Genomic DNA, 225470 nt, shown 5'->3' on the forward strand with positions numbered 1-225470 from the left:
GAGCAGCAGGTCGGTTTCACCGGCAGCGATGCGCACGGCGTGGATGTCGTCCTGCTTGGCGGCGATGCGGATGTGGGTGATGACCGGGCCGAATTTCTGCGCCAGGCCGGCCTGGTCGAGCACGCTGCAGCCCTTGCCTTCGATGTGCGCGGCCATGCCCAGCAATGCACCGACCGTGGTCACGCCGCTGCCGCCGACACCGGGCAGGAGAATGTTCCAGGGGCGCTCCAGGCCCGGCTGGCGCGGCTCCGGCAGCACGGTGAAGAGAGCGCCGCTGCCGACCGCTTCGGGCTTGCGCAGCTCGCCGCCGTGAACGGTGACGAAGCTGGGGCAGAAGCCTTCGAGGCAGGAGAAGTCCTTGTTGCAGGCGTTCTGGTCGATCTCGCGCTTGCGCCCCAGTTCGGTTTCCAGAGGCAGTACGGAGAGGCAGTTGGATTTGACGCTGCAGTCGCCGCAGCCCTCGCACACGGCTGGGTTGATGAAGGCACGCTTGGCCGGGTCCACCAGCTTGCCGCGCTTGCGGCGGCGGCGTTTCTCGGTGGCGCAGGTCTGGTCGTAGATGATGACCGAGACGCCCTTGAACTCGCGCAGCTCGCGCTGCACGGCATCCAGCTCGCGGCGGTGGTGGAAGCTGACGATGGGCGCGAAGGTGGCGCGGGTGGGGTATTTCTCCGGTTCGTCGGTGACCAGGGCGATGCGTTTGACGCCCTCGGCGAAGACCTGCTGGCTGAGCTGGTCGACGCGCAGCTCGCCGTCGATGGGCTGCCCGCCGGTCATGGCCACGGCATCGTTGTAGAGGATCTTGTAGGTGATGTTGACGCCGGCAGCCACGGAGGCGCGCAAGGCCAGTTGGCCGGAGTGGAAGTAGGTGCCGTCGCCGAGGTTCTGGAAGATGTGCGGCGTGTCGGTGAAGGGGGCCTGGCCGATCCAGGTGGCGCCCTCCCCGCCCATCTGGGTGAAGGTGTCGGTGTTGCGGTCCATCCACTGGGTCATGTAGTGGCAGCCGATGCCGCCCTGGGCGCGGCTGCCTTCGGGCAGCTTGGTGGAGGTGTTGTGCGGGCAGCCGGAGCAGAAGTGCGGGGTGCGCACGGTCTTGTGCTTGGGCTCGGCGAGGGCCTTTTCCTTGGCGGCGAGGAAGGCCAGGCGCGATTCGATCTGCTCGCTGGAGTAGATAGGGGCCAGGCGCTTGGCGATGACGCGGGCGATCATCGCCGGGGTCAGCTCGCTGAGGTTGGGCAGCAGGGAGTTGCCTTCCTCGTCGAACTCGCCGACCACGCGTGGACGCTTGTCCACGGGCCAGTTGTAGAGCTGGCCGGTGAGCTGGTCTTCGATGATGCTGCGCTTTTCCTCGACCACGAGGATTTCATCCAGGCCCTGGGCGAACTGGTGCACGGAGACCGGCTCCAGCGGCCAGCTCATGCCGATCTTCAGCACGCGCAGGCCGACCTTGGCGCAGAGTTCATCATCCAGGCCGAGGTCCACCAGGGCCTGGCGCACATCGAGGTAGGACTTGCCGGTGGTGATGATGCCGAGGCGCGGGTTGGGCGAGTCGAGCTTGACCTGGTTGAGGTCATTGGCCAGGGCGAAGGCCCGGGCGGCGTAGATCTTGTAGGTGTTGAGGCGTTTTTCCTGGGCCAGGGGCGGGTCGGGCCAGCGGATGTGCACGCCGTCTTCGGGGAGGACGAAGTCGGTGGGGATCTTCACCTCGATGCGCAGCGGGTCGACGTCCACCACGGCGGAGGAGTCGACGTTCTCGGCGATGGTCTTGAGTGCCACCCAGCAGCCGCTGTAGCGCGAGAGCTCCCAGCCGATGATGCCGTAGTCGAGGATCTCCTGGACGTTGGCCGGGTTGAGCACCGGGATGGAGGCGGCGATGAAGGCGTGCTCGCTCTGGTTGGCGATGCTGGAAGACTTGCAGCCGTGGTCGTCACCGGCCAGCAACAGGACGCCGCCATGGGGCGCGACGCCGGCGGAGTTGCCGTGCTTGAAGACGTCGCCGCAGCGGTCCACACCCGGGCCCTTGCCGTACCACATGGAGAACACGCCGTCGTAGCGCGCGCCGGGGAACAGGCTGGTCTGCTGGCTGCCCCACACGGCGGTGGCGGCGAGCTCTTCGTTGACGCCCGGCTGGAAGTGGATGTGGTTTTCCTGAAGGAAGGACTTGGCCTCCCAGAGGCTTTTATCGAGGTTGCCGAGGGGCGAACCGCGATAGCCGGAGATGAAGCAGGCGGTGTTCAGGCCATGGGCCGTATCGCGTTGCTTCTGCAGCATCGGCAGGCGGGTAAGCGCCTGGGTGCCGGTGAGGTACAGATGACCGGTTGCAAGCCGGTATTTGTCATCCAGGCGGATCTCGGCCAGAGACATGCGGGCGCTCCTTTTATTTTTATGGCGACCAAGGACGGCTACGGTTAGTGCCATCTTTCTGCCCCGTGGCAGGATCACTGCCCGGGACGCATGCTCAATAATCTGACTGAAGGGTTCTGCTTTTTTCTTTCTATTTTCGGACTCGAACGCCAATATTGCGCATGATTAATCCAACAAAAATAATATTACGGACTGATTCATGCAGAACCCTCTGAGCCCTATCGATCGCAAGATCCTCCGCCTGCTGCAACACAACGCCGACCTCTCCGCCGCCGAGGTGGCCGAGAAGGTGGAGCTGTCCCAGTCACCCTGCTGGCGGCGGATCAACCGCATGCAGGAAGACGGCCTGATCGAACGCAAGGTCGCCCTTCTCAATCCGAAGCTGCTGGGCTTCTCCATCACCGTGTTCGTCAACATCAAGCTCTCGGCCCACGGGCGTAACAACCTCACCGAGTTCGAGGAAGCCATCGTCGGCTACCCGGAGGTGCTGGAGTGCTACACCATGGCCGGCGGCTCGGATTACCTGCTGAAGGTGGTGGCGCGGGATATCGGCAGCTACGAGCGCTTCCTGCGGGACCAGTTGCTGCAGCGGCCGCATGTGCTGGAAGCGCACTCGAACATCGCCATGAGCGAGGTCAAGCGCACCACCGAGCTGCCTCTGGATTGACCCGCTGAGCCGCCCATTCCAGAGCGCCTGGATGGCCAGCAAGCGAAGCGGCGAAAAGGCTCCGTGCAATTTGCAATGTGGAAAAATCGGGCGCCTTGCAAAGTGCACGGACACACGATCGAAACATCAATGTAAGTATTTGATTTTAAAGTATTTTTAAAACCATCAAGCTTGGCATGACACCTGCTCTATTCCAGTCATGAGATTTCTGGATGCGAGCCCAATAATCATGAACAGTGTCATCACCCTCCTCGCAGCAACCGTATTGACGCTCCTGGCCGCCAGCGCGTTCGCCGCTCTGCAGAGCAGCCAGCAGCAACAGGCCGTCAAGCATCTGGTCGAGCGCATCCGCCCGACGCCGGTGCAGTTCGAGTACGCCACCCAGTCCGGCGACCAGCAACCCAAGGTGAGCCGCCTGCAGAGCAGCGAATGGCAACCCCGCCCCGCCCAGCGCCTGTCCTTCTGAGTGGAGAGCATGGACATGGCCCTGTGGGGAATGGTGTTTCCGGGGATGATCCTGCTGCTGGCGGCCATCGCGTGCGGGGCGCTCTGGGTGATCGACCGCATCACCGACCAGGGGCTGGCGGATGAGCAGAAGGCGGAGCGCCAGCGGGATGAGCGCATCGCCAACTATTACGACCCCTTCTTTTAGTTACGCGCCACGAATCCGGCGAGGAGATAGAGATGTCGAAGTCAGCCGTGCTGTTCCTGATGCTCAGCCTGGTGTTCACCCTGACCTTGTGGCTGGAGCCCTGGCAGGCCGCTTGGCCGGCAGCAGCGGTGAAGGTGGCATTGGCGACCAGCGGCGTGCTGTTCGTGGCGGCGCTGATGGTGGGCAAGCGGGTGAAGTTCGACCCCGTGCTGCGCTGAATCAGGCTGTGTTGCGCGGGTGATCGAGCAATTGCAGCAGACGTCGCAACGTTTCTTCCAGCGGGCCTGAGTTGTCCAGGATGGATAGGGCCGCGCCTCCCTCTTCCTGCAGCGACGCATTGAAACGAGCGTTGCGTGCCAGGCGAGCCTCTATCTCGGCAGCCGTCTCGCGTCCCCGAGCCTGAAGTCGCTGCCGCAGAACATCCATCTCCACCGTCAGCAGGATGGCGTGCAGATCGGGGTAGCGACGACGAGCCTCCGGCAGGTAGCCGCGCGAACCGTTGACCAACACGTCCTCGCCCGCCTCCAGCCATTCGTCGATCTGCAGCGGAATGCCATAGGACAGCCCATTGGCGTGCCAGCTCATGGCGAAAGCGCCATCTCGCTCCATCTCCGTGAACTGCGCGGGACTGACCGCCTGGGCCGCCTCCCCCATCGCCTCAGCCGAACGGGTGATGACCCGGCGCACAATATGGCAGCCGCTATCGGCGAGCGGTGCGCGTGCGGCATCGAGCAGGCTGTCCTTGCCTGAGCCGGAAGGTCCGATGAGATAGAACAGCCTGCCTTTCATCTGTGCACCTGGGAGCCTGATCGTTGCGAGCGCCACGGCACGGCCATGGCGCTCGCCACCTTACCCGGAAAGCATTGCAGATTGGAGAGGCCGAATGCGCTGACGCTGTATACCGGACGTCGCACAGTAGCGAAATGCCAGTGCTTACTCCGATAGGGGGGACTACGCTTGCAAGATCGCGCTTTTAATCTGCCAGAAGCCCGAATTAGAGCGCTGGATGTGGCCTCGCGCACGAAATCTCCACGATCTTCAGCGAGGCGGGGAATTTTTACCCCCTACAGCATTCATATGTGGGCCTTTTGCATATTGACTCGCATTTCGGACAACTGGTGCTGGCAAAAAGCCGCTACCCAGCGCACAATGCGACACAGATTTGACGTCAAGGAACCGTTTAGGTGACTGCCAAGTCATAATGACGCCGATCGCGATGAATGGTTGAACGACTGATGCTAAAGATGGTCAAACCGGTGACAATCACGTAGCTCATTGCCAGCATCGCTCCCTGAACTAACCGGTTTAAATGTATGCGCCCTATGAAACAGGCTATCTATTCCAGCCGCACCGCTGACAAGTTCGTCGTACGTTTGCCCGAAGGCATGCGCGAGCGCATCGCCGATGTGGCGCGTAATCACCACCGCAGCATGAACTCCGAAATCATCGCTCGCTTGGAGCAGAGCATGCTTCAGGAAGGCGCCCTGGATGAAGGTCTGTCCATGCGTCTCGACAGCCCCGAGCTGTCGCTGCACGAGCGCGAACTGCTGCAACGCTTCCGCCAGCTTTCCCGTCGCCAGCAAAATGCGCTGGTTGCGTTGATCGCTCACGATGCTGAACTCGCCGCCGAAGAAGCCTGAGTTCGCAGCACGTCGACTGATTGATAGCCGCCCCTGAGGCGGCTTTTTCTTGCCTGGCGTTTGCCCCCCCACAAAGCAAAAGGCCCCGCTGATGCGGGGCCTTTTGTTGTGAGCGTTAGGGCTAGAGCAGGAAGACGGTCGCAAGCCCAAGGAAGATGAAGAAACCGCCGCTGTCGGTCATGGCGGTGATCATCACGCTGGAGCCCATGGCCGGATCGCGCCCGAGCCGCACCAGCGTCATCGGGATCAGCACCCCCATCAAGGCCGCGAGCAGCAGGTTGAGCGTCATCGCCCCGGTCATCACCGCACCGAGGGACCAGCTGTCGTAGAGGTAGTAGGCGACGAGGCCGATCACTCCACCCCACACCAGGCCGTTGACCAGCGCCACGCCCAGTTCCTTGCGCATCAGGCGGCTGGTATTGCCGGTGCTGACCTGGTCCAACGCCATGGCGCGGACAATCATGGTGATGGTCTGGTTGCCTGAGTTGCCGCCGATGCCCGCCACGATCGGCATCAAGGCCGCCAGCGCTACCAGCTTCTCGATCGAGCCTTCGAACAGGCCGATCACACGGGAGGCGATGAACGCGGTGACCAGGTTGACGGCCAGCCAGGCCCAACGGTTGCCGACCGACTTCCACACCGAGGCGAAGATATCTTCTTCCTCGCGCAGACCGGCCATGTTGAGGACTTCCGTCTCGCTCTCCTCACGGATCAGGTCGACGATCTCGTCGATGGTCAGACGGCCGATCAGCTTGCCGTTCTTGTCCACTACCGGGGCGGAAATAAGATCGTAACGCTCGAACGCCTGGGCGGCGTCATAGGCATCTTCGTCCGGATGGAAACTCACGGGATCGCTGGCCATCACCTCGGCCACCTGCTTGTCCGGATCATTCACCAGCAGGCGCTTGATCGGCAGCACGCCCTTGAGGATGCCGTCATAGTCGACCACGAAGAGCTTGTCGGTATGCCCCGGCAGCTCCTTGAGGCGGCGCAGGTAGCGCAGCACCACTTCCAGGGTCACATCCTCGCGGATGGTGACCATCTCGAAGTCCATCAACGCACCGACCTGGTCCTCTTCATAGGACAGGGCCGAACGCACGCGCTCGCGCTGCTGGGCGTCGAGCGTCTCCATCAGCTCGTGGATCACGTCACGGGGCAGCTCGGGCGCGAGGTCGGCCAGCTCGTCCGCGTCCATCTCCTTGGCGGCGGCGAGCAGCTCGTGATCGTCCATGTCGGCGATCAGCGTTTCACGAACCGAGTCGGAGACCTCGAGGAGGATGTCACCGTCGCGCTCGGCCTTGACGAGCTGCCAGACGGTCAGGCGATCACCAAGCGGCAGGGCTTCGAGAATGTGGGCGATGTCGGCGGGGTGCAGCTCATCGAGCTTGCGTTGCAGCTCGGCGAGATTCTGGCGATGAACCAGGTTCTCGACGAGATCCTGGTGCTGGCCTTCCTGACGGTGGGTCAGGTCTTCCACCAGCTTGTGGCGATGCAGCAGATCGACCACCTGAGCGAGGCGGTCCTGCAGGCTATCTTGCGACTTTTTTACTTCTACTTCGGTCATAGCGCGCTCCACCCCCAGTGGCGGCGCACGCCAAGGAGGGTCAATCAGTCAATACGCGATCGTGCAAATGCGGTCTTGAGTAACTACTGGGTAAGTCCATGAGGGGTGTCCAAAAGCCTCGGCGAGGCTGACTGCGCAATGATAACACCGGAGGGTCATTTTGCGCGTTACAAAATCGTGGCTAGAACAATCGCTTGCGTTGCAAAGCTGAGATCGCTTTCACCTTCCATACGACGTTGGCGCCCCTTGTTGAGACACCGTTAGGAAGAAATTAAAGCAGATACCTTCGAGGGCAACCGTCACGGAGGACATCGCCATGCGCACATCGCTCTGCATCCTGCCCCTTCTGCTCTACATCGCGCTCGAAAGCCCGCCGCTGGAGGCCTCCATCTACCGATGCGAGGACGCGCACGGGCATGTCACCTTCACTCAGCTGGGTTGCCCGGACGACGAATTGGTGGAGGTGCGGGAACGAGTCGAGGCCATGCAAGACAGCCCGGCATTGCTGCCACCGGCAAAGATCGAACGGATAACGCGAAACGCACGGAAGGAACAGGCCGAGAAGCCCAGGGAAATAGAAGTAGTGGGGGAAAGGCAGGATGGTTGCGGCAACCGCATCGTCGGCCAGGAGCGACGCCAGGCGATGTTGCGCAAACAGGTGAGGACGGGCATGACCCGGCGCGATGTGGAAAGCATGCTGGGCAAGCCCGACAAGGTCAGCAACACCAATGGCCAGACCCGCTATCACTATGTCGCGAAGAAGGGAAAAGGACGCAGCCAGCTCGTCACATTCGACGAGCATGACTGCGTAAAAGGCGGACGCTGAAACAGCGCCCGAAAGGAGGGAAGAGGCCCGTCGTACTCAGCGACAGGCCTGGAGCGCAGCCAATAGCTCACGCTCGTAGCCGATGCGTTGCAAGCGCTCGGCCCGCAGGGCTTTCATTTGTTGATCGATCGTTGCATCCAGCGCCAGCGACTCGACTGCAAACGCCGGCACCGCAGGAGCAACCGCCTTGCAGGCGACCAGCACCGGCACCTTGACCTCGACCAGTTCAGGGGCAGGCTGCCCCCCGGTGGAGCAGCCGGATAACAGCGCAAATGGCAGCAACCAGGCGACTCTCATGGCGCACGCTCCCGGCGAAGCTCTTCGGCAAACGCCCGGCGCGCCGCCTCACAGGTATCGACGCCTACCGGCGATGGCTCCAGCATCACCCGGGCCGCCGCCGCGTAGTCTTGTCGCGCAGCCTGGTTGGCCTGCGCCTGGAGCAACTCGCCCTGACGGACTCTCTCCGCAGCACGAGCCTCGAGCTCGACCATGGCAGCGTTCTGCTTTTGCAGCACCAGCAGGCTGGCTTCGACGCCACGACGGGACTCGGCCAGCTGTTGCCTCAGCTCCTCCAGTTGCGGGCGGTAAACGCGGGCGGAACACCATGCGCCCAGCCCAATCAACAGCACCGCCATCAGCAGCAACGCCAGCCATTTCCAGGAAGCAAGCAGGTTCATTCCAGCGCCTCCCGGGCCTTCAGCCAGAGCGCTTTGCGCTCTGCCAGGCCATTCAGCCCACCGTTGATACGGCGGGTGATGGCTTCGAAATCCCCGGCATCGGCCAGTGCATTCAAACCATTGGATTGCCAGAACCAGGCAGCGGACAACACCGCCTGCTCCGGCTGCAGCAGCAGATCCGGTTGCTCCAGCAGCGGCAGCCCCAAGGCCTCACCGCAACGCTGGTACGTCCCGCGCCCGGTGATCTGCAACAGACCCCGCCCACGGAAGCGCCAGCCATCACCGGACTCCTCATCGCCATTGCCCATGCGATTGGCATAGACATGGTTGGCGATTACAGCCGGCCGCCGCTGATAAGCCAGCGCCAACGCATTGGGCTGCCCATCCGCTCCACGGAACCGACCTGGCCAGGTAGCAGCCAGGCCGGCAGCGCTGTAATTGAGGTTCTCCGCGAAGCGGGAGAAGCCAGCGGACTCATGGGCGCACTGGGCCAGGAAGGCAGATTGGCGGGCGGGGGTGGTTATGGAGAAGCGGGACAACAAACGGCTGAATGTAGAAATGAAAACGCCCGCATCGGTGCGGGCGTCGATAGGTATAACGTCAAGCTTCATATTTAGCTTCACTGCAGAGTAGATTATCGAATCGGTCATTGGCACTAGCAGTCAGGTGGACCGCCGGGCCCCAGTTAACGAATACTTGGTAATACGGCAACACTGCGCAACTGTGTCGAGTCTAGAGATGGCTTATCCAACGGCCTCCTCCGCTCCAGTGTCATCGCATTCAGCCAGCGCGCTGCGAACCCGCTCCTTGACATACAGCCGTGTCTGGCGAATCAGATAGAGCGCGTTGATAAATGAGGCGGCTTGCGCACCAATACGACCATTGATGGCCCAAACTACCACACTGCGCGGGATAACCTGCGTCTATGAAGGCCCGGACTTCGCTGCTTGCGCAATTGTCGATGCGCGCGCAGAAACCCTCAGCAGTTGGTACATAAAGAGGCGGATCGAAATAATCGGTTGCCCTTTGGCATCATGACCACGGATCTCCCGCAGCGGGCCTGGCAAGAACCTCCCGATAAACCTTGGTCGATGTGCACCCGACATCCGGGGGCGTTACATCACTATGAATAGCTGGCAAGTAGGAGTAACCCATTGTCTTGATGTAATACATATGGCCTCCTTAGTTTCCGATTGCGTAGACACGCAAAGTGTAAGTCCCCGCGTTATCCGCATCTGCGATGTAAAAGCTCGCGCCCGTCGCTGCAGGCTCACCGGCACCACCGATTCGTTCGAGCAACGAGCTATTGGCAACACCGCCCAGCGTGTGCTGAAACGCCCAAGTGGTGAAACAACTGCCCGGGAATGCGATGGGGAAAGACCAATTCCCAACCGCAAGCGAGTTGACCGCCGATTGGGTGATAGTGATACGTCCCCACTGGAGGATGAAGCCGCCCAGCCAGGACGGCAGGGCCAGCACACCATTTGTGCCAGGTATGAATAGGAAGCCAGCACGGAGCTTCTTCGGAGTTACCGCTACGTCATCCAGCGAACCGGCATTGACCTCGGCCTGAGACCCTACGCGCAGAACTCCACGCAACAACTCGGTCGCACTAGCCGCCGCCGAGCGTATCGCGTTGAACACACGCAAAGGCGTCATGCGCCTGACGTTATGAGCACCGCCTTCCGCGTCAGCCTGGGTCGCTGTCGTCGAGGCCATCAATTCGAAGATGAGCGATGTAACGCCGAGTGCGACAGGACCGTTGGTAGCGAGACACCACAAGGTATCCGCAAAGGTAGTGCCGGTCTCCACAGTGACAAGCATGCCGGGTATTACCTTGCTAGACGTATCGGCATCCGTACTCCTAATCCAGCCACCGGAACTAGCGGTATAGATACCATTCTCCCTATCGTTAGCCTGGTCCTTCACCAAGACCCGGTCACCCGGCGCAAGCGTTACACCATCGATATTCTGCAGACCGTTGAGGGCAATGTTGGCGGTAGTGGCTACTCTTACCCGGCCTTTTAGACCAATGACAGAAAGTTGCTCTTGGATCAACGTATTGATGGCATCAACTGTCATCACAGCCTCGATCCACTCACCGGGGTTGAGGGACGGCCGCTTACCTAGGTTCGCAACCTTTGCCTTCCAGACTTTTCCTCCTTCCTGGACAAAAGCCTCTGCTGGATAATCCTCGGTCGCAGACCACTCGGAAATACCACGCTGCAGCAGATAACACACCGCCTCATCGCCGCGTTTGAACAGTGAGTTGAACCACTCCAAGGGTGGAATACCTTCGGTCTGATCGAAGGTAATGCCCCAACCACGGGCGATATCAGGGAAGCTTTCCAGCTCCCCAGGCTTGGCCCCCGAGGCGAAGACCGTCTCGTTGGGGCGATTGTATTGAGTCATGGATAAAACCTCGTTCGATTCGTTTGCTAGAAAACCACCGGCAATAGGCCAGGTGGTTGAGCGGTGCCTCCCCTCTTGCGGGTTCGGTCTGCCGCCCGGAAATAAAGGTGGTCAGTTACCCCACCGAAAACGAATCGACGAATTCCATGCCTTCGATACAAGCCGACAACGAGTCGGCCAGTTCAGTAATGAAAACGGCCCGCAGAGTGCGGGCCGGAAACAAGCAGTACCCTAATCGAACAATTGCTAAGTGTTCATGCCCACTACACCCACCATTTATCGTCGGTGTAATCGCTCGGGATAACCTCCATATCCTTTAATCGGCGCCCCGCGTAAATCAGGGATTGATTACGCTCAACAACCACCTTAGCGAGCGACACAACCGTTGGGGCGTCCATGGGAACTCGACTGTTGTCTAACGCGATCCAGACAAAATCCCTTTCCGGGTCTGACCAGCGCAAATCACCAGGTGAGATACCATTGGCCATCGCCATAAACGCCAGTTGAGCAGTCTCGATGATGTTCGAGCGATCGGATGACCGGGACTGGAACAAATAGCCCTCGAACTCAATGCCATCCTCAATACGGCGATCGCGCTCGACGTCTACATCGACCGGTCTCGGTCGCCGAATCGGGTTCAGGTGGGCCTCGATTTCAACGGCACTCATGGGAACAAGTTCCCGAGCGATCAGTTGATCCTGTGAACCATCTTGCTCATAAGCGAAAACAGCCCCGCTTTGTATATGTCGAAAATATTTCATTAGCGAAGCTCCGCCCAGTATTGAAGAGTATTGCCGCTCGGCGACCCAGCATTGCCACTCACCATGTAGGTCGCTCCCGGAGGGACAAGGAACGTCTGGGTGTAAGTGATAGCGGTAGGTTGATCCCACCAACCGATCACCACACCATTGACGTATATGGAGGAGGCGTAAGAACCGTTGTCGTATAGGGCAACACTCACTGCTATCGAACGCCCGGTGGTGTTCGTATAGGTTGTGTTGGTGGCACGAGATGCCTTTAGATCTTGCCAAGCCTGGCCCTCTCCGAGGGCGCGAGGACGGCTTTCAAGAGCCTCTACGCGTGCCACCAACGCCGCATAGGTTGTAGAAAGTGCAGCAGCGTCGATGGTGCCGGCATTGGCAACGCTACCCCCCATCCTGATGATCCAGCAGCCAGCCACATTAAGCGGTCGGGTTTCAGAAGCAGTACGCGGCGTACCATTCGCACCATCCGAGACCGGGTCGCCAGTCGGCTGGCCAGTTTTACTACCGTCATAGTTGTGAATTGCGTTACCACCAGAACCTACTACTCCGACAGTGCCTCCATACTGATGGCGATGACCCTGCATCGCATCCAACTGAATTATCCCAGCCGTAGATGCCGACAGTGCACCATCACCACGCAGAAATAGCGCGCCGAGCGACCCCACCGCCTTACCGTTATAGTCAGGCATACGAAATGTGGTACTGCCATCACCCTCGGTGAACATGCCTCGCTGCGACGGATCGCTATTCCAGAGTGCCTCGGTCGCTTTGGGCAGCTTCCCTTCACTGACGGCTGCCCAGACATCGGGATAGAGAGCCCGATTCAACAACTGGCCATCCGCAGGCGCCCAACCCGCAGGAATAGAGTTGCGGAACGACCACCACATGACAGAAGCCGCGGGCAAACCGGTTCCCAGCGTATTGTCTGAATGCAAAACCGAACGCCAAGGGGACCAGACGCCCCCGCCAAGAAGACGAAACTTTATCGTCACCAACGTAGTATCGGCACCGCTGACATAAGGCAATGCAACTTGAATCAGGTTCGTGGCATAGCGAGCAGTCAGTAGCCAGTAATAGTTAGTTGTACCGCTTCCCTTCTGCATAGCGGTTTGGCCGTCAGGATGATTAGCATTCCTGGCTCCAGCAAGACCACCGAGTAACCGGGGATACCAACCTGGTTCAGTTACCGCATTGAAGTCCGTTTGCGAATCCGTCGTGCTTGCCGCGGGAACGGTACCGCCAGCCGGTGTCATCAGTACCTGAAGCTGCGCATTAGCCGTCGGCGTACCTCCGGCGCCACTGACGTAAACCACCGGCACCGAGCGATAGGTCCCGCTGTCCACCAGATCCCCGGTGACACGGAAGCGGTGAGCGACCGCGCCACCTGAACGGCTCTGGACGCAGAGGGTGTCGCCAGCCCGCAAGAGGGCCACGATGCGGCTGTAGTCCAGGCCTTCGGCGCTGGACTTGGCGATCAGCAACGATGTGGCGTCGGCCGGGTTGGTGGCGTTCAGCGCCAGGTAACCGTTGGCTACGCCACCCGAGGTGGCACTGCTCCACTGCCACTGGCCGAAGTTGATGGTGCCGCCACCCAGTTGCTCCTGGATCAGCGTTTTCAGAGCCTCTCGAGTCAGCGCCGTCTCGACCCACTCGGTCGGGTTGAGGGACGGCCGCTTTCCAACACTGCCCACCTTCGCCTTCCAGATCTTGCCGCCCTCCTGCACATGGGCATCGATCGGGTAGTCCTCGGTGTTGGACCACTCGCCGATACCCCGCTGCAACAGATAGCGCACGGCTTCGTCACTGCGCTTGAACAAAGCGTTGAACCATTCCATCGGCGGGATGCCGGTGGTCTGGTCGAAAGTCACCCCCCAGCCTCGAGTGATGTCAGGGAAGCTTTCCAGCTCTCCGGGTTTGGCACCCGAAGCAAAGACCGTCTCATTGGGGCGATTGTATTGAGTCATGGATAAAACCTCGTTCAATTCGTTTGCTAGAAAACCACCGGCGATTACCAGGTGGTTGAACGGCGCCTACCCTTTTGCAGGTTCGGTCTACCGCCCGGAAATAAAGGTGGTCAGGTGCCCCACCGAAAACGAATCAACGAACGCCATGCCTTCGATGCAAACCGACAATGAGTCAGTCGGAAAAGAAACGGCCCGCAAAATGCGGGCCGCAAATAAGCGTTACATCAGCCAGCCGGGCCTATCACGGCCACCATTTGTCATCGATGTAGTCGCTGGGGATCTCCGTCATATCCTTCAACTGGCGCCCTGCATGGATGAGTGACTGCTTGCGAGCGATCACCGCCTTGCCAAGCTCCACGACGGCGGGTGCATCCATTGGCACCAGACTGTTGTCGGCCGCGATCCAGGTGAAGTCCTGATCAGCATCCAACCAACGCAGGTTGTTCGACTTAGTGCCGCCAGCCACTGCCATGAAAGCCAGCTGGGCAGCACCGAGAATGTTTTCGTGGTCACTTGGCCTGGACTGGAACAGGGTGCCCTTGAACTCGATTCCGGCAGCCATGCGACGGTCACGCTCGACATCTACGACAGCTGCAGTCGGTTGTCGGATCGGGTTGATATGCAGCTCGACTTCAGCAGCACTCATGGGTACCAGCTCCTGGGTGATCAGGTGATCCTGGGAACCGTCTTTTTCGTAGGCGAACACTTCGCCACTTTGAGTATTTCGAAAGAATTTCATTAGCGAAGCTCCGCCCATACTGCGTTCAAGCTGTTAGTCCAAGCGATTGAATAAGTGCCACCATTGGGCACAACAAAAGCCGCATGAAACCCGTTCGGAACTAATGACACACCGTTGCAGACTGCGGCTATAGCACCCGTACTTATGCTCGCCTGCACAAATATCGGTCTTCCGCTCGTATTGGTATATGTCGTACCGGAAACTCGACTGGCCGTGAGGTTCTGCCATGTCTGGCCTTCACCCACCGCGCGCGGGCGGGCTTCCACAGAATCCACACGTGCAACCAACGCAGCATGCGCAGTGGAAAGAGCAGCAGCATCAATGGTTCCAGAGTTAGCGACATTGCCGCCCATCTTGATGATCCAGCAGCCCGTGATGTTGACCGGGCGAGTTTCGACGGCAGTGCGCGGAGTACCGTTCACACCATCTGGAGCGGCGTTAGTAATAAACGCATCTCCCGCCGTTTCCGTAGTTCCATCCCGGTATCCGGAGTTCACATTCGATACCCAACCGTTACCGGCGTTGCCGTAACCCATATAGGTCGTACTGTATTGGTTGTAGTGCCAGTGACCTTGGAACGCATCACGCTGGATCACGCCCGCGACAGCTGCCGACAATCCGCCATCACCCCGCTGGAATAGCGCCCCGATCGACCCCGCGGCTTTGCCGTTGTAGTCGGGCATACGGAATGTAGTGCTGCCATCCCCCTCGGTGAACATGCCACGCCGCGATGTATCGCTGCTCCAGATCGCTTCAGTGGTCTTGGGTACCTTCCCGTCCCGGATGGCCGCCCACACATCGGGATACAGCGCTCGACTCAGCAGTTGGCCGTCCGCCGGCGCACTGCCAGCTGGAATGCTGCTGCGGCTCATCCACCATTGAACGGAGAGAACCGGCAAACCCGAATCCGAAGCCCCCGCCGGCGTCAGCAATACCTGCAGCGAAGCATTCGCCGCCGGCACGCCACCCGCCCCACCGACATACACCACCGGCACCGAGCGATAGGTCCCGCTGTCCACCAGGTCCCCGGTAATGCGGAAACGATGAACCACGGCACCGCCATCGCGGCTTTGGAAGCAGATAGTGTCCCCAGCTCGCAAGATGCTGAGGCCACGGCTGTAATCCAGTCCTTCGGTGCTGGCCTTGGCAATGAGCAAGGCAGTGGCGTTTGCCGGCGTGCCGTTGTTCAGTGCCAGGTAGCCATTGGCGAGAGCGCCCGAAGTGGAGGCGCTCCACAGCCATTGGCCGAAGTTAAGGGTCCCGCCCCCTAGTTGCTCCTGAATCAATGTCTTCAGGGCATCACGGGTCAGCGCCGTCTCCACCCACTCGGTGGGGTTGATCGACGGCCGTTTACCAACGTTCGCCACCTTCGCCTTCCACACCTTGCCACCCTCCTGCACATGGGCACCGGTCGGGTAGTCCTCGCTGGTGGACCACTCGCCGATGCCGCGTTGCAGCAGGTAGCGCACGGCTTCATCGCTGCGCTTGAACAGGGCGTTGAACCATTCCATCGGCGGAACGCCAGTGGTCTGGTCGAAGGTCACCCCCCAGCCGCGGGGGATGTCGGGGAAGCTCTGGAGCTCGCCCGGCTTGGCGCCGGAAGCGAAGACCAGTTCGTCGGGACGGGTGTATTGCGTCATAGGAACCTCGCGAATTTTCCTTGGTTGAAGCCGAGGGCGCCGGGGGCGCCACGGAAGCCGAATGCCCGCTGGGGCACTGCGACGTAGAACTGGATGCGGACACCGGCCGGGCGCGGCAGGATGTCCAGGGTGTTCAGCGCGTAGCGCTTGAAGTCGCTGACCTGGTCGGTGCGGATGACCACGGTCAGGCTCATGTCGTACTGGTCGAAGACCACCGTTTCGCTGTTGAAGATGAAGCGCAGCGCCGCGCTGATGTCCTCGATGGTGCCGAGCTGGTAGTTGCGGGCGATGCGACAGCGGATGAGGAAGCGGTAGTCGTCGTCATCGAGCACCGCCGACTCACCCAGCGGGTCGCCCATGCGGTACCACTTGCCCTTGCCGAAGCCCTTGGCGCCGGCCACCTCGTGGAAGCCGAACAGGCTGCGCGGCGCCAGGCCGGGCAGTACACGGCCCTGGCCGACATGCTTGCCGACCAGGTCGAGGTTCACGCCTTCGGCGTTGTCGATGTCCAGTGTTTCAGGGAGCGCCGCCAGCCCTTGCCAGGTATCGCCGAACTGTCGCGAGAGCAGTTCGGCGGTGGCGGCGGCCCGGGGCTTGCCCTGGTACTGCCAGATCAGCAGGCGGTCGTAGCTCATAGCACCACCACTTCGATGTCGGCCTGGGCGAAGCGGGCCCGTTCACGGACGCCGATGACGATGTTGTCCGCCGCCAGGGCGCCGCTGCGGCGGCCGATCTTCAGCTGCTCGACCCAGAAGCCCTGCACTGTGTTGATCGGGCTGTAGAGCCGGGAGAGCTGCACGTCCTGGCCGATGCGGAAGTCCAGCTGGGCCAGTTGGGCCTTGATCGCGGCAACGTCGATGGCGGTGAATTCGGCATCCCGGCGCAGCTGGACGAAGGCCTTGCAGTCGACCATCGCCGGGCGGTCGAAGCGGATCAGGCGGCTCACGCCCTGCCCGTCCACCACGGTGCGCGATTGCTGCCCCATGAGGCCGGTGCCGGCGGGTTTGCGCAGGAAGATCGCCTGGGCGATGGCCTGCTCCTCGCCGCCATCGACGATGAGGTTGAGGCTGTGGCCCGGCACGCCGTCGGCGTCTGCGGTGGAGCCAGTATTTTCCAGCCCGACCACCTGGCGCACGTCGGCCAGTTGCAGCAGCGCCGCCACCAGGCCGTCGAGGCTGTTCTGCGCCGGGCGGGAGCGGCTGCGGTAGAAGCGCGCCCGCAGTTCCGGGTCGGTCTCCTCTTCCGCGCCCACTTCGGCGGCGGCCAGGCTTGTGGCGGTGTCCCAGCCCAGCACCAGCGTCTCGATGGTGAGCGCGCTGTTGGCGGGCAGGTTGAAGGCACCGAGCAGCTCACTGCGCAGGTCGGCGCGGGCCGAGCCATCGGTGCCGAGGGTGATGTCGGCGACCAGCAGCCAGCGGCCGCGGTTGATGTCCCGCAGCACGGAGCCGGCGGGAATCAGGGTGCCGGCGCGGCCGGTAAAGGCCACGCCGCGCAAGTAGCTGTAGCGTGCCTGGCGCCGGGTCAGGCCGGCGTAGGCGACCCGCTGTTCCAGCCAGGCACCGCTGGCGTGGTCCGGGTCCAGGGCGCGGTAGGTGACCTCGCCCAGCTCCTCCAGGTCGGCGCGGATCTGGGCGATGAGCCCGAGCATCTGGCCGTCCGGGCTGTCGGGGGCAAGGTCGATGTCGTTGCCGTAGATGGCACGGAAACCCTGGTCCAGATCCGCAAGGATGCTGTCCAGGCGTTCACCGACATAGCCCTTGTTGGTCAGTTGTCCCATGTTGGTTCTCCAAAGAAAAAGCCCCACGCGAGGTGGGGCTTCGGTATGACGGCGGTTGCGGCCGTTCAGCGCTGCACGCTGGTGCTCAGGCTGGTACCCAGGCTGTCACGCAGGGTCACGCCGATGCTCAGGCGCCTGTCGTCGGGGCTTTCGCTGATCTGGAAGTCCAGGATCTCGCTCACGCCCTCGGTGGTCAGGATGCAGCGCTTGATGTCGACCTCGATCTGCGCCAGGTCTGCCGGCCGCTCCATGCGGGGCAGCCAGGGCAGGCCGTGTTCCAGGTCGAGGAACCAGTCGCCGCTGAAGGAGCGCAAGCGCGTACATACGCGCTGCGCCACGCACTCACTGCCGTCGGCGTAGTTGTTGCGGCCCTGGCCAAAGGTCCAGTCGCCGTCCTTGTCTATTCGTCTCACTCTCATTGTCATGTCCTCATTGCGGCACGCCGGTGACGCCGGGGCCGGCCATGACCTGGCCGTGCAGGTGGCGCTCCAGGCTGATGCCGTTGGAGACCACGTCGCCCTTGCCGGTCATGCCGGCCTCGAACACCACCGGGCACTTGATCAGCACCTTGGCGCCGTCGAGCGTCAGGGTGCCGCCTTCGTCCAGGCGCACATAGGCCGAGCCGTCCAGCCGGCGCAGTTCCACCGCATCGGTGGCGAAGGCCGGGACGACCTGGGGCAACGAGCTGATGCCCATGATCGCCACGGCGTCGGACAGGTCGTGCTGGCGATAGTCCAGCGGCTCCGAGGAGCCGCCCGACTGCCACCAACCGTCGATGCAGCGTTCGTTGAACACCAGCAGGCATTCATCACCCGGCTTGACCGGGAAGGTCAGCACGAAGCCGCCGCCCCGGGGAAACTGCACCGGCACGTCCGGCAGCAGCGGCAGCGCCTGGCGCGAGCCATCCATGAGCTGCTGCTCGATCATCGGTTGCACGCTGGCCACCTGGCGCGCGGCGTCGAAGGCGACGATGCGGCCGGGCAGCGCGGTGTGCAGGCGCTTGAGACGGGCGTCGATGGTGGAGCGGTTGGCCTTGTCCATCGACGGGGTCTGCCAGTCGTAGTTACCCATTGCCCTTGCCTCCCTTGTCGCCTTCCTTTTTCTGGAACTCGCCGCCGATCACCGACAGCACGCAGTACCAGTCCTTTTCCATCACATCGCCCTTGCTGTTGATGGCGACGATCTTGTAGTCGCCGTCGTAGCGCGGCTCGATGGATTTCAGTCGCACCGTGCCGCCAACCCGGGGAGCCGGGTCGATCAGGCAGGTCAGTTCCAGCCCGCCGCCCTTGATTTCCTTAGGAGCGCCGATCAACCCGGTTTCCTGGGACAGGAACACCGCCTGGTCGTCGAGCACGTAGCCGGCGGGAAGCAGCAGCAGGTCGCCATCCTGGATCGACCAGTCGGCGCCCTGCTCCGCCGCCACTTCGCTCAGCACGTCGCGGCTCAGGCCAGACAGCACCTTGCCCCGGGGCAGTGGGCGCTGCTTGGGCAGGACGACCTGCCCGGGCGTGGTGCCGGTCATGCTGGCCACGGCGACCTTCACGTGATCGTTCGCGGTACTGCCGGCGGCCAGGGTGGTACTCACCCGTGCCTGGCGCATGTCCGTGTCACCGGTGTTGCAGGTGAGCACGATGACGTTGTCCAGCTCCTTGCGCTCCAGCGCCACGGCGGTGATGTCACCGGCGTAGAGCAGGCGCAGCTCGCTGTAGCCGGCCCACAGCCAGACCTTGCGGAAATCGCTGCCGTAGAGCCATTCGCGGTGCTCGCGGTTGAGGTTCCAGATGCGGATCTCGGCCTTGTTGGGTGTGTTGTCGATGTCCTTGGTGAACTCGAACGTGACCCGCAGGCTGTCGATCACCAGGCCGTTTTCCTCGCTGCCCAGCACCAGGCGGTATTGCCGGCCGAACTGCCTCATGGCTGCACCTCCGACTTCTCGCCGATGTAGAGCAGGCAACGGCTGCCCATGTCCTTCCCGCCCATGGGGTCGAGCCCGACGCCACTGAGGTCGTCGAGCCAGAGGAAGAACGGCAGGGTGCTGCGCCACAGCATCGGCACGCCGACCACCAGGGTCAGGCCCTGGGCCAGCCAGGTGTTGTCGGACTCGTCCAGCAGGTCGAAGGCCCAGTGATCGCCGATGCTGTTGTAGCGCAGGGTCAGGCGCAGGCGTTGCCCGGCGAAATCGAAGCTCTGCTCCTGCAGCGGTTCGCTGCTGATGGGGATTCGTTTCATCTGATAACCCCAAATACGGCATGCATCAGGCTTTCATTGCGCTTGTCCGCCTTGGGCGTGGTCTTGCCCTGGGGCTTCTTCGCCGCTGCCTGGGTATCGCTGCGACCGGAGCGTTCGGTACCGGCGGCCGGGGTCACCACGCCATTGATGACGCGGGTTTCCACCACCAGGACCTCACGCAGGGTCAGGTCCAGATCGATGGAGCCGTCGAGTGTCTGTGTAGCTGCAATGGTGCTGAGCAGCATGTTCTTGTACAGGTAGAAGCCGGTCTGTACCTGCAGCAATTCGCCGGCCTTCTGGGTATCCAGCAGGCATTGGTAGATCTGCTGCAGGCGTGACTGGCTGGGCGAGCTGTCGAAGCGCGACAGCGGCTGGGACTCCAGCATCCAGGGCGCCAGGGGACGGGCGTTGGTGCCGTCCGCCAGGGGCTCCAGCCAGCTCTTCAGTTCGCGCTTGGCACGGCTCTCACCCTGCGAAGTGCGGGGTGAGAGCAGGCCAGGCAGGATGTTGTCGAGGAACCCTCGCCCGCTGCGCACTCCCGGCATGCTGTCGATGGGCAGGTTGGCTAAAGGGTCGTAGTGCTCCACCACGGTGCCCTTGATAATCAGGGAGCGCGGTTGCACGTAGGCGTGGTCGGCGATGTTGGCACCGCTTTCCACTGGGTTCTCGGTGATCTTGAGGTCGGATTTGTGTGTTTCGCTTATCACCGCATCGAGCCTCAAGGTTCCGATACGGCGGTTGATCAGCATGACCATTGATTCACCTCACTGCCTAATTTCGCTGCTGTTGTTGTGAGTGGTCAGGCGTTGCTGGTTGCGTGCGACCTGCTCGGCCACTTCGCGGCCGATCTCGCGCGGGTTGTCCCCCGCCACGCTTACGGTCACCGTCTGGCTGTAGCTGTTACTGACCGGCTGAGCCGGCATCGCCAGGACGCCGACACCCGCCGCAGCCTGGCTCTGAGCGCCCTGCACACCAGCGGACAACTGGCTGGCTCCGTCCACGAGGCCAGGCCCGTTGGCCATCAGTGCGGACAGGCCACCCGTGCCAGGCCCCTTCATCGCGCGCCCAGGACCAGGCTGAGGTGTTGCTCCAGCCTCGCCTTCCTCCTCGCCGCCCATGCCGATGTAGGAAGCGGCCTTGGATATCCAGCCTCCGATGATTTCGAACTGCGCCTTGAGCGCTTCGAACCAGTTGCTGAAGGCTGCTTTCACGCCTTCGAAGTCGCCGTTTATCGCGGCGAAGAACATCTGGAAGATGGCGACCAGCTGCATGACGCTGGCGCCGATGATGGTGAACAGATCATTGCCGAAGGCCGTCACGGTCTCGCCGTTTTCCGCCCAGAACGCTGCGAACACCTCCTTGAAGGCGGCCAGCGTTTCATTGATGCCTTCCAGGCCGGTCTTGAACGGCGCCCAGAACTCACCGAGCGCCGACTGACCACCGTCCAGGTAGGTCATGAAGTCGTCGACGAGCGCGATGAGGCCGATCAGGGCGGCGACTATCCAGGTCACCGGGTTGGCGGCGAAGGCCAGGATGGTGGCCTGGCCGACCCAGGCCAGAGCGGCGCCGAGCATCATCAGGGTCGCCTCCCAGCCGACGGTGGACTGCACGACGGCGTCCACCGCGCGGCCAAAGTTGACCAGGGCGTCCAGGCCCTCCCCCACGATCTCCATGGTTCGGGTGAGGCCCGCCGCGATCAGCTCCTTGTTGGCATCGAGCAGGCTCAGGAAGCCCTCGGCCAGATAACTCAGCTGCGGCGCGATGCCGAGGGCGACACGTACCTTCACCGCCTCCAGCATCTTGTCGAGGCCGTCCATGGCCTTCTCGTAGCGCTGGGCCTCGGTGACATCGCTTGCGCTGACCACGCCGAGGGAGTCCTGCCCACTCTTGAGCCCATCCAGGCTCTCCAGGGCAGAGCCGATATAGCCGGCGATCGTGCTGACGAAGCCGCCGATTCCGGAGGCGACGGACAGCAGCGAGTCGCTCGCCTTGGCGGCGGTTTCCTGCACCTCGTTGAGAGTGTCTACATAGCTGTAGAGGTTGGTGATGTTCTGCGTGAGGGAGTTGTCGGTGATGCTCAACTCCTGCTTCACGCTATTGGTGATCCGCGCCAGGCCGAGCGAAAAGCCGACGCCAATACCGAGTTTGTCGATTTCAATTGCTGCCATTGGCCTGCCTCTCATGGGCCTGACGCTGTGCGTCATCCCACTCCGCTATCGCGTCGTGGAAGTCGCACAGGTCAGCCAGGGTGTAGAGCGCGCGCAGCTCATGCAGGGTGCAGAGCTGGCGCATGACAGGGGTGAAGAGGAACCAGTCGGTTACTCCGCCTTGGCCTGCCCCGGCAGAATCGCCGACAGGGCGGGCATGGCGGCGGCGAAAAAATCACCGAACTGGTATTTCACCCCCTCGATCAGCAACGGCAGCAGGTGGCCGCGATGCTGGTTGAAGTGCGCGTCGGCACGGTCGGCCAGGCGGAAAGCCGCGCCGTCCTCCGGTTGCGCATTGACGTGCTGGAGCACCAGCGCCTCGATCTCCGCCACCACCGGATCGCCCAGGTTGGCGAGGATGGCGCCGATGGCCAGGGACTCACTGCCCTCGCCGCGCTCGATCTTCACGCCCTGCAGCAGGCGTGCGGCCTTCTTCAGGGCGTTCCAGGCCGGCATGGCGTTGGCCGGGCGCATGACGTAGGAGATGCCATCCAGGTTGATGCGATGTTCGGCGTTCATGTTCAGGCGACCCCTTGTTCCAGGCTGACGTTGGCGCGTTCGAAGACGATGACCCACTGGATGTCGTTGGCTTCGCTGCCACGGGTCACTTCAGGACGCGTGGTGAAGTAGCCCTTGGTGGCGCTGATCAGGTCTTCGTTGAGCAGGTCACGCACCTCCAGGGTCAGCGGCACGAAGGCCTTGAGGTTGCCGTCCTGCAGGGCGCGCAGGCCGTTGAGGTACTTGTTGTCCGCCGAGTGCTGCTTGAGCTTCAGGGTCAGGGTTGCGGAACGGTCGTTGTTGGCGACGAAGACGCCGCTGCCGTTGCTGCCCATCTTCAGGGTGCCGGCGGCGTTGTTGAAGGCCAGTTTGAGGGCGTCGGCGCCACTGGCCCAGTCGCGGATCTCGTAGCCGTTGATCAGGACGGACAGTTGGTTCTGGTCATAGATAGCCATGGAAAATCTCCGGAAAAGAAAAGGCCCCATCGAAGGGGCCGAAAAATGGGTTGGCGATGGGATCAGCGATCGAAGTTGACCAGCACGTCCACCGAGTGCACGGCGCCGGCCATCTTCAGGGCCACCTGGATCGGCGGCGCCTTGCGCTGCTCACGGTCGGAGGTGGACAGGTTGTCGACGCTGTCGGCCCAGACGTAGAAGCCCTCGTCGAGGCGCTCGCCGCTGACGAGGTTGCCGAAGGGATCGCCGTTCCATACGCCGGGAGCGAAGGCGCCGTTGTTCACACCTTCGCGGCAGACCTTGCGTACCGAGGCGAGCAGACGGGCGACGCCCGCATCGGTCAGCGGCACCTTGCCCGGGGATCGGTACAGGGTGGCGAAGACTTCCTTCTGCACAGCGTCGACGTACCAGTCGAGGATGTGCACTTCATCGAAGAAGCGACCGCCGATGACGGTGCCTTCGGCGACCATCGCCGACTCGTCGAAGTAGGTGTAGAAGTTCAGGCCCAGCTTGCGGCACTTGTCGGCCTCGGTGAGGGTCAGGTTGTCCGCGCTGATGCCGGGCAGCTGCTTGAACTTCATGGTCAGGGTGGAGTTGTTGGCGGCGAAGTTCACCGACAGCGCACGGGCCAGCCAGCTGTTCACCGCATAGGGGTCGTTCTTGTCGAAGACCGCGACGGTGCGATGGCTCTGGCGATCCACCAGGCGCTTGAAGGGGTTGCTGGCGACGTTCTCCAGGTGGCTCGGGTTCTGGGTGGTGACACCGAACACCTTCTTGTCGGCGGCCAGCACCCAGGCGGAGGCCTGTTCGATCTCGTCGTCGGTCAGGGACGCGGCGACGGTGGCGGCATACCAGCCGGCGTTGACGTCCAGCAGCGCGGCGAAGGCCTGCGGCAGGGTCTGCGCGGAAAGCACCAGGGCATCGGCACCGGCGACCTTCTGCGCCATGCCGTTCTCCAGGCGCAGCAGGCCACCCAGGTAGGTGCCGGTGGCGCCCAGGTCCTGGGCGAAGCCGATGGCTTTGGCGGCGCCGGCGACATCGGCGTCGAGGATGAAGCGGTTGGCGACGGCGTCATAACGGCAGCTGACGGCCTGGGCGGTCAGCTTGGCGTCGATCAGCGCGGCGATGGCGGCGAAATCGGCAGCGGCGCTGAAGTTCAGGCCGCTCACGTCCTGGCGCACGCCATCGACGGTGATGGACAACTGGCCGGCGCTCACTGCCTTCAGTTGCTCCAGGGTGGCCAGCAGCGGAGTGCCGTTGATGGCGGCCTTGACCGCCGGCACGTTGCGGGTCGACTTCAGCCAGCGAGCCACCAGCAGTTGCTTGGGGCGCGGGCTTTGGGCGAAGAAGGCGCTGGCGGCGATGGCGGTCTGCGAGGAGCTGCCGAAGGCGGCCTCGACTTCGGCCTGGCTGGCGCAGCTGATGTACAGGGTTGAGGCGTCGATGAAGACGTTACCGGCCTCGGGGGTGAACAGGGCCAGTTGGCCGAAGTCGCGGCGCGGGGTGGATACCGGCTGCACGTTGAGTTGTACGTTTACGATCTGCGAAAGCGGAAGGGACATATCAGGTCTCCGATGTATTCACTGTGAGGGTGGCGGTGAGGCCCGTATCGGTGTGGGCGGTCACCACCGAGGAAGCGATGTGTTTCTGTTCCAGGGTCACGCGGTGGTCGTGGCCGAGGACGAGGTCGATGCGTGCCTGTTCACGGGCTACGCCCGCCTCGACGCTGGACAGGTTTTCGATCGGCGCCGTGCGCAGCAGCGCGACACCGAGGCGCCGCAAGCGGTCCTGGGCGAGGCTGGACTGCAGCACCGAGCGCGCATCATGGATCAGGTTCAGGGCGCCGGCGCCGTAGCCGACGAGGCCGAAGGTGGTCTCGCAGCTGGTGACGACGGTTTCCCGTTCGTTGTTGCCGTTGAATTCGCGGCGGGACTTGCCCTGTTCCGCCGACTGCGTTTCACGCAGGCTGGCGTAGAGGCCGGACGGCGGCGCCGCTGCCTGGTCCGCCGCGATCAACGCGCCGACCGGCAGTTCGAGCAGGCCGCGCAATGCCTCGCGCAGGGCGACGACATCCAGCCGAGTGGCGGTGATGGCCATTGAGTCCTCCTGGTAAATAGGTGCGACCAGGCAAGCGGCGCGCAGGCGTGCGCGCCGCTGCCTTTCGGGTCGCGGTGGATAAGTTGGAAGCGAAGTGGGCGATCAGCCCAGGTGCAGGATCCGTGCGAGATTGCCGCGGGCCCGAAGCACCAGGAACAACAGGATCAGCAGGACGCCGAGCATCCAGGGCGAGAGGTGTTCGCCCTGGTAACGCCCGAGGGCGATGGTCAGTGCCTGGCATCCCGTGCACAGCGCCAAGAGGTAGGCGCAGAGTGAAACGCCGGGGCGGAAGCGTGAGCCACGCCGCCGGTAGATCAGCAGTCGGAAGCAGATCGCTGCGCAAACCACGAGGGTGCCGGTGGCCAATGGATCATCCATCCTTGCCTCCCGCTCCGCGCCGCAGGATCGTCCGCAACCAGGAAGGCAGCTGGCCGCCGCGCATCCATTCCAGCAGGCCGACGCCTGCTGTCACACAGAGCGTCGCGGCGACGAACGCCACCGCCCCACTGGTTTGCGAAATACCGCGACTGACCGCCTCGACGGCGGTGTAGTAACCGCCGACCCAGGACACCAAGAGGTAGCCCACACGAGTGAGGGCGCCATAGTCACGGGCGAACACCACGAAGAAGATCGCGCCGCCGAAGCCGCCGATCAGTGCATTGCCATCGACACCGGGCACGATCATCGCGACCCCGGCGCCAGCCACTCCGCCCGCCATGGCGACCGCAATGCTGGGCTCGGTCATGGAAGACTCCTTGCAAGAAGGCCCGGCGGATTTCGCCAGGCCCAGAAACGCCAAAGCCCGCAGTGCGCGGGCTTCGGTTGGTTTGATTTCGATCTTGGAGCTATCTTACCTTTATCGTCCCATATCGTCAATATAGGAAAAGCCGTTTTTTAAAAGAAATTTTTCCTCATCAATGTGCAATTACGATCCCCGCGCTGGACATGGGTACTTCGAGGCGCGCCACTGCGTCACGCAGCTTGCCCGCCACCTTGGTGCGCCAGTCCTGGTCCCAGCGATGCAGCGTGCTTTTGGACAGCCCGGTGAGCCGCTCGACTTCGCGGATGCTGTGCGGCGGGCGACGGAACATGCGCATCAATAGTGCAAGCGCCGCACGCTGCTCGGCCGAGTCGGCCTGCGGGCGCAGCCAGTCACGCAGGGCCGCGATCGCCACCACGAAATCACGCCCATGCGCGTACTCGGCCTGCACCACCGCCAGCTCCAGCGGGTGATCGGCCAGCAGGCGCTGGGCGAAACGGATGGTCATTACCGACTGCGCCTGCCATTCGTGCGGGCTCAAACCGCTGGGCAGCTTGCTGACGAAGCTGGTGTCGAAACGCTCGCGCAGCACATCGATGGCCATCGCCGTCGACGAGCGCGGGCCGGCCTTGTGCTCAGCCATCCAGTAAGCAACCGCCAGCGCCTGTTCTGTAGTCTGGAACATGTATTTCCCCTTCCCATGGGCCGCCCCCCTGGCCGGCTGAACGATGAAAGCCGCCCCATTTCGCCGCTCCCCAGGTCATCAACGGACCGGGGAAGGCGCCATGGGACGGCAGAATTTCTGGTACGGATTATATAGTAGTACCTATATTTTTGCACTTGCATTGACATAGGTCCGCCCTTATTCTGCGCCCATGGAACTCAAAGACCGCATCAAGGCCGCGCGCAAGCACGCCAACCTGAGTCAGGTTCAGCTCGCCAGTGCCGCCGGCATGACACAGACCTCTATATCCGACCTGGAACGCGGCAAATCCCGCGCGACCAGCTTCGCCACCCAGATCGCCACCATCTGCGGGGTCAGCCCGCGCTGGCTCGCAGAAGGCCATGGCGAGATGCTGGAGGGCCGTATGAGCCGCCAGACAGGCAATGCCGACTGGTTCGGTGGCGTGGAGTCCTGGGACGATGAAACGCCGCTGGATGCCGACGAGATCGAGCTGCCCTTCTATAAGGAAGTGGAGCTGTCCGGCGGCAAGGGCAGCACGGTGGTGCTGCAGACCACCGGGCGCAAGCTGCGCTTCGGCAAGTATTCGCTGCGCAAGAAGAACATCGATGCCGCCAGCGCAGCCTGCGTGACGGTGAACGGCAACAGCATGGAGCCGGTGCTGCCCGATGGCAGCACGGTGGGCGTGGACACCAGCGCGCGCACCATCAAGGACGGCGACATGTACGCCTTCGACCACGACGGCCAACTGCGCGTGAAGCTGCTCTACCGCCTCCCAGGGGGCGGCCTGCGCGTGCGCAGCTTCAACAGCGACGAGCACCCCGACGAGCGCTACGAGCCCGGCGAGGCCGCCGAACACATCCAGATCATCGGCCGGGTGTTCTGGTACTCCGTCCTGCTCTGAACCCACCCTTCCAAACGCGAAGCCCGGCCCATTGCCGGGCTTTTTCATTACAGCCCCCTCCCCTCCATTACCCCACACAGCAACGCGCCACGGAGAGCCCTGGAGACAGCGAGAAGGGAAGGCTTTTTGCTTGCAGCTTGTGGCTTACCGCTTACCGCTTGCGGCTTGCGGCTTGCGGCTTGCGGCTTGCGGCTTGCGGCTTGCGGCGCTTGCCGCTGCCGTATCACTTTTGCAGACACAAAGAAAAAGGGCCTGCATTTCTGCAGGCCCTTCTCTTGTATGGCGCACTCAGGAGGATTCGAACCTCCGACCGCCCGGTTCGTAGCCGGGTACTCTATCCAGCTGAGCTATGAGTGCGTTTCGGTGGTTTTAGACCAGGTCACCACTGGTTGTCCCCAAGATACGCTGACCTTGATCGTCGCATCTGATATGGCGCACTCAGGAGGATTCGAACCTCCGACCGCCCGGTTCGTAGCCGGGTACTCTATCCAGCTGAGCTATGAGTGCGTGTAGGGCGCGCATTATAGAGATCCTTCAATCTTCGTCAACTGCTTTTTCGATATTTTTCAACAACTTATCGAACTAACCGCTGACGTCTCTATAACACTGAATAATGGCGGAGAAGGGGGGATTCGAACCCCCGACACCCTTTTGAGGTGTACTCCCTTAGCAGGGGAGCGCCTTCGGCCACTCGGCCACCTCTCCGCAACACGGGGCGCATGATATCCATGTTTTCCCCGTTTGCAAAGCAAAAAATGCAGAAAAATTAGTGGCTTGGTTCTTGGTCTTTCTCTTTCTGTATGCGTTGGTAAATCTCTTCACGGTGCACGGCAACCTCCTTCGGCGCGTTAACGCCAATGCGCACCTGATTACCTTTCACGCCTAACACGGTGACAGTGACGTCGTCACCCACCATCAGGGTCTCTCCGACCCGGCGAGTCAGAATCAGCATTCCTTTCTCCTCACGGATTTAAGTTCAGGGACAAAACAGTCTGCAAAAAAGAAATGGCATCGCCCCCTCAGGATATCAAGGGGTCTCCACCCAAGTATTGACCAGCACTGGCAAAAGGAAAGTTCCAACAGTACCGGCCAAAAACGACAAAAGGCGCGGGGTTAGCCGCGCCTTTCGCTATAAGCCTCACTCACCCTGTCGGGCGGGGGCGTCCAGCTCGAAAGCGGTGTGAAGGGCACGCACGGCCAGCTCGAGGTACTTCTCCTCGATGACCACGGACACCTTGATCTCGGACGTGGAGATCATCTGGATGTTGATGCTCTCCTTGGCCAGGGCCTCGAACATACGGCTGGCCACGCCCGCGTGGGAGCGCATGCCGACGCCGACGATGGAGACCTTGGCGATTTTGGTGTCGCCACTGACTTCACGGGCACCGATCTCGCGAGCGGTCTGTTCCAGCACCTGCAGCGCGTTCTGGTAGTCGTTGCGGTGCACGGTGAAGGTGAAGTCGGTGGTGTTATCGTGCGCGACGTTCTGCACGATCATGTCCACTTCGATATTGGCGGCACTGATCGGCCCGAGGATCTTGAAGGCAACGCCGGGGGTATCCGGTACGCCACGGATGGTCAGCTTGGCCTCGTCGCGATTGAAGGCGATGCCGGAGATGATCGGCTGTTCCATGGATTCCTCTTCATCAAGGGTAATGAGGGTGCCCGGACCCTCCTGGAAGCTGTGCAGCACGCGCAGCGGGACGTTGTACTTGCCGGCGAACTCCACCGAGCGGATCTGCAGCACCTTGGAGCCGAGGCTGGCCATTTCCAGCATCTCCTCGAAGGTGATCTTGTCCAGGCGCTGGGCCTGGGGCACCACGCGCGGGTCGGTGGTGTAGACGCCATCTACATCGGTATAGATCTGGCACTCGTCGGCCTTCAGCGCCGCCGCCAGGGCCACGCCGGTAGTGTCGGAGCCGCCACGGCCGAGGGTGGTGATGTTGCCGTGCTCGTCCACGCCCTGGAAGCCGGCGACCACGACCACGCGACCCGCCTTGAGGTCGCTGCGGATCTTCTGGTCGTCGATCTGCAGGATGCGCGCCTTGTTGTGGGCGCTGTCGGTGAGGATGCGCACCTGGTTGCCGGTATAGGAAACCGCCGGCACGCCACGCTTGATCAGCGCCATGGAGAGCAGGGCGATGGTCACCTGCTCACCGGTGGAGACCATCACGTCCAGCTCGCGCGGCACCGGCTTATCGCTGATCTGCTTGGCCAGGTCGATGAGACGGTTGGTTTCGCCGCTCATGGCGGAAACCACCACCACGATGTCGTCGCCGCCTTCGCGGAATTTCTTGACCTTCTCGGCCACCTGCTCGATGCGCTCGACGGTGCCGACCGAGGTCCCCCCAAACTTCTGTACGATCAAAGCCATTTCAAAAGCCGCCTAATCCCGTGAAGGGCGCCCATTAAACAATCAACGCAGAACACTGCCAAGGCCCGCCGGGCGTGGGGCGGGCCGTTGGCGGCGGGGTCTTACAGACCCTGCTCGACGAACGGTACGGCCAGGGCCAGAGCCTGCTCCAGGGCCGCGGCATCGGTGCCACCGCCACGGGCCATGTCAGGACGTCCACCACCCTTGCCGCCGACCGCAGCCGCGGCCTGCTTCATCAGATCGCCGGCTTTGAGTTGGCCGGTCAGGTCCTGGGTGACGCCGGCGACCAGTGTCACCTTGCCCTCCAGCGCGCCGCCGAGCAGGATCACTGCGCGGCCGAGCTTGTTCTTCAGTTGGTCGACGAGCGCCAGCAGCGCATCGCCGTCCAGGTCCAGGCGCGCGGCCAGGACCTTCACACCCTTGACGTCCACGGCCGAGGCTGCGAGGTCGTTGCCGGCGGCGCTGGCCGCCTTGGCCTTGAGCTGCTCCAGCTCCTTCTCCAGCTGGCGGTTGCGCTCCACCAGGGCGGAGAGCTTGTCCAGCAGGTTGTCACGGCTGCCCTTGACCAGGCCGGCCGCTTCCTTGAGCTGTTCCTCGGCGCCGTTCAGGTAGGCCAGCGCCGCTGCGCCGGTCACTGCCTCGATACGACGCACGCCAGCGGCCACGCCGCCTTCGCTGGTGATCTTGAACAGGCCGATGTCGCCGGTGCGGGACACGTGGGTGCCGCCGCACAGCTCGACGGAGAAGCCGTCGCCCATGCTCAGCACGCGCACCTGGTCACCGTACTTCTCGCCGAACAGCGCCATGGCGCCCTTGGCCTTGGCGGTCTCGATATCGGTTTCCTCGGTATCGACCGCGCTGTTCTTGCGGATCTCGGCGTTGACGATGTCTTCCAGCGCCTTCAGCTGCTCGGGCTTGATCGCCTCGAAGTGGCTGAAGTCGAAGCGCAGGCGCTGGCTGTCCACCAGGGAGCCCTTCTGTTGTACGTGCTCGCCCAGTACCTGGCGCAGCGCAGCGTGCAGCAGGTGGGTGGCCGAATGGTTGAGCGCGGTGGCCTGGCGCACTTCGCCTTCCACTTCCGCCTTGACCGAAGCACCGGCGCTCAGGCTGCCCTTGGCGACCACGCCGTGGTGCAGGAAGGCACCGCCTGCCTTGGTGGTATCGCGCACGTCGAAGCGCACACCGGCGCCTTCGAGGTAGCCGCAGTCACCGATCTGGCCGCCGGATTCGGCGTAGAACGGGGTCTGGTCGAGGACGACGACGCCCTCCTCGCCTTCCTGCAAGCTGTCGACCGCCTGGCCGTCCTTGAACAGCGCGACGATCTGACCGGCACCGGAGTAACCCTGGTAGCCGAGGAAGCGGGTATCACCATCGACCTTGACCAGGCTGTTGTAGTCCATGCCGAAGGCGCTGGAAGCACGGGCGCGCTGGCGCTGGGCTTCCATTTCACGCTCGAAGCCTTCCTCGTCGATGGTCAGCTCGCGCTCGCGGGCGATGTCGGCGGTGAGGTCGGCGGGGAAGCCGTAGGTGTCGTACAGCTTGAACACCACGTCGCCCGGGATGACGCTACCGGAAAGGCCGGCCAGGTCCTGCTCGAGGATCTTCAGGCCGTTCTCCAGGGTCTTGGCGAACTGCTCCTCTTCGGTCTTCAGTACGCGCTCGATGTTTTCCTGCTGCTGCTTGAGCTCGGGGAAGGCTTCGCCCATCTCGCCAACCAGCGCGGCAACGATCTGGTGGAAGAAGCTGCCCTTGGCGCCCAGCTTGTTGCCGTGGCGGCAGGCGCGGCGAATGATGCGGCGTAGCACGTAGCCGCGGCCTTCGTTGGACGGCAGCACGCCGTCGGCGATCAGGAAGGAGCAGGAGCGGATGTGGTCGGCGACCACCTTCAGCGAGGCCTGGCCTTCGTTGGCGCAACCGATGGCCTGGGCAGCGGCGTTCAGCAGGCTCTGGAACAGGTCGATCTCGTAGTTCGAGTTGACGTGCTGCAGCACGGCGCTGACGCGCTCCAGGCCCATGCCGGTGTCCACGCTCGGCGCCGGCAGCGGGTGCATCACGCCGTCCGCGGTGCGGTTGAACTGCATGAAGACGTTGTTCCAGATCTCGATGTAGCGGTCGCCGTCCTCTTCCGGGGAGCCGGGCGGGCCGCCCCAGATGTCCGGGCCGTGGTCGTAGAAGATCTCGGTGCAAGGGCCGCACGGGCCGGTGTCGCCCATCGCCCAGAAGTTGTCGGAGGCATGCGGCGCACCCTTGTTGTCGCCGATGCGGACCATGCGCTCGGCGGGGATGCCGACTTCCTGGGTCCAGATGTCGTAGGCCTCGTCATCGCTGGCGTAGACGGTGACCCAGAGCTTGTCCTTGGGCAGGTTCAGCCATTTGTCCGAGGTGAGGAATTCCCAGGCATAGGTAATGGCATCGCGCTTGAAATAGTCGCCGAAGCTGAAGTTGCCCAGCATCTCGAAGAAGGTGTGGTGGCGCGCGGTGTAGCCCACGTTGTCCAGGTCGTTGTGCTTGCCACCGGCACGCACGCACTTCTGGCTGGTGGTGGCGCGGGTGTAGGCGCGCTTTTCCAGGCCCAGGAAGCAGTCCTTGAACTGGTTCATGCCAGCGTTGGTGAACAGCAGGGTCGGGTCGTTGCCCGGGATCAGGGAGCTGGAGGCGACGCGAGTGTGCCCCTTCTCTTCGAAGAAGCTCAGGAAGGCTTCACGGATTTGAGCGCTTTTCATAGGTTCTTCCACGGAAACTGCGGCCACGAATCGCCGGCAAAGGGCCGCATTATATAGGCCCTGTGCCTGCGGGATAGTGCCTTTATGCGATAGAAAACGGCTATCGGAGGCTATCAGGTGATCAACGGCGGCGGAACTCGGCGAACGCCTCGATCACCCGCTCGATGCCGGCGGCATCGACGTCCAGGTGGGTCACCATGCGCAAGCGCGGCGCGGCACTCAGGACGATGCCCCGCTCGGCCATGAAGGCCTTGACGGCCGGCGCCTGCGAACCCAGATCAACATAGACCATGTTGCTCTGCACCGGCTCCACGCTGTAGCCCAGTTCGGCCAGCCCGGCGCCCAGGCGCGTGGCGTTGGCGTGGTCGTCCGCCAGGCGCTGCACCTGGTGGTCCAGGGCGTACAGGCCCGCAGCCGCCAGCAGGCCGGCCTGGCGCATGCCGCCGCCGACCATCTTGCGCAGGCGCCGGGCCTTGGCGATAAGCGCCGCGCTGCCGCACAGCACCGAACCCACCGGGGCGCCCAGGCCCTTGGACAGGCACACCGAAACCGAATCGAAATGCTGGGTGATCTCGCGGGCGTCCACGCCCAGCTTCACCGCCGCGTTGTACAGGCGCGCGCCGTCCAGGTGCAGCGCCAGGCCACGGCGCCGGGTCAGCTCCCGCGCCGCCGCCAAGTACGCCAGGGGCAGCACCTTGCCCTGCATGGTGTTTTCCAGCGCCAGCAGGCGGGTGCGGGCGAAGTGGAAATCGTCCTGCTTGATCGCCGCCTCGACCTTGGCCAGGTCGAGCGAGCCATCGGCTTCGCCATCGATGGGCTGCGGCTGGATCGAGCCGAGCACCGCCGCGCCGCCGCCTTCGTATTTATAGGTGTGGGCCTGCTGGCCGACGATGTACTCGTCGCCGCGTTCGCAATGGGCCATCAGCCCCAGCAGGTTGCTCATGGTGCCGGTGGGCACGAAGAGCGCCGCCTCGAAGCCCAGGCGCTCGGCGAGCGTTGTTTCCAGCAGGTTAACGGTGGGGTCTTCGCCATAGACGTCATCACCCAGCGGCGCCGCCTGCATGGCATCGCGCATGCCGGGCGTGGGTTGGGTGACGGTATCGCTGCGCAGGTCTATGACGGCCATCTCGGGGCTCCTTGGCTGGGTAAGGGAACGACCCTAAAGGAGCGCGACGAGAGGAGCAAGGGGAAGCGAAACGTCCTTCGGCAAGCCGTAGCCCGGGCATCAGCCCGGGAACGAGACGCGCATTGGATCAGTCGACTTCGGCGGGGACGATGAGGATGCCGGCGCGCAGGCCGTTCTTCACCTTCGGGTTGGGGAAGATGATGCGTGCACCCTCCTCCTCGATCACCCAGCGGGTGCCGGCGATGTCGTCGGCCAGCAGGTAGCCGACCGGCAGCTCGCTGAAGTTCTCGATGTCCGCCGGCAGGTGCAGCTGGAAGGCATCGCTGTGCTTGATCACCTCGCGGGACACGGAGAACAGCTGCAGGGCGCCGAGGTCCTCGCCCTCGCCTTCCGGCTCGGCGCCTTCCACCAGCAGGCGCAGGCGTGCTTCCAGCAGGTCGAGGTTGACCTGGCCGTTCTCGCCGAACGGGCGCGCCTTGCCCAGCTCCAGGGTGAAGGCTTCGGCCTCCAGGCTGGCGTAGGTGTAGGAGCTGAAGGTGATGCCGGTCTTGTTCTGCAGCAGCACCGCCTCGATGCCGGCAGCGCCCAGGCGCGCCAGTTCGCGGCGGGAATGTTCGCGCCCTTCCTTGTACGGATAGAGGGCGAACTGCTCGATCTTCGAGCCACGGATGGCGGTGTGCAGGTCGTAGTGCAGGCGGGTACGGCCCGGCTTGATGAAGAAGGCCGCAGCCAGGCGCTCCAGCTCGTTGGCGCGCATCGCCTCGAAGCCGCTGGTCTGCTCGTGGCGGCCGTTGAACAGGCGGTTGATGTCCTGCTCCAGGTAGCGCTCACCGCGGCGCATGGCCTCGGGGTTGCCGAGCAGGAAGAGAATCCGCGAGCGGGGCTTCAGCTCGCCGCGGGCCACGCCTTGCAGCAGGCGGTCCAGCAGCTCGATCGGTGCCGTCTCGTTGCCATGGATGCCGGCGGAGAGCAGCAGGTCCATGCCGTTGTCGGCGTTGACGGGCGGGGTGACCTCAAGAGCCCCCTCGCCCAGCCAGTGCAGGCGGGTGCCCTCGGCGGTCAGTTGAATCTTCTCGGTCGGCTCGCGGCCGGCCAGGGTCAGTTCAAGCAGTTTGCCAAGGGCCAACATCCGCTATTCCTCAATGATCGTGGTTGCAGTCCGGGCCATGCACATGGCCGTCCTCGTCGTCATCACCGGCGTCGGCCGGCTCCATCTCCAGCTGCAGGCTGACCAGGTTGGTGGCCAGCGGACGCAGCAGCAGGTTGGCGTACTCGGTATCGCCTTCCTCGACGTCGACGCCGATCAGCAGCTGGCCATTGCCAGCGGTCTGGATCCAGACCTCCTTGCCCTGCCACATCACCGCGAAGCGGGTGCAGGAGGTTTCGAGCTGGGTGCCATCGGTATCTTCGAGGATGAGTTGCAGGGCGTCGGACATTTACTAGAGCTCCAAGTCGTAAGCGACAAGCGGCAAGTGTAGGCGGCGGCTTCTACTTGAAGCTTGTCGCTTGGCGCTTGCCGCTCAATTCAGTTGAAACGGATAAACGGCGCCCAGTTTAAGGATCTGCGTCAGCTCATCCAATGCCGTGCGGCATTCAGTGAGCAATTGTGGATCAGCCAGGTCGGTTTCGCTCAGGCGATCGCGGTAGTGCTTCTCCACCCAGCCGGTCAGGCTGTCGTAGAGCGAGGGGGTGAGGATCACGCCCTGGTTCACCGCCGCCAGCTCGTCGTCCTTCAGCGCCACGCGCAGGCGCAGGCAGGCGGGGCCGCCGCCGTTCTGCATGCTCTGCTTGAGGTCGAAGACCTTCACCTCGCGGATCGGGCCGTCCTCGGCGGTCAGGGTCTGCAGGTAGTTCCACACCCGCGCGTTGTTGCGGCACTCCTCCGGCACGATCAGCAGCATGCTGCCGTCGGCGCGGCTGAGCAGCTGGCTATTGAACAGGTAGGAACGCACCGCGTCCTCCACCGTCACCGCATCACGCGGCACGCACACGGCCTGGAAGCGGCCACCGACGCGGCCCAGCTTGTCGTGCAGCTCGGCCAGCACCTTGTCGGTGTCGAGGAAGGCGTCTTCGTGGTGGAACAGCACTTCGCCGTTACCCACTGCGATCACGTCGTTGTGGAACACGCCCTGGTCGATCACCGCCGGGTTCTGTTGGGCGTAGACCACGCCGGCCTCGCTCAGCCCGTGCAGGCGTGCGACGGCCTGGCTGGCCTCCAGGGTCTGCCGCGCCGGGTAGCGCGCCGGTGCCGGGAAGCGGCTGTCGAAGGCGCTGCGGCCGAACACGAAGAACTCCACGCCCGCCTCGCCATAGCCCTTGCAGAAACGGGTGTGGTTGGCCGCACCTTCGTCACCGAACTGCGCCACTGCCGGCAGCGCGGCGTGGTGGGCGAAGTGGCGCTCGTTGGCGAACATCGCCCCCAGCACGCGGCTGGTGGTGGGGTGCTCGATGCTGCGGTGGAACTTGCAATTGAGGTTGGCGGCGGTGAAGTGCACGCGGCCGTCGGCAGTGTCGGCACTGGGGCTGACGGTGCAGGCGTTGGCGGTCCACATGCTCGAGGCCGAGCTGCAGGCGGCCAGCAGCGGCATGGCCTCCTTGGCGGCCTTCTCGATCACCTGGGCGTCGGTGCCGGCGAAGCCGAGGCTGCGCAGCGCGGCGACGTTGGGGCGCTCCTGCGGGGCCAGTACGCCCTGCTTGAAGCCCATGTCCATCAGCGCCTTCATCTTCGCCAGGCCCTGCAGGGCGGCTTCCTTCGGACTGGAAGCGGCCTGGCTGTTGCTCTGCGACGCCACGTTGCCGTACGACAGGCCGCCGTAGTTGTGGGTCGGGCCGACCAGACCGTCGAAGTTCACTTCATGGGCGCTCATAGGCTGACTCCAGGCGTCAGGGTTGCAGGCAGGGCAAGGGTTTCACTTTCCAGCGAAGCGACCGGGTAAGCGCAATAGTCAGCGGCGTAGTAGGCGCTGGCGCGGTGGTTGCCCGATGCGCCGATGCCCCCGAAGGGCGCACTGCTTGCGGCCCCGGTCAGTTGTTTGTTCCAGTTGACGATGCCGGCGCGGCTCTCGATGAAGAAGCGCTGGTACAGCTCGCGGGAATCCGACAGCAGCCCGGCAGCCAGGCCGTATTGGGTGGCGTTGGCTTCGGCGATGGCGGCATCGAAATCGGCGTAGCGGATCACCTGCAGCAGCGGGCCGAAGAACTCCTCGTCCGGGCGCTCGGCCACGGCGGTGACGTCGATGATGCCGGGGGTCAGCAGCGCAGCGGTTTCCAGCGGCTGGGACATGGCCAGCAGCACATTGGCGCCTTTGGCGATCAGCTGTTCCTGGGCCTTGAGCAGGTGGCGCGCGGCGTCCAGGGAAATCACCGAGCCCATGAAGGGCGCCGGCTGGGCGTCGAAGGCGCCGACCTGGATGCTCGCCGCCACCGCCACCAGGCGTGCCAGCAGCGCGTCGCCCCAGGCGCCTTGCGGCACCAGCAGGCGGCGGGCGCAGGTGCAGCGCTGGCCAGCGGAGATGAAGGCGGACTGGATGATGGTGTAGACGGCCGCATCGACATCGGCGACCTCGTCCACCACCAGCGGGTTGTTGCCGCCCATCTCCAGCGCCAGGATCTTGTCCGGGCGGCCGGCGAATTGCTGGTGCAGCAGGTTGCCGGTGCGGCTGGAGCCGGTGAAGAACAGGCCGTCGATGCCGGCGCTCGCGGCCAGGGCGATGCCGGTCTCGCGGGCGCCCTGCACCAGGTTCAGCACGCCGGCGGGCAGGCCCGCTTCGACCCAGCACTTGACCGTCAGCTCGGCGACCTTGGGGGTCAGCTCGCTGGGCTTGAAGATCACCGCGTTGCCGGCCAGCAGCGCCGGCACGATGTGGCCGTTGGGCAGGTGGCCGGGGAAGTTGTAGGGGCCGAACACGGCGACCACGCCGTGGGGCTTGTGGCGCAGCACGGCCGTGGCGTCGGCCAGCGGGCCGCTCTTCTCGCCGGTGCGCTCGCGGTAGCTCTGGATGGAGATGGCGACCTTGTTGACCATGGTGGTCACCTCGGTGGCCGACTCCCACAAGGGCTTGCCGGTCTCCTCGCCGATGCAGCGGGCCAGCTCGTCGGCGCGGGTCTTGAGGGTGGCGGCGAAGCGCTCGAGAACGGCGATGCGCGCATCCAGGCTCAGTCGGGCCCAGGCCGGGAAGGCGGCGCGGGCGGCGGCCACGGCGGCTTCGACCTGCTCGGCGCTGGCGCCCTGGCCGCTCCATACGGATTCCTGGGTGACCGGGTTCAGCGAGTCGAAGGCCTCGCCCTGCCCCGCCTGCCAGGCGCCTGCGATGTAATGGGTGCTCATTTGACGGACTCCTTGGCCGACAGCGGCACGGCGCGGACCGAGGCGCCAGCCGAGAGTTTCAGACGCTTGGCGGTATCCGCATCGACCACCAGCGTGCCAGCGGCCAGACGGGCCGGGGCGGCAGTGACGCGGCACTCCTCGCGCTTACGGTTGTGGATCAGGTACGGCGTGGCATCGTCGCCCGGCGTACCCACGGCCAGCACCAGCGTCTGGCTGTCCTGCACGGCGCGGATCTTCGCGGTCTGGCACTCGATGGCGGGGCCGGCGTCGAAGATGTCGACGTAGCCCTGGAAGCTGAAGCCTTCACCCTTGAGCATGGCCAGCGCCGGCTCGGTGTCGGCGTGCACGCGCCCGATCACGTCACGGGCCGCCTCGGAGAGGAAGCAGGTGTAGAGCGGGAACTTGGGCATCAGCTCGGCGATGAAGGCCTTGTTGCCGACGCCGGTGAGGTAGTCCGCGCGGGAGAATTCCATCTTGAAGAAGTGGCGGCCGAGGCTGTCCCAGAAGGGCGAGACGCCGTTCTCGTCGGACATGCCGCGCATCTCGGCGATCACCTTGTCACCGAACAGCTCGGGGAACTCGGCGATGAACAGGAAGCGCGCCTTGGACAGCAGCCGGCCGTTGAGGCCGCTGCGGTAACCGGCGTGAAGGAACAGCGAGCACAGCTCGGAGTTGCCGGTCAGGTCGTTGGCCAGGAACAGCGTGGGGATCTGCCGGTGGATGTTCAGCTCCTGGGAGGCGCTGACGGTGAGCCCGACCCGGTAGTTGTACCAGGGCTCGCGCAGGCCCACGGCGCCGGCCACGGCGGAGATGCCGACCACCTTGCCGTCGTCGTCCTCGAGCACGAACAGGTAGTCCGCGTCGCCCCGTTCGGCTTCGCCGTGGAAGGCCTTCTCCGCCCAGCCGACTCGGTGCGACAGGCGCTCCTCGTTGGCCGGGAGGGTGGTGAGGCCGGCACCGGTGCTGCGCGCCAGGTCGATCAGGGCAGGCAGGTCGGCGCTGCGTACGGGACGAACGATCATAGTGACTCCGTTAGAGCTGCATGCTTCAAGCGGCACGCTGCAAGCCGGCGGCAACGGCCGCCGCTTGGCGTTTCGGTTTAAATCGCTACCAGGCGCACGCTGGCGCCTTCACCCACGCCGAGGGCTTCGGCGATCTCCAGGCTGAGTTCCACCGGCTTGCCGGGCACCCAGTCGAGGTCCGCCACCACGGCGCGGAAGTCCTGCAGCAGGCCGTTGCTCACCAGGTACTGGCGGCCACCCTTCTGCTGCTCGCCGATGCGCACGGGCACGACGCGGCTCTGGGCGATGGAACGGATGCCGGAGGTGCGGGCGTGCAGGGTCGGGCCGCCATCGAAGATGTCGATGTAGTTGTCGGTCTCGAAGCCTTCACGCATCAGGATGTCGAAGGTGATCTGCGCGCGCGGGTGCACCTGGCCCATGGATTCCTGGGCCTCGTCCGGCAGCAGCGGCACGTAGATGGGGTAGTTGGGCATCAGCTCGGCGAGGAAGGTGCGGCTCTTCAGGCCCGAAAGGCGCTCGGCCTCGATGTAGTTCAGGTCGAAGAAGTTGCGCCCCACGGCGTTCCAGAACGGCGATTCGCCCTCGTCGTCGCTGTAGCCGACGATCTCCACCACCACCGCATCGGCGAAGCGCTCCGGGTGGCTGGCCATGAACATCAGGCGCGCCCGGGAGTTGAGCTCGGCGCTGGCGGTGCCCACCAGCTCGCGCTGCACGTAGAAGCTGGTCAGCAGGCTGTTGCCGGTGAGGTCGTGGCACAGCGAGAGGACGTGGATCTTGTTGTGGATCTTCAGCTCGCGCGAGGCGTGCACGAAGGTCTCGTTGCGGAAGCTGTAGAAGGGCTCGGAAAAGCCGGCCGAGGCGACGATGGCCGAACAGCCGACCAGGCGGCCGGTCTCGGTGTCTTCCAGGACGAAGAAATAGCTTTCCTCACCGTTGAAGCTGACTTCCGCCGCGAACGAAGCTTCCGAGGCGGCGATCTTCTCACCAAGGCGCTCGGCGTCGTCCGGCAGCGAAGTGACACCAACGGGGCTGTCCGCAGCCAGGCGCTGAACATCGGCAAGGTCGGCCATTTGCGCGGGGCGCATCACCAGCATGGTGTCACTCCTTCAATAAAGGCTCCGGGCAACCCATGCGAGGTCGGCCGGAGAAAACGGCGGCCAAAAGGCCGCCGATCACGCATGAAAACGTTCATCCCTGGAATCGGAACCGCGGCACAGCCCTGTGCCGCGTATCACCCGGGCCTCAGGCCTGGGTCAGCTTGGCCACGGCGCGCTCGAAGCGGTCCAGGCCCTCGTCGATGTCGGCATCCGGGATCACCAGGCTGGGCGCGAAGCGCACCACATCCGGGCCGGCCTGCAGCACCATCACGGCTTCCTTCTCGGCGGCGTTGAGCACGTCCTTGGCCTTGCCCTTCCAGGCATCGGACAGGGCCGCGCCCAGCAGCAGGCCGAGGCCGCGTACTTCGGTGAAGATGCCGTACTTCTTGCCGATCGCCTCGAGGCGGGTCTTGAAGCGGTCGTGCTTGGCGTTGATGCCGCTCAGCACTTCCGGGGTGTTGATCACGTCCAGCACCGCTTCGGCCACGGCGCTGGCCAGCGGGTTGCCGCCATAGGTGGTGCCGTGGGTGCCCACCACCAGGTGCTTGGCGATCTCGGTGGTGGTCAGCATGGCGCCGATGGGGAAACCGCCGCCCAGGCTCTTGGCGCTGGAGAGGATGTCCGGGGTCACGCCGTAGTTCTGGTAGGCGAACAGCTTGCCGCTGCGGCCCATGCCGCTCTGCACTTCGTCGAACACCAGCAGCGCGTTGTGCTCGTCGCACAGCTTGCGCGCGCCTTCCAGGTAAGCCTGGGTGGCCGGCAGTACACCGCCCTCGCCCTGCACGGGCTCGAGCACCACGGCGCAGGTCTTGTCGGAGATGGCGGCCTTCAGCGCTTCCAGGTCATTGAAGGGCACATGGGTGATGCCCTCGACCTTGGGGCCGAAGCCGTCGGAATACTTGGGCTGGCCACCGACGGTCACGGTGAACAGGGTGCGGCCGTGGAAGCTGTTGGTGGCCGAGATGATCTCGTGCTTCTGCGGGCCATAGACGTCATGGGCGTAGCGACGGGCCAGCTTGAAGGCGGCCTCGTTGGCCTCGGCGCCGGAGTTGGCGAGGAACACGCGCTCGGCGAAGGTGGCGGCCACCAGCTTCTTGGCCAGGCGCAGAGCCGGCTCGTTGGTGAAGACGTTGGACACGTGCCAGATCTTGTTGGCCTGGTCGGTCAGTGCCTTGACCAGCGCCGGGTGAGCATGGCCGAGGGAGTTCACGGCGATACCGCCGGCGAAATCGATCAATTCGCGGCCACTCTGGTCCCAGACTCGCGAACCCTCACCGCGTACCGGAATGAAAGCGGCGGGGGCGTAGTTGGGAACCATCACCTGATCGAAATCGGCGCGCTCGACCTGCGCATGCTCAACGGACATCAGTTTCTCCTGCCATGAACGGCTAGTGATGAAAGGATTGTAGGGACAGATTAGGGGTTGGCATTGCCGCCAAGCGACAACTTCTTACAGCGCCAACCCGCGAAAAACCGAGGCTTTCGTAAATGCGACAGAAAGCTTCGGGAAGGCGCAGTTTAAACGCGGATCGCCACGGGACGCACGGGGCGCAGCGCATCGGTCAGCGGATGACCGGCGAGGCTTCGATGGCGACGCGAATGGCGATCGGCGACTGCCGGAACCGGGCGGTTCCGGCGTCCTTGCAAGGGCCGCTCGCGCAGGCCCGTGGAGCGGAGCCCGAGCGGACTCCGCGAAAGGCACCATCCACCCGCTAAAGCGGCATCCGGTACTCGATCACCCCCGGCCGCTCGGCGATCCAGTCATACAGCCGCTGGGCGGTGTGGTTGCTCTCCTGGGTATGCCAGTACAGCCGGTCGCACTGCCTTTCCCGGGCCTGCCCCTGCACGTACTCGATCAGCCTCTTGCCGATCTTCTGGCCACGCACGCTGGGGGAGACGTAGAGGTCCTCCAGGTAGCAGAAGTCGTTCACGGCCCAGGTCGAGCGATGGAAGACGAAGTTGACGAAGCCGAAGATGTGCTCGCCATCCGTGGCGACGGCGGCCTGGACCGGCTCGCGCTCATCGAAGAACCGCGCCCAGGTCATCCGGGTGACCTCCGGGCTCAGGTCCACGCCATAGAACTCTTGGTACTTGTCCCAGTACTCGGCCCATTTGTCGAAATCTTCCGGCTTCACCGGGCGAACCGAGATGAGTTGCTGCACTGCTGTCATGGAAATGCTCCTGTTTTCCATCCGGGGGGCCCTCCCTCCCGGAACTGCCGATCAAGCGCGGGCCCGCGCTCCTGCGCCGGCTCCACCAGGCTTGACCGTGGCCGTTTTATAGCGCCCTATTGGCCTGATTTTCCCCACCAATATATGCATCAAGAGCAGACCAATTGTTCAAGAACTCCCTGCTGGAATCGGTCAAGGCCCGGCTGGTTCATCCGGAACTCCTGCCATTGCCGCTGCACGCACGGATCCAGCGTGCCCTCCGCCAGCTGATACTGGATGGCGCCCTGGCGACGGGCACGCCACTGCCCGCTTCGCGCCTGCTGGCCAGCTCCCTCGGAGTCTCCCGGGACACCATCGAGTCCGCCTACGGCCAACTGCATGCCGAAGGCTTCATCGAACGCCGGGTCGGCAGCGGCAGCTTCGTGGCCGAAGCCACCCGCTTGTTGCCCGGCAGGCCCGCCGCGCGGCGCACACGCAAGACAACGGAGGAAGGGCCCGGGCTGAGCAGGCGCGGCCAGGCCATGCTGCGCCAGGGCGGCGTGCGCGAGCACCTCGCACCCCGCCCCTTCGCCCATGGCGTGCCCGAGACGCGCACCTTTCCGTTGCAAACCTGGGAGCGCCTGCAACGCCAGGCGCTGAAGGAGTTCGGTTCGAAAGCCTTGCTGCATGGCGACCCCCAGGGCCTGGAGCCGCTGCGTCGGGCCATCGCCGACTACGTCAACCTGGAACGTGGCGCCCGCACCACGGCAGACCAGGTGCTAGTGCTCACCAGTTCCCAGCAGGCGCTCGGGCTGTGCGCCACCGTGTTGCTGGACGCGGGCGAGCGGATATTCATCGAAGACCCGGCCTACTACGGTGCCCGCAAGGCCTTCGAAGCCGCAGGGCTCGCCTGCCAGGCCATCCCCGTCGACGCAGAGGGCCTGCAGGTGGACCGACTCCTGGCTCACCCCCATCCCGCCAAGGCGGTGTACCTGACGCCGTCACACCAGTTCCCGACGGGCGCGACGCTTTCCCTGGAGCGGCGCCTGGCCCTGATCGAATGGGCCAAGCGGGAACAGGCCTGGATCATCGAGGACGACTACGACAGCGAATTCCACTACGCCGGCCGGCCGACCGCCTGCGTCCAGGGCCTGGATGCGCACGAGCGGACGCTCTATATAGGCACCTTCACCAAATCGCTGTTTCCGGGATTGCGCATCGGCTACCTGGTGCTGCCGCCGGCGCTGGTGGAGCCCATGACCGTCGCCCGCACCCTGCTGGACGGCCACACCGCGTCCATCTCCCAGCTGACCCTGGCGCGCTTCATCAGCGGCGGGCACTTCGGCGCCTACGTCCGCAGCATGCGCACCCTCTACGCCGAGCGCCTGGCCCTCCTCGCGGAGCTGCTGGAAAAGAGACTGGGCACGCTGATCGAACCCCATGTTCCGGCCGGAGGATTACAGATGCCCTGCCTGCTCACCGGGGACCTGCCCGAAGCCACCGCCGTCACCGCCGCGCGCAACACGGGCATCGAGCTGCTGGGGCTGAGCGGGCTGTATGTCGAGCGCCCGGCGCAGCCGGGCTTCCTCATGGGCTTCGCCGCCTACACCCCGGAAGAGCTCACGCGTGCGGTCGCCACGCTGGAACGCTGCCTAGGTGCGGCCAGCAGGAAACGGACTCCGTAGGTTGGCGCCAAGCGCAGCGCGGCCCAGCGGGCGGTGTATGGACGTAAAGAACGCAGACTTGCTTTGGTCCCTACAAGGGGTGCGCAGGCAGACTTCGGAGCTTGGACGTAGGGTGTGGGTGTGCCGCGCGCACCTGGGGAGCCTGCCGGAAACACCGTGCGGCGGTGCGCACGGCACACCCTACGGCACGAGTTCATCCTGCTGAGCGCTCAATTCAAACCTTCACAGGCAGCGCCGATGACTCATGACCACGCCCTGAGGACGTAATTTCTCAGGTTCAAGTGAAGGAAAGGGACAGGCCAGACACCGGGCAGGCACGACGCCCACCCGGTGCGGGCGATCAACCGCGCTCGGCGAGGGCCGGCTGGTTGTCGAAGGGGCCGCTGCTGCGGCGCTGGTTGCGGTCTTCGCGGGGGGTGACGCCGAAGAAATTGCGGTAGGCGCTGGAGAAGTGCGGGCCGGAGGAGAAACCGCAGGACAGGCCGATCTGGATGATCGACTTGCTGGTCTGCATCAGCATCTGCCGGGCCTTGTTCAGGCGCAGCTCCAGGTAGTACTGGCTGGGCACCCGGTTGAGGTACTGCTTGAAGATGCGCTCCAGCTGGCGCCGCGACACGCACACGTGCTGGGCGATCTCGTCGGTGGTCAGCGGCTCCTCGATATTGGCCTCCATCAGCAGCACCGCCTGGGTGAGCTTCGGATGGCTGGAGCCGAGGCGGTTCTGCAGCGGAATGCGCTGACGCTCGCCGCCTTCGCGGATGCGCTCCACCACCAGTTCCTCGGACACCGCGCCCGCCAGCTCGGCGCCGTGGTCACGGGCCAGCACCGCCAGCAGCAGGTCGAGGACCGAGAGGCCACCACAGGCACTGAGGCGATCACGGTCCCAGTCGAACAGGTGGCTGGTGGCGATGACCTTGGGGAAGCGCTCGGTGAAATCGTCCTGCCAGCGCCAGTGCACCGCAGCGCGGTAACCGTCGAGCAGGCCGAGCTGGGCCAGCGGATAGACACCCGCGGAGAGGCCGCCGATCACGCAGCCGGAACGCACCAGCTGCTTGATCGCCGCCGACAGCGCAGCCGACATCGGCGCCGGCGGTTCGTCGGCCAGCAGGAACAGCCGCGTGAGGCCTTCGAGCTTGCCGGTCCAGGCTTCGCCGGGCAGGCGCCAGGCGCCCTCGGCAGGTGTTTCGGCCTGGAGGAAGTGCAGCTCGTAAACCACGTCGGAGTGCAGGCGTTGAGCGACGCGAAGTGCTTCCTCGGCCAGCGCCAGGGTCATGGCCTTGGTGCCGGGCCAGAGGAGAAAACCGATTCGATGGGCAGTCATGGCAGGCAGCTTAGCCGCAGTTGGCATTAATTACTTCAGGCTCCCCGAGAGGAACTGCTTGAGGCGCTCGGATTGCGGATTGGCCAGCACTTCGCGTGGGCAGCCGGTCTCTTCGACCACGCCCTTGTGCAGGAAGATCAACTGGTTGGAAACCTCGCGGGCGAAGCCCATCTCGTGGGTCACCACCACCATGGTGCGGCCTTCGGTGGCCAGGTCCTTCATCACCTTGAGCACCTCGCCCACCAGCTCGGGGTCGAGGGCGGAGGTGGGTTCGTCGAACAGCATCACCTCGGGCTCCACGGCCAAGGCACGGGCGATGGCCACGCGCTGCTGCTCGCCGCCGGACATGTGTGCCGGGTAGGCGTCCTTGCGGTGCGCCACGCCCACCTTGGCCAGGTAATGCTCGGCCTTCTCGATGGCTTCCTTCTTCGGTACGCCGAGCACGTGCACGGGCGCTTCGATGACGTTCTCCAGGGCGCTCATGTGCGACCACAGGTTGAAGTGCTGGAACACCATCGCCAGGCGCGAGCGCATGCGCTGCAGCTGCTTGGGCTCGGCCGCCTTGAGGCCGCCGTCGCGGTTGGCCACCAGCTTCAGCTCTTCGCCGTTGAGCAGGATCTTGCCGCCATGGGGCTGCTCGAGCATGTTGATGCAGCGCAGGAAGGTGCTCTTGCCCGAGCCGCTCGAGCCGATGATGCTGATCACGTCACCCGCCTTGGCCGCCAGGGATACGCCCTTGAGGACTTCATGGCTGCCGTAACGCTTGTGCAGGTCTTGGACTTCCAGTTTGTACATGGTCTCGGTCTCGATGCGAATGGATCAGTCGCTCAACAAGCGTCCCTGACGAATAGGTACATGGCCGGCCACCTTGGCCAGCCACAGTCCGGGCTGCGCAAAACGCAGGCGTTCGCGCACATACAGCACACCACCGGTGGAGGCACGCACCACGCTGTGGCGGTCATCCAGGGGGTCGATGACTTCGAACAGCGGATCACCCGCCTCGACCATCGCGCCCACCGGCTGCAGGAAACTCACCACCCCGGCATGGGGGGCATAGGCATATTCGGCGCCCTCGAAGGGCGTCACCTCGCAACGGGGCGCGGGCGCCGGCGGCCATTCGCCGCTGATCAGCCCCTGCCCGGCGAGGAAGGCGAGGATGGCTTCGCAGCTGGCTTCGGCGCGCTCGCGCTCGGTGTCGGCCATGCCGCCCAGCTCCACGGTCGCTGCCACACAGGCCAGCGGGATGGCGCAATCAGGGAAGCGCCGCTGCAGGCGCAGCCAGGCCATGGAGCAGGCCTCGTCGAAGGAGCTGGCGCCGGAATCCTCGGCCACCAGCATGGCGCCGGCCCCCAGGCGCGCGCCCAGCGGGCCGAAGGCGTCCGCCTGCTGGGGAATCATGTAGAGGTGCATCACCGCGTCGAAGTCGCAATGCAGGTCGAGCACCAGGTCGGCGTCGCAGGCATGGCGCAGCAGCAGGCGCTGCAGGCCCTGGAGCTCGGAGACGGCCGGCGCCAGGCCATCGAGGGCCTGGTGCATGGCACTGCGGATCAATTGCACGTTGGCCGCCACGTCGCTGCCCAGGCGCCCATCGAGGGCGGGCGCCACCAGCTCGGCGAGGTCGGCGAAATCACGGTTGAAGTTCTTGCCGCTGGCGAACTCGAAACGGCCCTGGTGGCTGGCCTGGAGCACCTGCCCCAGGCCGATGGGGTTGGCCACCGGCACCAGTTCGACCACGCCGGCCAGGCGCCCTTCGGCTTCCAGCTCGGCGAGGCGCTTCTTCAGCGCCACCGCCACCCGCATGCCCGGCAACTCATCGGCATGCAGCGAGGCCTGGATATAGGCCTTGCGCGCGCCGCTGCCGAAACGGAAAACCGTCAGCTCGCGGCGGGTACCGGGGGCGCCCCAGGGCAACAGGTGGTCGATGCGCTGCATGGGGTCAGGCCTTGCGCGGGGCCATGTAGGCCAGCCAGCGGCGCTCGGCCAGCTTGAACAGGCGCACCAGGATGAAGGTCAGGCACAGGTAGAACAGGCCGGCGGTGATGAAGGCCTCGAACGGCAGGTAGTACTGCGAGTTCACGGTGCGCGCGGCGCCGGTGATGTCGATCAGGGTGACGATGGAGGCGAGGCTGGTGGTGTGCAGCATCATGATCACCTCGTTGCTGTACTGCGGCAGCGCGCGGCGCAGCGCCGACGGCAGCAGGATGCGGCGGTACAGCTTGGCCCGCGACATGCCGATGGCCTTGGCGGCCTCGATCTCGCCATGGGGCGTGGCCTTGATGCTGCCCGCGAGGATCTCGGCGGTGTAGGCGCTGGTGTTCACGGCGAACGCCAGGCAGGCACAGAAGGTGGCATTGGACAGGTAGGGCCAGAGCACGCTCTCGCGCACCCAGGCGAACTGGGCCAGGCCGTAGTAGATGAGGAACAGCTGCACCAGCATCGGGGTACCGCGGATGACATAGGTGTAGAGCCAGGCCGGGAAGTTCACCGCCGGCTGCTTGGAGACCCGCATCAGCGCCAGCGGCACGGCCGCCAGCAGACCCAGGGCGAGGGAGATCGCCAGGAGCTTGAGGGTAACCAGCACGCCACCGAAGTAGAGCGGCAGGTTTTCCAGAATGACGTTGTAGTCGAAGATCACGCGTGCGCCCTCTTGATCACAGCTCGGCGGCTTTGATGCCGGCGGAATAGCGTTTTTCCAGGAAGCGCAGGGCCAGCAGGGAAACGCTGGTCAGCACCAGGTAGAGCGCAGCCACGGCCAGGTAGAAGGTGAAGGGCTCGCGGGTCGCGTCCGCAGCGCTCTTGGCCTTGAACATCATGTCTTGCAGGCCGACCACCGAAACCAGCGCGGTGGCCTTGGTCAGCACCAGCCAGTTGTTGGTGAAGCCGGGAATGGCCAGGCGGATCATCTGCGGCACCAGCACGCGGAAGAACACCTGGCGGCCGCTCATGCCGTAGGCGAAGCCGGCCTCGCCCTGCCCTTTCGGGATCGCCATGAAGGCGCCGCGGAAGGTCTCGGACAGGTAGGCACCGAAGATGAAGCCGAGGGTGAAGACCCCGGACCAGAACGGATCGAGATCGATGTAATCCTCGTAGCCGACCAGGGGCGCGACCATGTTCACCACCTGCTGGCCGCCGTAGAAGATCAGCAGGATCAGCACCAGGTCGGGAATGCCGCGGATCACCGTGGCATAGGTCTCGCCCAGCAGCGCCAGCCAGCGCACCGGCGACAGGCGGAACGCCGCGCCGACCAGGCCCAGGACGATGGCCATCGACATGGACGACAGGGCCAGCAGAAGGGTGAGCCAGGCACCATCGAGAATGGTCGAGCCGTAGCCGTTGAGCATGTTCAGGTCCTCATGCAGCGCCCCGGCTGGAACCGGACAGCACCGCTGCAACGAAAAAGTGGCACAACCTGCAGGTTAGCCGCGAACCGTGGAGCCTGGTGTCGCGCCGCTGTGGTCGCCTGCTGGCGACCTCAACATCCTGGTTGTGCCACTTCCGGGGAAAGGCAGCCTTTTCGATATGTCACTGAAACCTGGGCGAGGCGCCGGTCTTCAGCGTTCTATCAGTTGCCGTAAACGTCGAACTGGAAGTACTTGTCCTGCACTTCCTTGTACTTGCCGTTGGCGCGGATGGCGGCGATGGCGGCAGTGATCTTGTCGGCCAGGGCTTTGTCGCCCTTGCGCACGGCGATACCGGCGCCCTCACCGAAGTACTTCGGATCGGTGTAGTCCGGGCCTACCAGGGCGAAGCCCTTGCCGGCTTCGGTCTTGAGGAAACCGTCGTCGATGTTCACGGCATCGGCCAGGGTCGCGTCGAGGCGGCCGGAGGTCATGTCGAGGAAGACTTCGTTCTGCGAGCTGTAGCGCACCACTTCGATGCCGGCCGGGGCATAGACCTCGGTGGCGAAACGGTCGTAGGTGCTGGCGCGCTGCACGCCAACCTTCTTGCCCTTCAGGTCCACCATCGGGTCGTTGATCACGGTGCCGGCCTTCATCGCCAGCTTGATCGGGGTCTGGTAGTACTTGCCGGTGAAGTCCACGGACTTCTTGCGCTCGTCGGTGATGGTCATCGAGGACAGGATGGCGTCGAACTTGCGCACCTTGAGGGCCGGGATCAGACCGTCGAATTCCTGCTCGATCCATTTGCACTCGACCTTCATCTCGGCGCACAGGGCGTTGCCGATGTCGTAGTCGAAGCCGGTGATCTTGCCGTCCGGAGTCTTGTAGGCGAAGGGCGGGTAGGCCGCTTCGATACCGATGCGCAGGGGTTTGGCTTCATCGGCCACAGCAGCCAGCGGCGACAACAGGGAAAGCGCCATGGCGCCGAGAAGTGCGATCTTCTTCATCTTTTGACTCCTACGAATGGGTATGGCTTCTGCTGGCAGAGTGAGAAAGTGCCCAGGCCTTCGATGAATTGTAGAAAGAGGCGCCGGGTTTACCTTGATCGATCTCAGGGAAAATGGCCGTGGCCGGGTGAGCGGCATTCTAGCGACAGCCCTAAAGTCGATATTTCTTCAATGCGACAACAAATTACAAAAGGCCAGGACGGCCAGGGCGGGCGGGTTGACAGTCTCTTGCCGATATGCAAGAGCCAGAAAGACGTTAAACCGAATGAAACAGCAATTACCGCGCCAACAAATAGATCCCCCTTTATCCACAAGGCTTTCAGCCTTGGAGCGATTTTTCCCGAGCGGACTTTCCCGCCCTCATTCGAGGCAGGGTGTTCCCTGTCGCCCCGTTTCGGCGCAACGCGTAACAGCGCCAGCGTTACCCTGACCGGGCAGTCCGGCACTTGGCCGCACAAACTTCTTTCGCCGATATAAATCAGTCGCTTGGCGTCGTCGCCGACACGACCCAGTGACCAAGCCCCCCGCAAGTGAAAATCCACGTTCTTAGAACGTGGCTTTGCTTTTGGTCCCCTAGAAGGGGGCAATCAGGCAGCCGCCGCTCACTTCGGACGTAGGGTGTGCTGCGCGCACCTCGGACTCGCCGGAAGCACCGCGCGGAGGTGCGCACGGCACACCCAACGACACGCGTTCATCCTGCAGGGCTCTCCATTCAAATCGTCACAGGAAGAACCGATGACCACGCCCTAAGGACGTGGTTTCCCAAGTTCAAATGAAAACGCCCCGCCGCGGCTTGTGGCCGGGGCGGGGCGTGGGTGTTGCGCGCAGACGCCGGGTCAGGCGGCCTGCATGGTGCGGTGGGTATCGATGAGGTGCTGCACCACGCCGGGATCGGCCAGCGTGGAGATATCGCCGAGGGTGTCGTACTCGGCCACGGCGATCTTGCGCAGGATGCGGCGCATGATCTTGCCCGAGCGGGTCTTGGGCAAGCCCGGTGCCCACTGGATGACGTCCGGCGTGGCGATGGGGCCGATCTCGCGGCGTACCCACTGCTTGAGCTCCTGGCGCAATGCCTCGGAGGATTCCACGCCGGCGTTGAGGGTGACGTAGACGTAGATGCCCTGCCCCTTGATGTCGTGGGGGACGCCGACCACGGCGGCCTCGGCGACTTTCGGGTGGGCGACCATGGCGCTTTCGATCTCGGCGGTCCCCATGCGGTGGCCGGAGACGTTGAGCACGTCGTCGACGCGGCCGGTGATCCAGTAGTAGCCGTCTTCGTCGCGACGGGCGCCGTCACCGGTGAAGTACATGCCCTTGAAAGTCTTGAAGTAGGTGTCGACGAAACGGTCGTGGTCGCCGTACAGGGTACGGGCCTGGCCCGGCCAGGAGTCGATGATCACCAGGTTGCCTTCGGCGGCGCCCTCGATCAGGTTGCCCAGGTTGTCCACCAGGGCCGGCTGCACACCAAAGAAGGGGCGCGCGGCGGAGCCCGGCTTCAGGGCGTGGGCACCCGGCAGCGGGGTCATCAGGCAGGCGCCGGTCTCGGTCTGCCACCAGGTGTCGACGATCGGGCAGCGGGACTGGCCGACGTTCTCGTAGTACCAGTGCCAGGCTTCCGGGTTGATCGGCTCGCCCACCGAACCCAGCAGGCGCAGGCTGGAGCCATCGGCACCGGCCACGGCGGCCTTGCCCTCGGCCATCATCGCGCGGATGGCGGTGGGGGCGGTGTAGAGGATGTTGACCTTGTGCTTGTCGATGATCTTGGCGACGCGGGAAACATCCGGGTAGTTCGGCACGCCTTCGAACATCAAGGTCGTGGCGCCGTTGGAAAGCGGCCCATAGACCAGGTAGGTGTGGCCGGTGACCCAGCCGATGTCGGCGGTGCACCAGAAGACTTCGCCCGGACGGTAGTCGAACACGCGCTCATGGGTCAGCGAGGCGTAGACCAGGTAGCCGCCGGTGGTGTGCAGCACGCCCTTGGGCTTACCGGTGGAGCCGGAGGTGTAGAGGATGAACAGCGGGTCCTCGGCGCCCATTTCCTTCGGCAGGCACTGGCTGGAGGCGACCTTCATCAGGTCCTCGTACCAGACGTCGCGGTGCGGGTTCCACTTGATGTCCGAACCGGTGCGCTTGACCACGATCAGCTTCTGCACGCTGCTGGTCTCGGGGTTGGTCAGGGCGTCGTCGACATTGGCTTTCAGCGCTGTCTTCTTGCCGCCGCGCAGGCCTTCGTCGGCGGTGATCACCACCTTGGACTTGCAGTCGATGATGCGACCGGCCAGGGCTTCAGGAGAGAAGCCACCGAAGACCACGGAGTGGATCGCGCCGATACGGGTACAGGCGAGCATGGCCACCACCGCCTCGGGGATCATCGGCATGTAGATGGTGACCACGTCGCCACGGTGCACATCCTGGCCGCGCAGGGCATTGGCGAACTTGCACACTTCAGCGTGCAGTTCGCGGTAGGTGATGTTGCGGTGCTCGGACGGGTCGTCGCCTTCCCAGATGATCGCCAGCTGGTCGCCGCGCTCGGCGAGGTGACGGTCCAGGCAGTTGGCGGAAAGGTTGAGGGTGCCGTCGGCGAACCACTTGATGTCGACGTGGTGGTCGTCGAAGGAGGTCTGCTTGACCTTGGTGAACGGCTTGATCCAGTCGATGCGCTGAGCCTGCTCGCGCCAGAAGCCGTCGGGGTTGATCACCGACTGCTGGTACATGGCCTTGTAGGTCGCCTCGTTGGTCAGCGACTTTTCAGCCACCTCGGGACGCACCGGATACAGTGAAGCAGCACTCATGTTCATACCTCGACGGGCAGTTGTTTTTGTATGCCGCCTTTTGTATCCCCCGCCTCCCTGTAGGGCCATTCGACCATGGTCTTACCGCATACGGACTATGGTCTAAGGCCGCCGCAAAGCCCTGGTAGCAAGGCCCGCCCGGGCGGGCATGCATCGCGCGCCCAGCCGCACAACGCTCCCCCCAGCAGGCCGAATCGGCCAACAGCGCTACGAACGCTCCCCGCAGTGCGAAATGGCTGACGCCTGCGCATTAAAACGAACACCCATCCAGCAGAAAAATAGACAAAAGCGCCACATCCGGCCAATTCAGACGGAAATATTTAGCCAAATTCTATCGATTGCCTTCAGTCGATTCCAAATGGTAATTTTTCGTTCATTATGTCGAACACAAAACCCTACTCCCTGCACTTTTCCCGTCTGGTGTCCCGTGAAGGCCACTGGACCGGCGACCTCTAGCCCTCCCCTCTTCCATCGAAGGCCACACCGGGATCTCCCCGCGCTGGCCATCCACCGAGATTCCCCGCGCCCGTCCAACGAATGACGGCGCTTTTGCACGCCCATGGGAGGGCACCATGCGTTCCTGGATTTACCTGCTCACGGCGATCTTCTTCGAAGTCGTCGGCACCACCTCGATGAAATTCGCCACCGAACAGGCGCCCCTGCTCGGCTACCTGCTGATGTACGCGCTCATCGGCCTGTCCTATTTCTTCCTCGCCCTGGCGGTGAAGCGCGTCCCGGTGGGCGTCGCCTATGCGCTGTGGGAAGGCATCGGCATCGTCCTGATCACCGCCGTCAGCGTCGCCTGGCTGGGGGAAAGCCTGGGCCTGGCCAAGGCCCTCGGCCTGGGCGTGATGATCGTCGGCATCCTGCTGATCAAGTCCGGCACCCGCGCCACACCCACGGCCCGTGGCCAGGAGGTGATGGCATGAACGGCGTGACCTGGATCCACTTCGCCTGGCTGGGCCTGGCCATCGCCCTGGAAGTGCTGGCCAACGTATTGCTGAAGTACTCCGACGGCTTCCGCCGCCGTGTGCTCGGCGCCGTCTCCATCCTCTGCATACTCGCGGCCTTCACCGCCCTGGCCCAAGCGGTGCATGGCATCGACCTGTCCCTGGCGTACGCCATCTGGGGCGGCTTCGGCATCCTCGCCACGGTCGCCCTGGGCTGGGCGCTGTTCGGCCAGCGCCTGGCCTGGCAGGGCTGGGTCGGCCTGGTCATGCTGGTGCTGGGGATGGGCCTGCTGAAACTGGCGTGACCAGCCCTCTGCGGAAGGGCAGATCGCAGGCAAAAAAATGGGCGACCTCAGGGTCGCCCTATCAATCATTCCGGGAGAGGAATGTAGAAACGCTTGTGTCCGCATCACGCAAGATTCAGACAGCGCCCTTTTTACGCTCCCGCCTCCGTGCCAGCCATTGCACCAAGGTCTAACAGGCCTGTTAAAAACGTAAGCGAGGCAACCCAGTTGGTTTTTCCTAAGCCTCCTCGCGACCCAGGCCATGCTGGCGCAACTTATTGGCAATGGTGGTGTGGGACACCCCCAGGCGCTTGCCCAGTTGGCGGCTGCTGGGGTGGTCGGCGAACAGGCATTCCAGCACCGCCTTTTCGAAGCGCCCGAGAATGGCGTCCAGCCCGCCGTCGAGGGAGAAATCCCCCAGGGGCTGCGGCGCGCCGTAGTGCGGCAGGCGGATGTGCTCGGGCTTGACCGTGCCGCCCTCGCACAGGGAAACCGCCTGGAACAGCACGTTCTCCAGTTGCCGCACGTTGCCCGGCCAGTGGTAGTGGCCGAGGCGCTCCAGGGCCTGGGGTGCCAGCCGCGGCAAGGCACAGCCGATCTGCCGGCTGGCCGAGTCGAGGAAGTGCTCCACCAGCGGCGGCAACCCGTCCAGGCATTCGCGCAGCGGCGGGATGTGCAGCGACAGCACATTGAGGCGGTGGTACAGGTCCTGGCGGAATTCACCCCGCGCGCAGAGCTCGGACAGGTCCACCTGGGTGGCGCAGATCACCCGCACATCCAGGTACACCTCCTCGTCGCTGCCCACACGGCGGAAGCAGCCGTCCTGGAGGAAGCGCAACAGCTTGGCCTGCAGGCGCGGGCTCATCTCGCCCACGCCGTCGAGGAACAGCGTGCCGCCGGCGGTCAGCTCCAGCAGCCCCAGCTTGCCTTCCGGCCGTGCGCCCTCGAAGGCCCCCGGGCCGTAGCCGAACAGCTCGGTCTCGGCCATGGATTCCGGCAGGCCGGCGCAGTTCAGCGCCATGAAGGGCGACTGCCCGCGCGGGCTGGCCAGGTGGCAGGCGCGGGCCAACAGCTCCTTGCCGGTGCCGGTCTCGCCCTCGATCAGCAGCGGGGCGTCCAGGGGCGCCATGCGCCTCGCCTCACGCACCACGGCGGCCATCACCCGCGAACTCTGGAAGATGCTGTCGAAGCCACGCAGCTCCTGCTTGCGCACATGGTAGATACGCTCACCCACGCGGTCGGCGCGGTGCAGGGTGAGCACCGCACCGGCCAGGGCCTCGCTCTCGTCGTGTTCGGATTGCAGCGGCGCGATATCGGCGAGGAACACATCGCCCCGCACCTTCACCCGCAGGCCGTTGATGCGCGCCTTGTTGGCCCGCACCAGCTCCGGCAGGTCGAAATCCTCGGTGTAGCGCGACAGCGGAATGCCCGGCACCTCGTCCACGCGCACGCCCAGCAACTGCGCAGCGGCGCGGTTGGCGGCGACGATGGAGCCGCCCATGTCGATGGACAGCACCGGGAACTCCAGCGCGCCGAGCAGCGCGTTCAGCTCCAGATGGCGGCGTTCGCTGGGCATCAGGCCCACGCGCTTGACGCCGAACACGCCAGGGATGTCCTCCAGCTTCGGCCGCAGGGACTGCAGCTGCAGGTTGATCAGGTTCGGGCAGAGCAGGTAGATGGCGTTGCCCTGGTCGCCGCCGACTTCGCCGCGGTTGACGTTGATGCCGTAGTCGACGAGCAGGTTGAGGATGTCGCGCAGGATGCCTACGCGATTCTGGCAATGGACTTTGATACGCATGCGGCACCCCGGAAACGGGTTCTTGTCTGGGGCTCGGTGCTGAAAATCAGCATCCTGCCCGATTTTTCCGTCAAGAATATGTGACGAATCCATCCACCAGCAAGATGACTCCGCCTAGCTTTCGCAAAATCGTAAACATTTCTTTACGGAAACACCGCCACTGCTCCCCTGCCACTCCCTGCCGCCCGGCTGCACAGCGCAATGAACCGGGTTATCCATGGCCTAACACAACAACAAAGCCCCGCCCCAGGAGGCCGAATGAAAACCTCGCAATACGTGGCCCGCGAGCCGGATGAGAACGACTTTATCCACTACCCGGACAGCGAGCACCGGGTATGGAACACCCTGATCACCCGCCAGCTGAAGGTGATCGAAGGGCGCGCCTGCCAGGAGTACCTGGACGGCATCGAACGCCTCGCCCTCCCCCATGACCGCATTCCCCAGCTGGGCGAGATCAACCAGGTGCTGCAGGCCGCCACCGGCTGGCGTGTCGCCCGGGTACCGGCCCTGATCCCCTTCCAGACCTTTTTCGAGCTGCTGGCCAGCCAGCAGTTCCCGGTGGCCACCTTCATCCGCACCCCGGAAGAACTGGACTACCTGCAGGAGCCGGACATCTTCCACGAGATCTTCGGCCACTGCCCGCTGCTGACCAACCCCTGGTTCGCCGAGTTCACCCACACCTACGGCAAGCTCGGCCTCAAGGCCACCAAGGAAGAGCGCATCTACCTCGCCCGCCTGTACTGGATGACCATCGAGTTCGGCCTGGTGGAAACCGCCCAGGGCCGGCGCATCTATGGCGGCGGCATCCTCTCCTCGCCGAAGGAGACCGTCTACAGTCTTTCCGACGCGCCCGAACACCAGGCCTTCGACCCGCTGGAGTGCATGCGCACGCCGTACCGCATCGATATCCTGCAGCCGCTCTACTTCGTGCTGCCGGACCTCAAGCGCCTGTTCGAGCTGGCCCACGAGGACATCATGGCGCTGGTGCGCCAGGCCATGACCCTCGGCCTGCACGCGCCCAAGTTCCCGCCCAAGCCCAAGGCGGCCTGAGCCCTTATTTGCCGGTTGGCGCCACCCGCCGCGCCAGCCGACCTGCCCTCTATCTGGAGAACCCCATGACCGCACTGTCCCAAGCCCATTGCGAAGCCTGCCGCGCCGACGCGCCCAAGGTGCCCGAGGCCGAACTGGCCGAACTGCTCAAGCAGATCCCCGACTGGAACATCGAAGTCCGCGACGGAATCATGCAGCTGGAGAAGGTCTACCGCTTCAAGAACTTCCGCTACGCCCTGGCCTTCACCAACGCCGTGGGCGCCATCGCCGAGGAAGAAGGCCACCACCCGGGCCTGCTCACCGAGTGGGGCAAGGTCACCGTTACCTGGTGGAGCCACGAGGCCAAGGGCCTGCACCGCAACGACTTCATCATGGCCGCCCGCACCGACGGAGTGGCCGCTGGCGCCGAGGGCCGCAAATGAGCCATTTCGCCCCGGTCGGGCGCGTGCCTGGCGACCCCATCCTCGGCCTGATCGAAGCCCATCGCCAGGACCCCAACCCGGCCAAGATCGACCTGGGCGTGGGCGTCTACAAGGACAGCCAGGGCCTGACCCCCATCCCTCGCGCGGTGAAGCTCGCCGAGCAGCGCCTGGTGGAGGTGCAGCGCACCAAGACCTACATCGGCGGCCACGGTGACGCCGCCTTCGGCCGCCTGCTGGGCGAGCTGGTGCTGGGCGCCGGCTCGCCGCTGCTGGCCGGCCAGCGTGCCGGCGTCACCCAGACCCCAGGCGGCACTGGCGCCCTGCGCCTGGCAGCGGAGTTCATCGCCCGCTGCCTGCCGGGCCGCGGCATCTGGGTCAGCGACCCGACCTGGCCGATCCACGAGACCCTGTTCGCCGCCAGCGGCCTGGCCGTGCACCACTACCCCTATGTCGGCGCCGACAACCGCCTCGACCTGGAAGCCATGCTCGCCGCCCTGGAACAGGTGCCCGAAGGCGACGTGGTGCTGCTGCACGCCTGCTGCCACAACCCCACCGGCTTCGACCTGGGCCGCCACGACTGGCAACGGGTGCTGGAGATCGTCAAGGCGCGCCGCCTGCTGCCGCTGCTGGACTTCGCCTACCAGGGCTTCGGCGACGGTCTGGAGCAGGACGCCTGGGCCGTGCGCCTGTTCGCCGAATCGCTGCCGGACGTGCTGATCACCAGCTCGTGCTCGAAGAACTTCGGTCTGTATTGCGAACGCACCGGCGCCCTGGTCGTCTGCGCCGCCACACCCGACACCCTCGTCGACGTGCGCAGCCAGCTGGCCTTCATCGCCCGCAACCTCTGGTCCACCCCGCCGGACCACGGCGCCGCCGTGGTCGCCACCATCCTCGGTGACGCCGAGCTGAAGGCCGTGTGGCTGGATGAGCTGGAAGCCATGCGCCGGCGCGTCGCCGAACTGCGTGCCGGCCTGGTGGAAGCCCTGGCGCCCCACGGCCTGGCCGAACGCTTCGCCCACATCGCCCAGCAACGCGGCATGTTCTCCTACACCGGCCTCAGCGCCGACCAGGTGGCACGGCTGCGCAGCGAGTCCAGCGTCTACATGGTCAGCAGCGGCCGCGCCAACGTCGCCGGCCTGGATGACTCGCGACTGGGCGACCTGGCCCAGGCGATCGCACGGGTGTGCTGAAAGGCCCTTCCCTCCCCGCCCCTCGTCCCTGACGGGGGCGGCGGAGCGGCCTGGCGTCGGTCGCTCAGCGCTGCAACAGCGCGATGGCCAGGCTGAGGCCGAAGAACGACAGCACCGTGGCCATCACCAGGGTCGCCGCACAGCGCGCCTCCAGGCCGAAGCGCATGCCCAGCAGCGGGTAGATGCTCATCATCGGCGCACAGGCGAAGAGGATGCCCGCCGCCATCAGCGCCGGCTCCACCGGCGGCAGCAGCCAGAACAACGCCGCCACCGCCAGCGGGTGCAGGGCCAGCTTGCCCAGGCTGATGGCCGCCATGTCCGGCAGCAGGCCGCCGAGGCGCACGCCGTGCAGGGTGCCGCCGATGACGAAGAGCGCGGCCGGTGCCGAGGCCGAGGCCAGCATCTCCACCACCCGCGCGGGCACGGTCGGCAGGCGCAGCCCCAGCAGCGACAGGCCGACGCCCACCAGCATGGCGATGATCAGCGGGTTGCGCGCCAGGCGCCCGAAGGTCCCGCGCAGGGTGTGCCAGAACCCCTCGCCGCGCTGCTGCGCCGATTCGGCCAGGGCCAGCGCCAGGGGGATCATCAGCAGGTTTTCCACCACCATGTTCAGCGCCAGGCCGAGCACCGCCGTGGGCCCCGCCACCATCACCACCACCGGGTAGCCGACGAAGCCGCTGTTGGAGGCCGACATGCCCAGCCCGGCGATGGCGGCATCGGCCAGGCCACGCCCGCGCAGCAGGCGGAAGTACGCCAGGCCGAGGCCGAATACGGCCAGCGAGCCCAGCCCGTAGGCCAGCAGGTACCAGGGGTTGAACACCTCGCCGATGGGGCGCTCGGCCAGTGCCTTGATCACCAGCGCCGGCAGCGCGAAGTTGAGGACGAACGCGCCGATGCCGCGCACCTGCTCGCGGCTGACCAACCCGCCCAGGGAGGCGGCGAAGCCCAGGCCGATGATCAGGAACACGGGCGCGGTAATGGTGATGACGTCGAGCAACGGCGGCCTCGGGGCGATGGCGGTGGAGTGGCGCCAGTATCCGTCAGCGGGCCCCGTCAGGCGTGCTGCCCAGGCGCGAAACCCGCCGATAATCGCCCGGCATCGCCACCTGGGGCCCCGGGTGGCTAGTAGTCCACCTTGCCGCGCCCGGCCTTGATCGCCCCGCGCTTGGACTTGCCGTCAAGGCGGCGGGTCTTCGAGCCCAGGGTCGGCCGGGTCGGGCGGCGCTTCTTCTCCACCTTGCCGGCGCTGCGGATCAGTTCGGCCAGGCGCTCCAGGGCATCGGCGCGGTTCTGCTCCTGGGTCCGGTACTGCTGGGCCTTGATGACGATCACGCCCTCGCTGGTGATGCGGCTGTCGCGCAGCTCCAGCAGGCGCTCCTTGTAGAAGGGCGGCAGCGACGAGGCGTTGATGTCGAAGCGCAGGTGCATGGCGCTGGACACCTTGTTGACGTTCTGCCCACCGGCGCCCTGGGCGCGGATGGCGGTCAGCTCGATTTCATCGTCGGGCAGGTGGACGCTGTTGGAGATCAGCAACATGGCACGGGCCGGATAGCGGAAAGAGCGACAGGATAGCGCCGCAGGCCGATGAAAGCTCGCCGACCGCAGAAGGCATGCCCCGCACCGCTGCAGGCACAGCCTTCACACATGGCTGGAGGGGTTCGCATCGGAGTGCGAGCCGCCCACCGGCCATGCGCAGCGCACGTTTACGATGGCCTCAAGCAGAGTGGGTCGACCAGGTCGGCCACGATGGCCATGCCAACCAGATCAGCAAGACGCTCAGCCTGCATGCGCTTCATCACCCGGGCGCGATAGAGGTCGACCGTCTTGATGCTGATATCCAGCTGTTCGGCGACCTCCCGGTTGGTGTAGCCCCTGACCAGCGGCAGGAAAACATCGCGTTCGCGTGGCGTCAGGCTGGCCAGGCGCTCCTGCAACTCGCTCTGGCCATCGCCGTGCGAGCGCTTGCGTTCGGAGCTGCTCAAGGCCTGCTGCACGCTGTCGAGCAGCAGTTGCTCGTTGTAGGGCTTTTCGATGAAGTCGCGAGCACCGGCCTTGAACGCCCTGACCACGATGGGCACATCGGCATGCCCGCTGACGAAAATGACGGGCAGTTCGATGCCACGGGCACGCATTTCCTCCTGCACGTTCAACCCCCCCATGCCGGGCATGCGCACGTCCAGCAAAACACAGGCATTGAGCCCGGCGTCGCAGGCTTCGAGAAACGCACGGCCGCTGGTGAACGGCAGCGCCTGCAGGCCTACCGACTCCAGCAGCCAGACGGTCGAGTCCAGCATCCCCTGATCATCGTCCACCACATACACGACCTGCTTGGTGGCAGTTGTCATTACATCGCTCCTCATTGTTGTTATCACTGCTGGGGTAGCCGGCAACGCATCAGCAATCCGCCACCCTCCAAGCGCTCGCCGACCAGGGCTCCGCCAAAGCCTTCGACGATGCTGCGACTCATCGACAGCCCCAGCCCGAGCCCATCCGGCTTGCTGGTGTAGAACGGGGTGAAGATCCGCTCCAGCTCGTCTTCGCCGAGCCCGGGGCCCTGGTCACGAACGCCGACCTCCACCCCGCCGCCTACCTGGCCGGCCAGCAGCACGATCCGCGAGGCACGGCCCGGGTGGGCATCCCGGTTGGCATCGATGGCATTGCGCAGGAGATTCAGGAGTACCTGTTCGAGCAGGACTCGATCGGCGTAGACGGGCGGCAGATTGTCCGGCAATTGCTCTTCGATCACCACCTGGCAGGCAGCGGCCTCCCAGGCGCACAGACGCACGGCCTCGCGCGCCACCTCGGCCACGTCCAGAGCCTGCATGCGCCGCTGCCCCTTGCGGAGGAAGCCACGCAGGCGCTTGATGACCTCGGAGGCGTGATTGGCATGCTCGGTGATGCGCTCCAGCCCCTGCGCCACCCGGTCGGCTGCCTGGGGATTGCTGTCCAGAGCATGCAGGTAGCGCTGGCTGGCGCTGGCGTAGTTGACCACCGCCGCCAGTGGCTGATTGATCTCGTGGGCGATACCGGATGCCAGTTCGCCCAGCGTGACCAGGCGCGCCGTGTGCGCCAGTTCGTCCTGATGACGGCGCTGCTGCGCCTCGCGCAGCTCACGTTCGGTCATGTCCCGGGCCACCAGCGAGTAGTAGCGCTCGCCGCCGGCCACCCGATGAGCCAGCAGCACGAGGGACACCGGCACCGACGCCCCGCCGGATGACGGCTGCAGGCGGGAGTCAGCACTCCAGACACCGCTCTGCTCGGCCTTCTCGCGCCCGGCCTGCAAGCGCAGGAGGTCGTCCGGGGCGAACAGCTCGCTGAGCAAGGGCATCGGCTGCTGCTCATCCAACTGCAGCGTATGGCGCGCCGCCGGGTTGAGGTAGGTGACCCGCTCGTCCGCGTTGATGAACAGCACCGGGTCCGTATTGGCTTCAACCACTTCGGCCAGACGACGCTTGTTCTCCTCGGCCTGCACTCGCGCGGTGATGTCGCGCGAGACGCTGACCACCTCCACGACCGCTCCGGTGTAGGTCTCGCGGATGGCCCGACTGGCCGTTTCAAACCACAGGTAATGGCCGTCACGGTGGCGGATGCGGTAGGTCATCGTGTGGTAGCCATCGATCTCCAGCGCATCGCGAGCGCGCTGGATCGACTTGGCCAGATCGTGGGCATGGAACAGGCCTTGAACGAACTGGCCCCGGAGCTCCTCCGGCCAGTAGCCGAGCAGTGTCCAGGAGGCCGGCGAGGCGTCGAGGAATCGGCCATCCGGGGTGTGCCGGGAGATGACGTCGGTGGTGTTCTCGGTGATCAGGCGGTACAGGCGCCTTGCCCTGGCGGCTTCGCGCTCGGCCAGCACCTGCTGTGTGGCTTCGCGGCAGCGGGCCAGCACACGCTGTTCCTGAAGGTCCGGCACGAAGGTCCAGATCAGGATGCGGCCGTCGAACTGCGCCTCGACATCCTCGATGGCTCGGCATTGCTCGAGGCAAGCACGCACCAGCGAGACATGGTTGACCGGCAGGAAGCGCACGACCGAACCGGGTGGCTGATCGGCCAGCAGCGCCAACAAGGCCGCATTCAGCTCCAGCGGGTCGCCGTTGGAGGCCAGCAACAGACTCGGTTGCGGGTCATGCCCCAGCAGCGGCGAAGCCCGCAGCAGGTTGCTGGCGGTGGCCAGCAGGGTCGAGAGCAGCTCGTGCAACCAACCCTGCCAATCCAGGCTGACGCCTTCGCGCGCCTCCACCAGCAGCAGGCCGGGCTGGCCAGGCTGCAGGGCCAGGTCGAACACCTGCCCATGGCTGATCGCTGCACGGCGCAGGCGCCCGGACAGCCAGCAGTCGAGTCCGCGCACCTCATCCAGGCTCAGCCTGCCGGCCTGGGCCAATGCGTCGAAGAGCGGCTGGTCACTGGCCTGCATCGGATCGCCCAGGCCGGGAGGCAGGTGTTGCCCACTGCCTTCGTGACCATAGATACCCACCTTTTCCAGCCAGCTCAGGTAGTAGACCTGCTGCACTTCGGGGCGCCCGCGCAAGGCGCGGCACAGGGCATCGGCTCTAGTAGCCAACGGCACGCCTTCGCGCTGCAGGCGCAACCAGGTATGCAGGCGGACCGGATTCGGGCTCATCAGGAACTCCAGGCGAAAACGGCGACAGCATATATCCCAATCACCCGATCAGGCTCGATATCACAGCAATAAACCCAAAATATATAGTATATATACTATACGACACAGGTATTACTTCCATATTTAATCTGGATTGTTATATAAAATATGGAAATGATCTGCCGCCCGTTCCCTGAAAGGCGGACGATGCAGACCCACAGAGCTAACAATCAGCCACCGGATGCCCAGCATGTCGATCTTCGAACAGGGTCTTGCCCCTGCAGCCGTGAACCACATCGCCCTGTCGCCGCTCAGCTTCATCGAGCGCACCGCCAGCGTCTATCCCGATTACCCGGCCGTGGTCCACGGTTCGATCCGCCGCACCTGGGCAGAAACCTACAGCCGTTGCCGACGCCTGGCCTCTGCTCTGGCCGGGCGCGGTATCGGCAAGGGCGACACGGTGGCGGTGATGCTGCCGAATATTCCCGCCATGCTCGAGGCGCACTTCGGGGTGCCGATGATTGGCGCGGTGCTCAACACCCTCAACGTGCGCCTGGATGCGGAGGCCATCGCCTTCATGCTGCAGCACGGCGAGGCCAAGGTCGTGATCGCCGACCGCGAATTCTTCGACGTGATCCACGCCGCCATCGGCATGCTCGACCATCCGCCGCTGGTCATCGATGTCGACGACCCGGAGTACGGTGAAAGCCAGGCCGTGAGCGACCTGGATTACGAAGCCTTCCTCGCGGAGGGCGATCCCGAGTTCGCCTGGCAATGGCCGGAAGACGAATGGCAGGCGATCAGCCTCAACTACACCTCCGGCACCACCGGCAACCCCAAGGGGGTGGTCTATCACCACCGCGGCGCCTACCTGAACGCCCTGGGCAACCAGATGACCTGGGCCATGGGCAACCACCCGGTCTACCTGTGGACGCTGCCGATGTTTCACTGCAACGGCTGGTGCTACCCGTGGACGATCACCGCGCTCGCCGGCGTTCACGTCTTCCTGCGTCGCGTCGACCCGCAGAAGATCCTCACCTTGATCCGCGACGAGCAGGTGACCCACCTGTGCGGCGCGCCCATCGTGCTCAACGCCCTGGTCAACATGCCGGCCGAAGCCAAGGCCGCTATCGATCACCCCGTCAATGCGATGGTCGCCGGGGCCGCGCCACCGGCCAAAGTGATAGGTGCAGTGGAGGAAATGGGCATTCGCGTCACCCACGTCTATGGACTCACCGAGGTGTATGGCCCGGTGACGCTGTGTGCCTGGCACGCGGAATGGGACGCCCTGCCGCTGGAGCAGCGTGCCGAGATCAAGGCCCGCCAGGGCGTGCGCTACCCGACCCTCGAGGGGGTGATGGTCGGTGACCCGAAGACGCTGGAGCCAACCCCGCGCGACGGCCAGACCATCGGCGAGATATTCATGCGTGGCAACACGGTGATGAAGGGCTATCTGAAGAACCCCAGCGCCACGGCAGAGGCGTTCGAGGGCGGCTGGTTCCATACCGGCGACCTCGCCGTTTGCCACCCGGACGGCTACGTGGAAATCAAGGATCGCCTGAAGGACATCATCATTTCCGGTGGCGAGAACATCTCCACCATCGAGCTCGAAGGCGTGATCTACCGCCACCCCGCCGTTCTGGAGGCGGCGGTGGTAGCCCGCCCAGACGAGAAGTGGGGCGAGACGCCCTGTGCCTTCGTCACCCTCAAGGCCACCCACCCGAACCTGCGCGAAAGCGACATCATCGGGTTCTGTCGTGATCACCTGGCCGGCTTCAAGGTGCCCCGCACCGTGATCTTCACCGACCTGCCGAAAACCTCGACCGGGAAGATCCAGAAGTACCTCCTGCGCGATATCGCCAAGGCCCTCTAAACACTCGCGATTCTGACAAGGCGACGGATTGATTTCCGTCGCCCTGGCGCCCTGCGCCTGAAAAACGGGCAACAACAAAAACAAGGAGCCACACCATGACCCCCACCGAACCCTCCCATGCGCAGCATTGTGAACGTATTCGCGCGAACCCGAGATTTCAGCAACTGGTGCGCAGTCGCTCGCGCCTGGCCTGGTCACTGAGCGCCGCCGTCCTGGGTGCCTATTACCTGTTCATGCTGGTGGTCGCCTTCCACCCGGCCGCGCTGCACAGCCCTCTGAGCGAAGGTCGCCAACTGACCGTGGGCATCCCCGTGGCAACCGCGATCATCGTGCTGTCCTGGCTGTGCACCGGTTGGTACGTCTACCGCTCCAACACCCGGTTCGACGCCCTCAGCGCCGAGTTCATGAAGGAGCTGAAATGATGCGGCTGCGCACGCTTGGCCTGGCGGGCCTGCTCCTCGCCCCCATCAGCGCTTTCGCCGCCCCTCTGGTTGCGGAAAAACAACCGATCAACCTGCACGCGATCGCCATGTTCTTCGTGTTTGTCATGGGCACGCTGGCGATCACCTGGTGGGCCGCGCGGCAGACCCGCTCGACCTCGGACTTCTACACCGCAGGAGGCGGTATCAGCGGGTTCCAGAATGGCCTGGCGATCGCGGGTGACTACATGTCCGCCGCGACGCTGCTGGGCCTGTCGAGCCTGGTGTTCGCCAAGGGATACGACGGCTTCGTCTATACCGTGGCGTTCTTCGTCGGCTGGCCGATCATCACCTTCCTCATGGCCGAACGCCTGCGCAATCTCGGACGCTTCACCTTCGCCGACATCGTTTCCTATCGCCTCGATCAGTCAAGGATTCGAACCTTCGCAGCCCTGGGCTCGCTGACCGTGGTGTGCTGCTACCTGGTGGTGCAAATGGTCGGCGCGGGTCAACTGATCAAGCTGCTGTTCGGCCTCGAATACACCACCGCGGTGATGGTGGTCGGCGTGCTCATGCTGGTCTATGTGATCTTCGGCGGCATGATCGCCACCACCTGGGTGCAGATCATCAAGGCGGTCCTGCTGCTTGCCGGGGGCACCACCCTGGCCGGGCTGGCGCTGTCCGAGTTCGGCTTCAGCCTGGAGAACCTGGCCACTCGAGCGGTAGACGCCCACGCCCTGGGCTGGAACATCATGGGGCCGGGTTCCATGCTGGCCGACCCGATCAACGCGGCCTCCCTGTCCCTCGGCCTGGTGTTCGGCATCGCCGGCCTGCCGCATATCCTGATGCGCTTCTTCACCGTGCCCAACGCCAAGGAAGCCCGCAAGTCGGTGTTCTACGCCACCGGCTTCATCGGCTTCTTCTTCCTGGTGGTCATAGTGCTGGGGTACAGCGCCATCGTCATCGTCGGCACCGACCCGCAGTTCTTCGTCGGCGGCGATATCAAAGGCGCCCTGATCGGCGGCGGCAACATGGTTGCCATGCACCTGGCGAAGGCGGTGGGCGGCAACCTGTTCCTCGGTTTCCTTTCTGCGGTGGCCTTCGCCACCATCCTGGCGGTGGTATCGGGCCTCGCCCTGGCAGGCGCCTCGGCCATCTCCCATGACCTCTACGCCAGCGTGCTGAAGAAAGGCACCGCTACGGAAGCGCAAGAGATGCGCGTAACCCGCATCGCGACCGTTTGCCTGGGCATCGTCGCAATCGGCCTGGGCATCCTCTTCGAGAAGCAGAACGTCGCGTTCCTCGTCGGCCTGACCTTCGGTATCGCCGCCTCGACCAACTTCCCGGTCCTGATCATGGCCATGTACTGGAAGAACCTGACCACGCGTGGCGCCTTGGCAGGTGGGTTCGTGGGGCTGCTCACCGCCCTTGTGCTGGTGATCCTGTCGCCTGCGGTGTGGGTATCGGTACTGGGCCATGCCGCGGCGATCTACCCCTACGACCACCCTGCCCTGTTCTCCATGCCGCTGGCGTTTCTCGTCATCGTGGTGGTTTCCAAGCTGGACCGCAGCGCCCGGGCCGCCCGTGAGCGTGCGGCATTCGATGACCAGTTCGTGCGCGCCCAGACCGGCCTGGGGGCCGCTGCCGCCGCCAGCCACTGAACCGGAACACTCCAGAGGGTGGTTGCTCGTTGGACACCCGACCTTATGAGCCGCGCACGCGCGGCTCCTTTTTACACTCCGCGCCTGAACGAGGTTACCGATGCCCGAGTACAACGCCCCCCTGCGCGACCTGCGCTTCGTCCTCCACGAGGTGTTCGACGCCCCACGCCTGTGGGCACGCCTGCCGGCCCTGGCGGAGATCGTCGACGGCGAGACCGCCGACGCCATCCTGGAAGAAGCCGCCAAGGTCACCGGCAGCCTGATCGCCCCGCTCAACCGCAGCGGCGATGAGGAAGGCGCACAGTGGGCCAACGGTGCCGTCAGCACGCCGGCAGGCTTCAAACAGGCCTATGCCACCTACATCGAAGGCGGCTGGGTCGGCTTGTCGGGCAACCCGCAGTACGGCGGCATGGGCATGCCCAAGATGCTCGCCGTGCAGTTCGAGGAAATGCTCTACGCCGCCGGTTCCAGCTTTGCCCTCTACTCGGCGTTGAGTTCCGGCGCCTGCCTGGCCATCGACGCCCACGCCAGCGAAACGCTGAAAAACACCTACCTGCCGCCCATGTACGAAGGCCGCTGGGCAGGCTCCATGTGCCTGACCGAAGCGCATGCAGGCACCGACCTGGGCATCATTCGGACCCGCGCGCAGCCCCAGGCCAACGGCAGCTACGCCATCACCGGGAGCAAGATCTTCATCACCGGCGGCGAGCAGGATCTGACCGAAAACATCATCCATCTGGTGCTGGCCAAGTTGCCGGATGCACCCGCCGGGCCGAAAGGCATCTCGCTGTTCCTCGTGCCGAAGATCAAGGTCGACACCAACGGTTCACTGGGGGCGGCCAATGCCGTGAGCTGCGGCTCCATCGAGCACAAGATGGGCATCAAGGCCTCGGCCACCTGCGTGATGAATTTCGAGGGTGCGGAAGGCTACCTGATCGGCGAGGAGAACAAGGGCCTGGCCGCCATGTTCACCATGATGAATTACGAGCGGCTGTCGATCGGCATCCAGGGCATCGGTTGCGCGGAGGCTTCTTACCAGAACGCCGTCGGCTACGCTCGGGAGCGCATCCAGAGCCGCGCCCCCGGGGGTCCCCAACGGCAGGACAAACTGGCCGACCCGATCATCGTGCACCCGGATGTGCGCCGCATGCTGCTCTCGATCAAGGCGATGACCGAGGGCGGCCGCGCCTTCGCCTGCTACGTCGGCCAGCAACTCGACCTGAGCAAATTCAGCGACGACGCCGCCGAGAAGCAGGCCGCCGAGAACCTGGTTGCGCTGCTCACGCCCGTGGCCAAGGCCTTCTTCACCGACAGCGGCCTGGAAAGCACGGTGCACGGCCAGCAGGTGTTCGGCGGGCACGGCTACATCCGTGAGTGGGGGCAGGAGCAACTCGTGCGCGACGTGCGCATCGCCCAGATCTACGAAGGCACCAACGGCATCCAGGCCCTCGATCTGCTCGGCCGCAAGGTCGTCGCCAACGGGGGCGCGGCCCTGCTGCAGTTCACCCGCGAGATCCGCGCCTTCGCCCAGGCCGACGTACCCCATCGCGAGGCCCTGCTCGATGCGGTGCAGCGCCTGGAAGACACCGCCGCCTGGCTGCTTCGACAGGCCAAGGACAACCCCAATGAAGTCGGTGCCGCCTCGGTGGAGTTCCTGCACCTGTTCGGCTACGTCGCCTATGCCTGGCTGTGGTCGCGCATGGCCCAGGTGGCGCTGAGCAAGCGCGCTGAAGACGAGGCCTTCTATGGCGCCAAACTCGCGACCGCGGACTTCTATTTCCAGCGCCTGCTGCCACGGATCCTGAGCCTGGAGGCCAGCATCCGTGCCGGTAGCGAGCCCTTGTTCGGCCTCGACGCCGACCAGTTCTGACGATTGAGCGTTACGCGGCCTCGCCTCTGGGGACCGCGTTTTTTCTTCGAAATCCAGCCCACGGGGGTGGATCGCAACACAGGAGTGTTTATGCGTGATGTCGTGATTGTCGCCGCCACCCGCACCGCCATCGGCGCGTTCCAGGGCAGCTTGGCACGGGTTTCCGCGGTGGAGCTCGGAGCCGGGGTCATACGCAGCCTGCTCGCCCGGACCGCCCTCGAGGGTGCGATGGTCGACGAGGTGATCATGGGGCACGTGCTCACCGCCGGCGCGGGGCAGAACACCGCGAGACAGGCCGCGCTCAAGGCCGGCCTGCCGCATACCGTACCGGCGATGACCCTGAACAAGGTCTGCGGCTCGGGGCTCAAGGCGGTGCAACTGGGCTACCAGGCCATTGCCTGCGGTGATGCCGAGGTGATCATTGCCGGCGGGCAGGAAAGCATGAGCCTGGCGTCCTACGTCATTCCCCAGACGCGCACCGGTCTGCGCATGGGCCACCAGCAGGTGATCGACACCATGATCCGGGATGGCCTGTGGGATGCGTTCAACGACTACCACATGGGCATCACCGCGGAAAACCTGGCCGAACAGTACGGGATCTGCCGTGACGAGCAGGACATCTTCGCGGCCACCTCGCAGCGACGTGCGAGCGCAGCCATCGACAGCGGCCGCTTCGACGCGGAAATCACCCCGGTGCAGGTTCCCCAGCCCAAGGGCGAGCCGATCGTTTTCGCCCGTGACGAGCAGCCGCGTGACCGCACGACCCACGCCAGCCTGGGCAGGCTGCGCGCGGTGTTCAAAGCCGACGGCACCGTCACGGCAGGCAACTCATCGACGCTCAATGACGGCGCCGCCGCCGTGCTGCTGATGAGCGCCGACAAGGCCGCAGCGCTGGGCCTGCCGACGATGGCCCGTGTCGTCGCGGCCGCCGCGGCGGGTGTCGACCCGGCGATCATGGGGGTCGGCCCGGTCTTCGCCACCTGCAAGGTGCTGGAAAAGGCCGGCTGGCAGCTCGAAGACGTGGACCTCATCGAGGCCAACGAAGCCTTCGCCGCCCAGGCCCTGGCCGTTGCCCGCGAGCTGCGCTGGGACAGCGCCAAGGTCAACGTCAATGGCGGCGCCATCGCCCTGGGCCACCCGATTGGCGCTTCCGGCTGCCGAATCCTGGGCACCCTGCTGCACGAAATGCAGCGCAGTGGCGCGCGCAAAGGCCTGGCCACGCTCTGTATCGGCGGTGGCCAGGGCGTGGCACTCGCCGTCCAGCGCGACTAGCCCCCCCTCACGCCCCGCCCTCACCGGGCGTGAGGGACCGTCGTTCCTCCAATAAAAACAAAAGGACTTCACCATGCATCACAGACCACGCCAACTGCCTCGCCTGCTGCTGGCCGCGAGCATCACGAGCCTCGGTATCCCGGCCCATGCCGCCTTCCTCGACGAGAGCAAGGCCAGCCTGGAATTGCGCAACTTCTACTTCAACCGCGACTTCCGCCAGGAAGTCTCCCCCCAAGCGAAGGCCGAAGAGTGGGCGCAGGGCTTTCTGCTGCGCTACGAATCCGGTTTCACCGACGGCACCCTCGGTGTCGGAGTCGATGCCATCGGCCTGCTCGGGGTCAAGCTCGACTCCAGCCCCGAACGCTCGGGCACCGGGCTGCTCCAGCGCGATCGAGAAGCGCCACGGCGCGCCCAGGACGCCTACTCCGACCTGGGGCTGACGGCCAAACTGCGCGCGTCCCAGAGCGTCCTGAAACTCGGCACCCTGACCCCCAAGCTGCCTGTATTGATGCCCAACGACTCGCGCCTGCTGCCGCAGACCTTTCGCGGCGGCCAGCTGAACATGCGCGAGATCGAAGGGTTGACCCTCGACACGGGGCGCCTTACCCAGGTCAACCAACGGGACTCCAGCGACCACGAGGACATGGCCGTTACCACCGCCGTCGGGGTGAAGGGCATTCGCACGCGCCATGCCACGAGCGACGCCTTCGACTTCGCCAGCCTCACCTACGCCTGGAACGGCAACCTGAGCACCGGCTACAGCTACGGCGCCCTGGACAACATCTATCGCCAACACTACGTGACGCTCAACCATGTCCTGGCGCTCGACGGTGGCCAGTCGTTGAAGAGCGATATCCGCTTCGCCCGTTCCACGAGCGATGGCGGAAGCAACGTCGACAACCGCGCGCTCGGCGCCCTGTTCACCTACGGTATCGGCGGTCATGCCGTTGGCGTCGGCTATCAACGCATGAGCGGCGATACCGGGTTTGCCTACATCAACGGCGCGGATGCGTATCTGGTCAACTTCGTGCAGATCGGAGACTTCGCCAGCAAGGATGAAGCCTCGTGGCAGGCCCGCTACGACTTCAACTTTGCCGCGGTCGGCGTTCCGGGCCTCACCTTCATGACCCGCTACCTCAGCGGCGACGGCATCGATCTCGGCGCCGGCAAGCCGGAGGGCCGCGAATGGGAACGCGACACCGACATCGCGTACGTAGTCCAGGAAGGGCCGCTGAAGAATCTCGGCGTCAAATGGCGCAATGCAACGGTCAGGTCCACGCACTTTGGCAACGACCTGGACGAAAACCGCCTGATCCTCAGCTACAGCATTGCGCTCTGGTGACCCGCCGGCCGTTCGACGCGTGATAACGATCGAATCGTTATCACGCGCGGGAATCGCCGCTGGAACGGCCCTGGCACCGGGCTGCAACGCACGCCCTGATGCCTTCCGGCAGCGCTGGGCTACGCTTTAGCAGCCAGCCAGCACCAAGGGAGGAGCGGCATGAACATTCGCCAGAAAATGGTGGCTTCGGGAGCCATCAGCGTCATTGCCGCCGCCCTGCTCGGCGGCATCGGCTTCTGGGGCCAGACTCGCCTCGCCGACGCCCTTGCGGAAAACGAGTTGAGTGTCAGCGCCCTGCGCAACCACCTGGAAGGCGACATGATGCACGACGCCTTGCGCGCCGATGTGCTCGCCGCCTTCGTCGCCGAACCCGGGGACACAGCTGTCGCCGACCAGGTGCGTCAGGACCTCAAGGAACACAGCGACTGGTTCCGCAAGGCCATGGGCGAGAACGCCCGCCTGCCCCTGAATGCTGACATCAAGCGCGCCATAGCCGACTCCCAGCCAGCCCTGGAGGCGTACATAGGCGCGGCCGAGAAGATCATCGACCACGCCCTGCGCGACCCCGCCGCGGCGCGCGCCGAGCTGCCGGCCTTCAACACCACCTTCGGCGAGCTGGAAGAGCGCAACGAAGCCCTCAGCAGCATGATCGAAGCCCACGCCACCGAGGCGCGCAAGGACAGCGAAGCCGCGGTGAGCCGCGCCGCCTTGTGGCTGGTCGGCGGCATCCTGGTAGTCTGCCTGGTGCTCTGCCTGGCCACCGGGCAACTGATGCGCGCCGTGCTGCGCCCATTGGAAAAAACCGTCGCTGCGGCCCGCGCCATCGCCCAGGGCAACCTGCGCAACATCATCAGTGTCGACAGCCAGGACGAAGCCGGGCAACTGCAACAGGCGCTGGCGGACATGCAGAACAACCTGCGCCAGATGATCACCGCCATCCGCCACGAGAGCGAAGAACTGCACGGCACCGCCCACAGCCTCAGCGACACCTCGCGCGGCATCGTCCACGGCGCCAGCGAGCAGGCCGACAGCGCCACCAGCATGGCCGCGGCGATGGAGGAAATGATGGCCAACATCGCCCAGATCGCCGACCACGCGCGCAATGCCCAGGGCATCTCCGCCCACTCCGAAGGCCTGGCCAGCAATGGCGGACAGGTGATCCTCGGCGTGGTCGACGGCATGAACCGCATCGCCGACGCGGTGAACAGCTCGTCCAACACCATCACAGCGCTGGGCCGTTCCTCCGAGGAAATCCACTCCATCATCCAGGTGATCAAGAGCATCGCCGAGCAAACCAACCTGCTGGCGCTCAACGCCGCCATCGAGGCCGCGCGGGCCGGCGAGGCGGGTCGCGGCTTCGCCGTGGTGGCCGACGAGGTGCGCAACCTCGCCGCGCGCACGGCCCAGTCCACCCAGGAGATCACCGGCATGATCGAACGCATCCGCGAGAGCACCGAGCAGGCGGTGAGCAGCATGCAGACCGGGGTCACGCGGGTGAACGACGGCGTCTCCCTGGCCACCCAGGCCGGCACCTCCATCAGCGAGATCCGCGACGGCGCCCACCGCGCCGCCGAAGTGGTGGAAGAGATTTCCCAGACCATCGGCGAGCAATCCAAGGCCAGCAGCGAGGTGGCCCAACGGGTGGAAATGATCGCCCGCATGTCGCGGCAGAACACCGAAGCCATGCACGAGCTGGCCGACTCCGCCCAGCGCCTCGATCAGGTCGCCACCGCCATGCAGACATCGGTGGCGCGCTTCCAGGTGTGACCGAGCGCGCTCCTGTAGGGCGGGTCAAACCCGCTAGCCCCGATGCACCCCGCTGCCGGGTGGCACCCGACCTACGAAGCACGAGGCCGCCCGATGGCGATGCGTCGCTCTTGCAGGTTGGGCTGAGGCACGAAGCCCAACGTGCCGATATCGATCTTGCCGAGTTGGGCCTCGCTACGCTCGGTGCCAACCTACGGATGTGTGCCGCTGCTATGGGGTTTGGCATGGGTCAGCGGGTGAAACCCGCGAACCCGGTACACCCGACATACGGCCCTGAAAACGAAAACGACCAGGCCGCCCGAAGGCGGCCTGGTCGTTGAGGGGCTGCGTGAAGAGGGCTTAGCCGGCGGCCTGCACCACCTCCAGCAGGGCGGGCAGCGGCAGCGCCTGGGCGGCGGCGACGGTCAGCGCGATGCGGCTGCCGGACGCGTCCACCAATTGGCCGAGGCTCTCCACCGGCATCTGCATGGCGTTGAACTGCGCGTCCAGGCGCTTCAGGTCGCCGGCGGCTTCGATGGCCGCGTGCAGCGCCTTCTGGTCCATGGCCTGGGCGGTGTTGACGCTGATGGCGGTGTTGATCCCCGCCGCCTCCACCGCCTGCTGCAGGTTGCCGAAGGGCAGCTCGGCGCCGTTGAACTCGACGCTGAAGCGCTTGGTGTTGCCGGTGGCGTTGATGCTCAGCAGCAGCGCGCCCGCGCCCATCGCCTGAGCCGTGTTGACCTGGATATGGGTGTTGGTGCCCGCCGCCTCGATGGCCGCCAGCAAGCCCTTGTCATCGAGCTGCCCACCGTGGAAGGACAGGCCCAGGTGGGTGCCGTCGCCCGCCGCCTGCATCACCGCCTGCAGGGTGCCCTCGCTCACAGCCTGGGCGGAGTTGATGCCGATACCGGTGCTGCCACCGGCACGCTCGACGGCCTGGAGGATGTTGGCCTCCAGCAGTTGCGCGCCGTTGAACTCGACGCCCAGCCCGCCCTCCTTGGCCGCCGCGTCGATGATGCCCAGCAGGCGATCGATGGGCACCGCGTGCCCGCCGTTGATGTCGATGCCGACCTGGCGACCCGCCGCGTCCACCAGTTGGCGCAGCGCCTCGTCGTCGGCCTGGGCGCCGTTGAAGGCCACCCGCACCTGCTTGCCGTCACCGGCGGCGTTGATCACCGCGAGCAAGGCGCTGGTGTTGACCTCCTGGCCCTTGCCGATCTGGATGGCGGTCTTCTCGCCGGCGAAGCTGGTGGCCTGCTGCAGGTTGCGCGGCGTCAGGCGGGCGCCATCGAAGGCCAGCACCAGCTGCTTGTCGCTGCCGGCCGCGCTGACCACCGACAGCAGGTCACCGACGTCCAGGCCATGGGCGGCGTTAAAGGTAATGGTGGTGTTGTCGCCAGCAGCCTGGATCACCTGGCGCAGGACGTTGATGCCGACGGATGCGTCGAATTGCAGAGCAAGCTTCATGTGAGTACTCCTTTTGGCTTCCTCCCCGGGGCGACGGACCACCATACAGGCCGTGCCCGGCGGGACAAGGCCGGGAGATACACAGGGTGCGAGGGGGGATTCGGATAGTGCCGACGTCCCTTGGGGCGTCGACCGTAGGCCGTCACTCCCAGACGTCATTCACCCCCATCCGCTCGTTGCTCTCACGCCCCAGTTCACGCCCATCGCGCGCTTGCACCAGCGACTGTCCGAACGTCACTTGCTCGCCACTCACGCGGTTGCGCGCCGGCGCGTCGCGGGTGGGGCTCAGCAGCAGGCGCTGGTCATCGAGGTGGCGCACGCGGGTGCCGGCGGGGTAGTCCCAGTCGCCCAGGGCGTGGGGCTCGGCCAAGCGCCCGTCCCAGCGCAGCAGGTGGCGGTCGCCGTCGAGCATCAGGTTCAGCTCCAGCAGGCTCATGCCCTCCAGCGGCAGCGGCCCGGCGCTGTCGGACACCCGCAGGGTCCAGCCGTAACCGTTGCCGTAGACAAGGCTGCCCAGCGGCCACTCCAGCCCGAACAGCCGGCTGCCGGGCACCAGCGGGCAACGGTCGAAGTGCCAGCGCGACGGCTGCAAACGCTCCTCGACCTCGCGGCGGTACTCCACCCAGTCGTTGCCCGCGCAGGGCCAGCCCTCAACAACGCTGTCGCGCACCAGGCGCATGCGCGAGAATGAGTAGTGCAGCGGCAGCTCCAGGGCGTCCACCTCCAGCCCCAGCACCTGTTGTGGTTTGGGCAGCCAGGCCTCGATCAGGCTCTCCAGCCCGTGGGGCTGCGGCTGGTCCTGCCAGTCCAGCGGCTCGAAGGTGTCCAGGCGCACCTGGCTGCCCGCCGGGAAGACCAGCTCACCCAGTTGCAGGTCACGCTCCAGGCGCGGGTTGAGGGCATCGTGCTCGGCCTGCCTCTCCGCCTCCATGCGCCGCTCCTCGCAGAGCATCAGCACGCCCAGGGCGGCGAACCCCAACAGCAGCACGCCCAGCACCCCATAGCGCCAGGGCCGCGCCAGCACGTGGCGCCGCGAGCGCGGCAGGGCCAGCGCCAGCCCGAGCGCCAGCAGGCCGGGCACGGACAGTACGGCCAGCAACACGGCGATACCGAAGATCAGGATGAAGGTGGGATCGGGACCGAAGATCATTGCGGATGCGCCCTCCATGGACAGGCGGCGCGACATGCTCGCAGATCGCCCCGCGCGGCGCCACGGCGGCGTTCGGCACCCGCAAAAAGGCCCGGCGCTGAGGCCGGGCCCGGATGACGCGAGGCGGGATCAGCCCGCGGCGTAGGCCTGCTTGGCGCGGGCCGCGCTGGAGAGTTTCAGGCGGTAGCAGCCCCACATCACCAGCAACCACACCGGGATCGCATAGACCGACACCTTGATGCCTGGGATCAGCAGCATCACGCCGAGGATGAAGACCACGAAGGCCAGGCACAGCCAGTTGCCGAAGGGCGACCAGAAGGCGCGGAAGGCGGTGGGGATGCCTTCGCGATCCTTGTGCTGGCGGAACTTCAGGTGCGAGTAGCTGATCATCGCCCAGTTGATCACCAGCGCCGCCACCACCAGCGACATCAGCAGCTCCAGGGCGTTGTGCGGCACCACGTAGTTCACCACCACGGCGAGGAAGGTCACCAGGGCCGAGACCACCAGGGCGCGCACCGGCACGCCACGCTTGTCCACGCGGGCCAGGGATTTCGGCGCATCACCCTGCTCCGCCAGGCCCACCAGCATGCGGCCGTTGCAGTAGGTGCCGCTGTTGTAGACCGAAAGCGCGGCGGTGAGCACCACGAAGTTCAGCAGGTGCGCGGCGGCGTCGCTGCCGATCAGCGCGAAGATCTTCACGAAGGGGCTGCCGCTGTAGGGGTCGCCGGCGCCGTTGATGCTGGCCAGCAGCGCATCCCAGGGGCTCAGGGAGAGCAGCACCACCAGGGCGCCGACATAGAAGATGAGGATGCGCCAGATCACCTGGTTGATCGCCTTGGGGATCACCTGGCCGGGCTTCTCGGCCTCGGCGGCGGTGAAGCCGAGCATTTCCAGGCCGCCGAAGGAGAACATGATGAAGGCCATCGCCATCACCAGGCCGCCGATGCCATTGGGGAAGAAGCCGCCGTGGGCCCAGAGGTTGGACACGGTCGCCTGCTCGCCACCGGAGCCGCTGAACAGCAGCCAGCAACCAAGCACGATCATCCCGACGATGGCCACCACCTTGATCATGGCGAACCAGAACTCGGCCTCGCCGAACAGCTTCACGTTGGCCAGGTTGATGGCGTTGACCACCACGAAGAACACCGCAGCCGTCGCCCAGGTGGGCACCTCCGGCCACCAGAAGTGGATGTACTTGCCCACCGCGGTGAGCTCGGACATGCCCACCAGTATGTACAGCACCCAGCAGTTCCAGCCGGAGAGGAAGCCGGCGAAGCCGCCCCAGTACTTGTGGGCGAAATGGCTGAAGGAGCCGGCCACTGGCTCGTCGACGATCATTTCGCCGAGCTGGCGCATGATCAGGAAGGCGATGAAGCCGCAGATGGCGTAGCCGAGGATCATCGACGGCCCGGCGGACTTGAGCACCCCGGCCGAGCCGAGGAACAGGCCGGTGCCGATGGCGCCACCGAGGGCGATCAGCTGGATATGGCGATTCTTCAGGCCGCGCTTGAGCGTGCCCTGGGATTGCGTGTCGTGCATGGCGTCACCTTTTGATTGTTGTCGTGACGGAAATCGGACCCGCAGCGCTTGTGGCGCGGCGGAATGGCAAGGCGGGTAAACCTTTCAGCGGGCGTCGGGCGGCACCTCCCCCCAGGCAGGGAGCGGTCGGGCACGACAATTCGCGTTGACAGGGATGCGCGCCGAGGCCGGCGGGTCACAGGCGCAGGCGACGAAGGGGAATCCAGGCGCACGGGCGCCGGGCTGCAAGGCTGGGGTCATCGGGGACCTCCGGGTTTTGTTGTCATGGGCGTGACCGGTGGCCGGCACGCGTGGCGGGGGCCATCACACCCGCCCGGAGGCGCGGAAACAAGGCACAGATAGGCGGGGAAACTGTGATGGCCGCCTGGCCCGGCGGCAGCTTTTCCTTACGCCGGGCAGACGCCCACGGCCCGCGCGGGGCCGGCGGGCGATGGCGTAATGAAAAGTTGACGGAGCGGTGTGCCAACGTGACGCCACGCCTGTCCGGTCAGTGCTGCAGGTGGCCGTAGAGCTTGGCGTAGAGCCCGCCGTCGGCGATCAGGCGCTGGTGGTCGCCGTCCTCGGCGATGCGCCCGCCGTCGAACACCAGCACCCGGTCCGCCTGCTTAACCGCGGACAGGCGGTGGGCGATGATCAGCGTGGTGCGCCCTTCGAGGAAGCGCGCCAGGGCCTGGTGCAGGGCGTATTCGGTGGCGGCGTCGAGTGCCGAAGTGGCTTCGTCGAGGATCACTACGCGCGGGTCGGCCAGCACCATGCGCGCCACCGCCAGGCGCTGGCGCTGCCCACCGGAAAGGCGCACGCCGGAGCGGCCGACGATGCTGTCCAGCCCTTGCGGCAAGGCGCGGATGGTGTCGGCCAGCTGGGCGATCTCCAGCGCGCGCCAGCAAGCCTCGTCACTGCGCTCGCGGCCCAGGGTGAGGTTGGCGCGCACGCTGTCGTTGAACAGCGCCGGGTGCTGCAGCACCACTGCCACATGCTCGCGCACGCGCTCCAGGCCGATCTCCTCCAGGCTGGCGCCGCCGAAGCGGATGGTCCCGGCCTGGGCGGTATAGAGGCCCAGCAGCAGCTGCACCAGGGTGCTCTTGCCGCCGCCGCTGGCGCCGACTATGGCCACCTTCTCGCCAGGGGCGATGGACAGGTCGAGGCCATCCAGCACCGGCTCGTCGCCATAGGCGAAACGCAGCCCTTCTACCTGCACGCCCACCGTCTCGCGGCCGGTGAAGGGGTCGACGCGGCCGGCATATTGCGGCTCGTCGGCGCGGGCCAATAGCTCGTTGATGCGCGTCAGGGCGCCACCTGCGGCGTAGTAGGAGTACTGCAGGCCGAGCAATTGCTCCACCGGGCCGATCATGAACCAGAGGTAGCTGAACACCGCCAGCATCTGGCCGATGGACAGGTCCGAGAACAGCACGGTGAGCATGGCCGCGGCGCGGAACACGTCGATGCCGAACTGGAACAGCAGGCCGCTGGTGCGCCCGGCGGCGTCGCTCTTCCATTGCGAAGCGACGGCGTAGTCACGCACTTCCTTGGCACGCAGGCCGAGGCGGCCGAGGAAGAAACCCTGGCGATTGCCGGCGCGCACTTCCTGGATGGCTTCCAGGGTTTCGGTCAGCGCCTGGGTGAAGCGCGAAGTGCTGTCGTTCTCCAGCTTCTTCAGGTGCTTGACCCGCTTGCCCAGCTGCACCGTGGACCAGATCACCAGTGGGTTGAACAGCAGGATCAGCAGCGCCAGCTTCCAGTGCATCCACACCAGGATGCCGGCGGTACCGGCAAGGGTGAGCATGGCCACGAGGAAGCGGCTGAGGGTCTCGCCGATGAATTTGTCCAGGGTGTCCAGGTCGGTGACCAGGTGAGCGGAGACGGTGCCGCCGCCCAGGCTTTCGTATTCACCCAGGGAGATGCGCTTGAGGCGCTCGATCAGGCGCACGCGCAGGCGGTAGACGATGTCCTTCGACAGCCGCGCGAAGAGCCGCGCCTGCAGCACGTTGAACACCAGCGCCAGGCTGCGCAGCAACAGGGTGGTGACCAGCATCAGGCCGATGTAGCCGGCGGCCACCTGCCAGCCGTCGGGCAGGAAGCGGTCCATGAATTTCAGCGCAGCGTCGCCCTGCTTGAGCAGCACCTCATCCACCAGCAGCGGCAGCAGCAGCGGGATGGGCACGCTGCACAGGGTGGCGAAGACGGCCACCAGGTTGGCCAGCCACAGGGCCTTCTTGTGACGCAGGGCGAGACGGCGGATCTCCGCCCAGCTAAGACGATCAGGCATGGGTCGCACGCTCCAGCCAGCGGGCCAGCAGCGGCGCGAGCTCATCCAGGCCCTGGTAGCCGTTGGTCAGCAGCGCCAGCTGGCCGTCACGCTCGGCGAGCAGCGTGGGGAAGCCGGCGATGCCCAGGTCCTGCACCCAGGTGAAGTCTTCGGCGGTGGCCTGGTGCGCGGCAGCGCCATCGAAGGCCTCGGCGAACTCGATACGCGGGATGCCGGCCGCCTCGGCCAGCTCCACCAGCACCGCCGCCTGGGTCACGTCGCGCCCCTCGGCGTAGAAGGCATGCTGGATCAGCTTGACCAGCGGCCAGGTGGCCTCTTCATGCAGCGAGCGGGTCACCACCAAGGCGCGGCAGACCGGCTCTGTGTCGTAGACGAAACCGTCCGGCAACGCGTCCTCAAAGCGGAAGGGCTGGCCGGTGGCGTCATGCACCGCATGCCAGTGTTCGAGGATGTAGCGCCGGGTATTGGGGTCGAGCGAGGCGCCCTGGCCGGTGCGCAGGCCGCCCGCCACCAGGTGCATGGGGACGCCGGCCGCACGGGCCTGCTCTGCGAGGGCATCGGCCACCGGGGCGAAGCCCCAGCACCAGGAACACATCGGGTCCATCACGTAGAGCAGGCGGGTCTTGGGCATCGGGCTCTCTCAACTCTCCATGGGCTGGCGCGGGTTGCGACCTATCGGGTGCGGCAGGTTGCGTTCCTTGGCCAGTTCGATCTGCTTCTGCCGCTCACGGGCACCGGCGCGGGTCTTCTCGCTGAGGCTGTCCCAGCAATGGGGGCAGCTGATGCCGGGGGCGTAATGGGGCGATTGGCGATCCTCGACCGAGATCGGGTTGCGGCAGGCGTGGCACTGGTCGAAGTCGCCCTCGGTCAGATCGTGGCGCACGGTGACGCGGTTGTCGAAGACGAAGCAGTCGCCGCGCCAGAGGGTGTCCGCCTCGGGCACCTCTTCCAGGTACTTGAGGATGCCGCCCTTGAGGTGGAAGACCTCCTCGAAGCCTTCGTTGAGCATGTAGGCCGAGGCTTTCTCGCAGCGGATGCCGCCGGTGCAGAACATCGCGACCTTCTTGTGCACCGCCGGGTCGTAGTGCTCGCGCACGTACTCGGGGAATTCGCGGAACGACTTGGTCTTGGGATCGACCGCGCCCTCGAAGGTGCCGATGGCCACTTCGTAGTCGTTGCGGGTGTCGATCAGCAGCACCTCGGGGTCGCTGATCAGGGCGTTCCAGTCCTGCGGCTCGACGTAGGTACCCACGCGCTGGTTGGGATCGACGCCGGGCACGCCCAGGGTGACGATCTCCTTCTTCAGCTTGACCTTGGTGCGGTAGAAGGGCTGCTCGTCGCAGTAGGACTCCTTGTGGTCGAGGTCGATGAAGCGCGGGTCGACCTTGAGCCAGGCCAGCAGCGCGTCAATGCTCTCGCGGGTGCCGGAGACGGTGCCGTTGATGCCCTCCTCCGCCAGCAGCAGCGTGCCCTTGATGTCGTTCTCGAGCAGGGTCTTGAGCAGGGGTTCGCGCAGGGCGACGTAGTCTTTCAGGGAGACGAACTTGTAGAGCGCCGCGACGACGATCCGGGACATGGTGATTTCCTCCAGTGGTCGCCCACGCAAAGGGCGGACCGGGTGACAAAAACGACAGCGCCGGCAAGGCCGGCGCTGGGGGCGGATTCTAGCAAAAAGCGCAGCCGGGAAACTGCGTGAAAAGGTCTCAGGCGACTTGTGGTGCGGGACGGCGTCTTCAGCCAGGGGAGAGAGGCTTCACGGAAGGCACGAGTCCCGCCAAGCCTCCGGCTGGACATGACCTGTAGGGTGGAGGTCGCTCTTTACCTCCACCAGGCGGAGTCGAGCGAGGCACGCGCTCATGCCAGGGGGTGTGCCGCGCAGGGTGCACGCACCGAACCAGGCAGCTTCAAGCGGGGCTCAAACCGGGAGGGCGGTGGGCTGAAGAAAGGCACCCGGGCACGGAGCCGTGCCCGGGAAACATCGATCAGAGATCGTGCTTGCTGCCGCCCTTGCAGGTGGGCGAATCCGGTGCGGCGCCTTGCGCAGCCCACTCCTCGGGGGTGTAGGTGTGCAGGGCCAGGGCATGGAACTGCCCCATCAGCTCACCCAGGGTGGCGTAGGCCTTCTGGTGGCGCTTGACCGCATTGAGACCGGCGAACGCGGGGCTGACGATCACCGCCTTGTAGTGGGTCTCCAGGCCGCGACTGTGCATATGGCTCTCGTCCAGCACCTCCAGGTGCTGGGGCTCGAGGGCCGCAAAGGCGGCGAGGATTCGATCACGCATGCTCATGCAGGGCTCCGCTTACTTCTTCTTCTGGTCCTTGGGGGCCAGTTCGCTGGTCATGTCGGCCAGCAGCTTGTTCACTTCCGGCACGGCCGCTTCCAGGCGCGACTGGGTCAGCTGGGCGGATTGCGCGGTCAGGGTCGGCATCTTCTCCAGGACTTTCTTGCCCAGGGGCGATTCGTAGAAGGCGATCAGGTCCTTCAGCTCCGGCTCGGTGAAGTTGGTGGTGTAGATCTTCACCAGTTCGGGCTTCAGCTTGTCCCAGCCCACGGCCTTGTCGAGGGCGGTGTTGGCCTTGGCCTGGTAGCTTTCCAGGGCGGCTTTCTTGTCCGCCGGCGCGCCGCTTTGCTCGAAGCGCTGGGCGAACATCTGCTGCACCTGGCCGTAGACCGGCACGGTGAGCTTGTCGGCGTGGGCGAGCTTGAGGAAGCGCTCAGCGTTGGCGGCATGACTGGCGGCATCGGCCAGCGCCTGGCCACTGGCGCAAGCGAGCAGGACGGCGGTGCAAAGTACGCGAAGCTTGGTCATCGGTATTCCTTGGTCTGAGCGGTTACGGGGGTTCCCCGAGGGCGGGTCATTCTGCGCCCGAGCCCATGGGGAGCTCAAGCGATGGGGACGTGTGCCGGATCACGGCCAAACTGTGGATCGGTGCACTCCAACGGTCTATTGTCAAAATGCCATCACTTGCTCATGCTAGCGGCCTCTGGGCATCCTTCCGCGTCAATAAAACGCTGTCAGCCCGCCGACACAACGCCCCTTTGGGCCATGGGTCGCGCGCAATGTTCCCCGCCTCTTCAAAAATGGAAGCTGCACCCCACATGGACGTGTCCGATGACTAGCCATATCACTGCACTGGCGCCGCCCGGGCCGGCCGCGCTGTGCGATGCCCAGGGCCGATTGGAGCCACTGGCCATCGGCTGGTCGAACCGCCCACGCCTGAACTGCGCCATCCCCGGCAACGTCGGCCGGCGCAAACGCTGGAACCACTGGTGCATCACCACCCCGCAATGGGTGCTGTCGCTGACCCTGGCCGACCTCGACTACCTGGGCTACTGCGGCGCCTACTTCCTCGACCTGGAAACGGGCCTGGCGGTCAACCACTCCCAGCTGCGCCTGTTCGGCCGTGGCTGCAGCCTCCCCGATACACCGCTCGAAGGCTATGAATTCCAGCACCCGCGCCTGCACCTGAAGGTGGACGAACACCCCGGCCGCGCCCGCATCACCGTCGCCGTGCCGGATATCGGCGGCCAACCGATGCAGGCCGCCCTCGACATCCTGCGCCCCCTGCACCTGGATTCGGTGAACCTGGTGGCGCCCTTCCCCGGCCGTGGCTTCCACGCCAGCAGCCGCCAGCTCGGCCTCCCCGCCAGCGGCAGCGTGCAGCTGGGTAATCGCCATTTCGACTGCCAGCCCGGCCAGAGCTTCGCCGCCCTCGACTTCGGGCGCGGCGTCTGGCCGTTGCACAGCCACTGGACCCGCGCCGCCTTCGCCACCAGCGGCGGCATCGCCGGCAACTTCGGTGCTGGCTGGACCGACGCCAGCGGCCTCACCGAGAACGCCCTGTGGTTCGGCGGCGAGCTGTCCAAGCTGGACCGCCCGGTGCGCATCGAACAGGCGCAGAACAACCCCCTCGCGCCCTGGCAGCTGAGCACCGAATGCAACCGCGTGCAGCTCACCTTCACCCCGCGCCAGCTGCACCAGGCCAACCCGCGCCTGGGGCCGCTCTTCGCCGATACCCGCCAGTGGTTCGGCCGCTTCGACGGCGTGCTGCGCGGCCCCACCGGCGAACGCGTACCGGTGGACAACGCCCTGGGCTGGCTCGGCTCCACCCACGCACGCTGGTAATAGCGCCCCCCGTTGAACCCCATGCTCCATCTGCGGCCTAAACTGCGGAAAATACCTTCTGGAGCATGCGCAATGAGCCGTACCGAAACTGACAGCCTGGGCCCGGTGGAAGTCGCTGAAGACGCCTACTGGGGCGCCCAGACCCAGCGTTCGCTGGAAAACTTCGCCATCGGCGTCGAGCGCATGCCGCTGGCGGTGGTGCACGGCCTGGCGCTGATCAAGAAGGCCGCGGCGCGGGTCAACGGCCGCAACGGCACCCTCGCCCCGGACATCGCCCGCCTCATCGAGCAGGCTGCGGACGAAGTGCTCGCCCACCGCCACGACGAGCAATTCCCCCTGGTGGTCTGGCAGACCGGCAGCGGCACCCAGAGCAATATGAACGTCAACGAGGTCATCGCCGGCCGTGCCAACGAACTGGCCGGCGGCACCCGCGGCGGCAAGAGCCCGGTGCACCCGAACGACCACGTCAACCACGCCCAGAGCTCCAACGACAGCTTCCCCACCGCCATGCACATCGCGGCCGCCCAGGCAGTCCATCAGGAACTGCTGCCGGCCCTGGCCGAACTCAGCGGCGGCCTCGCCGAGCAGGCCGCCCGCCATGCGCGCCTGGTGAAGACCGGGCGCACCCACATGATGGATGCGACCCCTATCACCTTCGGCCAGGAGCTGTCGGCCTTCGTCGCCCAGCTCGACTACGCCGAGCGCGCCATCCGCAATGCCCTGCCGGCGGTCTACCAGCTGGCACAGGGCGGCACCGCCGTTGGCACCGGGCTCAACGCGCCCCACGGCTTCGCCGAAGCCATGGCGGCGGAACTGGCCGCCCTGGCCGGCCTGCCCTTCGTCTCCGCGCCCAACAAGTTCGCCGCCCTGGCCGGGCACGAGCCCCTGGTGACCCTCTCCGGCGCCCTGAAGACCCTGGCGGTGGCACTGATGAAGATCGCCAACGACCTGCGCCTGCTGGGCTCCGGCCCCCGTGGCGGCCTGGCCGAGGTGAGGCTGCCGGCCAACGAGCCGGGCAGCTCGATCATGCCCGGCAAGGTCAACCCGACGCAGTGCGAGGCGCTGTCCATGCTCGCCTGCCAGGTGATCGGCAACGACACCACCATCAGCCTCGCCGCCAGCCAGGGCCACCTGCAGCTCAACGTGTTCAAACCGGTGATCGCCCACAACCTGCTGCAATCCATCCGCCTGCTGGCCGATGGCGCGCGCAACTTCCAGCGCCATTGCGTGGCCGGCATGGAACCGGACGCCGCGCGCATGGCCGAGCACCTGGAACGCGGGCTGATGCTGGTCACCGCCCTCAACACCCATATCGGCTACGACAAGGCCGCGCAGATCGCCAAGAAGGCCTACAGCGAAGGCACCACCCTGCGCGAGGCGGCGCTGGCGCTGGGCTTCGTCAGCGAGGCGGATTTCGACGCCTGGGTGCGCCCGGAAACCATGCTGGAGGCCGGCCAACATGGTTGATACCGCCAAGCACGGCGCCACGCCCCTGGAAGGCGACGGCAAGCGCATCCTGATGATCTTCGGCTCGCCCAAGGGCAACAGCCTGTGCAATGCCCTGGGCGAAGCCTATGCCCAGGGCGCCCGCAGCGAAGGCCACGTGGTGCGCCTGCTCAAGCTCGGCGAGATGGAATTCGACCCGGTGCTGCACCAGGGTTACGACCAGAGCCAGGCGCTGGAGCCGGACCTGCTGGAGGCCCAGCGGCAGATCCACTGGGCCGAGCACCTGGTGTTCGTCTACCCGGTCTGGTGGGGTGGCGTGCCGGCGCTGCTCAAGGGCTTCTTCGATCGCGTGTTCCTCCCCGGCTTCGCCTTCCGCTACCGCGGCGTGCGCTCCTGGGACAAGCTGCTCGAAGGCCGCACCGCCGACCTGCTGGTGACCCTGGACACGCCGCCCTGGTACTTTCGCTGGATCTACGGCGCCCCCGGGCACCGGCAGATGACCCGCACCATCCTCGGCTTCTGCGGCATCAAGACCCGCCGCCTCGCCGAATTCGCCCCGGTGCGCCCCTCCACCGAGGAACAGCGCCAAGCCTGGCTGCGCAAGGCGGAAACCCTGGGCACCCGCAACTAGCCTGGCGCCAAGCGGCGTAGGTTGGCGCCGAGCGCAGCGAGGCCCAACGAGGGGTGTCTTCAGGATGCCAACGTAGCCCGGGCTTCAGCCCGGGAAAGCGGCGGCACGGAACGCCCCCGCAAGCCCCCTTACAGCGCGCGAACCTGGCGCGCCCTCCAGCTGCGCACCAGCGAGGGCGCGAGGGCGGTGAGCGCGGAGCCCAGCACCACCAGCAAGGCGCCGCCGTAAGCGATGCCATTGAGCTGTTCGGGCACCACGTGGTCGGGCCAGAAGCTGGCGGCGACCGCCACCGAGGCGAAGGTCACCAGCGGGGTGATGGCCAGGGTGGCGCTGACCCGCGAGGCCTCCCAGTGGGCCAGGGCTTCGGCGAAGGCGCCATAGGCCACCAGGGTGTTCAGGCAGCAGGCCAGCAACAGCCAGCCCTGCAACGGCGACAGCTGCAGCGCTTCCAGCGGCGACACCCAGGGCGTCAACAGGGCCGCGCAGCCGAGGTAGATCACCATCATCACCTGCATGGAGTTCCACACCGTCAGCAGTTGCTTCTGCGCCAGGCCGTAGAAAGTCCAGACGAAGGCCGCCGCGAGCACGATGAGCACGCCGGTGGTGTAGGTGCCCAGGGAGGTGAGCAACTCATCCAGGCGCTGGTTGAAGAACAGGCCGAAGCCCAGCACCAGCACCGCCAGGCCGAGTGCCTGGCCGATGCTGAAACTCTCCTTGAAGATGAACAGGCTGCCGATCAGGAAGAGGATGGGCGCCACCTGGATCACCAGTTGCGTGGTGCCGGGGCTGAGCATCTTCAGGCCGATCAGGTAGAGCACGTAGTTGCCCAGCAGCCCGGCGATGGCCAGCGCCACCAGCCCTCCCCCCTTGCGCCCCAGTGGGCGGAAGCGCGGCAGGCGGCGGGTCGCCGCGAGCCAGACGAACAGCAGCGAGCCGGACACCAGCAGGCGAAACCAGGTGACGGTCACCGGGTCCATCACCTTCAGCACTTCCTTGAGCTTGATCGGCAGGATGCCCCAGAGCACGGCGGTGACCAGGGCGAGAAACAGGCCGTACAGCCAACGGCCAGAAGAAATGTGCATGCAGACCTCGAAGCAGGCAGGACCCGGCCTACACGGCACGGGCCGGTCATTCTAGAACCTGGCCCGCCGTACACACAGCAACACCTGGCCTCGCAGCTGGCGCGCAACTGTACCGGTCAGCGCGCGGCCAAGCGCCGGTTTTCCAGCGCCATTTTTCTGAAAAAGTCGCAAACGTTCACGATCAGGTAGCGATTGCTACCGTTTATCGTCTCCCTGCGCAGCCCCGGAAACGCGCATTAGACTCAAAAATATCCGCCCCATTCACCCCGGAGTAATCAGCATGTTCGGGCAACGCACCGTGGACGCCGCAGCCAGCACCCATTACCGCAGCGACCGCGTCAGCGCGGTGAATGGGCAATACTTCTTCGCCACCCGCGAAGGCACCCTGGAAGGCCCCTACTTCACCCGCGCCGACGCCGAGCGCGAGATCGCCTTCTACATCCGCCGCATGGCGCAGGCCGACGACATCATCGCCAGCCGCCTCTGAGCGCCGCACATACGACCGCAAGCGCAGCCCCGCCGGCTTCTCATCGCGAATGAATTCGCTCCCGCAGGGCGGCGCTGTGCGCCGCTTGGCGACTGAAGTCGCCCCTACAAAAAACGCCGCCCGCCCCAGGGTACACAGCGCCCAAATAAAAACCCGCAGCGGCCAGGCCGTTGCGGGTTTTGTCATTGCGGCGTCCGTGGCGCGGATCAGCGCACCGCTTCGAACAGCCCGGTGGCGCCCATGCCGCCGCCCACGCACATGGTGACGATGCCGTAGCGCTTGCCCTGGCGCTGCAGCTCGCGCACCAGGTGGCCGACCTGGCGCGAGCCGGTCATGCCGAAGGGGTGGCCGATGGAGATGGAGCCGCCGTTGACGTTGTACTTCTCGTTGTCGATGCCCAGGTGGTCACGGGCATACAGGCACTGCGAGGCGAAGGCTTCGTTCAGCTCCCACAGGTCGATGTCGTCCACCGACAGGCCACGGGCCTTGAGCAGCTTGGGCACCGAGTAGATCGGGCCGATGCCCATTTCGTCCGGCTCGCAACCGGCCACGGCGAAGCCACGGAAGAAGGCCCGGGGCTTGAGGCCCAGCTCGATGGCCTTGTCCAGGCTCATCAGCAGGGTCATGGAGGCGCCGTCGGACAGCTGCGAGGAGTTGCCGGCGGTGACCGAACCGTCCTCGGAGAACACCGGCTTCAGCGAAGCCAGGCCTTCCAGGGTGGTGTCGGCGCGGTTGCAGTCGTCGCGGTCGACCACGCCGTCGACGATCTTCTTCTCGCCGGTGGCCTTGTCCTCGACCCCGTACTTGACGTTCATCGGCACGATTTCATCGTCGAACAGGCCGGCGGCCTGGGCACGGGCGGTGCGCTGCTGGCTCTGCAGGGCGTACAGGTCCTGGGCCTCGCGGGAGACGTTGTAGCGACGCGCGACGATCTCGGCGGTCTGGCCCATCGGGTAGTAGATGCCGGGGTGTTCCAGCTTCAGGCGCGGGTTGACGAAGTTGTCCTGGTTGATGCTTTTCAGCGTCAGGGTGATGGACTCGACGCCGCCGGCGACCATCACGTCGCTGCAGCCGGAAGCGATCTGGTTGGCGGCGATGGCGATGGCCTGCAGGCCCGAGGAGCAGTAGCGGTTCAGGGTCATGCCGGCGACGCCGATGCCCAGGCCCGAGAGCACGGCGACGTTACGGCCGATGTTGTGGCCCTGGGCGCCTTCGTTGGAACCGGCGCCGACCACGCAGTCGTCCACCAGCGTCGGGTCCAGGTCATTGCGCGCCAGGAGGGCGTTCACGCAGTGGGCGGCCATTTCGTCCGGCCGGGTCATGTTGAACTTGCCGCGGAAGGACTTGGCCAGGCCGGTCCGAACGCTGTCGACTATCACCACTTCACGCATGACGCACCTCTTTCTTGTGGGTTTGAGGACGGGTGTCCATTGACGATGGCCGGAGCATAAATCCACCCAATGTCGCAGGGCGACGATCATTCACCCTGCGTATGCGCGGCCATCGCCCGCCGGCTCAGCCCTTCTTGAAGGCCCGCTCCAACGCCTCGTTGAGGGTGCGCAGCACCTTCACCCGGGCATAGCGCTTGTCGTTCGCCTCGATCAGGGTCCAGGGCGCCAGCTCGGTGCTGGTGCGATCCACCATGTCGCCCACGGCGTCGACGTAGAGGTCCCACTTGTCGCGATTGCGCCAGTCCTCGTCGGTGATCTTGTAGCGCTTGAAGGAAGTCTCCTCGCGCTCCTTGAAGCGGCGCATCTGCTCGTCCTTGTCGATGGACAGCCAGAACTTCACGACTACGATGCCGTGGTCGTGGAGCTGCTCCTCGTAGTCGTTGATCTCGCTGTAGGCGCGCAACCAGTCGGCCTCCGAGCAGAAGCCCTCGACCCGCTCCACCAGCACGCGGCCGTACCAGGAGCGGTCGAAGATGGTGAACTGCCGGCGCGGCGGCACATGGCGCCAGAAGCGCCACAGGTAGGGTTGTGCGCGCTCTTCCTCGGTGGGCGCGGCGATGGGCACGGTGCGGTACTGGCGCGGGTCCAGGGCCCCGGTCACCCGGCGGATGGCCCCTCCCTTGCCGGCCGCGTCATTGCCCTCGAACACCGCCATCAGCGCGTGCTCGCGGAAGCGCTTGTCGCGCATCAGCCCGGCCAGCCGCGCCTGCTCGGCGTCCAATTGCTCTCGGTAATCGTCCTTGCTCAGTTTCAGGCTCAGGTCGAGGCTGCTGAGCAGCCCGCGGTTGTCCAGGCTGGAAACCAGCGGCGCCGCGTGGGGCTGCAGCACCGGGCGGTCCTTGCGCTTGAGCGCGGCCTGCAGCCCCTCGAGGATGATGCGGCCGACGCTGAGGCTGCGGTAGTTCTCGTCGACGCCCTCGACCACGTACCAGGGCGCGTAGTCGCGGCTGGTGCGGCGCAGCATGCGCTCACCGAAGCGCACGAAGCGGTCGTAGGTCTCGCTCTGCTTCCAGTCCAGCGGGTTGAGCTTCCAACTGCGCTGCGGGTCTTTCTCCAGGTCCTTGAGGCGCTGCTTGAGCTGCTTCTTGGACAGGTGGAACCAGAACTTGAAGATCAGCGCACCCTCGTCGCAGAGCATGCGTTCGAAGCGCTCGGCGAAATCGATGGCCTGGTCGAAACGGCCGTCCTTGATGTCACCCTCGACCCGCGCATGGAGCATCTGGCTGTACCAGTTGCCGAAGAAGATGCCGGTCTGCCCCTTGGCCGGCAACTTGCGCCAGAAGCGCCATTGAGGCGGCCGCGACAGCTCCTCGTCGGTGGGCAGCAGGAAACTCTCGACATGGATCAGGCGCGGGTCCATCCACTCGTTGAGCAGCTTCACCGTCTCGCCCTTGCCTGCGCCCTCGATGCCGTTGATCAGGATGATCACCGGGAAGCGTGCCTGCTGTTTCAGCTCGAACTGCGCCTCCAGCAATGCCTCGCGCAGCTCCAGCACCGCTTTCTCGTAGGTTTCCTTGTCGATGGAATGACCGATTTCCGCAGATTCGAACATGCGACTCTCCCAGGTTGGTGGAGAAAAAATAGCGGAAGACGGCTCCGCACGGGGTGAAAGATTCGACGAAGTCACAGGTTTCCCCAAGCCGACGCACTCTCTTTCCTCTAGGAGCGAGCCCTGCTCGCGAAGCGCCCGACGCCGCAACGCATCGCCCCAAGCGTCCCCCTGTCGCACGCTCCTGCCCGGCTTGATCGGCTACTATTCGCGCTTCGTTCCGCCGGGGTCCTCCATGTCCGATTTCCATCACGCGCTGCTCGCCTGGGACGAGCAGGGCCAGCCGTTGTCACGCGAATTCGACGACGTTTACTTCTCCCCCGTCTCGGGGCTCGACGAGACGCGCCACACCTTTCTCGACGGCAACGAACTGCCCCGGCGCTTCGCCGAACTGGCCGCCGGCGAGCGCCTGGTAGTGGGCGAGACCGGCTTCGGCACCGGCCTGAATTTCCTCAGCACCTGGCAGCTGTTCGACGAGCTGGCGCCGCCCGGTGCCCGCCTGCATTTCGTCAGCGTCGAGAAGTACCCGCTGGCCCGTGAAGACCTCGCCCGCGCCCTGGCGCTGTGGCCGCAACTGGCGCCCTTCTCCGGCGCCCTGCTGGACCAGTACCGCGCGGTGAACCCCGGTTTCCAGCGCCTGCTGTTCGCCGCAGGGCGGGTGACGCTGACGCTGCTGGTGGGCGATGCGCTGGACTGCCTGCCCGAGCTGGATGCCCGCATCGATGCCTGGTTCCTCGACGGCTTCGCCCCGGCGAAGAACCCGCAGATGTGGTCCCCCGAACTCTTCGCCCAGCTGGCGCGGCTGAGTGCACCGGGCGCCACCCTGGCCACCTTCACCAGCGCCGGTTTCGTACGCCGCGCACTCAAGGAGGCCGGCTTCCAGATCCGCCGTGCCCAGGGCTTCGGCAGCAAATGGCACATGAGCAAGGGCCGCTTCCTGGGCGAACCTACCAGCGCCGGCAAACCCTGGTTCGCCCGCCCCGCGCCCTTCGCGGGCGAGCGCCAGGTGCTGGTGATAGGCGCCGGCCTGGCCGGCTGCGCCAGCGCCGCCAGCCTCGCCGCCCGTGGCTGGCAGGTGACCCTGCTGGAGCGCCACGCCGGCGTTGCCGAGGAGGCTTCCGGCAATCCCCAGGGGGTGCTCTACCTCAAGCTTTCCGCCCACGGCACTGCACTGTCGCGCCTGATCGTCAGCGGCTTCGGCCATACCCGCCGGCTGCTCCAGCACCTGCAGCCGAACCAGGACTGGCAAGGCTGCGGCGTGCTGCAACTGGCCTTCGAAGCCAAGGAAGCCGAGCGCCAGGTGAGCCTGGCCGCCGCCTTCCCCGCCGGCCTGCTGCGCCGGCTCGACCGTGAAGAGGCCGAAGCCATCGCCGGCGTCGCCCTGCCCGCCGGTGGGCTGTTCTACCCCGAAGCCGGCTGGGTGCACCCGCCCGCCCTGTGCCGCTGGCTGGCCGGGCAGCCCGGCATCCGCCTGCTGCCCCACAGCGAAGCCTTGCAGCTGCGCCGCGAGAATGGCCGCTGGCAGGCGCTGGACGGTGAGCAGGTGCTGGCCGAAGCACCGATCGCGGTGCTGGCCGGCGCCGCCGAAATCCTCCGGTTCCCCCAGGCCAGCGGGATGCTGCTCAAGCGCATCCGTGGGCAGATCAGCCGCCTGCCGGCCACCGCCAGCAGCCGCGCGCTGGCCACCGTGGTCTGCGCCGAAGGCTATGTCGCACCGGTGCGCAACGGCGAACACACCCTGGGCGCCAGCTTCGACTTCCACAGCCAGGACCTGGCGCCGACCACCGCCGAGCACGCCGGCAACCTCGAGCTGCTGCGGGAAATCTCCCCGGACCTCGCCGAACGCCTGCAGGCCGAACAGCTCGACCCGGCGCTGCTGGAAGGCCGCGCGGCCTTCCGCTGCACCACACCGGACTACCTGCCGCTGGTAGGCCCGCTGTGCGATGCCGCCGCCTTCGCCGAAACCTATGCCGTGCTGGGCCGCGATGCGCGCCAGGTGCCGGATGCACCGGCGCCCTGGCTCGACGGCCTCTACGTCAACAGCGGCCATGGCTCACGGGGCCTGATCACCGCGCCGCTGGCCGCCGAGCTGCTGGCCGCCTGGCTGGACGACGAACCCCTGCCGGTGCCCCGCGATGTCGCCGAAGCCTGCCACCCGAACCGTTTCCCGCTGCGCCAGCTGATTCGCGGCAAGAACGCCAGCCGTACCTGACAGGTACGGCAGGGCTTCGCCGCCTCGGCCAGCGGAAAGCACCAGCAAGACTGAGCGCCGCCTCCCTTAATCCCTATAACCTCATATAAATCATGTAGTTATAGAGCATATCCACACCACCTCGCGCGCCCCCCGTCCTGCTGCGATTCGCCGTGGACCGCCGCACAATCCGCCGGCTGGAGCCTGTGCTCCCGCCGCCCCGCCCGGGGCGACCGCCCCCGAGGATGCGAGGAACCGCGGATGCCCCTCTCCCAGAACCAGGAGCCGATACGGCTGCCACTCGACCCCAGCCCCAGCCTCTATAACGACGACCTCGCCCCCAACAGCCCTGAAGCGCGGCATTGGGGCAGCTACAGCCTGTTCGCGCTGTGGACCAACGACGTGCACAACGTCGCCAACTACAGCTTCGCCATCGGCCTCTTCGCACTCGGCATGAGTGGCGGCCAGATCGTCGCCGCCATGGGCCTCGGCGCGCTGCTGATCTACGGGTTGATGAACCTTTCCGGCTATATCGGCCAACGCACCGGCCTGCCCTTCCCGGTGATCTGCCGGATCGCCTTCGGCATCCGTGGCGCGCAGTTTCCGGCGTTGATCCGCGCGGTGATCGCCGTCGCCTGGTTCGGCATCCAGACCTACCTCGCCTCCCTGGTGCTCGGCGTCCTGCTGCTGACCCTGGCACCGGGGCTGGCCGCCTGGAGCGGCGGCGATGTGCTCGGCCTGTCGCCCTTCGGCTGGGCCTGCTTCATCGGGGTGTGGCTGCTGCAACTGGCGATCATGGCCTACGGCATGGAAATGATCCGCCGCTACGAAGCCTTCGCCGGCCCGGTGATCCTGCTCACCCTCGCGGTACTCGCCGCCTGGATGTACTGGAAGGCCGGCCTGCGCATCGCCTGGGCCAGCAGCGAACCCGCCAGCGGCGCCGCCGGCTGGTTCCGCGTCTGCTCCGGCGCGGCCCTGTGGATCAGCCTCTACGGCACCATGCTGCTGAACTTCAGCGACTTCTCGCGCCACTGCCCCGATGCGCGCACCATCCGCCGTGGCAACTTCTGGGGGTTGCCGGTGAACATGCTGCTGTTCGGCTGCATCGCCGCGGTGCTCGCCGGCAGCCAGTTCGCCATCGACGGCCAGGTCATCACCAGCCCCACCGACATAGTCGCCGCCATTCCCTCCAAGCCCTTCCTGGTGCTCGGCTGCCTGGCGCTGCTGATCGTCACCGTGGCGGTGAACATCATGGCCAACTTCGTCGCCCCGGCCCTGGTGCTCTGCAACCTGGCGCCACGGCAGCTGAACTTCCACCGCGCCGGGTTGCTGGCCGCCGCCCTCGGCGCGCTCATCCTGCCGTGGCACCTGTACAACAGCCCGGAGGTGATCCTGTACTTCCTCGGTGCCCTGGGGGCACTGCTGGGGCCGCTGTACGGGGTGATCATGGTCGACTACTGGCTGGTGCGCCGGGGCCGGCTGGATATCCCCGCGCTCTACAGCGCCGCGCCCGACGCCGCCTACCACTACCGCCACGGCGTCAACCCGCGCGCCCTGGCCGCCCTGCTGCCGGCCGCCATCATCGCCATCGCGCTGGTGCTGCTGCCCAGCCTGGAGGCCCTCTCCAGCTTCAGCTGGTTCATCGGTGCCGGCCTGGCGTCGGTGTTCTACCTGCTGGTGGGCAACCGTCGCTACCGCTTCGATGTCTGGAAGGAAGCCTTCAAGCGCCACTGACGACGCCAGCCGGGCACTCATCCGCCCGGCGGCAACGCGTCGCAGCTGACAGCCCTACAAGGCGAATCTATACTCCCCCCTGTATAAACCCCAGGGAGTATTCGCCATGCCCTTCAGCCTTTCTCCAAGCCCCCGCGCCCGTGGCCAGGCCGCCAGCGGAGCGCGCGAGCCTTTCCCCTTCGCGCGCCCGGCCGTGGCGCCGGTGACGCCATGAGCGGCCCCACGCCGGAGCGCCAGGACGCCATGCTCAAGCGCCTGGCCCGGGTCGAGGGGCAGGTGCGCGGCATCCAGGCGATGATCCGCCGCGGCGAGTCTTGCGAGGCCATCGCCCAGCAGTTCTCCGCCGCCCGCAAGGCGCTCGACAAGGCCTACCAGGAGATGCTCGCCTGCCTGGTCGAGGAAACCGTTCTCGACCCGGATCGCGACGATGCCGAGACCCTGGCGCGGGTGCGCGCGATCTTCACCAAGTACACCTGACCCATACTCCACGGGAGTACCCGACATGAACGACACCATCCGCCTGATCGACGCACCGCGCTTCGCCGAACTGCACCAGCGGGGAGCGGCCCGCTTCCTCATCGACGTGCGCAGCCCGGCGGAATACCGCGCCGGGCACATCGCCGGCGCCCACAACGAACCGCTGGGCAACCTGGACCCCGTGCGCCTGGCCGAGCGCCTGCGCGGTGAGGGCCTGAACAGCGGCGACGAGCTTTACCTGATCTGCCAGAAGGGCCAGCGCGCGCGCCAGGCGGCCGAGCGTTTGAGCGCCCTGCTGCCGGGCGTGCAGGTGATCGAGGGCGGCACCGACGCCTGCCTGGCCTGCGGCATGCCCCGCGAAGGCAGCGGCGGCGGCCTGGAGCTGCAGCGCCAGGTGCAGATCAGCGCCGGCAGCCTGGTGCTGCTGGGCGTGGTCCTCGGCACCTGGGTGCACCCCGGCTGGTACCTGCTGAGCGGCTTCGTCGGCGCCGGCCTGACCTTCGCCGGGCTGAGCGGCACCTGTGGCCTGGCCCTGGTGCTCGCCCGCATGCCCTGGAACCGCTGATGCTTCTCGAAGCCCTCGCCATCGGCACCCTGCTCGGCCTGCTGCTCGGGCTGACCGGCGCAGGCGGCTCGCTGGTGGCCCTGCCCTTGCTGCTCAGCCTGCACCTGCCCCTGCGCGACGCAGTGGGCGTGAGCCTCGGCGCGGTGGCCCTCACCGCCCTGGTCGGCACCCTGCTGCGCCTGCGCCAGGGCCTGGTGGCCTGGCCGCCGGTGCTGCTGCTCGCCGCCAGCGGCCTGCCCGGCAACGCCCTGGGCCAGTGGCTCGGGCACTGGGTGCCGGAGGGCCTGCTGATCACCGGCTTCTGCCTGCTGGTGCTGTGGTCCGCCTGGCGCCTATGGCGCGGCGCCCAACAGTCACGCGCCGGCACGGGCCCACTGCGTTACCTGCCGTTGCTGGCCATCGGTCTGGGCGTGGGCGTGCTCTCGGGGCTGATGGGCGTCGGCGGCGGCTTCCTGGTGGTTCCGGCGCTACTCTGGTTCACGCCGCTCTCGGTCATGGCCGCCACCGCCACCTCCCTGGCGGTGGTCGTGGTGGTGTCCGGTGGCGGCTTCTTGCTCTACCTGGGGCAGGCCCAGCCCCCCGCGCTGCTGCTCGGCGCCCTGGCCTTCGGCGGCGCGCTCGGCATGCTGGTCGGCAACCGCCTGGCGTACCGCCTTGGCGGCCCGGCGCTGCAACGCCTGTTCGCGGTGCTGCTGGTGATCACCAGCCTGTCGGTGGCCCTGCAGAAACTGATCTGAGGAGATTGCACCATGCTGCTGCGCCAGCTCTTCGATGCCGAAAGCTCCACCTACACCTACCTGCTCGCCGACGCCGGCGAGGCGGTACTGATCGACCCGGTGAAGGAACAACTCGACGCCTACCGGCGCCTGCTCGACGAACTCGGGCTGCGCCTGGTGCTGGCCCTCGATACCCATACCCACGCCGACCACATCACCGCCCTGGGCGACCTGCGCGAGGCCACCGGCTGCCAGAGTGGATTCGGCGCCGAAAGCGGCAGCACCTGCGCCAGCTTCACTTTCACCGACGGCACGCGCCTGCGCTTCGGCGCCCGCGAACTGATCGCCTGGTACACCCCTGGGCACACCGCGGACTCCTACTGCTTCCTGCTGCCCGCCAGCCCGGCCGATGGCACTCCGGCGCGGGTGTTCACCGGCGACACCCTGCTGATCCGTGGCACCGGGCGCACCGACTTCCAGAACGGCGACGCCCGTGCCCAGTGGGCCAGCCTGGGGCGCCTGCTGGCGCTGGCGGACGACACCGAGGTGTGCCCCGGCCACGACTATCACGGCTGGACCCGTTCGAGCATCGCCGAGGAACGCGCCCACAACCCGCGCCTGCAGGTGGCCAACGCCGAGGCCTATGCGGCGCTGATGGCCAGCCTGCGCCTGCCGAACCCGCGCCTGATGGACATCGCCGTGCCCGCCAACCGCGCCTGCGGCCGCCCCTGAGGTGAGTTCCCGGTGCCACAAAGCGGCTCTTTGGCTAATAACTATTTGATCTAAACCATCCGCAAAAATACCGGTCGGACTCTTACTGCCTGCATAAAGCGGGCGGTATCCCCAACGGCAGAACCGGTAAGGACTTATGTGCGGCATTTCTGGAGAGTTACGCTTCGACAAACGACCCGCCGACCTGGCTGCGGTCGAACGCATCACCCATCACCTCGCCCCTCGCGGCCCCGACGCCTGGGGCTTCCATAGCCAGGGCCCCATCGCCCTGGGCCACCGCCGACTGAAGATCATGGACCTGTCCGACGGCTCGGCGCAGCCCATGGTCGAGCCCGACCTGGGCCTGGCGATGAGCTTCAACGGCGCCATCTACAACTTCCCCGAGCTGCGTGAAGAGCTGCAGGGCCTCGGCTACCGCTTCCGCTCCGGCGGCGACACCGAGGTGCTGGCCAAGGCCTGGCACGCCTGGGGCAAGGACATGCTGCCCAAGCTCAACGGCATGTTCGCCCTGGGCATCTGGGAGCCGGGCAGCCAGCGCCTGTTCCTGGCCCGCGACCGCCTCGGCATCAAGCCGCTGTACCTGTCGCGCACGGCCAGCCGCCTGCGCTTCGCCTCCAGCCTGCCGGCGCTGCTCAAGGGTGGCGACATCGACGGCACCCTGGACGCCGAGGCGCTCAACCACTACCTCAACTTCCACGCCGTGGTGCCGGCACCGCGCACCCTGGTCAAGGGCATCGAGAAGCTGCCGCCGGCCAGCTGGATGATGGTCGATGCCGACGGCAACATCGACCAGGGCACCTGGTGGAACCTCGACTACGGCCACCGCGCCGACGAGGCCGGGCTGCAACTGGCCGACTGGCGCGACCTGCTGCTGGGCAGCCTGCGCGATGCCGTCGCAGTGCGTCAGCGCGCGGCCCGCGAAGTGGGCGTGCTGCTTTCCGGCGGCGTCGACTCCAGCCTGCTGGTGGGCCTGCTGGCCGAGGCCGGCGTCGAGGACCTGCTGACCTTCTCCATCGGTTTCCAGGATGCCGGCGGCGAGCGCGGCGACGAGTTCGAGTACTCCGACCTCATCGCCCGCCGCTACGGCACCCGCCACCACCAATTGCGGGTCGGCGAGCACGAGATCATCGAGCAGTTGCCCGCGGCCTTCCGCGCCATGAGCGAGCCGATGGTCAGCCATGACTGCATCGCCTTCTACCTGCTCTCCCGCGAAGTCTCCAAGCACTGCAAGGTGGTGCAGAGCGGCCAGGGTGCCGACGAGCTGTTCGCGGGCTACCACTGGTACCCGCCGCTGGCCGACACAGCCGACCCCTTCGCCACCTACCGCGCGGCCTTCTTCGACCGCAGCCACGCCGACTACCGCGACACCGTACAGCCGGCCTGGCTCACCGGGGACGTGGCCGGCGACTTCGTCCGCGAGCACTTCGCCCGCCCCGGCGCCGAAGACCCGGTGGACAAGGCCCTGCGCCTGGACAGCACCATCATGCTGGTGGACGACCCGGTCAAACGCGTCGACAACATGACCATGGCCTGGGGCCTGGAGGCCCGCGTGCCCTTCCTCGACTACCGCGTGGTCGAGCTCTCCGCGCGCATCCCCTCGCGCTTCAAGCTGGGCGATGGCGGCAAGCAGGTGCTCAAGGAAGTCGCCCGCCAGGTCATCCCCCACGAGGTGATCGACCGGCCCAAGGGCTACTTCCCCGTGCCCGGGCTCAAGCACCTGCAAGGCAAGACCCGCGACTGGGTGCGCGAGCTGCTGCTGGACCCGAGCCAGGATCGCGGCCTGTTCAACGCCGCCACTCTCGAACGCCTGCTGGCCAACCCCGCTGAAGACCTGACCCCGCTGCGCGGCTCCAAGCTGTGGCAGATGGCGGCGCTCAACCTCTGGCTCAACGAGCAGGGGCTCTAAGGAGAGATTCGCGATGAAATTCTTTACCAGCCAGCAGTACGTGCAGAGCCAGCGTCTGCTGCGCGGCCAGGCGCCCTCCTACGAGCGCCTGCAGGCACGCCTGGCGGAAGAGCACAAGGATGAACAGCCGGAGCAGGTCCAGGTGTTGCACTGCGGCTGGGGCCGCCTGCTGCTGGGCCACACCTACCCGGACCCGGCCAGCCTGGCCCGCGAGCTGCTGGCCGAGAGCCCCGGCGAGCGGGACATCGCCCTGTACGTCGCGGCGCCCCAGCAGGTGCTGGCCCAGGCACCGCAGCAGCTGTTCCTCGACCCCTCCGACACCCTGCGCCTGTGGTTCACCGACTACCGCCCGGCGCGCCGGGCCTTCCGTGGCTTCCGCATCCGCCGTGCCCACAGCGAGGACGACTGGCAGGCCATCAGCCAGCTGTACCGCAGTCGCGGCATGCTGCCGGTGGATCACGACGCCATCACCCCGCGCCACCAGGGCGGCCCGGTGTACTGGCTGGCCGAGGATTCGGCCAGCAACCAGGTGGTCGGCAGCGTGATGGGCCTCAACCACCGCAAGGCCTTCCACGACCCGGAAGGCGGCTCCAGCCTCTGGTGCCTGGCGGTGGACCCGCAATGCAACCGCCCCGGCGTCGGCGAGGCGCTGGTGCGCCACCTCATCGAGCACTTCATGAGCCGTGGCCTGGCCTACCTCGACCTGTCGGTGCTGCACGACAACCGCCAGGCCAAGGCGCTGTATTCCAAGCTCGGCTTCCGTGACCTGCCGACCTTCGCCATCAAGCGCAAGAACGGCATCAACCAGACCCTGTTCCTCGGCCCCGGCCCGGAAGAGGACCTCAACCCCTATGCGCGGATCATCGTCGACGAGGCCCACCGCCGCGGCATCGAGGTGCGCGTCGACGACGCCCGCGCCGGGCTCTTCAGCCTCAGCCAGGGCGGGCGCAGCGTGCGCTGCCGCGAATCGCTGTCGGACATGACCAGCGCCGTCAGCATGACCCTGTGCCAGGACAAGACCCTCACCCACAGCACCCTGGCCCGCGCCGGACTCAGCCTGCCGGCGCAGCGCCTGGCCGGCACCGAGAAGGAGAACGCCGCCTTCCTCGCCGAACATGGCGCCCTGGTGGTCAAGCCGGTGGACGGCGAGCAGGGCAATGGCGTGGCCGTGGACCTGCGCAGCGCCGCCGAGGTGGAAGCGGCCATCGACAACGCCCGGCGCTTCGACAGCCGCGTGCTGCTGGAGAGCTTCCACCAGGGCCACGACCTGCGCATCGTGGTGATCGGCTACGAGGTGGTCGCGGCGGCGATCCGTCGCCCGGCCGAGATCGTCGGCGACGGCCAGCGCAGCATCCGCTCGCTGATCGAGGCGCAGAGCCGCCGACGCCAGGCCGCCACCGGTGGCGAAAGCCGTATCCCCCTCGACGACGAGACCGAACGCACCCTCAGGGACGCCGGCTACGGCTACGACGATGTGCTGCCCGAGGGCACCCACCTCGCCGTGCGCCGCACCGCCAACCTGCACACCGGCGGCACCCTGGAAGACGTCACCGGCATCCTCCACCCGCGCCTGGGCGAGGCGGCCGTCCGCGCCGCCCGCGCCCTCGGCATCCCGGTGGTGGGCCTGGACCTGCTGGTGCCCGCCGCCGACCAGCCGGACTACGTGTTCATCGAAGCCAACGAGCGGGTCGGCCTGGCCAACCACCAGCCGCAGCCCACCGCCGAGCGCTTCATCGACCTGCTGTTCCCCCTCAGCCAGCCGCTGTCCTGAGCCCCGGGCCTGCGGGCCCGGCACCTCGCCAAGGAGACGCCATGACTGCCAGAAAACTCCCCGAACCCGATATCAACTACCTGCGCCAGGTGCTCCTGGAGATGCTCGCCATCCCCAGCCCCACCGGTTTCACCGACACCATCGTGCGCTACGTCGCCGAGCGCCTGGAGGAGATGGGCATCCCCTTCGAGCTGACCCGTCGCGGCACCATCCGCGCCACCCTGCTGGGCCGGCAGAAGAGCCCCGACCGCGCGGTGGCGGCGCACCTGGACACCATTGGCGGCATCGTCCGCCAGATCAAGGACAACGGCCGCCTGGCCCTGGCGCCGGTGGGCTGCTGGTCCAGCCGCTTCGCCGAAGGCAGCCGCGTCAGCGTATTCACCGACACCGGGGTGATCCGTGGCAGCGTGCTGCCGCTGCTGGCCTCCGGCCACGCCTTCAACACCGAAGTGGACAGCATGCCCATCAGTTGGGACCACATCGAACTGCGCCTGGACGCCTACAGCTCGACCCGCGCCGACTGCGAATCTCTCGGCGTGTGCATCGGCGACTTCGTCGCCTTCGACCCGCTGCCCGAGTTCACCGAGAGCGGCCACATCAGCGCCCGCCACCTGGACGACAAGGCCGGCGTCGCCGCCCTACTCACCGCGCTCAAGGGCATCACCGAAGCCAAGCTGGTGCCGCCCATCGACTGCCACCCGCTGTTCACCATCACCGAGGAGATCGGCTCCGGTTCCGCCGGCGCGCTGCCCTGGGACGTCAGCGAATTCGTCGGCATCGACATCGCTCCGGTCGCCCCCGGCCAGCACTCCAGCGAGCATGCCGTCAGCGTCGCCCTGCAGGACTCGGCAGGCCCCTACGACTACCACCTCTCGCGGCACCTGCTGAAGCTGGCGGAAAAGAACGTAATCCCCGTTCGTCGCGACCTGTTCCGCTACTACCACAGCGATGCCCAGTCGGCGATCGCCGCCGGCCACGACACCCGTGCCGCCCTGCTGGCCTTCGGCTGCGACGCCACCCACGGCTACGAGCGCACCCACATCGACAGCCTGGAAGCCATGGCCCGGCTGCTGGGCGCCTACATGATGAGCCCGCCGGTATTCGCCAGCGACGCCGACAATGCGCAGAACTCCCTGGAGCCATTCAGCCACCAGCTGGAACACACCGCGCAGATGGAAAACGACACGCGCGTACCGACTGTCGGAAGTCTCGTAGGCAAGGGCGAAAGCGACGCTTGAAGGCCACCTCACATAAAGGCAAAGTGCCAGGCCACAGGTCATAAAAACCACGGGGTGAAAGGATGCCTCGCCTCTGTCTGGCGCTCCTGTTGTTCTGCCTTGCCGGCCAGGCCTGGGCGCTTCCGAGCGCCCCCCTCGACCGTGACGACCTGCGCCTGTCCCTGAGCCCCTTCCTGGGTTACCTCGAGGATCGGGACGGCACGCTGCAGGTCGGCGACCTGCGCAAGCTGCCCGACGAGGCCTTCACCCCGGTCCACGGCGAGCACGCCAACCTGGGCAAGAACAGCTCGGTCTGGTGGTTCAAGGTGCGCCTGGTCAACAGCCGCCAGCACCCGCTTTCGGGTTACCTGGAAGCCAACTACCCGTTGCTGGACCACATCAAGGTCTTCCTCTTCGAACCCGACGGCCACCTGCAGGAGCAGGAAAGCGGCGACAGCTTCGCCTTCGCCCAACGCCCGGTGCAGGTGCGCAACTTCTGGTTCCCCCTCGACCTGCAGCCCGGCAGCAACACCCTGCTGCTGCGGGTGGAAAGCACCAGCACCCTTTTCGTGCCGCTGTTCTTCAGCACCTATGGCGCCAGCGCTGCGGCCCAGGAAAACCTCATGGGGTTCAACGGCGCCTTCTACGGCGTGCTGTTCGCCATGTTCTTCTACAACCTGTTCCTCTACATCTCGCTGCGCGAGTCGGCCTACCTCTGGTACCTGGCCTACAACCTCAACGTCGGCCTGCTGGCCACCTGCTTCGACGGCATGCTGTTCAAGCTGCTGCCCGAACACGTGGCCTTCCAGTCGGTGAGCATTTACATCCTCATGTACCTGCACTGCCTCACCGCCGTGCAGTTCAGCCGCCACTTCCTCCACGCCAAGCAGTACTTCCCGCGCCTCGACACGGCGCTGCGGGTGGCGATGCTGGTGACGATGGCGATCTTCCTCTCGGCGCCGCTGATCGGCCTGCAGGCCTGGAACATCCTCGCCAGCCTCACCGTTTCCGCCGTCTCGCTGCTGCTCCTGCTGGCCGGCATCTACGTCTGGCGCCGCGGCGTGCGCTACGGCTCCTACTACACGCTGGCCTGGGGCATCCTGCTGTTCGCCTTCATCCAGGCCACCACCGGCTCGCTGGGCGTGGAGGTGCTGGGCATCTTCGGCGCCACGGTGGTGAAGATCGGCGTGACCATCGAGCTGATCACCCTGTCCATCGGCCTTGCCGACCGCATCAACACCCTCAAGGAAGAAGGCTTCCGCTCGCGCCAGGCGGCCGAGCAGGCCCATGTCGAAAGCCGCGCCAAGAGCCGCTTCCTGGCCAAGATGAGCCACGAGATCCGCACGCCCCTCAACGGCGTGCTGGGCATGCTGCAACTGCTCAAGGAAACCCCGCTGGACCGCAGCCAGCGCTTCTACGTCGACACCATCTCCAGCTCCGGCAGCGCGCTGATGGCGGTGATCAACGACATCCTCGACTACGCCCGCATCGAGTCCGGCAAGCTGACCCTGGAACACATCGAGTTCGACCTGGAGCAGTTGCTCTCCGACACCCTCAGCCTGTTCACCGCCCAGGCCCTGGACAAGCGCCTGCGCCTCTACATCAGCCTGGAAAGCGGCGTGCCGCGGCGCATCAAGGGTGACCCCACGCGCCTCAAGCAGGTGCTGATGAACCTGCTGAGCAATGCCCTCAAGTTCACCGCCGAAGGCCATGTGGCGGTGAACGTCTGCCGCCGCTCCAACTCCCTCGGCGACCCGCACCTGATCTTCGCCATCAGCGACAGCGGCATCGGCATCCGCAACGAGGCGCTGTCCCAGCTGTTCGACTCCTTCGCCCAGGGCGATTCCAGCACCACCCGCCGCTACGGCGGCAGCGGCCTGGGCCTGGCCATCAGCAAGGAGCTGGTGGAAATGATGGGCGGCCGCATCGAGGTGCAGAGCACGCCCGGCCAGGGCACGCGCTTCGCCTTCGACACGCCGCTGCAGGAGGGCACCGAGGAAGACGACGAGCTGCTGCGCCTGCTCAAGGGCAAGACCGCCCTGCTCACCTCCCTCGACGGCCTCGGCCTCGACGCCCTGAGCCGCCTGCTGGGCCGCTGGGGCATGCGCACCGAACGCTGCCAGACGCCCGAACGCCTGAACGAATACCTCGACGACTTCGCCGTGCCGCCGCTGCTGGTGCTGGTGGCGCCCTGGCCGGGCAGCGCCGCGCACTGGCTCGACTCCCTGCGCCCGCGCCTGGAACCGGGGCAGCGCATCCTCCTGCTATGCCCGCCCGAGCAATGCCAGAACCTGCCCCAGAGCAACGGCCTGCGCCTGATCGCCATGGCCCAGCCCCTGGCCGTGGTGCCCCTGCGCGAAGCCCTCGGCGACCTCTATCAGGAGCGCCGCCAGGAGCCGCGCCCAATCCTCAGCGAGGCCTTCAGCGACTCCAGCTCCGCCCCCTGCATCCTGGTGGCCGAGGACAACGCGGTGAACCAGTTGGTGGTGCAGGGCTTCCTGCGCAAACGCGGCTACCGGGTGCGCACCGTGGCCAACGGCGTGGCCGCAGTGAACGAATACGAGCGCGACCCGGCGGGCGTGCAACTGATCCTGATGGATTGCGAGATGCCGGAAATGGACGGTTTCGAGGCGACCAAGCGCATCCGCCAGTTCGAACGCAACCGCCAATTGGTGGCCGTGCCCATCGTCGCGCTGACCGCGCACATCCTCGACGAACACCGCGATGCCGGGTCCGAGGCGGGCATGGACGACTTCCTCGGCAAACCCCTGGACAGCGCCCTGCTCTTCGCCACCCTCGACCGCCTGCTGATGCGCCAGGACCTGCGCGAGGGCTCCGCCTGAGCCGACGCCCGCGCATGGCGTCGCGGCGGTCATCGCGCTAGGATCGCCGCCTGCCCCTGAGGTCCGCCATGCTGATTCCCCACCACCTGCTCGAAGCCGACACCCTCACCCGCCTGATCGAAGACTTCGTCACCCGCGACGGCACCGACAACGGCGACGAAACCCCGCTGGAAACCCGGGTCGCCCGGGTGCGCCGCGCCCTGGACAAAAAGCAGGCGGTAATCGTCTTCGACCCCGACAGCCAGCAATGCCAGCTGATGCTGCGCAGCGAAGTGCCGAAGGAACTGCTCGAGTCCGCCGAGGACGAGTGACAGCACCCGACGGAATCGACGCCCGACACGGTCGCTGCGCGTTTGCGCGGCTTACCGGTCCTTCTCGCAGTTGACCATCCACGGCACCCCGAAGCGGTCTTCGAGCATGCCGAAGCGCGCGGCCCAGAAGGTCGCCTCCAGGGGCATCTGCACCTTGCCCCCGGCGGAGAGCGCGGCGAACACGCGCTCGGCTTCCTTGATGGAATCGACATTGAGCGACACCGAGCAGCCACGGATGCCGTCATAGGGGTGTTCCGGCGTGGTGTCGGAGGCCATCAGCGACTGGTCGCCAATGGTCAGGCAGGCATGCATGGCGCGGTCGTGGAACTGCGCGGGCACATGCTCGGCGGCCGGTGATGCACCGAAGGTCATCACCTGCAGCTCGCCGCCCAGGGTCTGGTTGTAGAACTCGAAGGCCTCGCGGCAGTTGCCGGCGAAGATCAGGTAGGCATTGATACGCATGGTCAGCTCCTTATTGTTGTTTGTCGGCGGCCATCTGGGTGCGCTGACGCTCTTCCAGCTCACGCAGTTCCGGGGTGAATTCGGCACCGAAGTCTTCCATCGTGAAGATCTGGCGGATCTCGATGTCCGACTCGCCACTCATCGGGTTGGGGCAGCGCTTGACCCACTCGATGGCCTTCTCCAGGGATTCCACTTCCCAGATCCAGTAGCCGGCCACCAGCTCGCGGGTTTCCGCGAAGGGGCCGTCGGTCACCGTGCGGCTGCTGCCGGAGAAGGTCACCCGCGCCCCACGGGAACTGGGGTGCAGCCCCTCGCCCGCCTGCATGATGCCGGCGTCGATCAGCTCCTGGTTGTAGGCGCCCATCGCCGTGAGCAGCGCCTCGCTGGGCATCTCGCCGGCTTCCGATTCCTTCGTTGCCTTGACCATCACCATGAATCGCATCGTGTCGCTCCTTCTTGTTCGGGGTTCATGCCCGCCAGGCTGGCGGTTCTGTCCATTAGTCGAACGGGCTGCGCGGGTTTCGACAGCCCTTCGAAAAAAATTTCACGCGCATCGACTCCAGGGAGGAAATGCGCGCGGGCACGGAGGCGAATCACAGCTTAGTGGGTCTTCGAAATCACGCCGGTGACAGGAGGGATGGAACGCCGAACGGCGTTCCCTGGATGCGAATCTGCAGCCTCCTGCCACCTCGCGAACATCCGCCGCCAGGAAGGAAGCCGGATGAGCGGGGAAAACCCGCCAACCCTCAATGCAGGGGCAGGCGGATGCGGAACTCGGCACCGCCGAGGCTGGAGTCATCCAGGGCCAGTTCGCCGTCGAAGCTTTCGACGATGTCGCGGACCACGGCGGTGCCGATGCCCTGGCCAGGATGCTGGGCATCGAGTCGCTCGCCGCGCTTGAGGATGCGCGCGCGTTGGTCCACCGGCACGCCGGGGCCGTCGTCCTCCACCCGCAGCTCACAGAAATCGGCACCCTGCAGGGCGCTGACGCGGATATGGCCGAGGCACAGGCGGTAGGCGTTTTCCAGCAGGTTGCCGAGCAGCTCCAGCAAGGCGCCCTGTTCGACGGGCACGTCGAGGGCGGGGTCGAAGGCGCGTTCGACCCGTACCTGCTTGTCGCGGTAGACCTTGTCCAGCGCCTCGCAGAGCAGGTCGAGCAGCGGCGCCAGGCGCACGCGGTGGCGCACCAGGCCGCTCTTGCGCAGGGTGGCGCGCTGCAGCTGGTAGTCCACCTGCTGGCTCATGCGCTCGATCTGGCTGCGCAGTACATGGGCCTGCTCGGGGTTGGCGGATTTGTTGATGGTCTCGCTGACGCCCTGCAACACCGAAAGCGGGGTCTTCAGGCTGTGGGCCAGGTCATCGAGGGAGTTGCGGTAGCGCTCGCGCTGCAGGCGCTCGCTCTCCAGCAGGCGGTTGAGGGAACCGGTGAGGCGCAGCAGCTCGCGCGGGTGTTCCTCGCTGAGGGAGTCACGGGCGCCGGCTTCCACCTGGTCCAGCTCTTCGCTGAGCCGGCGCAGGCTGCGGAAGCCCCAAGTGAGGCCGAACCAGAGCAGCGTCAGCAGCAGCAACAGTGCAGCACCGAGCCACAGGTACAGCTGATGGACGAAGCCGTCGTGCATCACCTGGTAGTCGCTCATCGGCTGCATGGTGACCACGCTGAAGGCCGCGGCCTGGCCGCGTAGCAGGTCGATCTCCACGTCGTAGACGAAGAACTCGCGGCCACGCACGTCGTGCACTCGGGTGAACTCGTGGCCACGGCCGTCATAGCGGGGCTCGTAGTGCACGGATTCGTCGGTGGAGGAACGCGACTGCCAGACCAGCTTGCCGTCGCTGTCGTAGATGTAGCCGAGCTGGGTGGCGTCGAGGTTGTCGAATTCCTCGTCGGGCAGCTTGTCCGGCATGTCCAGGCGGCCGTCGACGATGCGCGCGGCGGCGATCAGCGCGCTGGCGTCGGCGGCCAGGCGCTTCTCGATGGCCTGGTCCAGGGCGTAGTCGAAGGCACTGCGCAGCAGGGGCAGCAGCACCAGCATGAACAGCACCGCCAGCGCCGTGGCGCCCAGCATCAGGCGCAGGCGCAGGGAAAACCCGGCGCGACGGCGGGGGCTGGCGGCGTGGCTCAACGGCAGCGCTCGGTGAACAGGTAGCCCTGGCCGCGCACCGTCTCGATGGGCTTGAAGCCGTGCTCGCCCTCCAGCTTGCGGCGGATGCGCCCGACCAGTACTTCGATGACGTTGGGGTCGCGCTCTTCGTCGCCGGGGTAGAGCTGCTCCATCAGCCGCTCCTTGGCCACCACCTGCTGATGGTGACGCATGAGGTACTCGAGAATGCGGTACTCGTAGGCGGTCAGCGCCATGGGCGCGCCATCGATCTGCGCCTGCTTGCGGTTGAGGTCGAGCAGCAAGGGGCCGGCCTCGATGGTGGACTGGACGAAGCCCGAGGAGCGCCGCAACAGGGCGTTGAGGCGCGCCTCCAGCTCTTCGAACTGGAACGGCTTGACCACGTAATCGTCGGCACCGGCGGCCAGGCCTTCGACCTTGTCCTGCCAGTTGCCGCGCGCGGTGAGGATGAGAATGGGGAATGCCTTGCCGGCACTGCGCAGCTGGCGGATGAGGTCGAGGCCGCTCATGCCGGGCAGGCCGAGGTCGATCACCGCAAGGTCGTGGTGGTATTCCTCGGCGCGGTACAGCGCCTCCTCGGCATCCGGCACCGCGTCGACTACGTGGCCCTGCTCGCCGAGGCGCGTATGGAGGTGATGGCGCAGCAGTGCCTCGTCTTCCACAACCAGCAATTTCATTGGCATTTCCTCAAGCAAAAAGCCGGGCACTTGGCCCGGCCGTGCATGGCACTGGTCAGAACTTGTAGCTGGCGCCCAGGTAGGCCTGCGAGCTGCTGTGCAGGTCCAGCGAGCCGAGCTTGTCACCGCCGTGGGGCGCGACTTCGGTGCTGGCATTGGTGCGCAGGTAACGATAGCCGGCCTCGATGGAGGTGTTCTTGTTCAGTTGCTGGAGGATACCGGCCTGCAGGCCCGCTGCGTAGCCGATGTCGCTGTCGCGGCGCATGCCGGTGCCGTCCTGTTCCAGCTTCACCAGGCCGAGGGTGGCACCACCGAACAGCTTGGTGTTGTTGTCGCCCAGGGGCAGGAAGACGTCATAGCTGCCGAGCAGGTTCTGCTGGCGCAGCTTGTTGCCACGGTCGGTGTCCGAGAAGTTTTCGTAGGTGGCGTAGTAGCGGCTGCTGTCATCCATCATGCCGGCCCGTACACCCCAGGTACCGGTCTTGTGGATCACCTTGTCCAGGCTCGGGTCACCGAGGTTGGCATTCAGCGCCGAGGAGTTCTGGATGTTGTTGTTGGTCTGGCCCCAGGTCAGGCTGACGAAGGGATCGGCTGCCTGGGCGGACGTGGCGGCGAAGGCCAGGCCGGCGGCGAGAGCGATAGGAGTCAGGATGCTTTTCATGAGGAGTTCCTCCGATGGATTTCAATTCGTGCTTGAACACGGAAGCCATCCTGCCTGGCGGGCACTGAACCGCCCCTGAACCCTCACTGAACCTCGGCTGAACGATCGGGAACGGGCATCGGAACACCCTCCTGAGACGGGCAGCCATGGCCACGGCACGAAAAAAAACGGGAGCCCCAGAAGGGCTCCCGTTCTCGATTCAGAGAAAACGCCCGGAGTCGACCAGTGGCCAGGACTCCAAGCTACAACCTCACCTGCGTTCCAGAAGAAACGCAGCGCTAGTCTGGCAAATAGCCCGCCTGGCATCCGTTTAGCTTTGGTAACCCGATTGCAAACATATGTAACCGGCGCAGAGGCTGGCCCCCATCGGGCCGGCACGGCAGAATGCGCCCATGACGCCCGCCCTCCCTGCCTTCTGTACCCCCCTGGAATCCGCCTGGCCCTTTGCCACGCCGCTGCCCGGCATCGCCCTGCGCGGTTGCCGCTTCGACCCGGCGCGGCTGGCCGAGCAGGACTTCGCCCGCTGCGCCATCGTCGCGCCCGCCACTATCCAGCGCTCGGTGGCCAAGCGCCGTGGCGAGTACCTGGCGGGCCGCCTCTGCGCCCGTGCGGCGTTGCTGGCCCTGACCGGGCGGGGCGAGGTGCCGGCAACCGGCGAGGACCGCGCGCCGATCTGGCCGGCCGGCGTCAGCGGCTCCATCACCCACGGCGCCGGCTGGGCGATGGCCCTGGTGGCACGCAAGGGAGACTGGCGAGGCCTGGGCCTGGACATGGAACAGCGCCTGGAACCTGAACGCGCCCTGCGCCTGGCCGAAGAGATCCTCACCCCCGCCGAACTGCAACGCCTCGCCCTCCTCCCCGCCGGAGAACAGGCCGAGCGCGTGACCCTGACCTTCTCCCTCAAGGAAAGCCTGTTCAAGGCGCTCTACCCGCTGGTGGGCAAGCGCTTCTACTTCCACGATGCCGAGCTGCTGTCGGTGGACGGCACCACACAAACCGCGCGACTGCGGCTGCTGATCGACCTGGCTGGGGAGTGGATGACGGGCACTGAGCTGGGGGGGCATTTCCAGCGTTATGACGACCGGCTGCTGAGCCTGGTGGCGGTGCGCTGAGCCGCCTGGGTCAGGTCTCGACGTAGGATGGGGCGGGCGGCGTTCCGCAAGCGCCGCGAAACCCATCACCTCCGAAGCGATGGGTTTCGTACCTCTAGCCATCCTACGTGTTGAACACCCGTAGGTTGGCGCCGAGCGCAGCGAGGCCCAACGACACGCGCGTCCGTCAGCCTCGCAATGTTGGGCTTCGTACCTCAGCCCAACCTACGTGGGAATTCATTCGCGATCGGCCTTTTCGCGGTTGAAACCGCGCCCACAAAAGCCCGGGCACGACCGCAGGCCGAGGCACGTTACGGCGGCAAATCCCCATCGCCCTGGCGGCGGGGCCAGACCAGGCTGAAGCGCGCGCCGCCGAGGCCATCGCTGCGGCCGATCTGCGCGCGGCCGGCGTGCCAGTAGATGATCCGCCGCACGATGGACAGCCCCAGGCCGTGGCCGCCGGAGGCGCGGGTGCGGCTGTCGTCGAGGCGCAGGAAGGGGGTGAAGATGCGCTCCCAATGGCTTTCCGGTACGCCGGGGCCATCGTCCTCGACATCGATACGGCAGCGCTTGTGGCCGATCTGGTAGCTCAGCCGCACCCGCGATTCGGCGTGGCGCATGGCATTGCTCACCAGGTTCTGCAGGGCGCGGTGCAGGTAGCGCGGCTCCGCCTCGACCCAGGCACCTTCGCCGCTGGCGGTCAGGCACTGGCCACGCTCGACACGCACGGCGACACGCAGCGGCGCGAGTTCGGCGATCACCTGGTCGAACAGCGCATCCAGGTCCACGCGCTGGAAGTTCAGCGCCGGGGTGCCCTGCTCCAGGCGGGCGTAAGTCAGCATCTCGTCCACCAGCTTGTCCAGCTCCTGGATATCGCCGTCCATGCCCTCCATGTACTTGCGCCGGGCGGTTTCGGTCTCGGCGTCGGCGATCATCTCCAGGCCGAAGCGCAGGCGCGCCACCGGTGTGCGCAGCTCATGGGAAACCGCCCGCACCAGCTCACGCTGCACCGAGAGCAATTGCTGCAGCTGCTCGGCCATGCCGTTGAAGGCAGCCGCCAGGCGCCCCACCGAGTCGGCGCCCTTGGCCGGCACGCGGGCATCCAGCTTGCCGTGGGCGATACGCGAGGCAGCGCTTTCCAGGCCCAGCAGGCGGCGCTCCAATTGGCGCACCAGCAGGTAGATGGTCAGGCCGATGAAGCTCAGGCCGAGCAGGCCGATCAGCACCAGCAGCTCCGGTGGGTAGGGGTTCATCAGGTACAGCGGGCCGATCTCCAGCACCCAGGGCGTGTCGACGATGCCGGCGAAGATGCGCACCGAATCACCGCCCTTGCCCAGGGCCATCACCGTGTCGCCTTCATCCACCCGGCGGCGCTGGTCTTCATCGAGGTCGGCGTCCTTCAGGGTCACCAGGTGCAGGTCGAAGCCGAACTCCTTGCCCTCCTTGAGCGCGGCGAGGCGCTGGGGCTGCTCGCGCACCGGGAAGCGCACCAACTCGTCGATCAGCAGGTAAACGGTGGCGCGGGCCAGTTGCTCGCTGATCTGCTGCACCTCGCCGGTGAGCACCAGGTGCTCCTGCTCGCTCACCAGGCTGTAGACCTTGGCCGCGTGGGGGCCGGTCTGTTCCACCAGCACCTGCTTGCGCAACACCCGGTTGCGCACGCCGCTGTCGAGGCGGTCCTCGTCCAGGTCCTGCAGCGCCAGGGGGATGCCCATCAGCCGGCTCCACAGCACCAGGGCGCGGCGCCGCTCGATGGCGGTCATGGGTTCGAGGTTGTCGGACATCAGGCGGAAGGTGCCGCGCGCCAGGCTCTCGCGGTACTGGTCGGCACGCACCTCGTTGACCTGGTGGAAGGTGAGCACGCCCAGCAGTGCCACCAGCACCAGCGTCACCAGCAGGCCACCGTAGATGCGCAGGAAGATCGAGTTCACCGCCCCTCCCCCGCCAGCAGGCCGAAGCAATCGAGGCTGAGGTAGCGACCATCCTTGTACTCGCACTCGCGGCGCACACCCTCATGGGTGAAGCCGAGCCGGCGCAACAGGCCGCTGCTGGCCGGGTTCTCCTGGTCCACCACCGCTTCGATACGGTGCAGGCGCATGGCGGCGAAGGCATGGGCGATCACCGCCTCCAGGCATTCACGCATCACCCCGCCGCCCCAGTACTCGGGCAGCAGCCAGTAGCCCAGCTCGGCGCAACGGTGGCCATGGTCCCATTCGTGGTAGCCGCAGGCGCCTATCAGGTGCGCGGGATTATCGGGCGTGCAGATGCCCCACCAGATGCCGGTGCGCTCGCGCAGCAGCGAGCGGTACCAGTCCATCTGCACCCGGGTGGCCTCCAGCGTGGCGTAGGACACGCCGTAGTAACGGATCACCTGCGGGTGGGACAGCCCGGCGAAGATGGCGCGGGTGTCGGCCAGGGTGATTTCCCGCAGGCGGAAGCGTGGGGTTTCGAGGGTGGGGAACATGCGGCTCTCGGGTTGGCGGTGCGGCGACCGGGTCGTTGCGGGCGGCGCCTCCTTATATAAGGCTCAAAGCAGGCCTTCGGCCGCCTCCCTGACAAAAAGATAGCCCTTGCTGCGCACCGTCTTGATCAGGCGCGGGTGCATGGGGTCGTCGCCGATCTTCGGGCGGATGCGCGAGATGCGCACATCGATGGAGCGGTCCTGGCCGTCGTACTCGATGCCGCGCAGGGCGTTGAAGATCTCCTCGCGGGAGAGGATGCGCCCGGCATTGGCCGCCAGCAGCCAGAGCAGGTCGAACTCGGCGCTGGTCAGCTCGATGCTTCGCTCGTTGAGCCAGGCCTCGCGCATGGCGTTGTCGATCACCAGCGGGCCGAACTCCAGGCGCCGCACGTTCTCTTCCACCGCCTCCGACAGGCCGCCCTCGCTGCGCCGCAACAGCGCACGGATGCGCGCCAGCAGCACACGGGGGCGCACCGGCTTGCACACGTAGTCGTCCGCGCCCATCTCCAGGCCGAGCACCTGGTCCATGTCATCGGTACGCGCGGTGAGCATGAGGATAGGGCCGTCGTAACGCCCACGCACCTTGCGGCAGATGGACAGGCCATCTTCGCCGGGCAGCATCAGGTCGAGCACCACCAGGTCGGGCTGCTCCTTGAGGATGCGCGCCACCGCCTGGCCGCCGTCGGACTCGATAGCCACCCGCAGGCCGTTGCCCTCCAGGTACTCCCGGGTCAGCTCGGCCAGTCGTTGGTCGTCCTCGACGATGAGGATGCGCCAGGATTCTTGCTCCACCACGTACTCCTAATGAACTGCATCAAGGCCGTGAAACCGGCCGGCATTGTAGCAACGCCGGCCGTTCTGCACAGTGCATGCCAAAAGCCCTACAAAACACTAGATATTGTGTTAGCTTGCGCACGGCCCGACATCCTCGAAACAGCCCGTTCCAGAGTGTCGCAGCCGCGACGAACGGTGTATCCCAGGCTCCACAAGGGCTACCGCAATCCCTCCCCGCTTCACCCACACTTCACCCACAAGTTATCCACAGCTTGTTCAATACCCATCGCCTTGCAATACCCCCAATAGCGCATTATCTTGTACCCCCATCACGCGAGACCCCTACATATTGGGTTTTGCTAGATCACGGGACACAATCAGAATCAAGCACGAAATGCCTTTTTCACAGGCTTCGAACCCCGTGATCCTTTAGGAGTCCAACCCGCTGCCCGGCCCCAACCGGCAGTGCCGACCCAGGACACGAACGAAGTGACTGGAACCGGTAGAACGGTGTATCGCCCAAGGGGCAGCACCACTAGGTATTGTGTTTGTCGCTGAGGCTTAACACAGCGACCTTAGACTTGTAGTGCCAGGGAGGCTTCAGTGTCCCTTGCCCTTCCTGCCTTGTAGTAAGCGCCAGCAGCCCGGCCCCGGCCGAGCCACCGGCGTTTGTAAAACGGAATGACGGGTGCTCACGCACCCGACTCAACAAATAGAGAACATGGAGACCCCCATGCAGACCGAAACCACTCGCGAGAACCCGCAGGCCAACGCGCCTCAGGCAGCCGATTCCAACCAGGATCTGGCCGCCACTGCGCCTGGCCAGCTGCGCGTGATCAAACGCAACGGTACCGTCGTCGCCTACACCGATGACAAGATCACCGTTGCCATCACCAAGGCGTTCCTCGCCGTGGAAGGCGGTACTGCCGCTGCCTCTTCGCGTATCCATGAAACCGTCGCGCGCCTGACCGAACAGGTCACCGCCACCTTCAAGCGTCGCATGCCCTCGGGCGGCACCATCCACATCGAAGAAATCCAGGACCAGGTCGAACTGAGCCTGATGCGCGCCGGCGAGCAGAAAGTCGCCCGTGACTACGTCCTGTACCGCGAATCCCGCGCCCAGGCCCGCAAGAGCGGCGCCGCCGAGATCGCCCAGCCGCACCCGAGCATCCGCGTGACCCGCGCCGACGGCAGCGTCACCCCGCTCGACCTCGGCCGCCTCAACACCATCATCAGCGAAGCCTGCGAAGGCCTGGCCGAAGTCGATGGCGACCTGATCCAGCGCGAAACCCTGAAGAACCTCTACGACGGCGTGGCCGAGAAAGACGTCAACACCGCCCTGGTGATGACCGCCCGCACCCTGGTAGAGCGCGAGCCGAACTACTCCTACGTCACCGCCCGCCTGCTGATGGACACCCTGCGTGCCGAAGGCCTGGGCTTCCTCGGCGTGGCCGAGAGCGCCACTCACCACGAGATGGCCGAGCTCTACGCCAAGGCCCTGCCGGCCTACGTCGAGAAAGGTGCCGAGTTCGAGCTGCTCGACCCGCAACTGAAAACCTACGACCTGGAGAAACTGGGCCGCGCGCTGAACCACGAGCGTGACCAGCAGTTCACCTACCTGGGCCTGCAGACCCTGTACGACCGCTACTTCATCCACAAGGACGGCATCCGCTTCGAACTGCCGCAGATCTTCTTCATGCGCGTGGCCATGGGCCTGGCCATCGAAGAGAAGAAGGACCGTGAAGACCGCGCCATCGAGTTCTACAACCTGCTGTCGTCCTTCGACTACATGAGCTCGACCCCGACCCTGTTCAACGCCGGTACCCTGCGTCCGCAGCTCTCCAGCTGCTACCTGACCACCGTGCCGGATGACCTCTCGGGCATCTACAGCGCCATCCACGACAACGCCATGCTGTCCAAATTCGCTGGCGGCCTCGGCAACGACTGGACCCCGGTTCGTGCGCTGGGCTCCTACATCAAGGGCACCAACGGCAAATCCCAGGGCGTCGTGCCCTTCCTGAAAGTGGTCAACGACACCGCCGTCGCCGTGAACCAGGGTGGCAAGCGCAAGGGCGCCGTCTGCGCGTACCTCGAAACCTGGCACATGGACATCGAAGAGTTCATCGAGCTGCGCAAGAACACCGGTGACGACCGCCGCCGCACCCACGACATGAACACCGCGAACTGGATTCCGGACCTGTTCATGAAGCGCGTGTTCGACGACGGCCCCTGGACCCTGTTCTCCCCGTCCGACGTGCCCGACCTGCACGACCTCACCGGCAAGGCCTTCGAAGAGCGCTACGAGTACTACGAAGCCATGGCCGGCTACGGCAAGATCAAGCTGCACAAGACCATCGCCGCCAAGGACCTCTGGCGCAAGATGCTCTCCATGCTCTTCGAGACCGGCCACCCGTGGCTGACCTTCAAGGACCCGTGCAACCTGCGCAGCCCGCAGCAGCACGTGGGCGTGGTCCACAGCTCGAACCTGTGCACCGAGATCACCCTCAACACCAACAAAGACGAAATCGCCGTGTGCAACCTGGGTTCCGTGAACCTGGTGAACCACATCGTCGACGGCAAGCTGGACACCGCCAAGCTCGCCAAGACCGTCAAGACCGCCGTACGCATGCTCGATAACGTCATCGACATCAACTACTACTCGGTCCCGCAGGCTCGCAACTCCAACCTCAAGCACCGCCCGGTTGGCCTCGGCATCATGGGCTTCCAGGACGCGCTGTACCTGCAGCACATCCCCTACGGTTCCGACGCCGCCATCGACTTCGCCGACAAGTCCATGGAAGCCATCAGCTACTACGCCATCCAGGCGTCGTGCGACCTGGCCGACGAGCGCGGTTCCTACGAGACCTTCGACGGCTCGCTGTGGAGCAAGGGCATCCTGCCGCTGGACTCCCAGCAGATCCTCATCGAGGCCCGTGGCCAGAAGTACATCGACGTCGACCTGACCGAGTCCCTCGACTGGGCCCCGGTACGTGCTCGCGTACAGAAAGGCATCCGCAACTCCAACATCATGGCCATCGCACCGACCGCCACCATCGCCAACATCACCGGCGTGTCGCAGTCGATCGAACCGACCTACCAGAACCTGTACGTGAAATCGAACCTCTCCGGCGAATTCACCGTGATCAACCCCTACCTGGTTCGCGACCTCAAGGCCCGCAGCCTGTGGGACCCGGTCATGGTCAACGACCTGAAGTACTACGACGGCTCCGTGCAGCAGATCGAACGCATCCCGCAGGACCTCAAGGACCTGTACGCCACCGCGTTCGAAGTGGAAACCAAGTGGATCGTCGACGCCGCCAGCCGTCGCCAGAAGTGGATCGACCAGGCCCAGTCCCTGAACCTCTACATCGCCGGCGCCTCGGGCAAGAAACTCGACGTCACCTACCGCATGGCTTGGTACCGTGGCCTGAAAACCACCTACTACCTCCGTGCCCTGGCCGCCACCAGCACCGAGAAGTCCACCATCAACACCGGCAAGCTCAACGCAGTGTCCTCCGGTAGCGATGAAGGCTTCAGCGCAGCGCCCGCCGCCGCGCCGGTACCGGCACCCGTGCCGCAAGCGTGCTCCATCGACAACCCCGACTGCGAAGCCTGTCAGTGACAGGTAACGCGCGAATCTGAGCGGCGCCCGCGTTGTTGCCGGGCCGCTCCGGCTCCTCACGTACGGTCGTACGCTCCGGGGCCAGAGCAACCCGGCGCCTAGCGCTCACTCGCTCAGCTTCACGCTCGATCGCAGTAGCCCTCTCCCTTCGGGGAGAGGAGCTCAAGCAGTAACAGCACCACCCGAATTTTCATGGCCGCTCCCTTATAGAGAGAAGCCACACGCGCAGGCCCAGGCCGCGCAGCAAGACCGAACACCGTCAACCGCGAACGCGGCAACCATCGGGCAGCTGACACAGACGCCCATGACCAGGCCCCGGCGGACAAGCAGTTCGGCAGTAAAAGCTTCAGCGTGCACCCACCCACGCACCATTTACCCAGGCCGGCAGAGAACGGCCGAACCAACCAGGAGAGAGGACAGATGCTCAGCTGGGACGAATTCGACAAAGAAGACGCCGCCGCACCCGCCGCCGCCCAACCCAACGCCGCGACCAACGCCGCTGCCGCTGCCGGCGCCGACAAGCTCGATGACGAGGCCGCCGGCTCCGTACAGGAAGCCCGCGCCGTATCCGCCGCTGACTCCGACGCCGTCGCCCGCGCCAAGAAGGCCCTCGACGCCCTCGACATCCAGGAAGGCCTGGACGACCTCGAAGGCGCCTCCGCGCGCGTACAGGTCGGCGACAAGCAAATGATCAACGCCCGCGCCGACCTCAACCAGCTCGTACCCTTCAAGTACGACTGGGCCTGGCAAAAGTATCTGGATGGTTGCGCCAACCACTGGATGCCGCAGGAAGTGAACATGAACGCCGACATCGCTCTGTGGAAGAGCAAGGACGGCCTCAGCGAAGACGAGCGCCGCATCGTCATGCGCAACCTCGGCTTCTTCTCCACCGCCGACTCCCTGGTTGCCAATAACCTGGTGCTCGCCGTCTACCGCCTCATCACCAACCCCGAATGCCGCCAGTACATCCTGCGCCAGGCCTTCGAGGAAGCGATCCACACCCACGCCTACCAGTACTGCATCGAATCGCTGGGCATGGACGAGGGCGAAATCTTCAACATGTACCACGAGATCCCGAGCGTCGCTAAAAAGGCTTCCTGGGGGCTCAAGTACACCCGTTCGATCTCCGATCCCAAGTTCGAAACCGGCACCCCGGAGACCGACCGCCAGTTCCTGCGCAACCTCATCGCCTACTACTGCGTACTGGAAGGCATCTTCTTCTACTGCGGCTTCACCCAGATCCTCTCCATGGGCCGCCGCAACAAGATGACCGGCACCGCCGAGCAGTTCCAATACATCCTGCGCGACGAATCCATGCACCTGAACTTCGGCATCGACGTGATCAACCAGATCAAGATCGAAAACCCGCACCTGTGGGATGCCGCCATGAAGGACGAAGCCACCCAGATGATCCTCCAGGGCACCCAACTGGAAATCGAATACGCACGCGACACCATGCCGCGCGGCGTACTGGGCATGAACGCCGCGATGATGGAGGACTACCTCAAGTTCATCGCCAACCGCCGCCTCACCCAGATCGGCCTGAAAGAGGAATACCCGGGCACCACCAACCCGTTCCCCTGGATGAGCGAGATCATGGACCTGAAGAAAGAGAAGAACTTCTTCGAAACTCGAGTCATCGAGTACCAGACCGGCGGTGCGCTGAGCTGGGATTGATTCCGGGTCGAACCATTAGGAACATATAAAACGCTTCAACCTGATACGGATTTTCGGGGTAGCGAAGAAAGACAAAACCCCGCCTTGTGCGGGGTTTTTTATTCAAGCGGCTTTGCAGGAATTACCAGTGCGCAGAACACTCCTCATCATCCTCTCTATGGCGTTGGCAGCTTGCTCAGCCAATCCGAAAGCGCTCTATCAGGAGCAAGTTGTCACCAGCCCCACTCCCCTCGCCGAGCATCCGGCCGAAGCCATACGCCTCCTGCAGGCAGAGCCGTTGCCCATAAACCCCAGTTGGCCGTTCCCACAGTGGAAGATCACCGCGAACGAGCCACGCTTGAAGATCGGCAACACGATTGCGAACTTTCGCGTGTTCTCGGTCGAGCTGAAGCAAGGTACTTCCAACCAGATCGCCGTGAACTCATGGTGTGTGAACGCATGCCTGGGATTCAACAAATATGCCCTTACGCCTTACCTGCTGCTCGTAGACCAGCAAGGCATCGTCATTGCGGAGGGTTTCGGACAGATAACCGGCTCAGTGGGCGTAATCAATCAGGCTCTCTCGAGTACCGTTCCAAAAAATGGCACCTATTACCTGATTGTCGCCGCCGACAACCGCACTCCCGGGCAAAACATCGTGACCGACAGCATTATGTTGGTTGGCTCTACAGGCCTGGGCACTCCGATGCAGGTCGGCATGGGTTCCTACCCATTCGGTACGATCGGCCCCTACCTAGATACATCGAAGTAAAAGTCCACATTCGTAGCAGGTGGAACTGCTTTGGCCGACTAGCAAGGAGGCGCAGCCAGACTTCGGAGCGTGGGCATCGCGTGTAGGGTGGATGACGCTCTTCTCATCCACCAGCTCTTCCACCCGCAACACCAATGGCTCAAGGAGGGGTCATGTCCAACTACCGTCGCGCCCGGATGCGCGGGGGCACCTACTTCTTCACCGTCAACCTGCGTAACCGGCACAGCGACCTGCTGGTCCGCGAAATCCACCTGCTGCGCACCGTGGTACAAGCGGTCAAACACCGCCGCCCCTTCCATATCGATGCCTGGGTCGTGCTCCCCGAACACATGCACTGCCTCTGGACCCTGCCGCCGGGCGACGACGACTTCGCCATGCGCTGGCGCTCGATCAAATTCGCCTTTTCCAAACGCCTGGCCGACACCGAATCCCGCACCGAGGCTCAACGCACCCGGGGCGAACGCGGCATCTGGCAACGCCGCTATTGGGAACACCTGATCCGCGACGACCTCGATTACCAACGGCACTTCGACTACATCCACATCAACCCGGTGAAACACGGCCATGTGCGGCGGGTGCGGGATTGGCCGTATTCGAGTTTTCACCGGGCGGTGCGGGATGGCATCTACCCGGCAGATTGGGCCGGCGATGGCTTGGTGGACGACGCTATCCGCTGGGGAGAATGAGGGTGGGATGGGCCTTGCCTGGTCGTCATCCACCCTACGCCGCTGATACGGATTTTCGGGGTAGCGAAGAAAAACAAAACCCCGCCAGATGAACATCGGGAAGATGGCTTATGGCTCACATCCCGACACCACAAAGGCAATGTAGGAATTCCAGGCATGTGTAGGGTGGATGACGCTCTTCTCATCCACCAGCTCTTCCACCCGCGACCGCATGCGCGACGACCTCGATTACCTACAGCACTTCGACTACATCCACATCAACCCGGTGAAACACGGCCATGCACGGCGGGGAGAATGAGGCTGGGATGGGCCTCGCCTGGTGGATGAAAAGAGCGTCATCCACCCTACGCTGCCTTCACGCTTCTGCCTGGCCGATCAGCCATTTCTCACTCGGTAACTGCATTGCCAGTTTCCGGGGTTGCCCATAGCCTCCCGTCCCAGCGCTTAAGAACGCTTCACGTAGCGGCACAACTGCTCCCGAAAGCAGCGGTATATCTAGAGATGCCTGATATGCCCAACACTCAACATTGCAAGGCCCCACACCCCGATCAAGAAATCCTCATCCCCACCCTCTTCACCCGCCACAAGCGCCTGCTGCGCGCCGTGCTGCTGGAAGACCAACCCTGGTTCGCCGTCACCGACCTGGCTCGGCTGATGAACCACCCGCCCCTGGCCGAGCGCCTGCCGCACAACCTGGATGACGACCAGATGCAGATCGCCTGGATGCGCAACGGCCATGGCGACTTCAAGTGCGAATGGCTGGTCAGCGAGTCCGGTGCCTATGCCGCGCTGATCCACTACTACCACCCGGAAAACCGCTGCATCCGCCAATGGATCACCCAGCAGGTGATCCCCTGCCTGCGCGCCGAACAGCCCCAGGTCGGTCACTGGCCCGTGCGTTCGGTGGCGCAATGGATGGGGCAGGAGTTGCAGGTGCTGCATTGGCAGGACGTGGTCTGGCTGCCCTTTGAGGACTGCCCGCGCCTGCTGCCCCGGCCGCCCCATGTGATCGGCTAGCACGGCCGAGGGCTGGAGATTCCAGCCCTCATCCACCGCCCCTCAGAGCGTGATGGCCGTGGCCGGATAGAACAGCACGTTGAGCCCGAAGAGAATCATCCAGAAGCCGATCTCCAGCGTCTCGGTGATCGGTTGGATGCGCCGGATCGCGCCGTACACATGCACCCCGAACATCAGCGTGAACACCAGGAACAGCAGGTCGAAGGCATAGCTGTACCCGGTGCCCGTGGTGACGGAACGCAGCATGGCCAGCTCGATGATCAGGATGAACGCCCCCAGGCAGCGGCCGAAGTAGATCGCCAGGTGCTGGTGCTCGGGAATCCTCCAGCGCATGAGCCGGGCCCAGGCGATGGGGGCCACGAAGATGGGCAGAGCGAAGAACAGCGTCGTCACGGTCATCAGCGTGGCGAGGTATTCCCGGCTGTATGGCGCGTAGTAACCAAGCATCACAGAACTCCTTGTTCCGTTGCCGCAGTGGGCATCGTTATTGTTTTAAGGCGCGTCTTGCCGGCGGAAGAATCGGGATGCGCGGAGCGGCGGGTCAAGGAATTCGCGGGATGGCAATACCAAGGAAGGTGACGGGGGCAAGAGGGATGACGACCTAAGTCGCAACGTGCCCAAGGCACCTTCGCCCCTGCCCAGCGCCCCGGCTGATGACGTGCCCATCGCCGCTTCGTACTATCCCGCTCCCCGATTCATCGCCAAGGAATGCATGTGGAAAACAGGACCCGGCGTTGGCCGAAAATACTCGCGCTCAGCCTGATGACCGCCACGCTTCTGGTTGCCTGGCTCACCACCGGCGTCTACAAGACGCGCTTCGCCGAGGACAACCGCCTGGTCTTCTTCATCAAGCGGCAGCCCTCCTTCCAGGTGGCATTCGTGAACCCCTTCGCCACCGATGCCGACAGCAAGCCCCTCAGCCGGCTGAGCGCGCAGGAGCGGCAGGAGGTGATCGACTACTGCCGGTATCGCCTGGGGATCGAAACGGAATTGAAGACGCAGGACAAGCTCGATAACTGCGAAGGGGCATCGCCGTAATCGACCGGGCTCACCGCCCTCTTCCGGCTGCTGGCCAGGCACACCGCCCGCCCGGCAGACGGCCCGCTCGAAACTTCCAGACTTTCCCCACAGGGCAACGACCTTGTCCGCCGCCGCCCCTCGCCAATACCGTTCAGCCAGTCCGGTGCGCCCACAGGCAGGCCGGACGGCCGCAGTGACCGGCCATGTCCTACCCATAACAAGACGGCACAGTGCGACCCGTTCGACGGTCAGGCGACCAGCGAGCGGGGCCAGAGCCGAGCAGGAGGAAACATGGAACTCGCCTTCGATCGCTACCCCCAGCAGCCCCACGGTGGAACCCTGGTCAACCAGGTGGTGCCCGCCGACCAGGTACGGGCAGAAATAGCGCGTGCACGCGCCTTGCCGTCGATCCGCATCGACCTGGAGGCGGTGATCACCATCGAGATGATCACCACCGGCGTGCTCTCGCCCAACAAGGGCTTCATGAACCAGGCCGACTACCTGTCGGTGCTGGGCAGTGGCCGGCTGGCCAACGGCGTGGTGTGGCCGGTGCCGCTGAGCTTCGCACCGGTGGGCGAGCGCAACCGCGAGGTGATCGCCGCCCTGGCGCTGGGCGATGAAGTGGCCCTGATCGACGAGCGCAACGAGCCGGTGGCCATCCTCGCCATCGACGACATCTTCGATTACGACAAGGAAGAACGCGCCCGCCAGCTGTTCGGCACCACCGACCGCAACCACCCCGGGGTGGACGCCATCCACCGGCGCATGGGCGACGTGGCCCTGGGCGGCCCGCTGCAGCTGCTGCAACGGGTCGACTGGGGCCCCTTCGAATCATTGCGCCTGGAGCCCCGGGATACCTGGAAGCGCTTCTACGAGGAACGCGGCTTCCGCTCCGTGGCCGGCTTCATCACCGGCGCCAACCCGCTGCACCGCGGCCACGAATACATCCACCGCAACGCCCTGGAAGGCATCGACGGCCTGCTGCTGCAACCGTTGGTGGAGATGGCCAAGCGTGAATACGTGCGCCACGAATACCGCATGCAGGCCTACCGCAACGTGCTGGAGACCTACTACCCGAAGGACCGCGCCATGCTCTCGCCGCTGCGGGTCACCTACATCTTCGCCGGCCCCCGGGAGACGGTGCTGCACGCCCTGATCATGAAGAACTACGGCTGCACCCACGCGCTGATCGGCCGCGACCACGCGGGGATCGGCAGCTTCTACGACAAGTACGCCAGCCACAGCATCTTCGACCAGTTCACCCCGGACGAGCTGGGCATCGAGGTGCGCCTGTTCCACGAGGTGTTCTACTGCGTGCGCTGCGCCAGCCATGCCACGACCGAAACCTGCCCCCACGACGAGCGCTACCGGCTGAACATTTCCGGCACCGGCATCCGCGAGATGCTGCGCCACGGCCTGGTGCCACCCAAGGAGGTGGTGCGCCCGGAGTCGGCCCTGGCGGCCATGCAGGGCATCCAGCCGAAGGGGCTGGGGGACGACGGGGAAGGCACCCTGCCCGTGGCCAAGGTGATCCAGAGCCTGTTTCCCTTCTACACCCGCTTCACCCGCCTGGGCGGCGCACCGCGCCAGCAGCCCCTGGAAGCGGACGCCCTCACGGTGCGCGACCTGGAACTGGCCTGCCACGAGGCGCGCAGCCACACAGGCGATGTCTACGACGGCATCTACCGCGAGTACAGCGCCCTGCTGGACCACAACCGCAGCCTGCAGCCGGCCTGGGTGGAGGACGCGCGCGACGCCCTGCACCGGCAGCAGCGGCGCCTGCTCGATGACCTGGACGAGAAATTCAGCCAGGCGCCGGAGCTCGCGTCCGATGAGTTCATGTACCAGGGCCAGGCGGAGGTGCAGCAGGAACTGAGCGCCGCCCGTGCGCTGCTCGACGACATCCCGGCGGCGGTGGACGCCAACCGCCTGGCCAACCGCACCTGGAACGGCCTGCCCTACCCCCGCTATCGCGGCGCCGACGACGCCTGAACCCACACCCCACGGCAGCGCTGCCCATGGCTGCCGTGGGGACCTTGGGCCAACGTCCCCCTCCGTTCGAAAAAAAAATTGTCGAGTCCTGCATCCATAACGATGCCTGGCGGGTAGTACTGATGGGCAGCCCGAATCTGCCTCTTCGATTACCTATCAGGAGATCGCCCCATGAACGTAAAACCTGCCAGTGGCCTGCTCAGCGGCCTCGTCCTGTGCCTCGCCCTGCAAAGCCTCAATGCCCAGGCGGCCGTGCCCGACGCCGTGAAGGTGCCCGAGGGCCACAAGGTCCTGCTCGAAACCGTCGGCGTGGGCGAAATCACCTACGAATGCCGCGACAAGGCGGGGGCGCCAGGCCAGACCGAGTGGTTCTTCGTCGGCCCCAAGGCCGTGCTCAATGACCGGGCCGGAAAACCGGTAGGGGACTACTTCGGGCCGCCGGCCACCTGGCAGGCCCGTGACGGGTCGAAGATCACCGGAACGCAGGTGGCCGTCGCGCCGGCCGGCACGGGCGATATCCCGTACCAGTTGGTCAAGGCCAACCCCGCCGAGGGCAAGGGCGCCATGAGCGGCGTCAGCTTCGTGCAGCGCCTGGCGACCCGGGGTGGCGTCGCGCCCAGCGATACCTGCGCCGCCGAGAACAAGGGGCAGCGGCAGGTCGTCAAGTACCAGGCCGACTACCTATTCTGGGGGGCCAACTGAGCTCGCCCGGGCAGGCGCGAGGCGAGCCGTCGGCTACGCTCAACGACACACCCCGGCCAGACGGGCCGGGGCACCCTCGAGCGCAGAAAGTGGATCAGCCTGTCAGTGCCTTCGATTACCAGAGCCATCTCGACGCCTGCGCCCGAGGTGAGCGGCCGGCTTTGCAGGCGCTCTACGATCAGGAAGGTGCGCAGCTGCTCGGCGTGGCTCGCCGCATCGTGCGGGACGACGCCCTGGCCGAAGACATCGTGCACGATGCCTTCATCCGTATCTGGACGCGCGCTGCCAGCTTCGACCCGGCGCGTGGCTCCGCGCGCGGCTGGATCTACAGCATCACGCGGAACCTGGCGCTGAACCATGTCCGCGATGGTGCCCGGGAGGCGCCCCTGGATGATGCAGGCGCGGCGGTGCTGCACGCGCAGGTCGCGGAGGTGGACGACAGCCTGGCGGCGCACGGTTCAGCCAGAATTCATCAATGCCTGGAGCAGCTGGAGCCGGCGCGGCGGCGCTGCATCCTGCATGCCTACGTCGACGGCTGCACGCATGCCGAAATCGCCGCCCTGCTCGGCGCGCCCTTGGGCACGATCAAGGCGTGGATCAAGCGCAGCCTGGCGTCACTGCGGGAGTGCATGGCATGAACACCGAGCACAATGGCACCGGCCCCGAAGACCTGGACACCCTCGCCGGGGAATACGTACTGGGCAGCCTGCCGGCCAGCCAATGGCATGCCGTGCATGAACGCCTCAAGCACGACGCCGATCTGCGTTCAGCCGTGGCTGCCTGGGAAAACCGCCTGCTGGAGCTGACCGCGACCGTCGAGCCGAAAACCCCCAGCCCACGCCTGTGGAGCCGGGTATCCCGCACCCTGGACGCGCAGCTCGATGGCGACGCCAAGGCACCGCGGCAGGTGGCCGTCCCCTGGCATCGGCGCTTGGGCGTATGGCGGGGCCTGGCGGGCGCCGGGCTGGCCGCAAGCCTGGTGCTGGCCACGATGCTGCTGACCACCAGCGCACCGCGCATCACCTACATGGTGGTGTTGGTGGCCCCCACCGACCAGACCCCCGGCTGGGTGGTGCAGGCCAGTGACAGCCGCCGGGTCCAGCTGATCCCGCTCGGGCGTAGCGAGGTTCCGGGCGACAAAGTGCTGCAGTTCTGGACCAAGGCGGAGGGCTGGCAAGCGCCGGTATCCCTCGGCTTGGTCAAGCCTGGCGCGCAACTCAGCGTGCCCCTGGACCAATTGCCGCCGCTGGAGCCCAGCCAGTTGTTCGAGCTGACCCTGGAAAACCCGGGTGGCTCCACCACGGGCCGGCCGATGGGGCCCGTTCAGTTCATTGGTCGGGCGGTGAAGGTCATCTAGCGGATTCAACCCTCTGTAAAATGAGCGGTTCACGACCCAGGCGGCACTCGTGAACTCCTTCGCCACCGATGCCGACAGCAAGAGATGCGTTGTCTTCCAGCTGCTCCGTCGTGCCCTAGCCGCGTGAATCGCCCCTACTTTCTCGCCAGGAACACCGCCAGCGCCGCAAAACGCCTGCGTGCCTCCCAGGCAAACAGGTGGTTGGCCAATGGGTCGAGCAGCACGCCCAGCCAACGCGGCCGCAGCGTCAGGCTGAAGCTGTAGATCAGCTCGGAGCGCCCCGCTTCGATATCGCGGTGACGCATCGACGCCGCCCACGACTCGAACAGCCCCGTCGGCGCCACCAGCATGGCTGCCGCCACCTTGCCCGGCTGGTAGTTCACGAAGCGGGTACGCATCGCCAACAGGCGCTTCCAGCCTTTGCCCCGGTTGAAGGAAACCGCGCCGATGGAAGGATGACTATCGCCCGTTTCCATATGCGCGACGGCCAGCAACGTGTCCCACTGCAACCGCACGCGATGGTTATGGAAGGCTTCGAAGGTGGCGTCGGCGGAGGCCGGCATGACCAGGGTGAAACGGTGGGTGCTCATGAAACTTGCGCCAGGAGAAATCTAGCGGCGAAGAGTAGTTCAAGGGACCTTCACAATGAACTGCATCTGCCAAACGAAGCGACGCCCTCAGTTCAGGACTGATAGGCGTCGCTTCCGTGGGCAGTCAGGAAGCAAGTGCTTTCAAAGAGGCAGCGACATCGCTGTCCACACAGAGGACCGTCGTTCCCTTCTCCTGTATGCAGGCCTTCCGCTCGCCCGTGGTCAGGAAGAAAACCTTGCGTCCTTCAAGCCTGAACCAACCCGCGCGAAAGCCATAAGTCGCGATGCCATTCAATCGGACGCTGCGATCCATTGCCTCCCTGTCTATTGTCTGAACCTTGAGTCCCTCAATTGGCCACGAAGCGCTGTAGAACCCTGACCGCACATGAAGTACCCCCTTATTCACATACACCTTGCCCCCAGCCTGGAAGACCAGATAGCCCTGCAGCAACGCGTAGAGAACGCCCCCCACCAGAACACTCTTCAAGCTGATGCTCTTGCTGATCAACAGATCTGCACCGAGCATCACCGCCACTGGCAATACAGCGATCAGCAGGCTGTTCAACAGCATTGATTTGAAACCGAGAGAAACCGTTACCACGTCCATTCAGAAGATCCCCCGAGGAATACTGAATAGCAATCATTGTCATCCCCCAAATGAAAGTCCATTGCGGGAAAAGGCGGCTCTTCTCGCTTGAAAAATCAGGAGCAGCTCTGGGCTGCTGTGGGATGGGGCTTGAAGCAAGCGCCAGAAGAAAAGGCTTACGCCAGAATCGACGCCATCCAAGAACCGGAAAAAGAATTCGTCATTGATCCAGGCATTCCGCTTATTGGAGATTTCCTCCAGGGCTGGATTCGCCAACTAAAACACGCGAAAAGGCATGAGCCATTTCACGCTCGGCATCAGACAAGACCCTGTCGTACCCGCGACATATCACTTGCCCCTGCATTCAAGGGAGGTCCCCCATGCTGAACCTGGAGAAGATCATCGGAAGAGGTACCTGGCGATACGTGGGTCAACGCGTGCAGGGCCTGCAAATCCAGGCCATCCCCATCGCCGGCAAGTCCATTGAACTCATCGCGAAGAAACTGGGTGGTACCGCCTACCAGATAGGCCGTATCCACACCCGAAACGCCTTCGTGGTGCGGAAAGGGGTCCTGTCACTGCTGTACGTGAGGCCGGACTACAGGGGATACCGCCGCACAGCCGGCCTGGTTTCGCCCCCTGCCCCTGGAAGGTCGACTACGACCATGCGCTGAGCAGGAACCTCGCTGGCCAACTGGGTTACGCCTACGTGCTGATGCTGCGGGTTGTGCCGAGAATCAACCGCTCGCACGGCCACCTCGAACGAAACCTGAAGGAGAGTGAGGACGTACCGGACATCTGCTTCGCCGATGAACGAATCCGAGGTAAATGGATAGGTCGCTCCGCGAGCAGGCTGCTGACGCCTCCTGGCGCCTTCTCGGCAAACCAGACGACCCCATACGGGCTGACGTTGCGGCAAGCCGGCCAATGGGGCTTCGCGATGGGGGTGGAGGATGACGACAGGGACATTCCCGGCCTCAGGCCGATTACCGACCTAGGCCCCCGCACGTGACGTAACGGCGCGGCTTAGTGAGAGCCGCGAATACAGCCCCGCTGCCGCAACCCGATGCAATTACCCCAAGGGTCACGCACCTGGCAGATGCGGTCGCCATCCCCCAGTGCCAATAGCCCTCGGTACAACGGCGCGCCCAGTTGGCCCAAGCGCAGCACTTCGGCATCCAGATCATCCACCGCCCAATAGACGACGGTGCCCGCCGCGCCGCTGGCGACCTTGTCGTCGGCGTTGACGATCTCCAGCACCACGCCGCCCATCTCCAGGTGCCCGTAGTCATCCGTCGATGGCGACACGCGCTTCGCCTCGGGAAAGGCGCGCTGGTACCAGTCGGTGGCTGCACGCCAGTCACCGACGTGCAGGAGGATCGAGAGGATGCGGGGCTCGGGCATGGCGCCTGACCAGACAGATAAGAGATACGAGAGGATTCAAGTCAGGCAGAGGCGAGCTTTGCCCTGACCACGTCCTTGAAGCCTTTCAGGTAGAAGGCATCGCCCTCCACTCGCTCCACGGCAATCTTCCGCATGTCCTTCATCGTTACCGCGAACAGTGCGAATAGGAGCGAACCGAATATCAGACCCGAGAGCGGCAAATTGAATTGCCCTGTAGTCGCGCTTATTCGCAGAACGAGTGCCAGCACGAAGACCATCAGGGTCGCTCTCAACACCCAGGTCCAGAACGTTTTCTTCTTCAAGCAGCTCGTGCACTGGCTGTACGAAATATCCAGCCGCTTCCGGGATATGAAATAGGCCGCAATCAGCGCCAGGGGGCTGAGCAGCAGCCACAGGAACGTCAAAGGGCTCACGTAGTTGATCCGGGTCGAAACCGCCTCAAGCCCCGTGTCCGCCGCACAGCTGATGCACACGCAGGGCAGTGCGGCGTTGTTGTTCACTTTCAGGAGTTTTCCAACCCAAACGCCCCCACTCTGCTGAGCGAGGGATGACTGGGGCGGCGAGTAAGGCGACTGAGGGTTCATCATGACTCCCTTTTTCATGACGCTGAATGATCGGATCAAGCCCTGATCACAAGGGTCCTCGCCGCATGGTCGCCAAGGCGCTGGCGGCGCTGCCCGAAGATGAAGAGCACATCGAAGATCCCCAGCAGGCTCACCAGCCCGCGCAGGCAGGATTTGTGCAGTTCGCAGGGGGCACCGGTCTCGCTGTCAACGACGCGGATCTTCAGCAGGCGCTTGCCGATGCCCTGCCCGTTGAACCCGTCCTTGAACAGCAGGTAGGCGAACAGCAGCAGCATGCAGACCTTGCCGAAAATGTCCGGGCTGGTGGCCGGCCGGAAGAACACAAAATCGATGATGAAGCTGATCAGGCCCAGCACCAGCAGCGCGCCCCAGAAGTCGATCTGCGAGGCCACGAACCGTGCCCAGAGCGGGGCGAGTCGCTGGTCGAGTTCCTCACGCCGGGCCGCAGCGGGGACACGGGCCGGTTGCGGCACCACGCGTTCGCCCAGGCTCGCCTCGCGCTCGATCAGCACCTCGCGAACGACCCGCTCGGCCACCTCGGTCAGGCCGCCCTCGGCCAGCAGGTCGATCAGGATCTCGGTCCGCCGGCCGCTGTAGGTCTCGCGTAACCGCGCTTCGGTTGCTTCCATGACTTCCTCCTTGAAATCGGCTGTCCCATCGGTTGAGCCCGCGTCAGATGCGCTTATGACCGACAGGGGATGGCGGATTCTGCTGTGGCCCAACTCGGGCCGTCAATCAACGCTGCACCGTAGGTTGGCGCCGAGCGCAGCGAGGCCCAACGCCACCCTGGCCAGGCCTGAGCGCCCTGCTGGTCAAGGGGCGGCGCAGTGCCTCGTCGTTCCGTTCAGGCACCCCAGCGCTTGGTCATGTTCTTCTTCCACGGCATGTAGCGGACCTCGACGGTGTAGTTGGGTCCCGCCTCCGGCGACGGATAGAAGGGCATGTCGTGAGGCTTGAGCGCCGCGCAGCGTTGTTCGAGGCGCTGGCGGAGCGCTTCATCGGGATGGAATGCGTAGGGTTGGTTTGGGTGGGGCCCCAGCGTGACTCGGCACGTCTGCCGCTGGCCTGCCGCATCCGGGGTGATGAGAAAGAACGCACGCCCGACAGCATCGATCGCCTCCTCCTTGAACACCGTGTGCCACAGGTAGTTGTCCTGCGCGAAACGCTCGGTGTAGCGCATTTGTGCTTTGAGCTGATCGAGTGAAACGGTCCGGAAGAACATGGGGGCATGGATGGTGGCCGGCCCATCGTCAGGACGTATCGAGAGGGGAGTCGGAGGCAAGATCACATCCCAGCACATCGCAGACAGCTGCTTTGCCAGCCTGGGGTTGAAAGGAGGCGATTCCGCTATCGGCTTCGAAAGTGGCCTGGCTTGGCAACTGACGAGTCCACCACGCGATTCAACAAGCAGCACCAACTGGACACTCCCCACCGGCATCCCGTCTGCAGCAGCCAACCCGAGCTTGCGCAGGCTGTCCTGCATTTGCCAGACGTAGCGCTGCTCCTCGGTTTCAAAAAGTGGGGGCGTGCCTGGAGCGGGACTCTGGCAGGCCGACAGGCAGCACAGGGCAATGAAGGCAAGCACCGCTTTACGCATGGGAACCATCCTTGAATTCCAGAGAGTGCGCGAGCCTAGAGAGCGCCGGGGGGTGGCGTCAATCCGAACGATATTGCCCCCTCTCCCTCCTTGCTGCTACAAGCACTCATCCCCATTTGAAAGATGAATACCCCCATGGACCACAGTGACCGATCGAATAGCCGCGTGTTCGAGCTCGACCTGCTCCGCGCCATGGTCGCGGTGGCCGATTGCGGCAGCTTCACCACGGCGGCCAGCCGGCTGAACTCCACCCAGTCCACCGTCAGCCAGAAGATCCGCCGCCTGGAAGAGATGGCCGGGCACCGCCTGCTGGAACGCGGCAACCGCGACGTGCTGCCCACCGACGCTGGCGAGACGCTGCTCGGCTATGCGCGGCGCATGCTGGCGCTGAACGACGAGTTGCAGGAGGCACTGTCCGGGGCGACGGTGGCGCTGACGGTGCGCATCGGCGTGCCGGACGACTTCGCCACCGGGCGCACCACCGAGCAACTGGCGGCATTCAACCGCCATTACCCCCAGGTGAAGCTGGAGGTGACCAGCGGGCTGAGCCGCGACCTCTCCGCCAGCTACGACCGTGGCGAGCTGGACCTGGTGCTGCTCAAGCAGCGGCAGAACGCCCGCGAGGCGGTGGCCTGCTGGCCGGAGAAGACGCGCTGGGTAGACAGCGCCAGGAACCCCTGCATCGACCTCGACCCGCTGCCCATCGTCACCTTCCCGCCGCGCGGGGTGTACCGCGACGAGATGATCGCGGCGCTGGAGGCGGTGGGCCGGCGCTGGCACATCAGCTTCACCAGTTCGAGCCTGTCCGGCATCCAGTCGGCCATCGCCGACGGCATGGGCATTGGCCTGCTGCCTCAGCGGGCGGTGACGGCGGATCACGCCGTGCTGGCGAAGAAAGCTGGGCTACCCTCGGTGGATGCCTTCGAAGTGGCGCTGCTGCACCGCCCGGCGGCGGACCCGATGGTGAAGGAACTGGCCCAAGTACTTTCACGGGTTCTGGCGCAGGATACGAAAGGCTGACAGGCATCCGCCTCGCATTCGAAAACCGAATACAGCGGATTCCAACATTTAATTTGTGCATGGACATATCGCTGGATATCGTGCTCTCCAGCGACGGCCAGCGCTCCAACGGGCGCGCCGCTCCGCACCATTGCTCACCGCGGCGCCGCACGCGCCGGGCAGCAAGACAACAATGAGGAAATACCCCATGGCCAAATCCACCTATTACGCGCCGCACGGCGGGCACCCGGCACAGACCGAGCTGCTCACCGACCGCGCCATGTTCACCGAAGCCTATGCCGTGATCCCCAAGGGCGTGATGCGTGACATCGTCACCAGCCACCTGCCCTTCTGGGACAACATGCGCATGTGGGTCATCGCCCGCCCGCTGTCCGGCTTCGCCGAGACCTTCTCCCAGTACATCGTCGAGCTGGCCCCCCAGGGCGGCAGCGACAAGCCCGAGCAGGACCCCAACGCCGAAGCGGTGCTGTTCATCGTCGAAGGCGAACTGACCCTGACCCTGCAAGGCCAGGTGCACAGCATGCAACCGGGCGGCTATGCCTTCATTCCGCCGGGCGCCGACTACAAGGTGCGCAACACCAGCGGCCAGCACACCCGCTTCCACTGGATCCGCAAGCACTACCAGAAGGTCGACGGCGTACCGCTGCCGGAAGCCTTCGTCACCAACGAGCAGGACATCGAGCCGCGCGTGATGCCGGACACCGAAGGCCGCTGGAGCACCACCCGCTTCGTCGACATGGCCGACATGCGCCATGACATGCACGTGAACATCGTCAACTTCGAGCCGGGCGGCGTGATCCCCTTCGCCGAAACCCACGTGATGGAGCACGGCCTGTACGTGCTGGAAGGCAAGGCCGTCTACCGCCTGAACCAGGACTGGGTCGAGGTGGAAGCCGGTGACTTCATGTGGCTGCGCGCCTTCTGCCCGCAGGCCTGCTACTCCGGTGGCCCGGGTCGCTTCCGCTACCTGCTGTACAAGGATGTGAACCGCCACATGCGCCTGACCCTCAACCAGGCCCATTGATCCAAACGACGGGAGCCCAGCGCTCCCGTCGTCGTTTCTGCCCTCCGTATTTCTGTGGGAGCGAATTCATTCGCGAAGGGCCGGCATGGCGTCCACCGTTGCTGCCGATCAACCTCGCCCCACCTGGCCTACCGCTTCACATGCGCCGCGAACCCCACCTCCCCCGGTGCCACGTCGGGCTTCAAGGTCAGCGCGGGAATCTCGTAGTCCCCGCCGTTCTGCTGGCGATAGGCGATGGGCGTGGTGGTCCAAAGATCGTCCAGGCGCAGCCCCAGTTCCTGCTGGATGCTGGCGAAGCGGGTCGCGTCGACCCGGCTGGTGCGGTGCACCACGAAGGGCGGCAGCACGTCGAAGCCGGGGTAATGCAGGATGCCGTGCTGGATGGGGAACAGCAGGTCGTCCATCGGGCCGTTGATGCCGCGCTCGCTGTAGTGGGAATCCCAGCCGCCGGTGGTCACCAGCAGCATCGCCCGCTTGCCCGCCATCGACCCCTCGCCGTAGCGGTTGCCCCAGCGCACGTCCGAATGCTCGCCCACGCCATAGGCGAAGCCGTAGGCGTACACCCGGTCGACCCAGCCCTTGAGGATCGCCGGCATCGAGAACCACCAGAGCGGGAACTGCAAAATCAGCGCATCGGCCCAGCGCAGCTTGTCCTGCTCGGCGGCGATGTCCGCGCTCTGCCGGCCGCTGGCGAAGGCGCGCCTGGAATCCTGCGATGCATCGAAACGTGCCTCGGGGTCGCGATCCAGGCTGTCGCCGGCATCGATGGGCGCCTTCCATCCCATTGCGTACAGGTCGGACACCTGCACCGCATGGCCGGCGGCCTCAAGGCGCTGCACGGTGAAATCCTTCAGCGCGCCGTTCAGCGAGCGGGGTTCGGGGTGGGCGAAAACGATCAGGACATTCATGGCAAACCTCCATAACGGGATGAGCGCAGGATGGTGGTCCGCCAGGTATATTGGAAATGGATAACCCATATTCCAGGTATATGAATGAATAATCTCAGGCGTCTGGACCTCAACCTCCTGGTGACCCTCGACGTGCTGCTCGCCGAGCACAACGTCACCCGCGCCGCCGAGCGCCTGAATTTTTCCCAGCCCTCGGTGAGCGTGCACCTGGCCAAGCTGCGGGAGATCTTCGACGACCCGCTGCTGCTGCCCGGCCCACGCGGCATGCGCCCCACCGCCCGCGCCGAGGAACTGCGCGAGCCCTTGCGCCAGGCCCTGGAAGCACTGGAGCGCGCCGTGGCCCCGGCCAGCCCCTTCGACCCGGCCCAGGCCCGTGACACCTGGCGCGTCGCCGCTACCGACTACGGCGAATCGGCCATCCTCCTGCCCGCCCTCGCCGGCCTGCGCGCCGCCGCCCCCGGCACCCGCATCGCCGTGATCGAGATGGCACCCTCACGCATCGCCAGGCAGGCGGAAATCGGCGACATCGACCTCGCCTTCCACACCGTCGAAGGCTCGCCCCTCAACCTGCGCCGCCGCACCCTGTTCGCCGAGCGCTACGTGCTCGCCGGCCGCGCCGGCCACCCGCGCCTGAAGCGACGCCCGACGCTGAAGCAGTTCTGCACCCTCGACCAGGTGATCGTCTCCCCCGATGGCGGCGGCTTCTCCGGCGTCACCGACGACGCCCTCGCCCAGCATGGCCTGGCGCGCCGCGTGGTGCTCTCGGTGCCGCACTTCCTGTTCCTGCGCTCGGTATTGGAAAGCACCGACCTGGTGGCCATGCTCCCCGAACGCCTGGTGGGCAACAGCAGCACCCTGCAGGTGGTCGACGCCCCGCTGGAGGTCCCCGGCTACGAGATGGCCATGCTCTGGCACGAACGCTCCCACCGCGACCCCGCGCACCAGTGGCTGCGGGAGCAGATCGTCAAGGCGGTTTGAACAAGGAGTGGCTCCCGTGGGGCATGTAGGTCGGGTACAACCCGACATCTGCGATGCACGGCATTTGCGGGTTTCACCCGCCCTACGGACTGGGATGACAGTGCCGGAACAGCTCCGTACCATGCCGGGCACCCCATTCCCCAGCTCAAGGAAGACTCATGGAAAAGTGGAGCGATCGCCCTGCATCGGACGATCACATGGAGATGCTTCTAGATAAGGCTTATGTGCTCCTGAAGCCCATCGCGCCCCAACTCGCCAAGTTCGCGCCGCCGGTGATCGGCTTCTCACTCTTCCTGCTCTATTTCCACGCCAACCATTTTTATCCCAGTTTCGACCTGTTGCAGTTTTCATCCCTGCTGCTCAGCGCCAGTGGCGTCGGTTTTGCGATCATCGGTTTCATTTTTCTAGCCTTGTTACTGCCGGGGCAGTGGATATTTCATGGATTTATGAACACTTCGGTTATTCGCGAAGGAATCAAGAAGTGGCTTCCCGAAGAGAACTCCGATCGTCATGCGCTCTGGATGCTGGGGCTGCTCTTCCTGCTGCCTTACAGCCTTTGCTCTCTGCTTCTTTCATCCATCGCAATTCAGTTTCCAGGCATGTACCTGATCAGTCTCATTCTGGGAAGCCTTCTCGTTGTACTCGTAATAGGGCTCGTCATCCAACTGCAGCTCAAGCTGCCCAAATTCACTTTCTTCCGTTATCTGTTCAATGCTTGGGTACCCGTAATGGTGGTCAATGGGCTGGCATTCTCGTTGCTCGCAGATACGAAGGACTTCATAAATGGATTGGACGGTGATTTCCTCAAGCTGCTGGCCATCTATCTCATTCCTCTGGGGTGCTGCATCGTTGCCGCCGTCTGCTCGATAACCAGCATTGGCGGCCTCAAATTCACCGCGCCTTTCTCCTTGTTCTTCGCCCTGATCATTGCTTTCTACAGCGGCATCCTCGCCGGTCTCCCCGACCGCGTCATGCAGCAACTCGGCCTGGGCAACTACCAGGCCCAGAGCGTGCTATTCAAACCGGACTACTGCAAAGGCGAGATGCCCGCCTGGCTGGGGTTGGGGTCGAGTTGCAGCCTGAAGGACGTCCATGTGATCTGGGGCTTGGGCGAGACCTACAGCTTCCTCATCGAACAGGACGGCAAGCAGCGCCAGGTGCAGGTCCCATCGAAGGAAATCAAAGCCATCGTGCGCGAGCGCTGATACGGGCCCCTGTAGGGGCGAATTCATTCGCCCAAGGCGCGCGAAGCGCGCCCCTCCCCGTGGGAGCGAATTCATTCGCGATGGGCGTATCCGGCTGGACTGAACCCTGTCACGCCCGCTAACAGAACAATCGCCCTTGCTGTTCAGCCACCCTGGCCAGTCGCGTTATTCTTCCGCGCTTGTCCGCCCGATACCCTTCGCCCCGATGCCCGCACCCCAGCTCGCCACGCCCGACCACCTTCCGCCCGTTCTTGCCGGCCCCATGCTGCGGCGGCTGGAGGCGCAGCGCGTGGTGCTGTGGCTGGTAGCCAGCCGCGAGCTGGCGCTGAGTCTGCGGCTGAGCATCGAGGGTGAAACCCGCGATCACCGCCTCGATGGCGAGGCCTGCCAGGTGGTGCAGCTGGGGCGGCATGCCTTCCTGCACCTGATCGACCTGCGCCTGGATGCACCCCTGCCCTGCGACCGGCAGATCGACTACGACCTGCGCTTCGACGACCAGGGCATCGCCCAGTGGGCGCCGCACCTGCTCTATGGCGAGGCGCAGCAGCCGGGCTTCGTGCTGCGCTCGCGCATCGACCAGTTGCTCCATGGCTCCTGCCGCAAGCCCCATCACCCGGCGGCGGAGGGCCTGCTCTGCGCGGACCGCCTGCTGGCCGCGCAACCCGCGCCGGAACAGCGCCCGGCGCTGCTGATGCTCAGTGGTGACCAGGTCTACGCCGACGATGTGGCCGGGCCGATGCTGCGCGCCATCCACCAGCTGATCGCCTGCCTCGGGCTGTTCGACGAGCGTCTGGACGGTGCCGTGGTCGACGACAGCCAGGCCCTGTACCAGCACCCCGCCAGCTACTACCGGCGCGCCGACCTGTTGCCGGCGCTGGAGAGCAACGAAACGCTGCGCGAGCGCTTCTTCGGGGGCGCGAAGAAGCCCATCTTCACCAGCAGCAACGCCGACAACCACCTGGTGACCCTGGCCGAGGTGCTGGCCATGTACCTGCTGGTGTGGTCGCCGCTGCCCTGGACATTGCTGGAGACCGAGATGCCGTCGCTGCCGGTGGACAAGGTCGAGCGCTACCAGCTGGAACGCCAGCGCCTGGAGGCCTTCCGCGAGAGCCTGCCGGGCGCGGCGCGGGTGTTCGCCCACCTGCCGACGCTGATGATCTTCGACGACCACGACATCACCGACGACTGGAACCTCTCCGCCCAGTGGGAGCAGACCGCCTACGGCCACCCCTTCTCCAAGCGCATCATCGGCAACGCCCTGCTCGCCTACCTGCTCTGCCAGGGCTGGGGCAATGACCCGGACGCCTTCACCACGCTGCTGGAGAAGATCCAGGCGCTCACCGCCAGCGCGCAGGCGGACAGCCACTTCGACAGCCCGGCGCTGGATGGCCTGATCGACGAGTTGCTGGCCTTCAATCACTGGCAGTACAGCCTGCCCACCACGCCCGCCCTGCTGGTACTGGACACCCGCACCCGTCGCTGGCGCAGCGAGGTGAACCTCAAGCGCCCTTCCGGCCTGCTGGATTGGGAAGCCCTGAGCGAGCTGCAGCACGAGCTGCTCGACCACCCTTCGGCCATCATCGTCTCGCCCGCGCCGGTGTTCGGCGTGAAGCTGATCGAGGCGGTGCAGAAGGTCTTCAGTTGGTTCGGCCACCCCTTGCTGGTGGACGCGGAGAACTGGATGGCCCATCGCGGCGCGGCCCAGGTGATCCTCAACATCTTCCGCCACTCGCGCACGCCGGGCAGCTACGTGATCCTCTCCGGGGACGTGCACTACTCCTTCGTCTACGAGGTGCTGATCCGCCATCGCAAGCAGGGCCCGCGCATCTGGCAGATCACCAGCAGCGGCGTGAAGAACGAATTCCCCCGGCGCCTGCTGGATGTCTTCGACCGCCTCAACCGCTGGCTCTATTCGCCCCATTCGCCGCTCAACTGGTTCACCAAGCGCCGGCGCATGCAGGTGGTGCCGCGCACCCCGGCCCACAGCAAGGCGGGCGAGCGCCTGTGGAATTCAGCCGGCCTTGGCCAGGTGTTCTTCGACGAGCAAGGGCGCCCGGCGCGCATCTTCCAGCTCAACGCCGACGGCAGCGACGCCACCGAGTTTCTCGACGAGCCGGACCACCCCTGACCGCGCTCTAGGCTTTATACGAAAAGTCGTCGAGCACAGGCACTTTTCAGAACGGCATGTTCACCCGCAGTGACGCCGCCTGATCGTCATAGTCACCGCGCGCCTGGGCGCTGTAGTCCAGGGACAGCTCGGCGCCGTTGTCGAACTGCCGGGCGATGCCGAAGCCACTGCGCAGCAGCCAGGGGCTGGGCGCCTCGCCCGTGGTGGTGAAGCGCTGGCCCGGCGCACCGGCGAAGGCCGCGGTGAGGGCGCCGTCCTCGTTGATCAGGTCGTAGCCCACGCCCAGGCTGGCCTTGAGCCGCAGGTTGGGGGCGATGGCGTGTTCCAGCTTGCCGTCGAAGCCGGCGATCAACTGGTCGGTGTCCCGCGCGTCCACCTCCAGCAACAACGGCGCCAGGCTGCCGGGGCCGCGCTCGCGGTAGGCGTCCTCGTGGATGTGGTTGTAGTCCAGGCGCAGCGAGGGCAGCAACCGCGAGTCCTCGCCGAGCTGGAAGGCCTTGCCGAGGCTGGTGCCGACCGTGGTCACCAGGCTGTCGTAGTCGGCCTTGGCGGTGCCGCGCAGCCCGGAGATGGCCATGCCGCGCTCACCCTCCACGCGGTTCTGCCCGGCGCCGGCGTAGAGCATCAGCTCAGTGTCCGGGGCCAGGGTGTGGCTGCTGTAGCCGAGGAACTGCCACATGCCCAGGCGGTTGCTCTGCTGGCCGCCCTGCTCGCTGCGGCCGGTGCCGCCATCGGCATAGGCGAAGGCCACGCCCGCCCGCGAGCTGGCCGAGGTGCGGGTGTCGAAGCCGAATACCGTGCCGCTGGCAGCATCGAGGGCGCTGCCGTCGGCGCGACCGGTGCGGTAGCTGAAGGGTTGGCTCCAGACCGAATCGCCGGGTACAGCCAGCCCGTCCGCCGTCAGCTGCCCGGTGGCGGACTGCAGGCGCCCCTGCACCGCATCACCGATGGCGGCCAGGGCGAACTGGCTGCTGCGCAGGGCGTCGCTGTTCATCGGCAGGGTCTGCGCCAGGCTGCTGGCCACCTCGGCCGTGCTGGTGGCGCTGACGAAGTAGGGGGTGAAGGCGCTGGCGCTGCCCCGGGCGAGTTGCTGGTCGATCACCTGGGCGGCACCGCCAGCATCCAGTCCGGCGCTGCGAGCGGCCGTGGCGACGCCATCGGCGGACTTGGCGGCGAGGGTCAGGTCGACGGTGTTGCCGTCCTTCACCGCGCCGAAGTCGAACAGCGCCGAGTTGCTGGTGACGTTGAAGGTGCCGTCGGACTGCAGGGTGCCAGCGCTGAGCACGTCCTGCAGGCGGTCGACATCGAAGGCCTGGCCGGGGTTGGCCACGTCCAGGTCGAAGCGCGCCTGGCTAGGCAGCGTGGCGGTGCCGGTGACCACCAGTTGCCCGTAGTGGGTGGTGTCCTGCACCTGGGTGCGCATCACCGCGCCGGCCGCCTGACGGTAGTTGCCATAGATGGTGGCCTTGGCCGAGGCGCCGGCGGCGTTGGTGGCGGCCACCGCGAGGGTGCCGCGGTTGACGAACTCATCGACCGTGAACAGGTTGCCGTCCTGCAGGGTGTAGCCGGCGTTGCTGAACAGCGTCACCCGGGTGCGTGGCGCGAACACCTCGCCGATGAACCGGGCGCTGTTCTGCCCGGCGATGTAGAGGTCGTCGAGGGTCGCCTCGTCTCCTACCCGCAACGCGTAGTCGTCGCCCTGGAGCACGCCGCTGTTGGTCAGCCCGCCACCGATCAGGGTGCTGCCGTCGAGCACCAGCCCGGTGCCGCCTTCGATGCGCCCGCTGTTGTAGAAGCCGCCGTCCAGTTGCACGTCGTCGAAGTTCACCGCCGTGGTCGCCGCCTTGACCGTGCCGCTGTTGACCACCTTGCCGTGGACGGTGGTGCCGGTGGAGTTCCAGCCGAAGCCGCCGCCATCCGGGTTGAAACGGCCCTCGATGGTGCCGCTGTTGCGGATGTCGCCGCCGAGGGTGACGAAGTTGACGCTCATGCCGTTGTTGCCGGCGATGCGCTCGCGGTTGTTCAGGTCATGGCCGATGCTGCCGCGCAGCATCACCAGGCCGGTGCCGAGGGAGCCGGTGTCGATATCGCCGGCGTTGATCAGGTAGCCGGCGATATCGGTGTCGGCCAGGCGCACGCCACCGAAGGGGAAGGACCCGGCACCGATGCTGCCGGTGTTCACCACATCGAGGCCGACGCGCGTGTCGGTGACGTACAGGCCCCAGCCGTCGGTGCCTTCCAGGGTGCCGTAGTTGCGGATGCTGCCGAGGATGTCGCTGCCGGCGATATTCATGCCGTTGACCCACCCGGTGATGGTGCCGCTGTTGCGGATATCGCCGCCGAGGCTACTGTTCACCAGGCGCACGCCGGTGGCGCCGAGGATGGTCCCGCTGTTGCGCAGGGCACCGTCGACCCGGCTGTCGCTGAGGTAGAGGCCGTCGGCCGGCTCCTGCCCTTCTATCAATCCGGAGTTGGCGATGGCCCCATGCAACGTGCTGCCATCGAGGCGCAACGCGGCATCGCCGCCGTTCACCATCTGCCCTTCGAAGCGGATCACGCCGCTGGCGTTGTTGAGCAGGCTGCCGGTCACCTCGGTGCCTTGCAGGCGCACCGTTGCGCCATTACCGTCCAGGTCGCCCACAGCCGAGAGCGTGCCGTTATTACGCAGGGTGCTGGCGCCGTTCTCGGCATGGTCGATCAGCACCGCCGGGCCCTCCGTCACCTCGATGCTGCCGCTGCCGGTGACCTGCAGGTCGTTGCCGGCCGCCACCGTGCAGGGGCTTTCCAGGCGCCCGCTGAGCCGCGTCGGGCAGTCGTCGGCGAAGGCTTCGGGAGTCACCAGCCCACCAAGGGCCAGGGTGACCGCGCAGGCCAGCCGCGCACGGGGAAAGGCGCCTGCCTTGAGGCCAACCGGTTTCGGGGAAGGGGTCATCGGTGCGTCCTTACCAGGATTCCATGGGAAGGTTCTGGGTATAGGAAGCGAGGTACGGCCTGTCAAAGAATCGATACAGAAACCGACGAAGGGCGGAGATGCCCGCCGCTTCGCTTATTTTCATGGAACTTTATGGAATTTACCGCTGTCGCGGGGTGAAACATCGCAGGTAGCCCGGGCTTCAGCCCGGGGATATCGATGGGTTTCGCCAGGCTCTACCCATCCTACGGACCGGCCCTCGTAGGATGGGAAGAGCGCAGCGAATCCCATCAAGCGGAGCCCCGAACCAACCTCGTCACTGCGTCCCGAACATCGCCGTCCAGTAGATGCCGGCATCGCTTTTCGGGTCCACCGCATAGCCGGCGCCCAGCTCGCGGTAGTGCGGGTTCATCAGGTTGGCGCAATGGCCGGGGCTGGCGAGCCAGCCGTCGAGCACCTTGCGCGCACTGTCCTGGCCGGCGGCGATGTTCTCGCCGATCAGTTGGCCGACATAGCCCGCCAGCTCGGCGCGGTCACCCGGGGTGCGGCCGTCACGGCCCTTGTGATCGAAGTAGTTCTGGTTGGCCATGGAGCGTGCATGGCCTTCGGCGGCGGTGCCCAGGGTGGCGTTCCAGGCCAGCGGCGTGGTGGCGGCGAAGGCTTGCCCGCCGCATTGGCGGGGCTGGGCGCGCACGGCGTTGATCTGCTCCAGCAGCGTCTGCCCTTCCTTCTCCCATTTGCCCAGGGCCGCGGCCAGCAGCGGCCGGGCGAGAACGATGCGCCAGTCGCGGTCCTCGCGGCTCACGCCGACGTCGACGAACTGCGGGTCCAGCAGCACATGGCAGAAGCTTTCCTGCAGCGCGCCCATGGCGGACTTGGCATCACGGGGGCCGGACAGGCTGATGGCCTGCACATTGACCATGGGGTAGGACGACTGCGCCAGCGCCTGTTGCAGGTCGCCGATGCTGCTGGCCGAGAGCACCAGGCGCGGGTCCGCCGCCAGCGGCGGCAGCTCCAGGGACGCCTCGCCGGCGCAGCTCTGCACGGAGCTGCGGTACAGGTTGATCGATTCGACCAGCTGCGATTCCTCGCTGGCCATGGCGCCAGCCGCCAGTGCCATTCCCAGCGTCAACGCCGCAAGCCGCGACACGCGATGCATGCCCCCCATGGAAACCTCCCTTAGCTGATAGCGCTCATGATGCGCGATTCCAATCCGTCCAGCGCAATGCGATATCACCCCTGGCGCGGCCCAGCCTGCTTGATCCACAGGCACGGGCGCAAGGCCCGGCGGGCCCGATCATGGGATTTGGACAGCCGATGCGGGAAAATGTGCAGCACGGGGCCATCAGGTACTGGTCGGCCCTACGCAAGCGCGCCGGGCTGCCGCTATGATCGATGCATGACGGCCACCCTCCCCCTGCGCAACCCCTGCCCGCCCGGCACCTGCATCTGCGAGCGCGACCAGCTGCTGGACGCGCCCGGCGCCGACCTGCGCATCCTGCGCCTGACGCGCCAGGAAGAGCTGCGCCTGCTCGAGCGGTTGGAGAACATCAGCAGCCTCGACGACCTCGGGCGCATGCAGCAGAAGATGTTCGAGCAACTCGGCATCCGCCTGGCCATCGCACCCGGCTTCAACGAGGTGCGCAGCGGGCGCGGCATCGAGATCGACATCGCCGAGCAGGCCGGCCTCTGCCGCAAGACCCGCCAGTCCATCCCCGCCGCCATCCGCCGCGGCCTGGAGAGGAACCCGGACGTCCTCTTCGCCCTGCTCAACGCCCACGACCTGCTGCGGGATGCCTGAGGCGCATTGCGAGCGTTGATCGGCCCTGCCAAGATTGCCCGCCGCTTTTTGCGCAAACAGGGCGACGGACGCCCCGACCCGACAAGGATGTGAAGTGCGCTACCCACTGACGCCCTATGTACTGAGCTTTGCCGCCTGCGCCTGTGCCCTGATCCTGCTGGGCATGGCCGGCGTGATAGGCATCGCCCGTAGAAACCCGCAATACAAGGCCCTGTGGCTTTCCCTGTTCAGCGTCGGTACCGCCTACCTGGTGGCTATCGCGCTACTGGTGGTCAGCGGCCTGCTGCTGGAGGACATGGACCCGCGACTGGACCATCCCTTCGCATTCGCCTGCACCACACTCACCACCGTATTCGTGGCCGGCACGCTGCGCTGCCGAATCAGCCCACTCAAGGCCCTGCTGCACCTGTTGCCGAGCCTGTTGTCCTTCGCCATCGCCTACGTGCCGGCGCTGTTCATCTACGGCTGCGCCACCACATCCGTCTGCCTGTGAATCACACCGGCACGAACGGCTCCACCGAAACCACCTGGTAGTCGTAGCGCTCGCCGCGTTCGTTGCGGATCAGCGCTTCGCCGGGGACGATGCGGCGGCCGTAGAGGTCGATCAGGGTGCGGGTGTCGTCCAGGGCGCCCCAGTCCATCAGTGCCTCGGTCTCGGAGTATTCCTCCAGCACGAAGGGGTAGCGCACGTACATGCGGTCTTCGTCGTCGTAGTCTTTCACGTAGCCGAAGGCTTCCACGGTTTTCTCGATGCTCATGTCGTCGGCCTGCAGGGCGACGATCACCAGGGTCTGTCTTTCGTCTTCAGCCCACTGGGCGACGATGCGTACGGGTTTCATGGGAACCTCGATAGGGAATTGGCCGGGGCCAGCCCGGGCAAGTATGGATGGCGGAGGATGACGGGCAAGCGTCAGCCGTGGCGGTTGCGGCTGGCCTGCACCACCCGCTCGGCGGGGATGCGCAGCTGGGCCAGGAGGTAGTCGGCGAATTCGCTGGAGTAGCCCTGCTGCGCAATCGCCCGTTCCATGCACAGCAGCCAGGCGGCGCTGCGGGCTTCGTCGATCGGCCATTGGGCGTGGAAGGCGGGAATGGCGATGGAACCGTATTTCTCGCTGAACAGGCGCGGGCCGCCGAGCCAGCCGCTTAGGAAGCAGGCGAGCTTCTCCCGCGACAGCTCCAGGCTCTCCGGGTGCATGCCGCGCAGGTCACGGGCCTCCGGCAGCTCGTCCATCAGGCGGTAGAAGTCATCGACCAGGCGGCGCAGGCCGTCGATCCCGCCAGCGGCCTGGTAGGAGGCATCGCCGACGCCAAAGGATGGGGTGTTCAAGGCCCTAACTCCTCGAAAAAGGCGGCATTGTAGCGACCGCCCCCGCCACTGCCGAGCCCCGCCCCACGCGCCGCAAGGTCGCAGGCAAAGGCTGGGCGGCTGGGCGTGGGGTGGCCGTAGGGTGGGCTTCAGCCCACCGCTTCTCTCCTCACCCCAAATCAATTGCTCGGCTCGCGGCCAGCCATTACCGTCATCCCTCTCTCACCCACAGGGACGCCCACCATGCACATCGGCGAACTCGCCAGCCGCACCGGCGCCAGCGCCAAGGCCATCCGCCTGTATGAAGAGCAGGGCCTGCTCGGCCCGGTGCCGCGCCAGGGCGTCTACCGCGTTTATGGCGAGCGCCACCTGCAGCAGGTGCTGCTGATCCGCCAGGCGCAGTCGGTGGGTTTCCGCCTGGCCGAACTGCATCCGCTGCTGGCCGGTGGCGAAGAACCCGACTGGCCCGAGCTGTACCAGCGCCTGCAGGACAAACGCGCCGCCCTGCGTGCGGAAATCCGCCGGCTGCAACGCCTGGACGCACAGCTGGGGCGTATCGGCGCAGAAATCCACGCCTGCATCGCCGGCCAGCCCCAGGCCGACCCGGCCCTTTGTGCCACCGAACCCGCCCAGCGCAGCGCCCTGCTGCACGAAGCTTGACTCTGCCCCTAGGGGCAGACGCCAGACTGCCGCCTTTCCTTCAATGGGCAGGTGGCACATGGCAACGAAACGCGTCCTGGTGGTACTCGGGCATCCCTCGGGCGAGAGCTATTGCGCGGCACTGGCGCAGGGTTATGCACAGGCGGCTCAGGCGGCAGGTCACGAGGTGCGCACGCTGTGCCTGCACCAGCTGGACTTCGACCCCATCCTCCACGAGGGCTACCGGCGCATCCAGCCGCTGGAGCCGGACCTGCTCCATGCCCAGGAGCTGATCACCTGGGCCGAGCACCTGTGCTTCGTCTACCCCATCTGGTGGGGCGGTGTGCCGGCGCTGTTCAAGGGCTTTCTCGACCGCATCCTGCTGCCGGGCTTCGCCTTCGCCTACCGCAAGGGCAACCCCTTCCCGGCGCGGCTGCTCAAGGGCCGCTCGGCGCACCAACTGGTCCCCCTCGACACGCCGCCCTGGTACTTCCGCTGGGTCTACCGCGCTCCGGGGCTGAACCAGATGGAGCGCACCACCCTGAAATTCTGCGGCATCACCCCGGTGCGCACGCTGCCGCTGGGGCCGATACGCGGCGCCAGCGAGGCACGCCTGGCCGGCTGGCTGGAGGATGCGCGCCAACTGGCGGGGCGGATCTGACCGGCAGCCGTGCCCGGCGCAAATCCTGGTTTTCCCGGGCTGAAGCCCGGGCTACGGCGCGGAGCGAGGAAAGCGTCTATACCCAAGTACCGCTCCCTCAACCCACGGAGGAAACATGAACTTCAACCTGACCCACAAACGTGCCCTGGTCTCGGGCTCCACCAAGGGCATCGGCTTCGCCATCGCCGCCGGCCTGGCCCGCGAGGGTGCACGGGTGATCCTCAACGGCCGCAGCCAGGGTTCGGTGGACGAGGCCCTCGCCCGCCTGCGCGCCCAGCAGCCGGATGCCAAGGTCGAAGGCTTCGCCGGTGACCTGACCCGGCCCGAAGAGATCGCCCGGCTGGTGCAGCACCACCCGGAAGTGGACGTGCTGGTGAACAACCTGGGCATCTTCGATCCCAAGCCCTTCGACGACATTCCCGACGAGGACTGGCAGCGCTTCTTCGACACCAACGTCATGTCCGGCGTGCGCCTGACCCGCGCCTACCTGGCCGGCATGAAGGCGCGCAACTGGGGCCGCGTGGTGTTCATCAGCAGCGAGAGCGGCGTGCAGATCCCGACGGAGATGATCCACTACGGCGTCACCAAGACCGCGCAACTGGGCCTCTCCCGCGGGCTGGCGGAAACCTGTGCCGGCACCGGGGTCACGGTCAACGCCGTGCTGCCGGGCCCAACCCATTCCGAAGGCGTGGGCGAGTTCGTCGGCAAGCTCTCCGGCGGCCAGAGCTTCGAATCCTTCGAGAAGGAGTTCTTCACCAGCGCCCGCCCCACCTCGCTGCTCAAGCGCTTCGCCCGCCCGGAGGAAGTGGCCAACCTGGTGGTCTACGTCTGCTCCGAAGCCTCATCGGCCACCAATGGCGCTGCCTTGCGGGTAGATGGCGGCGTCGTGCGCTCAGCCTTTTGAATGGAAAGTGCCTGCGCTCGGTGACTTTCCGCGTGGTTTGGTTGCGGCGCCGGGGTGCGCCCCCACCAACCGGCGCCGCAACTGGCAGGCGCCCCCGACTGCCCGGTAGAATCGCCCACCTGTCATGAGCGGGCAGCGCCCCGCTCCCCGTGCAACCTGCGAGAGAAACGCCATGGGCGCCCAGTGGAAAGCCAAACCTAAAGAAGCCGCCGCCAACGCCCGAGGGAAGATCTTCGGCAAGCTGGTGAAGGAAATCATGATCGCCGCCCGTAACGGCGCCGACCCGGACATGAACCCCAAGCTGCGCCTTGCCGTGCATCAGGCCAAGAAGGCCTCGATGCCCAAGGACACCCTGGAGCGCGCCATCAAGAAAGGCGCCGGCCTCACCGGTGAAGTGGTCAACTACGAGCGCACCCTCTACGAAGGTTTCGCCCCGCACCGCGTGCCGGTGATCGTCGAGTGCCTGACCGACAACCTTAACCGCACCGTCGCCGAGATCCGCGTGCTGTTCCGCAAGGGCCAGCTGGGCACCTCCGGCTCGGTGTCCTGGGACTTCGACCACCTGGGCATGATCGAGGCCGAACCGGCCAGCGCCGATGCGGACCCGGAACTGGCCGCCATCGAAGCCGGCGCCCAGGACTTCGAAACCGGTGACGAAGGCGCCACCTTCTACACCGACCCCACCGACCTGGACGCCGTGTGCAAGGCGCTGCCGGAATTCGGCTTCACCGTGGCGTCGGCCAACCTGGGCTACAAGGCGAAGAACCCGGTCGCGCTTTCCGGTGCCGAACTGGAAGAGGTCGAGGCCTTCCTCGACGCCCTCGACAACCACGACGACGTGCAGAACATCTACGTCGGCCTGCAGGCCAACTGACCCCGTGGGCCGCGAACGCTTCCACCAGGACAACGCCGAGCGCGCCCTCGCCGACGCGCTGCGCCTGCTGGACCAGCGCGCGGCCCTTGGCCCGCGCTGGCTGGCCTGGGTCGCCACCGAGCTGTACCAGCTCAAGCCGCCGGAATACGCCGCCATGGTCCGCCGCGAGCTGGAGCGCCTGAGCACCGCCCAGCGGCTGTTCGAAGAGCAGGCGCAGAGCGTTCACTGAACCCTCGGGTTGGCGCCTGGGCACAAGCCCAGCGTCGCCCCTCCCCCAAACGCCAAGGGTCGCCAGCATGCATACCGCCCCGCAGGGCGGGTGCAACCCGCGAGGGCACGCTGCCGAACCCTTCGGGTTTCACCCGGCCTACGCGCAACCGATCCGGTTTTTTGCCCATGAAAAAAGGGGCCGAAGCCCCTTTTTCCCATCGAACCGCGAGGGTTACTTCGCGGTGCCGATATCCCCGTTCTCCCAACGCGATTCGCTGTTGGCCAAGGCCCCGGCGATGGTGGAGAGGTTGGCGTCCGGCAGTGCGTCCGGCAGTGGGTCGACACCGGCGCTGATGAACAGCTGGCTGTAGGCGTTGCGCAGGTCGGCATAGGACAGGTCGCGCTTGAGCTGCGCCTGCAGGGTGTTCAGCTCGCCCTGGATCAGTTCCAGCTCGCCGATGCTCTGGGTGCTGTAGCGGTTGCGCAGTTGCTCGGCGATCTGCCCGTCCAGGTCGGCCAGTTGCTGGCTGGTCTGGAACTGGCGCTGGGCCTCATGGAAGTTGGCGTTGGCCACGTACAGCTGGGCCAGCACCGCCATGGACATCGCCTGGCGACGGGCATCGGCGACTTTCTGCCCGGCCTTGGCGACATCGATGGCCGCCGGTGCCGAGAGCACGTTGAACAGGTTCCAGGTGACCTTCACGCCGTAGTCGGCCCAGCTCTGGTTCACCAGGAAGCTGTTGCTGTCGTAGTGGCCGCCGGCGGAGAACTCCAGGCCGGGCAGCAGGCGCAGCATGGCCTTGCGGGTTTCGGCGGCGCTGATGCGCGCCTGGTAGTCCTGCTCGCGCAGCTCGGGGCGGCTGGCCAGGGCCTGCTGCTCCAGGCTGGTGAAGTCGACCTTCAGCTCGGGCACGCTGTAGCCCTCGGTGGAGGCCAGCTGGTAGCTGGTGCTCAGCGGCAGGTTGATCAGAGCGGCCAGTTCGGTCTTGGCCAGGGTCAGGGCGCGGCGCTGGTCTTCCAGCTGGCGCGTGGCTTCGATCAGCGCGCGCTGGTAAGCCAGCACCTGCACGGCATCGCCGATGCGCTGGTTGCTCATGTGACGGCTGTTCTCGCGGGCCTGCTCCACGCGGCCCATGAGGCTGTCGATCTGCTTGAGCAGGCGCTCGGCCGCCACGGCGCGCCAATAGGCGGAGCGCACGTCCTGGGTGATGGTGTGGATGACCTTGCGGCGGCGTTCTTCAACGATCAGGCGCTGGTCGGCCTGCTGCTTGGCGCTGACATAGGCGACGCCGAAGTCGAGCACGTTCCACACCATGGTCAGGTCCGCCACGCCGCGGTCGCGGTCTTGCGAGGTGGACGGTTCCAGGGACTGGGTGCCGGTCTCGATGCTCTGGCTGCTGGAGGCGCTGACGTTGTTGCGCCCGGCGTAGCCGGCGGACAGCGCCATGCGCGGCAGCATGTCGAAGCTGGCGAGGTCGAGCTGGCGCTCGGCCATGGCCTGCTCCATCACCTTCAGGCGCGCTTCGAGGTTGTACTTCACCGCACGGGCCATGGCCTGGTGCAGGGTCAGCGGGCCGGAGAGCGGCTCCTGGCCCTGGAACATGGTCTGCAGGTCGGTGCGTGCGCGTTCCTCGCTCACACTCTTGTCGATGGGTTGGCTGGTCACGGCGCAGCCACTGATTGCCAAGGCCAGCAAACTGGCCGCAAACGCTTTGTAATTGTTGGTCATCCTTGTGCCGCCCCCTGGTACGGCTGGTGTTTGGATATGCCCAAATCGTTTCAACCCTGGGCGGCCGTCCCCGCGACCTGCCCCAGGGCCTGTGCCAGCTGACGCACCTGGCGCTGCTCGGCTTCCTTCATCTCATGCAGCTGCTGGCCCAGGGTCGGCGCGCCGAAGCTGCGCCCGCCCTGCCCGTTGCTACGTTGCTTGTCGAAGATCTTCTCGTTGCTCTCCTGGGGCTTGTCCTTGCTGAACAGGCCGGAGAAGGTGCTGGCGCCGAACACGCCGCCATCCCCGCCACCGAAACCGAGGAAGCCTGCGCCGCCACCGTCGCTACTGCTGTCGCTGCTGGCGAACACCTGGGCGATGAAGCTGGGTGCCAGGGCACCGTTGTTGATGAAGATGTTGCCCACGGTGGGAATACCGCTGCCGAGGGTCGGTTGCTCGAAGAGCGGCGGCGGGATCAGCGGCGAGGTGGTGGTCGAGGGCGGCGGCGCGCTGGGCACGGTGGGCTGCAGCGGCGCCGGAGCCTCGATGGGCGTGGTCACCGGCGGGTTGGCACGGAATTCCGGGTCGCCGTTGTCCAGGGAGCCGATCTGGTAGCCGATGGTGGAGTAGGAATCCACCATGGCGTTGCCCTGACCGTCGGCGACACCGCTGGCGATGGCCGGCAGCGACAGGCCCAGGCTACCCTGGCCGGTGATGCCGCTGACGGTGACACGCCAGGTGTTGCCGGTCAGTTGCACCAGGGACTGCAGGGTGCCGCTGACGCTGCCACCGGTGAGCAGGTTGAAGTCGGCCAGGTCGAGCCCGGTGACGTCTTCGCTGAAGGTGACGGTGAAGCTCACCGAACTGTTGGTGGTGGGCGAGGTGCCGTCCAGGGCGATATCGGTAACCCGGGGAGCCACTGCATCCACCAGCACGGCGCTGGTATCACCGACGCTGTTGAGCGTGGTCACTGCGTCGTTGCCGGCGGTATCGCGCAGGGTGCCGCCGTTGGCCTGGAGGGCGCCGCCGACGCTGATGCCGTTGGCATCGGCCTGGCCACTGGTGACCACCAGGCGGAACACCAGTGCGGTGGTGCCGCTGCCGCTCAGGTACTCGGCGTAGGCGGTGCCGCCGGTGTCCAGGGTGATGACCAGGCGCGGCATGCCACCGAGGGTATCGACGGTGACGGCCTCGCCGAAGTTGACGGTGAAGTCGAGGTTCTGGCCAGGGCCGTAGGTGCCGTTGGCCGGGACCGTGACCGAAGTCACCGCCGGCGCCAAGCTGTCGATGGCGTAGTTGTTGGAATCGGTGCTGCCGAGGCCGGCGTTGCCTGCCAGGTCGGTGTAGCCGGCGTTGTTCAGGGTGATGACGTTGGTGCTGTCGGTGACGTTGGTCCCCGGCGTCAGGGTCGCCGTCCAGGTAATGCCGCCGTCGCTGCTACTGAGGTTGCTCAGCGCGCCGTTGGCCACGCTGAAGTCCGCCGTGGTCAGCCCGCTCACCGCCTCGCTGAAGGTGATGGTGACGGTGGTGGTCTGCCCGGCCTTCAGGGCGGTATCGGCGACCACTACGGTGGCGGTGGGCAGCTGGGTATCGATGCCGTAGTTGTTGGAATCGGTGCTGCCGCTGCCGGCGTTGCCCGCCAGGTCCTGCACCCCGGTGTTGTCCAGGGTGATCAGGTTGCTGGTGTCGGTGATGGTGGCGCTGGGCGTCAGGGTCGCCGTCCAGGTGATGCCGCCGTCGTTGGAGCTGAGCCCGCTGAGGGTGCCGTTGTCGACCAGGAAGTCGCCGATGCCCAGCCCGGTCACCGCCTCGTTGAAGGTGATGGTGACGGTGGTGGTCTGCCCGGCCTTGAGCACGCTGTCGGTGACCACGATGGTGGCCGTCGGGCGCTGGGTGTCGATGGCGTAGTTGCCCGAGTCGGTGCTGCCGCTGCCGATGTTACCCGCCAGGTCCATCACCCCAGTGTTGTTCAGGGTGATGACGTTGGTGCCACTGGTGAGGTTGCTGGTCGGGGTGAAGGTGGTGGTCCAGGTGATGCCCCCATCGGCGCTGCTCAGGGCCCCGATGGTGCCGCCGGCCACGGTGAGGTCGCCCGCATCCAGCCCCGTCACCGCCTCGGCGAAGGTGATGGTGACGGTGGCGGTCTCGCCGATCCGCAGGTTGGTGTCGCTGAGGGTGATGCTGGTGGCCACCGGGCGCACGCCGTCCACCACCAGGGCCTTGTTGGCGCCCAGGGAGCCTGCCGCACCGGGGGCCGCCAGGGTGAGGATGGCGTTCTGGTTGGCACCGTCCTTGATGGTGCCGCCATTGAGGCTCAGCGCCGAGGTGGAGGCGTAGTCGAGATCAGCGGAGCTGTCCCCGGCCTGCACGGTGTAGGTGAAGCTCAGGGTATCGGTGCCCGAGCCGGACAGGTAGTCGAGCACCCGGTCGGTGGCGCCGGTCTCCAGGATCAGGGTCGGGGTGCCGGTCACGTTCACCGCCGAATCGAAGCGCACGGTGACGGTGATGACATCGCCGATCTTGTAGGTGCCATTGGGCGTGCTGGAGGAGACGCTGGTGACGGTCGGGGCGATGGGCGCGGTCAGGGTCAGGTCATTGCCGCTGCCCCCTATGTAGCTGGTGGTCAGCTCGGTGCCGTTGCCGGCGGCGTTGAACTTGCCGCCCTCGCTGACGCCGCTGAAGGTGCCGGTGACGGCGTCGGCGGCATCGTTGACGATCACCGTGTAGCTGTCACCACTGCCGGCCGCGTAGCCATGGGTGACCGCCAGGGCGGCGCCGGAGACATCGACAGTGCCGTTGACCACCACCCGGTCGTAGCCGGTGCCGGCGGTGGCGCCGTTGATATCCAGGGCCAGGGTGCTGCCCGAGGCCAGGGTCAGGTTGCCGTTGACGGTCAGGGTGGCGACGCCCGCGCCCCCCGGGGACAGGGTGCCGCCGCTCTGTACGGTGACGTCGCCACCCAGGGTGCCGCTACCGGCCAGGGTCGCGCCGCTGGCCACGGTGGTGGCGCTGGCGGTGCTGCCATCGACCACCAGGGTGCCGGCGGAGACGGTGGTGGCGCCGCTGTTGGTGTTGCTGCCGGACAGGGTCAGGTTGCTGGCGCCGGCCTTGATCAGGCTGCCGGTGCCGCTGATGGTCCCGGACAGGGTGGCCGCAGCGCCGGCGTTGACGGTCACCAGGCCGGTGAGGGCCAGGGCGTTGTCGAGGGTGGTGTTGCCGGTGATCTGCAGGATGGTGCCGTTGGCCAGGTTGAGGGTGCCGCTGCCCAGGTTGCTGTCACTGGCGATGCTCAGGGTCCCGGTGTTGACGCTGGTGCTGCCGCTGTAGGTGTTGTTGCCGGTCAGGGTCAGGGTGCCGGCGCCGGTCTTGGTCAGGTTGTTACTGCCACTAATCACCCCGGACAGGGTGGTATTGGCCCCGGTGTTCACCGCGGCGCTGCCGCTCAGGGCGATGGCGTTGTCGATGGTGGTGGCGCTGGTCACCGCCAGGGTGGTGCCGGCGCCCAGGGTCAGCGTGCCGCTGCCGAGGTTGCCGTCGCTGGCCACGCTGAGGGTGCCGGCACTGACGGTGGTGGCGCCGTAGGTGTTGCTGCCGGACAGGGTCAGGGTGCTGGCGCCGGTCTTGGTCAGGGTGAAGGCGCCGCTGATCACGCCCGACAGGGTCGCGGCCGCCGAGCTGCTCACCGAGGCATCGCCGCCGAGCACGATGGCGTTGTCGATGGTGTTGGCGCCGGTGAGCGCCAGGGTGGTGCCGGCGGCCAGGTTCACCGCGCCCGAACCCAGGTTGCCGTCGTTTGTGATCGACAGGGTGCCGGCACTCACATAGGTGGCGCCGTAGCTGTTGCTACCGGACAGGCTCAGGGTGCCGCTGCCGGTTTTCGTCAGGTCGAAGGCACCGCTGATCACGCCGCTGAGGGCGACGGCGCTGCTGTTGCCGATGCTGCTATTGCCGGCAAGGACGATGGCGTTGTCGATGGTGGTAGCGCCCGTGACATCGAGCACGGTGCCTCCCGCCAGGGTGACGGCCCCGCTGCCCAGGTTGCCGTCGCCGGCGATCGACAGGGTGCCGGCGGAGACGGTGGTGGTGCCACCGTAGGTATTGCTGCCGGACAGGGTCAGGGTGCCGCTGCCCTGCTTGACCAGCGAGCCGGTGCCGGAAATCACCCCGAGCACCGCGGTGCTGGTGTTGTCGCCCCCGGCGGTCAGGGTGTAGCTGCCCAGTTGGATGCTGGCGTTGGCGTTGTTGCTCGCCAGGCTGCCGACGGTCTGGTCCGAGAGCAGCGTCAGCACGCTGTTGCCATTGACCCGCACGGCGTTGGTGTCAGCCATGGAGGCGTCGCCGTTGAGCTTCAGCCAGCCGTAGTTGGCGAGCACGGTGTTGCCGGTGTAGGTGTTGGTGCCGGAAAGCGTGGTCGAGTAGGTGGCGGCACCGACCTGGTTGAAGGTCACCCCACCGGTGCCGCTGATGCCGCCGGAGAAGGTGGTGTCCGCCGTCTGGTTGCTGGTGAGGTTGAAGCTGCCCAGGGTCACCGAGCCGGCACCGGAGAGGTTGCCCAGCGCCTCGTTGCCGGCCAGGGCCAGGGTGGCACCGGCTGCGACCGACACGCTGGTGTTGGAAGCGAGCGCATCGCCGCCACTGACCGTCAGGGTGCCCGCGCTGATGGTGGTGGCGCCGCTGAAGGTGTTGCCGGAGCCGGAGAGGGTCAGGTTGCCCGCCCCGGCCTTGGTCAGGGCGCCGCTGCCGGCGATAACGCTGCTGATAGTGGCGGTATCGCCGGCGCCATGGGTGAAGGTCTGGGTGGTGCCGCCCCCCAGGGTGAGGGTGCCGCCGGTGAGGATCAGGCCGCTGGCCTGGTCCATGTCGAAGGTCAGGCTCTCGTTGATCGACCCGGCATTGAGGTTGAGCGTCTGGCCAGCCAGGTTGCTGGCGAAGACGATGGTCTGGCTGCCGGTGCTGTCGGCCGCGGCGATGGCGACGGCCTCGCTGAAGCTCGTGCCGTTGCTGGCATCGATGGTGGCGGTGTCGCTGCTGTTGGTGACGTAGATGAAGTCCGTGGCCACCGTGACGTTGGCGGTGGCGCTGGCGCCGGCACCGTCGTTGAGGGTGACCTTGACGTTGGCATCGCCAGCCGGCGTGTCGTTGCGGTAGGTGATGCGCTGCGCCACATCGTTCACCAGGGCCGTGGTTGCTGTCGTCCCGCTGCTGGTGAAGGTGATGGTCAGCACGCCGCCGGTATTGGTGAAGGTGGCGAAGGTCTGCCCACCCGATTGCAGGTTGCTGCCGCTGATGGTGAACAGCCCGCCGGTGGTATCGAAACCCAGCACGTCGCTGCTCACCGCCGTGCCATTGCGCTGGATCACCAGGCTGGCACCGGACCAGTTGCCGTTGCCGCTGTTCAGCGCGCCCAGCTCGGCGTCGGCCAGGCTGGCGTTGCTGCCCAGATCGAGCCGCACGGTATTGCCCGCACCAGCCCAGGCGACGCTGTCGTTGTTGAGGTTGCCGAGGGTCGGCGCAGCGTTGGGGTTGTAATTGGTATCGGTGGCGCCGCCCGACGTGGTGTAGATGGTCGAGTTGGCCGCGCCGTTGGCGCCATCCACGTTGGCGCCGCCGGCCGCCTTGCCGCCCAGGCCGCCCGCACCGACGTTGCCAGTGGAGAGGGTGCCGGCGCTGGTGGCGTCCATCCGCACCGTGCCGCCGGCGTTCCAGATGGCGCCGACCCCGGCCCCGCCCGCACCGCCATCGCCCGATCGACCGTAACCGACCTGGTCGGCGGAGACACCGCCGCCGCCACCGCCACCAGCCCCCAGGTTGTTGGTCACGCTGCTGTTGACGATGGTCAGGAAGCCGGTACTGCTGTTGTAGATGCCACCCACGGCGGCAGCACCCTTGCCACCAGCCGCCGATGAGCCACCACCGCCGCCGCCGCCGCCGATGCTGATGCTGCCGTTGTTGGCCACCCCGCCCGATCCCCCGGCGGTGTAGCCGGCAGTGCTCGAACCGTTACCGAAGTAACTGCCACCCGAACCTGCCGCAGCGCTGCCGCCACGCCCCCCGAAGTCGGAGTTGGGACCGGCGCCATTACCGCCGGTGACAGTGGAAGGTAAGGTGGGCGTTATGGCGGCACCGGCGCTGGTTCCCCCGGTGCCGCCGAGGGAGGTGCCAAAACCACCACCGCCGCCGCCGCCGCCGGCGTAGTTGCCACCGAAGTCGCCACCGCCACCGCCGCCGCCGGATGCCTTGTTGGCGGTGATGGTGCTGTTGGTGATGGTGAGTACGCCTGCGTTGCGGATAGCCGCGCCCAGGCTGTCCGCAGCGGAGGCACCTTCATTGGCCCCGTTACCGACGAGCAGGCCGTTGCGGATGGTGATGTTGTCCAGCGCGACCTTGGAGTTGGCGCCAGTAGTGGACACATCCAGCACCCGGGTCTTGTGGGCCCCGTCCAGCGCGAAACCGCCGCCGACGATCTGCAGCGTGTGGCCGTCGGTGACGTTGATGGTGATGCCGTCGCTGCTGTTGGTGAAAGTGATGTTGCCGGTGAGGGTGATGACGTCGTCGACACCGTCGGTATTGCCCGTGGCAATGGCGCTCTTCAGGTCGGCAATGTTGTTCACCGCCGTGGTCACCAGCAGGTGGTCGTAACCGCCCAGGCGCGACAGGTTCAGGGCGCTGCTGGCCGCGATCTGGCCGGTGGCGATCTCCAGGTCCCAGTCACCGCCCTTGACGCTGCCGCCGGTGTTGTCGTCGGAAGCGGCGATATCCGCCCCGGTCATGCCGGCCAGCTTGGTGACGAAGGCCTGGCCTTCGCTGCCTGCCCCCACTTCGCAGCCGTAGAGGAGGATGTCGCCATCGGTGGTCAGCGCCTTGCCGATGCTGGAAAGCTGGGTGGCGTATTGCCCGAGGTTGCCCTCGAACAGCGGGCCGTTGCCCAGCAGCAACACCCCGGAATCGCCGTGGGAAATGATATGGATGGCATCGATGCCGGTGCGCCCGGCCAGGGCGTCGGCGATCTGCTGCACACCGTCCTTGTTGGTGGACAGCAGCACCACCTCGGCATTGGGCGAGACGGCCTTGAGCAGCTCCTGGTAGTTCGGCGCACGGGTATCGACGAAGACGATTTCCTTGCGCACGCCGTTCTGCCCGTCGGTCACCGGGCTGGCCTGCAGGTCCTGGGTGCCGTGGCTGTTGTCGGCGGTGCCGGCATGGCTGCTGTCGCTGGCGCCGGTGTCATGGGCCGCGTCGGCCGCCGTGGGAGCGGAGGTGGCCGCCGAGGCGGCGGTATCGGCAACCGTCGCGGCCACCGCGCCGTCGAACATCATGCGCGGCTCCAGCGCACTGATCAGCGGCAGCGGGCACGCCAGGGGCGCAGCCTCCGCACCTTTGGCCTTGCCGTTGCGACCTGCCTTCCTCGAATGACCCCAGCCCATGACCTCTACCTCCTCGTTCCGGCGCCCGCCTCGGCGGGTGCTCAGTTGCGTTCTTCTTCCAGGGCCCGGGCATCCCGGGCGGTCCTGATCACATGGGCCTCGCTGTTACGCGAGTCCTTCCAGAAATCCAGTTGCGCGTACTGCTCGAACAGATCCGGCGGCAGCAGGGTGCGCCGCGCCGCCACTTCGACCTTGGGCCGCACCTTGTGCAGGCCGCGCAGGCCCAGGGCCTGGTCGAACTCCGGGGCGTCGTACTCGACATGCTCGAAGTCGTGCTCGAACCAGGGCTCGCCAAGGAACTCGTAGACCAGCCGCAGCACCCGCTCGGGCGTGGCCACCAGCAGGTCGTAGTCCACCAGCAGCAGGGAGCGGGCGTGCTCGCCGTAATAGGCATCCTTGAGCGCCGACCAGGGCAGGCCCACCAGGCGGTTGCGCTGGGCCAGGGTCTCGACCCGGCTGTAGACGGTGTTGCGCTCGTTGTCGTCGTTGAACAGCTTGGTGATCTCGTACGGGTTGGCGCGGTAGAGCCGCTCGATGCTGTCCATCACCCAGGCGACATTGCGCACGCAGGCGATCACCCTGGCCTGGGGGAACAGGTCCAGCAGGGCCGGCAGGCGGGCGCACCACTGGCGGTTGGTGTCGAAGATCACATCCCGCCCGGCCTGGTCCGCGTAGTAGTTGCTGAACAGGCCGGCGAGCAGGCGCTTGCGCTGCTCCTGGGTCACCACCGGGCCGAACTCGCTCTCGGCGCCGAACTGCTTGAGCAGGGCCGAGAAGAAGCTGCCCACCGGGCTGGTCATGCCTGCGTGGAAACGCGGGTTCTGCCGCAGCAGCGCCGCCAGCAGCGTGGACCCCGAGCGTGGCAGCCCCGAGATGAAGTGGAAGGCGGGTGATGGATTGGCCATGGTCTGCGTGTAGGTCTGCCTGTCGATGAATCATTGTTCGATCACGGAACCGCCGGTGCTGCGAGGCACCGGCGGCACAGGTTCATCAGTTACGGGAGGGATAGATACCTTCCATCGCAATGATGAAATTCACCCCGAGGTAGGGATTGCGCAGGCCCACCGGCTGGCTGCCCCCCGCAGTCTGCACCGTCACGTTGACGGTACTGGGATTGGTCAGCGGGATCGGGTTCGCCATCACGGTCGACCAGATGGCCGCCGCAGAGGCCGAGCCGCCGACGGACCCACCCAGGACGGAGTTGGTCGCACTCGGCGCCAGTGCTGGGCTGGTCGGCGTGCCAGCGGCGGACAGCGTGCTGGTGCCGGTGGCGAGGTGAGTGTGTATCGGCATCTGGCTCTGGATCAGGGTGACGCTCTCGGTACCGCCAACCTCACCTAGGTCGATCATCGAGAGGCCCGGCCCCTGGAACTGGCCGACGGGCGAGCGACCGCGCAGGTCCGGCAGGCCGTAGGTGCTCTGGCCGTTACCGCCGTAGACGGTACCCAGCAGGGAAAACAGTGCGGTGTTCTGCGAAATCGCCATGATCTGCCCCGCGCAGAACGCATAGCCTCGGGGTGCAAAGTTGCCACCGAACATCTTGATCTCACCGATGAAAGGTTCCACGTGTTGACTCTCCTCTGGCTCTGGTTTGGCGCGCCCGAAAGGCTCGGCCGCGTTTACGTGCTTATTGTTATGGGTTATGCCGGCCGGTCGGTGTGGAACACGGCCTGAAGTACGGGGCGCCCGTCCTCGGTAGGCATTCCGGGGGTCAGCAGCAGCGCCCAGCCTTCCTCCCCCGGCAGGCCCAGGCGGTAGACGTCCTGGGGCAGGCTGCATTGGCCAGGCAGGGCGAAATGGGCGTGGTAGCAGTGGTGCCGAGGGGTCATGCCGGTGCCCTCCTCGACGGCGAGCAATTCGACGGGCAGCACCTGCTCCGGCGACAGCCAGAGGTGGAAAGGCTGGCCGACGGTCTCGGCGAGCAGCGCGAAGGAAGGCATCGGATGCATGGGTAATTCCTCAGGACAGGCCGGCCGGACGCTGCGCAGGCGCGGCCATGGCCTGCGGGCTGCGAGGGGCGCGGCGCAACTTCAGGTACACACCGTTCTCCCCAACCACTTCGAAGCCATGGCGGCTGTAGAGGTGCTGGGCCGGGTTGTAGGACTCCACGTGCAGCCCCGCGCTGAGGCCCTCCCGGTCGGCCCGTTCGAGGAAGCGGCCCAGCAACTCGCCGCCGATGCCACGGCCACAGGCCTCGGGCAGCAGCGCCAGGTCGATGATTTGCAGGTGGGTGTCGGTCCACAGCAGGTAGGCGCGGCCGATGGACTGGCCGGCGTCCTCGATGACGTTTTGCTCGGCATCGGGGTAGTGCGCCTGGTAGTAGCCGCACTGGGCCTCGAACTGCTGATCGAGGAAGCGCTCGCAGTCCGCCTGGTCCCAGGGGGTGTGCTGCATCTCGTAGGCACGGGTGGTGCCGTACAGCGCCCGCAGGAAGGCGCGATCGGCCGACGTTGCCAAGCGGAGGTTCAAGGTATGGAAAGACATACGACGTGCATCCTTGCTGGCCCGGGGAAAGAGCCTACAACTGTGGTTACAGTTTCCCTGCTCGCAGCATAGACGAGGATTTCAGTTCGCCACCATCAAAAAATCACCGTTCGGCGGTTTGGGCAATGAATGTGAAAGCGCATTCACAAGTGGCGCGGTGAAAGGGCCTCCAGCGCCTGATAGGGCGCCCTCGCCCAGCGCTCCACAGCCGCCCGCGTGGCCTCGTCCGCCTCGTTGCGCTTGGCCTCGCCATCGGCACTGAAGGCTTGCCCGGGACGCTTGGCATCCCGCCCGGCCACGGCCTGCAGGTGCGGCACGGCGGCCGGGTCGATGCCCAGCAGCGGCCCCAGGCGGCCCCAGAGGGCGTCGGGCAGCTCGCGGTAGTTCAGGGCCACCGCTTCGCCGGCCGCGCACAGGCCGAACCCGGCCTGCAGCAGGTGGCCGACCATCCAGGCGAGGTAATCGCCGGGCGCCAGCGCCTCCCGCCCCGGCAGGCCATCCAGCCCGGACGGGCCCAACAACCCAGGGACCGCGTGCAGCCCGGGCTGGCGCCGCTGGGACACCACCACCTCCAGCGGGTCGCGGTAGAGGAACAGGCACGGCACCTCGGGGTAGAGCCGGCGCAGCAGCTGCGCCTCGAAGAGGTTCCAGGCATCCAGCTTGACCACCAGCCGGGTCTCGTTGCCGCAGCGCCGCTGGCCATAGGCCGAGCACAACGCGCGCACCGCCTCCGCCTGCCAGGCGGAGGCCGTGGGGTCGCGGTAATGCGCGCGCAGCAGGGCATCCAGCGGCGGCGGCTCGGACAGCACCACATGCCCGGGCAGCGCTCGCAGCAACTGCGCCAGCAGGGTGGAGCCGCAGCGGGAGGTGTGGAACACCAGCAGCGAAGGTTCCAGCCCGGGGCTGCGGCCACCCCAGTCGAACAACGCGTCCAGGCCGGTCTGGCGGCGCAGGGCCAGGTTGAACGGCAGCCGCAGCGCCTCGTCCACGTCGTCGCTGAAGAAGGGCCGGGCCAGGGGCGCGGTGCCTAACCAGGCCCAATCCAATTGCCAGGTGCCGGCCTCCTCGAAGGCACGGATCGGCAGCCACTCGGTGAAATCCAACGGGGTCATCGCACACTCCATTGCCGGCTCCAGGCCTGTCGTCCCTGGCGCATGACCATGCGCACATCCGCCTCGCCGAACACCAGCCCGAGGGCCTGGCCGGCGGCTACCGCCTCACGGCAGAAGTCGGTGGGGTCGGTGATCCGTTGCAGCGCACGGGCCAGTTCCGGGCGCTGTTGCACCTGCTCGTTGAACGCGGCGAAGGCCCGTACGCCCCGGCTCGGTTGCAGCGCCGGCGTCGTCGCCAGCCCCTCGGCGATGGCCTGGCGCAGGCGCGGGTGGGCCAGGCAGTCCAGCACCAGGTGAATGCGTGGTCCCGGCCCCGGGTTGTCCACCCGATGCGGGCGGGACAGGTCGATGAACCAGCATTCCCCCGGCGCCATCGGCACCTGCCGGCCGTCCACCAGGAACTCCACACCGGGCGGGCTGAGCAGCGGCACGTGCAGGCGCAGCGGCCCTTCCGGGCTGCCCAGGTCGGGGTCGCAATGCTCGCGGATGCTGGCGCCGGCGCCCAGGCGCAGCAGGCGGGCACTGCGCAGGCCCTCGCCGAACCACTCGATGGCCGCCTGCCAGGCCGGCTCGGCCTGGCAGTGGGCGGTACGGGCCACCGGGCCGAAGCCCGGCGCCAGGGGAATCGGCGCGTCCACAGCCGCCACCAGGTCGATCCCGCTCCAGTCGCCCTGGTAGTAGGCGGTGTTGAAATGTGCCACCCAGGCCGTCGAGTCGATCCGCTCCAGGGCCGCCAGCAGCGGCTCCAGGTCGAAGCGCCAGGGCAGGCGGGAACAGATCGGCAGGGTTACATCCATGGAACCTTCCTTGGCAGATGGGCTAGAAACCGCTTTCCCTGACACCCAACGCCGCCATGCGGCGCCAGGCGAAGCCGAGCAGCGACTGCCGGCGGCCCTCCAGCACCACCACGCCGCGCAGTGGCTGGGCGGGGGGCGGCAGGTCCTGCAGCAGGCTGAGGCGCACGCCGTACTGGGCCTGCACCGGCTCGGCGCGTTGCTGGGCGTTGCGTCGCACGGCCACCTGGCCGTGGTGGTCGGAGGTCAGCGCCTCCAGTTCGAGGTAGGCGACGCCGGTGGTGTCCACTTCGTCCAGGCGCACCGTGAAAGCAGGCCGCGCCGGGTCGTCGGCGATGAAGCGGCCCTCGGCCCCCGGCGCCACGCGCCAGAGGTTTTCCTCGGCCAGGTAGCCACGCAGGCGCAGCCCGGGGGCGATCACCCGCGCCAGGGTCTCGCCGCTGTGCAGCCAGCGGCCCGCCACCAGGTCCGGTGGCAGGTCGCGCACCACGCCGGCCAGGGGCGCGCGCAGTTGCAGGCGCTCGCGCTGGGCGGCCAGGCCGCGATACTCGGCCACGGCCTCGGCCAGTTGCTGCTCGATCACCCCGGTCTCGGCGGCGGTCTCGCTGCGCCCGGCCTGGCGCCGCAGCTGCAACTGGAGGATGTCGATCTCGCGGCGGACGATGCCCTGGCGCGCGTCCAGGTCCGGGGATTCCAGCTCCACCAGCAGGGCGCCCTGCTCCACCGTGTCGCCATCCTTCACCCGTACCGCCTTGACCCGCGCACCGATGGGCGCGTGCAGGGTGCCGGTGCGCGCGGCCTCCAGCATGGCCGGCACATCCACGGCGTTGCGCCAGGGCACCAGCAGCACCAGCAGCACCAGCCCCAGGGCCGAGCCTGTGAGCAGCACCTTGCGCGGGTCGGCCTGGTCGCGGCGCTGCCACCACTCGCCCAACTCCTTCCAGATCGGCAGGCCGATGAACCACACCAGCTCCACCAGCATCAGGAAGATGCCCAGCACCTTGAAGAACAGGTGGTAGACCGTCAGCGCGATGCCGAAGAACAGCGCCGCGCGCCAGATCCACGAGCCGTAGCTCCACAGCAGCAGGCGCCGCTGCATGGCTGGCGACCAGGGCTCCGGGGCCGGTTCGCCGTAGCCGAACAGCGCCTCGCGCAGGCGCCAGCGGCCCAGGGCGAAGGCGCGGTTCTGCAGGTTGTCGACGCCCCACAGGTCGCTCAGCAGGAAGTAGCCGTCGAAGCGCATGAAGGGGTTGAGGTTGATCGCCAGGGTTGTGATCCAGGTGGCGCTGGCGAGCATGAAGGCGGCGGTACGTGCCGGGCCGTCCGGCAGCAGCGACCAGGCCAGCAGCGCCAGCACCGCCAGCACCAGCTCAGCGAGCACGCCGCCGGCGCCGATAAGTAATCGCGAGCGCCGGTCCTGCACCCGCCAGGCGTCGCTGACGTCGGTGTAGAACATCGGCAGCATCACCATGAAGGCCAGGCCCATGCTCTGTACCCGGCACCCCGCGCGCTTGGCCATGAAGGCATGGCCGAACTCGTGGCAGAGCTTGGCGAAGGTCAGCGCGATGCCGAAGGCCAGCGCACCACCGAAGCTGAACAGGTGCGGGAAGGTGGCGAGGAAGCGCTCCCAGTCCCGGGCCACCAGGAACAGCCCGAGCAGCAGGATTACCGGCAGGCCGCGTCGCAGCAGCCAGGGGCCATTGCGTTCCAGCACCGGCCAGGCACGGTTGAGGAAACGGTCCGGCCGCCACAGCGGGATGCGGAAGAACAGGTACTGGTGCAGCACCTGCTGCCACAGGCTATGGCGCGTGCTGGCGACCTTGAGGGCATAGCTGGCCCGCTGCTCCGGGTCGAGGGCGGCGATCAGGTCGTGCCCGCGCAGAAAGCGCAGCATCTGCTCCAGCTCGCCGGCGCCCAGGGGCGCGCCCGGCTCGGCGTTGGCGGCCTCCAGCACCTGCTGGGGCTCACCCCGCGACCAGTGGCGCAGCAGGCGAACGGCGGCGGCACCGAGCTTGAAATAGCGGCCACGCAAGGGATCGGCCAAGGTCCATTGCGGCGCACCGTCGCGGTCCGGCGCGGCGGGCGAGAGCTGCAGGTCGGGGCGCAGGGCGGGCAGCATCAGAACCCCAGGCCCTGGCGCAGCGCGGCCAGAGGGCGGCGCAACAGGTAGTAGGCCAGCGGCGCGCGGTCACCGAACAGCTTGGCGGTACCGCGCAGGCCGATGCGTGGCGGGGCATCGGCGAAGGCGGCGTCGAGGCGATAGGCCAGTTGCCCGGCGGCGGTGGCCTGGGCCTCGTAGGCGGTGCGTTCCAGGCGCGCGTCGTGACGGTTGAGCGGGTCGCTGTCGAGGAACAGCGCCACCTCGGCACCGGGTTGCAGGGCGATGGCGTCGCCCACGGGCAGCTCGATGCGCAGCTCGGCCTGGGCCGGGTCGGCGATCTGCATCAGCCGCTCGCCGGTCTGCACTGGCTTGCCGGTGAGACGCTCGGCATCGGCGAACACGGCGATGCCCGCGCGCTCGGCGCGGACTTCACTGCGCGCCAGCAATTGCCGGGCGTAGTCGCGCTCGGCGCGCTTCTGCTCGACGCGGGCGGCCAGCAGGTCGATGCGGGCGCTGGATTCGGCGTCGGCGAAGGCGCGCTGGCTGTTGGCCTTCAGCTCCGCCTCGGCCACCCCCAGGGCGCGTTCGGCGACATCGGCCTGGGCCTTGAGGGTGGTGGCGTCGAAGCGCACCAGCAGGTCGCCGGCGGCAACGCTCTGGTTGGGCTTGACGAGGAATTCGGCGATCACCCCATCCAGCGGCGCAGCCACCACGCGACCGCCCTGGGGCACCACTTCGGCCGGCGCCAGCACCGACTGGCGCACCGGCACCAGCAGCACCAGGGCCAGCGCGCCAGCCAGGGCCAGGAGCTTCTTCTTCGGCCAGCGCAGGCGCCAGGGCTTGCGCGGCTGCAGGGCCAGCCAGGCGTGCCCGTAGGTGTCGCCGAGCTGCACCAGCAGGGCCTGTTCGGCCTCGCTCCAGGGGGTGTCGCGGGCGATCCACAGGCCGCCGAAGACCTCGCCCTGGCGATCTTTCAGCGGCAGCCAGAACGCCTGGGCGGCGGACAGCGCCTGCCAGTCCTCGCGACTGCCCTCGTCCAGGCTGCCCGGCTCGACGACGCCGGGCTCGCCCAGCTGGCCCGCAGCCAGGCGCTGGGCCGCCGCACGCTCGACGAAGGCGACGAAGGGGGCGTTGGGCTCCACCACGCTGATGCCAGTGAGCGCGCGGACCTTGCCGGTGATCAGCAGCGCGGCATGGCGATAGCCGAATACGCCCTGGCCGTCGTTGACCATGGCGAAGGCCAGTTGCGAAGACGTCCCGGCCTTGCGGGCCTGGGCCTGCAGGCCGAGGAAGACCGCGAAGACCCGCTCGGCGAAACCGGGCAGCGGCGCGTTCATCGGCTCTCCGGGAAGCGTGCGCTGCCGCTCATGCCGGCCAGCAGGCCGGGCGCGTCCTCGGGCAGGGCGCCGATCAGCAGCAGGGTCTGGCTGCCTTCGTCGATGCGCGCACCGAGGCGCTTGACCGTGGCCTTGAGCGGCTTGCCGGTCTCGTCGGGCACGAATTCGAAGGGTTCACCGGGTTTGAGTCCGCCAAGCCAGCGCGACGGCACCAGCAGGTGGATTTCCAGGGTGCGGTTGTCCACCACCTCCAGCAGCGGCGCGCCGCTGGGCACGCTTTCATGGGGCTGCACGCGGCGGCTGACCACCTGGCCATCGAAGGGCGCCTTGACCTGGCAGCGCTGCACCTGCACCTGGTAGACCTGGGCTTCCGCCTGGGATTGCGCCTGGCGCGCCTCGGCCAGGGCCACTTCGAAGCGGCCGACGGAGTTGAGCGCGGCCAGTTGCTGCTTGTTCTTCAGCTCTTCACGGGCGGCGCGGGTGGCGGCATTGGCGGCGTTGAGCTGGGCCTGGTAGGCGCTGCAGTCGAAGCGCACCAGCACCTCGCCCTTCTTGAACGCCTGGCCTTCGGCATAGGGCATCTCGGTGATGCGCCCGGCCAGCTCGCTGGCGAGCACGGCCTGATCCTGCGCCCGCAGCACGCCACGGGCACCGCTGCCGGAGGTCGCGGCCGACGCGGCGGGGGCGTCGAGCAGCGGGTCCGGCGTCGCGGTGTCCTGCGCCCAGGCACCCATGGTCAGCCCCGACAGGCCCAACAGCGTCCACAGCATGCGATTCATGGAAATCCTTCCTTGGGTATCTGAGCCGCGAGTCTATGGGAGCTGTAGGACAATAGGAATCTGGTCGACAGACGCTTCTTCGCATATTGGCCGGATAGGACCGGGAGATGGCTCCGGGGAGACGAGTTTCGCTCCGCTTGCGGAGCGTCGCCCGGCCCCATCCTACGAAAGCCGCCGCTACGTGCACGTTGGTTTGGTGCGCACATCAATGTGTGGATTTGAGCGAAGAAAGTTGGAGCAGCCGCCAATGCCCCTCCAGGAGGCCGAACGCAGTCGTTGCGCCGGGGGACGAGCGGCATGGATGCCGCGAGAGGCGCGCCAGGCCATGGATGGCCCATCGCGCCGGCCCCCAGAGCAACGATGGAGTGAGGGAACCCGACGCAGTCGGGCCGGATGATGGGGCAAGTTTTTTGGTTCCTTTTCAACGATTGGAAAAGGGACTCGCCCGGGGGGGGCGAAACCAGAAGCACCAGCAAAGCTCAGCAATCAGCTGGACTCAAATCTTCTAGCAACACTTAACGCAGGCATAGCCAAGGGTTTCGCTTCGCGAAGCCCATCCTCCAGGCTCGGTGATCAGCCAAGCCTCGTGCCCGCCGAAAAAACGGTGGGCTGAAGCCCACCCTACGCCCAGCCTACGCCCACCGACACAGCTACGCTCGGCGCCCACCCAGGGTGCGAAGCGGGTCAGACCATATCCAGCCGCTGCTTGCGGGTCGGCGCCGGGTAGGCGCGGTCGATCAGCGCCAGGTCGTCGGCGCTCAGGCGCAACTCGCCGGCGCCGGCGTTCTGCTTGATGTGCACGGGGTCGACGGCCTTGGGGATGACGATCACGCCGTCCCGGCGCAGGGCCCAGGCCAGGGCGACTTGCGCCGGGGTGGCGTCGTGCCGGCGGGCGACTTCGACGAGCGCCGCGTCACGCAGCAGGCTGCCACCCTGCCCCACCGGGCAGTAAGCCATGAGCGGCAGGCGCTGGCGTTGCTGCCAGGGCAGCAGGTCGAACTCGATGCCGCGGGATTCGGGGTTATACAGCACCTGGTTGGCGGCGCAGCCAGTGGGCAGGCCCTGCATGTCGGCCTGGTCGAAGTTGGAGACGCCCCAGCGCAGGATCTTGCCCTGCTCGCGCAGGCGCTCGAAGCCTTCCACCGTTTCCTCCAGCGGGTGCTCGCCCGGCCAATGCAGCAGGTAGAGGTCGAGGCGGTCGGTGCCCAGGCGCTTGAGGCTGCGTTCGCAGGCTTGCTCGACGCCCTGGCGGCTGGCGTTCCACGGGTACACCTTGCTGACCAGGAATACCGCGTCGCGATGCCCGGCGATGGCCTCGCCCACCACCTGCTCGGCGCCGCCCTCGGCGTACATCTCGGCGGTGTCGATCAGGTTCATGCCCAGCTCCAGGCCCAGGCGCAAGGCGGCGACCTCGCGGGCGCGCTGGTCGGGGCGTTCGCCCATGTGCCAGGTGCCCTGGCCGATGGCGGGCACGGCGGTGCCGTCGGGAAAGGTGATGCGGCCCATGGTGTCTCTCCTCAGAAGTGAATCTCTTCGGCCTGCTGCAGGCGCATGGGGTTCCGTGGCTGGATGAATTCGCTCCAGACCCAGTTGTGGTGGGCGACTATCGCCTCGGCGCGCTGGTGCGGCCGGTCACGGGTGGTGTGCGCGTCGCTGGCCAGGATGACGTTGAAGCCTTCGCTGGCGGCGCGGCGGATGGAGGTGTCGACGCAGAATTCGGTGGCGTAGCCGGTCACCACCAGGTCGGTGACGTACAGCTTCTCCAGGGTGGCCTTGAGCTCGGTCTCGAAGAAGGCATCGCAGGCGGTCTTGCGCACCACCCAGTCGTTGTCGCCGCGCTCCAGGCCCGGGTGCAGCTGCCAGCCGATGCAGCCGGGCTCCAGCTCGCTGCCCGGCTCGCCGTCGTGCTGCACGTAGATCACCGGCACGCCGGCGCGCCGGGCGCGGTCGGCGAGGCGGTTGATGCGCTCGAGGATATCCCCGGCGCGCCAGGGTTCCGGGGTGGTGAGGAACAGCCCCGCCTGCATGTCCACGACCAACAGCGCCTTGCTCATCTTCTCTCCTTGAATGCACGCATCGAAACGCGCGGATAGTGCGGCTTCCCGCTGCAGTGGTAAAGCCACGCGTCGGGCCATGCACGACCGTTGGTCTTGCATGGGGAAACTCGCCACGGGCGCACAGTCAGAACTTCAGGACCCATCGTTCGCCCAGCCCGGGCGAGAGACTTGCCGCGAGTATGCCGCCATGCAGACAGGACGCGACCTCCGTATCGACTTCTTCCGTGGGCTGGCCCTGGTGTTCATCTTCTGGGACCACATTCCGCACAACCCGCTGGGCCAGGTGACGCCGCGCAACTTCGGCTTCAGCGACGCGGCGGAGATCTTCGTCTTCCTCGCCGGCTACGCCGCCGTGCTCGCCTACGGCAAGCTGCTGCTGCGCGACGGCTACGCGGTGGCCTGCCTGCGGGTACTGCGCCGGGTCTGGGTGCTGTATGTGGCCCACATCTTCCTGCTGGCGGTGCTGATGGGGGTGGTGTTCTACACCAACAACCATGTGGACAGCCGCAACTTCATCAACGAGATGGGCCTCGACTACTTCCTGGCCAACCCGCAGCAGGCGCTGATCGATGAGCTGCTGCTGCGCTTCAAGCCCAACCTGATGGACCCGCTGCCGCTGTACGTGGTGCTGCTGGCCGGGCTGCCGCTTATCCTGCCGCTGCTGATGCGCTGGAGCTTCGCCGCCCTGGCGCTGTCCGGCGCGCTGTACCTGTGCGCGCCCGGGTGGAACCTCAGCTCGCACCCCGGCGGCGAGTGGTTCTTCAATCCGCTGGCCTGGCAGTTCCTCTTCGTCCTCGGCGGCGTGGCCGCGCGCCATGCGCAGACGCGGCCGGCCGATGCGCCGCCGGCCACCTGGAAGTCGCCATTGTTCTTCGCCGCTGCCGGCTACCTGGTGTTCAGCGCGGTGGTCGCCCTGAGCTGGAAGGTGCCCGGCCTGCACGACGCCTGGATGCCTATGCTGGTGCGCGATGTGCTCTACCCGCTGGACAAGACCGACCTCTCGCCCATGCGCCTGCTGCACTTCCTCGCCCTCGCCTACTGCGTGGCCGTGCTGCTGCCGCGCAGCGACTGGCTGACCCGCTGGCCGGCCCGCGAAGTGTGCCGCATGGGCATGCACTCGCTGGAAGTGTTCTGCCTCAGCGTGCTGCTGGCACCCCTGGCGGACGCCGTCGCCACCCTCTACGGGCTCAACGCCGTGGGCCAGGTGGCGCTGGCCTGCGCCGGGGTGCTGCTGATGTCGGCCTTGGCGGCCTGGCTGGACCTGAGCAACCGCCTCAACCAGCGCAAGCCGCCGCAGGCCACGCCCACGCCCGTGCGCCTGACCAACCCCGGCTACGGGGTGACCCGCACCCTCTACCGCATTCAGCCCTGAGGGCGGGTGATGAGCAGCAACGACAGCGGCACCCCGCTGTCGGGATGACGGGGTTCGTGCAGCGCCTCCAGCACGAGGCCGCTGCGCCCCAGCAGGGCCAGCCAGGATTCCAGGGTGCGGAAGTACCAGGGCATGGGCTCGGCGAAGGCCCCGTCGAAGGCGGCGAAGGTCTCCAGGCGCCAGCCATCGCGGTAGCCCTCCTCGCCCGCCGCCGTCCAGGGGTGGACGGTCTGCAGCAGCAGTGCGCCGCCCGGCGCCAAAGCCAGGCCAATCGCCGTGAGCAGGGGCTGCAGGTGCTCTTCCAGCAAGGCGAAGTTGCAGGCCACGGCATCGAAGCGGCCGAAGCGCAGGGGCTGCTCGATAAAGCCCTGGTAGTCGCAGCACTCGAACGCTCCCCCTGCGGCCCGCGCCAGCTCAACCAGCCCCGGGGACGCATCCACGCCCAGGGCGGCAATGCTCCGCTCGGCCAGGGCACGGCACAGCCAGCCCTCGCCACACCCCAGGTCCAGCACACGCTGCGGTGCCCGCGCCACCAGCGCATCGAGCATGGCGCCGTCGGTGGCCAGGCGACGGCTTTCGATGCGTCGCCCGCGCACGGCGTCGGTCCAGGCGCCGGCATTGGCGCGCCAACTGCGGTCTATTTGCTGCCGGTTATCGTCTGACATGGCCTATCGCCTTGTTTTATGTCGTTTCGGGGCGCGCTGCGGTTCTCAGCAACTACGCTTTGTACAAGAGCGGTAACGCGCCAGCCAGGCCATCGACCATGGGCGTTTTATGGCAAACCGACGCATCGTCCACCGAGATACCGAAAGGTAGCCTCAACGAGGTCACCTTGCGGCCCGGCCGCTCCCGCCGCAAGAAACACCGCCTGGCGTTCTGGACCCTGATGCTGCTGGCCGGTGTCGCCATTGCCCTCGCCGCCCGCGAGGAGATGCGCAGTTCCTGGCTGCAATCCCGCGAAATCACCCGCTATGCCGCAACCCTGAACTACAGCCTCGAAGAAGGCCCCAGCGACGCCATCCTCTACCCCCACGACGGCCCCTTCGACAAGCGCCTGGGCTACGTCTACCTGCCGCCGATGTTGCAGCGCCTGGACCAGCGCGGCTATGCCATCCGCCAGCAGGTGCGCTTCTCCCCGGAGCTGATGGAGTACAGCCGCCACGGGCTGTTTCCGCCGTACCGGGAGAAGGTCCAGGCGGGCATCGACATCAGCGATTGCCGGGGCGAGCCGCTGTACCGCTTCAGCTACCCACAGCAGCTCTACCCGGGCTTCTCCGCCATCCCGCCGCTGCTCACCAGCAGCCTGCTGTTCATCGAGAACCGCTCCCTGCTGGCCGACGAGCCCCTGGCCAACCCGGCGGTGGACTGGCCGCGCTTCGTCAAGGCGGCGCTGAGCCAGGCCGGCAAGGTGCTCGACATGCCCGGGCAGAGCGCCGGCGGCAGCACCCTGGCGACCCAGCTGGAGAAGTACCGCCACTCGCCCTCCGGCCTCACCCTGTCGGCCGGCGAGAAGATCCGCCAGATGGCTTCGGCCAGCGTGCGCGCCTACCGGGGCGGACCGGAAACCCTGGCCGCCCGCCAGCGCGTGGTGCTCGACTACCTCAACAGCGTGCCGCTCTCCGCCGTGCCGGGCCATGGCGAGGTGCACGGCCTGGCCGATGGCTTGCGGGTCTGGTACGGCGCCGACTTCGAGCAGGTGAACCGCTTGCTGGCCGAGCACCAAGACGAGCCCGAACACCTGCAGGCACGGGGCCTGGCGCTGCGCCAGGTGGTGTCGCTGATGATCGCCCAGCGCCGCCCCTCCTATTACCTGTCACGCGGGCGTGAGGAGCTGGAGGCGCTGACCGACAGCCACCTGCGCCTGCTGGGCAACGCCGGCGTGCTGCGCCCGGCCCTGGGCCAGGCCGCCCTGGAGGCGCGCCTGGGCTTCCGCGACCTGCAGCAGGAGCCGGCGCTGTCGCGCATCGAAGGCAACAAGGGCATCAGCCTGGCGCGGGCGCGCCTGTCGAGCATGCTGCAGATGCCGCTCTACGACCTCGACCGCCTCGACCTGGCCGCCAGCAGCAGCCTGCAGGGCGAGCTGCAGCAGGCCGTCACCACCTACCTGCACGACCTCGCCGAGCCGGCCTACGCCGAGCAGGCCGGGTTGTTCGGCGAGCGCCTGCTGTCGCCGGAGAAGACCCGCGAGGTGCGCTACAGCTTCACCCTCTTCGAGCGCACGCCCTCGGGCAACCAGGTGCGGGTGCAGACCGACAACACCGACCAGCCCTTCGACATCAACGAGGGCAGCAAGCTGGAGCTGGGCTCCACCGCCAAGCTGCGAGTGCTGGCCACCTACCTGGACTCCATCACCGCGCTGCACACCCACTACGGCGAGATGCCGGCGGCGGAGCTGCGCAAGGTGCAGGTCGACCCGCTGGACGCCCTGAGCCGCTGGGCCCTCGATTACCTGGCCACCACCCACGACCGCAGCCTGGCGCCGATGCTGGCGGCGGCGCTGGACCGCACCTACTCGGCCAGCCCCAGCGAGAGCTTCTTCACCGGTGGCGGGCTGCACACCTTCAGCAACTTCCGCAAGGAGGACAACGGCCGCAACCCGAGCCTGCGCGACGCCCTGCGCGAGTCGATCAACCTGCCCTTCGTGCGCCTGCTGCGCGACATCGTGCGCCACAACATCTACCGCCCCGACGGCGGCAAGGTGGCGCTGCTCTCCGACGACAGGGACCCACGCCGCCAGGGCTACCTGGACCTGTTCGTCTCCCGCGAGAGCCAGACCTACCTGCTGCGTTTCTGGAACAAGTACAAGGGCAAGGACGCCGACGAGCGCATGGCCACCTTCCTCGACGGCCTGCGCCCCTGGGCCTCGCGCCTCGCGGCCATCCACCGCTACCTGCAACCACAGGCCGACCGCGCGACCTTCGCCGCCTTCATGCGCGAGCGCCTGCCCAACGAGGCCCTGGCCGAGAAGCGCATCAACCAGCTGTACGACCGTTACGGCCCCGGCGCCTTCAACCTCAACGACCAGGGTTACGTGGCGCGGGTGCACCCGCTGGAGCTGTGGCTGCTGGCCTACCGGCAGGGCCACCCGCAGGCCACCTACCGCGAGGCGGTGGAAGCCAGCGGCGGGCCGCGCAGCGAGGTGTACGGCTGGCTGTTCAAATCACAGCGCAAGAACGCCCGGGACAAGCGCATCCGCATCATGCTGGAGGTGGAAGCCTTCCTCGACATCCACCAGCAGTGGCGCCAGCTGGGCTATCCCTTCGACCACCTGGTGCCCTCCCTGGCCACCGCGCTGGGCAGCTCGGGCGACCGCCCGGCGGCGCTGGCGGAGCTGATGGGGATCATCGTCAACGACGGCGTGCGCCTGCCCACGGTGCGCATCGACCGCCTGCATTTCGCCGCCGACACGCCCTACGAAACCCTGCTCAGCCACGCGGCGGCGCCGGGCAAACGGGTGATGGCTTCTGAAGTGGCGACGGCGCTGCGCGAGGCGCTCTCGCAAGTGGTGGATGCCGGTACCGCGCGGCGCCTGCAAGGCACCTTCACCCAGCCCGACGGCAAGCCGCTGGTGATGGGCGGCAAGACCGGTACAGGGGATAACCGCCTGCAGACGGTGGGGCGCAGCGGCCAGGTGATCAGCTCCAAGGCACTGAACCGCACTGCCACCTTCGTCTTCTACCTGGGGCCGCGGCACTTCGGCACCCTCACCGCCTACGTGGCAGGCAGCCAGGCCTCGAACTTCCGCTTCACCTCGGCGCTGCCGGTGCAGGTGATGAAGGGCATGGCGCCGATCCTGCAGCCCTACCTGGAGCCGGGCCGCGCCACCCTGTGCCAGATGCCGGAAGCCTCGGTGCGGGCCAGCCGGCTCTGAGGGCTCACTCCTGGCGGCGGCGCACGTCGATGAACAGCGACTCGACCTTCTCCCGCGCCCAGGGCGTCTTGCGCAGGAAGGTCAGGCTCGACTTGATGCTCGGGTCGCTCTTGAAGCAGCGGATATCGATGCGCTTGGCCAGCCCGTCCCAACCGTACTTGGCGACCAGCTCTTCGAGGATCTTTGCCAGGGTCATGCCGTGCAGGGGGTCTTGGGAGCTCACGTAAACGCCTCGATGGGGGGAAAGCGTGGCAGCTTAGGGCAATGGCCGTGCCTTGCGAAGAGGAACCTCCCGTAGGGGCGACTTCAGTCGCCCAGCGGCGCGCAGCGCCGCCCTTGTGGGAGCGAATTCATTCGCGATGCCTTGCGCTTTCGTAGGATGGCGTAGAGCGAAGCGAAACCCATCAATGTGCGGTTTCAGGAACTGCTAAGTGCCGCGCTCGACTCCGTCTGGTGGAGGTAAAAAGCGACCTCCACCCTACATACCGGTCACAACCGAGCAGCGGCCTGTCACTTCAACCCCGCCACCCCGGCGATGATCAGCGCCACCGACAGCAGCTTCATCGGGGTGATGGATTCGCCCAGCAGCGCCACGCCGAGGATGACGGTGCCGAGGGTGCCGATGGCGGTCCAGATCGGGTAGGCGACGCTCACCGGCAGCACGCGCATGGCCAGGGTGAGGAAGTAGATGCCGGCGGTGGCCGCCAGCACCACCAGGGCGCTGGGCAGCGGTTGGGTGAAGCCGTTGGCGTACTTCATGCTCATGGCGAAGAGCACCTCGAAGAACGCCGCGATCAACAGGAACAACCAGGCCATGGCGACCTCCTCAGAAGACCTCGGCCAGCTCCACCAGGGCGCGCTCCGCGCGCTGGTAGGACTGCTGGAAGGCGTCGCCGCCGAACTCGTCGTTCTCCACCGCCACCACCGTCACATCGGTGATGCCGATGTAGCCCAGCACGGTGCGCAGGTAGGCGTCGGCGTGGTTCATCTGGGCGTTGACGCCGCCGGAGCCGTAGCCGTGGTCGCCACGGGTGGTGATGATCAGCGCCTTGCGCCCCAGCACCAGCGGTGTGTAGGGGTTGCCGGGACGGTCGGGGTGGAAGTCGAAGGTGCGGCGGATGCGCACGATCTGGTCGACCCAGGCCTTGACCCCGCTGGGCACGCCGAAGTTGTACATGGGCGCGGAAATCACCAGGCGATCGGCGGCGAACAGCTCGTCCACCAGCAGGTCGCTGAGGGCCAGGTCGGCCTTCATCACCTCGGTACGCTTCTCCGGCTCGGGGTGGAAGGCAGCGGCGATCCAGCCTTCGGTGACCGGGGCGATGGGCGAGCGACCGACTTCGCGGTGGGTCACCTGGCGGGCGGCGTCCTGGCCCTGCCAGGCGGCGAGGAAGGCGTCCTGCAGGCGGCGAGAGTGGGAACGTTCGCCACGGGGGCTGCCTTGGATCGAGAGAATGCGGCTCATCTGTTGCTCCTGGGTCAAGGTCGTTTCTTGGAGGCCGGTGACGGGCCTGAACACAGGCACTAAGCTAGGTCCAGCCGTATTTCCGGACAAATGACCGATAGTTCATCGGGATGAATCCATTTCATCCGTGGAGCCCAGATGTTCGCCAACCTGCCCCTGACCGCCCTGCGCACCTTCGAATCCGCCGCGCGCCTGCTGAGCTTCAAGGCCGCCGCCGAGGAACTGGCGGTGACGCCCACGGCGGTGTCCCACCAGATCCGCAGCCTGGAAGGCTGGCTCGGGGCACCGCTGTTCGAGCGCCTGCCCCGCAGCGTGCGCCTCACGGCCTGCGGCCAGCAGCTGTTCGGCAGCCTGCACGGGGCGCTGCTGGAGGTGACCCAGACCCTCGACCAGCTGCGCCCGCAACGCAGCGGCGGCCAGTTGACCCTGTCCACCACCCCGGCCTTCGCCGCGCTGTGGCTGATCCCCCGCCTGGGGCGCTTCTATGCCGCGCACCCGGCCATCAGCCTGCGCCTGGACACCCGCAACACCCTGGTGGACCTGCACCAGGACGCCAGCATCGACCTGGTGATCCGCTACGGCATCGGCAGCTACCCGAGCCTGCACAGCCAGTGCCTGCTGGACGAGTGCTTCGGCGTCTACGGCTCGCCGGCGCTGGTGGCCGAGCTGGGCAACCGCCAGCCGACGCTGATCACCATCCGCTGGCGCAACGCGCAGCTCTACGAACTGGGCTGGAAGGCCTGGTGCCAGGCCGCCGGCGAGCAGCGCCTGCTGGAGACCGCGCCGCAGCGCGAGTACGACGAGGAGCACTACGCCCTGCAAGCGGCCATCGCCGGCCAGGGGCTGGTGCTGGCGAGCTCGATCCTGGTGTCCGAAAGCGTCGCCAGCGGCCTGCTGGTGCCCTACCGGCCGGAGATCAGCGTGGAGGGCGCGGGCTATTCCACCCTCTGCGTGCCGGGCCGCGAGCGGCACCCGCCGGTGAAGGCGTTCTTCGATTGGTTGAGCCGGGAGGTGGGAGGCACTCCCTCGTAGGTCGGGTGCAACCCGACGGTCCGCCCCACACACGCATCGCGAATGAATTCGCTCCCACGAAAAGCAAGGGTCCTCACCGTGCGGCAGGCGTTTTCCCGGGCATAAAAAAACGGCCCGGGTCCGAGAACGAGGGCCGTTGAAGCACTATCAAATTGTTTACCGCGCGGGCTCTGCGGCCCGGGCGGCTAGATCATCAGGCGCTGGCGTCCTGGTATTCCTTCTCGGCTTCGTCGAAGCGCTTGACCATGGCCGCGGACGGGCCGTTGCCGATGTGGCTGAAGATCAGGATGCCGAGGGTGGCGAGGATGAAGCCGGGGACGATTTCATACAGGCCGGTCCAGCCGAGGAGCTGCTTCCACAGCACCACGGTGACGGCACCGAAGATCATGCCGGCCAGGGCGCCGTTGCGGGTCATGCCCTTCCACAGCAGGGAGAGGATGACCACGGGGCCGAAGGCGGCACCGAAGCCGGCCCAGGCGTAGGACACCAGGCCCAGGACCTTGCTCTCGGGGTTGGCGGCGATGAGGATGGCGATCACAGCTACCAGCAGCACCATGGCGCGACCGACCCAGACCAGTTCGACCTGGCTGGCGTTCTTGCGGAAGAAGGCCTTGTAGAAGTCTTCGGTCAGGGCGCTGGAGCACACCAGCAGCTGGCAGCTGAGGGTGGACATCACCGCGGCGAGGATGGCGGACAGCAGCACGCCGGCGACCCAGGGGTTGAACAGCAGCTTGGCCAGTTCGATGAACACGCGCTCGGGGTTCTCGGTGACGGCGCCGGCGACTTCCGGGTGGGCCGAGAAGTAGGCGATGCCGAAGAAGCCCACGGCCACGGCGCCGCCGAGGCAGAGCACCATCCAGGTCATGGAGATGCGGCGGGCAGCCGGGATCGACTTGACCGAATCAGCGGCCATGAAGCGCGCCAGGATGTGCGGTTGGCCGAAGTAGCCCAGGCCCCAGGCCAGCAGGGAGATCACGCCGATGAAGGACGCGCCCTTGAGCATGTCGAAGCTGGTGGCGTCCTTCAGCTCGATGGCGGCGAAGGTGGGGTCGATGCCACCGGTGGCCAGCATCACCACGATGGGGGTGAGGATCAGGGCGAAGATCATCAGCGAGGCTTGCACGGTGTCGGTCCAGCTCACCGCCAGGAAGCCACCGACGAAGGTGTAGGCGATGGTGGCGGCGGCGCCGGCCCAGAGGGCGGTCTCGTAGGAGAGGCCGAAGGTGCTCTCGAACAGACGGGCACCGGCGACGATGCCGGATGCGCAGTAGATGGTGAAGAACACCAGGATCACCAGGGCCGAGAAGATGCGCAGGATGCGGCTGTGGTCTTCGAAGCGGTTGGTGAAGTAGTCGGGCAGGGTCAGGGCGTTGCCGTTGTGCTCGGTCTGCACGCGCAGACGACCGGCAACCCACAGCCAGTTGAGATAAGCACCGACGATCAGGCCGATGGCGATCCAGCTTTCCGACAAGCCGGAGAGGTAGACGGCACCCGGAAGGCCCATCAGCAGCCAGCCGCTCATGTCGGAGGCGCCAGCGGACAGTGCGGTGACGAAGCTGCCGAGGCTGCGGCCACCGAGGATGTAGTCGGAAAGGTTGTTGGTGGCGCGGTAGGCCGCGAAGCCGATCAGCACCATGGCAGCGATATAGATCACGAAGGTGATCAGCATCGGGTTGCTCATACTCATTGGGGGTCTCCCCTGTCGTTTGTTGTTATGGAGGTGCGACGGGTATTTCGCATCTCTCTGGTTGGCATTTGGCAGTTGCTCGTGGCAATTACCGATTGGTTTGCGGGCCCGGCGCAACCCGTAGGGTGCAACCTCTGCCCGTCATCGGTGCTCAGGCGTCATGCCTCGCCTCAGGACGAGACGCCAAGCCATCCGGACTGCACCTGGTCTTCCTGGTCCGGTCTGGCCATATCGATTCGCGCCTGATCAAGTGTCGACCCGTACGCGCGAAAGGGACAGCGGAATGTAGAGAGCGGTGGCGCCCTTTTCTTTCGAAAAGCTCCGGAGTTATTGCGAAATCCTCCGACTGTCCGACAAGACGTGCAACCCGGTTGCACCATAAGGTGCAACCGCCGCTCTGCAATGCTACTTGTGGATGACCTGACCGCGCATCGGCGCGAGGCGTGCGAGCAGGCGATTCTGGGTGCGGCTGGAGATGCCTTCGGCATCCATGGCGTCCTGCAGGTCTTCCACCAGGGCGTTGAAATCGCTTTCGGTGAGGCGCTGGCCCTTGTGGCTCTCCTCCATGCTGTCGCCGGTGTATTCGCAGGGGCCACCCGCCTCGACGCAGAACTGCTCCACCAGCTTGTCGCGCAGGCGTTCGATGTCGATCTTGCGGAAGTGTTCGACGATGCGCTCGTCCTTGGCGATGTTCAGCAGCATGCCTTCGACGATGCGGGTGATGCCGGGCGTGCCGCCCAGGTCCTGGTAGAGGCTGTCGTCCCTCGGTGGCTGCTGGGCGCAGGCGGCCAGGACCAGAGTGGCGACGAGGATCAGGCGGCGCATGTCAGAAGCTCCCCTGCACGGACAGGTAGACGCCGTCCTGGTTGTCGAGGGTGGCGATCTCGCCGAGGCGCGCATAGGCCAACACCACCGACAGGTGCTTGTTGGGGAAGTAGCCGACGAACAGGTCCGCCCAGTCGCTTTCGCCGGCGAAGTTCAGGTTGTCGGGCTTTTCCCGGTATTCCACACCTATGGCCCAGTGGCGGTCGGGCAGCACGGCGATGGAGCCCTCCTTGAGCACCGAGCGTTCGTCACGGCGGTCGCCGCCGAAGCCCAGCAGGCCCAGCTCGTTGGCCCGGCTGTAGCGCAGCCCGCCGTTGAGCAACAGGTTGTAGCCGAAGGCGCCACCGAGGATCAGGCGGCTGACGGCGAGGTAGCCTTCGGTGTCTTCGTCGCGCTGGGCGCCCACCAGGGAGGGGATGAGAAAGTCCTTCTGCCGCTTGTACTGGAGCCCCAGGGACACCTGCGGCAGCTGATCGTAGATGAGGTCGCCGAACAGCCGCACCTTGAGCCCCACCACATCCTGGCTGAGGGTGTTTTCCGGCAGCGACAGGTCGCGGGCCAGGGTGCCGAGATCAAAGCGCTGGCGGGCGTAGGACAGCTCTATGCGGTTGTCCCAGGAGGCGGCGACACCTGCGGCATCGAGGCGGTAGTCGCCGGTCTCGACCCGGGTGGCGAACGCGGTGGCGCCCCACTCGCCCTTCTCGCCGTAGCCGGCCAGCACCGCCCAGGGTGTAATCCCACCGCCGGCGGCGCCTTCGACGCTGGTGGCGCCGCCGGTGGCCAGCAGGCGGCCCTCATCGGCGAACGCAGCGGCGGGCAGGGACAGGGCGATGAGCAGGGCCAGGCATCGGTTCATGGTCAGTGCACCGCGGCGATGGGTGAGTGGAGTGGCTGGGCGATCCAGGCCTCGAAGGCGCTGGCCGATAGCGGCCGGCTGATCAGGTAGCCCTGGGCGGTGTCGCAGCGCCAGCGTTCGAGCAGGCGCAGGCTGTGGGCGTGCTCGACGCCCTCGGCGACCACCTTGAGCCCGAGGCTGTGGCTCATGTCGATGGTGGAGCGGACGATCACCGCGTCTTCGCTGGTCTCGTCCAGCTCGCGGATGAAGGACTGGTCGATCTTCAATTCCTGCACCGGCATGCTTTTCAACTGGGCGAGGGAGGAGTAGCCGGTGCCGAAATCGTCCACCGAGAGGCTGATGCCCAGGTCGCGCAGGCCGTTGAGCACCTTCAGCGCCTGGACCGGGTCCTGCATCACCGCGCTTTCGGTGATTTCGAAACTCAGCTGGTCGGGGTGCACCCGAAAGCGTCGCAACAGGCCGCGCATGCGCTCCACCAGCTCGCGCCCTATCAGGTCGTCGGTGGAGATGTTCAGCGAAACCTGCAGGCGCAGCCCGCGCCCGGCCCATTCCTGGAGCTGGCGCAGCACCTCTTCGATGACCCAGGCGGTAAGCGACTGGATGCTGCCGGTGCGCTCGGCCAGGGGGATGAACTCGCCGGGCGCGACCAGGCCTAACTGCGGGTGCTGCCAGCGCAGCAGCGCCTCGGCCTGCAGCACCCGGCCCTCGGCGATGTCCAGCTTGGGCTGGTAGTGCAGCAGCAGTTCGCCCCGCGCGGCGGCGTGGCGCAGGTCGCGGATCAGCAGCACCTGGCGCTGCTGGGCGGCGTCGCGGCCCTGCTGGTAGAGCTGCAGGTGGCCAGGCGCCTGGGCGGCATCCTGCATGGCGATGCCGGCGCGGCGCAGCAGCTCCTCCGGCGTGCTGCCATCGGCGGGGTAGCAGGCGATGCCGATGCGCGAATCGATGGCGACGTCGAGGCTGCCGATGCGCTGCGGCTTGAGCAGCAGTTGCTGGAGCTTGTCCGCCGCGGCCACCGCACTGTCGCTGTCGGTGCCCTCCAGCAGCAGGAGGAATTCGTCGGCGATCAGCCGCGCCAGGCTGTCGCCGGGGCGCAGGGTGGCGTGCAGGCGCCGGCCGATCTGCTGCAGGACGAGGTCGCCGCCACCAGGGCCACAGGCTTCATTGACCGAACGGAAGTTGCCGATGCCCAGGTAGAGCAGCGCGGTGGGCCGTTCGGCGGTGATGGCGCTGCCCAGGCGCTCCAGCGCCAAGGTGCGGTTGGGCAGGCCGGTGAGTGTGTCGTGCAGGGCGTTATGGGCGAGCTGCCGCTCACGCTCGGCGATGTCGTCGCGCATGCGGTTGATGGCGCCGGCCAGTTGCCCCAGTTCGTCGGAGCGGTCCAGCTCGAGGGTGCTCTGGTAGTCGCCTTCGCCGATACGCCGGGCGGCGGCGGCCAGGGCTCGCACCGGCTGCGACACGCTGCGGGCCAGCAACAGCGCGCCGGTCAGGGAGCCAAGCAGCGCGCAGAGGGCGATCAGCAGGATGTCCCGGTCCAGCGGCGCGAAGGCCTCCTGGGCCTGCTCCAGGGATTTGTGCAGGAGCAGCAGCACCTGGTAGTCCGCCCCGCTGGACAGCACCAGGCGGCGATCCATGTAGCGCCGCTCGCCGATGCGCAGGATGTCGCCATCGTGGGTCTTGATCTCGCTCCTGAGCGCCTCCTCAAGGTCGCCCGGCAGGGTGCTGAGCCAGATGTCCGGCTTACCCGCCTGCGTCGCCACCAGGCTCATGTCGAGGTGGGTGAGCTCACGCATCTCGCTGGCGAAGTCGGCATCCAGGCGGAAGCCCATGACCACGCGGGCGATGGGGATGGGCGCGGTGACGTTGGCCTCGACCAGGAGGTAGATGTCGTCGTCGATGGGTTGCAGCAGGCCCTGCCCGCCATTGCGCTGGTGCTCCTGCATCAGTTCGGCGAGGCGCGCCGAGGAGTCACTGCCGACCCGCCCAGCGGTGGAGACCTGCAGCTTGCCGTCCATGCCCAGGAGCATCACCGCACCGGCGTTGATGCGTGCACCGGAGTTGCCGAGGGCAGAGCGGATGGTTTCCTCGTCGCCGCTGGATACGGCCTCCTTGAAGCCGAAGTCGGCCGCCAGCACCTGCACGGCGTCATGCAACTGGCGGCTGCGCGACTCCAGCAGGCGCTCGAAGACGCGCCCGCCGATATCCAGCTCCTCGCGCGCCTGGGCCTGCACGGCGGCGCCTGTGGCGACCTTGACGGCGAAGTACAGCGCACTGACCACAACCAGCAGCAGGAGAATGAGGACGCAGGCGATGCGCGCCTGGAAGCTGTTACTGAGCCTCACCCGCCGCCCTCTTGAATGCGTCGCCGAAGCCTTTTTCCACCGGCGCGGACGGTTGTGCGGCCGGAGCTCCCTGCAGCGTCAGCGGGAAGCGCTGGACGAGGCCGGAGGCCGGGACCTCCACCTCGCCCGCGGCGACGGGCAGCATGTTGGGCACCTGGGGGTGCCAGAGGCTGGCGGTGTAGCGCCCGGGAGGAAGGTCGAGACTGAGGCGGCCGGCGTCGTCACTGACGGCGAAGAAGGGGTCGTCGGTGATGTAGACGTAGCCGAGCATCCAGTCGTGGATGTTGCAGCCGAGCACCACCACACCGGGCTTGTCGAACACCACGGGTTCGGCGGGTGTGCCCTGGTAGAGGCGCAGTTCGAAGCGCTTGGCCGGCGAGAAGGAGTAGACGTGATGACGAATGTTGTCGCTGTTGGGGAAGCTCACGGCGGTGCCGGTGTGCACCGCCAGCACGTAGGGGGCGAATTGCTTGTCGCGCTGGTCCATTACGCCCGTGTCGGGAATGGCGGCGCTGCCCGAAGGGCCCTGCAGGCTGAGCACCGCATCGCCCAGCGGCTGCCCATGGCCATCGACCACCTCGCCCTGCAGGGTCGCCGCCGAGAGCGTGTCGCACAGGCACCACAAAAGACCGATCAGGCCCATTACAGGGGCCCATGGAGTGAAGCGCAGCATGTCGTCTTCCATCCTTTCAACGGCCAACGGGGGCGGCTCGTGCGCCATGCCCCTGGCCTGTGCGAACCAGTTGGATTGCAGATTAGCTGTCGATCGGCGGAACTTCACGCGGCCGGCGGAAGCAACTGGCCATCACCCTTCCCTCAGTGGCCGCTGCGCAGCCGCCGTGGGGTGAGGCCGAGGTAGCGGCGCATGGCGTTGGTCAGCGCGCTCTGGCTGGAGAAGCCACATTCCTCGGCGATGCGCACCAGGGCCAGGTCGCTCTCGCGCAGCAGGCGGGCGGCGCGGTCGAGGCGGGTCTTGAGCAGGTATTGGTGGGGGCTGAGGCCGACGCTGTCCTTGAACAGGGCGTGGAAGTGGCTGGGGCTGAGGCAGGCAATCTGCGCCAGCTCGGCGACGCTGATGCGCCGCGACAGGTTCTGCAGGATGTGCGCGTCGAGGGGCTCCAGGTCCAGGCCAGCGGCCGGGCGCCGGGGCTGGTCGCCGAACAGGCGCAGGTGCAGGGCCCGCAGCAGCACGCCGCCCAGGGAGCGGGCGAGGATCTGGTCGCTGCCGTAGCGCGCCAGTTCGGCGCCGGCGTAGCTCAGGAGGTTCTGGAAATCGGCATCCAGCGCGGGGTAGCGCGGGGTTTCGAACAGGCGCGCGAGGAGCTCGCGGTCTTCGCTGCTGGTGCCCTGCTCGTCGAGGTCGAGGATCAGCATGCGGTTCTCGCCCATGCCGGCGAACTGATGCTCGGCATCCCCCGGCACCAGGCAGGCGCGCATGCGGCAGACCTCGCCGCCCCGGCCGCCCACTTCGAATTCCGCGCGGCCGGACAGCGACATCACCAGTTGGTGATGATCGTGGGCATGGGCGTGGGCCTGTTCATCGAGGCGCAGAAGGCGGGCAACTAGCATGGCGGGTCGTGGTCAGAATTTGCACATTTTAGGCAAATGGCCAGCTGTTGCCCAGCACCGCCCGGCAGCGCAGCCCTGGCAGCCACGCTTGAAAAGCCCGTGGCACAGCCCCATCTGCCTCACATGCCCAACCTTCAGCCCCTACGAACCCAGCTACCAGGTGCCCAATGAGCGATCAGGACATCCACGCCGATCTCGTCGAAGAAGCGACCGGCCCGCACAGCACAGGCCTCGTCCTGCCCGGCCAGACCCTGCCGGACAAGGTGTACATCATCCCGATCCATAACCGCCCCTTCTTCCCGGCCCAGGTGCTGCCGGTGATCGTCAACGAGGAGCCCTGGGCCGAGACCCTGGAGCTGGTGTCCAAGACCGAACACCACTGCCTGGCGCTGTTCTTCATGGAGAACCCGCCGGAAGACCCGCGCCATTTCGACCCCTCCACCCTGCCCGAGCACGGCACCCTGGTGCGCGTGCACCATGCCAGCCGTGAAGGCGGCAAGCTGCAGTTCGTTGCCCAGGGCCTGTCGCGGGTGCGCATCCGTGGCTGGCTCAAGCGCCATCGCCCGCCCTACCTGGTGGAGGTGGACTACCCGCAGAACCCCAGCGACCAGCGCGATGAGGTGAAGGCCTACGGCATGGCGCTGATCAACGCGATCAAGGAGCTGCTGCCGCTCAACCCGCTGTACAGCGAGGAGCTGAAGAACTACCTCAACCGCTTCAGCCCCAATGACCCGTCGCCGCTCACCGACTTCGCCGCCGCCCTGACCAGTGCACCGGCCAAGGAGCTGCAGGAGGTGCTGGACACGGTGCCGGTGCTCAAGCGCATGGAGAAGGTGCTGCCGCTGCTGCGCAAGGAAGTGGAGGTGGCACGCCTGCAGAGCGAGCTCTCCGCCGAGGTGAACCGCAAGATCGGCCAGCACCAGCGCGAGTTCTTCCTCAAGGAGCAGTTGAAGATCATCCAGCAGGAGCTGGGCATCACCAAGGATGACCGCAGCGCCGACGCCGAGCAGTTCACCCAGCGCCTGCAGGGCAAGGTACTGCCGGAGCAGGCGAAGAAGCGCATCGACGAAGAGCTGAACAAGCTGTCGATCCTGGAGACCGGCTCGCCGGAATACGCGGTGACCCGCAACTACCTGGACTGGGCCACCAGCGTGCCCTGGGGCGTGTACGGCAAGGACAAGCTCGACCTTACCCATGCGCGCAAGGTGCTCGACAAGCACCACGCGGGGCTGGACGACATCAAGAACCGCATCCTCGAGTTCCTCGCGGTAGGCGCCTTCAAGGGCGAGATCGCCGGTTCCATCGTGCTGCTGGTGGGGCCGCCCGGCGTGGGCAAGACCAGCATCGGCAAGTCCATCGCCGAATCCCTGGGCCGCCCCTTCTACCGCTTCAGCGTCGGCGGCATGCGTGACGAGGCCGAGATCAAGGGCCACCGCCGCACCTACATCGGCGCCCTGCCCGGCAAGCTGGTGCAGGCGCTGAAGGACGTGGAGGTGATGAACCCGGTGATCATGCTCGACGAGATCGACAAGCTCGGCGCCAGCTACCAGGGCGACCCGGCCTCGGCACTGCTGGAGACGCTGGACCCGGAGCAGAACGTCGAATTCCTCGACCACTACCTGGACCTGCGCATGGACCTGTCCAAGGTGTTGTTCGTGTGCACGGCCAACACCCTGGACTCCATCCCCGGCCCGCTGCTGGACCGCATGGAGGTGATCCGCCTCTCCGGCTACATCACCGAGGAGAAGCACGCCATCGCCAAGCGCCACCTGTGGCCGCGCCTGCTGGAGCGCACCGGTGTGCCCAAGGAGCGCCTGTCGATCACCGACGGCGCGCTGACCTCGGTGATCGAGGGTTACGCCCGCGAAGCCGGGGTGCGCCAGCTGGAGAAGCAGCTGGGCAAGATCATCCGCAAGTCGGTGGTGAAGATGCTCGAAGACCCCACGGCGAAGATCAAGGTCGCGCAGAAGGACCTGGAGCCCTTCCTCGGCACCCCGCCGTTCCGCAAGGAGCAGCTCCTCTCCGGCACCGGCGTGATCACCGGCCTGGCCTGGACCAGCATGGGCGGCGCCACCCTGCCGATCGAGGCGACGCGCATCCATACGCTGAACCGCGGCTTCAAGCTCACCGGCCAGTTGGGTGACGTCATGAAGGAGTCGGCCGAGATCGCCTACAGCTACATCAGCTCGAATCTGAAGAAGTACGGCGGCGATGCCGGGTTCTTCGACCAGGCTTTCGTCCACCTCCACGTGCCGGAGGGCGCCACCCCCAAGGATGGCCCCAGCGCCGGCATCACCATGGCCAGCGCCCTGCTCTCCCTGGCCCGCGACCAGGCACCGAAGAAGGCTGTGGCCATGACCGGCGAGCTGACCCTCACCGGCCAGGTACTGCCCATTGGCGGGGTGCGCGAGAAGGTGATCGCCGCGCGGCGGCAGAAGATCTTCGAGCTGATCCTCCCGGAGGCCAACCGTGGCTCCTACGAGGAACTGCCGGATTACCTGCGCGACGGCATGACGGTGCATTTCGCCCGGCGCTTCTCCGACGTCGCCAAGGTGCTGTTCGCCTGAGGCCTGCGGCGCCTACCCAGGGGCCGATGCAGCGGATATGCTGCACCGGCCCCTGAACGATGGAGCCGTCCATGAGTCCTGCCCGCCTTCCCCGCCTGCTGCTGCCCGCCGCCCTGATGCTGCTGGCCGCTTGCGCCCATGAATCCACCAGCCTGGTGGTGCAGAAACAGAGCAGTTGCCCGATCGAGCTGGACAAGGGCCAGTTGCTGGTCCTGACCCTGCCGAGCAATCCCACCACGGGGTTCCGCTGGGTGGTGAAGGACGCCGCGCCGGGCGTACTGCGCAGCCTCGGCCCGGAGGTCTACGACACCCCCGAGGAAGCCGGCCTGGTGGGCGGCGCCGGTGAGTCCACCTGGCGCTTCAATGCCGCGCAGAGCGGCGAAGGCCGCCTGTTGCTGATCTACCAGCGCCCCTGGGAAGCCGACGTGGCGCCGGAGCAGACCTTCGATTGCAAGGTCAGCGTGGACTGATACGGGGGCCTGCCCCTGGCGGGCCCTGCTGGCGAAACGTTTTACCTCCCTCATGAGGCCCATCGTTGGGCCTCGCTACGCTCGGCGCCAACCTACGGGGCCTGGGACTCGGCGGCGATGCTGTGCTGGCCGCGTATGCCCTGGTACAGGCACAGCTGGTTACGGCCGGCGCGCTTGGCCTGGTACAGCGCGCTGTCGGCGGCATGCAGCAACACATCGGCGCTCTCGCCATCGGCGGGGAAACAGGCCAGGCCCAGGGAGATGGCGATCGGCCCCAGGGGCTGGCCGCCGTAGCGGATCTGCAGCCGGGTGACCCCGAGGCGCAGGGCCTCGCAACGCTCCATGGCATCCTCCAGGCTGATTTCCGGCATCACCAGGGCGAACTCCTCGCCCCCATAGCGACAGGCGAGGTCGCTGGAGCGCACATGGCGCTTCATTTCCAGGGCCAGGTGACGCAGCACCAGGTCCCCCGCCTCGTGGCCGAAGGTGTCGTTGAAGCGTTTGAAGTGGTCCACATCCAGTAGCACGACGATCACCGGTGACTGCTTGCGGCTGGCGCGCAGCAGTTCGCGGCGCAGGGTTTCGTCGAGGAAGCGACGGTTGTGCAGGCCGGTCAGGGCGTCCACCACCGATTGCTGGCGCAGGCTCTCGCGCAGGCTGAGGTTGGCCACGCCCAGGGACACCTGTTCGGCGAAGGCTTCGGCCAGCTCCAGGTCGGCAGCGCCGCCACACAGGGTCATCACCCCCAGGGGTTCACCCTGGGCCATGAGCGGCACGCAGAGCGAGCCATTGGCTGCCAACGGGCTGTCGTGCAGGTGCGGGCAGACCAGGTCCTTGTTCACGTCCAGCACCAGGTGGCTCTGGCCACGGCGGATCGCCCAGCAGTCGTCGGGCTCGAACAGCTCGACGCTGCCCACCTGCCAGCCCCCCCAGTGCCCGGCCTCCTCGAGCACGTCCCGCGAGGGATGGTAGAGGTACAGGCAACCATCGCTCTGCGGAAACAGCTGGCCGGCGAAGCGGCTGATGATGCCGAAGCACTCGTCGAACTCGTTCACCGAGTGCAGGGCACCCGCCATGCGGCTCAGCAACGAGATCTGGTGGTTGCGCAGTTCCACGCGCTGCATGCCCAGGCTCAGTTGCTCGCTGAGCAGGTCCTGGGCGAGACGGGCGTCGCGGCTCGCGCGCAGCATGCGGAAGGTGAAGTGGAACAGCAGCGCGATCACCAGCAGGTCCAGCAGGGTGACCAGCCCCAGCATCGCCATCCCGACCCAGCCGCGCCACTCGATCTCCTGCTTGGCCAGCAGCACGCGCTGCTCGACCACGCCCTGCATCTCGCCGAGGCGCAGGCGGATGGCGTCCATGAGTTGCTTGCCCTTGCCGGTGCTGACCAGGTCGCCGGCGGCGGCCAGACCTTCGCTGCGGCGCAGCTCGATGACCCGGCTAAAGAAGGCGCGCTGCTCGGCGAGCAGCCCGACCAGCCGTTGCAGGTCATCGAACAGCTCATCGTTGGCCAGCGTCACCTTGAAGCGCGCCATGTCCTTGTCGACATCGCCATAGCCCTGGTAGAGCGGGGTCAGGTAGTCGTCGCGGCCGGTCAAGGCGAATCCTCGCTGGCCGGTTTCGCCATCCTTGAGGGAGGATAGGAGGTTGCTCAGCTCGCGCCCGGTGTGCTCGTGCAGCTCCAGCTGACGCTCGGCGTTGCCGACCCAGCGGGTGGTGGCCAGGGGCAGCACGATATTGAGTACCAGCATGCCGATCGCCAGCAGGAATCCGGCCTGCAGACGAGTCGCCGTCTTCATCACATCGTTGTCCTCGTGGCGGGGTGCGTTTTCAGTCTAGCGGCGCAATCGGCGACTGCACCTGGCGTTTTGCGCCTGGAACCCGATCGCGACGATGCGCAGAGTAGCCCAGGGCCGGGAGGCCCGCTGGCAGGCCGCCGCGCGGCCCGGATGGACAACGATGGAGAATCTTGCATGCAGTGGCTGTTGATCGGGCTGATCGGTGCTGTCGCCTACCTATACGGCGACGCCGCCGACCTGGATACGCTGTGTTTCTGGACCAAGCCGGTGCCCATCCTCGCCCTGCTCGCCTGGTTGCTGCAAAGCGCCCCGCCCGGCCGCTATCGACGCTGGGTGGCGCTGGGGCTGCTGCTGTGCCTGGCCGGCGATGTGCTGCTGCAATGGTCGCCGGACTTCTTCGTCTTCGGCCTGGGCGCCTTCCTCCTCGGCCACCTGGCCTATATCGGTGCCTACCTGGCGGATACCCGGCGCCTGGCACCCCTGGCTCTGCTGGCGGCGGCGCTGTTCGGCATCGGCATGTTCGCGGTGCTGGCCAGCGGCGGCCTCGGTGACCTGCTGGTGCCGGTGGCGCTCTATGCGCTGACCATCAGCACCATGCTCTGGCGCGCCCTCGCCCGCCTCGGTGCAAGCGAACCGGGCCGGCGCTCGGTGCAGGTCGCAGCCGCCGGTGCGCTGTGCTTCGTGGTCTCCGACAGCCTGCTGGGGGTCAACCGTTTCGTGGCGCCCTTCGAGATGGCGGGGTTGGCCATCATGCTCACCTACTGGCTTGGGCAGCTGGGCATAGTCGCTTCAGCGGTGCTGCACGGGCGACGCTGATTTTCGACCGATCGGCACGCCGGGATTCTGGCCGGGCGCGGTCTTGGCTAGAATGCCGGCCTTTCCAACAGCTGGTACCGGCCCGTGAAGCACAACCCCGACCGCATCTATGCCACGCCCCAGGCTCAAGTCTCCGACTTCGCGTTCAACGAAGACGTGGTCAAGGTGTTCCCGGACATGATCAAGCGCTCGGTGCCGGGCTACCCGACCATCGTCGAGAACATCGGCGTACTGGCCGCCCGTTTCGCCCAGCCCAATACCCGCCTGTACGACCTGGGCGCCTCCCTCGGCGCGGTCACCCAAGCCCTGCGCCGCCATGTGCGCACCGATGGCTGCCGGGTGCTGGCTGTGGATAACTCCGCCGCGATGGTAGAACGCTGCCGCGAGTACCTGCACGCCCAGGATTCCATGTACCAGGAGCTGCTGCCGGTGGAGGTGCTGGAGGCAGATATCCTCGCCCTGGAATTCCAGCCGACCTCGCTGGTGGCGATGAACTTCACCCTGCAGTTCGTCGCCCGCGAGGAACGCCAGCCCCTGCTGGCGCGCATCCACCAGGCGTTGCTGCCGGGTGGTGCATTGATTCTTTCGGAGAAGCTGCGCTTCACCGATGCCGCGGAGCATGAGCTGCTCACCGACCTGCACATCGACTTCAAGCGCGCCAACGGCTACAGCGAGCTGGAGATCGCCCAGAAACGCAGCGCCCTGGAGAACGTGATGCGCCCCGACAGCCTGGAGGAACACCGCGAGCGCCTGCTGGCGGCCGGCTTCTCCCGCGTGGTGCCCTGGTTCCAGTGCCTCAACTTCGCCTCGCTGATCGCCCTGCCATGATCCGTACCCTCGATCTCGACGCCCTGCAGCAAAGGCTCATGGGCACCCCGCTGCAGGATTGGGCCGCCGACCTGCCCGGCCAACTCGACGCCAAGCTGGCCATCGGTCACGGCGACCTTCAGCGCTGGGGCGCGGCGGTGGACGCCCTGCCGCCGATCACGCCAACCCGCGTGGAACTGGCACAACGCTTCGCCCTCGACGGCGATTGCGACGAAACCACCCGCACTGCGCTCAAGGATGCGCTGATGGGGCTGATCCCCTGGCGCAAGGGGCCCTTCGAGCTGTTCGGCGTGCACGTCGACACCGAATGGCGCTCCGATTGGAAATGGTCACGGGTCTCGCCGCACCTCGACCTGCGCGGCAAGCGTGTGCTGGATGTCGGCTGCGGCAACGGCTACTACCAGTGGCGCATGCTCGGCGCTGGTGCCGACAGCGTGGTGGGCATCGACCCGAACTGGCTGTTCTTCTGCCAGTTCCTGGCCATGAAGCGCTACCTGCCGGACCTCCCCGCCTGGCACCTGCCCCTGGCCCTGGAAGAGCTCCCGGCGAAGCTGGAAGGCTTCGACACGGTGTTTTCCATGGGCGTGCTCTACCACCGCCGCTCGCCCATCGACCACCTGTTCGACCTCAAGGACTGCCTGCTGCGCGGCGGCGAGCTGGTGCTGGAAACCCTGGTGGTGGAAGGCGACGCCCAGCAGGTGCTGGTGCCCGAAGACCGCTACGCGCAGATGCGCAACGTATGGTTCCTGCCGTCGGTGCCAGCGCTGGAACTGTGGCTGCGCCGCGCCGGTTTCGTCGACGTGCGCTGTGTGGACGTCAGCGTCACCAGCATCGAGGAACAGCGCAGTACCGAGTGGATGCGCTACCAATCCCTGCCCGAATTCCTCGACCCGGCCGACCACAGCCGCACCATCGAAGGCCTCCCCGCCCCGGCCCGAGCGGTGATGGTGGCGCGCAAGCCTTAAAGCAGCTGGAAGCTGGAAGCTGGAAGCTGGAAGCTGGAAGCTGGAAGCTGGAAGCTGGAAGCTGGAAGCTGGAAGCTGGAAGCTGGAAGCTGGAAGCTGGAAGCTGGAAGCTGGAAGCTGGAAGCTGGAAGCTGGAAGCTGGAAGCTGGAAGCTGGAAGCTGGAAGCTGGAAGAGCCTGGGGGATCGGCGGAAGCTGTCAACCCCCGGGCTTATTTTTTCGCACTCCGAACGTAGCCCGGGCTTCAGACCGGGAAAGCCCGGCACCGGCTCGAGCGAATGGTGGACCACGCTTCACCGGTCCACCATTCGGAGTCATGTCGAACCCCGGCCCCGTGCCCCCACACACGACACTTCAAGCTTCAAGCTCGTGACGCTTGCGCCCCCTGGATCAGCTGTTTCATCTCGATCACCGCCTGCTTGAAACCAACAAACAGCGCATGGGCCACCAGGGCGTGACCGATATTCAGCTCATTGATGCCGGGGATGGCGGCTACCGGTTCGACGTTGTGGTAGTGCAGGCCGTGGCCGGCGTTGACCACCAGGCCGAGCTTGAGGCCCAGGGCGACGCCTTCGCGGATGCGCTGCAGTTCGCGGGCAGCTTCTTCCGGGGTGTGGGCGTCGGCGTAGCGGCCGGTGTGCAGTTCGATGGCGGGGGCGCCGACGCGGTGGGAGGCTTCGATCTGCGCCGGGTCGGCATCGATGAACAGGGAGACTTCGCTGCCCAGGCGCGCCAGGCGCTCGACCGCGGCCTTGATGCGGGCTTCCTGGCCGGCGACGTCGAGGCCGCCTTCGGTGGTCAGTTCCTGGCGGGTTTCCGGTACCAGGCAGACGTGTTCGGGGCGGATCTCCTCGGCGAAGGCGAGCATCTCCTCGGTGACGCCCATCTCGAAGTTCATGCGCGTCTGCATGACCTCCTTGAGCACGCGCACGTCACGCTCCTGGATGTGCCGGCGGTCCTCGCGCAGGTGCACGGTGATGCCGTCGGCACCCGCCTCCTCCGCATCCAGCGCGGCCTTGACCGGGTCCGGGTAGCGGGTGCCACGGGCCTGGCGCAGGGTGGCGACGTGGTCGATGTTGACGCCGAGCAGAACACGATTGGCTTCAGTCACGGGAGGGTTCCTTGAGTGTCATGAAGAGTTCGCGGCTGGCCAGGGGCCTGCCGCCGAGATGGGGTGCCAGGGCCTGGCGCATCAGGCGCTTGGCCGCCGCGAGGGCACCGGGGGCGCTCCAGTCCGCCTCGGCCAAGGCCAGCAGTTCAACGCCCTGGAACAGGCCGGGCTGCAGTTGGCCAACGGGCTCCAGGCCGGCATCGGGCAACAGGCGGTAGATGCCGCTGGCGGCGATGGGCGTGCCGTGGAGGTCGATGTCCAGGGCAAAACCATAGCCCAGCTCGTCCAGCAGGCGCCATTCGAAAGCGCGCAGCAGCGGCTCCAGCGGACGGCCGCCGGCCAGGGCCTGGAGGGTGGCGGCGTAATGCTCGAACAGCGCGGGGTGCGGCGCTTCGGCCGGCAACAGGCGGATGGTCAGTTCATTGAGGTAGAGGCCGCTGAACAGCGCCTCACCGGTGAGGAAGTGGGGGATGCCGGCGCTTTCCAGGCGCCCCACGTTCTTCAGCTCACCACGGCCGCGGAATTCGGCCTCCAGCGGCACGAAGGGCCGGACCAAAGTACCGGCCTTGCCCCGCGCACCCCGCATGACGGCGCGAAGCCGCCCTTCCGGGGTGAGGAAATCCACCAGCGCGCTGCTTTCGCGGTAGGCCCTGCTGTGCAGTACGAAGGCCGGTTGCGCACTGGTCTGCATCGGTTACTGGTCGTTGTAGCCCAGGGAGCGCAGGGCGCGCTCGTCGTCGGACCAGCCCCCCTTCACCTTGACCCAGAGGTTGAGCATGACCTTAGAGTCGAACAGCACCTCCATGTCCTTGCGGGCTTCCTGGCCGATGCGCTTGATGCGCTCGCCACCGTCGCCAATGATGATTTTCTTCTGTCCGTCGCGCTCCACCAGGATCAGCGCGTGGATATGCAGAATGCGGCCTTCCTGCTTGAACTCCTCGATCTCGACGGTGATCTGGTAGGGAAGTTCAGCACCCAGCTGGCGCATGATTTTCTCGCGCACCAGCTCGGCGGCGAGGAAACGGCTGCTGCGGTCGGTGATCTGGTCTTCCGGGAAGAAGTGCTCGCCCTCGGGCAGGCGTTCGGCGACCAGGCGCTCCAAGGTGTCGAGGTTGTGCCCCTGCTGGGCGGAGATCGGCACCACTTCGGCCTTGGGCAGCTGCTCCTGGAGCCAGGCCAGGTGCGGCATCAGGTCGGCCTTGTCGTCCAGGCGGTCGGTCTTGTTGATGGCCAGGATCACCGGGCCCTGGACGTACTGGACGCGCTCGAGCACCAGTTGGTCCTCGTCGGTCCAGCGGTTGCGGTCGACCACGAAGATCACCACGTCGACATCCTTGAGGGCGGCCGAGGCGGTCTTGTTCATGTAGCGGTTGAGCGCTTTCTCGTTGTTCTTGTGCAGGCCGGGGGTGTCGACATAGACGGCCTGGACATCACCCTCGGTCTTGATGCCGAGCATGTTGTGGCGGGTGGTCTGCGGCTTGCGCGAGGTGATCGCCAGCTTCTGCCCGAGGATGTGGTTGAGCAGCGTCGACTTGCCCACGTTGGGGCGGCCGACGATGGCAACGTAGCCACAGCGCTGGGTATTGGTATCAGTCATGGCCGTTCTCCACGCCCAAGGCCACCAGTGCTGCTGCCGCCGCTACCTGTTCGGCAATGCGTCGGCTGGCACCCTGGCCACGGGTCTTGTCATTCAGCAGGGCGATCTCGCACTCGACGAAGAAGGTGCGGCAATGGGGTTCGCCCTGGATATCCACCACTTCATAGCGGGGCAGTTCGCAGGCCCGCGACTGGAGGAATTCCTGCAGGCGGGTTTTCGGGTCCTTGTTGGTATCGACCAGGGTCAGGCCTTCCAGCTCGTTGTGCAGCCAGGCGAGGACGCGTTCACGGGCGCGCTCCATGCCGGCATCGAGATAGATGGCACCGATCAGCGCTTCCAGCGCATCGGCCAGGATCGACTCGCGACGGAAACCGCCGCTTTTCAGCTCGCCGGAGCCCAGGCGCAGGTACTCGCCCAGCTCGAAACCACGGGCCAGCAGGGCCAGGGTCTCACCCTTGACCAGGCGGGCACGCAGGCGTGACAGCTGACCTTCGCGGGCCTGGGGGAAACGCTCGTAGAGCGCCTCGCCGGCGACGAAGTTGAGAATGGCATCACCGAGGAATTCCAGGCGCTCGTTGTTGCGCCCGGCGAAACTGCGGTGGGTCAGGGCCAGGGTCATCAGACCCTGGTCCTGGAAGGTGTGGCCGAGCTGACGCTCGAGACGGCTAAGGGATACGCTCACGGGACCCGCACACGGAATTCTTTGTCGAAGTGCACCACCAGATCGAGGTTACCAATCAGCGGCTCGCGTTTTTCGTACTTCAGCGCAACAAGGAAGTCATTATTCTCAATCCTGACCTGAAGAGCCTTACTCAGGTCAATGTCGCGAATACTGTTGACCTGCATCCCCTTGTTCAGGTGGCTGATGAAATCAGCTGGGGTCGAGATGCCCTGAGCTCTGTCGTTTTCCACCGACTTGATCATTTTCTCAAGTGCGTAGTAATCCATATAGTGCGGAATAAACTTGAAGGCCGTGCTGGCCAGGAACGCAACGACGGCCAGGGCAATCAGCCAGCCCAGTATCGACAAGCCCCTCTGCGAGTGCGCAAACGTCATGATGACCTCAATGTCAGTGGTGTTGTGTGGGCCGGATGGCCCCCTGCAAGACTATATATAGCGGGCGGCGCCGCATTGAACAGCGCCGCAAAAGCGAAAGTCGGGGGCCGTCAGTGAATGAGGCCCACGCGGGAGAAATTCGGCAGGTTGTTCATCTTCGGGTCCGGCCAGCTCATCCATACGGCGAACGCCTTGCCGACGATGTTACGGTCCGGGACCATGCCGAGCAGGTCCTTGGGAATGTTCGGGTCGTTCCAGTAGCGACTGTCGTTCGAGTTGTCGCGGTTGTCGCCCATCATGAAGTAGTGCCCTTGCGGCACCACCCACTCCTTGCCCGGCTCCATGCGGTAGCGCTTCATTTCCTTGCGGATGAGGTGCTCGGCGGCGCCCAGCTTCTCCTCGTACAGGCGGGAGCTGCCCAGGGTGCCCGGCTCGTCGCCGATCAGCTTCTCCGCTACCTGCTCGCCGTTGACGGTCAGGCGCTTGTCGCTGCTGTAGGCGATACGATCACCCGGCAGGCCGATCACGCGCTTGATGTAGTTGATGTTCGGGTCGCTGGGGTAGCGGAACACCATGACATCACCGCGCTGCGGGTCACCGACCTCGATCACCTTGCTGTCCACCACCGGCAGGCGAATGCCATAGGCGAACTTGTTGACCAGGATGAAATCGCCCACCTCCAGGGTCGGTTTCATCGAGCCGGAGGGAATCTGGAAGGGCTCGACCAGGAACGACCGCAGCACCAGCACGATGGCCAGCACCGGGAAAAAGGACTTGCCGTATTCCACCAGCAAGGGTTCCTTGTCGAGCTTTTCCACCACCTCGGGGTCGGGCTCGCCGACTTGCCCCTCGTAGGCGGCAATCGCAGAGCGCCGGCGCGGAGCCAGCAGAACCAGATCGATGAGCGCGAGTACGCCGCAGACAGCCACGGCGATAACCAACAAGAGCGGGAAATTGATCGACATAGACCCTAGCTATCCACTTTGAGCACTGCGAGGAAGGCTTCCTGTGGAATTTCCACACTGCCGACCTGCTTCATCCTTTTCTTACCGGCCTTCTGCTTCTCCAGCAGCTTCTTCTTACGGCTGACGTCACCGCCGTAGCATTTGGCCAGAACGTTCTTCCTGAGCGCCTTTACGGTAGTACGTGCAACGATCTGACCACCGATCGCCGCCTGGATCGCCACGTCGAACATCTGCCGTGGGATCAGTTCTTTCATTTTCTCGGTCAGCGCGCGGCCTTTGTAGTGGGCCTGGTCACGGTGAACGATCAGCGCCAGCGCGTCGACCTTCTCGCCGTTGATCAACACGTCCAGCTTGACCAGGTTGGCCGACTGGAAGCGGTCGAAGCTGTAGTCCAGCGACGCGTAGCCGCGGCTCACCGACTTCAGGCGGTCGAAGAAGTCGAGCACCACTTCGTTCATCGGCAGGTCGTAGCAAACCTGAACCTGGCTGCTGAGGAATTGCATGTCGCGCTGTACGCCACGCTTCTCGATGCACAGGGTGATGACGTTGCCCAGGTGCTCCTGGGGCACGAGGATATTGGCGCGCACGATGGGTTCGCGCATTTCCTCGACGAGCGAGAGGTCGGGCAGCTTGGACGGGTTGTCGACGTAGATCGTCTCGCCGGTCTTCAGCACCACCTCGAAGATTACCGTCGGCGCGGTGGTGATCAGGTCCAGGTCGTATTCGCGCTCCAGGCGCTCCTGGATGATCTCCATGTGCAGCATGCCGAGGAAGCCGATGCGGAAGCCGAAGCCCAGGGCTTCGGAGCTTTCCGGCTCGTATTGCAGCGCGGCATCGTTCAGGGTCAGTTTCTGCAGCGCTTCGCGGAAGTCCTCGAAGTCGTCGGAACTGACCGGGAACAGGCCGGCGTAGACCTGCGGCTTGATGCGCTGGAAGCCCGGCAGCACGTCGACGTCAGGAGTATTGGAGAGGGTCAGGGTGTCACCCACCGGGGCACCGAGGATGTCCTTGATACCGGCGATGATGAAGCCCACTTCACCGGCCTTGAGGTCGGCCATTTCGGTGTGCTTGGGGGTGAATACACCGACGCTGTCCACCTGGTGGAGCTTGCCGGTGGACTTGACCAGAATCTTGTCGCCCTTCTTCACCCGGCCGTGCTTGACCCGTACCAGGGAGACCACACCCAGGTAGTTGTCGAACCAGGAGTCGATGATCAAGGCCTGCAGCGGCGCCTCGATCTCGCCTTCGGGCGCGGGGATGACCTTGACCAGCTGCTCGAGCACGTCGATCACGCCCATGCCGCTCTTGGCGCTGCAGGGCACGGCGTCGGTGGCATCGATGCCGATGATGTGCTCGATCTCTTCCTTGACCCGCTCCGGCTCGGCCTGGGGCAGGTCCATCTTGTTCAGCACGGGCATGACTTCCAGGCCCTGCTCGATGGCGGTGTAGCAGTTGGCGACCGACTGCGCCTCGACGCCCTGGCCGGCATCCACCACCAGCAGCGCACCTTCGCAGGCGGCCAGCGAGCGGCTGACTTCATAGGTGAAGTCGACGTGGCCGGGGGTATCGATGAAGTTCAGCTGGTAGGTCTTACCGTCCTGCGACTTGTAGTGCAGGGTGACGCTATGGGCCTTGATGGTGATGCCGCGTTCACGCTCCAAATCCATGGAGTCCAGCACCTGGGCCTCCATTTCGCGGTCGGACAGGCCGCCACACATCTGGATGAAGCGGTCGGCCAGGGTCGACTTGCCATGGTCGATGTGGGCGATGATCGAAAAATTGCGGATATGACTCAGGTCACTCACAGGGTCGACACTCGAAAAAAGCCGCAAGCCGGTTGCTTGCCGAAAAATAGCCGGGGAGTTTACCTGATAGGCGACTCAGGCGTCACGCCCGCATGGCGGAGCGCGGGCATGAAAAAGGGCGACCCTGGTCGCCCTTTTTCAGTGCATCGGATTATTCCGAAAGCTTGAAGGTGATGAAGCTGGCGCGCCCCTGGCGCAACACGCGCATGGACACGGAACGATTCTTCGGCAGTTCCTTGGCCACCTTGGCGAAGGTCTGCACCGAATCGATGGACTGGTTGTTCAGGTGGCTGATCACATCACCCGGGCGCAGGCCCATGAGGGCTGCCGGGCCATCCTGAACTTCCTTGATCACCACACCGCCCTTGATGTCGAGGCTCTTCTTCTGCTCGTTGGACAGCTCGGCGACCAGCACGCCCAGACGATTGCTGCTGCGCTCGGCACCCTGCGGAGCACCGGTGGAGGTGACTTCCTCACCGTCTTCCGGCAGCGAGCCGATGGTCAGCGACAGGTTCTTGCGCGAGCCTTCTCGCACGACATCGAGGTCGATCTTGCTGCCGGGCTTGAGGGCCCCGACCAGATGCGGCAGGTCAGCGGACATGACGATCGGCTGGCCGTTCATGCTGAGGATCACGTCACCGACCTGCAGGCCACCCTTGGCGGCGGGGCCATCGTCCAGCACCTGGGCCACGAGGGCACCGGCCGGCTTGTCGAGACCGAAGGATTCGGCCAGGTCCTTGTTCACTTCCTGGATCACCACGCCGAGCCAGCCGCGGCTGACCTTGCCTTCAGCCTTGAGCTGGTCGGCCACGCTCATGGCGACGTCGATCGGGATGGCGAAGGACAGGCCCATGAAGCCGCCGGACCGGGTGAAGATCTGCGAGTTGATGCCCACTACCTCGCCATCCAGGTTGAACAGCGGGCCGCCGGAGTTACCCGGGTTGATGGCCACGTCGGTCTGGATGAAGGGAACATAGTTCTCGTTCGGCAGGCTGCGCCCCTTGGCGCTGACGATGCCGGCGGTCACCGAATGGTCGAAGCCGAAGGGCGAGCCGATGGCCAACACCCAACTGCCGACCTTCAGCGCATCGGACTTGCCGAGCTTGACGATGGGCAGGTCCTTGCCTTCGACCTTGAGCAGAGCCACGTCGGTGCGCGCATCGGCACCGATCAGCTTGGCTTCCAGCTCGCTGCGGTCGGACAGGCGCACGATGATTTCATCGGCATCCGCTACCACATGGTTGTTGGTCAGGACGTAGCCATCCTTGGAGATGATGAACCCCGAACCCAGGGACTGCGCCTCGCGCTGGCGACCGCCCCCCGGACTGCGCGGAACCTGAGGCATGCTGCGCTCGAAGAACTCGCGGAGCATGGGCGGCAGGCCTTCCAGATCGGGCATCGCCTGGTTACCAGCGACCGCACGCGAGGGCAGCTTCTGCCGGGTACTGATGTTGACGACCGCCGGGGAGGCCTCCTCCACCAGCGGCGTGAAGTCGGGCAATTCGGCATGCGCGACAAAGGTTTGACCGAGCAGCAGCACCGCCGCGAACGCGGACAGGCAGGATTTCATGCTTAGCATCGACATACAGCTCCCGTCATGAAACGAGGAATGTGAACCCGGCGCGGGCCGACCGGCCTGGCGGGCAAACGCAATTCGGGCCGGGGGTCGACCCCAGCCCGAGATAACACAATTGGGAATTCTTTTGCAGGAACCGTCGCCGAGGAACGATCAGCCCACGACGCCCAGCGGGTCGCCGTGGTCATGGCCGCTCCGCCCACGGCGTCGCTCAACTCACTGAGCTGCCTGGGGGGCTGCGGTTCCAGCCGTACGCATAGACAACGCGATACGCTCGGCAGTTCCCACGGGGATCTCACCGACTACCGTGACCATTACGTCACCGTCGCTGGTGCCGAGCCTGCGGGACACAGCCACTGTCGGACCGAGCTCGACGCGAACGTCCTCCACCGGCGCACCGTGCAGGGGCTCGAGGAAGACCGAGAAGCGCGCCAGGCCGTCTCCATAGAGCAGACAGGCCACCGGATCGGACGATACGGGACTCTGCCGCTGGATGGCACTGGTGAGGGTGAAGCCCTCGGGCAGCCAGTCGGAACGCCAGTTGTTGGCCAGGGTCTTCGGCGCCTCGGCGAAGCGCACAGGCTTGCAATCCTGCCCAGCCTGAAGCATGGCATCACCCGGAACCTGGGATGTATCGATCTGGGTGAACTGGAAGCGTTCCAGCAACATGCCCTTCTCATTGAGCAGCAGCGACTTGAGCGGCAGGCCGGTTTCCCGGTCCAGATGCAACTCGAAGCCGTAACGGTGCTGATCACGAGGATTGAGCGACAGGACGATCGCCTGTCGCCCCGCAACCCGCGATTCGCCCACCACGCTCATGTCATAGGACTTGGCGATCTGGGCGGCATCGAGGTCGCGGGCCGGCCAGACCTGGCCATCGCCCATCTGGTCGGAAAGCGCGCCACTCACGCATTCTGTGCGTCCATCCACGCGGAGGATTTCCTGGGCGGGGCCATCGAGCTGCTGCAGCCGTTCACGCACCTTGCCGGCGGCATCGACGCGATGCCAGACCTGATGGGTCGAAAAACTGCCACTTCGCTCGTAGACGAAGGTGCCCTGGAAATTCTGCCGCTGTTCGGCATCAGCGAGTCGCTTCAGCCAATCCTGTGCGTCGGCGGCGTGGGCGGCCTGAGCCAGCCATCCGCCGCCGAGCAGTACGAAGAGTGGAAATGCGCGCATGTTTCTCCTTAGCGGCTTTCCAGACTGGCAGCACGTGCGTAGGGCAGCGCACTGTCGGTCCCACTCATGGCAGCCTGCTGCGCATGCTGGCGCAGGTACGCCGGCAGACGTTGTTCATGCCAGCCGGACGTCGCTTGCGCGGCACCGGACAGCGGCGGACGCACGCCTTGCGAATCGGTGCTGTAGCCGGCCAGGACGGTGCCCTGGCTCGCCTGCGGTGCACTGATCACCGGCTGCGATGCGCCTTGCTGGGCCAGTTGCTGGGTGCCCACCTCGTCCTGGTTGTACATGCGCACACCTGCCAGCACGGCCAGGGTCACCGAAGCGGCCACGGCCAGGCGACCAAGGTTGCGCCAGGGACCGCGAACGGGCTGAGCGGGCAACGCTTCATCGGCCAGCGCGGCGGAAACCGCAGCGGCGATGTCGAGGCGCGGCTCGATCAGTTCCTTGTGCATCACGGCACGGGCGATCTGGTAACGGGACCAAGTGGAACGCAACTCCTCATCGCCGCTGGAAGCGAGCACACGCCGCAACTCCAGTTCATCCGCTTCGTTATCCATCACCGCGGACAGCGATTCCTGCAGGGCTTCACGACTCATGGCGATTCCTCTCTTAGCTGTCGCCGCTGTCTCAGGATTCCTGCAACAAAGGTTGCAGGGCTTTATCGATAGCTTCTCGCGCCCTGAAAATACGCGAGCGAACCGTACCAACCGGACATTGCATGACGCTGGCGATGTCCTCGTAACTCAGACCATCGAATTCACGTAAAGTCAGCGCAGTACGCAAATCTTCCGGCAATTGCTGAATGGTCCGATGGACGGTGCCTTCGATCTCATCCCGCAGCAATGCTCGCTCCGGTGATTCGTTGTCCTTGAGGGCATGATCGCCGTCGTAGAACTCCGCATCCTCGGCACTTACATCGCTATCCGGTGGGCGCCGACCGCGCGCCACCAGATGGTTCTTCGCCGTGTTGATGGCGATGCGGTACAGCCATGTATAGAAAGCGCTGTCACCGCGAAAATTACCAAGTGCGCGATAGGCCTTGATGAAGGCCTCCTGAGCAACATCCTGAGCTTCCTGGGCGTCGTGGACGAATCGCACGATCAGCCCCAGTATCTTGTGCTGATACTTCAGCACCAGAAGATCGAAAGCTCGTTTGTCGCCTCGCTGCACCCGTTCGACCAGTTGCTGATCCTGTTCCTGGGTTAGCATGGACACTCCTCGTTGGAGCTCGAGGGGCGTTGCGCCAGCCAGTGGATCGGCTTGCCAAAATAGACTCGGGCGTTGCGCAAAAGTTCTCCCCTCCAAGCAAGCTTCCTACAAGACTGTTTCCGTCTTGCACGGAATCGCGCAGCAAGGCACTGGCCACTGCTGCGCGGATAATTTTTCGCCTGATTTGCCGCTGCCTGGAGCGCAAGAAGCGCACCGCGGCACAACTCAGCAAGCATGTCATCTCATGTGCGACGGAAGTAAGAAACCATGAGGACTAAGAAAGTTCCCAGGATTCTCTACCGGACATAAGCCCGCTATTGTGCCGCCCACCCCCTCTATATACTAGTGGCCGCATTTTCGCGGGAACCCGACATGAGCCAACACTTTCAGCACGACGTCCTGGTGATCGGCAGCGGTGCGGCCGGCCTCACTTTGGCGCTGACGTTACCCGCGCACCTGCGCATCGCCGTCCTGAGTAAAGGTGACCTTTCCAACGGGTCAACCTATTGGGCCCAGGGCGGTGTCGCGGCGGTTCTGGATGACACCGATACGGTGGACTCCCATGTCGAGGACACCCTCATCGCCGGCGCCGGACTCTGCCGCGAAGACGCCGTGCGCTTCACCGTGGAAAACAGCCGCCAGGCAATCCAGTGGCTGATCGACCAGGGCGTGCCCTTCACCCGCGATGACGAACATGACCGCGAGGACGGTGGCTTCGAATTCCACCTCACCCGCGAAGGCGGCCACAGCCACCGGCGCATCATCCATGCCGCCGACGCCACCGGCGCCGCCATCTTCAATACCCTGCTGGCCCAGGCCCGCCAACGCCCGAACATCGAGCTGCTGGAACAGCGCGTCGCCGTCGACCTGATCACCGAGCGCAAGCTCGGCCTGGATGGCCACCGTTGCCTCGGCGCCTACGTGCTCAACCGCGCCAGCGGCGAAGTCGACACCTACGGTGCGCGCTTCACCGCCCTCGCCTCCGGCGGCGCGGCCAAGGTCTACCTCTATACCAGCAACCCCGACGGCGCCTGTGGCGACGGCATCGCCATGGCCTGGCGCGCCGGCTGCCGGGTGGGCAACCTGGAGTTCAACCAGTTCCACCCCACCTGCCTCTACCACCCGCAGGCCAAGAGCTTCCTCATCACCGAAGCAGTGCGTGGCGAGGGCGGCCTGCTCAAGCTGCCCAACGGTGAACGCTTCATGCAGCGCTTCGACCCCCGTGCCGAACTGGCCCCGCGCGACATCGTCGCCCGCGCCATCGACCACGAGATGAAGCGCCTGGGCATCGACTGCGTCTACCTGGACATCAGCCACAAGCCGGCCGAGTTCGTCAAAAGCCACTTCCCGACCGTCTACGAGCGCTGCCTGGACTTCGGCATCGACATCACCCGCCAGCCCATCCCGGTGGTGCCCGCCGCCCACTACACCTGCGGTGGCGTGGTGGTGGACAAGGACGGCCACACCGACATCCCCGGCCTCTACGCCATCGGTGAAACCAGTTTCACCGGCCTGCACGGCGCCAACCGCATGGCCAGCAACTCGCTGCTGGAATGCTTCGTCTACGCCCGCGCCGCCGCCCAGGACATGCTCGCCCAGCTCGACGCCATCCCCCTGCCCGCCAGCCTGCCGGCCTGGGACGCCAGCCAGGTCACCGACTCGGACGAGGACGTGATCATTGCGCACAACTGGGACGAACTGCGGCGATTCATGTGGGACTACGTCGGCATCGTGCGCACCAACAAGCGCCTGCAGCGCGCCCAGCACCGGGTGCGCCTGCTGCTCAGCGAGATCGACGAGTTCTACAGCAACTACAAGGTCAGCCGCGACCTGATCGAGCTGCGCAACCTGGCCCAGGTCGCCGAGTTGATGATCGAATCGGCCATGCAACGCCGCGAGAGCCGTGGCCTGCACTACACGCTCGACTACCCCGAGCAGTTGGCCGAAGCCCGCGACACTATCCTGGCGCCGTCCATCTATGGCGATTGAAACGCAGGTGCATGCGCAAGCGCCTGTGGCTCTCGCCATCCAGTGAATCGGCGGGGATGCACAGTCCCCGCCCGATCAACGCCCCTTCGCAGCGATAGACCAGCAGCACCGCCACCGGCAGCGCCAGGCTGTCGGGGCTCAGGTGCACGGGAAACCATTCGCCATCGTGGCGCCGCAGTCGCCAGCCATCGGCGTCCAGGCGCAGGCCTCGCACGGAAGAGGAGCGGGCCAGCAGCACATGGCGCGGCAGCACCCAGCCGGCATGGGCCAGGCAGGCGAGAACGCCCAGCAACCGCGCCCACACGGGCAGGTCAGCGCAGGCCACGGCCACCAACGCCAGGGAAAACAGGGACAGGTAGAGCACCAGCAGGCGCCGCGACGGGCGCCAGTGGCATTCGAAGGTGCTACTTCGGCTGGACACGGTCCAGGATCATTTTCACGATGTAGCGCAGGTCGGCGTCTTCCGGCTCGCCGCGCTGCATGAACCAGCCGAACATGTCCTGGTCTTCGCATTCGAGCAGCTTGCGGAAGCGCGCCTGATCCTCCTCGCCGAGGCTCGGGTAGACCTCCCGGACGAAAGGTACCAGCAGCACATCGAGCTCCAGCATGCCACGGCGGCTGTGCCAGAAGAGTCGGTTCAGTTCAGTTGCGTCGGCCATCAGAGCGCCTCCAGGAATGAGGGCGGCAGTATAACGGCCCGAGCGGCATGCGGCACCCGCTGACAACGGGGATGCCGGGCTCTATCATGACGCTCCGGACCTCAATTCCTGCGATATCCAATGGCCGACTCAGCATTCTTCTGCCCGCTCACCCACGAAGGCCTGCTCGCCGTCCGTGGCGTGGACGCCGCCAAGTTCCTCCAGGGCCAGGTCACCTGCAACCTCGCCTACCTCGACGACAAGACCGCCAGCCTCGGCGCCCGCTGCACCCCCAAGGGCCGCATGGTCTCCAGCTTCCGCATTCTTTCCGAAGGCGACGGCTACCTGCTGGCGCTCGACGCTGCCCTGCTGGATGCACAACTGGCCGACCTGAAAAAGTACGCAGTATTCTCCAAGTCCACCCTCGCCGATGAAAGCAGCGACTGGGTGCGCTTCGGCCTCGCCGGTGGTGACACCGTGCTGCAAGGCCTGGGCCTCGAACTGCCGCCGGAAGCCGACAGCCTGGCCCGTGCCAATGGTCTGATCGCCCTGCGCCTGTCCGATGGCCGCAGCGAACTCTGGGCACCACGTGGCCAGGCCGACGCCCTGCACGCGCGCCTCGCCGCCGACCTGTCCGAGGCGCCGCTGGACGCCTGGCTGCTCGGCCAGGTCCGCGCCGGCATCGGCCAGGTCTTCGCCGCCACCCGCGAGCTGTTCATCCCGCAGATGATCAACCTCCAGGCGGTCGGTGGCGTCAGCTTCAAGAAGGGCTGCTACACCGGGCAGGAAATCGTCGCCCGCATGCAGTACCTGGGCAAGCTCAAGCGCCGCCTGCAGCGCCTTGCCCTGCCCGCCGGGGAACGCCCGCAGCCGGGCGCCGAACTCTTCTCCCCGGTGCACCAGAGCAGCGTGGGCGAAGTGGTGCTGGCGGCCCCGGCAGAAAACGGATTCGAATTGCTCGCCGTGCTCCAGGAAGATGCGGTGAATGACGGACGGATCCACCTGGGTGCGGCCGATGGCCCCGCCCTGACTCTGCTGAACCTGCCTTACGTACTGGATGCCGACCGCGAGATTCAGCGCTAGACAGCACCGACCCGTCCCTTTTTTCCAAGAGAGCATCCATGAGCAAACTCGCAGAACGCGTCCAGCAAGAACTGATCAGCGCCATCGACAACGACGAGCTGGTCCTGCCGACCCTCCCCGAGGTCGCCCTCAAGGTGCGCGAAGCCGCCGAGGACCCGGATGTCAGCATCCCCGCCCTGTCGAAGGTGATCGGCAACGATGCCGCCCTCACCGCGCGCATCATCAAGGTGGTCAACAGCCCGCTGCTGCGCACCAACAAGGAAATCACCGACCTGCAGATGGCCATCAGCCGCCTGGGGATCAACTACACCTGCAACCTGGCCACCGGCCTGGCCATGGAGCAGATGTTCCAGGCCACCTCCGACGTGGTCGACCGCAAGATGCGCGAAGTGTGGAACAAAAGCACCGAGATCGCCGGCATCTGCCACGTACTCTGCCGCCACTACACCCGCCTCGCCCCGGACCAGGCGACCCTGGCCGGCCTGGTGCACCAGATCGGCGTGCTGCCGATCCTCACCTACGCCGAGGAGCACTACGAGCTGCTGGCCGACTCCATCAGCCTCAACCACGTGATCGAGCGCATCCACCCGGTCATCGGCGACCGCATCCTGCGGGCCTGGGAATTCCCCGAGCCGATCGCCCAGGTGCCGAGCCAGTTCCTCGACTTCACCCGCAACTCGCCCAAGGTCGACTACGTCGATATCGTCCAGGTCGCCACCCTGCAGAGCTACCTGGGCAGCGAGCACCCCTACACCCAGCTGGACTGGAGCCAGATCCCGGCGTTCGCCAAGCTGGGCCTCGACCCGCAGGTGGACATGCAGGCCGACGAGGACCTCTCCGCCGCCATGGAAGCGGCCATGGGCATGCTGCAGTAATACGGCGGTAACGCGCATCCGCGAAAACCCCACTAGACTCCGGGCATTCCGGAGTTCAAGGATGTAACGGATGCGCACCCTCCTCCTGTTCCTCTCCCTCTGCCTGGGCGGCCTCTGCACCGCCCAGGAGCTGCGCCTCACCAACGGTGAATGGGCGCCCTATCTCGGCGAGAAGCTGCCCTACCAGGGCGTCGCCTCGCGCATCGTCGCCGAAGCCTTCGCCTTGGAAGGGATCGACGTGCGCTGGGAGTTCTACCCCTGGGCCCGGGCCCTGCGCCTGGCCGAGCGCGGCGAACGCGACGGTAGCGCGGTCTGGCTACGCAGCCCCGAGCGCGACCAGCACTTCTTCGTCAGCGAACCGGTGATCGAAAGCGGCTACTACCTGTTCCACCGCAAGGACCTGCCGCTCGACTGGCAACAGGTCGACGACCTCGCCCAGCTGCGCTTCGGCGCCACCCTCGGCTACGACTATGGCGAAGCCTTCCAGCGTGCCGAACGCGAGGGCCGCCTCAAGGTGCAGCGCCTGCCCAGCGAGGAACAGGGCCTGCGCATGCTGCTGGCCGGGCGCATCGACGTGTTCCCGGTGGACAAGATCGTCGCCATCGCCATGCTCCAGGACAACTTCACCAGCGCCGAGCGTGCTCGTGTCAGCTTCCATGCCCGTCCGCTGCGCAGCGACTCCCTGCACCTGCTGTTATCTCGTGCCGATCCGGCCAACGCCGAGCGCATGGCGCGTTTCAACCAGGGCCTGGCACGCCTGCGCGAGAGCGGCAAGGTCGCCCGCTACCTGCTCGAAGCCCAACAACCGCTGAGCATGCTGCCCTAGGCCGGCGGAAAGCTGACTCGCACCCGCAAGCCACCCGAGGCGCCGTCATGCAGGCTGATGTCCGCCAGGTGCGCCCGGCAAATTTCCCCGACTATCGCCAGGCCCAGCCCCGCGCCACTGACCTGCGGCGATCGCCGGTAGAAGCGCTCGAACACCTTGTCGCGGTCCTCGGCGGGGATGCCGCTGCCATCGTCCTCCACCTCCAGCACAGCCGGCGCGAGCACCCGCAGGGTCACATTGCCGCCCTTGGGCGTGTGGGCCAGGGCGTTGTCCACCAAGTTGCTGAGCAGTTCGTTGAGCAGCGTCGGCTCGCCCATCACCCAGGCCATGTCCTCCGCCTCCAGGGCCAGGGCGATGCCCCGCGCATGGGCCAGCGGCGCCAGGGCCATGCCCAGCTCGCGGGCCAGGGCGCCCAGCTCGATGCGCTCGGCCCCTCCCTCGGCGATGGCCCGCGCGCCGCTCTCGATGCGCGCCAGGGACAACAGCTGGTTGGCCAGATGGGTCAGCCGGTCGGTGTTGGCGGCGGTGTCCTCCAGGGTGCGATACCACTGCGCGGGCTCCCGCTCGCGCAACCCCAGCTCCACCCGAGCCTTTAGCGCCGCCAGCGGCGTGCGCAATTCGTGGGAGGCATCGGCGATAAAGTCGGCCTGGCGCTGGAACAAGCCGCGCAGACGCTCGGTGAACTGGTTCAGTGCATCCACCAGTGGCTTCAGCTCGGTCTGCACCGCCACCACCGGCAGTGGCCGCAGGTCGTCGGCCTGGCGCTCTTCCACGGCATTGCGCAGCTGGTTCAGCGGGCGCAGGGCGGCGCTCACCACCAGCCACACCAGGGCCAGGGCCGCCAGCGACATCACTGCCAGGCGCCACAGGCTGTCCACCAGCAGGCCGCGGGCGAGGCGCTCGCGGGCCTCCTCGGTCTCGGCCACGCGGATCTCCGCCATGCCGTTGATGCTCTCCTCGCTCACCGGCCGCAGCAGGCTCACCACGCGCACGTCGACGCCGTCGTAGCGCGCGTCGTAGAAACGCGCCAGGGCCGGGTAGTCGTCGGTACGCGGCGTACCCTTCGGCGGGCCGGGCAGGTTCTCGTAGCCGGAAACCAGTTTCCCCTCGATATCGGTCACCTGGTAGAAGATGCGCCCCGCGCTGTCGTAGGCGAAGGTATCCAGGGCCACATAGGGCACATCGGCCTTGAGCCGGCCATCCGCCTCGTAGAGCCCGGCGGAGATGGCCCGCGCCGAGGCCAGCAGCGTGCGGTCATAGGCGGTGTCGGCGGCATCGCGGGCGCTCCAGTAGGCGCTCATGCTGACGATCACCAGCAGCATCGCCAGCAGCGCCGCCAGGCGCCGCAGCAGCCGCCCCCGCAGGCTGCCGGCTTCACGCATCCTGGTGTTCCAGCAGGTAGCCCAGGCCACGGAAGGTGACGATGCGCACCGCGCTGCCTTCGAGCTTCTTGCGCAGGCGGTGGATGTAGATCTCGATGGCGTCGGGGCTGGCGTCCTGGTCCAGGCCGAACACCTGGGAAGCCAGCTGCTCCTTGCTCATCACCCGACCGGGCCGGGCGATCAGCACCTCCAGCACCGCCTGCTCGCGGGAGGTCAGGGTCAGCACCTCGTCGTCCAGGCTGAAGCGCCGCGTCCCCAGGTCATAAAGCAGGGGCCCGCAGCGCTGCTGCTGTTCGCCGCCGAGCACGCTGCGCCGCAACAGCGCCTTGACCCGTGCCTCCAGCTCGGTGAGCTCGAAGGGCTTGGCCAGGTAGTCGTCCGCTCCCAGGTTGAGGCCGTGCACCCGGTCCTTCACCTCGCCGCGCGCGGTCAGCATCAGCACCGGCAGGGTCTTGCCACGCCCGCGCAGGCGCGCCAGCACCTCGAAACCGTCCAGGCGTGGCAGCCCCACATCGAGCACCGCCAGGGCGTAATCCTCGCTGGCCAGGGCCAGGTCGGCCGCCACGCCGTCGTGCAGCACGTCCACCGTCCAGCCCACGGCCTTGAAGGCCTGGGCGATGCTCTCGGCCAGTTGGGGGTGGTCTTCGACCAGCAGGATTCGCAAGGCGGGGGTACTCCGGAGAACGGCGATCGGGCTGAAGTGTAACGGCCCGAAAGCCGCTGTGAATGGCACGCGGGATTTCTTTCACGCTGAAAGGCTGGCGAAAGTTTCACCCCCTAGCATCCGGCCAGGGTGGCAAGAACCACCCACAGACGCAGGCTCATGGTCGGGCCCGCGCTAACAAAAACAAGAATTGGAGACCAACGATGCTCACTGCCTCCCGGCAGGCGCTGCCGCCTGTTCGCACCCTCACCCTAGCCATCGCCGGCTGCACCCTGGCCCCCTTCGCCCAGGCTGACTTCATCAAGGACAGCACGGCGACCCTCGAAGCCCGCAACATCTACCTGAACCGCGACTTCCGCGATGGCGACGGCCAGTCTCGCCGCGACGAATGGGCCCAGGGTTTCATCCTCAACATCGAATCCGGCTACACCGAAGGCACCGTCGGCTTCGGCCTGGACGCCCTCGGCATGCTCGGTATCAAGCTCGACTCCGGTCGCGGCCAGAGCGGCACCGACCTGCTGCCGGTGCAGGACGACGGCGGCACCCCGGACGAATACGGCAAGCTCGGCCTCACCGCCAAGGTGCGTTTCTCCAAGAGCGAGCTGCGCCTGGGCAGCCACATCCCCGAGCTGCCGGTGGTCAAGGCCAGCGACAGCCGCATCCTGCCCCAGGTGTTCGAGGGCGGCCTGCTGACTTCCAAGGAACTCGACGGCCTGACCTTCAACGGTGGCCGCCTGCGCGAGGTCAAGGACCGCGCCTCGACCAACTCCGAAGACCTCGCCCTGAACAACAAGAACCGCCGCTTCGCCAGCGGTGCCAGCGGCTCGCACTTCGACCTGGCCGGCGCCGACTACGCCTTCAGCAAGCAGCTCACCGGGCGCTACTACTTCGCCGAGCTGGACGACGTCTACCGCCAGCACTTCTTCGGCCTGCTGGCCAGCCAGCCCCTGGGCAGCGGCACCCTCAGCGCCGACCTGCGCTACGCCATCAGCGACGACAGCGGCCGCGCCGACGCCGGCAAGGTGGACAACCGCGCCCTCAACGGCATGCTCAGCTACGGCCAGGGCAGCCACAAGGTCGGCCTCGGCTACCAGCGCATGAGCGGCGACACCGGCTTCGCCTACATCGATGGCACCGACCCCTTCCTGGTCAACTTCGTGCAGATCAACGACTTCGCCAACGCCGACCAGCGTTCCTGGCAGGCCCGCTACGACCTGGACTTCGCCGCCATGGGTGTGCCCGGCCTGAGCTTCATGACCCGCTACATCACCAGCGACAACGCCGAGGTCACCAACAGCGCCGAGGAAGGCCGCGAATGGGAGCGCGACGTCGAATTCAAGTACGTGGTGCAGAGTGGCACGCTCAAGGACCTCACCTTCCGCGCCCGCCACGCCGGCTTCCGTTCCAACTTCGCCCGTGACGCGGACGAGCTGCGCCTGATCGTCAGCTACGCCCTGCCGATCTGGTGATCCACAATAAGACTCCACAGGAGAACCCCCGATGAAGATCACTCTCACCCGCCTCGCCCTCGCCGCATCCTGCCTGCTGCTCTCCAGCCAGTTGCTGGCTGAGCCCAAGCGCCCCGAGTGCATCGCCCCGGCCGCGCCCGGCGGCGGCTTCGACCTCACCTGCAAGCTGGCGCAAAGCGCCCTGATGGACGCCAAGCTGCTGAGCAAGCCGATGCGCGTCACCTACATGCCCGGCGGCGTCGGCGCGGTGGCCTACAACGCCGTGGTCGCCCAGCGCCCCGGTGACGCCGGCACCCTCACCGCCTGGTCCAGCGGCTCGCTGCTCAACCTCGCCCAGGGCAAGTTCGGCCGCTTCGACGAGAACGCCGTGCGCTGGCTGGCCGGCATCGGCACCAGCTACGGCGCCATCGCCGTGCGCAACGACTCGCCCTACAAGAACCTCGACGACCTGGTCAAAGCCCTCAAGGCCGACCCGGGCAAGGTGGTGATCGGCTCCTCCGGCACCGTCGGCAGCCAGGACTGGATGCAGACCGCGCTACTGGCCAAGGCCGCCGGTATCGACCCACGCAACCTGCGCTACGTGGCCCTGGAAGGCGGCGGCGAGATCGCCACCGCGCTGCTCGGCGGGCACATCCAGGTGGGCAGTACCGACATCTCCGACTCCATGCCGCACATCCTCGCCGGCAACATGCGCATCCTCGCCGTGCTCTCCGACGAACGCCTGCCGGGTGAGGACAAGGCCAACATCCCCACCGCCAAGGAACAGGGCTACGACATCAGCTGGCCGGTGGTGCGTGGCTTCTACCTCGGGCCCAAGGTCAGCGACGAGGACTACGCCTGGTGGAAGGCCGCCTTCGACCAGCTGCTGGCCTCCGAGGACTTCGCCAAGCTGCGCGACCAGCGCGAGCTGTTCCCCTTCGCCATGACCGGCCCGGAACTGGACGCCTACGTGAAAACGCGCGTCGCCCAGTACAAGCAGATGGCCCAGGAATTCGGCCTGACCCAGTAAGGCTCACCGCCGCAGCCGGCTGAGCGCCCCGCCAGCCGGCCCTCCGCGCCTTCGATCCGCGAGGAATTCACCATGCTTTTTCAACGCCTGTTCAGTCTGGGCTGGCTCGCTGCATGCCTGGTTTTTGCCGTGCTGGCCTGGGACTACCACGCCGCCTTCTCCTACGAGCCGGTCGGCCCGCGCGCCTTCCCCCTGCTGATGCTGGGGCTGATGGCCGCCGCGCTGGTCTGGCTGACGCTGCGCCCCACCCCGGTGGCGCACACGCACGACGAGCAGCCGCTGGACGCCGCCAGCCTGCGCAAGGTGGCCGCGTGCATCGCGCTGCTGCTGGTCTACGCCGGGCTCTTCGAGCCGCTGGGCTTCATCCTCTCCAGCAGCCTCGTCGGCGTCTTCATGGCGCGCCTCTACGGCGGTCGCTGGCTGCCCAGCGCCATCGCCGCGCTGCTGATCAGCGTCGGCCTCTACCTGCTGTTCGACAAGACCCTCGACGTGCCGCTGCCGCTGGGCGTCCTCGACTTCCTGGAGTGATGACATGGAAACCTTGAGCTACCTGGGCCAGGGCTTCGGCGTTGCCCTTTCCCCCTACAATCTGGTCACTGCGCTGGTGGGCACCCTCATCGGCACCATCGTCGGCCTGCTGCCGGGCCTCGGCCCGATCAACGGCGTGGCCCTGCTGATTCCGGTGGCCTTCGCCCTCGGCCTGCCGCCGGAGTCGGCGCTGATCCTCCTCGCCGCCGTCTACCTGGGCTGCGAATACGGTGGGCGCATCAGCTCCATCCTGCTCAACATCCCCGGTGAAGCCTCCACCGTGATGACCACCCTCGACGGCTACCCCATGGCCCGCCAGGGCCTGGCCGGTGTGGCCCTGTCGCTGTCGGCCTGGAGCTCCTTCATCGGCGCCTTCATCGCCACCTGCGGCATGGTGCTGTTCGCCCCGCTGCTGGCCAAGTGGGCCATCGCCTTCGGCCCGGCGGAGTACTTCGTGCTCATGGTCTTCGCCATCGTCGCCCTGGGCGGCATGGCCGGCGACCGGCCGATGAAGACCTTCATCGCCGCCCTGCTCGGCCTGTTCCTCTCCACCATCGGCATCGACGCCAACAGCGGCGTGTACCGCTTCACCTTCGACAGCATCCACGTCGCCGACGGCATCCAGTTCGTGGTGCTGGTGCTGGGCCTGTTCTCGGTGAGCGAGATCCTCCTGCTGCTGGAGAAGACCCACCATGGCCACGTTGCGGTGAAGGCCACCGGGCGCATGCTGTTCAACGTCAAGGAGGCCGCTTCGGTGGCCGTGGTCAACCTGCGCTGCGGGGTCATGGGCTTCATCCTCGGCGTGCTGCCGGGTGCTGGCGCCACCCTGGCCAGCGCCGTGGCCTACATGACCGAGAAGAAGCTGGCCGGCGACAGCGGCACGTTCGGCAAGGGCGACATGCGCGGCCTGGCGGCACCGGAAACCGCCATCGGCGCCTCCGCCTGCGGCGCCATGGTGCCGATGCTGACCCTTGGCGTTCCCGGCTCCGGCACCACCGCGGTGATGATCGGCGCGCTGACGCTCTACAACATCACCCCCGGCCCGATGCTGTTCCAGCAGCAACCGGACATCGTCTGGGGCCTGATCGCCTCGCTGTTCATCGCCAACCTCATGCTGGTGATCCTCAACATCCCGATGATCCGGTTGTTCACCCGCATCCTCAACGTGCCCAACTGGGTGCTGGTGCCGGTGATCGCCATCATCACCTCCATCGGCGTCTACGCCGTGCACGCCACCACCTTCGACCTGTTCCTGATGGTCGCCATCGGCATCTTCGGCTACATCCTGCGCAAGCTGGACTTCCCCCTCTCGCCGCTGCTGCTGGGCTTCATCCTCGGCGGGCTGATGGAGCAGAACCTGCGCCGTGCGCTGTCCATCTCCAACGGTGAGCTGGGCATCCTCTGGTCCAGCCCCATCACCCTCGGCACCTGGGCCCTGGTGCTGGTGATGCTGGCCCTGCCGCTGGTGCGCATCTGGCGCCGCCGCAGCGCCCAGCGCAAGGCCCTGGCCGGTGCCTGAGGGCTGGCGCGCCTGGTGGGCCACCCCGCTGGTGGGCGCGGTGGGCGGGCTGCTGGCCAGCCTCGCCCACTGGCCGCTGCCCTGGATGATCGGCGCCCTGGTGGCGGTCATCCTGTTCCGCTGCACCACCCCCTGGCAGATCCGTGATCTGCCAGGGGGCCGCAAGACCGGGCAATGGATCATCGGCATCGGCATCGGCCTGCACTTCTCCCCTGCCGTGGTGGAGCAGGTGCTGGCGCACTTCTGGCTGATCCTCTTCGGCGCGCTGTTCACCACCCTCTCCAGCGCCGCCGCCGTGTGGCTGCTGCGGCGCACCGGGGAAGACCCGGCCACCGCCTTCTTCTCCAGCATGCCCGGCGGCTCCGGGGAAATGGTCAACCTCGGCCTGCGCAACGGCGCCTCCCCCAGCCGCGTGGCGGCCGGGCAGAGCCTGCGCGTGGTGGCCGTGGTGCTCTGCGTGCCGGCGGTGTTCAAGCTGCTGCTGGGCGACGGCCCGGCGCTGCACCCGGTCGCCCCGGTGGATTGGGCCTGGCTGGCCCTGCTGGTGCCGGCCGGTGGGCTGCTGGCGCTGCTCTGGCAACGCCTGCGCCAGCCCAACCCCTGGCTGTTCGGACCGCTGCTGGTCAGTGCCACCGCCAGCATCCTCTACGACCTGCACCTGGGCCTGCCCCCCGGCGCCAGCCAGGTCGGCCAGCTGCTGATCGGCAGCGGCCTGGGCTGCCACTTCGACCGGGCCTTCTTCCGCCGCGCCCCCTGCTTCCTCGCCCGTACCCTGCTGGGCACCGCACTGATGATCGGCGCCGCCACCCTCTGCGCCCTCGGCCTGGGCTGGCTCACCGCCCTGGACATTCGCTCGCTGACCCTGGGCATGATGCCCGGCGGCATCGCCGAGATGAGCCTCACCGCCGAGACGCTGCAGCTCTCCGTCCCCCTGGTCACCGCCCTGCAGGTGCTGCGCCTGCTGCTGGTGCTGTTCCTCGCCGAGCCCGTGTACCGCCGCTGGCGCCAGCGCGCCCGCCCGTAGGTGGGCACCCAGTACAGCGAGGCCGTATCGCGAATGGATTGGCTCCCACGAGGGGCGGCCATTTGATTAACGGATATGTCCCCACGCTCCGCTTGGCGGGGGCCCTGTCCTATCCTCTTGGCCATGCCCTGCCGCCCACGGTGATCCCATGCCGCGTCCGCGCGCCCTCGCTCCCCTCCGCTGGCTGCCGCTCTTCGCGGCGCTGCTGCTTCTCGGCGCCTGCAGCCGCCTGGACCTCGCCTACCGCAACCTCGACTGGCTGATCCCCTGGTCCATCGGCGACTACGTCAGCCTGCACAAGGCCCAGCGCGCCTGGCTGGAACCGCGCATTCAGGCGCACCTGCGCTGGCACTGCAGCACCCAGTTGCCGCGCTACGCCGCCTGGCTGCAGGAGGTGGAAACCCTGGGCCAGGCCGAGCGGCTGGATGCCGGGCAACTGCTCGAGCACATGCAGGGGTTCAAGGAGGCCATCGACGCCGTCGCCGTGGAGATCACCCCCACCAGCGTTTCGCTGCTGCAGGGGCTCGACCCCGAGCAGGTGGAGGAACTGGACGCCTCGCTGGACGAGAAGGAACGCAAGCTGCGCAAGGAGCACCTGACCCCGCGTGACGAACAGGTCGAGCAGCGCCGCGAACGCATGGAGAAACGCCTCAAGCCCTGGTTCGGCATGCTCTCCGCGCAGCAGCAGGCGAAAGTGGATGCCTGGGCCGAAAGCCTCGGCGACAGCAACCTGTTGTGGGTGGATAACCGCAGGCTCTGGCAATCAGCCCTGCGCAGCGCCCTCGCCGAGCGCGACAGCCAGGATTTCGCACCGCGCGTCGCGGCGCTGCTGCAGGACCGCGAAGCCTTCTGGAGCGACGCCTACCGGGCGCACTTTGAGCGCGGGCAGGTGACCCTGTCGCAGTTGCTCGCCGATCTGTTCAATGCATCCAGCGCCAGCCAGCGCGAGCGCCTGCGCAGCCGCCTGCACGACCTGCAGCAGGACATCCGCCAGTTGCAGTGCCCGACGGCCTGAATCCACCTCAGCCGCGCAGGCGCGCGCCGATCCAGGCCAGCACTGCCGTGGCCAGGCACAGGTGGAACAGGTCGACCCGGGGAATCCCGAGCCAGTCGCCCTGGGCACCGATCACCAGCCCCGCCAGCAGGAAGGCCAGCGAACCGGCCACCGCCAGCGCCCAGCGCCGGGAACGCCCCGGCCAGGCCAGCGCCACCAGGGCCAGCGCGTTGCCCACCGGCGCGACAGGGGGCGGCACCAGCAGCATCGCCGCCGCCAGGGCCAGCAGCGCCAGGTGACGCGGCGCCCCCTGCAGCCAGACGAACGCTATCAGCGGCAAGCCAATGCGCGAGGAGACGAAGGCCAACTGGCGGTGCAGGTCGTCGACGGCGCTGAAGCCTGCATAGAGCACCGCCCCTGCCAGCGCCGCCAGGGCCATGGAGACGAAGCCCGCCGCCCGCCAGCCCTGGCGCTCGCGGCCGTGGAGCCAGGCGGCCAGGAGGCAGGCGCTGGCCAGCAGCAGCTCGCCGCCGACATGGAGGATCAGCATCGGGGTGGAAGCGGGCATGGGGCGTCCTGTCGTGAGTCGCTAGAGATGCACGGCAGGCTACAGCGCGGGGATAACCCGGCGCATGGCGGCTCGCGCCAAAGCGCGTGACGCCATGCGCCAGCGGCGTCAGAGCGGCGGCACGCTCCAATCGATGGGCGCCAGGCCGTGCTGCTCGAGGAACTTGTTGCAGCGGCTGAAGTGGCCGTTGCCGAGGAAGCCGCGGTAGGCCGACAGCGGCGAGGGGTGGGCGGAACGCAGCACCAGGTGCTTGGTGGAGTCGATCAGGCGCTGCTTGCTCTGCGCGTGGGCGCCCCAGAGCAGGAACACCAGGTTCGGCTGGTGCGCGCTGACGACCTCTATCACTCGGTCGGTGAAGGGCTGCCAGCCCTGGTTGGCGTGGGAACCGGCCCGGGCCTGCTCCACGGTCAGGGAGGTGTTGAGCAGCAGCACGCCCTGCTCGGCCCAGCTCTGCAAATGGCCGTGGTCGGGCATGTCGATGTTCAGGTCGCGCTTGAGCTCCTTGTAGATGTTCAGCAGCGACGGCGGGATGGGCACGCCCGGCTGCACCGAGAAGCACAGGCCATGGGCCTGGCCGGGGCCGTGATAAGGGTCCTGGCCGATGATCACCACCTTCACCTCGTCCAGCGGCGTGGAGTTCAGCGCGTTGAAAATCATCGGGCCGGGCGGGAACACCACCTTGCCGGCGGCCTTCTCGGCGCGCAGGAACTCGCCCAGCGCCTTCATGTAGGGCTTGTCGAACTCGTCACGCAGGGCCTCTTTCCAACCCGCTTCGAGCTTTATCCGATCAACGGTCTCGGTCATCTCTCTTCCAGTTCTCTAGCGCCTTCCAGCGCGGATGAGGCGGGCGAAGGCCGCTCAATGGTCGGGCACCCTAAAAAATGCCCTCTACTCTTGTCAATCAAGGAGGACAAGGAGATCGCATCCGATGGACAACCGCCACGATGGCCTGAAGTTCTCGCTCTACAGCAGCTTCCTCAAGGGCAACGCCAAGGTGCCGCAGATGCCGGAAACCTCGCTGCGCCTGCGCAAGCTGCTGGCATCCGAGCACGCCTCGCTGGAACAGGTCACCCGCCTGCTGCACAGCAACCCGCCGCTCGCCGCCTACCTGCTGCAATTCGCCGAGACCCCGATGCTGCGCAACCTGCGCCAGGGCGTGAACCTGCAGGAGGTGATCGCGCGCCTGGGCATGCAGCGCCTGAACAACCTGGTGCTCAGCTTCGCCATCCAGCACCTGTTCACCAGCCAGGACCCGGCCCTGCAGAAGGTCTTCCGCACCCGCTGGAATGCCGCCCTGCTCTGCGCCGCCCACAGCGCCTGCCTGGCCCAGTTGCTCACGCGCCTGCCCCTGGAAGATGCCCTGCTCGCCGGCCTGGTGCAGGACATCGGCAGCCTGCCGTTGCTCGACGAACTGGAGCGCTGGCCGGAGGTCCCCCGCGAGGAGAGCGAGCTGCAGCGTCTCTGCGACCAGCTCTCCGCCGACATCGGGGTGATCGTGCTCACCAGCTGGAAGCTGCCGCCGCTGCTCATCGACTGCGCGCGCAACCGCAGCGACTGGTGCCGCGCGCACAAGGGCTCGGCGGACTTGGTGGACGTGGTGCAGGTGGCCCGCCAGTTGGCCGCGCGGGAACTCGACGATGAGCAGCTGGTGCAGCTACCCGCCTGGCAGCGCCTGCTGGGGGAACGCCTCGACAGCCTGCCGCCGGAGGCGGTACGCGCGGAGCTCGCCAGCGAGGTGGGCTTCTGGTTCAAGCTGCTCGGCGGCAAGGGCCACGCCTGAATCGCATCAGCCCTGGTGCAGCGCCCGGTAATGGCTGGGCGCCATGCCCACCACCTTGCGGAACAGCCGCGAGAAGTAATAGACGTCCTCGTAGCCCAGTTGCTCGGCGATCTGGCGGATGCCCTGCTCGCCTTCGTCGAGCAGGCGACAAGCGTGGGCCATCTTCAACTGGATGAAATCCTGGATCGGCGCATGCCCGGTCAGCGCGCGGTAGGTCTTGGCGAAGTGAAAGCGCGACAGCTTGAACTGCGCCGCCAGCTGGTCGAGGTTGAGGCTGTCGTGCAAGTGCGCGCGCATCACCGCCTGCACCGCGTCGATGTCCAGCACGCGCCCGGACTTCAGCACCCCGCGCGCCGGCAGCACGGCGAGCGAGGTCAGCAGCGTCTGCAGTTGATGGGCGGCGTGGACGAAATGCAGCGGGTTGAGCCCGTGGCGGCGCAGCCCCAGCAAGGCGTCGAAATCCGCCAGCAGGCGCGGCTGGGCACCGATGCGACGCAGCCCGGCCGGGCCCAGGGGGCGCAGGAAGTCCTCCACCAACTCCCCTTCGAAGTGCACCCAATAGATGCTCCAGGGCCGCTGCGGATCGGCGCCGTAGGCATGCATGCGCCCCTTGGGCAGCAGCAGCAGGTCGCCGCCGACCACGTCCAATCGTCCATCCCCGGTCTCCAGCCAGCCCTGGCCGGCACGGCAGTAGATGAGCAGGTGATCGTCCGGCGCCAGGCGCAGCATGCGGTGCCCGCCAGCCTCCGGGTAGAAGCCCAGGGCCAGGGGGTAACAGCCCGCCGTCAGCGGGTTACGCGCCAGCAGGCGGCGCAGGCGCGGTGGCGTGGTGAAGCGCACGCCATTGGCCGGCAGCGGCCAGTTGGAGGTTTCCACGGAGCGGCTCATGGTTGTTCTTGTCTGGGCCTGCAATCACAAGATCGTCCATCCAGGCAACAAGATCGTCAATCCACATCTGCCGTGCGCGCCGCTATAACGACAAGAAAACAACAAGACGCCCGGCACGGGTGGAGGACGAGATGACCAGGACGATTCCGCAACTCATCGACGGCGAATGGCGCGACAGCCGCTCCCGCGAGCTGATCGAAGTCACCGATCCCGCGACCCAGGCCGTGCTGGCCCTGGCGCCCAAGGCAACGCCCGAGGAAATCGAGGCTGCCATCGCCAGCGCCAAGCAGGCCTTCACCAGTTGGCGCGAGGTGCCGGTGTCGGAACGGGCGCGGCTGATGCTGCGCTACCAGCACCTGCTCAAGGAGCACCACGACGAGCTGGCCGAAATCCTCGCCAGCGAGACCGGCAAGACCTTCGCCGATGCCAAGGGCGACGTCTGGCGCGGCATCGAGGTGGCTGAGCACGCCGCCAACATCGCCAGCCTGATGATGGGCGAGACGGTGGAGAACGTGGCCCGCGAGATCGACACCGCCAGCTGGGTCCAGCCCCTGGGCGTGTGCGTCGGCATCACCCCCTTCAACTTCCCGGCGATGATCCCGCTGTGGATGTTTCCCCTGGCCATCGCCTGCGGCAACACCTTCATCCTCAAGCCGTCCGAGCAGGACCCGCTGACCCCCAACCGCCTCGCCGAGCTGTTCCTCGAAGCCGGCGCGCCCAAGGGCGTGCTGCAGGTGCTGCACGGTGGCCGCGAGCAGGTGGACGCCCTGCTCACCCACCCGGACATCCGCGCCATCTCCTTCGTCGGCTCGGTGCCGGTGGGCCAGCACATCTACCGCACCGGCACCGCGCACCTGAAGCGCGTGCAGGCCTTCGCCGGCGCCAAGAACCACATGGTGATCATGCCCGACGCCAACAAGGACCAGGTCCTCAGCAACCTGCTGGGCGCCAGTTGCGGCGCCGCCGGCCAGCGCTGCATGGCCATCAGCGTGGCGGTGTTCGTCGGCGCGGCGCGGGAGTGGATCCCCGAGCTGGCCGCGCAGATGGCCGAGCTCAAGCCCGGCCACTGGCAGGACGCCCACGCCGCCTACGGCCCGCTGATCAGCCAGCAGGCCAAGCAACGCGTGCAACGGCTGATCGCCGAGGGCAAGGCCGAAGGCGCCGACTGCCTGCTGGACGGCTCCCACTGCGAAGTGGCGGGCTTCCCCGACGGCAACTGGCTGGGCCCGACCCTGTTCCGCGGCGTGACCACGAAGATGGGCCTGTACCGCGAAGAGATCTTCGGCCCGGTGCTGGCCTGCATGGAGGTGGACGACCTCAACGCCGCCATCGAGCTGGTCAACGCCAGCCCCTACGGCAACGGCACCAGCATCTTCACCCGTTCCGGCGGCGCCGCACGGCACTTCCAGCATGCGGTGGAAGTGGGCCAGGTGGGCATCAACGTGCCGATCCCGGTGCCGCTGCCATTCTTCTCCTTCACCGGCTGGAAGGGCTCCTTCTACGGCGACCTGCATGCCTACGGCAAACAGGCGGTGCGCTTCTACACCGAGACCAAGACGGTCACCAGCCGCTGGTTCGACGACAGCCCCGTGAGCGGGCCGAACATGACCATTCAGTTGAAGTGAGAAGTGCGTCGGCCCTGTTAACAGTTTGAACAGGCCGTTGAAAAACGTAGACGAGGCAGCTGATGCAAGGCGAAAACGGCCGAAAAAGCGCAGTTTACATGGGGTAAATGAGCATTTTGAGGGCGTTTTCAACGCCGCAGCGGCAACGCAGTTAGTTTTTCAACAGCCTGTTAGACCAAAAGACGATCTCACCCCACAAACGAGCGGCGTAAAAGGTTCTTCCACAACAACAAGGAGAACTGCAATGCGCCGATTGACTGCCACTCTGGCCCTCTGGGCCGGAATCACCGCCTGTGCGCAGGCCGCTGAGCCCATCACCCTGGGGCTCAACTACCCGCGCACCGGCTCATACAAGGAAGAGGGATTGGCGCAGATGCGTGGAGCCCTGCTGGCCATCGACGAGCTCAACGCCACCGGCGGGGTGCTCGGCCGCCCCTTGCGCCTGTCCGGCAAGGATTCCGCCTCACGCCCGGAGAAAGCGGTGAAGAACGTCGACAAGCTGGCCGCCGAAGGCGCGGTGATGCTCTTCGGCGGGGCCTCCAGCGCGGTGGCCATCGCCGCCGGCGAACGTGCCCGTGACCACGGCCTGCTGTACTTCGGCACCCTCACCTACTCCAACGACACCACCGGCAAGAACGGCCATCGCTACATGTTCCGCGAGTGCAACAACGCCTGGATGAGCGCCAAGGTGCTCGGCCAGTACCTGAACAAGACCCTGCCCGACAAACGCTATTTCTATGTCACCGCCGACTACACCTGGGGCCACACCACCGAAGCCTCGCTACGCCAGGCCACCGCCAGCCAGGACCCTGCCCGTCACGCCGGCGTGCACGTGCCCTTCCCCGGCGCACGTCTCACCGACTACCAGGACGCCCTGACCCAGGCCGCCGCCAGCGACGCCCAGGTGCTGGCCCTGGTGCTGTTCGGCGAAGACCTGGTGCGCGCCATGCGCATCGCCAAGGACATGGGCCTGACCGAACGCATGCAGATCGTCGCGCCGAACCTCACCCAGGGCATCATCGAGCAGGCCGGCCCTGACCTGATGCAAGGCGTGCTCGGTACCGAACCCTGGACCTGGCGCGTGCCGGCCCTGGAGAAATCCCAGCGCGGCATGGCCTTCGTCGAAGCCTTCAAGGCCCGCTACCAGATGTACCCCTCCAGCTCCGCCGCCTCGGCCTACAGCATCGTCCAGCAATGGGCCGATGCCGCCAAACGCAGCGGCAGCCTCAGCAGCGAGGCACTGATCAAGGCGCTGGAAGGCCATACATACAGCCTGCTGAAGGACGAGCAGCAGTGGCGTCCCTTCGATCACCAGAACCTGCAGACGGTCTATGCCGTGCGGGTGAAGACCCGTGACGAGGTGCTCAAGGACCCGCTCAAGCAGGACTACTTCGAAATCGTCGACCGCCTCGACGCCAGCAGCGCCCTGCCCAGCCTCGCCGACTGGCAGGCCGAACGGCGTGCCGGCAACCAACCCCCGACCTTGCAATGAGACGCCATGGACTTCGAACTCAGTGATGAACAGCGCCTGCTGGTACACAGCGCCGCCGCCTTCACCCGCCACGAGCTGGCGCCGAACGCAGCGGACTGGGACCGTGACCACCACTTCCCGGTGGAAGTGATCCGCCGCGCCGCCGAGCAGGGCTACCTGGGCCTGTACATCGCCGAGGACGACGGCGGGCTGGGCCTCTCGCGCCTGTCCGCCTCGCTGATCTTCGAACAGCTCGCCGCCGGCTGCGTCGCCACCACCGCCTACCTGACCATCCACAACATGGCCGCCTGGATGCTCGCCTCCTTCGGCGACACCGACCTCAAGGCGCGCTGGCTGCCGGGGCTGATCAGCGGCGAGCACCTGGCGTCCTATTGCCTCACCGAGCCGGATGCCGGCTCCGACGCCGCCCACCTGCGCACCCGTGCACGCCGCAATGGCGAGCACTACGTGCTGGACGGCAGCAAGTGCTTCATCTCCGGGGCCGGCAGCACCCAGGTGCTGATCGTCATGGCACGCACCGGCGAAGACGGCGCCAAGGGCATCTCCTGCTTCCTGGTGCCGGCCGACGCCGAGGGCATCCGCTACGGGCGCAACGAAGACAAGATGGGCTGGCGCGCCCAGCCCACCCGCACCATCACCTTCGAGGGCGTGCGTATCCCCGCCGGCAACCGCATCGGCCCGGAAGGCCAGGGCTTCGTCTACGCCATGAAGGGCCTGGACGGCGGCCGCCTGAACATCGCCAGCTGCTCCCTGGGCGCAGGCCAGGCGGCGCTGGAGCAGAGCCTGCGCTACGTCGAGGAGCGCAAGCAGTTCGGCAAACCCCTGGCTGAGTTCCAGGCCCTGCAGTTCAAGCTCGCCGACATGCTCACCGCGCTCACCGCCAGCCGGCAGATGGTGCGCCTGGCGGCGCACCGCCTGGACCATCGCCACGCCGAGGCCAGCCTCTACTGCGCCATGGCCAAGCGCTTCGCCACCGACCAGTGCTTCGACATCTGCAACGATGCACTGCAACTCCATGGTGGCTATGGCTATCTGAATGACTACCCTCTGGAGCGCTGGGTGCGCGACACCCGTGTGCACCAGATACTCGAAGGCACCAACGAGATCATGCGCGTCATCGTGGCGCGCCGTTTACTGGAACAGGGCGGCAGCATCGACCGCCTGTTGTAAGGAGCACTCCATGAGCACTGCCGTAGAGCCGTACCAAGCCGGCGTTTTCGACCTGACCCACAAGCTCACCGTGGAAAAGCACGGGCACACCGCGCTGATCACCATCAACCACCCGCCGGCCAACACCTGGGACCGCGACTCGTTGATCGGCCTCAAGCAGGTGGTCGAGCACCTCAACCGCGACGACGACGTCTACGCCCTGGTGGTGACCGGCCAGGGACCGAAGTTCTTCAGCGCCGGCGCCGACCTCAACCTCTTCGCCGACGGCGACAAGGCCCGCGCCCGCGAGATGGCCCGGCGCTTCGGCGAAGCCTTCGAAACCCTGCGCGACTTCCGTGGCGTGTCCATCGCCGCGATCAACGGCTACGCCATGGGCGGCGGCCTGGAATGTGCCCTGGCCTGCGACCTGCGCATCGCCGAACGGCAATCGCTGATGGCCCTGCCCGAGGCGGCCGTGGGCCTGCTGCCCTGCGCCGGCGGCACCCAGGCGCTGTCCTGGCTGGTGGGCGAAGGCTGGGCCAAGCGCATGATCCTCTGCGACGAGCGCGTGGACGCGGAAACCGCCCTGCGCATCGGCCTGGTGGAACAGGTGGTGGACACCGGCGAGGCGCGCGGCGCCGCCCTGCTGCTGGCCGCCAAGGTGGCGCGGCAAAGCCCGGTGGCGGTGCGCACCATCAAGCCGCTGATCGAAGGCGCGCGCCAGCGCGGGCCGAACACCTGGTTGCCGGAGGAGCGCGAGCGCTTCGTCGACCTGTTCGACGCCGAGGACACCCGCGAAGGGGTCAACGCCTTCCTCGAGAAGCGCGACCCGCAATGGCGCAACCGCTGAGCCGCTAGCCCGAAGACACCCGTTGGGAGAAGTGATGAATATCCAGTTCGAAGAACGCGTCGGCCTGCACGGCGCCCGCATCGGCATCGCCAGCCTCGATGCCGAAGCCAGCCTCAACGCCCTGAGCCTGCCAATGATCGAGGCCCTCGACGCCCGGCTGCAGGAATGGGAAAGCAACCCGGAGGTCGTCTGCGTGCTGCTGCGCGGCAACGGCCCGCGCGCCTTCTGCGCCGGCGGCGATGTGCGCAAGCTGGTGGAGGCCTGCCGCGAGCACCCCGGCGAGGTGCCCCCGCTGGCGGCGCGCTTCTTCGCCGACGAGTACCGCCTCGACCACCGCATCCACACCTACTCCAAGCCGCTGATCTGCTGGGCCCACGGCCATGTGCTGGGCGGCGGCATGGGCCTGATGCAGGGCGCCGCCATCCGCATCGTCACCCCCTCCAGCCGTCTGGGCATGCCGGAGATCAACATCGGCCTGTACCCGGACGTCGGCGGCAGCTGGTTCCTCGCCCGCCTGCCCGGCCGCCTGGGGCTGTTCCTCGGCCTCACCGCCAGCGCCATCAACGCCCACGACGCCCTGGACCTGGGTCTCGCCGACCGCTTCCTGCTGGAAGACCAGCAAGCCGAGCTGCTCGACGGCCTGGTGCAGCTGAACTGGCGCGAGCAGGCCGGCGCGCAGCTCACCAGCCTGCTGCAGTCCCTGGAACACCAGGCCCGCGGCCAGTTGCCGGCGGCCCAGTGGCTGCCCCGCCGGGCGCGCATCGACGCGCTGCTGGACGTGGCCGACCTGCCGACCGCCTGGAAGGCCATCACCGCGCTGCAGCACGACGATGACGCCCTCATCGCCCGCGCCGCCAAGACCCTGGCGGGCGGCTGCCCGCTCACCGCGCACCTGGTCTGGGAGCAGATCCGCCGTGCCCGCTACCTGTCCCTGGGCGAGGTGTTCCGCATGGAATACGCCATGAGCCTGAACTGCTGCCGCCACCCGGAATTCTCCGAAGGCGTGCGGGCGCGCCTGATCGACAAGGACAACACGCCGCGCTGGCACTGGCCCGATGCCGCCGCCATCCCCCGCGCGGTGATCGAGGCGCACTTCGAGCCGGTGTGGGATGGCCCCCATCCGCTGGCAGCGCTCTAGCCCATCCACAACGGCCAAGGAGAACAACAATGAAAAAGATCGCCTTCATCGGCCTCGGCAACATGGGCCTGCCAATGGCCCGCAACCTGCTCAAGGCCGGCCATGAGCTCAAGGTCTTCGACCTGGTGCAAAGCGCGGTGGACGAACTGGTGGCCGAAGGTGCCAAGGCCGCCAACGATGCCCACGATGCCGTTTCCGGCGTCGAGATCGTGGTCAGCATGCTGCCCGCCAGCCGCCATGTGGAGGGCCTGTACCTGGGCGATGACGGCCTGCTCGCCTTCATCCGCGCCGGCACCCTGGTGCTGGAGTGCTCGACCATCGCCCCCGACTCGGCGCGCAAGGTGCACGCCCAGGCCAAGGCGCTGGGCATCGACCTGCTGGACGCACCGGTTTCCGGTGGCACCGCCGGGGCCGCCGGCGGCACCCTGACCTTCATGGTCGGCGGCGACGGCAACACCCTGGAAAAGGCCCGCCCGGTGCTGGCGGCCATGGGCAAGAACATCTTCCACGCCGGCCCCGAAGGCGCCGGCCAGGTGGCCAAGGTGTGCAACAACCAGGTGCTGGCGGTGCAGATGATCGCCACCGCCGAAGCCATGGCCCTGGGCGTGGCCAACGGCCTCGACCCCAGCGCCCTGGCGGAGATCATGCGCCAGAGCTCCGGCGGCAACTGGGTGCTGGAGCGCTACAACCCCTGGCCCGGCGTGATGGCTGCGGCACCGGCGAGTAGCGGCTACCAGGGCGGCTTCATGGCCGAGCTGATGGCCAAGGACCTGGGCCTGGCCCAGGAGGCCGCGCAGCTCACCCAGAACAGCACCCCCATGGGCGCCCTGGCGCTGCAGCTCTACAAGATGCTGCTCAAGCAGGGCAAGGGCCGCCAGGACTTCTCCGTGGTGCAGCAGCTGTTCATCGAGCCCGAGGCCTGACCGCTCGCCCCATCCTGCGAACGCTGTTTCTCCCAAACGCAAAAAGGGCCCCGAAGGGCCCTTTTTCATTCCACCGTCGCCTCAGACCAGGGTCAGGGTGACGTCGATGTTGCCGCGGGTGGCGTTGGAGTAGGGGCAGACGATGTGGGCTTTTTCCACCAGCTCGCGCGCCTGGTCCTTATCCATGCCCGGCAGGCTGATCTGCAGTTCCACCTCGATGCCGAAGCCGGTGGGGATGGCGCCGATGCCGACGATGCCTTCGATGGAGGCGTCCGCCGGAACGGCGTACTTGTCACGGGCACCGACGAACTTGATCGCACCCAGGAAGCAGGCCGAATAACCGGCGGCGAACAGTTGCTCGGGGTTGGTGCCCTCGCCGCCCGCGCCACCCAGTTCACGCGGGGTGGTCAGGGAGACGTCGAGGACGCCGTCGGAGGAGATGGCGCGGCCTTCACGGCCACCGGTGGCTTCTGCATAGGCGCGGTACAGGACGTTTTCGATGCTCATGATGTATTCCTCTGGATAGCGATTGGGGGTTATTTGGTTCGCTGTAGATTTGTGCGCTAAGCGATTCCATGGAGCGAAGATTAGTGTGCATTTATTTTGCGCGCAATATTAATTTCAAGAAGAATTGGCAATAAGTGTTCGCTTGGATGGCATAAGCAGGCGGGCTGCGGCCCGCAGCCCTGCAAAGCGGCCGGATTCAGGGTTATTGGAGGGTCGGGCTGCACTCAGCCGAAGCTGCGCACCTTGTTGCGCCCGGAGTGCTTGGCAGCGTAGAGGGCCGTGTCCGCACTCTGGATGAGCATCTCGGGCAGGTCACCGGGGCGGGGGATCATGCTGTGGATGCCGATGCTCACGGTCACCACGCCGGCCTGGGCCCCCAGGTGCTCTATGTGCTTCGTCTCGACGGCGGCGCGCACGCTCTCGGCGATCACCTGGGCGCCGGCCGGCGCGGTGTGCGGCAGGATGATGGCGAACTCTTCGCCTCCGTAGCGGGCAATGAGGTCGGTGGAGCGGATCTTGATCACCTTGAGCGCCTCGCTCACCGCCTTGAGGCACAGGTCGCCGGCACGGTGGCCGTAGGTGTCGTTGAACAGCTTGAAGTTATCCACATCGATCATCAGCAGCGAGATGGGCTGGCGGATGATCGCCGCGCGCTGGAATTCCTCGTTGAGGGTCTTGTCGAATTGCCGGCGGTTGGCGATGCCGGTCAGCCCGTCTATCGCCGCCAGCTGCGACAGCTCCTCGTTCTCCAGCTGGATGCTGCGGGCCGCCAGCAGGCGCTGGC

210 protein-coding genes and 3 tRNA genes (2 of these 213 only partly in view) are annotated in these 225470 nt (G+C 66.2%); 85 read left to right on the forward strand and 128 right to left on the reverse strand.

What is annotated here, in order from left to right:
- Positions 1-2364, reverse strand: partial view of an indolepyruvate ferredoxin oxidoreductase family protein gene (locus tag PI990_RS22570; protein ID WP_021218511.1) — the 5' portion only. The gene continues 1104 nt to the left of window position 1, outside the view; the window shows 2364 of its 3468 coding nt (coding positions 1-2364); its start codon is at positions 2362-2364; its stop codon lies off the left edge, out of view.
- 199 nt (positions 2365-2563) lie between these two features.
- On the opposite strand from PI990_RS22570, the gene PI990_RS22575 reads away from it, so the two are divergent.
- From PI990_RS22575 to PI990_RS22590, 4 genes are all read left to right on the forward strand, one after another.
- Positions 2564-3031, forward strand: a complete 468-nt coding sequence (locus PI990_RS22575) for an Lrp/AsnC family transcriptional regulator (protein ID WP_184487916.1) — start codon at positions 2564-2566, stop codon at positions 3029-3031.
- A 229-nt stretch (positions 3032-3260) separates the two neighbouring features.
- Positions 3261-3497, forward strand: a complete 237-nt coding sequence (locus PI990_RS22580; RefSeq protein WP_148304211.1) for a hypothetical protein — start codon at positions 3261-3263, stop codon at positions 3495-3497.
- A gap of 15 nt (positions 3498-3512) precedes the next feature.
- Entirely contained in the window at positions 3513-3683 is a 171-nt protein-coding gene (locus tag PI990_RS22585; protein ID WP_184487915.1) for a hypothetical protein, read from the forward strand.
- A 32-nt stretch (positions 3684-3715) separates the two neighbouring features.
- A complete protein-coding gene (locus tag PI990_RS22590) occupies positions 3716-3901 on the forward strand; it encodes a PA3371 family protein (protein WP_271658541.1) in 186 nt (61 codons plus the stop codon).
- A gap of 1 nt (position 3902) precedes the next feature.
- Here PI990_RS22590 and phnN read toward each other — a convergent pair whose 3' ends face one another.
- Positions 3903-4472 carry a phosphonate metabolism protein/1,5-bisphosphokinase (PRPP-forming) PhnN gene (phnN, locus tag PI990_RS22595; protein ID WP_271658542.1) on the reverse strand — a complete coding sequence of 190 codons (570 nt, stop codon included), beginning with the start codon at positions 4470-4472 and terminating at the stop codon, positions 3903-3905.
- Positions 4473-4996: 524 nt separating this feature from the next.
- Between phnN and PI990_RS22600 the strand changes: the two genes are divergently transcribed.
- Complete coding sequence (locus PI990_RS22600; RefSeq protein ID WP_031287390.1) at positions 4997-5323, forward strand: Arc family DNA-binding protein; 327 nt, start codon at positions 4997-4999, stop codon at positions 5321-5323.
- A gap of 121 nt (positions 5324-5444) precedes the next feature.
- Here PI990_RS22600 and mgtE read toward each other — a convergent pair whose 3' ends face one another.
- A complete protein-coding gene (mgtE, locus tag PI990_RS22605) occupies positions 5445-6887 on the reverse strand; it encodes a magnesium transporter (RefSeq protein WP_021218504.1) in 1443 nt (480 codons plus the stop codon).
- 316 nt (positions 6888-7203) lie between these two features.
- On the opposite strand from mgtE, the gene bamE reads away from it, so the two are divergent.
- Complete coding sequence (gene bamE / locus PI990_RS22610; protein ID WP_271658543.1) at positions 7204-7713, forward strand: outer membrane protein assembly factor BamE domain-containing protein; 510 nt, start codon at positions 7204-7206, stop codon at positions 7711-7713.
- A gap of 36 nt (positions 7714-7749) precedes the next feature.
- On the opposite strand, the gene PI990_RS22615 is transcribed toward bamE, so the two are convergent.
- The 23 genes from PI990_RS22615 to PI990_RS22725 all read right to left on the reverse strand — a co-directional run bounded on the left by PI990_RS22615 (position 7750) and on the right by PI990_RS22725 (position 26617).
- On the reverse strand, positions 7750-8010 hold the full coding sequence (locus PI990_RS22615) for a hypothetical protein (RefSeq protein WP_271658544.1): 261 nt from the start codon (positions 8008-8010) through the stop codon (positions 7750-7752).
- Positions 8007-8390, reverse strand: coding sequence for a hypothetical protein (locus PI990_RS22620; RefSeq protein WP_271658545.1), 384 nt, complete (start codon positions 8388-8390; stop codon positions 8007-8009). The genes PI990_RS22615 and PI990_RS22620 overlap by 4 nt, the downstream gene beginning before the upstream one ends.
- Complete coding sequence (locus PI990_RS22625; RefSeq protein ID WP_271658546.1) at positions 8387-9040, reverse strand: glycoside hydrolase family 19 protein; 654 nt, start codon at positions 9038-9040, stop codon at positions 8387-8389. The genes PI990_RS22620 and PI990_RS22625 overlap by 4 nt, the downstream gene beginning before the upstream one ends.
- Before the next feature lie 532 nt (positions 9041-9572).
- Positions 9573-10802, reverse strand: coding sequence for a gp53-like domain-containing protein (locus tag PI990_RS22630; RefSeq protein ID WP_271658547.1), 1230 nt, complete (start codon positions 10800-10802; stop codon positions 9573-9575).
- A gap of 263 nt (positions 10803-11065) precedes the next feature.
- Positions 11066-11470 (reverse strand): DUF4376 domain-containing protein, encoded by a 405-nt coding sequence (locus tag PI990_RS22635; RefSeq protein WP_271658548.1) that lies wholly within the window; start codon positions 11468-11470, stop codon positions 11066-11068.
- A 92-nt stretch (positions 11471-11562) separates the two neighbouring features.
- The gene (locus tag PI990_RS22640) at positions 11563-13530 is read right to left on the reverse strand and encodes a tail fiber protein (RefSeq protein ID WP_271658549.1); all 1968 of its coding nucleotides are present in this window, start codon (positions 13528-13530) and stop codon (positions 11563-11565) included.
- A gap of 241 nt (positions 13531-13771) precedes the next feature.
- Positions 13772-14269 (reverse strand): DUF4376 domain-containing protein, encoded by a 498-nt coding sequence (locus PI990_RS22645; protein WP_271658550.1) that lies wholly within the window; start codon positions 14267-14269, stop codon positions 13772-13774.
- Positions 14269-15909, reverse strand: coding sequence for a phage tail protein (locus PI990_RS22650; protein ID WP_271658551.1), 1641 nt, complete (start codon positions 15907-15909; stop codon positions 14269-14271). The genes PI990_RS22645 and PI990_RS22650 overlap by 1 nt, the downstream gene beginning before the upstream one ends.
- A complete protein-coding gene (locus tag PI990_RS22655; protein ID WP_021218494.1) occupies positions 15906-16544 on the reverse strand; it encodes a DUF2612 domain-containing protein in 639 nt (212 codons plus the stop codon). Before PI990_RS22655 ends, PI990_RS22650 begins: the two co-directional genes overlap by 4 nt.
- Entirely contained in the window at positions 16541-17686 is a 1146-nt protein-coding gene (locus tag PI990_RS22660; RefSeq protein ID WP_271658552.1) for a baseplate J/gp47 family protein, read from the reverse strand. Before PI990_RS22660 ends, PI990_RS22655 begins: the two co-directional genes overlap by 4 nt.
- Positions 17687-17751: 65 nt before the next feature.
- The gene (locus PI990_RS22665; protein ID WP_031287383.1) at positions 17752-18105 is read right to left on the reverse strand and encodes a hypothetical protein; all 354 of its coding nucleotides are present in this window, start codon (positions 18103-18105) and stop codon (positions 17752-17754) included.
- A 10-nt stretch (positions 18106-18115) separates the two neighbouring features.
- Positions 18116-18757 (reverse strand): Gp138 family membrane-puncturing spike protein, encoded by a 642-nt coding sequence (locus tag PI990_RS22670; RefSeq protein WP_021218491.1) that lies wholly within the window; start codon positions 18755-18757, stop codon positions 18116-18118.
- On the reverse strand, positions 18750-19601 hold the full coding sequence (locus tag PI990_RS22675) for a phage protein (RefSeq protein WP_271658553.1): 852 nt from the start codon (positions 19599-19601) through the stop codon (positions 18750-18752). The genes PI990_RS22670 and PI990_RS22675 overlap by 8 nt, the downstream gene beginning before the upstream one ends.
- Positions 19598-19915, reverse strand: coding sequence for a phage baseplate plug family protein (locus PI990_RS22680; RefSeq protein WP_021218489.1), 318 nt, complete (start codon positions 19913-19915; stop codon positions 19598-19600). Before PI990_RS22680 ends, PI990_RS22675 begins: the two co-directional genes overlap by 4 nt.
- Complete coding sequence (locus PI990_RS22685; protein WP_184487903.1) at positions 19912-20670, reverse strand: phage baseplate protein; 759 nt, start codon at positions 20668-20670, stop codon at positions 19912-19914. Before PI990_RS22685 ends, PI990_RS22680 begins: the two co-directional genes overlap by 4 nt.
- A 9-nt stretch (positions 20671-20679) precedes the next feature.
- Positions 20680-22119: a hypothetical protein gene (locus PI990_RS22690; RefSeq protein ID WP_271658554.1), complete on the reverse strand. Its 1440-nt coding sequence runs from the start codon at positions 22117-22119 to the stop codon at positions 20680-20682.
- A 114-nt stretch (positions 22120-22233) separates the two neighbouring features.
- Positions 22234-22641 carry a phage tail assembly chaperone gene (locus PI990_RS22695; RefSeq protein WP_111261892.1) on the reverse strand — a complete coding sequence of 136 codons (408 nt, stop codon included), beginning with the start codon at positions 22639-22641 and terminating at the stop codon, positions 22234-22236.
- Positions 22642-22643: 2 nt separating this feature from the next.
- Positions 22644-23075 carry a phage structural protein gene (locus PI990_RS22700; protein ID WP_021218484.1) on the reverse strand — a complete coding sequence of 144 codons (432 nt, stop codon included), beginning with the start codon at positions 23073-23075 and terminating at the stop codon, positions 22644-22646.
- A gap of 62 nt (positions 23076-23137) precedes the next feature.
- Positions 23138-24637 (reverse strand): DUF3383 domain-containing protein, encoded by a 1500-nt coding sequence (locus PI990_RS22705; protein WP_271658555.1) that lies wholly within the window; start codon positions 24635-24637, stop codon positions 23138-23140.
- A gap of 1 nt (position 24638) precedes the next feature.
- Complete coding sequence (locus PI990_RS22710) at positions 24639-25172, reverse strand: phage neck terminator protein (protein ID WP_271658556.1); 534 nt, start codon at positions 25170-25172, stop codon at positions 24639-24641.
- A 102-nt stretch (positions 25173-25274) separates the two neighbouring features.
- Positions 25275-25550 carry a phage holin family protein gene (locus PI990_RS22715; protein ID WP_031287380.1) on the reverse strand — a complete coding sequence of 92 codons (276 nt, stop codon included), beginning with the start codon at positions 25548-25550 and terminating at the stop codon, positions 25275-25277.
- Entirely contained in the window at positions 25543-25917 is a 375-nt protein-coding gene (locus PI990_RS22720) for a putative holin (RefSeq protein WP_043242013.1), read from the reverse strand. Before PI990_RS22720 ends, PI990_RS22715 begins: the two co-directional genes overlap by 8 nt.
- Positions 25918-26086: 169 nt before the next feature.
- Entirely contained in the window at positions 26087-26617 is a 531-nt protein-coding gene (locus tag PI990_RS22725; RefSeq protein WP_031287379.1) for a hypothetical protein, read from the reverse strand.
- Positions 26618-26807: 190 nt separating this feature from the next.
- Here PI990_RS22725 and PI990_RS22730 point away from each other — a divergent pair, with 190 nt between their 5' ends.
- Positions 26808-27518: an XRE family transcriptional regulator gene (locus PI990_RS22730; protein WP_271658557.1), complete on the forward strand. Its 711-nt coding sequence runs from the start codon at positions 26808-26810 to the stop codon at positions 27516-27518.
- Between the two features lie 280 nt (positions 27519-27798).
- On the opposite strand, the gene PI990_RS22735 is transcribed toward PI990_RS22730, so the two are convergent.
- The 15 genes from PI990_RS22735 to PI990_RS22805 all read right to left on the reverse strand — a co-directional run bounded on the left by PI990_RS22735 (position 27799) and on the right by PI990_RS22805 (position 42358).
- Positions 27799-27875: transfer RNA gene (locus tag PI990_RS22735), tRNA-Arg, on the reverse strand.
- A gap of 73 nt (positions 27876-27948) precedes the next feature.
- Positions 27949-28025, reverse strand: a tRNA-Arg gene (locus PI990_RS22740).
- Between the two features lie 107 nt (positions 28026-28132).
- Positions 28133-28223: transfer RNA gene (locus tag PI990_RS22745), tRNA-Ser, on the reverse strand.
- Between the two features lie 61 nt (positions 28224-28284).
- A complete protein-coding gene (csrA, locus tag PI990_RS22750) occupies positions 28285-28470 on the reverse strand; it encodes a carbon storage regulator CsrA (RefSeq protein ID WP_003283978.1) in 186 nt (61 codons plus the stop codon).
- Between the two features lie 186 nt (positions 28471-28656).
- Complete coding sequence (locus PI990_RS22755) at positions 28657-29892, reverse strand: aspartate kinase (RefSeq protein ID WP_021218477.1); 1236 nt, start codon at positions 29890-29892, stop codon at positions 28657-28659.
- Between the two features lie 101 nt (positions 29893-29993).
- The gene (alaS, locus tag PI990_RS22760) at positions 29994-32615 is read right to left on the reverse strand and encodes an alanine--tRNA ligase (protein ID WP_271658558.1); all 2622 of its coding nucleotides are present in this window, start codon (positions 32613-32615) and stop codon (positions 29994-29996) included.
- A gap of 121 nt (positions 32616-32736) precedes the next feature.
- Positions 32737-33741 carry a low-specificity L-threonine aldolase gene (gene ltaE / locus PI990_RS22765; RefSeq protein ID WP_271658559.1) on the reverse strand — a complete coding sequence of 335 codons (1005 nt, stop codon included), beginning with the start codon at positions 33739-33741 and terminating at the stop codon, positions 32737-32739.
- A 127-nt stretch (positions 33742-33868) separates the two neighbouring features.
- Positions 33869-34870 carry a succinylglutamate desuccinylase gene (astE, locus tag PI990_RS22770; protein WP_271658560.1) on the reverse strand — a complete coding sequence of 334 codons (1002 nt, stop codon included), beginning with the start codon at positions 34868-34870 and terminating at the stop codon, positions 33869-33871.
- 10 nt (positions 34871-34880) lie between these two features.
- Positions 34881-35177 (reverse strand): hypothetical protein, encoded by a 297-nt coding sequence (locus PI990_RS22775; RefSeq protein ID WP_021218473.1) that lies wholly within the window; start codon positions 35175-35177, stop codon positions 34881-34883.
- Positions 35178-35261: 84 nt separating this feature from the next.
- Positions 35262-36608, reverse strand: a complete 1347-nt coding sequence (gene astB / locus PI990_RS22780) for an N-succinylarginine dihydrolase (RefSeq protein ID WP_271658561.1) — start codon at positions 36606-36608, stop codon at positions 35262-35264.
- A complete protein-coding gene (astD, locus tag PI990_RS22785; protein ID WP_271658562.1) occupies positions 36605-38068 on the reverse strand; it encodes a succinylglutamate-semialdehyde dehydrogenase in 1464 nt (487 codons plus the stop codon). Before astD ends, astB begins: the two co-directional genes overlap by 4 nt.
- On the reverse strand, positions 38065-39090 hold the full coding sequence (astA, locus tag PI990_RS22790; protein ID WP_021218470.1) for an arginine N-succinyltransferase: 1026 nt from the start codon (positions 39088-39090) through the stop codon (positions 38065-38067). The genes astD and astA overlap by 4 nt, the downstream gene beginning before the upstream one ends.
- Before the next feature lie 77 nt (positions 39091-39167).
- The gene (gene aruF / locus PI990_RS22795; RefSeq protein WP_184487894.1) at positions 39168-40184 is read right to left on the reverse strand and encodes an arginine/ornithine succinyltransferase subunit alpha; all 1017 of its coding nucleotides are present in this window, start codon (positions 40182-40184) and stop codon (positions 39168-39170) included.
- 148 nt (positions 40185-40332) lie between these two features.
- The gene (locus PI990_RS22800) at positions 40333-41553 is read right to left on the reverse strand and encodes an aspartate aminotransferase family protein (protein WP_021218468.1); all 1221 of its coding nucleotides are present in this window, start codon (positions 41551-41553) and stop codon (positions 40333-40335) included.
- A 346-nt stretch (positions 41554-41899) separates the two neighbouring features.
- Positions 41900-42358 (reverse strand): GNAT family N-acetyltransferase, encoded by a 459-nt coding sequence (locus PI990_RS22805; RefSeq protein ID WP_271658563.1) that lies wholly within the window; start codon positions 42356-42358, stop codon positions 41900-41902.
- Between the two features lie 164 nt (positions 42359-42522).
- Here PI990_RS22805 and pdxR point away from each other — a divergent pair, with 164 nt between their 5' ends.
- Complete coding sequence (gene pdxR / locus PI990_RS22810; RefSeq protein WP_271658564.1) at positions 42523-44022, forward strand: MocR-like pyridoxine biosynthesis transcription factor PdxR; 1500 nt, start codon at positions 42523-42525, stop codon at positions 44020-44022.
- Positions 44023-44362: 340 nt separating this feature from the next.
- Here pdxR and argR read toward each other — a convergent pair whose 3' ends face one another.
- From argR to acs, 7 genes are all read right to left on the reverse strand, one after another.
- Positions 44363-45343 (reverse strand): transcriptional regulator ArgR, encoded by a 981-nt coding sequence (gene argR / locus PI990_RS22815; RefSeq protein ID WP_031287378.1) that lies wholly within the window; start codon positions 45341-45343, stop codon positions 44363-44365.
- A gap of 30 nt (positions 45344-45373) precedes the next feature.
- Entirely contained in the window at positions 45374-46138 is a 765-nt protein-coding gene (locus tag PI990_RS22820) for an ABC transporter ATP-binding protein (protein ID WP_021218464.1), read from the reverse strand.
- Between the two features lie 24 nt (positions 46139-46162).
- Positions 46163-47275: a succinylglutamate desuccinylase/aspartoacylase family protein gene (locus tag PI990_RS22825; protein WP_184487891.1), complete on the reverse strand. Its 1113-nt coding sequence runs from the start codon at positions 47273-47275 to the stop codon at positions 46163-46165.
- Between the two features lie 4 nt (positions 47276-47279).
- Positions 47280-47978 (reverse strand): ABC transporter permease, encoded by a 699-nt coding sequence (locus PI990_RS22830; RefSeq protein ID WP_021218462.1) that lies wholly within the window; start codon positions 47976-47978, stop codon positions 47280-47282.
- Between the two features lie 16 nt (positions 47979-47994).
- Positions 47995-48684 (reverse strand): ABC transporter permease, encoded by a 690-nt coding sequence (locus PI990_RS22835; protein ID WP_021218461.1) that lies wholly within the window; start codon positions 48682-48684, stop codon positions 47995-47997.
- A gap of 221 nt (positions 48685-48905) precedes the next feature.
- Entirely contained in the window at positions 48906-49688 is a 783-nt protein-coding gene (locus PI990_RS22840) for an ABC transporter substrate-binding protein (protein ID WP_271658565.1), read from the reverse strand.
- Positions 49689-50524: 836 nt separating this feature from the next.
- The gene (gene acs, locus PI990_RS22845) at positions 50525-52480 is read right to left on the reverse strand and encodes an acetate--CoA ligase (protein ID WP_271658566.1); all 1956 of its coding nucleotides are present in this window, start codon (positions 52478-52480) and stop codon (positions 50525-50527) included.
- A 572-nt stretch (positions 52481-53052) separates the two neighbouring features.
- On the opposite strand from acs, the gene PI990_RS22850 reads away from it, so the two are divergent.
- Positions 53053-53409: an SMR family transporter gene (locus tag PI990_RS22850; RefSeq protein WP_271658567.1), complete on the forward strand. Its 357-nt coding sequence runs from the start codon at positions 53053-53055 to the stop codon at positions 53407-53409.
- Complete coding sequence (gene mdtI, locus PI990_RS22855) at positions 53406-53735, forward strand: multidrug/spermidine efflux SMR transporter subunit MdtI (RefSeq protein WP_271658568.1); 330 nt, start codon at positions 53406-53408, stop codon at positions 53733-53735. Before PI990_RS22850 ends, mdtI begins: the two co-directional genes overlap by 4 nt.
- A gap of 217 nt (positions 53736-53952) precedes the next feature.
- Here mdtI and PI990_RS22860 read toward each other — a convergent pair whose 3' ends face one another.
- On the reverse strand, positions 53953-55512 hold the full coding sequence (locus tag PI990_RS22860) for a sigma-54-dependent transcriptional regulator (protein WP_271658569.1): 1560 nt from the start codon (positions 55510-55512) through the stop codon (positions 53953-53955).
- Positions 55513-55770: 258 nt separating this feature from the next.
- Here PI990_RS22860 and phhA point away from each other — a divergent pair, with 258 nt between their 5' ends.
- The 3 genes from phhA (at position 55771) to PI990_RS22875 (ending at position 58174) form a co-directional block, all read left to right on the forward strand.
- A complete protein-coding gene (phhA, locus tag PI990_RS22865) occupies positions 55771-56562 on the forward strand; it encodes a phenylalanine 4-monooxygenase (protein WP_271658570.1) in 792 nt (263 codons plus the stop codon).
- A 65-nt stretch (positions 56563-56627) separates the two neighbouring features.
- Positions 56628-56984, forward strand: coding sequence for a 4a-hydroxytetrahydrobiopterin dehydratase (locus tag PI990_RS22870; protein WP_271658571.1), 357 nt, complete (start codon positions 56628-56630; stop codon positions 56982-56984).
- Positions 56981-58174: an amino acid aminotransferase gene (locus PI990_RS22875; RefSeq protein WP_271658572.1), complete on the forward strand. Its 1194-nt coding sequence runs from the start codon at positions 56981-56983 to the stop codon at positions 58172-58174. The genes PI990_RS22870 and PI990_RS22875 overlap by 4 nt, the downstream gene beginning before the upstream one ends.
- A 64-nt stretch (positions 58175-58238) precedes the next feature.
- Here PI990_RS22875 and PI990_RS22880 read toward each other — a convergent pair whose 3' ends face one another.
- From PI990_RS22880 to PI990_RS22895, 4 genes are all read right to left on the reverse strand, one after another.
- Entirely contained in the window at positions 58239-59171 is a 933-nt protein-coding gene (locus PI990_RS22880; protein WP_271658573.1) for an AEC family transporter, read from the reverse strand.
- A 125-nt stretch (positions 59172-59296) separates the two neighbouring features.
- The gene (gene arfB / locus PI990_RS22885; RefSeq protein WP_021218451.1) at positions 59297-59710 is read right to left on the reverse strand and encodes an alternative ribosome rescue aminoacyl-tRNA hydrolase ArfB; all 414 of its coding nucleotides are present in this window, start codon (positions 59708-59710) and stop codon (positions 59297-59299) included.
- A gap of 167 nt (positions 59711-59877) precedes the next feature.
- On the reverse strand, positions 59878-60519 hold the full coding sequence (locus PI990_RS22890) for a response regulator transcription factor (protein ID WP_021218450.1): 642 nt from the start codon (positions 60517-60519) through the stop codon (positions 59878-59880).
- Between the two features lie 23 nt (positions 60520-60542).
- Positions 60543-62792: a PAS domain-containing sensor histidine kinase gene (locus PI990_RS22895; protein WP_271658574.1), complete on the reverse strand. Its 2250-nt coding sequence runs from the start codon at positions 62790-62792 to the stop codon at positions 60543-60545.
- A gap of 229 nt (positions 62793-63021) precedes the next feature.
- On the opposite strand from PI990_RS22895, the gene PI990_RS22900 reads away from it, so the two are divergent.
- The 7 genes from PI990_RS22900 (at position 63022) to PI990_RS22930 (ending at position 72975) form a co-directional block, all read left to right on the forward strand.
- Positions 63022-64644: an acyl-CoA synthetase gene (locus tag PI990_RS22900; RefSeq protein ID WP_271658575.1), complete on the forward strand. Its 1623-nt coding sequence runs from the start codon at positions 63022-63024 to the stop codon at positions 64642-64644.
- A gap of 95 nt (positions 64645-64739) precedes the next feature.
- Complete coding sequence (locus PI990_RS22905; RefSeq protein WP_271658576.1) at positions 64740-65066, forward strand: DUF485 domain-containing protein; 327 nt, start codon at positions 64740-64742, stop codon at positions 65064-65066.
- A complete protein-coding gene (locus PI990_RS22910; RefSeq protein WP_442969292.1) occupies positions 65063-66724 on the forward strand; it encodes a cation acetate symporter in 1662 nt (553 codons plus the stop codon). Before PI990_RS22905 ends, PI990_RS22910 begins: the two co-directional genes overlap by 4 nt.
- A 100-nt stretch (positions 66725-66824) precedes the next feature.
- Entirely contained in the window at positions 66825-68594 is a 1770-nt protein-coding gene (locus PI990_RS22915; protein WP_271658577.1) for an acyl-CoA dehydrogenase C-terminal domain-containing protein, read from the forward strand.
- Between the two features lie 90 nt (positions 68595-68684).
- Positions 68685-69866, forward strand: a complete 1182-nt coding sequence (locus PI990_RS22920; protein ID WP_271658578.1) for an acetyl-CoA C-acetyltransferase — start codon at positions 68685-68687, stop codon at positions 69864-69866.
- Positions 69867-69939: 73 nt separating this feature from the next.
- Complete coding sequence (locus PI990_RS22925; RefSeq protein ID WP_271658579.1) at positions 69940-71208, forward strand: OprD family porin; 1269 nt, start codon at positions 69940-69942, stop codon at positions 71206-71208.
- Positions 71209-71367: 159 nt separating this feature from the next.
- Positions 71368-72975 carry a methyl-accepting chemotaxis protein gene (locus PI990_RS22930; protein ID WP_271658580.1) on the forward strand — a complete coding sequence of 536 codons (1608 nt, stop codon included), beginning with the start codon at positions 71368-71370 and terminating at the stop codon, positions 72973-72975.
- A gap of 339 nt (positions 72976-73314) precedes the next feature.
- On the opposite strand, the gene PI990_RS22935 is transcribed toward PI990_RS22930, so the two are convergent.
- The 8 genes from PI990_RS22935 to PI990_RS22970 form a co-directional block, all read right to left on the reverse strand.
- A complete protein-coding gene (locus tag PI990_RS22935) occupies positions 73315-74421 on the reverse strand; it encodes a hypothetical protein (RefSeq protein WP_271658581.1) in 1107 nt (368 codons plus the stop codon).
- 142 nt (positions 74422-74563) lie between these two features.
- Entirely contained in the window at positions 74564-75571 is a 1008-nt protein-coding gene (locus tag PI990_RS22940; protein WP_043246384.1) for a hypothetical protein, read from the reverse strand.
- Between the two features lie 129 nt (positions 75572-75700).
- A complete protein-coding gene (locus PI990_RS22945) occupies positions 75701-77110 on the reverse strand; it encodes an amino acid permease (protein ID WP_271658582.1) in 1410 nt (469 codons plus the stop codon).
- A 487-nt stretch (positions 77111-77597) separates the two neighbouring features.
- Entirely contained in the window at positions 77598-79376 is a 1779-nt protein-coding gene (locus PI990_RS22950) for an ABC transporter ATP-binding protein (protein WP_271658583.1), read from the reverse strand.
- Positions 79369-79971, reverse strand: a complete 603-nt coding sequence (locus PI990_RS22955; RefSeq protein WP_162164737.1) for a DsbA family protein — start codon at positions 79969-79971, stop codon at positions 79369-79371. The genes PI990_RS22950 and PI990_RS22955 overlap by 8 nt, the downstream gene beginning before the upstream one ends.
- Before the next feature lie 45 nt (positions 79972-80016).
- Positions 80017-80952: an oxygen-dependent tRNA uridine(34) hydroxylase TrhO gene (gene trhO, locus PI990_RS22960; protein ID WP_271658584.1), complete on the reverse strand. Its 936-nt coding sequence runs from the start codon at positions 80950-80952 to the stop codon at positions 80017-80019.
- A gap of 406 nt (positions 80953-81358) precedes the next feature.
- Positions 81359-81664: a BolA family protein gene (locus PI990_RS22965; RefSeq protein WP_021218435.1), complete on the reverse strand. Its 306-nt coding sequence runs from the start codon at positions 81662-81664 to the stop codon at positions 81359-81361.
- Positions 81665-81676: 12 nt separating this feature from the next.
- Positions 81677-82186, reverse strand: a complete 510-nt coding sequence (locus PI990_RS22970) for a DUF2059 domain-containing protein (RefSeq protein ID WP_021218434.1) — start codon at positions 82184-82186, stop codon at positions 81677-81679.
- 303 nt (positions 82187-82489) lie between these two features.
- On the opposite strand from PI990_RS22970, the gene PI990_RS22975 reads away from it, so the two are divergent.
- The 3 genes from PI990_RS22975 to PI990_RS22985 all read left to right on the forward strand — a co-directional run bounded on the left by PI990_RS22975 (position 82490) and on the right by PI990_RS22985 (position 85580).
- Positions 82490-83503, forward strand: a complete 1014-nt coding sequence (locus tag PI990_RS22975) for a DUF2804 domain-containing protein (RefSeq protein WP_271658585.1) — start codon at positions 82490-82492, stop codon at positions 83501-83503.
- Between the two features lie 72 nt (positions 83504-83575).
- Positions 83576-84970, forward strand: coding sequence for a class II fumarate hydratase (locus tag PI990_RS22980; protein WP_184487876.1), 1395 nt, complete (start codon positions 83576-83578; stop codon positions 84968-84970).
- Positions 84963-85580: an NAD(P)H-dependent oxidoreductase gene (locus PI990_RS22985; RefSeq protein WP_021218431.1), complete on the forward strand. Its 618-nt coding sequence runs from the start codon at positions 84963-84965 to the stop codon at positions 85578-85580. Before PI990_RS22980 ends, PI990_RS22985 begins: the two co-directional genes overlap by 8 nt.
- A 128-nt stretch (positions 85581-85708) precedes the next feature.
- On the opposite strand, the gene PI990_RS22990 is transcribed toward PI990_RS22985, so the two are convergent.
- A complete protein-coding gene (locus PI990_RS22990) occupies positions 85709-86662 on the reverse strand; it encodes a DMT family transporter (protein ID WP_021218430.1) in 954 nt (317 codons plus the stop codon).
- Between the two features lie 280 nt (positions 86663-86942).
- On the opposite strand from PI990_RS22990, the gene PI990_RS22995 reads away from it, so the two are divergent.
- Positions 86943-87149, forward strand: a complete 207-nt coding sequence (locus PI990_RS22995; protein ID WP_271658586.1) for a DUF6316 family protein — start codon at positions 86943-86945, stop codon at positions 87147-87149.
- 206 nt (positions 87150-87355) lie between these two features.
- Here PI990_RS22995 and PI990_RS23000 read toward each other — a convergent pair whose 3' ends face one another.
- Positions 87356-88540 carry a thiolase family protein gene (locus PI990_RS23000; RefSeq protein ID WP_021218428.1) on the reverse strand — a complete coding sequence of 395 codons (1185 nt, stop codon included), beginning with the start codon at positions 88538-88540 and terminating at the stop codon, positions 87356-87358.
- Positions 88541-88664: 124 nt separating this feature from the next.
- Positions 88665-90152, reverse strand: a complete 1488-nt coding sequence (pap, locus tag PI990_RS23005; protein WP_271658587.1) for a polyphosphate:AMP phosphotransferase — start codon at positions 90150-90152, stop codon at positions 88665-88667.
- A gap of 232 nt (positions 90153-90384) precedes the next feature.
- Here pap and mnmC point away from each other — a divergent pair, with 232 nt between their 5' ends.
- The 11 genes from mnmC to PI990_RS23060 all read left to right on the forward strand — a co-directional run bounded on the left by mnmC (position 90385) and on the right by PI990_RS23060 (position 104612).
- Positions 90385-92361, forward strand: a complete 1977-nt coding sequence (gene mnmC / locus PI990_RS23010) for a bifunctional tRNA (5-methylaminomethyl-2-thiouridine)(34)-methyltransferase MnmD/FAD-dependent 5-carboxymethylaminomethyl-2-thiouridine(34) oxidoreductase MnmC (RefSeq protein ID WP_271658588.1) — start codon at positions 90385-90387, stop codon at positions 92359-92361.
- A 240-nt stretch (positions 92362-92601) separates the two neighbouring features.
- Positions 92602-94074 carry an NCS1 family nucleobase:cation symporter-1 gene (locus PI990_RS23015; protein ID WP_271658589.1) on the forward strand — a complete coding sequence of 491 codons (1473 nt, stop codon included), beginning with the start codon at positions 92602-92604 and terminating at the stop codon, positions 94072-94074.
- 210 nt (positions 94075-94284) lie between these two features.
- Complete coding sequence (locus PI990_RS23020) at positions 94285-94551, forward strand: metal-sensing transcriptional repressor (protein WP_021218424.1); 267 nt, start codon at positions 94285-94287, stop codon at positions 94549-94551.
- Positions 94552-94576: 25 nt separating this feature from the next.
- Positions 94577-95116 (forward strand): rhodanese-like domain-containing protein, encoded by a 540-nt coding sequence (locus tag PI990_RS23025; protein ID WP_271658590.1) that lies wholly within the window; start codon positions 94577-94579, stop codon positions 95114-95116.
- Positions 95116-95853: a sulfite exporter TauE/SafE family protein gene (locus PI990_RS23030; RefSeq protein ID WP_021218422.1), complete on the forward strand. Its 738-nt coding sequence runs from the start codon at positions 95116-95118 to the stop codon at positions 95851-95853. Before PI990_RS23025 ends, PI990_RS23030 begins: the two co-directional genes overlap by 1 nt.
- A 12-nt stretch (positions 95854-95865) precedes the next feature.
- Entirely contained in the window at positions 95866-96564 is a 699-nt protein-coding gene (locus PI990_RS23035; protein WP_271658591.1) for an MBL fold metallo-hydrolase, read from the forward strand.
- Between the two features lie 136 nt (positions 96565-96700).
- A complete protein-coding gene (locus PI990_RS23040) occupies positions 96701-98470 on the forward strand; it encodes an N-acetylglutaminylglutamine amidotransferase (RefSeq protein WP_184487867.1) in 1770 nt (589 codons plus the stop codon).
- A 13-nt stretch (positions 98471-98483) separates the two neighbouring features.
- Entirely contained in the window at positions 98484-100241 is a 1758-nt protein-coding gene (gene ngg, locus PI990_RS23045) for an N-acetylglutaminylglutamine synthetase (RefSeq protein WP_271658592.1), read from the forward strand.
- A gap of 41 nt (positions 100242-100282) precedes the next feature.
- Positions 100283-101479, forward strand: a complete 1197-nt coding sequence (locus PI990_RS23050) for an osmoprotectant NAGGN system M42 family peptidase (protein ID WP_021218418.1) — start codon at positions 100283-100285, stop codon at positions 101477-101479.
- 62 nt (positions 101480-101541) lie between these two features.
- On the forward strand, positions 101542-104301 hold the full coding sequence (locus PI990_RS23055; protein ID WP_271658593.1) for a hybrid sensor histidine kinase/response regulator: 2760 nt from the start codon (positions 101542-101544) through the stop codon (positions 104299-104301).
- 68 nt (positions 104302-104369) lie between these two features.
- Entirely contained in the window at positions 104370-104612 is a 243-nt protein-coding gene (locus tag PI990_RS23060) for a YheU family protein (protein WP_271658594.1), read from the forward strand.
- Positions 104613-104663: 51 nt separating this feature from the next.
- Here the strand turns inward: PI990_RS23060 and PI990_RS23065 are convergent, their stop codons facing one another.
- The 5 genes from PI990_RS23065 to PI990_RS23085 form a co-directional block, all read right to left on the reverse strand.
- Positions 104664-105074 carry a VOC family protein gene (locus PI990_RS23065; RefSeq protein WP_271658595.1) on the reverse strand — a complete coding sequence of 137 codons (411 nt, stop codon included), beginning with the start codon at positions 105072-105074 and terminating at the stop codon, positions 104664-104666.
- A 10-nt stretch (positions 105075-105084) separates the two neighbouring features.
- Entirely contained in the window at positions 105085-105516 is a 432-nt protein-coding gene (locus PI990_RS23070) for a YciI family protein (RefSeq protein ID WP_021218414.1), read from the reverse strand.
- A gap of 304 nt (positions 105517-105820) precedes the next feature.
- Positions 105821-107137, reverse strand: a complete 1317-nt coding sequence (locus tag PI990_RS23075) for an ATP-binding protein (RefSeq protein ID WP_031287368.1) — start codon at positions 107135-107137, stop codon at positions 105821-105823.
- 53 nt (positions 107138-107190) lie between these two features.
- Positions 107191-107868: a response regulator gene (locus PI990_RS23080; RefSeq protein WP_021218412.1), complete on the reverse strand. Its 678-nt coding sequence runs from the start codon at positions 107866-107868 to the stop codon at positions 107191-107193.
- Between the two features lie 55 nt (positions 107869-107923).
- Positions 107924-108529: an outer membrane protein gene (locus PI990_RS23085; protein WP_021218411.1), complete on the reverse strand. Its 606-nt coding sequence runs from the start codon at positions 108527-108529 to the stop codon at positions 107924-107926.
- 392 nt (positions 108530-108921) lie between these two features.
- On the opposite strand from PI990_RS23085, the gene PI990_RS23090 reads away from it, so the two are divergent.
- Complete coding sequence (locus tag PI990_RS23090; RefSeq protein ID WP_271658596.1) at positions 108922-109641, forward strand: 4'-phosphopantetheinyl transferase family protein; 720 nt, start codon at positions 108922-108924, stop codon at positions 109639-109641.
- A 290-nt stretch (positions 109642-109931) separates the two neighbouring features.
- Here the strand turns inward: PI990_RS23090 and PI990_RS23095 are convergent, their stop codons facing one another.
- From PI990_RS23095 to PI990_RS23105, 3 genes are all read right to left on the reverse strand, one after another.
- Positions 109932-111551 (reverse strand): ATP-binding protein, encoded by a 1620-nt coding sequence (locus tag PI990_RS23095; protein ID WP_021218409.1) that lies wholly within the window; start codon positions 111549-111551, stop codon positions 109932-109934.
- A complete protein-coding gene (locus PI990_RS23100) occupies positions 111548-112084 on the reverse strand; it encodes a GNAT family N-acetyltransferase (protein WP_184487858.1) in 537 nt (178 codons plus the stop codon). The genes PI990_RS23095 and PI990_RS23100 overlap by 4 nt, the downstream gene beginning before the upstream one ends.
- 63 nt (positions 112085-112147) lie before the next feature.
- A complete protein-coding gene (locus PI990_RS23105) occupies positions 112148-112873 on the reverse strand; it encodes a response regulator (RefSeq protein ID WP_021218407.1) in 726 nt (241 codons plus the stop codon).
- Positions 112874-113588: 715 nt separating this feature from the next.
- Here PI990_RS23105 and PI990_RS23110 point away from each other — a divergent pair.
- From PI990_RS23110 to PI990_RS23135, 6 genes are all read left to right on the forward strand, one after another.
- Positions 113589-116477, forward strand: a complete 2889-nt coding sequence (locus PI990_RS23110; RefSeq protein WP_271658597.1) for a ribonucleoside-diphosphate reductase subunit alpha — start codon at positions 113589-113591, stop codon at positions 116475-116477.
- A 420-nt stretch (positions 116478-116897) separates the two neighbouring features.
- Positions 116898-118154: a ribonucleotide-diphosphate reductase subunit beta gene (locus PI990_RS23115; protein ID WP_021222048.1), complete on the forward strand. Its 1257-nt coding sequence runs from the start codon at positions 116898-116900 to the stop codon at positions 118152-118154.
- Positions 118155-118281: 127 nt separating this feature from the next.
- Entirely contained in the window at positions 118282-118905 is a 624-nt protein-coding gene (locus PI990_RS23120) for a hypothetical protein (protein WP_271658598.1), read from the forward strand.
- Between the two features lie 152 nt (positions 118906-119057).
- Positions 119058-119591, forward strand: a complete 534-nt coding sequence (locus PI990_RS23125) for an REP-associated tyrosine transposase (RefSeq protein ID WP_271658599.1) — start codon at positions 119058-119060, stop codon at positions 119589-119591.
- Positions 119592-119760: 169 nt separating this feature from the next.
- Positions 119761-119889 (forward strand): hypothetical protein, encoded by a 129-nt coding sequence (locus PI990_RS23130; protein ID WP_271658600.1) that lies wholly within the window; start codon positions 119761-119763, stop codon positions 119887-119889.
- Between the two features lie 212 nt (positions 119890-120101).
- Positions 120102-120608, forward strand: coding sequence for a BRO-N domain-containing protein (locus PI990_RS23135; RefSeq protein ID WP_271658601.1), 507 nt, complete (start codon positions 120102-120104; stop codon positions 120606-120608).
- Between the two features lie 42 nt (positions 120609-120650).
- Here the strand turns inward: PI990_RS23135 and PI990_RS23140 are convergent, their stop codons facing one another.
- The gene (locus PI990_RS23140) at positions 120651-121055 is read right to left on the reverse strand and encodes a hypothetical protein (RefSeq protein ID WP_271658602.1); all 405 of its coding nucleotides are present in this window, start codon (positions 121053-121055) and stop codon (positions 120651-120653) included.
- Between the two features lie 261 nt (positions 121056-121316).
- On the opposite strand from PI990_RS23140, the gene PI990_RS23145 reads away from it, so the two are divergent.
- From PI990_RS23145 to PI990_RS23165, 5 genes are all read left to right on the forward strand, one after another.
- Entirely contained in the window at positions 121317-121646 is a 330-nt protein-coding gene (locus PI990_RS23145) for a hypothetical protein (protein ID WP_442969293.1), read from the forward strand.
- A 273-nt stretch (positions 121647-121919) separates the two neighbouring features.
- Positions 121920-123620, forward strand: a complete 1701-nt coding sequence (locus PI990_RS23150; protein WP_271658604.1) for a sulfate adenylyltransferase — start codon at positions 121920-121922, stop codon at positions 123618-123620.
- Between the two features lie 171 nt (positions 123621-123791).
- Positions 123792-124322, forward strand: coding sequence for a DUF3455 domain-containing protein (locus PI990_RS23155; protein WP_271658605.1), 531 nt, complete (start codon positions 123792-123794; stop codon positions 124320-124322).
- Positions 124323-124411: 89 nt separating this feature from the next.
- Positions 124412-124960 carry a sigma-70 family RNA polymerase sigma factor gene (locus PI990_RS23160; protein ID WP_271658606.1) on the forward strand — a complete coding sequence of 183 codons (549 nt, stop codon included), beginning with the start codon at positions 124412-124414 and terminating at the stop codon, positions 124958-124960.
- Positions 124957-125679, forward strand: a complete 723-nt coding sequence (locus tag PI990_RS23165; protein WP_271658607.1) for an anti-sigma factor — start codon at positions 124957-124959, stop codon at positions 125677-125679. The genes PI990_RS23160 and PI990_RS23165 overlap by 4 nt, the downstream gene beginning before the upstream one ends.
- A 134-nt stretch (positions 125680-125813) precedes the next feature.
- Here the strand turns inward: PI990_RS23165 and PI990_RS23170 are convergent, their stop codons facing one another.
- Both PI990_RS23170 and PI990_RS23175 read right to left on the reverse strand, forming a co-directional pair.
- Positions 125814-126269: a hypothetical protein gene (locus tag PI990_RS23170; protein ID WP_271658608.1), complete on the reverse strand. Its 456-nt coding sequence runs from the start codon at positions 126267-126269 to the stop codon at positions 125814-125816.
- 124 nt (positions 126270-126393) lie between these two features.
- On the reverse strand, positions 126394-126876 hold the full coding sequence (locus PI990_RS23175; RefSeq protein WP_271658609.1) for a hypothetical protein: 483 nt from the start codon (positions 126874-126876) through the stop codon (positions 126394-126396).
- 359 nt (positions 126877-127235) lie between these two features.
- On the opposite strand from PI990_RS23175, the gene PI990_RS23180 reads away from it, so the two are divergent.
- Positions 127236-127529: a hypothetical protein gene (locus PI990_RS23180; protein WP_271658610.1), complete on the forward strand. Its 294-nt coding sequence runs from the start codon at positions 127236-127238 to the stop codon at positions 127527-127529.
- A 352-nt stretch (positions 127530-127881) separates the two neighbouring features.
- On the opposite strand, the gene PI990_RS23185 is transcribed toward PI990_RS23180, so the two are convergent.
- The 4 genes from PI990_RS23185 to PI990_RS23200 all read right to left on the reverse strand — a co-directional run bounded on the left by PI990_RS23185 (position 127882) and on the right by PI990_RS23200 (position 130440).
- On the reverse strand, positions 127882-128259 hold the full coding sequence (locus PI990_RS23185) for a VOC family protein (RefSeq protein ID WP_271658611.1): 378 nt from the start codon (positions 128257-128259) through the stop codon (positions 127882-127884).
- Between the two features lie 41 nt (positions 128260-128300).
- Positions 128301-128759 carry a hypothetical protein gene (locus PI990_RS23190; protein ID WP_271658612.1) on the reverse strand — a complete coding sequence of 153 codons (459 nt, stop codon included), beginning with the start codon at positions 128757-128759 and terminating at the stop codon, positions 128301-128303.
- A 119-nt stretch (positions 128760-128878) separates the two neighbouring features.
- Positions 128879-129472, reverse strand: a complete 594-nt coding sequence (locus PI990_RS23195) for an RDD family protein (protein WP_271658613.1) — start codon at positions 129470-129472, stop codon at positions 128879-128881.
- Between the two features lie 215 nt (positions 129473-129687).
- Positions 129688-130440, reverse strand: coding sequence for a hypothetical protein (locus PI990_RS23200; protein WP_271658614.1), 753 nt, complete (start codon positions 130438-130440; stop codon positions 129688-129690).
- Positions 130441-130575: 135 nt separating this feature from the next.
- On the opposite strand from PI990_RS23200, the gene PI990_RS23205 reads away from it, so the two are divergent.
- Together PI990_RS23205 and PI990_RS23210 are read left to right on the forward strand one after the other, a co-directional pair.
- The gene (locus tag PI990_RS23205) at positions 130576-131460 is read left to right on the forward strand and encodes a LysR substrate-binding domain-containing protein (protein WP_271658615.1); all 885 of its coding nucleotides are present in this window, start codon (positions 130576-130578) and stop codon (positions 131458-131460) included.
- 187 nt (positions 131461-131647) lie between these two features.
- Positions 131648-132484 carry a bifunctional allantoicase/(S)-ureidoglycine aminohydrolase gene (locus tag PI990_RS23210; RefSeq protein ID WP_184487839.1) on the forward strand — a complete coding sequence of 279 codons (837 nt, stop codon included), beginning with the start codon at positions 131648-131650 and terminating at the stop codon, positions 132482-132484.
- A 128-nt stretch (positions 132485-132612) separates the two neighbouring features.
- Here PI990_RS23210 and PI990_RS23215 read toward each other — a convergent pair whose 3' ends face one another.
- The gene (locus PI990_RS23215; RefSeq protein ID WP_271658616.1) at positions 132613-133392 is read right to left on the reverse strand and encodes an NAD(P)H-dependent oxidoreductase; all 780 of its coding nucleotides are present in this window, start codon (positions 133390-133392) and stop codon (positions 132613-132615) included.
- 84 nt (positions 133393-133476) lie between these two features.
- Here PI990_RS23215 and PI990_RS23220 point away from each other — a divergent pair, with 84 nt between their 5' ends.
- From PI990_RS23220 to PI990_RS23230, 3 genes are all read left to right on the forward strand, one after another.
- A complete protein-coding gene (locus PI990_RS23220; RefSeq protein WP_271658617.1) occupies positions 133477-134370 on the forward strand; it encodes a LysR family transcriptional regulator in 894 nt (297 codons plus the stop codon).
- A 158-nt stretch (positions 134371-134528) separates the two neighbouring features.
- Positions 134529-135575 carry a hypothetical protein gene (locus PI990_RS23225; protein ID WP_271658618.1) on the forward strand — a complete coding sequence of 349 codons (1047 nt, stop codon included), beginning with the start codon at positions 134529-134531 and terminating at the stop codon, positions 135573-135575.
- A gap of 205 nt (positions 135576-135780) precedes the next feature.
- Positions 135781-137703: an alkaline phosphatase D family protein gene (locus tag PI990_RS23230; RefSeq protein ID WP_271658619.1), complete on the forward strand. Its 1923-nt coding sequence runs from the start codon at positions 135781-135783 to the stop codon at positions 137701-137703.
- 46 nt (positions 137704-137749) lie between these two features.
- Here PI990_RS23230 and PI990_RS23235 read toward each other — a convergent pair whose 3' ends face one another.
- Positions 137750-140635: an autotransporter outer membrane beta-barrel domain-containing protein gene (locus PI990_RS23235; protein ID WP_271658620.1), complete on the reverse strand. Its 2886-nt coding sequence runs from the start codon at positions 140633-140635 to the stop codon at positions 137750-137752.
- A 295-nt stretch (positions 140636-140930) separates the two neighbouring features.
- On the reverse strand, positions 140931-141773 hold the full coding sequence (locus PI990_RS23240; protein ID WP_271661343.1) for a CAP domain-containing protein: 843 nt from the start codon (positions 141771-141773) through the stop codon (positions 140931-140933).
- 240 nt (positions 141774-142013) lie between these two features.
- Here PI990_RS23240 and PI990_RS23245 point away from each other — a divergent pair, with 240 nt between their 5' ends.
- Entirely contained in the window at positions 142014-142415 is a 402-nt protein-coding gene (locus PI990_RS23245; RefSeq protein WP_271658621.1) for a hypothetical protein, read from the forward strand.
- A gap of 94 nt (positions 142416-142509) precedes the next feature.
- Positions 142510-142908: a hypothetical protein gene (locus PI990_RS23250; protein WP_271658622.1), complete on the forward strand. Its 399-nt coding sequence runs from the start codon at positions 142510-142512 to the stop codon at positions 142906-142908.
- A gap of 1 nt (position 142909) precedes the next feature.
- On the opposite strand, the gene PI990_RS23255 is transcribed toward PI990_RS23250, so the two are convergent.
- Positions 142910-143254, reverse strand: coding sequence for a hypothetical protein (locus PI990_RS23255; protein ID WP_271658623.1), 345 nt, complete (start codon positions 143252-143254; stop codon positions 142910-142912).
- Between the two features lie 71 nt (positions 143255-143325).
- Positions 143326-143742 carry a group II truncated hemoglobin gene (locus PI990_RS23260; RefSeq protein ID WP_271658624.1) on the reverse strand — a complete coding sequence of 139 codons (417 nt, stop codon included), beginning with the start codon at positions 143740-143742 and terminating at the stop codon, positions 143326-143328.
- A gap of 222 nt (positions 143743-143964) precedes the next feature.
- Between PI990_RS23260 and PI990_RS23265 the strand changes: the two genes are divergently transcribed.
- The 5 genes from PI990_RS23265 to PI990_RS23285 all read left to right on the forward strand — a co-directional run bounded on the left by PI990_RS23265 (position 143965) and on the right by PI990_RS23285 (position 147028).
- The gene (locus PI990_RS23265) at positions 143965-144381 is read left to right on the forward strand and encodes a MerR family transcriptional regulator (RefSeq protein ID WP_271658625.1); all 417 of its coding nucleotides are present in this window, start codon (positions 143965-143967) and stop codon (positions 144379-144381) included.
- Between the two features lie 58 nt (positions 144382-144439).
- Positions 144440-145021 carry an NAD(P)H-dependent oxidoreductase gene (locus tag PI990_RS23270; protein ID WP_271658626.1) on the forward strand — a complete coding sequence of 194 codons (582 nt, stop codon included), beginning with the start codon at positions 144440-144442 and terminating at the stop codon, positions 145019-145021.
- Between the two features lie 115 nt (positions 145022-145136).
- Complete coding sequence (locus tag PI990_RS23275) at positions 145137-145925, forward strand: SDR family NAD(P)-dependent oxidoreductase (RefSeq protein WP_271658627.1); 789 nt, start codon at positions 145137-145139, stop codon at positions 145923-145925.
- Positions 145926-146097: 172 nt separating this feature from the next.
- Entirely contained in the window at positions 146098-146799 is a 702-nt protein-coding gene (locus tag PI990_RS23280; protein ID WP_021222080.1) for a YebC/PmpR family DNA-binding transcriptional regulator, read from the forward strand.
- A gap of 4 nt (positions 146800-146803) precedes the next feature.
- Positions 146804-147028: a hypothetical protein gene (locus PI990_RS23285; RefSeq protein WP_021222081.1), complete on the forward strand. Its 225-nt coding sequence runs from the start codon at positions 146804-146806 to the stop codon at positions 147026-147028.
- A 213-nt stretch (positions 147029-147241) separates the two neighbouring features.
- On the opposite strand, the gene PI990_RS23290 is transcribed toward PI990_RS23285, so the two are convergent.
- The 13 genes from PI990_RS23290 to PI990_RS23350 form a co-directional block, all read right to left on the reverse strand.
- Positions 147242-148738 carry a TolC family protein gene (locus PI990_RS23290; protein ID WP_271658628.1) on the reverse strand — a complete coding sequence of 499 codons (1497 nt, stop codon included), beginning with the start codon at positions 148736-148738 and terminating at the stop codon, positions 147242-147244.
- Between the two features lie 50 nt (positions 148739-148788).
- Positions 148789-156141, reverse strand: coding sequence for an Ig-like domain-containing protein (locus PI990_RS23295; protein ID WP_271658629.1), 7353 nt, complete (start codon positions 156139-156141; stop codon positions 148789-148791).
- Positions 156142-156182: 41 nt separating this feature from the next.
- Positions 156183-157046: a sulfotransferase family protein gene (locus PI990_RS23300; RefSeq protein ID WP_271658630.1), complete on the reverse strand. Its 864-nt coding sequence runs from the start codon at positions 157044-157046 to the stop codon at positions 156183-156185.
- 85 nt (positions 157047-157131) lie between these two features.
- Complete coding sequence (locus tag PI990_RS23305) at positions 157132-157680, reverse strand: phage tail protein (RefSeq protein WP_442969351.1); 549 nt, start codon at positions 157678-157680, stop codon at positions 157132-157134.
- A 101-nt stretch (positions 157681-157781) separates the two neighbouring features.
- Positions 157782-158090, reverse strand: a complete 309-nt coding sequence (locus PI990_RS23310) for a DUF6916 family protein (protein ID WP_271658632.1) — start codon at positions 158088-158090, stop codon at positions 157782-157784.
- Positions 158091-158100: 10 nt separating this feature from the next.
- Positions 158101-158625, reverse strand: coding sequence for a GNAT family N-acetyltransferase (locus tag PI990_RS23315; RefSeq protein ID WP_271658633.1), 525 nt, complete (start codon positions 158623-158625; stop codon positions 158101-158103).
- A gap of 143 nt (positions 158626-158768) precedes the next feature.
- On the reverse strand, positions 158769-159737 hold the full coding sequence (locus tag PI990_RS23320; protein WP_271658634.1) for a sulfotransferase family protein: 969 nt from the start codon (positions 159735-159737) through the stop codon (positions 158769-158771).
- Positions 159734-160534 (reverse strand): aspartyl/asparaginyl beta-hydroxylase domain-containing protein, encoded by an 801-nt coding sequence (locus tag PI990_RS23325; RefSeq protein WP_271658635.1) that lies wholly within the window; start codon positions 160532-160534, stop codon positions 159734-159736. Before PI990_RS23325 ends, PI990_RS23320 begins: the two co-directional genes overlap by 4 nt.
- A gap of 22 nt (positions 160535-160556) precedes the next feature.
- Positions 160557-162653, reverse strand: a complete 2097-nt coding sequence (locus tag PI990_RS23330) for an HlyD family efflux transporter periplasmic adaptor subunit (RefSeq protein ID WP_271661344.1) — start codon at positions 162651-162653, stop codon at positions 160557-160559.
- Positions 162650-163969 (reverse strand): efflux RND transporter periplasmic adaptor subunit, encoded by a 1320-nt coding sequence (locus tag PI990_RS23335; RefSeq protein ID WP_271658636.1) that lies wholly within the window; start codon positions 163967-163969, stop codon positions 162650-162652. Before PI990_RS23335 ends, PI990_RS23330 begins: the two co-directional genes overlap by 4 nt.
- On the reverse strand, positions 163966-164748 hold the full coding sequence (locus PI990_RS23340) for an efflux RND transporter periplasmic adaptor subunit (protein ID WP_271658637.1): 783 nt from the start codon (positions 164746-164748) through the stop codon (positions 163966-163968). Before PI990_RS23340 ends, PI990_RS23335 begins: the two co-directional genes overlap by 4 nt.
- Before the next feature lie 684 nt (positions 164749-165432).
- Positions 165433-166254, reverse strand: a complete 822-nt coding sequence (locus tag PI990_RS23345) for an aldo/keto reductase (protein ID WP_271658638.1) — start codon at positions 166252-166254, stop codon at positions 165433-165435.
- An 11-nt stretch (positions 166255-166265) separates the two neighbouring features.
- Positions 166266-166802 carry a cysteine hydrolase family protein gene (locus PI990_RS23350; protein ID WP_271658639.1) on the reverse strand — a complete coding sequence of 179 codons (537 nt, stop codon included), beginning with the start codon at positions 166800-166802 and terminating at the stop codon, positions 166266-166268.
- A gap of 190 nt (positions 166803-166992) precedes the next feature.
- Here PI990_RS23350 and PI990_RS23355 point away from each other — a divergent pair, with 190 nt between their 5' ends.
- Positions 166993-168177 (forward strand): OpgC family protein, encoded by a 1185-nt coding sequence (locus tag PI990_RS23355; RefSeq protein ID WP_271658640.1) that lies wholly within the window; start codon positions 166993-166995, stop codon positions 168175-168177.
- Here the strand turns inward: PI990_RS23355 and PI990_RS23360 are convergent.
- A complete protein-coding gene (locus PI990_RS23360) occupies positions 168168-168842 on the reverse strand; it encodes a class I SAM-dependent methyltransferase (RefSeq protein WP_271658641.1) in 675 nt (224 codons plus the stop codon). The two genes, PI990_RS23355 and PI990_RS23360, sit on opposite strands and share 10 nt — an antisense overlap.
- A gap of 98 nt (positions 168843-168940) precedes the next feature.
- Between PI990_RS23360 and PI990_RS23365 the strand changes: the two genes are divergently transcribed.
- Positions 168941-172048 (forward strand): transglycosylase domain-containing protein, encoded by a 3108-nt coding sequence (locus PI990_RS23365; protein ID WP_442969294.1) that lies wholly within the window; start codon positions 168941-168943, stop codon positions 172046-172048.
- A gap of 4 nt (positions 172049-172052) precedes the next feature.
- On the opposite strand, the gene PI990_RS23370 is transcribed toward PI990_RS23365, so the two are convergent.
- From PI990_RS23370 to PI990_RS23380, 3 genes are all read right to left on the reverse strand, one after another.
- Positions 172053-172244 carry a VF530 family DNA-binding protein gene (locus tag PI990_RS23370; protein WP_031288793.1) on the reverse strand — a complete coding sequence of 64 codons (192 nt, stop codon included), beginning with the start codon at positions 172242-172244 and terminating at the stop codon, positions 172053-172055.
- A gap of 314 nt (positions 172245-172558) precedes the next feature.
- A complete protein-coding gene (locus PI990_RS23375) occupies positions 172559-172864 on the reverse strand; it encodes a DMT family transporter (protein ID WP_021222098.1) in 306 nt (101 codons plus the stop codon).
- A gap of 10 nt (positions 172865-172874) precedes the next feature.
- Positions 172875-173513 (reverse strand): FMN-dependent NADH-azoreductase, encoded by a 639-nt coding sequence (locus tag PI990_RS23380; protein ID WP_271658642.1) that lies wholly within the window; start codon positions 173511-173513, stop codon positions 172875-172877.
- Positions 173514-173651: 138 nt separating this feature from the next.
- Here PI990_RS23380 and PI990_RS23385 point away from each other — a divergent pair, with 138 nt between their 5' ends.
- The gene (locus PI990_RS23385; RefSeq protein ID WP_271658643.1) at positions 173652-174545 is read left to right on the forward strand and encodes a LysR substrate-binding domain-containing protein; all 894 of its coding nucleotides are present in this window, start codon (positions 173652-173654) and stop codon (positions 174543-174545) included.
- Between the two features lie 193 nt (positions 174546-174738).
- Here the strand turns inward: PI990_RS23385 and putP are convergent, their stop codons facing one another.
- The 6 genes from putP to PI990_RS23415 all read right to left on the reverse strand — a co-directional run bounded on the left by putP (position 174739) and on the right by PI990_RS23415 (position 181821).
- Positions 174739-176232, reverse strand: coding sequence for a sodium/proline symporter PutP (putP, locus tag PI990_RS23390; protein WP_184487813.1), 1494 nt, complete (start codon positions 176230-176232; stop codon positions 174739-174741).
- Between the two features lie 405 nt (positions 176233-176637).
- Complete coding sequence (locus PI990_RS23395; protein ID WP_021222102.1) at positions 176638-177057, reverse strand: group I truncated hemoglobin; 420 nt, start codon at positions 177055-177057, stop codon at positions 176638-176640.
- A 1-nt stretch (position 177058) separates the two neighbouring features.
- A complete protein-coding gene (locus PI990_RS23400) occupies positions 177059-177913 on the reverse strand; it encodes a DUF3034 family protein (protein ID WP_271658644.1) in 855 nt (284 codons plus the stop codon).
- Between the two features lie 2 nt (positions 177914-177915).
- Positions 177916-180252 (reverse strand): bifunctional diguanylate cyclase/phosphodiesterase, encoded by a 2337-nt coding sequence (locus PI990_RS23405; RefSeq protein WP_271658645.1) that lies wholly within the window; start codon positions 180250-180252, stop codon positions 177916-177918.
- The gene (locus PI990_RS23410) at positions 180239-180925 is read right to left on the reverse strand and encodes a methylamine utilization protein (RefSeq protein WP_442969295.1); all 687 of its coding nucleotides are present in this window, start codon (positions 180923-180925) and stop codon (positions 180239-180241) included. Before PI990_RS23410 ends, PI990_RS23405 begins: the two co-directional genes overlap by 14 nt.
- A 143-nt stretch (positions 180926-181068) precedes the next feature.
- Positions 181069-181821: an AraC family transcriptional regulator gene (locus PI990_RS23415; RefSeq protein ID WP_271658646.1), complete on the reverse strand. Its 753-nt coding sequence runs from the start codon at positions 181819-181821 to the stop codon at positions 181069-181071.
- A gap of 167 nt (positions 181822-181988) precedes the next feature.
- Here PI990_RS23415 and lon point away from each other — a divergent pair, with 167 nt between their 5' ends.
- Positions 181989-184388 carry an endopeptidase La gene (gene lon / locus PI990_RS23420; RefSeq protein WP_184487809.1) on the forward strand — a complete coding sequence of 800 codons (2400 nt, stop codon included), beginning with the start codon at positions 181989-181991 and terminating at the stop codon, positions 184386-184388.
- A gap of 71 nt (positions 184389-184459) precedes the next feature.
- The gene (locus PI990_RS23425; RefSeq protein WP_271658647.1) at positions 184460-184858 is read left to right on the forward strand and encodes a protease inhibitor I42 family protein; all 399 of its coding nucleotides are present in this window, start codon (positions 184460-184462) and stop codon (positions 184856-184858) included.
- A gap of 92 nt (positions 184859-184950) precedes the next feature.
- On the opposite strand, the gene PI990_RS23430 is transcribed toward PI990_RS23425, so the two are convergent.
- Positions 184951-186657, reverse strand: a complete 1707-nt coding sequence (locus PI990_RS23430; RefSeq protein WP_271658648.1) for a diguanylate cyclase — start codon at positions 186655-186657, stop codon at positions 184951-184953.
- Between the two features lie 174 nt (positions 186658-186831).
- Here PI990_RS23430 and PI990_RS23435 point away from each other — a divergent pair, with 174 nt between their 5' ends.
- From PI990_RS23435 to cmoB, 3 genes are all read left to right on the forward strand, one after another.
- Positions 186832-187473: a lysoplasmalogenase gene (locus PI990_RS23435; protein ID WP_271658649.1), complete on the forward strand. Its 642-nt coding sequence runs from the start codon at positions 186832-186834 to the stop codon at positions 187471-187473.
- Between the two features lie 84 nt (positions 187474-187557).
- Positions 187558-188301 (forward strand): carboxy-S-adenosyl-L-methionine synthase CmoA, encoded by a 744-nt coding sequence (gene cmoA / locus PI990_RS23440; protein ID WP_265169460.1) that lies wholly within the window; start codon positions 187558-187560, stop codon positions 188299-188301.
- On the forward strand, positions 188298-189266 hold the full coding sequence (cmoB, locus tag PI990_RS23445; protein WP_271658650.1) for a tRNA 5-methoxyuridine(34)/uridine 5-oxyacetic acid(34) synthase CmoB: 969 nt from the start codon (positions 188298-188300) through the stop codon (positions 189264-189266). The genes cmoA and cmoB overlap by 4 nt, the downstream gene beginning before the upstream one ends.
- Before the next feature lie 360 nt (positions 189267-189626).
- Here the strand turns inward: cmoB and pdxJ are convergent, their stop codons facing one another.
- The 11 genes from pdxJ to rpoE all read right to left on the reverse strand — a co-directional run bounded on the left by pdxJ (position 189627) and on the right by rpoE (position 199766).
- On the reverse strand, positions 189627-190376 hold the full coding sequence (gene pdxJ / locus PI990_RS23450; protein ID WP_271658651.1) for a pyridoxine 5'-phosphate synthase: 750 nt from the start codon (positions 190374-190376) through the stop codon (positions 189627-189629).
- The gene (gene recO / locus PI990_RS23455) at positions 190369-191067 is read right to left on the reverse strand and encodes a DNA repair protein RecO (protein WP_271658652.1); all 699 of its coding nucleotides are present in this window, start codon (positions 191065-191067) and stop codon (positions 190369-190371) included. Before recO ends, pdxJ begins: the two co-directional genes overlap by 8 nt.
- A 3-nt stretch (positions 191068-191070) precedes the next feature.
- A complete protein-coding gene (gene era, locus PI990_RS23460; protein WP_021221235.1) occupies positions 191071-191973 on the reverse strand; it encodes a GTPase Era in 903 nt (300 codons plus the stop codon).
- Entirely contained in the window at positions 191966-192655 is a 690-nt protein-coding gene (gene rnc / locus PI990_RS23465) for a ribonuclease III (RefSeq protein WP_031288390.1), read from the reverse strand. Before rnc ends, era begins: the two co-directional genes overlap by 8 nt.
- Complete coding sequence (locus tag PI990_RS23470) at positions 192652-193029, reverse strand: DUF4845 domain-containing protein (protein WP_271658653.1); 378 nt, start codon at positions 193027-193029, stop codon at positions 192652-192654. The genes rnc and PI990_RS23470 overlap by 4 nt, the downstream gene beginning before the upstream one ends.
- A 110-nt stretch (positions 193030-193139) precedes the next feature.
- On the reverse strand, positions 193140-193994 hold the full coding sequence (gene lepB / locus PI990_RS23475) for a signal peptidase I (RefSeq protein WP_021221238.1): 855 nt from the start codon (positions 193992-193994) through the stop codon (positions 193140-193142).
- A 5-nt stretch (positions 193995-193999) separates the two neighbouring features.
- Positions 194000-195799 (reverse strand): translation elongation factor 4, encoded by a 1800-nt coding sequence (lepA, locus tag PI990_RS23480; protein ID WP_021221239.1) that lies wholly within the window; start codon positions 195797-195799, stop codon positions 194000-194002.
- Between the two features lie 151 nt (positions 195800-195950).
- A complete protein-coding gene (locus PI990_RS23485; protein ID WP_037022080.1) occupies positions 195951-197378 on the reverse strand; it encodes a DegQ family serine endoprotease in 1428 nt (475 codons plus the stop codon).
- Positions 197379-197591: 213 nt separating this feature from the next.
- Positions 197592-198554 (reverse strand): MucB/RseB C-terminal domain-containing protein, encoded by a 963-nt coding sequence (locus PI990_RS23490; protein ID WP_184487803.1) that lies wholly within the window; start codon positions 198552-198554, stop codon positions 197592-197594.
- 8 nt (positions 198555-198562) lie between these two features.
- Positions 198563-199153, reverse strand: coding sequence for a sigma-E factor negative regulatory protein (locus tag PI990_RS23495; RefSeq protein WP_271658654.1), 591 nt, complete (start codon positions 199151-199153; stop codon positions 198563-198565).
- 31 nt (positions 199154-199184) lie between these two features.
- Positions 199185-199766, reverse strand: coding sequence for an RNA polymerase sigma factor RpoE (rpoE, locus tag PI990_RS23500; RefSeq protein WP_021221243.1), 582 nt, complete (start codon positions 199764-199766; stop codon positions 199185-199187).
- Positions 199767-200138: 372 nt separating this feature from the next.
- Here rpoE and nadB point away from each other — a divergent pair, with 372 nt between their 5' ends.
- Positions 200139-201755, forward strand: a complete 1617-nt coding sequence (nadB, locus tag PI990_RS23505) for an L-aspartate oxidase (RefSeq protein WP_271658655.1) — start codon at positions 200139-200141, stop codon at positions 201753-201755.
- Here nadB and PI990_RS23510 read toward each other — a convergent pair.
- Together PI990_RS23510 and PI990_RS23515 are read right to left on the reverse strand one after the other, a co-directional pair.
- The gene (locus tag PI990_RS23510) at positions 201724-202176 is read right to left on the reverse strand and encodes a protein YgfX (RefSeq protein WP_271658656.1); all 453 of its coding nucleotides are present in this window, start codon (positions 202174-202176) and stop codon (positions 201724-201726) included. The two genes, nadB and PI990_RS23510, sit on opposite strands and share 32 nt — an antisense overlap.
- Positions 202160-202414, reverse strand: coding sequence for an FAD assembly factor SdhE (locus PI990_RS23515; protein ID WP_021221246.1), 255 nt, complete (start codon positions 202412-202414; stop codon positions 202160-202162). Before PI990_RS23515 ends, PI990_RS23510 begins: the two co-directional genes overlap by 17 nt.
- A gap of 120 nt (positions 202415-202534) precedes the next feature.
- Here PI990_RS23515 and ygfZ point away from each other — a divergent pair, with 120 nt between their 5' ends.
- From ygfZ to PI990_RS23530, 3 genes are all read left to right on the forward strand, one after another.
- On the forward strand, positions 202535-203476 hold the full coding sequence (gene ygfZ / locus PI990_RS23520) for a CAF17-like 4Fe-4S cluster assembly/insertion protein YgfZ (protein WP_271658657.1): 942 nt from the start codon (positions 202535-202537) through the stop codon (positions 203474-203476).
- A 38-nt stretch (positions 203477-203514) separates the two neighbouring features.
- Positions 203515-204351, forward strand: coding sequence for an HDOD domain-containing protein (locus PI990_RS23525; protein WP_263403663.1), 837 nt, complete (start codon positions 203515-203517; stop codon positions 204349-204351).
- 70 nt (positions 204352-204421) lie between these two features.
- Positions 204422-205177 (forward strand): substrate-binding periplasmic protein, encoded by a 756-nt coding sequence (locus PI990_RS23530; protein WP_271658658.1) that lies wholly within the window; start codon positions 204422-204424, stop codon positions 205175-205177.
- Here PI990_RS23530 and PI990_RS23535 read toward each other — a convergent pair.
- Positions 205174-206559 (reverse strand): sensor histidine kinase, encoded by a 1386-nt coding sequence (locus PI990_RS23535; RefSeq protein ID WP_271658659.1) that lies wholly within the window; start codon positions 206557-206559, stop codon positions 205174-205176. The genes PI990_RS23530 and PI990_RS23535 overlap by 4 nt on opposite strands.
- On the reverse strand, positions 206552-207223 hold the full coding sequence (locus PI990_RS23540; RefSeq protein WP_021221251.1) for a response regulator: 672 nt from the start codon (positions 207221-207223) through the stop codon (positions 206552-206554). The genes PI990_RS23535 and PI990_RS23540 overlap by 8 nt, the downstream gene beginning before the upstream one ends.
- A 203-nt stretch (positions 207224-207426) precedes the next feature.
- Between PI990_RS23540 and PI990_RS23545 the strand changes: the two genes are divergently transcribed.
- From PI990_RS23545 to PI990_RS23570, 6 genes are all read left to right on the forward strand, one after another.
- Positions 207427-208692, forward strand: coding sequence for an OprD family porin (locus PI990_RS23545; RefSeq protein ID WP_263403661.1), 1266 nt, complete (start codon positions 207427-207429; stop codon positions 208690-208692).
- A gap of 31 nt (positions 208693-208723) precedes the next feature.
- A complete protein-coding gene (locus PI990_RS23550) occupies positions 208724-209701 on the forward strand; it encodes a Bug family tripartite tricarboxylate transporter substrate binding protein (protein ID WP_271658660.1) in 978 nt (325 codons plus the stop codon).
- Between the two features lie 72 nt (positions 209702-209773).
- Complete coding sequence (locus PI990_RS23555; RefSeq protein ID WP_021221254.1) at positions 209774-210229, forward strand: tripartite tricarboxylate transporter TctB family protein; 456 nt, start codon at positions 209774-209776, stop codon at positions 210227-210229.
- Between the two features lie 4 nt (positions 210230-210233).
- Positions 210234-211748, forward strand: a complete 1515-nt coding sequence (locus PI990_RS23560; RefSeq protein ID WP_021221255.1) for a tripartite tricarboxylate transporter permease — start codon at positions 210234-210236, stop codon at positions 211746-211748.
- Positions 211741-212772: an AbrB family transcriptional regulator gene (locus tag PI990_RS23565; protein WP_271658661.1), complete on the forward strand. Its 1032-nt coding sequence runs from the start codon at positions 211741-211743 to the stop codon at positions 212770-212772. The genes PI990_RS23560 and PI990_RS23565 overlap by 8 nt, the downstream gene beginning before the upstream one ends.
- Before the next feature lie 148 nt (positions 212773-212920).
- Positions 212921-213787: a DUF6279 family lipoprotein gene (locus tag PI990_RS23570; RefSeq protein ID WP_271658662.1), complete on the forward strand. Its 867-nt coding sequence runs from the start codon at positions 212921-212923 to the stop codon at positions 213785-213787.
- A gap of 7 nt (positions 213788-213794) precedes the next feature.
- On the opposite strand, the gene PI990_RS23575 is transcribed toward PI990_RS23570, so the two are convergent.
- Together PI990_RS23575 and ung are read right to left on the reverse strand one after the other, a co-directional pair.
- Positions 213795-214334, reverse strand: coding sequence for a hypothetical protein (locus PI990_RS23575; protein ID WP_271658663.1), 540 nt, complete (start codon positions 214332-214334; stop codon positions 213795-213797).
- Between the two features lie 108 nt (positions 214335-214442).
- Complete coding sequence (ung, locus tag PI990_RS23580; RefSeq protein WP_043245209.1) at positions 214443-215138, reverse strand: uracil-DNA glycosylase; 696 nt, start codon at positions 215136-215138, stop codon at positions 214443-214445.
- Positions 215139-215262: 124 nt separating this feature from the next.
- On the opposite strand from ung, the gene PI990_RS23585 reads away from it, so the two are divergent.
- On the forward strand, positions 215263-216114 hold the full coding sequence (locus tag PI990_RS23585) for an HDOD domain-containing protein (protein WP_021221260.1): 852 nt from the start codon (positions 215263-215265) through the stop codon (positions 216112-216114).
- A gap of 6 nt (positions 216115-216120) precedes the next feature.
- Here PI990_RS23585 and PI990_RS23590 read toward each other — a convergent pair whose 3' ends face one another.
- Complete coding sequence (locus PI990_RS23590) at positions 216121-217002, reverse strand: AraC family transcriptional regulator (RefSeq protein ID WP_021221261.1); 882 nt, start codon at positions 217000-217002, stop codon at positions 216121-216123.
- 131 nt (positions 217003-217133) lie between these two features.
- On the opposite strand from PI990_RS23590, the gene PI990_RS23595 reads away from it, so the two are divergent.
- The 6 genes from PI990_RS23595 (at position 217134) to mmsB (ending at position 224179) form a co-directional block, all read left to right on the forward strand.
- Positions 217134-218627, forward strand: a complete 1494-nt coding sequence (locus tag PI990_RS23595) for a CoA-acylating methylmalonate-semialdehyde dehydrogenase (RefSeq protein WP_021221262.1) — start codon at positions 217134-217136, stop codon at positions 218625-218627.
- Between the two features lie 244 nt (positions 218628-218871).
- Entirely contained in the window at positions 218872-220119 is a 1248-nt protein-coding gene (locus PI990_RS23600; RefSeq protein ID WP_271658664.1) for an ABC transporter substrate-binding protein, read from the forward strand.
- A gap of 6 nt (positions 220120-220125) precedes the next feature.
- Positions 220126-221289: an isobutyryl-CoA dehydrogenase gene (locus PI990_RS23605; protein ID WP_184487790.1), complete on the forward strand. Its 1164-nt coding sequence runs from the start codon at positions 220126-220128 to the stop codon at positions 221287-221289.
- Between the two features lie 10 nt (positions 221290-221299).
- The gene (locus PI990_RS23610) at positions 221300-222118 is read left to right on the forward strand and encodes an enoyl-CoA hydratase (RefSeq protein WP_271658665.1); all 819 of its coding nucleotides are present in this window, start codon (positions 221300-221302) and stop codon (positions 222116-222118) included.
- Between the two features lie 34 nt (positions 222119-222152).
- Positions 222153-223256, forward strand: coding sequence for an enoyl-CoA hydratase/isomerase family protein (locus PI990_RS23615; protein WP_271658666.1), 1104 nt, complete (start codon positions 222153-222155; stop codon positions 223254-223256).
- 29 nt (positions 223257-223285) lie between these two features.
- Complete coding sequence (mmsB, locus tag PI990_RS23620) at positions 223286-224179, forward strand: 3-hydroxyisobutyrate dehydrogenase (protein WP_271658667.1); 894 nt, start codon at positions 223286-223288, stop codon at positions 224177-224179.
- Between the two features lie 81 nt (positions 224180-224260).
- Here mmsB and PI990_RS23625 read toward each other — a convergent pair whose 3' ends face one another.
- Both PI990_RS23625 and PI990_RS23630 read right to left on the reverse strand, forming a co-directional pair.
- Positions 224261-224686, reverse strand: coding sequence for an organic hydroperoxide resistance protein (locus tag PI990_RS23625; protein ID WP_043245217.1), 426 nt, complete (start codon positions 224684-224686; stop codon positions 224261-224263).
- A gap of 224 nt (positions 224687-224910) precedes the next feature.
- Positions 224911-225470 carry the final stretch of a sensor domain-containing diguanylate cyclase gene (locus tag PI990_RS23630; protein ID WP_271658668.1) on the reverse strand. It continues 955 nt past the right edge of the window, so 560 of the gene's 1515 nt are visible here — the last part of the coding sequence; the start codon falls outside the window, past its right edge; the stop codon is at positions 224911-224913.

It is taken from the genome of Pseudomonas sp. TUM22785 (genome assembly GCF_028198105.1).
GTDB lineage: Bacteria > Pseudomonadota > Gammaproteobacteria > Pseudomonadales > Pseudomonadaceae > Metapseudomonas > Metapseudomonas solani.

What these genes read in the sequence shown, in the direction of transcription:
- PI990_RS22700 (WP_021218484.1), bottom strand. Translation starts at nt 23,075, where the DNA reads ATGGCTATCTATGACCAGAACCAACTGTCCGTCCTGATCAACGGCTAC.
- PI990_RS23000 (WP_021218428.1), bottom strand. Translation starts at nt 88,540, where the DNA reads ATGCGTGAAGTGGTGATAGTCGACAGCGTTCGGACCGGCCTGGCCAAG.
- mgtE (WP_021218504.1), bottom strand. Translation starts at nt 6,887, where the DNA reads ATGACCGAAGTAGAAGTAAAAAAGTCGCAAGATAGCCTGCAGGACCGC.
- ung (WP_043245209.1), bottom strand. Translation starts at nt 215,138, where the DNA reads ATGACCGAGACCGTTGATCGGATAAAGCTCGAAGCGGGTTGGAAAGAG.
- PI990_RS23325 (WP_271658635.1), bottom strand. Translation starts at nt 160,534, where the DNA reads ATGGATGTAACCCTGCCGATCTGTTCCCGCCTGCCCTGGCGCTTCGAC.
- PI990_RS22925 (WP_271658579.1), top strand. Translation starts at nt 69,940, where the DNA reads ATGCATCACAGACCACGCCAACTGCCTCGCCTGCTGCTGGCCGCGAGC.
- PI990_RS23610 (WP_271658665.1), top strand. Translation starts at nt 221,300, where the DNA reads ATGAGCACTGCCGTAGAGCCGTACCAAGCCGGCGTTTTCGACCTGACC.
- PI990_RS22805 (WP_271658563.1), bottom strand. Translation starts at nt 42,358, where the DNA reads ATGACAGCAGTGCAGCAACTCATCTCGGTTCGCCCGGTGAAGCCGGAA.
- PI990_RS23060 (WP_271658594.1), top strand. Translation starts at nt 104,370, where the DNA reads ATGCTGATTCCCCACCACCTGCTCGAAGCCGACACCCTCACCCGCCTG.
- PI990_RS23275 (WP_271658627.1), top strand. Translation starts at nt 145,137, where the DNA reads ATGAACTTCAACCTGACCCACAAACGTGCCCTGGTCTCGGGCTCCACC.
- PI990_RS23470 (WP_271658653.1), bottom strand. Translation starts at nt 193,029, where the DNA reads ATGACGTTTGCGCACTCGCAGAGGGGCTTGTCGATACTGGGCTGGCTG.
- PI990_RS23385 (WP_271658643.1), top strand. Translation starts at nt 173,652, where the DNA reads ATGTTCGCCAACCTGCCCCTGACCGCCCTGCGCACCTTCGAATCCGCC.
- PI990_RS23345 (WP_271658638.1), bottom strand. Translation starts at nt 166,254, where the DNA reads ATGGGCCGCATCACCTTTCCCGACGGCACCGCCGTGCCCGCCATCGGC.
- PI990_RS23315 (WP_271658633.1), bottom strand. Translation starts at nt 158,625, where the DNA reads ATGTCTTTCCATACCTTGAACCTCCGCTTGGCAACGTCGGCCGATCGC.
- PI990_RS23200 (WP_271658614.1), bottom strand. Translation starts at nt 130,440, where the DNA reads ATGCGTAAAGCGGTGCTTGCCTTCATTGCCCTGTGCTGCCTGTCGGCC.
- PI990_RS23215 (WP_271658616.1), bottom strand. Translation starts at nt 133,392, where the DNA reads ATGAATGTCCTGATCGTTTTCGCCCACCCCGAACCCCGCTCGCTGAAC.
- PI990_RS23015 (WP_271658589.1), top strand. Translation starts at nt 92,602, where the DNA reads ATGCCCCTCTCCCAGAACCAGGAGCCGATACGGCTGCCACTCGACCCC.
- PI990_RS23255 (WP_271658623.1), bottom strand. Translation starts at nt 143,254, where the DNA reads ATGAAACCCGTACGCATCGTCGCCCAGTGGGCTGAAGACGAAAGACAG.
- PI990_RS22900 (WP_271658575.1), top strand. Translation starts at nt 63,022, where the DNA reads ATGTCGATCTTCGAACAGGGTCTTGCCCCTGCAGCCGTGAACCACATC.
- PI990_RS23375 (WP_021222098.1), bottom strand. Translation starts at nt 172,864, where the DNA reads ATGGCCTGGTTGTTCCTGTTGATCGCGGCGTTCTTCGAGGTGCTCTTC.
- PI990_RS22640 (WP_271658549.1), bottom strand. Translation starts at nt 13,530, where the DNA reads ATGACTCAATACAATCGCCCCAATGAGACGGTCTTTGCTTCGGGTGCC.
- PI990_RS22850 (WP_271658567.1), top strand. Translation starts at nt 53,053, where the DNA reads ATGCGTTCCTGGATTTACCTGCTCACGGCGATCTTCTTCGAAGTCGTC.
- PI990_RS22955 (WP_162164737.1), bottom strand. Translation starts at nt 79,971, where the DNA reads ATGTGTTCCTGGTGCTGGGGCTTCGCCCCGGTGGCCGATGCCCTCGCA.
- PI990_RS22705 (WP_271658555.1), bottom strand. Translation starts at nt 24,637, where the DNA reads ATGTCCCTTCCGCTTTCGCAGATCGTAAACGTACAACTCAACGTGCAG.
- era (WP_021221235.1), bottom strand. Translation starts at nt 191,973, where the DNA reads ATGACTGATACCAATACCCAGCGCTGTGGCTACGTTGCCATCGTCGGC.
- PI990_RS23590 (WP_021221261.1), bottom strand. Translation starts at nt 217,002, where the DNA reads ATGAGCCGCTCCGTGGAAACCTCCAACTGGCCGCTGCCGGCCAATGGC.
- acs (WP_271658566.1), bottom strand. Translation starts at nt 52,480, where the DNA reads ATGAGTGCTGCTTCACTGTATCCGGTGCGTCCCGAGGTGGCTGAAAAG.
- PI990_RS22635 (WP_271658548.1), bottom strand. Translation starts at nt 11,470, where the DNA reads ATGAGTGCCGTTGAAATCGAGGCCCACCTGAACCCGATTCGGCGACCG.
- PI990_RS23130 (WP_271658600.1), top strand. Translation starts at nt 119,761, where the DNA reads ATGACGCTCTTCTCATCCACCAGCTCTTCCACCCGCGACCGCATGCGC.
- PI990_RS23395 (WP_021222102.1), bottom strand. Translation starts at nt 177,057, where the DNA reads ATGCGCCGCCTGATCCTCGTCGCCACTCTGGTCCTGGCCGCCTGCGCC.
- PI990_RS23180 (WP_271658610.1), top strand. Translation starts at nt 127,236, where the DNA reads ATGCTGAACCTGGAGAAGATCATCGGAAGAGGTACCTGGCGATACGTG.
- astE (WP_271658560.1), bottom strand. Translation starts at nt 34,870, where the DNA reads ATGTTGGCCCTTGGCAAACTGCTTGAACTGACCCTGGCCGGCCGCGAG.
- PI990_RS22890 (WP_021218450.1), bottom strand. Translation starts at nt 60,519, where the DNA reads ATGACAACTGCCACCAAGCAGGTCGTGTATGTGGTGGACGATGATCAG.
- PI990_RS22660 (WP_271658552.1), bottom strand. Translation starts at nt 17,686, where the DNA reads ATGGGACAACTGACCAACAAGGGCTATGTCGGTGAACGCCTGGACAGC.
- PI990_RS22715 (WP_031287380.1), bottom strand. Translation starts at nt 25,550, where the DNA reads ATGGATGATCCATTGGCCACCGGCACCCTCGTGGTTTGCGCAGCGATC.
- PI990_RS23625 (WP_043245217.1), bottom strand. Translation starts at nt 224,686, where the DNA reads ATGAGCATCGAAAACGTCCTGTACCGCGCCTATGCAGAAGCCACCGGT.
- PI990_RS22590 (WP_271658541.1), top strand. Translation starts at nt 3,716, where the DNA reads ATGTCGAAGTCAGCCGTGCTGTTCCTGATGCTCAGCCTGGTGTTCACC.
- mmsB (WP_271658667.1), top strand. Translation starts at nt 223,286, where the DNA reads ATGAAAAAGATCGCCTTCATCGGCCTCGGCAACATGGGCCTGCCAATG.
- PI990_RS23070 (WP_021218414.1), bottom strand. Translation starts at nt 105,516, where the DNA reads ATGCGATTCATGGTGATGGTCAAGGCAACGAAGGAATCGGAAGCCGGC.
- PI990_RS23125 (WP_271658599.1), top strand. Translation starts at nt 119,058, where the DNA reads ATGTCCAACTACCGTCGCGCCCGGATGCGCGGGGGCACCTACTTCTTC.
- PI990_RS23515 (WP_021221246.1), bottom strand. Translation starts at nt 202,414, where the DNA reads ATGGCCGACGCAACTGAACTGAACCGACTCTTCTGGCACAGCCGCCGT.
- PI990_RS23615 (WP_271658666.1), top strand. Translation starts at nt 222,153, where the DNA reads ATGAATATCCAGTTCGAAGAACGCGTCGGCCTGCACGGCGCCCGCATC.
- lepB (WP_021221238.1), bottom strand. Translation starts at nt 193,994, where the DNA reads ATGTCGATCAATTTCCCGCTCTTGTTGGTTATCGCCGTGGCTGTCTGC.
- PI990_RS22655 (WP_021218494.1), bottom strand. Translation starts at nt 16,544, where the DNA reads ATGAGCTACGACCGCCTGCTGATCTGGCAGTACCAGGGCAAGCCCCGG.
- PI990_RS22910 (WP_442969292.1), top strand. Translation starts at nt 65,063, where the DNA reads ATGATGCGGCTGCGCACGCTTGGCCTGGCGGGCCTGCTCCTCGCCCCC.
- PI990_RS23080 (WP_021218412.1), bottom strand. Translation starts at nt 107,868, where the DNA reads ATGAAATTGCTGGTTGTGGAAGACGAGGCACTGCTGCGCCATCACCTC.
- argR (WP_031287378.1), bottom strand. Translation starts at nt 45,343, where the DNA reads ATGACTGCCCATCGAATCGGTTTTCTCCTCTGGCCCGGCACCAAGGCC.
- pap (WP_271658587.1), bottom strand. Translation starts at nt 90,152, where the DNA reads ATGTTCGAATCTGCGGAAATCGGTCATTCCATCGACAAGGAAACCTAC.
- PI990_RS23100 (WP_184487858.1), bottom strand. Translation starts at nt 112,084, where the DNA reads ATGTTCCCCACCCTCGAAACCCCACGCTTCCGCCTGCGGGAAATCACC.
- PI990_RS23495 (WP_271658654.1), bottom strand. Translation starts at nt 199,153, where the DNA reads ATGAGTCGTGAAGCCCTGCAGGAATCGCTGTCCGCGGTGATGGATAAC.
- PI990_RS23270 (WP_271658626.1), top strand. Translation starts at nt 144,440, where the DNA reads ATGGCAACGAAACGCGTCCTGGTGGTACTCGGGCATCCCTCGGGCGAG.
- PI990_RS23145 (WP_442969293.1), top strand. Translation starts at nt 121,317, where the DNA reads ATGCATGTGGAAAACAGGACCCGGCGTTGGCCGAAAATACTCGCGCTC.
- PI990_RS22985 (WP_021218431.1), top strand. Translation starts at nt 84,963, where the DNA reads ATGGTTGATACCGCCAAGCACGGCGCCACGCCCCTGGAAGGCGACGGC.
- PI990_RS23525 (WP_263403663.1), top strand. Translation starts at nt 203,515, where the DNA reads ATGAGCAAACTCGCAGAACGCGTCCAGCAAGAACTGATCAGCGCCATC.
- arfB (WP_021218451.1), bottom strand. Translation starts at nt 59,710, where the DNA reads ATGTTGCTGATCTCCAACAGCGTCCACCTGCCCGACGATGAAATCGAG.
- PI990_RS23265 (WP_271658625.1), top strand. Translation starts at nt 143,965, where the DNA reads ATGCACATCGGCGAACTCGCCAGCCGCACCGGCGCCAGCGCCAAGGCC.
- PI990_RS23245 (WP_271658621.1), top strand. Translation starts at nt 142,014, where the DNA reads ATGACGGCCACCCTCCCCCTGCGCAACCCCTGCCCGCCCGGCACCTGC.
- PI990_RS23485 (WP_037022080.1), bottom strand. Translation starts at nt 197,378, where the DNA reads ATGCTAAGCATGAAATCCTGCCTGTCCGCGTTCGCGGCGGTGCTGCTG.
- PI990_RS22940 (WP_043246384.1), bottom strand. Translation starts at nt 75,571, where the DNA reads ATGATCTTCGGTCCCGATCCCACCTTCATCCTGATCTTCGGTATCGCC.
- PI990_RS22915 (WP_271658577.1), top strand. Translation starts at nt 66,825, where the DNA reads ATGCCCGAGTACAACGCCCCCCTGCGCGACCTGCGCTTCGTCCTCCAC.
- PI990_RS22835 (WP_021218461.1), bottom strand. Translation starts at nt 48,684, where the DNA reads ATGCTCAACGGCTACGGCTCGACCATTCTCGATGGTGCCTGGCTCACC.
- cmoB (WP_271658650.1), top strand. Translation starts at nt 188,298, where the DNA reads ATGATCCGTACCCTCGATCTCGACGCCCTGCAGCAAAGGCTCATGGGC.
- ygfZ (WP_271658657.1), top strand. Translation starts at nt 202,535, where the DNA reads ATGGCCGACTCAGCATTCTTCTGCCCGCTCACCCACGAAGGCCTGCTC.
- PI990_RS22980 (WP_184487876.1), top strand. Translation starts at nt 83,576, where the DNA reads ATGAGCCGTACCGAAACTGACAGCCTGGGCCCGGTGGAAGTCGCTGAA.
- PI990_RS22935 (WP_271658581.1), bottom strand. Translation starts at nt 74,421, where the DNA reads ATGAAGCTTGCTCTGCAATTCGACGCATCCGTCGGCATCAACGTCCTG.
- PI990_RS23135 (WP_271658601.1), top strand. Translation starts at nt 120,102, where the DNA reads ATGCCCAACACTCAACATTGCAAGGCCCCACACCCCGATCAAGAAATC.
- PI990_RS23040 (WP_184487867.1), top strand. Translation starts at nt 96,701, where the DNA reads ATGTGCGGCATTTCTGGAGAGTTACGCTTCGACAAACGACCCGCCGAC.
- PI990_RS22950 (WP_271658583.1), bottom strand. Translation starts at nt 79,376, where the DNA reads ATGCCTGATCGTCTTAGCTGGGCGGAGATCCGCCGTCTCGCCCTGCGT.
- PI990_RS23185 (WP_271658611.1), bottom strand. Translation starts at nt 128,259, where the DNA reads ATGCCCGAGCCCCGCATCCTCTCGATCCTCCTGCACGTCGGTGACTGG.
- PI990_RS22875 (WP_271658572.1), top strand. Translation starts at nt 56,981, where the DNA reads ATGAGCCATTTCGCCCCGGTCGGGCGCGTGCCTGGCGACCCCATCCTC.
- PI990_RS23355 (WP_271658640.1), top strand. Translation starts at nt 166,993, where the DNA reads ATGCAGACAGGACGCGACCTCCGTATCGACTTCTTCCGTGGGCTGGCC.
- PI990_RS23205 (WP_271658615.1), top strand. Translation starts at nt 130,576, where the DNA reads ATGGACCACAGTGACCGATCGAATAGCCGCGTGTTCGAGCTCGACCTG.
- PI990_RS23195 (WP_271658613.1), bottom strand. Translation starts at nt 129,472, where the DNA reads ATGGAAGCAACCGAAGCGCGGTTACGCGAGACCTACAGCGGCCGGCGG.
- PI990_RS22620 (WP_271658545.1), bottom strand. Translation starts at nt 8,390, where the DNA reads ATGAACCTGCTTGCTTCCTGGAAATGGCTGGCGTTGCTGCTGATGGCG.
- PI990_RS23230 (WP_271658619.1), top strand. Translation starts at nt 135,781, where the DNA reads ATGCCCGCACCCCAGCTCGCCACGCCCGACCACCTTCCGCCCGTTCTT.
- PI990_RS22600 (WP_031287390.1), top strand. Translation starts at nt 4,997, where the DNA reads ATGCGCCCTATGAAACAGGCTATCTATTCCAGCCGCACCGCTGACAAG.
- PI990_RS23075 (WP_031287368.1), bottom strand. Translation starts at nt 107,137, where the DNA reads ATGCTGGGCGCCACGGCGCTGGCGGTGCTGTTCATGCTGGTGCTGCTG.
- PI990_RS22650 (WP_271658551.1), bottom strand. Translation starts at nt 15,909, where the DNA reads ATGACGCAATACACCCGTCCCGACGAACTGGTCTTCGCTTCCGGCGCC.
- ltaE (WP_271658559.1), bottom strand. Translation starts at nt 33,741, where the DNA reads ATGGCCGTCATAGACCTGCGCAGCGATACCGTCACCCAACCCACGCCC.
- mdtI (WP_271658568.1), top strand. Translation starts at nt 53,406, where the DNA reads ATGAACGGCGTGACCTGGATCCACTTCGCCTGGCTGGGCCTGGCCATC.
- PI990_RS22585 (WP_184487915.1), top strand. Translation starts at nt 3,513, where the DNA reads ATGGCCCTGTGGGGAATGGTGTTTCCGGGGATGATCCTGCTGCTGGCG.
- alaS (WP_271658558.1), bottom strand. Translation starts at nt 32,615, where the DNA reads ATGAAAAGCGCTCAAATCCGTGAAGCCTTCCTGAGCTTCTTCGAAGAG.
- PI990_RS22675 (WP_271658553.1), bottom strand. Translation starts at nt 19,601, where the DNA reads ATGAGGCAGTTCGGCCGGCAATACCGCCTGGTGCTGGGCAGCGAGGAA.
- PI990_RS23335 (WP_271658636.1), bottom strand. Translation starts at nt 163,969, where the DNA reads ATGAACGCGCCGCTGCCCGGTTTCGCCGAGCGGGTCTTCGCGGTCTTC.
- PI990_RS22695 (WP_111261892.1), bottom strand. Translation starts at nt 22,641, where the DNA reads ATGAACGCCGAACATCGCATCAACCTGGATGGCATCTCCTACGTCATG.
- PI990_RS23535 (WP_271658659.1), bottom strand. Translation starts at nt 206,559, where the DNA reads ATGCGTGAAGCCGGCAGCCTGCGGGGGCGGCTGCTGCGGCGCCTGGCG.
- PI990_RS23600 (WP_271658664.1), top strand. Translation starts at nt 218,872, where the DNA reads ATGCGCCGATTGACTGCCACTCTGGCCCTCTGGGCCGGAATCACCGCC.
- PI990_RS22755 (WP_021218477.1), bottom strand. Translation starts at nt 29,892, where the DNA reads ATGGCTTTGATCGTACAGAAGTTTGGGGGGACCTCGGTCGGCACCGTC.
- PI990_RS23415 (WP_271658646.1), bottom strand. Translation starts at nt 181,821, where the DNA reads ATGCTAGTTGCCCGCCTTCTGCGCCTCGATGAACAGGCCCACGCCCAT.
- PI990_RS23490 (WP_184487803.1), bottom strand. Translation starts at nt 198,554, where the DNA reads ATGCGCGCATTTCCACTCTTCGTACTGCTCGGCGGCGGATGGCTGGCT.
- PI990_RS23340 (WP_271658637.1), bottom strand. Translation starts at nt 164,748, where the DNA reads ATGAATCGCATGCTGTGGACGCTGTTGGGCCTGTCGGGGCTGACCATG.
- PI990_RS23280 (WP_021222080.1), top strand. Translation starts at nt 146,098, where the DNA reads ATGGGCGCCCAGTGGAAAGCCAAACCTAAAGAAGCCGCCGCCAACGCC.
- phhA (WP_271658570.1), top strand. Translation starts at nt 55,771, where the DNA reads ATGAAAACCTCGCAATACGTGGCCCGCGAGCCGGATGAGAACGACTTT.
- PI990_RS23165 (WP_271658607.1), top strand. Translation starts at nt 124,957, where the DNA reads ATGAACACCGAGCACAATGGCACCGGCCCCGAAGACCTGGACACCCTC.
- PI990_RS23300 (WP_271658630.1), bottom strand. Translation starts at nt 157,046, where the DNA reads ATGGCCAATCCATCACCCGCCTTCCACTTCATCTCGGGGCTGCCACGC.
- PI990_RS23370 (WP_031288793.1), bottom strand. Translation starts at nt 172,244, where the DNA reads ATGACCCTGGCAAAGATCCTCGAAGAGCTGGTCGCCAAGTACGGTTGG.
- PI990_RS23425 (WP_271658647.1), top strand. Translation starts at nt 184,460, where the DNA reads ATGAGTCCTGCCCGCCTTCCCCGCCTGCTGCTGCCCGCCGCCCTGATG.
- PI990_RS23295 (WP_271658629.1), bottom strand. Translation starts at nt 156,141, where the DNA reads ATGGGCTGGGGTCATTCGAGGAAGGCAGGTCGCAACGGCAAGGCCAAA.
- PI990_RS22920 (WP_271658578.1), top strand. Translation starts at nt 68,685, where the DNA reads ATGCGTGATGTCGTGATTGTCGCCGCCACCCGCACCGCCATCGGCGCG.
- PI990_RS22710 (WP_271658556.1), bottom strand. Translation starts at nt 25,172, where the DNA reads ATGGCCATCACCGCCACTCGGCTGGATGTCGTCGCCCTGCGCGAGGCA.
- PI990_RS22645 (WP_271658550.1), bottom strand. Translation starts at nt 14,269, where the DNA reads ATGAAATTCTTTCGAAATACTCAAAGTGGCGAAGTGTTCGCCTACGAA.
- PI990_RS23530 (WP_271658658.1), top strand. Translation starts at nt 204,422, where the DNA reads ATGCGCACCCTCCTCCTGTTCCTCTCCCTCTGCCTGGGCGGCCTCTGC.
- PI990_RS22680 (WP_021218489.1), bottom strand. Translation starts at nt 19,915, where the DNA reads ATGAAACGAATCCCCATCAGCAGCGAACCGCTGCAGGAGCAGAGCTTC.
- phnN (WP_271658542.1), bottom strand. Translation starts at nt 4,472, where the DNA reads ATGAAAGGCAGGCTGTTCTATCTCATCGGACCTTCCGGCTCAGGCAAG.
- PI990_RS23140 (WP_271658602.1), bottom strand. Translation starts at nt 121,055, where the DNA reads ATGCTTGGTTACTACGCGCCATACAGCCGGGAATACCTCGCCACGCTG.
- PI990_RS22615 (WP_271658544.1), bottom strand. Translation starts at nt 8,010, where the DNA reads ATGAGAGTCGCCTGGTTGCTGCCATTTGCGCTGTTATCCGGCTGCTCC.
- PI990_RS23170 (WP_271658608.1), bottom strand. Translation starts at nt 126,269, where the DNA reads ATGAGCACCCACCGTTTCACCCTGGTCATGCCGGCCTCCGCCGACGCC.
- PI990_RS23310 (WP_271658632.1), bottom strand. Translation starts at nt 158,090, where the DNA reads ATGCATCCGATGCCTTCCTTCGCGCTGCTCGCCGAGACCGTCGGCCAG.
- astD (WP_271658562.1), bottom strand. Translation starts at nt 38,068, where the DNA reads ATGAGCACCCATTACATCGCAGGCGCCTGGCAGGCGGGGCAGGGCGAG.
- rpoE (WP_021221243.1), bottom strand. Translation starts at nt 199,766, where the DNA reads ATGCTAACCCAGGAACAGGATCAGCAACTGGTCGAACGGGTGCAGCGA.
- PI990_RS23595 (WP_021221262.1), top strand. Translation starts at nt 217,134, where the DNA reads ATGACCAGGACGATTCCGCAACTCATCGACGGCGAATGGCGCGACAGC.
- PI990_RS23035 (WP_271658591.1), top strand. Translation starts at nt 95,866, where the DNA reads ATGCTGCTGCGCCAGCTCTTCGATGCCGAAAGCTCCACCTACACCTAC.
- PI990_RS22825 (WP_184487891.1), bottom strand. Translation starts at nt 47,275, where the DNA reads ATGCAGCGCATCGACCACCTGTTGCCCTGGGGCGCCCCCGGTACCCGC.
- PI990_RS22965 (WP_021218435.1), bottom strand. Translation starts at nt 81,664, where the DNA reads ATGAGCATGCGTGATCGAATCCTCGCCGCCTTTGCGGCCCTCGAGCCC.
- PI990_RS22800 (WP_021218468.1), bottom strand. Translation starts at nt 41,553, where the DNA reads ATGTCCGTTGAGCATGCGCAGGTCGAGCGCGCCGATTTCGATCAGGTG.
- PI990_RS23025 (WP_271658590.1), top strand. Translation starts at nt 94,577, where the DNA reads ATGAACGACACCATCCGCCTGATCGACGCACCGCGCTTCGCCGAACTG.
- PI990_RS22975 (WP_271658585.1), top strand. Translation starts at nt 82,490, where the DNA reads ATGACTAGCCATATCACTGCACTGGCGCCGCCCGGGCCGGCCGCGCTG.
- PI990_RS23210 (WP_184487839.1), top strand. Translation starts at nt 131,648, where the DNA reads ATGGCCAAATCCACCTATTACGCGCCGCACGGCGGGCACCCGGCACAG.
- PI990_RS22685 (WP_184487903.1), bottom strand. Translation starts at nt 20,670, where the DNA reads ATGGTCATGCTGATCAACCGCCGTATCGGAACCTTGAGGCTCGATGCG.
- PI990_RS23235 (WP_271658620.1), bottom strand. Translation starts at nt 140,635, where the DNA reads ATGACCCCTTCCCCGAAACCGGTTGGCCTCAAGGCAGGCGCCTTTCCC.
- PI990_RS22690 (WP_271658554.1), bottom strand. Translation starts at nt 22,119, where the DNA reads ATGACGCACAGCGTCAGGCCCATGAGAGGCAGGCCAATGGCAGCAATT.
- PI990_RS23225 (WP_271658618.1), top strand. Translation starts at nt 134,529, where the DNA reads ATGGAAAAGTGGAGCGATCGCCCTGCATCGGACGATCACATGGAGATG.
- PI990_RS23020 (WP_021218424.1), top strand. Translation starts at nt 94,285, where the DNA reads ATGAGCGGCCCCACGCCGGAGCGCCAGGACGCCATGCTCAAGCGCCTG.
- recO (WP_271658652.1), bottom strand. Translation starts at nt 191,067, where the DNA reads ATGCAGACCAGTGCGCAACCGGCCTTCGTACTGCACAGCAGGGCCTAC.
- PI990_RS22625 (WP_271658546.1), bottom strand. Translation starts at nt 9,040, where the DNA reads ATGACCGATTCGATAATCTACTCTGCAGTGAAGCTAAATATGAAGCTT.
- astB (WP_271658561.1), bottom strand. Translation starts at nt 36,608, where the DNA reads ATGAGCGCCCATGAAGTGAACTTCGACGGTCTGGTCGGCCCGACCCAC.
- trhO (WP_271658584.1), bottom strand. Translation starts at nt 80,952, where the DNA reads ATGTCCCGGATCGTCGTCGCGGCGCTCTACAAGTTCGTCTCCCTGAAA.
- PI990_RS23605 (WP_184487790.1), top strand. Translation starts at nt 220,126, where the DNA reads ATGGACTTCGAACTCAGTGATGAACAGCGCCTGCTGGTACACAGCGCC.
- PI990_RS22775 (WP_021218473.1), bottom strand. Translation starts at nt 35,177, where the DNA reads ATGTCCGACGCCCTGCAACTCATCCTCGAAGATACCGATGGCACCCAG.
- PI990_RS22870 (WP_271658571.1), top strand. Translation starts at nt 56,628, where the DNA reads ATGACCGCACTGTCCCAAGCCCATTGCGAAGCCTGCCGCGCCGACGCG.
- PI990_RS23430 (WP_271658648.1), bottom strand. Translation starts at nt 186,657, where the DNA reads ATGAAGACGGCGACTCGTCTGCAGGCCGGATTCCTGCTGGCGATCGGC.
- PI990_RS23570 (WP_271658662.1), top strand. Translation starts at nt 212,921, where the DNA reads ATGCCGCGTCCGCGCGCCCTCGCTCCCCTCCGCTGGCTGCCGCTCTTC.
- PI990_RS23410 (WP_442969295.1), bottom strand. Translation starts at nt 180,925, where the DNA reads ATGCTGCGCTTCACTCCATGGGCCCCTGTAATGGGCCTGATCGGTCTT.
- PI990_RS23055 (WP_271658593.1), top strand. Translation starts at nt 101,542, where the DNA reads ATGCCTCGCCTCTGTCTGGCGCTCCTGTTGTTCTGCCTTGCCGGCCAG.
- PI990_RS23555 (WP_021221254.1), top strand. Translation starts at nt 209,774, where the DNA reads ATGCTTTTTCAACGCCTGTTCAGTCTGGGCTGGCTCGCTGCATGCCTG.
- PI990_RS22725 (WP_031287379.1), bottom strand. Translation starts at nt 26,617, where the DNA reads ATGTTCCAGACTACAGAACAGGCGCTGGCGGTTGCTTACTGGATGGCT.
- PI990_RS22820 (WP_021218464.1), bottom strand. Translation starts at nt 46,138, where the DNA reads ATGTACAAACTGGAAGTCCAAGACCTGCACAAGCGTTACGGCAGCCAT.
- PI990_RS23065 (WP_271658595.1), bottom strand. Translation starts at nt 105,074, where the DNA reads ATGCGTATCAATGCCTACCTGATCTTCGCCGGCAACTGCCGCGAGGCC.
- PI990_RS23175 (WP_271658609.1), bottom strand. Translation starts at nt 126,876, where the DNA reads ATGGACGTGGTAACGGTTTCTCTCGGTTTCAAATCAATGCTGTTGAAC.
- mnmC (WP_271658588.1), top strand. Translation starts at nt 90,385, where the DNA reads ATGTCCGATTTCCATCACGCGCTGCTCGCCTGGGACGAGCAGGGCCAG.
- PI990_RS23585 (WP_021221260.1), top strand. Translation starts at nt 215,263, where the DNA reads ATGGACAACCGCCACGATGGCCTGAAGTTCTCGCTCTACAGCAGCTTC.
- PI990_RS22930 (WP_271658580.1), top strand. Translation starts at nt 71,368, where the DNA reads ATGAACATTCGCCAGAAAATGGTGGCTTCGGGAGCCATCAGCGTCATT.
- nadB (WP_271658655.1), top strand. Translation starts at nt 200,139, where the DNA reads ATGAGCCAACACTTTCAGCACGACGTCCTGGTGATCGGCAGCGGTGCG.
- PI990_RS22575 (WP_184487916.1), top strand. Translation starts at nt 2,564, where the DNA reads ATGCAGAACCCTCTGAGCCCTATCGATCGCAAGATCCTCCGCCTGCTG.
- PI990_RS23090 (WP_271658596.1), top strand. Translation starts at nt 108,922, where the DNA reads ATGACGCCCGCCCTCCCTGCCTTCTGTACCCCCCTGGAATCCGCCTGG.
- PI990_RS23290 (WP_271658628.1), bottom strand. Translation starts at nt 148,738, where the DNA reads ATGACCAACAATTACAAAGCGTTTGCGGCCAGTTTGCTGGCCTTGGCA.
- PI990_RS22995 (WP_271658586.1), top strand. Translation starts at nt 86,943, where the DNA reads ATGTTCGGGCAACGCACCGTGGACGCCGCAGCCAGCACCCATTACCGC.
- PI990_RS23305 (WP_442969351.1), bottom strand. Translation starts at nt 157,680, where the DNA reads ATGTTCGGTGGCAACTTTGCACCCCGAGGCTATGCGTTCTGCGCGGGG.
- PI990_RS22580 (WP_148304211.1), top strand. Translation starts at nt 3,261, where the DNA reads ATGAACAGTGTCATCACCCTCCTCGCAGCAACCGTATTGACGCTCCTG.
- PI990_RS23575 (WP_271658663.1), bottom strand. Translation starts at nt 214,334, where the DNA reads ATGCCCGCTTCCACCCCGATGCTGATCCTCCATGTCGGCGGCGAGCTG.
- PI990_RS22730 (WP_271658557.1), top strand. Translation starts at nt 26,808, where the DNA reads ATGGAACTCAAAGACCGCATCAAGGCCGCGCGCAAGCACGCCAACCTG.
- PI990_RS22970 (WP_021218434.1), bottom strand. Translation starts at nt 82,186, where the DNA reads ATGACCAAGCTTCGCGTACTTTGCACCGCCGTCCTGCTCGCTTGCGCC.
- PI990_RS23155 (WP_271658605.1), top strand. Translation starts at nt 123,792, where the DNA reads ATGAACGTAAAACCTGCCAGTGGCCTGCTCAGCGGCCTCGTCCTGTGC.
- PI990_RS23240 (WP_271661343.1), bottom strand. Translation starts at nt 141,773, where the DNA reads ATGCATCGCGTGTCGCGGCTTGCGGCGTTGACGCTGGGAATGGCACTG.
- PI990_RS22905 (WP_271658576.1), top strand. Translation starts at nt 64,740, where the DNA reads ATGACCCCCACCGAACCCTCCCATGCGCAGCATTGTGAACGTATTCGC.
- csrA (WP_003283978.1), bottom strand. Translation starts at nt 28,470, where the DNA reads ATGCTGATTCTGACTCGCCGGGTCGGAGAGACCCTGATGGTGGGTGAC.
- PI990_RS23115 (WP_021222048.1), top strand. Translation starts at nt 116,898, where the DNA reads ATGCTCAGCTGGGACGAATTCGACAAAGAAGACGCCGCCGCACCCGCC.
- PI990_RS23360 (WP_271658641.1), bottom strand. Translation starts at nt 168,842, where the DNA reads ATGTCAGACGATAACCGGCAGCAAATAGACCGCAGTTGGCGCGCCAAT.
- PI990_RS23400 (WP_271658644.1), bottom strand. Translation starts at nt 177,913, where the DNA reads ATGAACCGATGCCTGGCCCTGCTCATCGCCCTGTCCCTGCCCGCCGCT.
- PI990_RS23150 (WP_271658604.1), top strand. Translation starts at nt 121,920, where the DNA reads ATGGAACTCGCCTTCGATCGCTACCCCCAGCAGCCCCACGGTGGAACC.
- astA (WP_021218470.1), bottom strand. Translation starts at nt 39,090, where the DNA reads ATGATCGTTCGTCCCGTACGCAGCGCCGACCTGCCTGCCCTGATCGAC.
- PI990_RS23085 (WP_021218411.1), bottom strand. Translation starts at nt 108,529, where the DNA reads ATGAAAAGCATCCTGACTCCTATCGCTCTCGCCGCCGGCCTGGCCTTC.
- PI990_RS23030 (WP_021218422.1), top strand. Translation starts at nt 95,116, where the DNA reads ATGCTTCTCGAAGCCCTCGCCATCGGCACCCTGCTCGGCCTGCTGCTC.
- PI990_RS22840 (WP_271658565.1), bottom strand. Translation starts at nt 49,688, where the DNA reads ATGAAGAAGATCGCACTTCTCGGCGCCATGGCGCTTTCCCTGTTGTCG.
- PI990_RS23350 (WP_271658639.1), bottom strand. Translation starts at nt 166,802, where the DNA reads ATGAGCAAGGCGCTGTTGGTCGTGGACATGCAGGCGGGGCTGTTCCTC.
- PI990_RS22630 (WP_271658547.1), bottom strand. Translation starts at nt 10,802, where the DNA reads ATGACTCAATACAATCGCCCCAACGAGACGGTCTTCGCCTCGGGGGCC.
- PI990_RS23365 (WP_442969294.1), top strand. Translation starts at nt 168,941, where the DNA reads ATGGGCGTTTTATGGCAAACCGACGCATCGTCCACCGAGATACCGAAA.
- PI990_RS23380 (WP_271658642.1), bottom strand. Translation starts at nt 173,513, where the DNA reads ATGAGCCGCATTCTCTCGATCCAAGGCAGCCCCCGTGGCGAACGTTCC.
- PI990_RS23560 (WP_021221255.1), top strand. Translation starts at nt 210,234, where the DNA reads ATGGAAACCTTGAGCTACCTGGGCCAGGGCTTCGGCGTTGCCCTTTCC.
- PI990_RS22665 (WP_031287383.1), bottom strand. Translation starts at nt 18,105, where the DNA reads ATGAGAGTGAGACGAATAGACAAGGACGGCGACTGGACCTTTGGCCAG.
- PI990_RS23435 (WP_271658649.1), top strand. Translation starts at nt 186,832, where the DNA reads ATGCAGTGGCTGTTGATCGGGCTGATCGGTGCTGTCGCCTACCTATAC.
- PI990_RS22860 (WP_271658569.1), bottom strand. Translation starts at nt 55,512, where the DNA reads ATGCGTATCAAAGTCCATTGCCAGAATCGCGTAGGCATCCTGCGCGAC.
- bamE (WP_271658543.1), top strand. Translation starts at nt 7,204, where the DNA reads ATGCGCACATCGCTCTGCATCCTGCCCCTTCTGCTCTACATCGCGCTC.
- PI990_RS23220 (WP_271658617.1), top strand. Translation starts at nt 133,477, where the DNA reads ATGAATAATCTCAGGCGTCTGGACCTCAACCTCCTGGTGACCCTCGAC.
- PI990_RS23550 (WP_271658660.1), top strand. Translation starts at nt 208,724, where the DNA reads ATGAAGATCACTCTCACCCGCCTCGCCCTCGCCGCATCCTGCCTGCTG.
- PI990_RS23050 (WP_021218418.1), top strand. Translation starts at nt 100,283, where the DNA reads ATGACTGCCAGAAAACTCCCCGAACCCGATATCAACTACCTGCGCCAG.
- PI990_RS22895 (WP_271658574.1), bottom strand. Translation starts at nt 62,792, where the DNA reads ATGAGCCCGAATCCGGTCCGCCTGCATACCTGGTTGCGCCTGCAGCGC.
- ngg (WP_271658592.1), top strand. Translation starts at nt 98,484, where the DNA reads ATGAAATTCTTTACCAGCCAGCAGTACGTGCAGAGCCAGCGTCTGCTG.
- PI990_RS22720 (WP_043242013.1), bottom strand. Translation starts at nt 25,917, where the DNA reads ATGACCGAGCCCAGCATTGCGGTCGCCATGGCGGGCGGAGTGGCTGGC.
- PI990_RS23320 (WP_271658634.1), bottom strand. Translation starts at nt 159,737, where the DNA reads ATGACCCCGTTGGATTTCACCGAGTGGCTGCCGATCCGTGCCTTCGAG.
- putP (WP_184487813.1), bottom strand. Translation starts at nt 176,232, where the DNA reads ATGAGTATGAGCAACCCGATGCTGATCACCTTCGTGATCTATATCGCT.
- PI990_RS22990 (WP_021218430.1), bottom strand. Translation starts at nt 86,662, where the DNA reads ATGCACATTTCTTCTGGCCGTTGGCTGTACGGCCTGTTTCTCGCCCTG.
- PI990_RS23110 (WP_271658597.1), top strand. Translation starts at nt 113,589, where the DNA reads ATGCAGACCGAAACCACTCGCGAGAACCCGCAGGCCAACGCGCCTCAG.
- PI990_RS22670 (WP_021218491.1), bottom strand. Translation starts at nt 18,757, where the DNA reads ATGGGTAACTACGACTGGCAGACCCCGTCGATGGACAAGGCCAACCGC.
- PI990_RS23545 (WP_263403661.1), top strand. Translation starts at nt 207,427, where the DNA reads ATGCTCACTGCCTCCCGGCAGGCGCTGCCGCCTGTTCGCACCCTCACC.
- lon (WP_184487809.1), top strand. Translation starts at nt 181,989, where the DNA reads ATGAGCGATCAGGACATCCACGCCGATCTCGTCGAAGAAGCGACCGGC.
- aruF (WP_184487894.1), bottom strand. Translation starts at nt 40,184, where the DNA reads ATGCTGGTGATGCGCCCCGCGCAAATGGCCGACCTTGCCGATGTTCAG.
- PI990_RS22945 (WP_271658582.1), bottom strand. Translation starts at nt 77,110, where the DNA reads ATGCACGACACGCAATCCCAGGGCACGCTCAAGCGCGGCCTGAAGAAT.